Here is a 230,686-nt window from a genome sequence, read left to right as displayed (position 1 = left end):
AAAACTACAAGAAAATGATTGGAATGGAGCCGTATTTGCAGCAGCAGGATTAGAAAGAATCAACTTAAAACCAGATAATTACATTAATCTCGATTGGATGATTCCAGCGCCAGCACAAGGAGCAATGGTTGTGGTTGCAATGGCTGAAGATGAATTTACTTTAGATGCACTTTCACAATTAAATCACATCGAAACTGAAATTTGCACCTATATAGAAAGACAATTTCTAAAAACATTAGAAGGTGGATGTACAGCGCCAATCGGTGCAATTGCAACTTATAACGAAAAGGAAGATACCATAAATTTCAAAGGAATTTTATTATCTATCGATGGAAAACAAAAACTAGAAATTGAAAAAAATGTAGATATTTCTGAATGGAAAAAATTGGGTTTCAATGCAGCACAAGAAATCTTGAATAATGGTGGAAGCGAATTGATGGTAGAAATTAAAAACCAATTGAAGAAATAGAGTGTTTATTTATTATAAATTCAATTTATAAAAAAAGCTTTATATTTGTATGGATATAAATTTCATAAAAGATGAACTACAAAATATCATTCAAGGAAAGAGCAGTACTAGCGAAAGAACTCTTGTCCAAACAATTGCCAGTTACCTTAGAGCAAGCCAAACAGCAAGCCCAATGGTTAAAAACGATAAGCACTACAAACAAGAAGAAACAAAGAGTATAATTGAATATTGCAATCAGAATAACCTTTGGGCTAATGATAAAGTAAATTTTGATTTATTTGTATCTGAAGGTGCTGAACAAAAAGTTTATATTAAAAATGAAAAAACCGTATATAAACTTAATGACTCAATCTACTATTCCTCTTGGCAGGATTATTTCACAAACTTATTGCTAAATAATTATTTCTTTCCAGAAACTTCTTATACATTAGTTGGTTTTTGTTTTGTTGATGAAGTTCTATTTGCTCTAGTTGAACAACCTTTTGTAAAAGCAAATCAACCAACTGATTTATATAAAGTTAAAGAATTTATGATTGCTAACGGTTTTGAAAACAATAGAAATCACGATTATTATCATTCTGAATTAGGATTAATTCTTGAAGATTTACACGATGAAAATGTGTTAACTCAAGATGGTATTTTATATTTTATCGACACCGTATTTTATAGTAAACAATGACAAAACAAATCAACATAATATCAACCAAAAAGCTTTTACCTAATCAAAAGCAAGAATTATTAGACGCCAAAATTTCTTTAATTGAAGAAGATTTCATTAAAACTAAAATCAAGAATTTCGAACTTTATAAAGTAAATAATAATTTAATTTTCACCAGTCAAAATGCTGTTCAAAGTATATTACAACATCCAAAATGTAATGATTTGAAAAGCAAAAATGTTTTTTCTGTTGGAATGAAAACTAAAGATTTATTGACAGAAAACGGATTTAATGTTATTGCTTACACAGGTTATGCATCTGATTTAGCTGAAATAATTTCATTGATTTATAAAAATGAAACTTTTACTTTTTTCAGTGGAAATTTACGTCGAGATGTTTTACCAAACACTTTAAAAGAAAACGAAATAACATTCAACGAAATTGAAGTTTATGAAACCAACATCACTTCAAAAAAAATCAAAGAAAAGATAGATGGAATACTATTTTTCAGTCCATCAGCAGTTGAAAGTTATTTGAAACTGAATACCATAAAAGAAGAAATGTGCTTTTGTATAGGAGAAACCACTGCGGAGGCATTAGAAAACAAGAAAATTAAAAACATCATAATTGCAGACAAACCATCGGTTGAAAATGTAATTACAGAAGTTATAGAATACTATAAAAATTAGTTTAAGTTTCAAAGGCAACAACTTTTAAACTTTTAAACTCATAAACTTTTAAACAAATGATTAAAAACGACTTATTCCTAAGAGCATTAAACAACGAAACCGTAGAACGTCCGCCAGTTTGGATGATGCGTCAAGCCGGAAGATATTTACCAGAATTTAGAGCTTTGCGTGATAAATATGATTTCTTCACACGTTGCGAAACTCCAGAATTAGCAGCAGAAATTACAGTTCAACCAATTAGAATTGTAAAACCAGACGCAGCGATTTTATTTTCAGATATTTTGGTAGTACCAAGAGCAATGGGAATTCACGTTGAATTGAAAGACAATTTGGGACCAATTATTCCAAATCCAATTCGAACTATGGAACAAGTGAATCAAGTAATTGTACCAGATGTTAATGAAACTTTAGGGTATGTTTTTGACGCTATCAAATTAACCAAAGAAATGCTAAACGATGAGGTTCCACTTATTGGTTTTGCAGGTTCTCCTTGGACTATTTTCTGCTATTGTGTGGAAGGAAAAGGTTCTAAAAGTTTTGATACAGCTAAAGGATTTTGTTTTTCAAATCCAATTGCTGCTCATACATTATTACAAAAAATCACCGACACAACGATTCTATATTTAAAAGAAAAAGTAAAATCAGGAGTAAACGCAGTTCAGATTTTCGATTCTTGGGGCGGAATGTTATCGCCAGTTGATTATCAAGAATTCTCTTGGAAATACATCAACCAAATTGTTGACGCTTTGGCTGAAGACACAAAAGTTATTGTTTTCGGAAAAGGATGTTGGTTTGCATTGAACGATATGGCTAAAAGTAAAGCATCAGCACTTGGTGTAGATTGGACTTGTTCGGCAAGAAACGCACGTTATTTAACAGGTGGAAAAATCACATTACAAGGAAATTTTGATCCATCTAGATTATTGTCACCAATTCCAACCATCAAGAAAATGGTGCACGAAATGATAGACGAATTCGGAAAAGACAATTACATAGTAAATCTTGGTCACGGAATATTACCAAATATTCCTGTAGATCACGCGAAGGCTTTTATTGAAGCGGTTAAGGAGTATAAAAAATAGCTGCCAGCAGATAGTTTTGAGTAATTCTATCGTGTTCCCAGAAAATTATAACTTTAATTTGAAATAAAATTATAACTCAATAAAATTGTATTTTTTAAAACACTTAAAAAGAAATGAAAGCAGCTATTTTAAACAAAAATGATTTAAACATAGACATTAAAGAGCAAGTTTCTGAATTATTTCGTCAATTAAGTCCCAACAAAATTCAGTTGGATCTTGAAGAAATATTGAATGAAAAAAACCAAATTACAGTTGCATATTGCGAGGATAATAATAAAATAATTGGAATTGCATTAATGTGTACTTACAAAGTTATATCTGGAAACAAGGGTTGGATTGAAGATGTAGTTGTAGACTCAGCTTCACGTGGAAAAGGAATAGGAAGAAAACTGATAAACTTATTAGTAGAAGTAGGTGAAGAAAAAGAACTTTCTGAAATACTTCTTTTTACTGAAGACCATAGATTGGCTGCAATAAATTTATATTCAAGTGTTGGGTTTAAACTTAAAGACAGTAAGATATATTGTAAGAAAAAATAACAAGAACTACGCACAACAGTCGTGAAGCGGCAAAACGCTATTAGCTTTAAGCTTAAAAAAATGAAAAATAAATTCTACCAATACATACAAAATCTGCAAGACCAAATCGTTGCCGGATTAGAAGCAGTCGAAGGAAAAGCTAAATTCCGTGAAGACATTTGGGAACGACCAGAAGGTGGCGGAGGACGAACTCGTGTTATAGAAAACGGAAACGTAATAGAAAAAGGCGGTGTAAATATTTCGGCAGTTCACGGAAAATTACCCGATTCGATGCAAAAACTATTCAACGTTGGTGAAGCCGATTTCTTTGCTTGCGGATTGAGTTTAGTTATTCATCCTAAAAGTCCGATGGTTCCAACTGTTCATGCCAACTGGAGATATTTTGAAATGTACGATGATAACGGAAATGTAATTAATAGTTGGTTCGGTGGTGGACAAGATTTAACACCTTATTATTTATTTGAAGAAGATGCCATTCATTTTCATCAAACTTGTAAAACAGCTTGCGATAAACATAATCCAGAGTTTTATCCAAAATATAAAAAACAATGTGATGCTTATTTTTGGAACGCACACCGAAATGAAGCTCGTGGACTAGGCGGATTATTCTTCGATTATTGCAAAGAAACAGAAGAAATGAAAATGGAAGATTGGTACAATTTTGTAACCGAAGTGGGAAACAGTTTTCTAGAGGCTTATGTTCCAATTGTAGAAAAAAGAAAAGATTTATCTTATACCGAAGCACAAAGAACTTGGCAAGAAATCCGTCGTGGTCGTTATGTAGAATTCAATTTGGTACACGACAAAGGCACATTATTTGGACTAAAAACCAACGGAAGAATTGAATCCATTTTAATGTCGTTGCCACCACATGTGCAATGGGTTTACGACCATCATCCAGAAGTTGGCAGCGAAGAAGAAAAATTAATTAAAGTATTAGAAAAACCAATTGATTGGGTTTAAGCGAAAAGCAAAACAACTTTAAACCTTAAACTTTTAAACAATTTTAAACAACATATCATGTTCCCATTACAAAGAGGCAGAAGATTTCGTGTTAACGAAAGCATACGTTCTTTAGTTCGCGAAACAACATTAAGTCCAAGTGATTTTATGTTTCCAATGTTCATTGCAGAAGGCGAAAACGTTAAAGTTGAAATTCCTTCAATGGTTGGAATATACCGTCGTTCAATCGATTTGACCGTCGAAGAAGTTAAAGAACTTTTTGCATTAGGAATTCGCGCTGTAAACATCTACGTAAAAGTCGACGAATCTCTAAAAGACAACACAGGAAAAGAAGCTTGGAATCCAAACGGATTGATGCAAAGAGCAATCAAAGCAATCAAATTGGCTTGTCCAGAAATGATTGTCATGCCAGATGTAGCTTTAGATCCATATTCAATTTACGGTCACGATGGAATTATCGAAAACGGTGATGTTGCCAATGACGCGACCAACGACGCCTTGGTAAAAATGGCCGTTTCTCACGCACAAGCCGGAGCCGATTTCGTAGCGCCAAGCGATATGATGGACGGACGCGTTTTGCGTTTACGCCAAGGATTAGACGCTGCAGGTTTCCATAATGTGGGAATTATGAGCTATTCTGCTAAATATGCCTCTGCTTTTTACGGACCATTTCGTGACGCTTTAGACAGCGCACCAAGAGAAGCCGATGTTGAAGTTCCAAAGGACAAAAAAACCTACCAAATGGATTATGCTAACCGCATCGAAGCCATCAAAGAAGCACTTATGGACGTAGAAGAAGGCGCCGATATGGTTATGGTAAAACCAGGAATCGCTTATCTCGACATCGTTCGTGAAGTCAAGAATGCAGTGAATGTTCCCGTTACCGTTTTCCACGTTTCGGGCGAATATGCCATGATTAAGGCCGCTGCCGAAAGAGGTTGGCTAGATCACGACAAAATTATGATGGAACAATTAATGTGTATCAAACGTGCTGGAGCGAGCTTAATTTCGACTTATTTTGCTAAAGAAGCAGCAATTATTTTAAATAAATAGGAGCGAATGGCTCGGGCTTTGTCAGTAAGCCATATTCCCGCTTTTCTCTTCAATAACTCTGTCAAAGTTCAAAACTTTGACAGAGTTGATTTCCGTTTCAATCGGGGCTAAATAGCATTTGTATTGAATGTTTGTTATCTGATAAAAATCATATATTCTATAAATTTTCGAGATTACCTTTGAGTATGTTTTAATAAAAGGTAAAATGAAAACAATTCTAAAATCACTAGCATTACTAACAGTGATAGCTCTAGTAAGTTGTGGCGGAAATAAAAAAGAAGACAAATTCGGTAACCCAGCTTCTGATGAAAAAACAACAACCGAAGCACCAGCATTTCCATTAGCTGAAAAAGGAGCTGAACTTTTTGCCGGAAAAGGAACTTGTGCAACTTGTCATAAACCAGATGTTAAATTAGTTGGACCAAGCATTCAAGACATTGCCAAAATTTACAAAGAAAAAAATGCAAGTATAGCAACTTTCCTAAAAGGTGACGAACAACCAATCGTTGACCCAACTCAATTTGAGGTAATGAAAGCCAATTTTGCAATAACAAAAGCAATGACCGACGAAGAACGTCAATCATTAGAAGAATATATCCTTAGCGAAGGAAAATAATTTTTCATGTTTCTATTTTGTGAATCACAAAGTTAGAAAGAGTTTATCTTTTGGGCTTTGTGGTTTTTTTATGCCATAAAACAAAAAACCTGTATTTATTTTATGTTTATTTTAAAAATTACATCTATAATTTAAAATAAATACAAAAATTAAACACAGGCCTCATTATTTTAAGTTATCAAATCTATTTTTATATAAAAAATTATAATTTTACCCTATAAAAAACAGGGTATGTCATGAAAATAGAAAAAAGATGGATAGTTTCTTTTGCAATTATTGCTATAATTTCAATAACTGGATTGTTTTGGGAACACCAAGAACCAGCAACCGATTCTTTTAACGAAACAAGTGCCATAAATTTCTCCGATGTAGCTTGGCTTTTAACAGCTTCATGCTTGGTATTGCTAATGACACCAGGACTTTCTTTTTTCTATGGCGGAATGGTTGGCAAGAAAAATGTTATATCAACCATGCTAAAAAGTTTTATTTGCCTTGGCGTTATAAGTTTGCTTTGGGTTGTAGTAGGATTTAGTTTGTCCTTTGGAAGCCCAATAGGTTTTTCAATCGATGGAACTTATTACGGAATTATTGGAAATCCTTTCGATTTTACTTTTTTCAATCAGGTTGAGGCGCTTCCTCACAAAACTTTGGGAACTACAATTCCTTTTATACTTTTCGCACTTTTCCAAATGAAATTTGCGGTAATAACACCAGCAATTATCACTGGAGCTTTAGCCGAAAGAATCCGTTTTATTTCATTTTTATTGTTTATTTGTTTGTTTACACTTTTCATTTACACACCATTATGTCACATGATCTGGCATCCTAATGGTTTGTTGTTAGGCTATTTTGGTGTCAAAGATTTTGCAGGCGGAACTGTTGTTCACATGAGTGCTGGTTTTGCTGCTTTGGCAGGCGTTTTGGTTTTAGGCAAAAGAAAAAACAACCAACATATTCCAACCAATATTCCGTTTGTACTTTTAGGAACGGGATTGTTGTGGTTTGGATGGTTTGGCTTTAACGCAGGTTCAGCTTTGGCGGCAAATGCTACAGCAGCGATGGCTTTTGCAACAACAACAATCGCATCAGCATCTGCTATGATAACTTGGATTTTTTATGATCGCTTAAACGGAAGAAAAGTATCAGCACTTGGTGCTTGTATTGGTGCCGTTGTTGGATTAGTAGTAATTACTCCATCAGCAGGATTTGTAACAATTCCACAAAGTATTTTCTTTGGATTTATTGGCGCAATAGTTTCAAACAAAATGGTTTATTGGGAAAAATTAAAACAATTCGACGACACACTAGACGTCTTCGCTTGCCACGGAGTTGGCGGCATAATGGGAATGATTCTAACTGCCATTTTTGCGCAAGGAGAAAATGCTAGTTTGCTACACGGCGGTTGGAATGTTTTTGCACATCACATGATGGCGTTAGTTTTGGTTTCGATTTTTACTTTTGGCGGTGCTTATTTATTATTTAAACTTACCAATGCAATAATTCCATTAAGAGTTTCGTCAGACGCCGAAGATATGGGATTGGATTTATCGCAACACAACGAACAATTTTAATGTTCGCTAACCAATTCTAATTCGGTTCTGAAAGCAAGCATTTTATCGCCAAAAAGTTTTGCGCCTTCTTCACGAAGTCTTGGAGCATCTTCGTTATAATAACGCTGTAAAGTTTCTTTGCTATCGGTTGTATATTGAATAGCATAAGTCAAGCCGCCCATTTCTTCTTCAACAAGAACTTTTACCATTCGAGCTGATGAAAATTTACCTGTTGCAATAACATCCTTTATATGTTTGTTTTGCATCCAATCAAGCCATTGGTCATGCACACTTTCGTGAATATTTATAGTTACATTATAATAAATCATAATCTTGGAGTTTGGTACTTTTATATTGGAATTTACGAAGCTGTATCACCACGAAGCTGTCGGTATTTTTTTCTTGCTTCAACATAATAAATACTGTCTTCGTGTTCCATAATGACTTTTTCATAAAGCGATTTTGCTTTTTCTATATTGCCTTGGCTATTGTAAATTTCGGCAGAAAAATACAAAGCTTCATCGGTATAAATTTCGTCTTTATGTTTGTCGATTATTTCTTGATATTGAGTTAAAGCGGTAACAAAATCACCATTCTTTTCGTAGATTTTTCCCAAACGCAACAACGTAATTGCTTTGATTTCATCCGCTTTTTCTAATTTCAAAACATCTAAAAAAGCTGTTAATGCTTCTTGTCTTTTGTTTTGGTATAAAAGAAAATCGGCACGAGCAAATTTCTTCAAAGCTGTTTGAGTCGAATCGGCAACTGTATTGTCAGTTATTAGCAAGAAATATTCCAAAGCATCATTGGCAATTAGTTGTGTTGAAGCCGATTTGAGTTCTTTAAATTGTTTAGAAGCCCATTCAAAATCTGCTTTAAAATAACTGGTTTTGGCTGCTTTCAAACTTGCTTCATGACCAACAATATCATTTTTTAAATCTTCTTCTATTTGTGAATAATATATCAAAGCTTGATTAAATTTTTCTTCAAAAAGTAAAATATCAGCTAGTTCCATTTTCATATCTGCCTTTTGGTAATTGGTAATAGGCATTTCCAAAGCATTTTTCAGAATGGTTTTAGCTGTTTCAGGATTTTTTAAATTAAAAGCTAAAAAATGTGCTTGAAGAATTTGTAATGGTAAAGTGTATGGACTTACTTCATATTCTTTTATAAGCGCAATCAATTCATTTTCAATAACAGGATAGTCTTTTTCTGGAGCTGACTTTATTCGCATTTCCATCAAATAAGTATTCGATTGAACTAACAAATCCAAATCTTTGGTGTTTTCTAATACAAAAGTCAAAATCTCTTTGGCTGTTTCGTCTTCGTTTTCTTCAATGGCTAATTGACCAAGATTTACGATATTTCCAAAAGACTCAGGATTACGTTTGTAAATTGCTTTTTCTTGAATAAAAGCTTTTCCATATTCTTTTTGATTTACAAAAAACCAACTCAAATATTGATTCCACAAAATATTTTGATCTTTTTGCGAACGAAGTAACAGGTTTTTTCTAAGTGCATCATTAAAATTAGCATCGGCATCTTCAATCATAAAACGCGATAACTGATTTTGAATCATAATAGAATTTTGAGGATTAGCAGCTGCTTCATCCAAAAAAGTGGTAATCATCATATCGGTATTTCCCAATTGTCCATAAAGCAACGCCATTTGAAAATTGAAATTGAATTTTGGTTCTTTTTCCAAAGCCAATTGATAGGATTGAAGCGCATAGTTAATCAAAGATTTTTTTTCAAAAACTTGGGCTATACTATAAACTTCATTGGCATTTTTTCTGATTCTATCTAAGGCTTCTTCGTAGTAACTTTTGGCTTTAGCATCTTCTTTTTTCAATTGATAATTATATCCTAATTCTATCAAAAGAGAAGCTTGTTTGTATTTGGCAAAACGCTCTTGAATGGCTTTTTCGGCAACATCATATTGTTGAAGCTGTTGTTGGCAATCAATTGTTTTTTGAAAAAACACAGCATTAGAAGGTTGCATTTTCAATAAATCTTGGTAAGAAAGTAGCGCTTTTTCAAATTCGCCTCGGTCAAAATAATTTTGCGCCAACTGTTCGTTTTGAGCAAAAACAGTTAGTGAAAAAAGAAAAAGAATAACAAAGACAATTTTTTTCATTCCAAAATTTAAAAGAATAATGTACTAAAGTAACACAATTTGTGCCAAAATAGTATAGTAGTCAAAAGTTTAACTTTATTAGTTAATGATGTCAAATCCACAATAAGGGCGAAGTACTTCAGGAATTACGATTCCATCAGCTGTTTGGTAATTTTCTAAAATTCCAGCCAAAACCCTTGGTAATGCTAGTGAACTTCCGTTTAATGTGTGGGCTAATTGGTTTTTTCCATCAGCATCTTTGAAACGTAATTTTAAACGATTAGCTTGAAATGTTTCAAAGTTAGAAACCGAACTAATTTCTAACCAACGTTCTTGCGCTGTAGAATATACTTCAAAATCGTAAGTCAATGCCGAAGCAAATCCCATATCGCCACCACAAAGGCGTAATATTCGGTATGGTAATTTTAGTTCGTCCAAAATGGTTTTTACATGTTCCACCATTTCGTCTAAAGCTTTGTATGAGTTATCAGGATGCTCAACACGTACAATTTCTACTTTATCAAACTGGTGTAAACGATTCAAACCTCTAACATGAGCGCCATAAGAGCCAGCTTCTCTTCGGAAACATGGCGTGTAGCCAGTACATTTTATAGGCAAATCATTCGGATTCAAAATCACATCTCTAAAAATATTAGTAACTGGAACTTCGGCAGTTGGAATTAAATATAAATCATCTGTTGCATCGTGGTACATTTGACCTTCTTTGTCTGGCAATTGTCCAGTTCCATATGCTGAAGCTTCATTAACTAAATGTGGCACTTGGTATTCTAAATAACCTGCATCGGTATTTTTATCTAAAAAATAACTGATTAAGGCACGTTGTAATCTTGCACCTTTTCCTTTGTAAACAGGAAAACCAGCACCAGTGATTTTTACACCTAATTCAAAATCAATAATATCGTATTTTTTTACCAATTCCCAATGAGGCAATGCGCCATCATGTAGAACCGGAACTTCACCAGCTTGAAAAACATTCAAATTATCTTCTGGCGTTTTTCCTTCAGGGACAATGTCAGCTGGAAGATTTGGTAATGTATAAAGTTTTTCGGTTAATTCTTTAGCAAGTTCATCTGTTTTGTCGGCTAATTCTTTGCTTTTTTCTTTTTGTAGAAGAACTTTTTGTTTCAAAATTTCGGCTTTTTGCTTTTCGCCGTTTTTCATCAAATCGCCAATTTCTTTAGACAATTTATTAGTTTCGGATAAAATATTGTCCATTTCTACTTGAGTAGCTCTACGTTTTTCGTCTAGCTGCACTACTTCATCAACAATAGATTTGGCATCCATATTTCGTTTTGCCAAAGCTTTAATCACTTTTTCCTGATTTTCTCTAATAAATGCTATCTGTAACATGATTTTTAATTTTATAAGAATGCAAATTTAGGAAAATCATTCGTAAAAAGAGCATCAAAAGTAAAAACAAAAAAGAATCAAACATTAGTTAAAAAATTGACTAAAATGACACTTTCTGAATTAGTTAACATATAAATAGAAGATGATTTTTTATATTTGACAAAAAATTACATAAAATGAAAAAATATTACCTACTAATTTTAGTTTTGACTTCTGTATTTTCTTATGCACAAACGGACATTGCAAACAAAGAAATTGAAGAAATTGCTAACATTGAAATGAAGTCAGCTTCTAAAATCATCAATTTTGTTGCTAACCCAAACACAGCAAATTATGATTTGACCTATCACAAATTAGAATTTACAGTAGATCCATCAAATTATTATATTGCTGGAAAAGTAATTTCAACTTATACGGCTTTGGCTAATATGAGTACTGTAACTTTTGACTTATCTAGTGAACTAACAGTAAGTTCTGTAAAAAAGAATAATTTAAATTTGACATTTTCTCAAAATACTAATAATGAATTGATAATCACTTTGCCATCAGTTCAAGCAACAGGAACTTCGGCTACAGTTGAAATTACTTATGAAGGTGCTCCACCATCTTCAGGTTTTGGTTCATTTGAGGTAACAACACATGCAGGTCAACCAGTTATGTGGACACTATCGGAACCTTTTGGCGCAATGGAATGGTGGCCATGTAAACAAGATTTGAATGATAAAATAAATTCAATTGATGTCTTTATTACTGCTCCAACGGCATTAGTTGCTGTTTCAAACGGAATGCAACAAGCTAAAGTAAATAACGGTGATGGTACTTCAACAACTCATTTTCAACATAATTATCCAATTCCAGCCTATTTGATAGCAATTGCAGTAACAAACTATTCTATCTACAACCAACAGGCAGGATTAGGAACTATTGCAAGTCCATTTTTCCCTATTGTAAATTATTTATATCCTGAAGCAGCTTCGGCTAGTCAGGCAGATTTATCAGTAACGCCAGCTATAATGAACTTTTTTGAAGCAACTTTTGTGCCATATCCTTTTAGAGCAGAAAAATATGGTCACGCCCAATTTGGTTGGGGCGGAGGAATGGAACATACAACGGTTTCTTTTATGGGCGGATTTGATAGAGGATTGATTGCGCACGAAATGGCACACCAATGGTTTGGTGATAAAGTTACATGTGGAGATTGGAAAGATATTTGGTTAAACGAAGGTTTTGCTACTTACTTAGCTACTATGGTTATAGAGCATCTTGATGGTGAAGCTGCTTTTATTTCTGATAAAAACACTAAAATAAATAGTATTACTTCGCAGACTGGAGGCTCTGTTTATGTACCAGTATCTGATCAAACAAATGTAAATAGAATCTTTAGCGGAAGGCTTTCCTATAATAAAGGAGCGATGGTTGTAAATATGTTAAGATTAAAACTAGGCACAACAAATTTTCTACAAGCCTTAAGAAATTATCTAACCGATGTTGATTTAGCTTACAATTATGCTGTTACACCAGATTTAAAAGAGCACCTAGAAGCAGTATCAGGATTGGATTTGACGGAGTTTTTTAATGATTGGGTTTATGGACAAGGTTATCCAATATATGCTATTCAAGCGGGAAATAGTTCTCCTGGAATGGCAACTATTATTGTTAATCAAACTCAATCACATCCATCGGTAAGTTATTTTGAAGGACAAGTTCCCGTGAGACTTACTGGTTCTGGTGGGCAACAACAAGATTATATTTTGAATAACACAGTAAATGGTGAAAACTTTCAAGTTAGTGTACCTTTTAATGTGACAGGAGTTGTCTTTAATCCTAAGAAAGATATTATTTCTAAAAACAGTACTGCAGTTCTTGCTAATGAATCTTTTGAACTTGATAGTAAAGTTAGTATTTATCCTAATCCAGCCTCAACGGAACTGAATATTCAAATTCCTTCAAATGTTAGTTTAGAAGCAGTAGTTGTTTATAATGCTTTAGGACAAAATGTCTTTGAAAGTAAGTCGGCAATTATTGATGTAAACTCATTATCAACTGGAGTTTATTCTTTAAAAATTACAACTTCTGAAGGTTTGGTTCTTAAAAAATTCATAAAAAAATAATCTCGGCACATAAATTGTAAAAAAGTAAGGCGAAAACCTTACTTTTGCTTTTTTAAGCAATAACCTATTCAAAATTTTAAATGATACAATTAGCACAAATTTTATTTATATTATCCGTTTTAGTAATACTTCACGAGTTTGGTCATTATATAGCCGCAAAGATTTTTAAAGTTAGAGTTGAAAAGTTTTACCTTTTTATGGATGTTGGTTTTTCAATAATCAAAAAGAAAATTGGCGAAACAGAATGGGGAATTGGATGGCTTCCGTTAGGAGGCTACGTTAAACTTTCAGGAATGATAGATGAAAGTATGGACACCGAACAACTAAAACAAGAACCACAACCTTGGGAGTTTCGTTCTAAACCAGCCTGGCAACGACTTATTATAATGTTAGGAGGAATTATTGTAAATATTCTTTTGGCATTATTAATTTTCACAACATTATATTCAACAGTTGGACAAAAATACATATCTACCGAAGTAGTACAAAAAAACGGATTGGCTTTTGGTGAAGTTGGAAAGAGTGTAGGATTCAAAAATGGTGACAAAATTGTAGCAGTTGATGGAAAGCCTGTAAATGTAAAATTCAACCGATTAACTATTGACGTGCTTTTAAGCAACAAGATTACGCTTGAACGTGATGGTCAAAGAGTTGACATGTCATTAACAGATGAAAACATTGGAAAAATTTTGGGAATGGAAGGCAAAAGCTTTATGTCGCCAAGAACAACTTTTTCGGTTGATTCAATTTCTGCAGATTCACATGCTAAAAAAGCAGGTTTACTGAAAGGCGATAAAATTGTAGCAGTTGATGGAATAAAAGTGCACTATTTTGACGAATTAAATTCATTATTGAATAACAGAGCAAACGACAGTATCGAACTTAAAATTGATAGAAATTTGAAAGAAGTTGTTATCAAAACTAAATTGAATAAAGACAGCAAAATAGGGTTTATGCCAAAAATGGCAGCATTAGATAAGGAATTTGAAGTTGTAAACAAATTGTCATTTGGCGAAGCAGTTTCGGCAGCAGCTAAAGAATCATGGCAGTTATTGGTTTATAATGTAAAACAGTTCAAGTTAATTTTAAAACCTAAAACAGGCGCCTACAAACAAGTAAAAAGCCCTATCGGAATAGCACGTATGTTGCCAGAAACATGGGATTGGGAATTTGTTTGGGGATTCACAGCATTATTTTCAATTGCATTAGCATTTATGAACTTGCTTCCTATTCCAGGATTAGATGGTGGACATGCATTATTTACCATTGCCGAAATGGTAACTGGAAAAACTTTGAGCGAAAAAGCAATGGGTCATGTACAGACAGGTGGAATGATTTTCTTGCTGAGTTTGATGGCATTAACCTTCGGAAAAGACATTTACCAATGGGTTGCAGAAACGTTATTGGCAAAATAATTTAAAAAAAAGTAAAAAATATTTGCAAAAAGCAAAAAACACACTATATTTGCACCGCTTTAAAAGGCAATACGCCTTCCTCCTTAGCTCAGTTGGTTAGAGCATCTGACTGTTAATCAGAGGGTCCTTGGTTCGAGCCCAAGAGGGGGAGCAACTAAATAAAAAGACTTCACAGAAATGTGAGGTCTTTTTTATTTTTTCAGGTTAAACAAATAGTTTTTAGGTTAATTTTATAAAAGAATAGTAGATTTAAATTTTACTTTCTTGAATTATAATTAATTGATTTTAATAATTTTAACAAATGTTGACCGTTTAACCAACTTTAATCGCCACCTTTGTATAGACATACCTTTTTTCAATGCCATCGCTTATTGCGAAATTTGAATTATAAGAACTTGTCAATCAAAAATGACATCTCCAGAAGTTGAAAAAGAAAAATCACATATCATTGTTGAAATCATTCAATATATACCCAATGCGGTTTTAAGTAAGACTATTTTAAAAAAGTTAACGGGTAATATCACTGTTTCTTCCTTTGATGCTGGAGAAGAATTGGCCGAAAAAACATCTCCTTTCGATAATTATATTCAAATTATTGATGGTACTGCCGAAATCATTATCAACGAAAACACACACAAACTTACTTTAGGTCAAGGAATTATTATTCCAGCACACGCCAAACATTGTTTTAATGCCAATGTTCAATTCAAAATGATTTCTACCATTATAAAAAGTGGTTACGAAGATTAGACGTTCAAAAATTAGTTACTTATTAATAAAATTAGACGACTATAAATGAAACTCTATATTAAATATATGGTAAGTCTCCGATGTAAAATGGTGGTTAAAGAAGCGTTAGAAAAACTAGGACTTCATTACATTATTTTAGAATTAGGCTCTGTCGAGATTATGGATGATTTAACCAATAATCAACGCAAAGAGCTACATCAAACTTTGCTAAAGTCTGGTTTGGAGTTAATGGATGACAAAAAAGCAGTGCTAATAGAAAAAATTAAAAATATTATCATCGAGATGGTGCATTATACCGATGAGTTACCCAAAGTAAACTACTCTGATTATATAAGTGAAAAAGTAGGACTAGATTATACCCATATTTCCAAAGTTTTCTCTGAAGTAAAAGGAATAACTATCGAACACTTTATTATTGCACACAAAATTGAGCGTGTCAAAGAATTATTACTCTATGACGAACTAAATCTAACTCAAATATCTTACATGATGAACTACAGCAGTGTGGCTCATTTATCTAAACAATTCAAAAAAGTGACAGGATTAACACCTCGTTTTTTTAAACAACTTAAAGACAAAAAGCGAATCGCCTTGGAAAATGTCTGAATTGTGCAACTTCTTTTTTTTATAGTACAACTGTTTTCGATTTTAATGAATCAACTTTGACTTATAATAGTTAAATTGATTTTTCTTGAAACTTTACATCAAATACATGGTCAGTAACCGCTGCAAATTGGCGGTTAGAGAAGAATTGAAAAAACTTGGACTGCACTTTATTGTGGTCGATTTGGGCGTGGTCGAAATCATGGAAAATATTTCTATCGAGAAAAGACAAATGCTTAAAGAGGGCTTACTTGTTTCTGGCTTGGAATTGATGGATGACAAAAAAGCCATTCTTATCGAAAAAATCAAAAACATTATTATCGAAATGGTTCATTATTCAGAAGAAGTTATCAAAATAAATTTCTCTGACTTTTTAGCTGATAAATTAAATCATAACTACACTTATTTAGCCAATTTGTTTTCTGAAGTTCAAGGAATTACTATTGAGCATTTTATCATATCACACAAAATTGAACGTATTAAAGAGTTAATCATTTATGGCGAACTCAATATTACTGAAATCGCTTGGAAAATGGGTTATAGTAGTGTGGCGCATCTTTCTAGCCAGTTCAAAAAAGTAACTGGACTTTCGCCATCACATTTTAAGCAGCTCAAAGATAAACGAAGAAATCCAATAGAAGAAGTAGGCAATCAATAAGTAATAAGAAATGAAAACACCAATAAATTCAATAAACAAAAAAGACGAATCAACTGATTTGTTTTTTGACATGTTTGAAAACAGCGCTATTGGTATGTCTGTTATTGAAACAGCAACTTCTAAATTCAAATTTGCAAACAATGCATTTCTAAGCAGTTTGGGTTTTTCAGAAGAAGAAATAATTGACAAAACATCTGTAGAAATAGGATTAGTCACTTCGGAATTTCATGATAAAATACTTTTACAACTTCAAAAAAAAGAAACAGTTAATAATCTTGAAGTTCATCTAAATAATAAAAAAGGTAAACAGTTGTGTTTTTTAGCATCAATACAAACACTTAAAAGTGAAAGCCAAAAATATAGACTTACGTCTCTAATTGATATTACAAAACAGAAAAAAGTTGCTGCCGAACTTATTATTGCCAATAAAAAACTAAAAGTTCAAACAGGCGAAAAACATGATAGGGCTGCTGAACTTCTAATTGCAGATAAAGAACTAGCTTTTCAAAACAACGAAAAAGAAAAAAGAGTTATAGAAAATAAAGAATTAGAAGATTACAGTTATTCGCTCAAGTTGGCTTCCCAATATTCGTTAAGTCTCATAGAAGCTAGTCGTGATCCGCTTTTTACCATAAGTCCAAAAGGAATAATTACAGATGTCAATGAAGCAACAGTTGAAGCTACTGATGTGCCAAAGGAAAAATTAATTGGATCAGATTTTATTAATTATTTTACAAATACAAGTAAAGCAAAAGAAAGTTACGAAGAAGTTTTTTCTAAAGGTTTTATAGCCGATTTTCCGCTTATTATTAAAGACCACAAATTAACCGATGTTTTATTTAATGGTTCAGTTTACAAATCTGAAGAAGGTAAAGTTATTGGTGCTGTTTTGGTCGCCCGAGATATTACCGAGCAAAAACAGCTGGAAAAAGAATTAACTGAAGCTAAAATTTTTGCCGAACTAGCTACTTCTATTGCCGAAGATGCCAAGATTACTGCCGAAAAAGCAACCAAAAATGCAGAAGAGGCCGTAAAGTCTAAACAGCAGTTTTTATCTAATATGAGTCACGAAATTCGTACGCCAATGAACGCCATAATTGGGTTTACCAAAGTAGTTCTCAAAACTGATCTTACTGCCAAACAAAAAGAATATTTAATGGCTATAAAAATGAGTGGCGATGCACTAATTGTACTTATAAACGACATTTTGGATTTGGCCAAAGTAGATGCTGGAAAAATGACTTTTGAAAAAACAGCTTTCAAGCTAAACTTGTCTATAAAAGCAATGTTGCACCTTTTTGAAACTAAAATTCAAGAAAAAAATCTAAACCTAATTATTAATTACGATGCAACTATTCCCGAAGTCTTAGTTGGCGATCCTGTGCGTTTGCATCAAATAATATTGAACTTAGTTAGTAACGCCGTTAAGTTTACCAACAAAGGAACAATTACTGTAAGTGTAAATTTAATGGCGCAAAATGAAGAATCAGTCACAATAAAATTTTCAATTTCCGATACTGGAATTGGTATAAAATTAAAAAAAATAGAAAAGATTTTCGAAAATTTTCAGCAAGCAACCAGCGGAACTTCAAGACTTTTTGGCGGAACTGGTTTGGGACTCGCTATTGTAAAACAATTGGTAGAAGCACAAGGCGGAATAATTGAAGTTGAAAGTACTGTAGACAAAGGATCTACTTTTAGCTTTGTCTTAAATTTCCAAAAAACGGATGCTGAAGCAGTTCTTGAACCCGAAATTTTAGAATTAAATACCGATGTAAAAAACACCAAAATACTAGTTGCCGAAGATATGGAACTTAACCAATTGCTGATGAAAACGCTTTTGGACGATTTTGGTTTTGAATGTGAAATAGCCGCTAACGGAAAAATTGCAATCGAAAAACTCAAAGAAAAAGCATTTGATATTGTTTTGATGGATTTGCAAATGCCCGAAATGAACGGTTTTGAAGCAACAAATTACATCAGAAAAAAAATGAAGTTGGACATTCCAATAATTGCACTAACAGCCGATGTTACAACGGTTGACGTAGAAAAATGCAAGGAAGTAGGTATGAATGATTATATTTCTAAACCTATTGATGAACGATTGTTATACAGTAAGCTTATAGGTTTTATAAAAAAACCAGTTATTATTATCGAACAAAAATTTGATGGAAACACCAAAATCGAAAAAATACGGTATGTTGATTTAAGTTATCTATTAAAATTAACCAACTCAAATCCGAAATTAATGTCGGAAATGATTAAAGCTTATCTGAAACAAACGCCGCCATTAATAGATGCAATGAAACAAAGTTTTAAAGACAAAGATTGGCATTTACTAAAAGCAACTGTTCACAAGATGATACCTTCGTTTGCTATTATGGGAATCAATCCTGAAATAACAGAAGCTGCCAAGAAAATTCAAGAATATGCCTTTTCATTAGAACTTTCAAAGGAATTGGATGAACTAATCTTGAAACTCGAAAAAGTGTGTACACAATCCTGTACTGAATTAGAAGTTGAACTTAATGATTTAAATAAATAAGAGCGTGCAAAACGAAAAAAAAATAAAACTATTTCTTGTAGATGACGATGCCGTTTTCTTAAAATCGCTAGAAATTCAATTTCTGAATAATGCCGATTTTGATGTTAAAACCTTCGCTACAGGTGAACTTTGCATTGCAAGCTTACCAGAAGCGCCCGATGTAATAATTCTCGACTTTCATCTTGATGGAATTGATAAAACAGCCATGAACGGACTAAAAACATTAGATGAAATCAAGAATTTTGATGATAATATTCCCGTTGTTATGCTTTCTTCTCAAGACAAAATTGAAGTCGCTGTAAAATGTATGCAACATGAAGCTTTTGATTATGTTGTAAAAAGTGAAACGGCATTTATGAGATTAAAAAAAACAATCACATTAATTTTTCTTTATAAAAAAATGAAAAAAGAATTGAATTGGTATATGGATAGAATGTAGTTTTTTATTCGTAAATTTGATATAACTTTCTGATAATAAATTGGTATAAAATGTCTGTAAAAAATTTTGACAGTAAAGGTTTAACAGATAGTGAAGTGCTTGCTTCAAGAAAAAAATATGGTTTTAATAGTGTAGTTTATAAAAAAGAGAATGTTTTTTTAAAAACAATAAAGCAATTTCTTTTTGATCCAATGGTTATTTTATTGTTAGTCGCTTCTACCATTTACTTTATTAGTGGTAAAACTTCTGATGGTATTTTTTTGGCATCTGCAATAATTCTAATAACGCTTCTTTCTTCTTATCAAAACTCCCGAAGCCGAAATGCTATTGAAAAACTAAAAGAATTTTCAAAACCCAATTGTAAAGTCATTCGAAATGGCACAGCAATAAGCATCAAAACCGAAGAATTGGTTGTCGGCGATAGCTTACTTGTGGAAGAAGGCACTTATATCGCTGCGGATGCGACAATTATTCAAGCTAACGATTTTTCTGTTAATGAATCTATTCTTACTGGAGAATCTTTCGCTGTTGTAAAACAAAATACCGACGTAATTTTTCAGGGAACAATGGTCGCAAGCGGATTGGCAGTTGCAACAATAACAGCAATTGGCAGCGAAACCAAGTTAAGCAAAATTGGGAAAAGCCTCGAAAGCATAGAAGAAGAAAAAACACCATTAGAAATTCAGATTGGCAATTTTGTAAAAAAAATGGCTATTGCTGGTGCAATTGTTTTTCTTATAGTTTGGGGTTTGAATTATTATAATTCGTTGAATATATTCGATAGTTTACTCAAGTCTTTAACATTGGCAATGAGTATTTTACCCGAAGAAATTCCGATTTCATTTACCACTTTCATGGCACTTGGTGCATGGCGAATGATGCAAAAAGGAATCATCGTAAAACAAATGAAAACCGTTGAAACATTAGGAAGCGCAACGGTTATTTGCATTGATAAAACAGGAACAATTACTGAAAATCAAATGAGTTTGGCCAAAATTTTCACACTAGAATCTAATAAAATTACTAGTTTAGAAAGTGATTTGTCGGATGTTGAAAAACAAGTACTCACAACTTCAATGTTTGCCAGCGAGGTTATTCCGTTTGATCCAATGGAAATTGCCCTGCATGAAATGTATGCAAAAAAAATCCCTATAAATGACCATGCGCAGTTCAAAATGGTGCATGAATATCCGTTATCGGGAAAACCACCAATGATGACACATGTTTTCGAAAACAAATCTGGAAATCGAATTATAGCAGCCAAAGGTGGAAATGAAGCAATTTTAGCAATTTCTAAATTATCTGAAACTGAAATAAAAAAGATTAACGTCGCTGCAAATGAATTAGCTTCAGAAGGATACAGAATTTTAGCGGTAGCCGAATCCAATTTTGAAGGAACAAATTATCCCAAAACGCAACAAGAACTTTCATTTATTTTCAAAGGATTGGTGGCGTTTTATGATCCTCCAAAAAAGAATATTTCTGCTGTTTTGCAACACTTTTATAAAGCCGGAATCACAGTAAAAATAATAACAGGCGACAACAACGAAACCACAACTTCTATCGCTAAACAAATTGGTTTTGTTGGATATGAGAAAAGCATTTCGGGTGATGAATTAATGCAACTTTCTGATAAAGAATTAAAAAAACGAGTTCAAGAAATCAATCTATTTACAAGAATGTTTCCTGAAGCCAAACTTCGAATCATAAATGCACTAAAATCAAACAACGAAATTGTTGCCATGACAGGCGATGGCGTAAATGATGGACCAGCTCTAAAAGCATCACATATCGGAATTGCAATGGGTAAAAAAGGAACTGAAATTGCCAAACAAGCCGCTTCTTTAATTTTAGTAAAAGACGATTTATCTAATATGGTTGACGCTATTGCAATGGGAAGAAAGATTTATAGTAATCTCAAAAAAGCGATTCAATTTATTATTTCTATTCACATTCCGATTATTCTAACCGTTTTTATTCCGTTGGCTTTGGGCTGGATTTATCCAACAATTTTCTCGCCAATGCATATTATTTTTTTAGAATTAATAATGGGACCAACTTGCTCTATAGTTTATGAAAACGAACCTATGGAAAAAAATACAATGTCTCAAAAACCAAGACCTTTTACAGACACTTTTTTCAATTGGAAAGAACTTTCAACAAGTATTATTCAAGGTTTGGTGATAACGTTGGGAACATTATTTGTTTATCAATATTCTGTTTATTTCAATTATAGTGAAGCAACTACAAGAACAATGGTTTTTACTTGTTTGGTAACGGCTAATATATTTTTAACCCTATCTAATCGCTCTTTTTATTATTCAATAGTTACAACAATTCAATATAAAAATAATTTAATTCCAATTATTACTGCTATCACAATTGTTATAACAGGTTTGCTATTATATGTGCCGCTATTAACACGTTTTTTCAAATTTGAGCATCTTGATGGTTTACAATTAGGTTTATCAATTGGGATAGGTTTTATAGTAGTAATTTGGTATGAAGTAGTTAAAATAGTGAAACGAAATACAACCAAAATATGACAACTAATTCAACCTCTTTTTTACAAAAGACAGCATTGTTGTTCCTTATTATTTTTGGATTATACATTGCTAAAGATTTTCTAATTCCATTATGTATTGGCGGAATATTAGCAACACTTTTTTTGCCTTTTTGCAATTGGATGGAAAGTAAAAAAACACCTAAAAGTATTGCCGTTTTTATTTGTTTTATTTCCTTATTGCTTATCCTTTTTAGTCTAATTTCTCTTGTAGGTTGGAAAATTTCTGAACTATTGAATGATATATCGTTGATAAAACAAAAAGCAATTGAAACAGGAACTACATTGCAACGATATATTTTCAACCATCTGGATATTTCTATCGAAGAGCAATTTTTAATTCTAAAAAAAGAACAACCTTCTTACTCTAATATTTTTCAAATTATTTTTGGTTCTATAACATCCATTTTCGCAAGCTTTGTTCTGGTTTTTGTGTATTTTATATTTCTATTGTTTTATCGAAATCACATCAAAAACTTTCTACTCAAACTGGCAACGCCTTCTAAACGAGATGAAATGGAGCTAGTAATTTTTAATGCTACTAAAGTTTCGCAACAATATTTAGTAGGACTTTCTAAAATGATTGTTCTCTTATGGATTATGTATAGCATTGGTTTTAGCATAATTGGTGTAAAAAATGCTTTCTTTTTTGCCATTCTCTGCGGATTATTAGAAATCGTACCTTATGTTGGAAATATCACTGGAACAATTTTAACGGTTACAGTTGCTGCAATTCACGGAGCAAATCCTTCATTATTGGGTGGAATAATTATTACTTATAGCATTGTGCAACTCATTCAAGGTTGGGTTTTAGAACCATTGATTTTGGGACCACAAGTCAAAATAAATCCGCTTTTTACCATTATTGTTTTAGTTATTGGACAACTTTTGTGGGGAATTCCAGGAATAATTTTGGCGATTCCACTAACAGCAATTTTCAAAATTATTTGCGATCATATTGATTTTCTAAAACCGTATGGATTTTTAATTGGAGAAATAGAAACGTCCAAAAAGAAATCTGTATTTGTTGAAAAATTGAAAACTAAATTGAAAATTAAATAATTAGAAATAGTGAAAAAAGCAACACCAAAAAAACTTACGGAAAAACAGAAAAAAGTAGCCCAAGTAATGTACGAATTCAAAGAAGGAGAATTGCATTCTGGTAAAACAGATGTTATTGTAACCAATCCAAAACAAGCTATAGCAATAGCATTGAGCGAAGCTGAAGAAATAGATAAATCAAAAAAAATAATTCATAAAACGATGATATTTTTTAATTCAAAACCTATGAATTTCAAAACTTTTGCTTAAATTTATATAACTCAAAATTCCATGAGAATGCTAAACTTTGTTTGAACAATTTTAAATATTCTTGTCATGAAAAAGATACTTGTAACACTATTTTTTTTGTCTTTACTTTCTTGTACTTCTACCAAAATTGTTAGCTCTTGGTGCGAACCAAATAAACAAATTACAATAAACAATCTAAATAAAGTTTTGGTGGTTGCTTTGTTTAAAAGTGAAACTACTGCTCATAATGCCGAAGACCAAATGGTTGGTTATCTTAACGGCAAGGGTATTCAGTCGTATAACTATTTCACTGCAAGTTTTGATAAAAAAAACGAAGATGTAATTCGCCAAAAAATAAAAACTGACGGATTTGATGGTGCAATTACCATGCGCCTTATTGATGTTGACAAAGAGAAAATATACAACCCAAGCGAAATTAACTATTATCCAGATGTTTACAGAAGTTTTAGTGGCTACTATTATAGTTTATGGAGTCATGGTAAAACTCCTGGTTATTACACAACAACCAAAAAATTCATCATTGAAACCAATGTTTATTCCATCAAAACTGACAAGATAATTTGGTCAAGTATAACAGAAACCATCGATCCTGATGGCGTAGAAAAACTCACTAATGAAGTGGCCAAAGTAGTTTATAAACAAATGGTTAAAGAACAATTCGTTAATTAAAAAGGCGCGAAATCTATGAAAAGAATTCTTTTTATTGCATTACTTTTTTTCATTTCTTGTAAAGACAAATTCGACAAAACTAAACCAACAATAGGCGATTTAACCGAAAGCGTTTATGCTTCTGGAGTTATTAAATCTGAAAATCAATATACTGTTTTTTCAACTGTAAGTGGTGTGTTAAATAAAATTGATGTGGTTGTTGGGCAATCTATTTCTAACGGACAATTATTATTTGAATTAGAAAATGACAAAGCCGAGCTAAACACTCAAAACGCTAAATTAACCTATCAATTAAGCCAAAACGACAACCATTATATTCAGGATAAAATAGCAGAAATGGAGTTCAAAGTGCAGTTGGCTCGGGATAAATTGCTAGTTGATAAATCATTATACGACAGAAACAAACGAATCAAACAATACAATGTTATTTCGGAAGTTGAGTTTGAGAAAGTTGAATTAGCCTATAAATCATCACAATTGAATTTGCAAACGTCTCAAAAACAATTGTCCCAACTCAAATCGCAATTAAACTTTGATCAAAATAAAAATAATATTTTGCTTCAAATTGGGCAAAAAACACAAAATGATTATTTAATAAAAAGTGCTTTTTCTGGACAACTTTTTGATGTTTTGGTAAAAGAAGGAGCTGTTATTACGCCACAAATTCCTTTGGCAATAATTGGTAAGCAAAATGCTTTTTTGATTGAACTTGAAGTCGATGAAAATGATATGGCAAAAATTTTAGTTAATCAACAAATTTTGGTAACATTAGATAGTTATAAAAATCAAGTTTTTGAAGCTAAAATTGATAAGATTTATCCAATAATGAATGAACAATCTAGAACTTTCAAGATTGAAGCTCATTTTACAAAGTTGCCTAAAAAGTTGTATCCTAATCTTTCTGCAGAAGCAAATATTATTATTCAAACTAAAAAAAATGCAATAACAATTCCGAAAGATTATTTGCTAAAAGGCGATTCTATTCAGGTCAATGAAACCGAAAAACGCAAAGTAAAAATCGGTTTGTCAGATTACCAAAAAGTAGAAATTCTGGAAGGTTTAGATGCCAACGAATTCATTTATAAACCTAAAGAATGAATTACAAATTAATTCTAAATATTGCCATTCATTTACTTCGAGCAAGACTTAAACAAACTATTGTGGCAGCGGTTGGGGTTACTTTTAGTATAGCCATGTTTATCGCTTTGGTAAGTTTTATGAATGGGCTAAACGACTTGTTAGATGGTCTAATGCTCAATAAAACGCCGCATGTAAGATTGTATAATGATGTAAAACCATCACAAAATCAGCCTGTTTTATTGTCTGAAAAATATAAAGAAAACACCAATTTTATTAATTCAATAAAACCTAAAGACCGTGGGAAGTCAATTTACAATAGTCAAAAAATTATTCAAAGTTTAAGAAGTGACAAACGTATAATTGATGTGGCCGCGAAAATAAATACACCAGTTTTTTTTAATTCTGGAACTATCGAAATTGCGGGCGTTATAAACGGAATTGAAATAGAACACGAAGAAAAACTATTCAAAATTTCAGAAAATATCATCTACGGAAATGTGGCTGACTTATCCCAAAGCAATAGTATTATTATTGGAAAAGGGTTGGCGGAAAAAATGATGCTTTCCAAAGGTGACAACATTAATATTACATCTTCAAGAGGCAATTTGTCAATGCTAAAAGTGGTTGGGATTTCACAAATTGGAATAGCCGAATACGACAACACTTTTAGTTATACATCGCTCGAAACGGCTCAAAAATTATTGAACGAACCCGTAAATTATATTACCGATATTCAACTAAAATTGTTCAATATGAAGTTGGCGCCTGCCGTTGCTAAAGAATTTCAGGATAAATATGATGTCGATACTATTGATTATCAAACGGCTAATGCACAGTTTGAAACAGGAAGCACCGTTCGAACAATTATTTCCTATGCTGTTGGTTTGGTATTGCTTCTTGTAGCAGGTTTTGGGATTTACAATATTTTGAATATGATGATTTACGAAAAAATGGATACCATTGCCATTCTTAAAGCCACAGGTTTTTCGGGTAGTGATGTAAAATGGATATTTATTTCACTTTCGTTAATTATTGGTATTGCTGGCGGAATATTCGGATTATTATTTGGGTTTATTTTTTCATCAATTATCAGCGTAATTCCTTTTGAAACGGCTTCGTTGCCAACAGTGAAAACATATCCTATTAATTATAATATGATTTATTATATCATCAGTATGGTTTTTGCTCTTTTTACAACCACAATTGCAGGATTATTTCCAGCTTTAAAGGCAAGTAAAGTCGATCCAGTTGAAATTATAAGAGGAAAATAAAATGGAAACCAAAATTATAGAAGCTATAAATATCTCAAAAACATTTCACGAAGCGGTCGATGTGAAAGTTTTGACAGATATTAATTTTTCAATAAACAAAGGCGAATTTGCATCAATAATTGGAAAATCAGGTTGCGGAAAATCAACATTGCTCTACATATTATCTACTATGGATACTTCTTTTGATGGCGATTTAGTAATTGATTCAATTTCGATGAAAAATAAATTGGATTCGGAATTGGCAATTATAAGAAATGAGAAAATTGGATTTGTATTTCAGTTTCATTATTTGTTAAATGAATTTTCAGTGCTCCAGAATGTAATGTTACCAGGTTTAAAACTCGCAAAATTATCTAGCCAAGAAATCGAAGCCAAAGCCTACGAAAAACTCAAAATTTTAGGCATTCAAGACAAAGCATTAAACAGTCCAAATCAATTATCTGGCGGCGAAAAACAGCGTGTTGCAATCGCTCGAGCTTTAATCAACAACCCTTTAATTATTATGGGTGATGAGCCAACAGGAAATTTAGATAAAAAAAACTCCGAAATTGTTTTTGATGTTTTCAAAGAACTCGCAGAAACCTTCAACCAATCACTTTTAATAGTTACTCACGATAACGATTTTGCCCGACGAACCCATAGAATCATTGAGATGGAAGACGGGAAAATTATTAAAGTATAAAGCGTTAATTGTATGAATATTATAACTTTTAGCTAAAGTTATATAACACAAACCCATGCATTCTAATTGACCTTTGTCATTAATAATTAAATTAAAACAAAATGAAAAAAATACTGTTATTATGTTTCTGCTTTGTATCGATTTTATCTGTAAAAGCACAAACTGAAGAGAAAAAATGGAATGTAGGTTTGCATGGCGGAATAACCCAATATCACGGAGATTTAGGCCGTAGTTTTTACAAAACCGATCAAACTTATTATGGTTTCGGTGGACTATCTGTTTCTAGATATTTAGGAAAATTATTCGATGTAAATTTATTATTATCAAAAGGAACAATTGGTTATAACAATACTGAAACAGGAAGTTTTAAGTCTGATTTTAATGCGGCTTCTATAAATTTACGTTTCAATATTACTGCTCCAGAATATATAGTTAGACCTTATGTTTTTGCTGGTGTTGGTGCTATTTTATTTGATAATCAACTGAATTTTCACACCGAAAATTATGATTATATTTTGCCATCAGCAGGTGCGGGTATTAATTTTAGATTATCACCAATGTTTATGTTGAATCTTCAAGAAACATTTATGTATTCTAACAAAGATAGACGTGACGGAATTGATAATGCCGACGGTGATTTTAAGAAAAAAGATGCTTATTTAACCCACATGATTGGATTAACTTATAATCTGGGTAATTCATTAGATACCGACAAAGATGGTGTTTCTGATAAAAAAGACAATTGTGCTGACACACCAGCTGGTGTTGCTGTTGACAAAAAAGGTTGTCCATTAGACAAAGACGCTGATGGTGTTGCCGATTATTTAGACAATTGCCCTGATTTGGCTGGTTCTAAAACACTAAATGGTTGTCCAGATAAAGACAACGATGGGGTAGAAGATTCTAAAGACCGTTGTCCAGATCAAGCCGGAACTTTAATTTTAAAAGGTTGTCCAGATGCTGATAAAGATGGTGTTGCCGATATTGATGATCAATGTGCTAATACCAAACCTGGTACCAAAGTTGATGCTAAAGGTTGTGCTACTGATAGCGATAATGATGGAGTGATGGATGATGTTGACCGTTGCCCAAACACAGCTGGAGTTATTGCATTAAAAGGTTGTCCAGATGCTGATGGCGATGGAATTGCAGATTTAGATGACAAATGCCCTAAAGCAAAAGGAACAGCTGAAAACAAAGGTTGTCCAGAAATTGCAAAAGCAGACATTGTTAGAATAACTTATATTGGAAGTAAAATTTTCTTCGAGAATAATTCAGATAAATTAAAAGTAGCTTCATTATCTCAATTGGATGAATTGTCTAAAATATTATACAAATATGACGGTGCTAGTTTAACTATTGCTGGTCATACTGATAGTGTTGGAGCTGATGATTTTAATTTAACCTTATCTCAAAAACGTGCCGAATCTGTTAGACAATATTTAATAGGAAAAGGAATTTCTGTCGATAGATTAACCAGTATTGGTTACGGTGAAACACAACCAGTGGCTGATAATAAATCAACTTTAGGTCGTGCAAAAAACCGTAGAGTTGAATTGAAAACGAATTACTAATATAGAAGAATGTTAGGTTTGGTTTTTTGGTTAGAGGCTGTCATTTTTGGCAGCCTTTTTTTTATACCCAAACATGTGAATATTATAAACTTCTAAAAGTTTTATATAACTGATTTTCAATGCTAAAACCCGAAATTTATGAAATAAAAATAACAACGTTTTTAGTAAAAAAATTAATTATGAAATCGCTATAAACAACGAGTTTGTTGCAAACAAACACCAATAAATAAAAAGCGATACCATATATGACCTCTTAACAAATAAATTTTACATATATGAAAACAGTTACCCAATTTCACAAAACAGCAATTCTAATAGTTATGATGCTTTTGCTTCCGTTTCAGTCTAATGCGATAATTCCTGATAGCCTTTCGTCTAATAAAGCTAAAACCGAACTAATGATTGCCAATGCTATGATTAACAGATTAGAGCAAATAAAAAGCATTGACAAATCCAATATGACTAGAGTTGAAAAAAAAGAACTCCGAAAAGAAGTTAAGTCAATCAAAGCCAATTTGCGTTCAACAGGCAATGGCGTATATCTTTCTGTTGGTGCAATAATTATCATCGTTTTATTACTGATTTTACTTTTATAAAAACCAATATATTAATTATAAAGCCATGTTGAACGTCAGAAAAGAAGGAATTATTTTAGAAAAAACTGCACTCGAATTTGAAAACGAAGGTGTGTTAAATCCTGCGGCAATTAGAGAAGGTGAATTTGTGCACTTGTTTTATCGAGCTGTTCATATTGGAAATCATTCTAGCATAGGTTATTGTTTGTTGAAAGGACCTTTAAAAATTGAAGACCGACATTACAAACCCATTTTAGTTCCCGAGTTCGATTATGAATCACAAGGTATTGAAGATCCAAGATTGGTCAAAATTGATGAGTTATATTATTTAACTTATACAGCTTTTGATGGTGTAAATGCTTTAGGATGTTTAGCAACTTCAACCGATTTAATTCATTTTGAAAAAAAAGGAATTATGGTGCCACAGATAACTTATGAAGAATTTAACAAGCTGTCTAACACCAATCCTTCAATGGATTCTAAATATTTTAGATACAATCAACACGAAGGAATTCTTGAAAAAGACGGAATAAAAATGCTGGTTTGGGATAAAAACGTGATTTTTTTCCCACGAAAAATAAATGGTAAATTCTATTTCATGCACCGCATTCGACCAGAAGTTCAAATCGTCGTAGCAATCGATAAATTAGAAGATTTAACAATTGATTTTTGGCGCGATTATTTTCTTCGTTTTAATGATTTTGTGTTGCTTTCGCCAAAATATGATCATGAAATAAGCTACATCGGTGGTGGTTGTCCACCAATTGAAACAGAACATGGTTGGCTTCTAATTTATCATGGTGTAAAAGATAGCCTCAAAGGATACGTTTATTCAGCTTGTGCCGCACTTTTAGATTTAGAAAATCCGCAAAAAGAAATTGCCCGATTACCTTATGCATTATTCAAACCCGAATATGTATGGGAATTAAAAGGCGAAGTCAACAACGTGTGTTTCCCAACAGGAGCAGTAGTTTTTGACGATATGTTATACATCTATTATGGTGCAGCCGATGAGCGAATTGCGTGTGCATCAATGTCTTTATCTGAATTAGTAAACGAATTACTAGCTAACAAAATTTAATATGAGAAACACAGCCCAACTAAACAGCCATAGCAACAGTTTTATAAACACTTTAAACTTGCAAAAAAAAGAAGAAATACTTCCCGAAATCCTATTTCTTACTACTTTTCCTCCGAGAGAATGCGGTATTGCAACCTATTCTCAAGATTTGATTTTTGCATTGAATAATAAATTCAAAAAATCATTTGCACTAAAAATTGTAGCACTCGAAATTGAAAACGAAAATCACAATTATGCCGAAGATATTTATGCCGTTTTAACAACAGACAATCAAAAATCATATATAAAATTAGCTGAAAAATGTAATCAAAATGACAATCTTCAACTTGTTTTGGTGCAACATGAGTTTGGTTTATTCAGAAATAACGAATCCGATTTTATTGCTTTTTTAGCCGTTATTAATAAGCCAAGAATTATCGTTTTTCATACTGTTTTACCCAATCCTGACAAAAAATTAAAACTACAAATTGAAGAAATAAATGCTGTGGTTGATGCTATTATTGTAATGACAAAAGCATCTGCTAAAATTTTAGTTGATGAGTATGCTATTCCAATTGATAAAATTTCAATAATTCCGCACGGAACACATCTCGTTGAACATCTTGATAAAGAAAAATTAAAAGAAAAATATGGTTTTGAAGGAAGAAAAATCCTTTCAACTTTTGGATTATTAAGTTCTGGAAAAAACATCGAAACTACTTTAGATGCGCTGCCTTCAATTATAAAAAATCAATCCGATGTTTTGTTTCTAATTATTGGAAAAACACATCCATCTGTTGTGAAAAATGAAGGTGAAAAATACCGGGAATTTCTAACTGAAAAAATCAAGACATTACAAATTCAAAACAATGTTTTGTTTATAAATCAGTATTTGTCATTACCAGTTTTGCTTGAATATTTGCAGCTCACAGACGTGTATTTATTTACTTCTAACGATAGAAATCAAGCCGTTTCTGGAACTTTTTCGTATGCTATAAGTTGTGGTTGCCCCATTATTTCAACACCAATTCCGCATGCTAGTGAAGTGCTAAAAAACGGAACAGGAATCATAATTGATTTTGAAAATCCTGCACAATTGTCAAAAGAAGTAATTCGACTTTTGAATGATGATAAATTAAGAGAAAATATTGGACTAAATGGATTGCATAAAATGGCTCCAAATGCTTGGGAAAATGCCGCTATTTCACACGCATTGTTATTTGAAAAAGTAACCAAAAAACCAATTTCATTAGAGTATAAAATCCCTATAGTAAACTTGAATCATCTTAAAAAAATGACAACAGATTTTGGGATTATCCAATTTTCTATTGTTAACCAACCTGATTTTTTTTCTGGATATACGCTAGATGATAATGCAAGAGCAATGGTGGCTATGTGTCAACATTACGAACTTTCAAATGATAAAAACGACTTGTACTATATTGAATTGTACTTTAATTTCATCAAGTATTGTTTGCAAAAAGAAGGTAACTTTTTGAACTATGTTGATATCAATAAAAATTTCACAAACCAAAATGATGAAAATCTTGAAGATTCCAACGGAAGAGCAATTTGGGCGTTAGGATATCTTTTGTCAATCAGTCATCTATTGCCTGATGAATTGGTGAAAAATGCTGAAAAAACAATGAACAAAGCTATTTCAAATGTTTTGACTATTCATTCCACACGAGCAATGGCGTTTATTATAAAAGGTGTTTACCTAAGTAATTTGAATCAAAATTCATTTGCTAAAATTTCACTTATTAAGCATTTCGCTGATAAATTAGTGCAAATGTACCGTCACGAAGCCGATGAAAAATGGGAATGGTTTGAGAGTTATTTGACTTACGCTAACAGCTGTTTGCCAGAAGCTTTATTGTGCGCTTATTTGTCATCGGGAGAAATTGTGTATAAAAAAATTGCCCAAACTAGCTTTCATTTTTTACTGTCAAAAACCTTCAAAGACAATAGTATAAAAGTGATTTCTAACAAAGGTTGGCTTCATAATAATGAAGTTTTTAAAGAAAAAATAGGTGGAGAACAACCTATAGATATTGCCTACACAATAATTGCGTTGAGTAAGTTTTACCAAATATTTGGTGATGATGATTATTTACAAAAAATGAGAAATGCTTTCAATTGGTTTATGGGTGACAATCACCTTAATCAGATTATTTACAATCCTTGTACTGGTGGTTGTTATGATGGTTTAGAAGAAGATTATATCAATCTAAATCAAGGTGCTGAATCAACAGTAAGTTATCTAATGGCACGATTGACAATTCAAAAACAATTGAATATGGCAACCAATGAAGAGGTTAAAAAACTTTATGTTTCTATGAAAACACACAAAAAACAAATGGCTTAATTTTCTAAAATCATGGCAATAAAAAAAATTCATGTAATCGCAACTAAGAAAAGCGATGCTAAAAAAGAAAAATCAAAAACGGTAAAACCAAAAGCGATTAGAAAAAAACTAAACGAGTTTGGCGATAATGATTCATTATAAAAAAAACAAAATGGAAACAAATATTCAAAATCTATTGCTTTTAGAAGACAATCCACAATCTTCTGCTAGAATTGTTGCTTTTTTGGAAACAAAATTTCCAAATTCTTTATCGATTTCAACTTTTACTAATGGTGATGATCTTTTAAAATCTGTTAAATCTGACACATCAATTGTGATTTTAGATTATGATTTAAATGGAGAACAAGGCGATTTGATTTTGCAAAAAATAAAAGCAATAAATCCAAATACCGAAGTTATTATACTTTCATCAGATGACGATATAGTAATAGCAATAGATGCTTACAGAAAAGGTGCCAAAAGTTTTGTTCCAAAAAACAAAAACACTTTGGCAAGAATACAAACTATAATTTCAAAAATTATTTATTATCCAGCAGCCATCATCCAACGTTTTTTTGGGTTCAAAGAACTTGTTGCAATTTTTATTGTGGAAGTTTTTTATATAGGTGTTGTAGTTTTTGTTGGATTTCAACTTTTGAAATTTAGGTAATCATAAAAGATACAAATTCAAAAAAACTAGGAATATTGAAACTCTGATGCAAAATTATATAACGTTTTTAGTGTTAATAATGAGAACTTTACAATATTAAAATTTATTTAAAATAAAAAAATCATGATCCCAAAAATAGGAATTACTGAAGCGCATTTAGAAAAAAGTATCAGTTTATTGTCTGTTATTTTATCAGATGAAATGACTTTATATGTCAAAACAAGAAAATTTCATTGGAATGTTACCGGTGAAAGCTTCATGGAATTACACAAACTTTTTCAAAATCAATATACCGAATTAGAAGAAATTATTGATGAAGTAGCCGAACGTATTAACAAACTTGGTGGCAGAACTATTGGCACAATGACCGAGTTTATGAAACTATCAAGAATCAAAGAAACGCCTGATCATTATCCAACACAAGGAGCAATGTTGAGCGAGTTGAATGCCGATCACGAAACACTTATTGCGCAATTAAGAATGGACATTGATATTTCTTCTGAAGAAAATCATGATGCTGGAACTGCTGATATGCTTACCAAAATTTTGCAACAGCACGAAACAATCGCCTGGATAGTAAGAAGATATTTGAGCTAAAAAAATAATTAAAAAAACAAAATTATGTACTACGAAAATTATTATTGGGGAATGAATGTTATTTGGTGGATATTATGGATAATTATGTTGGTTTGGATATTTGCCGTGCCTTATGATATTCCGTATCAAAGAAGCAAACGAGAATCTTCTGCAGAAATTTTGAAAAAAAGATACGCTTCTGGCGAAATAAATCTGGAAGAATTTCACACAATGAAAAAAAATATTACCAAAGCAAAAAACAAATGAAAACTGTAAAAAAAATAGGCATTTGGATGGATCATGCTACTGCACATTTAATAGAATTTTCTTCTGAAGCTAAAGAAACGCAAATCATAACTTCCGACTTTACTTTTCAAGATAAGGAAGAAACTTTGCAACGCAGCGAAAGCGAAATGCATAATAAAGAGCAACATAAACACGCTACTTTTTACAAAAATATTGCTGCCGAAATCAAAAAATTTGATGAAGTGCTTCTTTTCGGACCAACGGATGCCAAAGTTGAATTGTTCAATCTGATAAGAGAAAATCACAGTTATGATAACATCAAAATTGAATTTAAAAGTGCCGATAAAATGTCTGACACAGAACAACATAAGTTCGTTAGAGACTATTTTAAAAGACTGGAATTCAACATGTAATTTCTTTCTAAAAAAACAATCAGATGAAAAAAACAAAAGATTATTCCAATTATCCGGCAAACGAAGATATTTATAACAAGCTAAAAAAAGAAGCCGATATTGATCCTGAAGATGTTTCAAAAAAGAAAGAAATCATCAAAATTGAAAAGGTTGAAAAACCAAACGAAAAAGATTTCAATCAAGACAAATCAGGAAACGATTTAGATATTCCAGGTGCCGAACTCGATGATGAACAAGAAAACAATGGCAACGAAGACGAAGAAAATAATTTCTATAGTATTGGTGGCGATGACCACAACGATTTAGAAGAAGACAATCAATAATTAATCACTTAAATTCAAGCAAGATGTATCAAATTTCAATTATTTCATCAAGTATAAGAACTGATAGAAAAAGTCACAATGTGGCGCTTTATCTTGAAAAATATATAAATGATAACAAATTAGCAAAAGTTGAGATTATCGACCTGAAACAGTTTGATTTTCCCATTTTTGAGGAACGTTTGAAGTTTCAAAACAAACCAAGTTTAGAAGCACTTGAATTCAAAAATAAAATAATAGCATCCGACGGAATTATCATCGTTTCACCCGAATATAACGGAAGCATTCCAGCAAGTTTAAAAAATGTAATTGATCTTTTGTACGAAGAATGGCAAGGTAAAACCATTGCTTTTTCGACTGTTTCTTCTGGAGAATTTGGCGGATTGCAAGCATTAACACATTTAGAATTTGTTTTCAAAAAAATTGGAGCTTTGGTTGATCTAGCAAATTTTTCTATATCAAAAGTACAAGACATGTTTGATGATTTTGGCGTTCCAACCAACAAAAAGAAAACAGACGAATTAGCCAAAATATTCATAGAAGAATTTATAAAATGGATTAAAAGCAACAAATAACAATGCCTTTTCAAGGTCAAGAGAAGAAACCATTCACCAAGAATTTATTTTTGGTACTAACCTAAAGGCTTTGTTTTTACATCAAAATTAATTTCCAAAAAACCATTATTTTGATAACATCATTAAAAAGTTTTTTCACAGATGCGGGCAATTTTTCTTTGTTCACGGCACGTTTTTTCAAAGAACTATTCTTGCCACCATTTCAGTTTAATGAATTTGTAAGACAATGTTTTGCCGTTGGTTATAAATCATTACCGCTTGTCACCATTACAGGTTTCATTATGGGATTAGTGCTTACTATCCAATCGCGACCAACCATGACCAAGTTTGGAGCCGAATCTTGGTTACCAAGCATGGTTTCACTTTCTTTGATTAGAGAAATTGCACCAGTAATTACCGCTTTGATTTGTGCCGGAAAAATAGCTTCTGGAATTGGGGCCGAATTAGGTTCAATGAAAGTTACGGAACAAATTGACGCAATGGAAGTTTCGGCAATAAATCCCTATAAATATTTGGTTGTAACCCGAATTTTGGCCACAACATTAATGGTTCCAATATTGGTTTTTTATGCCGATTTAGTTGGGATTTTTGGTGGATATATTGGTTACAATGTCCACGGAACAATGAGCCTTTACAGATATTTCACAGGTGTTTTTGAGCATCTTGAATTTTTAGACATTCTTCCAGCCACAGTAAAAACTTTTTTCTTCGGATTTTTTATTGGATTAATCGGTTGTTACAAAGGTTTCACGGCTTCCAACGGAACAGCAAGTGTTGGTTTGGCAGCCAATTCGGCAGTTGTTACGGCTTCACTTTCTATTTTTATTATAGATATGTTGGCAGTTCAAATCACGGATTTTTTCTTTTAAAAAAGTATGAAAAAAGCCATTCCCATAATCGAAATTAAAAATCTCTACAAATCATTTGGTAGTAATAAAGTGCTTAATGGTATAAATCTTTCTGTTAATAAAGGTGAAGATTTGGTCATTTTAGGGCGTTCAGGTTCGGGAAAATCGGTGGCTATAAAATGTTTGGTTGGATTAATAATTGCTGATAAAGGCGAAATAAACGTTTTTGGAACAGATGTAACCAAATTAAATAATACAGAACTTAATAAAATCAGATCTCGAATTGGTTTTTTATTCCAAAATGGTGCTTTATACGATTCTATGTCGGTTAGAAATAATCTGGCTTTTACACTGATGCATCATGTCAAAGATTTAACCAAAGAAGAAGTCGAAAAACAAATTATCGAAACCCTCGACAATGTTGGACTTAAAGAAGCTATTGACCTTATGCCTTCTGAACTTTCTGGCGGAATGCGAAAAAGAATTGGTTTGGCAAGAACATTAATCATCAAACCCGAAATCATTTTGTATGACGAACCAACAACAGGTTTAGACACAATAACTTCAAGAGAAATAAGCGAATTAATTTTGACCGTTCAAGAAAAATACAAGACAACTTCTATTATTATCACACACGATTTAGCATGTGCCAAACGAACAGGAAACCGAATCATGATTTTAAAAGACGGAGTAATAAACTGTGAAGGAACTTATGCCGAACTCGAAAACAGTAAAGATGAATGGGTAAAATCCTTTTTTATTTAAAAAATCAAGACTATGAATAAAACTTCAAGTTATATATGGAAATTAGGAATGTTTGTAATCATCGGAATTACAATTTTTCTGGCAACAATTTATTTTGTTGGTGCCACTCGAAATTTATTTGGTTCAACTATTCATTTAAAATCAAATTTCACTAATGTTAGCGGACTAAAAGTTGGTAATATCGTTCGATTTTCTGGAATAAATGTGGGTACAATCAAGTCTATTTCTTTTGTTTCAGATACAGTTGTCGTAGTCGATTTTATTATCAAAGACGAAATACAAAAATTCATAAAAACCGACGCCGTAACCAGTATTGGAACCGACGGATTAATGGGCGACAAAGTGCTAACCATTTCGCCAGGAACACCAACAAATCCTATGGTAAAAGAAAATGATTTTATAGCTTCTAGCAAAGCAATAGAAATGGAAGACATTATGAAAAGTCTAAAAACCAGTATGGATTATGCCGGAATTATAACGCAACAACTAGCCGAATTCAGCTATAAAATGAATAGCAACAAAGGCGCATTATCCAAATTGATGACCGATGAAAAATTTGCTAATTCTATTGCCAAAACACTAACCAATCTTGAATCAAGTTCAGATGAATTTTCTACTTTTTCAAAAAAAATGAATAACAAAAATGGCGTTTTGTCTAAACTAGTAGGCGATGAGCAACTCGGAAAATCGGTCGACACAACTATAACCAATTTACAAACCTCGACCGAATCATTAAACGAAACTATAAAAGCAGCGCAAAATAATTTTCTGTTAAAAGGTTATTTCAATAAAAAGAAACGAGCTGAAGAAAAACTAAAAAAAGCAGAAGAAAAAAAGCTAAAAAAGGAAGAGAAGCTAAAAAAACAATTAGAAAAATTAAAAAAATAAACTAGCAATAGTATAAGTTTTAACCATAATTGTATAACACCAAACCAGTGCAAACAGACTACATTTGAATACTATAAAAGGTCATTTTCTTAGTTTCAAAATTATCTTAAAAAGAACTTTATCAGCTAAAACGAATTTGCATAGACTAATTGATTGTAATGAAAAAACAATGAAATGAAATCTTGGTAAATGACTTTCAAACGAAGTAAAGTTCTTTTTTTATTTAAAAAATTCAACCATGACAACACAAGACAATTTGAATGCTGAGATTTTAAAACTTACAATGGTAATCAGATCAGAATTTCCAGAATTACTAAAGTTTTTAAACGAAATGCCGGTGACAATTCCCACCGAAAAACATCCAGATATAGATACTGCAGTTTTGCAAGAATACTATAATTCACTTTATGATTTATTGCTAAAATACGCACCAAATCACAGTTGTCTCATTAAAAACAAGTAGAAAATGAATAAGATGTATTGTAATATTGAGATAGCATTTGAAATCCTAACTACTATTGTTACCAAAGTTTTAGGCAATTCAATTACGTTTATACTTGCTTTTTGTTTGGTTATCTATTGGTGGGCAACCAATCTTTTTACTTCAAACGACACACATCAAAACATAGGCGATATCATATTCGGCACCACTTTTCTTAGTTTATTTATCATTCAAAAATCTTTCAATAAATATTCAGCATTGATTCATTCAAAGCTGAACGAATTAGTTTCTAGCAACCAAGAAGCAAGCAATTCGGTTTTAAATACCAGTAAAAAATCTGAAAGCGAAATAATAAAAATGGCCAAAGTATATGCAGAAGAAATTATAGAAGAAGAAATCGAAAAAATCATAGAAGAAAACCAAAAAGAAAATGAAATTTAGCAACAATCTGTTTAAAAGCATTGCTTTAATAACTAAAATTCTATAAAATGAAAAAATTTACACTAGCAACACTTCTCTTAGTGTTCAGTTTCTCAAATGCGCAAGTTTCTGTCAATGTAAATATAGGAACGCCACCCGTTTGGGGACCAGCCATTACAACCCAAGAATATTACTATCTACCAGATATCGATTCATATTATGACATTCGTCAATCGCAATTTATTTACCTAAACAATGGAGTTTGGATTAGAGCAAAATCGTTGCCTAGTCACTACAGAAGCTACAATCTAAACACAGGTCATATTATTGTTATAAATGATTATCATGGTCATAAACCTTATGCAAATTATAGAAGCAATAGAGCAAAATATTATAAAAGCAACAATAATTGGCAAAAATCTCAAAAAAGAGAAGTAAAAAGCGATAATGGTAAACATAAAGGTAACAATAAAGGCAACGGAAAAGGCAGACATTAATATAAATATATGAATATTGAAACTTATATAAATAGTTGTATAACAATTGTTTAAAACTAATGTTGGAGATTTGTATAGTTTTGAAAATTCATTCAAAACACTTAATATAAATATAAAATGACAACTGAAGTAAAAGTAAAAAAAGTAAAAGATGCAAAAGTTGAAAGTCAAAAAATAGTTGACAATCACAAAAAAGCAGCAATGCATCACGAAGCAGCAGCCATGCATCATCACGAAGCAGCAAAACAATATTCGGCAGGAAACAGCACAATGGCTTGTGGCTGCAATGACAAAGCAAAAAATCAAACAGTTTTGGCAAAAAAAATTGAAAAGAAAAACAAGAAAAAACATAATGCAGTAGCATAACGATTTTTTTTGGTTAGATCATTATTCTTTAAAAGCATCGATTAATTAATTGATGCTTTTTTTATAGATAGTCAATCCAACCCTAAAAAAAATTATAAAGATTTCTCCAATTTTTCCAATCTGTGTTCCAAAAAAAAAACGCATTCCAAATCCTAAACCTATGAATAATGCAAATCTAAAAAGCAATTGTATAAAACATCTTTCACCTAATCATTGCAACTTTGACAAATAAAGAAACTTAAATATAAAAGCTATGAACACTACAGAAGTAAAAGGAAATTGGGACGAACAAAAAGGGAAACTAAAACAAAAATTTGCAAAATTAACCGACAATGATTTGCTTTTTATAGAAGGCAAAAAAGACGAAATGCTTGGTAAGCTTCAAATAAAATTGGGCAAAACCAAAGAAGAATTACACAAAATAATCCAGGAACTTTAATAAATAACAAATTATGAAAAAATCCATTTTAATAATTGCGTTAGCGACCATTTTTACTGCATCACTTACTACAAGTTGTAAATCTAATGCCGACAAAGAAGCCGATGCTCAAGAAGATGTTGCCATTGCACAAGAAGATTTAAAAGATACCGAACAAGAAGTTATCGACGATCAATTGACAAAAGCCAATGATGCCGAATGGCAAAATTACAAAGCCGAAGCCAATACAACAATTGCCGCTAACGAAGCTCGAATAGTAGAACTCAAAAAAGCAGTTAAAAAAACAGGAACAACTTTCGATTCTGCTTATGAAAAAAGCATCGATGATTTAGAAAAAAGAAACAAATCGTTGAGAACAAAAATCGAAGATTATGAAAACAATCAAACCGATTGGGCGTCATTCAAGCGAGAATTTAGTTCCGACATGACTGAGTTAGGAAGTGCCTTAAAAGATTTGACAGTAAACAATAAAAAATAGCCAAAAAGCGAGATTCACGTCTCGCTTTTTTCATGCTTTTCTTTTTATAAAAAGTATGAAAATTATAACATTTTCAAATAGTTATGTAACACTTTATACTTGGTTTAGAGTCAACTTTGTACAGTAATAATTCAATTACAATTAATAACCAAATAAAATGAAAAACGCTAAACTAATAATCACATTTGTGTTTCTTATAAGCACACTACAACATGTCAATGCTCAAGATAGCAAATTTAAAATTGGCGCTAAAGGTGGCGTTAATTTTTCCAATCTATACGCAGATACTGTTGATGACAAAAATGTACTAATAGGTTTCAACGCAGGACTTTTTGCCAAATTACCAATTACCAGTTTCATTGCCGTTCAACCAGAAGTTTATTATACAACCAAAGGTTCAGAGTTGGTTTACAACAATGCATTTGTCAGCGGAACAGCAAAATTCAATCTAAACTATATAGAAGTGCCTGTTTTGGTTGTTATCAATCTAACTAACAATTTCAACCTTCATGCAGGACCTTATTTAGGATTTTTAATCAACGGAAAAGTAAAAAACGATTCCAATGCAAACGCTTTTGATTTTGAAAACAATATAAACAATGACGATTTCAATAAAATTGATGCCGGATTAGCCGTTGGACTTGGTATGGATGCCGACAAACTAAGTGTTGGTGTACGTTACAGTTATGGTATGACTACCGTTGGAAAACAAAGACAATTCAACGGAACAGAATTTACCTTTCCCGATGGAAAAAACAGTGTTATTAATCTTTATTTAGGAATCGCTTTAAACTAAAAAAATCATGGGAAATCTACTCTACACAATCGCAGTTATTTTAGTCGTTTTATGGGCAATCGGATTTTTTGCTTACGGCGCAAGTTCAATCATTCACATTCTTTTGGTAATAGCCGTTATTGCCATTTTGTTACGATTAATTCAAGGAAAAAAAGTATAAAAACAGTTTAAATATCATATCATGAACACAAGTAAAGTATTATTAGGCGTATTAGGCGGTGTTGCCGCAGGAGCTATTGCAGGAATTTTGTTTGCACCAGCCAAAGGTTGTAAAACAAGAAAAAGAATTATGAACAAAGGAAAAGATTATGCAGATGATCTAAAAGAAAAATTTGAAGACTTGTATCAAGAAGTGGCAGACAAATACAAAAGTGTTGTAGAAGAAACCAAAGAAATGATTTCAGAAAACAAGTAATTTCAAAAGTGAAACCTGTTTATTTTTGACTAAATAAGCAGGTTTTTTTTCAATACTAAATTTATAAATCAAGATATGGAAAATGCTACTACAATAGAAAAATTGATTGAAAAAGCAGAAGATTATAGTAAAACTACTTTTGAACTTTGCAAATACAACGCCGTTTATAAATCAGCCGATATCTTTTCCTCATTAGCCGTCAAGGTCATCATTTCACTCGTCATTGTACTATTCTCATTATTAGTAAACATTGGACTTTCGTTATGGTTAGGCGAACTAATAGGGCATACCTACTACGGATTTTTCATCATAGCCCTACTATATTTAGCCATAGCCTTATTGCTATATATATTCAGATACGAATGGATAAAAAAACCAATCAGTAATTTCATTATTAACCGATTAGTAAAGAAATAATGATGAAAACACCCGATGAAAGAGGCGTATTGATGCAAAAAATCATTGCCTTACAACACCAACAAGCACAAGAACTAATCGTGCTCAAAGAACAACTTAAACTAACCTACGAAAGTGTACGACCACTTAATTTCCTAAAAGCGACACTACACGACATGACCACATCGCCACAAGTAAAAACCGATTTGGTAAGCGGAGCCGTCAACATGACCTCTTTTCTATTGTCCAAAAACCCAGTCCTCTCAACCTTTCAACAACCTATCAAAAAAGTGGTGGCTACTGTTTTAAAATTTGTCTTCAAAAAATTCATTTCTCCAAAATAAACAACTACTACAACCCATAAAACAACAAATCCGAAATGAAAGTTTCGAATTTTCCTACTGATACTCCACCAAAACAGGTTTAGCAATCTCAAAATTCTGCAACCCAAAATCAGAAGTTTGAAACGAATTAGTTTTCAAAATAGAATCTCCAGCACCAGGAATAGTAGGGTAGAAGGAAAACGAAAACTGAAACGAGTTAAAAACCAAATAGTCATTACTTACAATAATTCCCAATCCTAATTGCGAGTAAACCTTGCTTCCTTTAAAACCCGTATCGCGTTGCCCCAACATTCCCATCGAGTAACTAAAAAAAGGATTCAACCGAAAACCCAAAAGCTCCCAAGGAGAATAACCCTGCGTTTGAAAAGTAACCAACAATTTCTTAGTACCCAAAAGCGTCTCACTGTTAAACCCTTGAATACCATTAGGTTCATTAAGCGACAACCTATCCGAGTTGGACTCAAGTCGGTTATTTCCTAGTGTAAGTTGAGGTTTTATAAATTGCCTAAAACTCCATTTGCCAGTCTCAATCAAGTTGGTAAAATAAATCGACTTAAAAGTAATAGTACTTTGCACCGTTTTGCCTTCCTTCAAAAAAGTGCCATATTCTACATTGCCACTCAAATAACCAAACTTAAAATAATCACCAATAGAAACCCTTCCGCCTGCATAAAAACGAAACAAACTATTCTTTTTCTGATAACCCGTTGTTACATTATATACAAAGCCAGTCGCAACGTCTTCGGTAATATTAAAATTAAAGATTTTAGTATCCTGAACATACTTTCTAGAAGAAATCCCAAAGCCAAACAAATACAAATGCTCCCTCGAATAAATCCCTAAACTATCAACAACCGAAATAGGTTTCTGAGTATATTTTCTATCAAAATAACGAGCCGTCATAATAAAGTTAGTCGCCCTATTAAACTCAGAATTACCCTTAAAAATCTGAAAAGAACGACCTGCCCAAAAATCTTGAGAATCATACTTAATTCTTTCAATCACCTGATTCTGATTGGCATCAAGATAAATAGGTTTTTCAAAATTCTGACCAACAAATGCACCAGCTGCCCATCGAGCATAAGGAGAAAAGAAAGGTCTTTCGGTTGAAAAACTCTTCGAATAATCATTATCAAAACCAATTTCGTACCGAACATTAGTCCTAATAAAAGTATTCATGATATTAGGAACCGTATAACTCGTGCTATAACCAAACTGGCTAGTAGTCAAACTCTCCGAATAGGAATTGGCAAATTCATGACCAGTTCCAAAAAAGTTTCGATCTTTCAAATAAAAAGTTGTTTTAGTAACAGAACCTTTTACGTCGGGCAACAAACTCCATGCATCCAAAACCCGAATAGTAACATCCACCGAATCCTGAGAAACTACTTCAGAAGTTATGGCAACACTTCTAACAAACCGCTGACTTCTAATCAAACGCTCCGATTCTTTAACCATTAATGAATCAAAAGGTGTGTTTCTTTTAATCAAAAGAAGATTTCTTATCGCAAACTTTTTGGATTTAGCATGCAGAGAATTACTAGCTTTATACACAAATCGATTTGGCACCATAGTGCTATCAACTGGCGAATAACCAAAAGGATCAAGTGTTACAATTCGTATCTTTCTAATTATTTTGCATTCATAAGCAGACAAATCTTTCTTCATCTTTTTTTGAAAAGTATTTTTTTTGACTTTCTGTTTTGCAACAGGTTCAAAAATCAACTTGTGAATGTACTTAGTAAACTTACTTTTCTTAGAATAATTCTCAATGTTTCTATACATTTTGGACGTATCTTTAACTGCAGGATTCTCTTGCGCCAATGAAAATTGACAACAGCAAATCAGCACCAAGAAAAAGCTACTTTTAAGGGTATGAAACATTCTAGTTTTTGTTTTTTCAAAATTACTATTTATAATTTCAACTTCAGGTTTCCCCGTGAATTATATAACTAATAAAAATAATTCTAATAGTTTAGGCTTCTAAATTTGTAGTGTATTAATAATTAAAAACACTACATTATGAAAACGATAACTTTCGCAATTATTGCTCTACTATTTACATTTAGTATTCAAGCACAAAACACTAACAAAAAAACGGAAACCACTACTACAACCAATACCAAGAAAGATTCGGATGGTATACACAAAACAGTAAAAAAAGAAGTAACCAGTGAATCACAAAATATTGAGTTGAAAGAAGAAAAACCAAATACGCTGAATATCGAAATGAAAGATTCGCCTGTAAACACGGTTTCCACAACGAAAATAACCAATCCCGACGGAACAACCAGAACAGTCGACGTTGACCGTTCGTCTTATTATGTATCAAACGGAAATAAATATAAAGTGGAACTTGATGCTTCTGGTTATGTAATAAGTTACGGAAATAACAAACCAGCATTACTTAGACGAACATCAACTAATAGTTTTGTTTATAGAGCAAATGACGAAACATCAATAGCCTATTTTGACACACTAGGTAATTTGATAATCGAAACCTATGATAGTAAATCAGATAAAATTTACACTGATGTTTATATGGTTGTTAAAGAATAACTCAAACCTCATTTTGGTTTACTTGCAAAATCCTAATCAGAAATGGTTAGGATTTTTATTTTTAGTACTAAACAAATTGATTACTTTTGAATTTATGATAGAAACTGCCTTTATAAAAACACCGTTAGGAATCGCAAAAATAGAAGGCGACGAAGATGGTATTTCAGTAATTTCAATCAATACAGAAGAAAAAATTACTTCAAAAGTTCCCAAAGTATTGCAAGAAGCAGTTACACAATTACACGATTATTTTTTAGGAAAAAGAAAAGATTTCACTTTCAAGTTAAATCCGAAAGGAACAGATTTTCAGCAAAAAGTTTGGCAAGAGTTAGCTCAAATTCCTTACGGGAAAACGATGTCTTACATGGATTTGTCAAAGAAACTTGGCGATGTAAAAGCGATTAGAGCTGTAGCATCAGCCAATGGCAAAAACCCAATTTGGATAGTAGTTCCGTGTCATCGTGTCATTGGTTCAGATGGTTCTTTAACCGGATATGCTGGCGGTTTGTGGCGCAAAAAATGGCTGCTCGAACATGAAAATCCATCGAATCAACAAAGTTTGTTTTAAAATTCTTATATTTTTAATTTCAAATTCCAATATTATTCTTAAATTCGTAAAACTAATTATGATTTTGCTTTCAAGTAATCTCATGTAATTTGTGTTAGCTTATGATAGAGAAAATCCGCTTAGACAACATTCTATTTTTAGACATTGAAACCGTTCCGCTAGAAGAAAATTTCAATCAGTTAGATGATGAAATGAAGCTTTTGTGGGAAACCAAAACGCAATACCAACGCAAAGATGATTATTCGCCAGAAGCATTTTATGATAGAGCTGGAATTTGGGCAGAATTTGGAAAAATTGTCTGTATTTCAGTTGGGTATTTTGTGACCAAAGTTGATATTAGAAACTTTAGAGTTACGTCTTTTTTTGGTGATGAAAAGAAAATTTTGTTAGATTTTAATAATCTGCTCAACAATCATTTCAATCTTACGCAACACGTTATGTGTGGTCATAACGCCAAGGAATTTGACATTCCGTTTATAGCGCGAAGAATGATTATCAACCAAATTGCAATTCCGAATAAGTTGAATCTTTTTGGCAAAAAACCATGGGAAATTCCACATCTCGACACATTAGAATTATGGAAATTTGGCGATTATAAACACTTTACTTCATTAAAATTACTAACCAAAATTCTAGGAATTCCATCATCAAAAGGCGATATCGATGGCAGTCAAGTAGGTCATGTTTACTATGTTGAAAAAGACATTGACAGAATTGTGACCTATTGCGAAAAAGATGTTATTGCAGTGGCACAAGTTTTCTTGCGTTTAAGAAGAGAAGAGTTATTGGTAGAAGACGAAATTATGCATGTATAACTTCCGAAAGCAGTTCTAAAACACGTTGAATTTCTTGTTCAGAATTATAACTGTGAATACAAAAACGCAATCGCTCTTGACCTTCAGGAACGGTTGGCGATAGAATGGCTTTTACATCAAAACCATTTTGCTGCAAATGATTGGCAATGGTTTTCACCTTTTCATTTCCTGGAATAATTGCCGATTGAATTGCCGATTTATTTCTAACAAAAAGAGGTTTTAGATTGAGTAATGTTTTCTGTTGATTGAAAAAAACAATATTTTCACGCAATTTTTGGATGGTTTCAGCCTCTTTTTCCAATTGTTGGTATGCGACAAAAATAGTGGCGACTGAATGTGGCGAAAGTCCAGTAGTGTAAATAAAACTTTTGGCAAAATTGATTAAATATTTTTTTAATTCTTCGCTTCCTAAAACTGCTGCGCCATGACAACCTATTCCTTTTCCGAAAGTCATAATTCGGGCAAAAATCTCATTTTGAAAACCCGATTCCTGAATTAATCCGCAACCATTTTTGCCGAAAACTCCGAGTGCATGTGCTTCATCAATTACTAATAAACAGTTGTTTTTTTGGGAAATAGCAACCAGTTTTTCAATATCGGGCGAATCACCATCCATAGAGAAAACGCTTTCGGTTACTATGTAAATTTCATTTTCGGCTGATTTGTTTTTTTGAATAAGTATTTCTAAATCATTCAAGTCGTTATGCTCAAATTTGTATGATTTAGCAAAACTCATTTTGATGCCATCGCGAATGGAAGCGTGAACGTATTCATCAAACAAAATCAGATCATTTCGTTGTGGAACAGCGCTAAAAAAACCAACATTAGCATCATAACCAGAATTGAAAATTAAGGCACTTTCTGCTTGGTGAAATTGAGCGATAAAGGCTTCCGTTTCTTGATAAATACCGTGATTTCCGGTAAGAAGACGAGAACCAGTTGCGCCATTAATTTTCAAATTAGTATCAATCAAATATTGATGTGTTTGATTGAAAATAGTTTCATCTTTGGCAAATCCTAAGTAATCATTTGATGAAAAATCAACCCAATTATTGGACAAAGGCAATTTTCGCAAGGAATTAGTTTGCTCGCGAAGCTTTAGTTTTGAAACCAATGATTTTGGGAAATACTTCATAGTTCAAAAGGATTGATTTCAAAAAATTTAAAATTACATTTTCTTTCTCATTCGCGCCACCGGAATATCGAGTTGTTCACGATATTTAGCAATAGTTCTTCGTGCAATTGGGTAACCTTTCTCTTTCAATATTTCGGCTAATTGATCGTCTGGAAGCGGTTTGCTTTTATCTTCTTCTTCAATTGTATTTTGAAGAATTTTTTTGATTTCTAGCGTTGAAACATCTTCACCTTGATCATTTTTCATGGCTTCAGAGAAAAATTCTTTTATCAATTTGGTTCCGTATGGCGTGTCAACATATTTACTATTGGCAACTCGAGAAACTGTAGAAATATCAAGACCAACCATATCGGCAATGTCTTTTAGAATCATAGGTTTCATACTGGTTTCTTCGCCATCTAAAAAATAATCATGCTGAAAATGCATAATGGCATTCATGGTAACATAAAGCGTTTCTTGACGTTGTTTGATAGCATCAATAAACCATTTGGCAGAATCTAATTTTTGTTTGATAAATTGAACTGCGTCTTTTTGCGAATGCGATTTGTCTTTAGAATTCTTATAGGTTTGCATCATTTCCTGATAATCTTTAGAAACGTGCAACGATGGAGCATTACGACCATTAAGGGTCAATTCGAGTTCGTCATCTATAATTCTGATGGCAAAATCGGGAATTATATTTTCAGTTATTTTATTGTTTCCAGTAAACGAACCACCTGGTTTTGGGTTTAATTTTTCAATTTCTTCAATAGCTTTTTTCAATTGTTCTTGCGAACAACCATATTTTTGAAGCAATTTATCATAATGTTTTTTGGTAAAAGCATCAAACTGATTTTCGATAATATCAATAGCTAATTCGACATATTCAGTTGGTGTTTTGTGCTTTAATTGTAACAAAAGACATTCTTGTAAATCTCTTGCGCCAACTCCAGAAGGTTCTAATTCGTGAATGATATGCAGCACTTTGCTAACTGTTTTTTCATCGGTATAAATACCTTGTGTAAAAGCCATATCATCAACAATATCTTGAATACTTCTGCGGATGTAACCCATGTCATCAATACTTCCAACTAAAAATTCAGCAATATCACGCTGGTCATCAGTTAGAATAAAAGTGTTCAACTGATTAATCAAATCTTGATGAAAACTCACTGGTGCTGACAATGGCGATTCTCTATCATCGTCATCATCACTATAATTGTTAGTTTGAGTTTTATAATCGGGCGTTTCGTCGTTGCTTAAATATTCGTCAATATTGATATCATCGGCGTCAATATTGTCGCTTCCTTCATAATCATCGTATTCGTCATTGTTATCAAACTCGTCTTTTTCAAAAACTTCTTCTTCATCTTTGCCCGATTCCAATGCCGGATTTTCATTCATTTCTTCCAATAAACGTTGCTCAAAAGCTTGCGTAGGCAATTGTATCAACTTCATCAACTGAATTTGTTGAGGTGATAATTTTTGAGATAATTTGAATTGTAAGTTCTGTCTTAACATTTTTATTATGGTTTAAAGGTTTAAGGTTTAAGAGTTTAAATGTGTTTCGATTAAACAATTTTAAACAATTTTAAACAACATTAAACTTTTTTAAAACTCTGCATTCATAGGTGTTCTTGGAAAAGGAATTACGTCTCTAATATTGGTCATTCCAGTTACAAAAAGCACTAATCTTTCAAATCCTAATCCGAAACCTGAGTGCACTGCCGAACCGAATCTTCTGGTGTCTAAATACCACCAAAGTTCTTCTTCGTCAATTCCTAATGCTTTCATTTTTTCAACTAAAACATCGTAGCGTTCTTCTCTTTGTGAACCACCTACGATTTCTCCAATTCCTGGGAACAAAATATCCATGGCACGAACGGTTTTTCCGTCTTCGTTTAATCGCATATAAAATGCTTTAATATTAGCAGGATAATCAAATAAAATTACAGGACATTTGAAGTGTTTTTCAACCAAATATCTTTCGTGCTCACTTTGTAAATCGGCACCCCATTCGTTGATAATATAATTGAATTTTTTCTTCTTATTTGGAGTTGAATCTCTTAAAATATCAATAGCTTCTGTATAAGAAACACGTTTGAAATTGTTTTCTAAAACGAAATTCAATTTCTCTAACAAAGCCATTTCGCTACGTTCTACTTGTGGTTTTGATTTTTCTTCTTCCAACAAACGACCTTCTAAAAATTTCAAATCGTCTTGGCATTTATCCATCGTATATTTAATAACATATTGGATAAAATCTTCTGCCAAATCCATATTATCATTCAAATCATTGAAAGCCACTTCTGGTTCAATCATCCAAAACTCAGCTAAGTGACGCGAAGTGTTTGAATTTTCAGCTCTAAATGTTGGTCCGAAAGTATAAATTTGTCCCAAAGCCATTGCGAAAGTTTCACCTTCTAATTGCCCTGAAACGGTAAGATTGGTTTCTTTTCCGAAGAAATCTTCTTTGTAATTTACTTTTCCGTCTTCGGTTCTTGGTGTGTTGTCAAAAGGTAAAGCCGTAACTTTAAACATTTCGCCAGCACCTTCAGCATCTGAACCTGTTATGATTGGCGTGTTTACATATACAAATCCTTTTTCTTGAAAATAAGTATGAACTGCATGAGCCAAAACTGAACGAACTCGCATAATTGCTCCAAAAGCATTTGTTCGAACTCTTAAATGTGCGTTTTCACGAAGAAATTCTAACGAATGTTTCTTTGGTTGCATTGGAAATTTCTCAGCATCTGAATCTCCTAAAATTTCTAATTTAGAAACTTGAATTTCGTATTTCTGACCTGCACCTTTGCTTTCAACTAATTCTCCGATTACCGAAATGGCAGCACCAGTTGTAATTCTTTTTAGAGTTTCTTCGGGTGTGTTTTCAAAGTCAACTACACATTGAATATTATTAATGGTCGAACCATCGTTCAACGCTATAAATTGATTGTTTCTAAAAGTTCTTACCCAACCTTTTGCATTTACTTCATAATTCGCTTTTGAGCTGCTTAATAAGTCTTTAACTTTTGTATGTTTCATTTTTAATATTAGATTTTAAATATTAGATATCAGATATCTTATGCAAATATAAATTAATTATTTTTCTTTTCTAATTCGTCCAACTCTTCATCAGTATGTTCTAAAATATCAAAAGTTGGCTCTTTTAGTTCTTGTTCGTTTGCTAGTGTTTTATTCAAAGTTAATACTAATGATGGAAGCAAAACTAGGTTTGATAACATTCCGAAAAACAATGTCAAAGCAACCAAGCCGCCTAAGGCAACCGTTCCGCCGAAACCTGATAGCATGAAAACAGAGAAGCCAAAAAACAAGACAATTGAAGTGTAGAACATACTAATTCCGGCATCATCGAAAGTGGCAAATACTGATTTTCTGATTTTCCAATTGTTTCTTGTAAGCTCTAAACGGTATTGTGCCAAGAAACGAAGAGTATCATCAACCGACATTCCGAAGGCAATTCCGAATACTAAAATTGTTGAAGGTTTTAAAGGAATTCCTAAAAAGCCCATTAATCCAGCTGTCATTAGCAATGGAAGTAAATTTGGAATGATAGAAACCAACACCATTTTGAAAGAACGGAACATAATAGCAACCAAACCTGCTGTTATCAAAAAAGCAAATAGCAATGATGATAAAAGATTGTCTAACAAATACTTAGTTCCTTTTTGAAAAACAGAAGCTTTTCCAGTTATGATAACATTGTAACGTTCAGCTGGAAATAATGTATTTGCTTTTTCACGAATTCTAGCTTCGATTGCTTCCATTTTTTCGCCATTTTCATCTTTAATAAAAGTGGTGATTCGAGCATATTGACCAGTTGAATCTACATAACTTTTCATCAAATTATCTTTGGCGTTTTTAGCACCGTTTTTGGCATACGATAAAATAAAAGATTGCTCTTGTGAAGTCGGCAATTGGTAATAATCTGGATTTCCGTTGTAGTAAGCTTGTTTAGAATATTTAACCAAATTTACAATGGATAACGGTTTAGAAAGTTCTGGAATTTCCATGATGGTTTCTTCCAATTCTTCCATTCTTTTAAGGTTGGATAATTTCATGACACCTTGTTTTCTTTTGGTATCAATCATTATTTCTAACGGCATTACACCGTCAAATTCTTTTTCGAAAAAGCGAATATCATCAAAAAAAGCAGTCTTTTTAGGCATGTCCTCGATGATGCTTCCCGAGATTTTTATTTCGTAAATTCCAATGATTCCAAAAACTAAAAGAATGACAGCGGTAATGTAAACGCCAACACGATTGTATTTTACGGTGCGAACAATCCAATCCATAAAAGAAGTTAGATATTCTCTTTCTAAATGTCCTAAATGCCTTGGAATAGGAGCAGGAATATAACTGAAGAATATTGGAATTACCAGTAAACAAAGTATATAAATGGCAATGATATTGATAGAAGTTACAACACCAAACTCGGTTAACAAAACATTGTTTGTTGCAATAAAAGTAGCAAAACCAAGAGCAGTTGTAAGATTGGTCATTAAGGTTGCTGTTCCTGTTTTGGTAATTACACGTTGAAGTGCTTTGGCTTTATTAGCATGTTTTTGATATTCCTGGTGGTATTTATTTATAAGAAAAATACAATTCGGAATTCCAATAACTATTACCAAAGTCGGAACTAAAGCTGTTAAAACGGTAATTTCGTAACCTAATAATCCGATGATTCCAAAAGACCACATAACGCCAATAATCACAATAATTAATGATATCAATGTTGCTCTAAATGATCGGAAGAAAAAGAAGAAGATTAATGAGGTGATTAGTAAAGCTGCGCCAATAAACAAGCCAATTTCATCAATAATGGTTTTGGCGTTTAAAGTTCGGATGTAAGGCATTCCCGAAACATGAAGTTGCATGTTGTTTTCGGCATTGAACTTTTCTATTTCTGGAATAAATTTGTGTAAAACATATTCTTTTCGGGCTTTTGTATTTACAATTTTCTTGTCTAAATAAATGGCTGAACGAACTGCGCCCGATTTTTTATTGAACAATAAACCTTCATAAAAAGGCAATTTGTTGAATAATTCGGATTTAATTTCTTTTAAATAATTTTCCTTTTGAACTTTTTTAGCATCAACAAGTGGCGCTAATTCAAAAGTTTGAAGTGAATCATTTTTGGTAAGTTTTTGCAAATTATCAACCGAAATTACAAGTGTAACTTCTTTGTCAGATTGAATTTTGTCCATCAATTTGCTCCAGTTTTCAAAAACTTTTGGAGTAAATAATCGTTTGTCTTTGGTTGCAATAACAATAAGATTGCCTTCTTCGCCAAAGTTTTTCAGAAAATGATTGTAATCAACATTTACTTTATCATCAGCAGGAATAAGATTGGCTTCTGTTTGAGTAAACTGGATATTTTTCCATTGCAATGCCATTAAAATTGTCACTAGGACAACTCCAACTAAAATAAAAATTCTGTTTCTAAGAATTATTCTTGCAATCAATTCCCAAAAACCAATACCTAACAACTTTTTCATAGTAACTTAAAACGGAGTGCAAAGGTAATCAAAACCACTCAAAACCAAATAACTTAACTAAATCTTTTGAATCAAATTTGTGGCAAAATCTAGAATAACAATTTTATATTAATTTTATATTCATTTGCTAAATAATGATGAAGTTTTTCTCATATTTGTAACTGCTTATAAAAAGTAGAATTAGTAAGATGGCAAAATTTAAGAACAGCATTTTTTATTTTAGTGTGACAGGTGGATTCATTGCGTTAATGTATTGGATTGTTTCTAAAGGAAAAGCATTGGAAGTTGGTAGAAATATTATTACGCCTACTTCAAGTGACACGATGTTCAATCAATTTTTAAATTCTTTAAAACATAATCTGCAACATCCATTAGCCATATTGTTGTTACAAATTATTACTATTATAATTGTTGCACGCTTTTTCGGTTGGATTTTTAGAAAAATTGGACAACCAACCGTTATTGGAGAAATTATTGCGGGAATTTTTCTTGGTCCATCTTTAGTAGGAATGTATTTTCCAGAATATTCTGCCTTGCTTTTTCCAGTTGAATCATTAGGAAATTTACAGTTTTTAAGTCAAATAGGTTTAATTCTATTCATGTTTGTTATTGGAATGGAATTGGATTTAAAAGTTCTAAAAAATAAAGCCAATGATGCTGTTGTTATTAGTCACGCGAGTATTGTAATTCCTTTTGCGCTTGGTATCGGACTTTCTTATTTTGTTTACCATCAATTTGCGCCTGCTGGTGTTGAGTTTTTATCGTTTAGTTTATTTATGGGAATTGCAATGAGTATTACTGCATTTCCTGTTTTGGCTAGAATAGTTCAAGAACGTGGCATTCATAAAACCAAACTTGGAACTATCGTAATTACTTGCGCTGCTGCCGATGATATAACGGCTTGGTGTATTCTAGCGGCGGTTATTGCTATTGTTAAAGCGGGAAGTTTTATGAGTTCGTTATACATAATTATGCTAGCTGCTGGTTATGTTGTTTTGATGTTGTTTTTGGTAAAACCTTTCCTGAAAAAAGTGGGTGATTTATATTCGTCAAGCGAAAATTTGAGTAAACCTGTTGTTGCCATTTTCTTATTGACATTGATAATTTCATCTTACATGACAGAAGTTATCGGAATTCATGCCTTGTTTGGTGCTTTTATGACGGGTGCCATTATGCCAGACATTACCAAGTTTAGAAATATTTTTATTGAAAAAGTTGAAGACGTTGCCGTAATTTTATTGCTACCATTATTCTTTGTTTTTACTGGTTTGCGAACAGAAATAGGCTTAATCAACGATGCTTATTTGTGGAAAGTTACTGCTGGAATTATTCTTGTTGCTGTTGTTGGAAAGTTTTTGGGAAGTGCTTTGGCAGCAAGATTTATAGGTCAAAATTGGCGTGATAGTTTAACTATTGGAGCTCTTATGAATACTCGCGGTTTGATGGAATTAGTTGTGCTAAACATAGGCTACGAATTAGGTGTTTTGTCTCCACAAATTTTCACCATGATGGTTATTATGGCTTTGGTAACAACATTTATGACTGGTCCAGCTTTGGATATTATTAATTATATATTTAAGTCAAAAGATTTGATTTTGCCAACAGAAGTTGTTACTACCAAATTCAAAATTTTAATTCCTTTTGGAAATAATGAAAAAGGAAAATCATTACTAAGATTAGCCAATAGTTTTGTTAGAAATCAAAAAGAAAACACCAACATTACGGTTCTTCATTTATCGTTAAGCGACGAAATGCATGCTTACAATCTTGATGAATATGAAAAGGATATTTTTGCTCCAATTGTAAGAGAATCAAAAGTATTGAATCAAGAAATAACAACGGTTTTTAAAGCTACTGTTGATATTGAAACTGATATTGCAGATATTGCCTCACGTGGCGAATATGATTTGGTTTTAGTAGGTTTAGGGAAATCAATTTTTGAAGGTTCGCTACTTGGTAAAGTTCTAGGATTTACTACTAGAATCATCAATCCAGATAGGCTTTTGGACAAATTTACTGGAAAAGAAGGCTTGTTTGCCAATTCGCCTTTTGATGATAGAACACGCTTAATTATTTCGAAAAGTAAAAATCCATTGGGAATTTTGATAGATAAAAACTTGAAAAAAGTAGACGAAGTTTTTGTTCCAATTTTAACTACTGATGATATATTTTTGATTGATTACGCTCAAAAATTGATGAATAATAACGATTCTAAAGTTACTATAATTGATATCAATAATATAATTATCAATAATTTCGTTATGGAAAATTCAGTTTATGCATTGCTGAAAAAATATCCAAACAACTTCTCTGTTCTTGAAGAAAAAGGAATGAATTCAAGCTTTTTTGCTAAGCAAGATTTAATGATGGTTGGTTTAGAAAGCTGGAAAAATCTTATTGATTCACAACATTCTTGGTTAAGTAAAGTTCCCTCAACATTGATTATTAAGCATAATTAAAAACCCAAATTCAAAGTATAAGAAATTTTCAAAGCCAAATTATCTTCAAATTTTGGCAAACCATTTGGACCATATCTAAAGAAAAAAGTCAATCCAAGTCCTTTGTATATTGAGTTGGCTTCAACACCACTTTCTATATATCCTTTTTCTAATGTTTTATAAGCAAAACCAATATGTCTTTCGGGATAATCAAGACTACCAATTGCCATTCTCGTCACAACTGAAATCAGCGGATTTATTCTATTCGCTAAACTTATTTTGTTAAAAGTATGGCGAACTTGAAAAGATGAATACCTACTTGAGAAAAATTCGTTAAAAAACATAGTTTCAAAACTGTTTTTACCAGCAAAAGTAATTCTTTTTAGTAATGAATCTTTGTTCAAATTATTAGGTGCAACGCTATATAAATTGGTCAAAGGAACTTCGCCAAAGGCAAAACCACCTTGCAAAATAAAAGAAGTTGTGTGACCAGTAAGGTGCGGAATTTCATGAGCAACTCTAAAATCAACTTTAGAAAAATCAAAATCACTACCTAATAGTGAAGAAATTGATTTGGTATATTGAAATGATAATTTTGGGTATTTTTTTTCAATTTCGAGTCTACCAGTTGGCGTTTGCATATAAGTACTAAACGGATTCCATTGCAAAGAAAATTGAAAAGTTGATAAATTATAGTTGGTATAAGAATCATCATTTAGCTTAAAAGTATAATCAAAAAGTGGTTGAATTTCACTTCTAGAAAAACTAAAGTAAGTTTCGGTTTTGTCAAAATATTTACTTTCAATAAAAGTTGAAAAAGTTTTATGATTGTAAAAAGTAGAAATATTAATAGGTCTTGGATCATAAATCTTAAACCTTTTTGATTCAGTAGCAAAATCAATCTGACCTATTTCTTTTAGATCATCAGAATAGGAAGCACTTACCCAAGTATTGGTTTCCTTGTCAATCAAGTAAGAAGGCGTAATGCCATATTTGAATTTGTCATCTTTAAACCCGTAGGCAACAAATCCACCAATTTTATATTTATCAGATAATTTAGTGTTGGTTACGCCGCCTAAACCAAGTCGGAAACCTTCGTAATTGTTGTATTTTATAATGCTTCGCAAGTCAACATCAACAACATTAATTGGAAAATAGCCATTTATTATTTTTCTTCCAAGAAGTAATCTATGCTCAATTTTTTCTGCTTCCGATAGACTGTCTAAACTTGTGTAAGTTTGAATTCTTCTTATATCTAATGTGTCTTTTTGAAATGTTTTCCAGAATTCTTTTGGTTTGGACATTCCAGATTCGGGTACATCAATTTTTATTTGCGGATGCTTAATAATAGTGCTTTTATTGATTTCGATATCGTAAGGAGTCGATTCTAATTTCATAAAAATTCTATCAGAAGCATCTTGATTGATACCTTCTAAACTCGAATTAAACTTTATTGTACCACCAAGAATATTCAAGTCTTTAGTATTATTTCCTTTTACAACATTGAAACTTCTTCTTTTAGGAAACCATATTTTTTGGTCTTTCAAATAAGTGTAATTGAAGGTTGCATTAATATTTACAACACCATAAATTCTGAAAAACGCTTTGGCAATTCCGTAATTTTCAGTATCAACATAAACAAGTCCTCGTAATCGATTGGTTGTAAGCTTTTTAGGTTGAAAATAAACGCGATAAACCTGTCTTTTATCAACTGTTACTGTATCAACAATTCTGTAATAATATAACCTTCTACCTGAATTAGATAGTGGATTTTTCATGGCGTTTTCTAGAATTTCTATTTGATTTTCATAAAGCGAATACGAAACCAAATTTAATCCTAAATATTCGTAGATTGGTTTTTTGAAACCCGCCATTCTGCTTGCAATAACTGTTTCTTTAGTTGTTTTTCCGTCAAACTGAATTTGATTTACCTTTTCTGTTTGGTAAATATGTTGTTTTTTGAGAATTTTTTTGAATTTGTAATTAACAGAATCTAACTTAATTCTTCTTTGACCAAAAAGATTTCTCTTTGAAATAGTATCAATTTTACTCGAAATAGAATCTGGATTTGCAGAAACCAAAACCGATTCGTAGTTTTTATATTGAAAACTTTTGAATGCCTTTTCGGGTTGATTTTTATGCCTGTTTTCAACCAATTTTCTAATAATTCCATTCGATTTATCTTCGGAAAGAAGTTCTTCTTTTACAGTATAATTGGTTGCCATTCTTATCAATAAAAACTTTTCATCGGGCGATAGATAGTGTTTTTTATCATGATAACCTTTGTAAGTAACAACAATTGGTTTTTTGTTATGAAAGATTTCTAAGGTAAATCTTCCTTCCCAATCTGACAAAATGGTTTTGTTATTGTAAGTGATTTTAGCAAAAGAAATTGGCACAGTGGTTTCTATATCAATAACTTGACCTTGCAATAATTCTTGCGACTGCATTGCCGAACAAATCAATAAAAAGAAAGCTAAAAGCAGATTTCGCATTAAAAAATAAGTTTTTTCAAATGTAAGAATAAAAAAAACCGTCTCATCAATTATTTATTGAAGAAACGGATTTTTAATATAGTTTTAACGAAAGGCAATTTACACCTTCATTATTTCGGCTTCTTTGACAACCAAATGTTCTTCAATTTTTTTGATGAAATTGTCAGTCATTTTTTGAACTGTTTCTTCTGCAGTTTTGCAATCATCTTCAGAAACGCCATCTTTTTCTAATTTTTTGATGTCTGTATTAGCATCTTTACGGTGGTTACGAACACCAATTTTTGCTTCTTCAGCTTCGTGTTTGGCTTGTTTTACTAAGTCACGACGACGCTCTTCTGTCAATGGTGGAACGCTAATAATAATAACATCACCATTATTCATTGGGTTGAAACCAAGATTAGCCACCATAATTGCTTTTTCAATTGGCGTCATCATACTTTTTTCATATGGCTGAATAGTCAATGTTCTCGCATCTGGAACATTGATATTAGCAATTTGCGAAAGCGGTGTTTGTGAACCATAATAATCAACAAAAACACTTCCTAGCATTTGAGGTGAAGCTTTTCCGGCACGAATATTTAAAAATGATTTTTCTAAATGCTCTACTGAGCCATTCATTGCTTCTTTTGTACTGTCTAAAATAAATTCTATATCTTCCATGTTATTTTAAAGTTTTTTAATCGCAGTCGCAGTTTTCAGTATTTAAAAACTGAAACTGTAAACTGAGACTGTTTACTAAATATTAACTACTGTTCCTACGTTTTCGCCTTCGCATATTTTCAATAGATTTCCTTTTTTGTTCATATCAAAAACTACGATTGGCAACTTATTTTCTTGGCTCAATGTAAAAGCGGTTGTGTCCATTACATTTAATCCTTTTTTCAACACATCTTCAAACGAAATATAGTCGAATTTTACGGCTGTTTTATCTTTTTCAGGGTCGGCAGTATAAACACCATCAACTCTTGTTCCTTTCAAAATTACATCGGCATGAACTTCTACACCACGTAAAACGGCAGCTGTATCGGTTGTAAAATAAGGATTTCCAGTTCCAGCTCCAAAAATAACAATTCTTCCTTTTTCTAAATGACGAACGGCTCTTCTTTTGATATAAGGTTCAGCAATTGCTTCAATTTTTAAAGCTGTTTGCAAACGAGTTAGCATTCCTTTATCTTCCAATGCACCTTGCAATGCCATTCCGTTGATAACCGTTGCTAACATTCCCATATAATCTCCTTGTACTCTGTCCATTCCGTTACTTGCACCAGCTACACCTCTAAAAATATTTCCACCGCCAATTACAATCGCAATTTCAACACCTTTGTCGTGAATTTGCTTAATTTCATCTGCATATTCGGCTAGAATTTTTGGGTCAATTCCGTATTGTCTTTCACCCATTAATGCTTCGCCACTTAATTTTAGAAGGATTCTTTTGTATTTCATTACTCTTTATTATTGTTTTTAGTTGTGTGATGCTGTTGCTAATGCTCGAGTCATTTATTCTAAATTTATTTCTGAATCTCATTAACAAGTTTCAGTTTTTTTGTGCAAATATAGTTATTATATGATTTTATGAAATAGTAATTTAAAAATTATCCTTCAATTGTTCAAATGATTTTTTTGCAGCTTGATACCCAATTTCAAATATCTTATCCATTTTAGTTTTATTGGTTTCAAAAGTGCTGAAATTGACCAATTCTTCAGGTTCAATAACCCAATCGCAATGATTAAACTTTTGAAAATTTGAATTTGCTGAGAGTAAATCAAAAGCTCGAGTAGTAACAGATTTAATAGAGTTCAAGTCTTTGGCTTCAATTTTTTGAATAGGGCTAACATAAACTCCAATCATAAAATCGCATCGTCCTTGTAATATATCAGTTGGAAAATGATTTAAAATGCCGCCATCACTATATAAATTTCCATTGACAATGTAAGGAGAAATAACGCCTGGAAAGGCAGATGAAGCAAGTACAGCATCAACGATTCGTGAGTTGTTGTTGAAAATTTTAAGTTTACCTTTTACCATTTCAGTAGCCGTAATATGCATTTGAATAGGTAAATCACTCATTTTGGCATTCTGGAAAATTTCTTCAAAATAATTTTTAAATGATTCTGAATCAATGATTCCAGGTTTTTTTATTGTAAAATGTTTCCAATGGAAAAAATAAATGGATTTAAAAAAAGATAAAATCTCTTCTGGTGTTTTTCCCCAAGAATATAATGCACCAATTATTGCTCCAGCGCTTGTTCCCGAAATTTGTGATGGTTGTATCTTTTGTTCTTCTAGAAACTTTATTGCGCCAGCATGGGCAAGTCCTTTTGAACCTCCGCCAGATAATGCTAAACCAATTGATTTTGTTTGTAAGTCCATTATTAAATGATAAATCTTTTAATGTAATTATTGTTACATTTCATTAGTAAAAATAAAGCTAATTTTGCAGTATAAATTTAATTAAAATGAATTCAATTATAAAGGAAAGTCTGAAAGAAAGTTTCTCTTACCAAGAATATAGAAGTTTTGTTACCGCTTTAGCCAAAAATAATGCCACTACAGGTCACGAACAAAGAGAAGATTTAGTTCATTACACTCAACTTAACGATGCGCGTTTGCATAGGCTAGATAAAACCATGCAACTTACCGATGAAGTAAAAAGTTTTTTAGAAAATTTAAAAAAAGAATATACTTGGCTAGTTATTAGTGAAAGTTGGTGTGGTGATGCAGCTCAAATTTTGCCTATTATAAATAAAATGGCTACTGTTTCAGATAAAATAAATTTGAGAATTGTTTTGAGAGATGAAAATGAAGAGTTGATGAATCAATTTTTGACAAACGGCACAAAATCAATTCCAAAACTGATTATTATTGATAAAGAAAGTAACGAAGTTATTGCCGATTTTGGACCAAGACCAATTGGAGCAAAACAACTTATTTTAGATTATAAAACAGAGCATGGAGTTGTGGATGAAACAGCAAAAATTGAATTGCAAAAATGGTATTTACAAGACAAAGGAATTTCAACTCAAAAGGAAATTGTTGGGTTGATGAAATAATTTTAAACTTTTACTTTTCTAACTGTTTTGATTGTTTTAGGAGAACGACTTCCATGAAAAGCTCTTAAGACTTCTATTTTATGTGCTCTAATTCTGTAGATAATTAGATAGGATCCAAGAATAATATTTCTGTAAATTTTGGTTTTAGTTTCTAAATGGCGATATTCTGGATGAAGAAGATATTCTGTTTCAAGTTTTTCGACTTCAAATAATATTGTATCAAAAAAGGAATCAGCTAATCTAGTGCCAAAAGTCGCTTCTCCATATTCATATATGTCTTGAATATCAGAATAATAAAATTTTGACTTTAGGACTTCTTTCTTTCCGCTCTCCATTTATTAAAACGCTTTTTAAATTCTGAAATAGACATAAATTCTCCTTCTTCTGCTTCTTTAATCAAAGAAACAAATTCATCTTGAGACATTGGTTTGCCTGGAGTTGCAAGATTTTTGGTTTTTTTATTAGAAGTTTTCATAGTCAAAGAATTTGAAAGAGTAGTAAAAGTAAGAAATAAATGAATTGAAAAACAAACGTTTATAAAATTTTAACCTAAAGTCTTTTCAAATTCTTCAGGTAAAATTCCATTTTCAACTGAATAATCTCCAATTTTTGTTCTTCGTAGAGCGGTTAAATGTGCACCAGAATTTAAAGCAATTCCGAAATCGTAAGCTAATGAACGAATATAAGTTCCTTTGCTGCATTTTACTCTAAAATCAATTTCTGGCAATTGAATTCTTGTGATTTCAAAATCGTGAATTGTAGTTTTTCTGAAAGCAATTTCGATTTCTTCACCTGCACGAGCGTGTTCATACAATCGTTTTCCGTCTTTTTTTATGGCAGAAAAAACGGGTGGTTTTTGATCGATTTCCCCAATAAATTGTTGGGTTGTTTCTAGAATTAACGCTTCAGTAATATGTTCTGTTGGAAAAGTTGCATTGACTTCGGTTTCCAAATCATAACTTGGTGTTGTAGCTCCAACGGTAATTGTTCCAGTATATTCTTTAGCTTGAGCCTGAATTTCTGTGATTTTTTTGGTAAATTTTCCTGTACAAATTATCAGTAAACCAGTTGCTAATGGATCAAGAGTTCCAGCATGACCGATTTTGAATTTTTTAGGCAAATCAAATTTTCTTTTCAGAATATATTTCAACTTATTCACCGCTTGAAACGAACTCCAAGTCAGTGGTTTATCAATCAAAATAATTTGACCTTCAAGAAAATCTTCGGGTGTTTTCAAATCTTATTTGTTTAAAGAAAAATAAGCCAAAAGGATAATTCCAGCTACAATTCGGTAATAACCCCAAGGTTTAAAACCATATTTTTTGATAATTCCAATAAAGAATTTAATGGCAATAACGGCAACGACAAAAGCGACAATATTTCCAATAAAAAATAGTTTCAAATTATCACTTGATTGCGTCAAAAGTTCGTAGCCTTTTAGCTGAGAAACCTCATAAGTTTTTAAAAATAACGAATAAGTTGTAACCGCTAACATAGTTGGAACTGCAAGAAAAAACGAAAATTCTGCAGCTGTTTCACGAGTCAAACCCTGTTGCATTCCGCCAATTATAGAAGCAGCCGAACGACTTGTTCCTGGCATCATGGCCAAACATTGCCAAAAACCAATAGTTACCGCTTTTTTTATCGTAATATCTTCTTCATTTGCAACAGTTGGATTGTGAAATCTTCCATCAATAAATAACAAAACTATTCCGCCAAGAATCAACACAATCGCAATAGGAATAGGATTTCCAAGAATTGCATCGATTTTATCATCAAATATTTTTCCTAAAACTAATGCTGGAATTACAGCGCAAGCCAATTTGATATAAAAGTTAATTTTAGAAAAATCGAAAAACTTTTTCCAATACAAAACAACCACTGCCAAAATAGCACCAAACTGAATTGAAACTTGAAATAATTTTACAAAATCATCTTCTTGAATACCAAAAAAAGAACTGGTAAAAATCATGTGAGCAGTTGAAGAAACAGGTAAATATTCGGTTAGACCTTCAACAATTGCAATAAGTATTGCCTGTAAATAATCCATTTTTATTTTTTAGGATTTTTAAAAATCGAGTAAATAGTAATTCCAAAGCCTATTAACACAACTGTTGGCGCTAATCGAATTCTTCTAAAACTAAAAATTTCGTCATTCCACACTTTTGGATCATCGCTTCCGCCACCAGACATTAGTATAAATCCTAATGCTATAACTGCAATACCAATAAGAAGAATTTTATAATTTACTTTATCAAAAAGAAAATCTGATTTATGTTGTTCGTCGTTTTTCATTTGTGTTTTTTATAATTCAAAAATCGTTAATCAGCAATCTTACGTTAATAAAGATCATCCGTTCTCAAGTTCAAAAATCGTTGTGTTGCAAAGTAAGTGCTTATCCAAGTAATTAAAATTCCTATTACCAAAACACCAACCAAAACCAAAACGGTAAGTTCAATATCTTTGAAAATATCCAACGCTGGGAAATTGGTTTCTACATAAACGAGCACTCCAACAATTGCCAAAATCGCCAAAACAGAACCAATTAAACCTAGCAAAATACTTCTTCTCACAAATGGTTTTCTAATAAACGCTTTGGTGGCACCAACCATTTGCATCGTTTTTATAATAAATCTATTGGCATAAATGGAAAGTCGCAACGAGCTATTAATCAACAAGAATGCTATTATTGCAAAAACACCGCTGATAATTAAAACCCACATAGTTATTTTCTTTATGTTATCATTTACCAACGTAATCAGTTGTTTATCATATACAATATCGGCCACCATCGGATTTTTTCTAATAAGATTTTCAACTTTCGAAAAACCTGGATTGGTAACATAATTTGCTTTTAGGTGGATATCATACGAATTCTGCAACGGATTAACACCTAAAAACTGCATAAAATCCTCTCCAAAAACCTCTTTGTGTTGCTTTGCCGCATCGTCTTTTGATACATATTTATAGCTTTTAGCAAATTTTGCCGCTTTAATTTCTGTTTCAAAAGCATTAAAAATACTATCAGTAGCTTCATTCTTAAAGAAAACTGTCATGGCAATATCTTCTTTAAAATTATCCGATAAACGTTTCGAATTAATAATGAAAAGTCCCAATAATCCTAGCAAAAACAATACAAGAAAAACACTCAAAACCACCGAAAAATACGATGAAATCAACCTGCGTTTCTGAAATTTATCAAATGATGATGCCATATAATTAATTTTAAGGTGTAAAAATAATAAAGAATTTCTTTATTCAAATGCTAATAACGTTTAAAGTTTTCATTTTAGTACATTAACCTTTGTTTTCGGCTAAATTATCGTAAACATTAACCTTCGATTAACTTTTGATTTAAAGAAGCCGCTCAAAAAACAAAGCAATAACTTACAAAAAGAACATAAAAATTCACTTTCGTTCAAGCTTTTAACTTTCATATTTAAAACGTAAATTTGTGCCTTAATTTTTTTGATTAGAGGTTTATTAAGAAACAATTTTAAACTTTTAAACTCCTAAACTTTTAAACTTTTTATGAAATATTTCCACGAACAAATCGAAGCCAAATGGCAAAAATACTGGGCAGAAAACCAAACTTTTGCTGCATCAAATAACAGCGAAAAGCCAAAATATTATGTTTTGGACATGTTTCCTTATCCATCAGGTGCAGGATTACACGTTGGGCATCCGCTAGGTTATATTGCTTCCGATATTGTAGCTAGATTTAAACGTCACAAAGGTTTTAATGTTTTGCATCCGCAAGGTTATGATTCGTTTGGTTTACCAGCCGAACAATATGCTATTCAAACGGGTCAACATCCTGATACAACAACCAAAGAAAACATTGCTCGTTACCGTGAACAATTAGACAAAATCGGATTTTCATTCGATTGGAGTAGAGAAGTGCGCACTTCAAATGCCGATTATTACAAACACACACAATGGATTTTCATTCAATTGTTCAATTCGTGGTACAATAATGATACTGATAAAGCAGAAGATATTACAACTTTAATTTCCATTTTTGAAAATGAAGGAAATGCTTCAGTAAATGCAGTTTGTGATGATAACATCGCACCATTTTCAGTATCAGAATGGAATGCTTTTTCAACAGAAGAACAACAAAAAATACTTCTACAATATAGATTAACATATTTGGCAGAAACCGAAGTAAACTGGTGTCCAGCATTAGGAACAGTTTTGGCAAATGACGAAATCGTAAATGGTGTTTCAGAACGTGGTGGTCATCCAGTTATTCGTAAAAAAATGACTCAATGGTCAATGCGAATTTCTGCTTATGCCGAAAGATTATTGCAAGGTTTAGACACAATAGATTGGAGCGAATCGATAAAAGAATCTCAGAGAAACTGGATTGGAAAATCGGTTGGAGCTTCGGTAGATTTCAAATTGAAAGATTCAGATAAATTAATTTCTGTTTTCACAACAAGACCTGATACTATTTTCGGAGTTACGTTTATGACTTTGGCGCCAGAACACGAATTGGTTTCACAAATCACAACGCCAGAACAAAAAGCGGCGGTTGAGGCTTATGTTGAAGCTACTGCAAAACGTTCCGAAAGAGAAAGAATGGCGGATGTAAAAACCATTTCGGGAGTTTTCACTGGTGCGTTTGCCGAACATCCATTTACCAAAGAACCAATTCCGGTTTGGATTGGCGATTACGTTTTGGCAGGATACGGAACAGGCGCAGTTATGGCGGTTCCATGTGGTGACGAACGTGATTATGCTTTCGCGAATTTCTTCAAAGGAACTCACGGAATGCCTGAAATTAAAAACATTTTCAATCAAGATATTTCTGAAGCCGCTTATGGTGAAAAAGGTGGTTTCGAATTAGTAAATTCTGATTTCTTAAACGGATTGGGTTACAAAGACGGAACGAAAAAAATCATCGAAGAATTAGAAAAAATTGGACAAGGAAAAGGAAAAACCAATTATCGTTTGCGTGATGCTGTTTTTTCTCGTCAAAGATATTGGGGTGAACCGTTTCCAGTATATTATGTGAATGGATTGCCACAAATGATTGATGCCAAACATTTACCAATTGTACTACCAGAAGTAGAAAAATATTTGCCAACCGAAGACGGACAACCGCCATTAGGAAACGCAACAATTTGGGCTTGGGATAGTGTGAATTGTTCAGTAGTCAGTAATCAGTTGATTGATAATGTGACTATTTTTCCTTTAGAATTGAATACTATGCCAGGTTGGGCAGGAAGTTCGTGGTATTGGATGCGTTATATGGATGCACACAACGAAAACGAATTTGCTTCAGCAGACGCACTAAAATATTGGGAAAACGTAGATTTATACATCGGCGGAAGCGAACACGCAACCGGACATTTATTATATTCTCGTTTTTGGAATAAATTTCTGAAAGACAGAGGTTACGTACCAACAGAAGAACCATTCAAGAAGTTGATTAATCAAGGGATGATTTTGGGAATGAGTGCTTTTGTGTATAGAGTATATTGCCATACAAGTAGTATAAAAAAACAAACGGCGAATTATACAGATAATACTGTTAGAGGAATATTTTCATCAAACATTTTAGTTTCAAAAAAAGTTGCTTCTGAACTTGAAAAAGTTGGAATTAATGGATTTGAAATGGAAACTGATTTATATTCAAAAATACAAGAATTATTGATTGAACAAATTAGGCTTGCTAATTTAAATTTTGTTGATAATGAGACTAAATATGGTGAAGAGATTTCGTCCTTTTTAACAACACCAATCCACGTTGATTTATCTTGTATCAACGATATTACTAACGAATTAGACATTGAAGCTTTCAAAAATCATCAATTATATTCTGATTATAAAGATGCAGAATTCATTTTAGAAGATGGAAAATACATCGTGGGTCGCGAAGTAGAAAAAATGTCAAAATCGAAATACAACGTTGTCAATCCAGATGATATTTGTAATGATTATGGTGCTGATACATTGCGTTTGTATGAAATGTTTTTAGGACCATTGGAACAAGCAAAACCTTGGAATACTGCTGGAATTACAGGAGTTTCAGGTTTCTTGAAAAAATTATGGCGTTTGTATTTTGACGACAACTCAGGTTTGAACATAACCAACGACGAACCAACTGCCGATATGTACAAATCATTACACAAAACCATCAAAAAAGTGACCGAAGACATTGAGAATTTCTCTTTCAACACATCGGTTTCACAGTTTATGATTTGTGTAAACGAATTGGCACAAATGAAATGCCATCATAGAGCTATTCTAGAACCATTGGCAATTGTAATTTCTCCGTATGCACCACATATTGCCGAAGAATTATGGTCGCAATTAGGGCACGAAGGTTCAATCTCAACAGTTGATTTTCCAATTTGTGAAGAAAAATATTTGGTAGAATCTGAAAAAGAATATCCAGTTTCGTTCAATGGAAAAATGCGTTTCACCATCAAATTACCTTTAGATTTAACCGTTTCGCAAATTCAAGAAATTGTAATGGCAGACGAAAGAACCATAAAACAATTAGACGGAAGAACACCAAACAAAGTAATCATCGTTCCAGGAAAAGTGATTAATTTGGTAGGATAGATTTTGTCATTCTGAACTTATTTTAGAATCTCTTTTATTGCCACAGATTCACAGATTTTGAAAATTCATCTGTGAATCTGTGGTTTTTTTAGAACTATTTTGTAACATTTTTCAATTTCTGCGTATAATAATAGAAATGTCAACTTGTCATTTTTAAGATTTGGCGTGTAATTTGATATTCGTTTAGTAACTTTAAATAATTAAAACTAAAAATTATGTTTGGATATTATATTATAATTGGTGCAATCGCACTATTCAGTTGGATGGTAAGTGCTCGATTGAAGAGTAAATTTGCTGAATACTCTAAAATCAGTTTGCGAAACGGAATGTCGGGAGCAGAAATTGCTGAAAAAATGCTGCAAGACAATGGAATTTATGATGTGAAAGTTATTTCTACACCAGGACAATTAACCGATCATTACAACCCAATGGACAAAACCGTTAATCTTTCGGAAGCTGTTTACAACCAAAGAAATGCTGCCGCTGCCGCAGTTGCTGCTCATGAATGCGGGCATGCTGTTCAACACGCGCAAGCTTATCAATGGTTGACTATGCGTTCTAAAATGGTACCAATTGTAAATGTATCATCTACCATGTCACAATGGTTAATAATGGGTGGATTAATACTAGGAATTGCTTCAAAAGGAACATCAATTGGTCTATATGTTGCCGTTGCAGGTTTAGTTTTGATGGCTATTGCAACAACTTTTAGTTTCATCACTTTGCCAGTAGAATATGATGCAAGTAATCGTGCATTAGCTTGGTTAAAAAACAAAAACATGTTAAGCCAAGAAGAATATGCTGGAGCAGAAGATTCACTAAAATGGGCAGCAAGAACGTATGTTGTAGCTGCTTTAGGCGCGTTAGCTTCACTATTATATTGGGCTTTTCAAATATTAGGAAGAAGAGAATAATAAAATCATTTTTTCATAAAAACAAAAATCCGTTCACAACTGCGAACGGATTTTTTTATGAATTTATATTCGATTTTCTTATTGTTTTACAATTCTGAAATTAACTTCTTTATCATCAAATTTTAATTTGAAGAAGTAAGTTCCATTTGCAAAAGAAGCTAAGTTAACATTCAAATTGCTTTGATTTGGTTTTTGTTCCAATAATAATTGTCCAGTAATGCTGTAAACTGCCAATTCAGAAACATTGTCTTTAGAAGTAATAGTCACAATTCCATTAGTTGGATTTGGAGCGTACGTAAAATCTATACCATGAAATTCGCTTGTTGCTAAATTTGGAATACATGAAGTTGTTGCTTTCCAACCAGAATCGACAACACCACCATCAGAATAAAATTTCATGGTTAATGCTCCATTAGCTGCCGTAGAAGTAAATGGTCCAGGAATTGTTGTTCCAGTATAACCATCAACGTTAAAACTTGGTGAAGCCGTTGTACTTCCATTGTAAACATAAATGTAATCGTAATCTTGTTCCAAAGAGAATTCATTGAAAGTTAATTTTACTTTGTTATTGGCAACATTCGGAATCATCGTTCTGTAAATTGTTTGGTAATCTTCATAATTACCATTTGCGCCACCTGTATCATAAAAAACGACGCTACTACAATAATTTGCACCTGTAGCAAACATTATTTTTCTTGATGAACCAGTCAAACCATTTGTGCAATTTGGTCTAACCGCAGCTACATAATAAGTGTTGTTAGTAAGTCCAGATTGAGAAAAACTTGGAGTTGTAACCGTTGACCAGCTTGTTGGAGTTGAAGTAAAAGGATAAATAGCTACTTGCCAGTTAGTGGCTGAACCAGCTTCAGTCCAGCTTATAGTAGCCGAATTACTTGTAACAGTTCCAATATTTACTGCCGAAACGGTGTTGATACATGTGTTAACACAATCAGTACTCAGACAGGCACCACCATTTATTTTACTCAAAATTAAAGCTTTTGGTTGAGGTCCAAAACCATTGCTTAGGTTAACACCAACCCAACTCAATAAATGGCAGTAACTCATAATGGTTCCTGATTCAGGAATTTCAGCTTCGTCACAATTTCCTTCAAAATAACCTTGCGATTGTCCGCAACCATCAATTGCAGTATCATTACCATTCCAATGACAACCGTGTGTATGAGGCGAACCTAATAGATGACCATATTCATGAGCAATAACATTTACAGTCCATGAATAAGTTGGAACCGTATTATAAGATAGATTTACATCTGAATAACTAAAATTACTTTCGGTACAAATTCCGTTTGTTCCAATAGCAACGCCACCTAATCCGCCGCCATCAATTCCTAATAATTGTCCAACATCACCATTAAAAACGGGTCTAACTTCGTTGAATTTGTACAAATAATCAGCAGAACTTGTACCAATTCCATCATAAGGATCAAGAGTTGTCCAGATATAGGTAGATTTTAAAGAAATTGTAATTCCATCGTTGTTGTATAAAGTTTGTAAGTTATTGAATAATGATGTCATCCAATTGGTTGTAGTTGTTGTACTACTATTGTTTGAAGTATAAATGTCATTATCAATTTCAAAATACATTGTTACACATTTTGTGCTTTCTGGTGATTGTGTGTTTTTGTTTAAAGTTTCACCAGTTGAAGGAATATCTTTTGTTCCACATTTGAAATCATTGAAAACCTTCATTTCGGCATCAGAATAAATGATATAATCAGTTGTGTTATTTTTTTTATCTAATTTTCCAATTACCAAGTTGCTATAAATTCTATTAGAAATAATGGCGTTTAATTCATCTTTAAAAAAGTTGAAAGAAACCAATGAATTCATATCGTTTTTGACAATTCCTCTGTAATAAACACCAGGCTCGTAGGCAATGTTTTTAGATTTATCAGTATCAAGTTGAAAGTCTTCTGCAAAAATAGTTACTTTATATAATTGCACTTCAATGGAAGCGTTTTGATACGGAATTTCAATTTCTAAATACTCGTATTTATTTTGAACAATGTCGTTTACAACACTATTTTTAATTTTTGCAAATGTTGCTGTTTCAACTACTTTTTCAGTTTCTTTGTTTGCAATGGAATTATCTTGATCTAAAACAGAAAAATGTTTAAAGTTTGCGTTTTGCGAGATAAGTTGAGAAACCTTCTCAGCAACTTTTCCTTGTCCAAAAGTTGTTAGACAAAAAAACAAGCCAATTAGTAGTGTAATTTTTTTCATATCAGTAGGTTATAATTTTTCAAAAGTAAGCAATTTTTTAAAAATGAAAGAAAGCTTCTTCAATATGATCCAGTTTATATTCTTTGTCTTCTTTATAAATAGCAATAATATCAAAGCGAACTTCTACATCTAAATCGTTCGAAATCACATATTCGTTGATAGCTTTAACCAAAAGTTGAATTTTTTTTGGTTTGACGAAATCTTGTGGTAATCCAAACTCAATTGACGAACGCGTTTTGACTTCTACAACAGCAAGAATATTTTCTTTTTGAGCAATAATGTCTATTTCGGCTTTTTGGAAAGTCCAATTTGTTTCGAGAATTTCATAGCCATTTTGTTGTAGAAATTCTACAGCTAATTCTTCTCCAAATTTTCCAAGTTCGTTGTGTTCTGCCATTTTTTTAGTATTCAGTCGCAGTTACCAGTCGCAGTGTTCGGTTATTCAAAGATAACTTTACTTTCCAAATCATTTGCTTCAACAGAAACTTGTTTTCCAAAAATTAAGGCACGATTATCGGCTAAATGACCCGCTGGAAAATTATAAATTACCGGAATATTGTAGTTTTTGGTAACATCATCAATAATTTGAAGCGCATCTTTTCCCCAAGGAATGTCGTTGTCTTTCATTTTGGTCATGCCGCCAACAATGATGCCTTTTAAACTCTCAAGACAACCATTGCGTTTTAGGTTCATCATCATTCTATCAATATGGTATAAATATTCATCTAAATCTTCTATAAAAAGAATTTTATCTGAACAATCAATGGCCGATGGCGAACCAAATAAACTGTATAAAATAGACAAATTTCCACCAACTAATTCGCCTTTTGCAGTTCCAAGGCGGTTCATGTTTTCACATGGAACGGTATATTCAAGATGTTCACCAAACAAAGCTTTTCGCAAACTTTCTTTTGCTTCTTCAGATGCTTTTGTGCTAACAGGCATAATTCCGTGAATAGATTGATATCCCATAGTGTTCAAATGGCTGTGTAAAACCGTAACATCGCTAAAACCAATAATCCACTTTGGGTTTTGCTTGAATTTTGTGAAATCTAATAAATCAATCATTCTAACTGTTCCATAACCACCGCGAACACACCAAATAGCTTTGATGTTAGGATTGTCTAACTGCTCTTGAAAATCGGCTGCGCGTTGTTCATCAGTTCCAGCCAATTGGTCTTTGTCTAAACCTATTGTTGAACCAACAACTACTTCTAAACCCCAATTTTTCAACCATGAAATGGCTGGTTTTAGATTGTCTTCAATGTTTTTACGAGCTGTTGCTACAATAGCAACGGTATCGCCTTTTTTTAAATTAGGTGGAAATATCATCTTTTTTTGAGCTTGAAGGTTTATTGAGAAAATAAAAATTAGAATATAGAATGTAAATTTCTTCATTTTTGTTTTTAAAACTGAACTACAAATATATAAATTAAGTTGAATTGAAATCTATTGCTTATTTTTGCAATATATATACCGAATTTTATCATGTTAGAAAATCCAAAAAGATATACCATAACGGCAGCATTGCCTTATACCAACGGACCAATTCACATCGGGCATTTAGCCGGAGTTTATGTTCCATCAGATATTTACGCTCGCTATTTGAGATTGCAAGGAAAAGATGTTGCGTTTATTTGCGGAAGCGATGAACATGGTGTTGCCATATCAATGAAAGCCAAAAAAGAAGGCATTACACCACAACAAGTTATTGATAAATACGACGGAATTATTCGCCAATCGTTTCTTGATTTTGGAATTTCATTTGACAATTATTCAAGAACATCGTCTAAAATTCATCATGATACGGCTTCTGAGTTTTTTAGAAAATTGTATGATAACGGCGATTTTATTGAAGAAGTTACCGAGCAATTGTATGATGCTAAAGCCGACCAGTTTTTGGCCGACCGATTTGTAATTGGAACTTGCCCGAAATGCGGCAACGAAGAAGCTTATGGCGATCAATGCGAAAAATGTGGTTCTACACTAAACGCAACTGATTTAATCAATCCGAAATCGACTATAACTGGTGAAACTCCAATTTTGAAATCGACAAAACACTGGTTTTTACCTCTAGACAGATATGACGATTTCTTGAAAGAATGGATTTTGGTTGGTCACGCCAAAGATTGGAAAACTAATGTTCTTGGACAAGTAAAATCTTGGTTGGATGACGGATTAAAACCTCGTGCTGTAACGCGTGATTTAGATTGGGGAATTGACGTTCCGGTTGAAGGTGCCGAAGGAAAAAAATTATATGTTTGGTTTGATGCACCAATTGGTTACATTTCGTCAACCAAAGAATGGGCAGCTCGTGAAGGAAAAGATTGGGAACCATATTGGAAAGATGCTGATACAAAATTGGTTCACTTTATTGGAAAAGACAATATTGTGTTCCATTGCATAATTTTTCCTGCGATGTTGAAAGCTGAAGGAAGTTTCATTTTGCCAGATAATGTTCCTGCAAATGAGTTTTTGAATTTGGAAGGAAACAAACTTTCGACTTCTAAAAACTGGGCGGTTTGGTTGCATGAATATTTATTGGATTTTCCAGACAAACAAGATTCTTTGCGTTATGCCTTAACATCAAACGCTCCAGAAACTAAAGATAACGACTTTACTTGGAAAGATTTTCAGGCAAGAAATAATAATGAATTGGCTTCTATTTTAGGAAATTTCATTAATCGTGTAGTTGTTTTGACTAACAAATATTACGACGGAATTGTTCCTTCGCCAAATGATTTTACAGAAGTTGACGTACAAACTTTAGCTGAATTAAAAGCATATCCAGCAGTAATTTCTTCTTCAATCGAAAGATTCAGATTCAGAGAAGCACAAGGTGAATTGATGAATGTTGCGCGTTTAGGAAATAAATATTTAGCCGACGAAGAACCATGGAAAATGGTAAAAGAAAATCCTGAACGAGTAAAAACTCAAATGTATGTAGCATTGCAAATTGCAGCTGCGTTAAGAGTTTTATCTGAACCTTTCTTGCCATTTACAGCTTGCAAATTATCAGGAATTTTAAAAACCGATTTGAATTTGAGTTGGAAAGATGTATCTGGACGAACTGATTTAATTCCGGCTGGGCATCAAATTGGTCAAGCTGAAATTTTATTTGCTCAAATAGAAGATGCAGAAATTCAAAAACAAATTGACAAACTAGAAGCTACGAAAGTTGCCAATAAAGCAGAAAACAAAGTGATTGAACCTCAAAAAGAAACATCAACTTTTGAAGATTTTTCGAAATTAGATTTGAGAGTCGGAACCATTCTAGAAGCCGAAAAAATGCCAAAAGCCAACAAATTATTAGTTTTAAAAGTTGATACTGGAATTGATGTAAGAACAATAGTTTCGGGAATTGCAGAACATTTTTCGCCAGAAGAAGTGGTTGGAAAACGCGTAACGGTTTTAGTAAACTTAGCACCAAGAGCATTACGTGGAGTAGAAAGCCAAGGAATGATTTTGATGACCAACAATGCCGACGGAAAATTGGTTTTTGTAAATCCAGATGCTGATGGAGTTGAAAATGGAGCGTTGATTAGTTAAAGTATACTATAAATGAATTTATAATGAAACTTCTAAATGCTGAAGTTTTATTTACTCATCGAAGTTTACTTTGAAACCGAATTGATGAATTAGGAAGATGAATATGCAATAAAAATTAAAAAATGAACCTAAAAGTTATAGCTTTCGACGCAGACGACACTTTGTTTGTAAACGAACCTTATTTTCAAGAAACCGAGCATAAATTTTGCGAGTTGATGAGTGATTATCTGTCGCAACAAGGGTTGTCTCAAGAATTATTTCGTGTAGAAATCCAGAATTTAGAATTGTATGGTTACGGAATTAAAGGCTACATCTTATCAATGATTGAAGCCGCAATGAGTATATCAAATAACACAATTTCTATTGAAACTATTGCAAAAATTATAGAATACGGAAAAGAGTTACTTCAAAAACCTATTGAATTATTAGACGGTGTTGAAGAAACATTATCGCAACTCCACGGAAAATATAAGTTGGTTGTAGCAACCAAAGGTGATTTGTTAGATCAAAGACGAAAACTACATAATTCTGGTTTGGGACATTATTTTCATCATATTGAAGTAATGAGTGACAAAAAAGAAAAGGATTATCAAGATTTATTAAAGCGTTTAGAAATAAATTCAGATGAATTTTTCATGATTGGAAACTCTTTAAAATCAGATGTTTTGCCAGTTTTAGAAATTGGCGGACATGCCGTTCATATTCCGTTTCATACCACTTGGGAACACGAAAAAGTGAGTCATAAAGTAGAACATCCCAACTTCAAATCATTAGAAAAAATTACTGACGTTTTACCAATTCTTTTAAAATAAACTTCTAATTTGTGTAATTTTTGCACTTTTAAATTCGTGAAATTCGTGTCCAATAAATGAAACAAAAACTTAATCTCGAAATCTGGAACCGAAAAGAACATTTTCTATTTTTCAAACAAATGGAAGAACCTTTTTTTGGTGTAACCATAACTGTTGATTGCACTAAAGCTTATGAAAAAGCTAAAGAGCTTGGCGTTTCATTTTTTACCTATTACATACATAAAACATTGGTCGCTGTAAATTCCATTGAACCTTTTCGTTATCGAATTTTGAATGATGAGGTTTATATTTTTGATAGAATTGATGTTTCTTCAACTATTTTGCGAGAAGATAAAACCTTTGGATTTTCGCAAATAAAATATTCTGAACATTTAAATGAATTTGCTGAAAACACAAAAAATGAAATCGCAAGAATCCAAACTACAACTGGACTTTTCACAAGAGAATATTCTGAAAATTTAATTCATTTTTCGGCATTGCCTTGGATTAATTTTACTTCATTTTCGCACGCTCGAAGTTTTACTTGGCCAGATAGTTGTCCGAAAATATCCTTTGGTAAAATGATAGATGAGAATGGCAAAAAAACCATGTCAATGTCCATTCACGTGCATCACGGGTTGATGGATGGTTATCATGTTGGAGAATTTGTAGATTTATTTCAAAATTTATTGAATCAATAAATGATTCCGATAGCGTATCATCCAATTTATAAACATCCCTTACCAGATGGTCATCGTTTTCCCATGCAAAAATATGAATTGTTACCGCAACAATTACTTCATGAAGGAACTGCTGAACATTCTTATTTTTTTGAACCTGATAGTATAGATTTATCTTTCGTAACAAGAGTTCATACTGAAAAATATTTAAACGATTTATTACAATTAACATTAGATGCAAAAGCAGCACGTAAAATTGGTTTTCCTCTATCAGCGGAACTAGTTGAGCGTGAATTACGAATTGCAAACGGCACATTGATTGGTTGTAAAAAAGCTCTTGAGCATAAAGTAGCTTTTAATATTGCTGGCGGAACACACCATGCTTTTACAGGTCACGGCGAAGCTTTTTGTCTGCTAAACGATCAAGCTATTGCTGCTCAGTATTTGCTAGATTATCAATTGGCAACTAAAATTTTAATACTAGATTTAGATGTTCACCAAGGAAATGGTACAGCAGAAATTTTTAGAAATAACACCAACGTTTATACAGTTTCCGTTCACGGAAAGACCAATTATCCTTTTAAAAAAGAAGTTTCTGATTTAGATATCGCTCTTGATGATGGAACAACTGACAGTGCGTTTATTTCAATCATTGACGATTTGATTCCTGAATTAATTGAACAGATTAAACCCGATTTTATATTTTATTTAGCGGGTGTTGATATTTTAGAATCAGATAAATTGGGAAAATTATCTTGTACTCTAGAAGGTTCTAAAAAGAGAGATGAAATTGTTTTTAAAAACTGTAAAAAATATTCTATTCCGGTTCAAGTGAGTATGGGTGGCGGTTATTCAGAAAGTATTAAAACAATTATTGATGCACACGCAAATACATTTAGAGTTGCAAAAAATATTTTTACTTGATTGGCTATAAAACGATTTGAATTTTTACTTAGACTAATTTTAAAAAATAACTTTAACTTTTTTTCAAGATTGAATAATTCAATAAATTTGTACTTTTATAAAAAAAAATAAATTATGTTATCTAAAAATATAGAAACTGCATTAAATAATCAAATTAGAATTGAAGCGGAATCGTCTCAAACCTATTTGTCAATGGCTTGTTGGGCAGAAATTCAAGGACTTGAAGGAGTTGCTCAATTTATGTATAATCAGTCAGATGAAGAACGTCAGCATATGTTAAAGTTAATAAAATATGTTAACGAACGTGGAGGCCATTCAATTGTTACAGATTTGAAAGCTCCTAAAACAAGCTTTGGAAATTTTAAAGAAATGTTTGAAGAATTATATAAACATGAGCTTTTTGTTTCTGATTCAATCAATAAATTAGTGCATATAACGTTTGAAGAAAAGGATTATGCAACACATAATTTTTTGCAATGGTACGTAGCAGAACAAATTGAAGAAGAAGCACAGGCAAAAACCATTTTAGACAAAATTAATCTAATTGGTGAGGATCGTGGTGGTTTGTATTTATTTGATAGAGATATACAAATTCTTTCCGTAACAAGTGCTGCAACCTCTACAACTAAATAATTTTATTTTTATTTAGAATTTATAAAAATAACATTACTTTTGTAGTGTTATTTTATATTGATAGACTTGAGTAAACAGGAAAAACATATAGACAAAAAACAAAAAAAGAACGATTTAATTAAAAAATTAAAGGTTTCTAACAAATGCAAATCTTCTTGTTGTGAGAAATATATTAAGAGTGAAAAAAAACGTTGTAAAAAATGTCCAATGTTTGATTTGATTAAAAAAATTAAAAAAGTAGCTTAGAAAAAATAAGACCAATTTTCACCATCGCTTATTACAATAATTGTTTTTAATAATCCATTTGATGGTAATGTTAAAAAAGAAGTTGTAGTTCCTGGACAAAGCGGACAAGTTGCATCTTTTGAATCTTTAGCAAAAAACTTGCCGCCAAAACTATACAAAACTGCATTTTCAGATGATGAAATATTTCTCAACATATAAATCCTTCCGGGAACATTTACCGCATTGGGCAAAATAAACTCAACATTTCCAGATGTTGGAGAAAGTGAAATATACACGCCGTCATCGATTAATCTTGCCGAACCAGATGGTCCACCATTGAAAACTGCCGAACCTAAAACATTGGTATTTACAATTCCGATCTCTTTTACATTCAAATTTCCATTGATGTCCAACGTACTCAATGGAGTTGAAGTGTTAATTCCAACTTGAGAAAACCCAAATTGAAAATAACAACTGAAAGCAACAATTAAAAGGAATGATTTTGAATTAAACATTAAAAGCGTTATTTATAATAAAGGTATGAAAAATAAACACACTTGCTAATTTGAATTGACACGAAATCGTTTTCGTGTTAAAAAGTTTTTGACATTGTAAGGATGTACTTTTTTGAAAAATAAAAAAGCGACAGAATGTTACTTCTATCGCTTTTCATAAGTAAAGTTACAATTGTTCTAAAAAGCATTCAACAATGAAATAATGTCGTCGCCATAATTTAATGTTCTGCTTTCTCCAAAACTTTTCACTTTTTTAAGTTCGTCCAAATTCTGTGGTTTCTCTTTTGCAATTGAAATTAAATGTGAATTGTGGCAAATTCTAAAAGCCGACCAACCTAATTTTTGAGCTAAATCATTGCGCCATTGTTTTAAGGCAGTGAAGATTTCTTTCTCATTTTCGTTAAGTTCGATAACTTCTTTTTGAGTTGAATTTGCGTTTTTGGGTTCATAAAAAACTACCGCTGACCAAAAATCTACCGTTCCAGTGGTTACAAAATTTGTGGAAGTGAGTTTTACTTCAACCGAATCTAGAAACGTATTCATTTTGCTCTGATCATTTTGACAGTTTTCCTTATCCAATCGAATATTAAATACTTTGATGTTCATTGTGACACTTTTTTTTCGTTAGACTATTTTCCTAAAAGCAACAACTCGGTCGCAACAATTTCTGTTATATAACGTTTGTTTCCTTCTTTGTCGTCATAACTTCTGTGCGTTAGTTTTCCTTCGATAGCGATTTCTTTACCTTTTATAACGTACTTATCTATTAAGTCTGCTAGTTTTCCCCATGCGGTAATTCGATGCCATTCGGTGTTTTCAACTTTTTCGCCTTTGTTGTTAGTGTAATTTTCATTGGTAGCCAACGTGATGTTTGCTAACTTCTTTCCACCTTCAAAAGTTTTGATTTCAGGTTCTTGTCCTACGTGTCCGATTAATTGTACTTTGTTTTTTAATGCATTCATGGCGTGTAAAATTTAAAATTGTTTTTGTTATGTAAATATTGATTCTTTGATTTTGCAATTGCAATTGGTATTGAAAACTATTTTCCCATCAAAACTAGTTCGTTGGCAACTACTTCTGTGATGTAGCGTTTGTTTCCGTCTTTGTCGTCGTAACTTCTGTGGGTTAGCTTACCTTCTATGGCAATTTCTTTACCTTTGGTTACATATTTTTCGATAATGTCGGCTGTTTTTCCCCAAGCACTTACTCGGTGCCATTCGGTTTTTTCGGCTTTATCACCGTTTTCTTTGTAATAAACTTCGCTTGTTGCAATAGTAATGCAGGCAAGTTTTCTTCCACCTTCAAATGTTTTGATTTCTGGTTCTTGACCTACGTTTCCGATTAATTGTACTTTGTTTCTCATGGCGTGTAAAAATTTAAATTGTTTTTAATATTATTTTGTCTAGATTGAATTTTTTGACATTGCTATTGAAATTGAATTTTGCAATTGTACTTTTCTCATTTCCGACGATGCAAAGTTGTGGTGACTTGCAAATTTTATTCGGTAGATAACCATTTAATTTCGGTTGTAAATGTTTGTAAACGTTTGTAAACGGAAAATAATTTGTATATTTGTTTGATTTTTAAAGAATTGAGGTTTGCAAATTGTTGTTATATTTTTTTAGAAATTTTGAAGAAATACAAAAGACAAAACCCATCTAGCCCTGATTGCAGTGGCACGAAGTAGAACGGAAAGCAGGAATAAGGAAACCAAAAATGCCCGAGCCATTCGCTCCTTAAAAACATTTAGAACTATGAACAAAAACTGTTTAGAATGTGATGAAAAAATTGTAGGTCGTGAGGACAAAAAGTTCTGTAGCGATGGTTGTCGCAATGCTTACAATAATAAAATGAACAAGGATAGTAATAATTACATGCGTAATGTAAATAATAAATTGCGTAAAAATTACCGTATTTTGTCAGACGCAAATCCGGATGGGAAATCGAAAATTACCAAAACTAAATTGCTAAGCAAAGGTTTTGATTTTGAGTATTTTACCAATATGTTGACTACAAATACAGGTAATACTTATCATTTTGTTTATGATCAAGGTTATCGTTTTTTGGAAAATGATTATTATATGTTGGTTAAAAAAGAATATTAAAAAGTACGACGTTCGATATACGAAGTACGAAATAAAAGGTTTACGATAAATGAGAAAAAATTACTCAATTCAGTCTATGTTGGTGCTTTTGGCACTTTTGTTTGGTGTTTTTTACTTCATAATGCCTCAGGATTATGATAAGACAGATGCGCCACTTTCGGAGTTTTCTACCAAAAGAGCTTTGGCAAAAGTGAAGCAAATGACTAAAGAACCGCATTATGTTGGTTCCAAAAATCATGAAGTTGTCGTTCAATATTTGGTAAACGAATTGGAAGATTTAGGTTTGCAAACTAGCCTTCAAGAAGGTTTTACCATGACTGAAAAAGGAACGTTGGTTTATTCTAAAAACATTTTGGCAAGAATAAAAAGCACTTCGACTGCGCTCAGTGAGACAAAAAATACAAAAGCATTGTTGTTGCTTTCGCATTATGATTCGGCGCCGCATTCTTTTTCTAAAGGTGCAAGCGATGATGCTTCTGGTGTTGCTACAATTTTGGAAAGTGTTCGTGCTTTTTTGCATAACAAAACCAGGCATAAAAACGATATAATCATCTTATTTTCTGATGCAGAAGAATTAGGATTGAACGGTGCAGCACTTTTTGTTACCAAACATAAATGGGCAAAAGAAGTGGGTTTGGTGTTAAATTTTGAAGCGCGTGGTTCGGGCGGACCAAGTTATATGCTGATGGAAACCAACCAAGGAAATGCCAAAATGGTGGATGCTTTTAGCAATGGAAATGTTGCTTATCCAGCTTCTAATTCGTTGATGTATAGCATTTATAAAATGTTGCCCAATGACACCGATTTGACTGTTTTTAGAGAAAGCGGAAAAATTCAAGGGTATAATTTTGCTTTTATTGACGACCATTTTGACTACCATACTTCGCAGGATACTTATGAGAATTTGAATCCAAAAACCTTGGCACATCAAGGAACGTATTTATTTCCTTTACTTAATTATTTTTCAAATGCAGATTTGACTAATTTGAATTCGGGTGAAGACAAAGTATATTTCAACATTCCATTTACATTTGTTAACTATCCGTTTTCATGGATTTTTCCAATGTTGATTATTGGATTTTTGTTGTTTTTTGGAGCAGTATTTATCGGATTAGGCAAACAAGTTTTGCGAATAGATTTGATTATTAAAGGATTTTTACCTTTTCTAGCAACACTTGTTGTAGCTGGCGGCATCACTTTTTTTGGATGGAAAATGTTACTTTCTATTTATCCACAATACAATGATATTTTACACGGATTCACCTATAACGGTCACGATTATATTTATGGATTTGTGAGTTTGACTTTGGCAATTTGTTTCTTTTTTTATAAAAATAACGGAAAAATAAATCCAGAAATAAACCAAATGATTTCACCAATGTTGATTTGGTTGGTGATTAATACGTTAATTGCAATCAACCTAAAAGGTGCTGGATTCTTGTTAATTCCAGTAATTTCAAGTTTGATAATGTTGCTTTATTTTGTGCTTACGCAAAAGTCGAGTTGGTTGTTAAATCTCGTTTTGGCAATTCCGACTGTAGCAATTTTAGCACCATTTATTCAGATGTTTCCTGTTGGATTGGGATTGAAAATTTTAGTTGGTAGTGCTGTTTTGACGGTTTTAAGTTTTACATTATTATTACCAATTTTTGGAACTGTTACAAACAAAAATCGATGGTCAATGTTGTTTTTACTTCTTTCAATTGGGTTGTTTGTAAAAGCGCATCAATCATCTGGATATGTTTATGGAAAAGCAAAACCGAATAGTTTGGTTTATGTTTTGAACGCAGATACAAACAAAGCAAATTGGGCAACCTACGACACCAATTTAGATGAATGGACAAAAGGATATTTAGGCGAAAAGCCAAAAGATGCTAAACCATTAAACACTAATAAATTGTACAGTAAATACGGTTCGGAATTTACTTTTATGGCTGATGCTGAAATTAAAAACGTAGCAAAACCGACTATAGAATTTCTAAAAGATTCAACAATCGGAAGCCGACGTTATTTGAAAATTATGATTACTCCAAATAGAAAAGTAAATCGTTACGACATATTTTCTAATTCTGAAATTTCTAATTTGAAAGCCAATGGTGTAAAATCGATTGATTTAGAAAGTAAAATTTCTGGAAAAGTTGGCAATAAAATTTTGAGCTATTATCTGGTAGATAATATGCCACTTGAACTGCAATTTTCTGTTTCTAGTTCAGAAAAATTAGACATGAATTTGGTTGAAAGTTCTTTCGATTTAATGATAAATCCATTGTTTAGCATGGCAAAAAGACGAGATTGGATGATTCCGACGCCTTTTGTTTTGACTGATGCTGTAGTAATTGAGCAAAAAGTTAAACCTTCTCCAAAACCTAATTTGGTTTGGAGAAAAATGGAAAATGGAATAACAACTACAGTAAATGTAAATAATTAAAAAAACTAAACTAGTTCCTAAACTATGAAAAAAATGATTTTTATAAACTTGATACTTTTAATTTGTATGATTTCATGTCAGAACAATAATAGCGACGAAAATGCTTCTGATGAGATTTTATATACAATGCCTGAAGAATCTGAAGCTCATGAAGGGACATGGTTACAATGGCCTCATCATTATCAATATGGTTTGACTTATCGAAATGAGATTGATCCAACTTGGGTTACTATGACAAAGGCATTGGTAACAAGTGAAAAAGTTCATATTATAGCTTATAACGAAACCGAAAAAACTAGAATAATTGCTTTGCTAACAGCGGCAAATGTTTCTTTAACAAATATTGATTTTAAAATATATCAAACTGACGATGTTTGGGTTAGAGATAATGGACCAATTTATGTTCGCGATAAAAATGGAAATTTAGTAATTGAAGATTGGGGTTTTAATGGTTGGGGAGAAAAAGCTGATTTTGAAAAGTGTGATTTGATTCCTGCTAAGATTGGTGTTGACCAAAGAAGAACGGTAATAAATTTGAACAACGAAATGGTAAACGAAGGTGGTGCAGTAGAAATTGACGGAAATGGAACCTTACTGGCAACAAAAAGTGCAATTTTGAACACAAATAGAAATCCTGGATTGTCGCAAGCTGATGCCGAAGCTATTTTTAAAACATATCTTGGCGTCACAAATGTTATTTGGCTTGATGGTGTTGCAGGATTAGAAATTACAGATATGCATATTGACGGTTTTGCTCGTTTTGGAAATACAACAACTATTGTAACTATGAATCAAGCTAACTTGCTCGAATGGGATGTACCGCAAACTGACATCAATAAATTATATGCTGCAAAAAACAAAAACGGAACAACCTACAGTTTTGTATACTTACCATTGACACAAAACGATGTTGTTAAAAATGATGGAACAAATCTAGGTTATAAAGGTTCGTATGTAAATTATTATATAGCCAATAGCAAAGTGCTGGTGCCAAATTACAATGATGCAAATGATGCAGTTGCAAATCAAATAATTCAAAATCTTTATCCAACCAGAACAGTTGTTGGAATAGATGTTAGAAATTTATATGCTAATGGCGGAATGATTCATTGTGTTACGCAGCAGCAACCGCTCTAATAACTCATTTCCACAATTTCTCGTACTTTTTCTAAAGTGATATTTTGTTTTTCGCCTAAACCATTCCAACCTCTTTCTTCAAAACGATTTACAATAAAATCGGCTGTTTTTTCAATGTTTTCGGCATTTTCAGAGATTTTGGTTTTCATTCCCATTATGTGGAAAAATTCTATTGTTTTTTCAATAGCTTGATGTGCCGTTTCATCGACTGTATTTCTTGAAATATTCCAAACTCTTTCGCCGTATTGTGCTAGTTTGTCTTTTTTGGTTTCAAACATTACTTTATATAAATTTGGACCGATAATCGCCAATGTTCTGGCGTGATCAATTTCGTATAAAGCCGTTAATTCGTGACCAATCATGTGTGTTGCCCAATCAGAAGGAACACCTTTTTGAATCAAACCATTCAACGCCATTGTGGCGCACCAAACAAAATTAGAAGCCAATTTGTAATCACTTGGATTTTCGACTACACTTGGACCAACTTCGATTAAAGTTTTCAAAATGCTTTCGGCAAATCTATCTTGTAAAAGTGCATCGTGTTGATAGGTTAGATATTGTTCCATAACGTGTGTAAAGGCATCAACAACACCATTTTGCAATTGTCTTTTTGGTAACGAAGTAATTACGGTTGGATCAACAATTGAAAATTTTGGAAACAATGCGCTTCCGCCAAGTGTAAGTTTTTCTTGTGTTGCTTCTATAGTTACAACAGCACCCGAATTCATTTCGGAACCTGTTGCAGGCAAAGTTAAAACCGTTCCAAATGGAACAACGGCGTTAGTATCTTTAAACAAAATTCTTTTTCTAAGAATGTCTTCTTCATTTCCATCAAAATTGACAGCAGCCGAAATAAATTTCACGCCATCAATCACACTTCCGCCACCAACTGCAAGTATAAAATCGATTTTTTGGTCGCGAATAATTTGAACCGCTTTCATCAAAGTTTCAAATCTTGGATTGGGTTCAATGCCACCAAATTCGACAATTTCAAAACCTTTTAAAGCGTTTTTAACTTGCTCATAAATACCGTTTTTGAAAATACTTCCGCCACCAAAAGCCATAAGCACTTTGCTGTTAGCAGGAACAAGTTCAGAAAGTTTTGCGATTTGGTCTTTACCAAAAATATAGTTTACAGGATTGTATAATTCGAAGTTAAGCATAGTAATTTGTATTTAGATTACAAAGTTACAAAATGCTTGATGGAACAAGTGGTAAAGGAATGTTAAGGATTTAAAAAAGTTACTATTTCTGTATGATTATTTGAAATATACGATACTAAATATTGATTTTCTTCTTTTTCAAAAAAGACAAACCAAGTTGTCCGAGAATTACTTTTGTAAAAAATATAATTTGAACCTAAATGATTCAGAGATAAAGGAGCTATTTTTGATGGAAAAGTTGCAATGTTTTGTTCAATAAAGTTGATTATGTTGTCTTTGTATTCAATTGCATTTTCTATATAGCTGAAATAATCTTCTTTGTAAAGTATATAAATTAATTCGTTTATGTAAAATTCGACATCGAGCTTATAGAAAATTTTTATTTTTTCCATTCTAAAGATTTTAAAAACGTTGTGGTACGTTTTTTCAATTCATCAGCAGATATGGCAGTTTCTAATTCCTTTTTAAAGTCAAATGAATGTTGTTGTTTTCTGTAGTTATCAAGTTGATTAATAACAGTTTTGTCTTCAACAGAAGTCAACCATTTTATTAATTCTAATTTTTTTGCAGCAACACTCATACTTTTAGTATTTTATTCAAATGTAAAAAAAATATCTATTTTAAATTAGTAATAGATGTTAAAAATAAATCTCTACTTCTTATAAAAATTATTATGATCCACATATTCCCAAACTTTTTCGGATAATAATGGTTTTATGTTTTTTTTGTTTTTGATATTTTCTCTAATAAAAGTTGATGATATTTCAACAATTGGAGCATCTATTTTGTGAATTCTTGGATGGTTTTTCAGGTCTAAATTTTCTGCTTCTTCCGAAATTCTCGGATAAATATAAATATTGTGATTTTCTAAAATGAATTCGTAATTTTTCCATTTATGAAGCGATTTCAGGTTGTCTTCGCCCATAATTAGGGAAAATTCATGTTGCGGAAATTTGTCTTTAAGATGCGCTAATGTATTTACGGTATAATTAGGTTGTGATAATTTGAATTCAATATCAGAAGGTTTGATTTTTGGATAATCTTGGGTTGCTAAAAAAACCAAATGCAATCGTTGGTAATCATCAAGTAAAGTGTTTTTTTGCTTCAGCGGATTGTGTGGCGTTACGACCATCCAAATTTGTTCTAAATCGGAATGTTCTGCCATGTGATTGGCGATAATCAAATGCCCAACGTGAATTGGGTTGAAAGTTCCAAAATAGAGTCCGATTTTCATTTTTGCTTAAATTGATTTTTTACACGAATGGCACAAATTTACACCAATTATTCACTGTTTCAATTTTACTAATTCAAAATTCGTGTAATCGGTTTAGTTTGATTACAATTTGTGTTAATTTGTGAAATTTGTGTCTTTTTTTCTACCAAAAATATAAAAATAGATTTGTATTAAAATGATTCTTTACTTTTGTTTGGAATAAGAAGTTCAAATCATGACAAAATCGGAGTTAAGAAAAAAATATAAGTCGTTGCGTGAGTCATTTTCTACCAACGAAATTGAAGAAAAAAGCCTTGCAATTGCCAATCATTTAGTAAAAATGAATGTTTGGAACAAAACCTATTTTCATTTATTTCTAACTATTGAAGAACAAAAAGAAGTTGATACTGAATTTATCCTGCAAGTTTTAGCTGGAAAAGACAAAGAAATTGTGGTTTCCAAAAGTGATTTTGCAACGTTTGAAATGACACATTATTTGCTAACCGATAACACCAAATTCAAAAAAAACAATTACAATATTCCAGAACCAATTGATGGAATTGAAGTGCCAGTTTCCAAAATTGAAGTAGTATTTGTTCCACTTTTAGCTTATGACCTAAACGGAAATAGAGTAGGCTATGGCAAAGGATTTTATGATAAGTTTTTATCCAAATGCAATCCTGAAACTATCAAAATTGGTTTATCTTTTTTTGAATCAGAAGAAACTATTGAAGATATTTCGGTTACAGATATCAAACTGGATTTTTGTGTAACTCCAAATGGTGTTATTTCTTTTTAAGAATTAATTTGCCCAATAATGTTTTTCTCCAAATGCTTTTTTATTGAAGAAAATTAAAATTCCGACACCTGTTGAAATAGCAAAATCGGCTACATTGAAAATAGCATTGAAAAAAGTAAACGGTTTTCCGCCCCAAACAGGAAGCCAGCTTGGTAAAGTTCCTTGCCAGATTGGGAAATAAAACATATCGACTACTTTTCCGTGAAACCAAGTTCCGTAGGGATTTGGATTGTTCAAAGTTGCTAATTGATGGTGACTGTCATTAAAAAGAACGCCATAAAAAACAGAATCAATAATATTTCCTAATGCACCAGCAAATATTAAAGCAATGGCAACCAATAAATAATTTGAGCCGTTATTTTGTTCTGCTTTCCATAACCAATAACCAATTGCAGAAACAGCAACTAAACGGAAAAGAGTTAAGAATAATTTTCCATATTCTCCAGGAATTTGTGTTCCCCAAGCCATTCCTTCATTTTCAATAAAAAGAATTTTAAACCAACTAAAAACTTCAACTTCTTCACCAAGAATGAAGTTGGTTTTGACAAATATTTTTGAAAATTGATCAATTAGTAATACTAAAACAATAAGGAAATAGGCTTTTGTAAGTCTCATTTATTTAAATTTGTGTGCAAAAGTAATTAAATTCCAAAAAAGAAATTCCAAATCCCAAAATTTTAAGAAAATAAATTGGAATTTGGAATTTTATAGTTGGGTTTTTAAAATATTATCGTTGCAAGTTTTTAGCTTCGATACTCATTGTTGCATGAGGAACGATTTTTAATCTTTCTTTTCCGATTAGTTTTCCGGTTACTTTACAAACTCCATAAGTTTTGTTTTCAACACGGAAAAGTGCATTTTTTAAATCACGAATAAATTTTTCTTGACGAATTGCTAAAGCCGAATTCGCTTCTTTACTCATCGTTTCACTTCCTTCTTCAAATGCTTTGAAAGTTGGCGATGTATCGTCAGTTCCATTATTTAAATCATTCATGTAAGCACTTTTGATTAATTCTAAATCGCTTTGTGCTTTCTCAATTTTATTTAAGATAATTTCTTTAAACTCTGCTAAATCGGCATCAGAGTATCTCATCATTTCTTCAATCATCTTTGTACTATTTTGAAATTAATATTCTTGTTTTTATCTCATCAAACTCAATTTCTATACCATTTTCTAAATTATCAGTAAAATTTAATTCTTCTGTTAATGTTTCGTCTTTGATATAGCTTTCGTTATTCTTTATTGCTTGTTCTAGTTCGCCACTACGTTGAATTTGAACTTTAATTTTATCTGTTACTTCAAAACCAGAATCTTTTCTTATGTTTTGAATTCTGTTTACCAATTCTCTTGCTATTCCTTCTTGTTTAAGTTCTTCAGAAATTGTGATGTCCAAAGCAACTGTAATTCCGTTAGAATTTGCAACCAACCAACCTGGAATATCTTGTGAAGATATTTCGACGTCTTGGGATGTTAAAGTTATACTATTTCCTGAAATAACAAGCGATAGCTCACCTTTAGCATCAATTTCGTTGATTTGTTCTTGTGAAAATTTTTGTATTTCACTAGAAATCAATCCCATATCCTTTCCAAAACGTGGTCCAAGTGCTTTAAAATTAGGCTTAATTTGCTTCACTAAAACACCCGATGCATCGTCTAAAAGTTCGATTTCTTTAACGTTTACTTCGGCTTTTATCAGGTCGGAAACCGCCTCGATTTCAGCACGTTGATTTTCGTCAAGTATAGGAATCATAACCTTTTGCAACGGTTGGCGCACTTTAATCATTTCCTTTTTTCGAAGCGATAAAACTAGTGACGAAACCGTTTGTGCTTTCATCATTTTGCTCTCTAACGATTTATCAACAAAGTTTTCAACCGAAATTGGAAATTTTGCCAAATGTACTGACTCAAATTCCTCTGAATGTGTTGCCTGCGTTAAATCTCTGTAAAGTTTGTCCATAAAAAATGGCGCTATCGGAGCCGAAAGTTTAGCCACATTCAACAAACAAGTGTAAAGCGTTTGATAAGCCGCAATTTTATCTGTTCCGTATTCGCCTTTCCAGAATCTTCTTCTGCACAAACGAACGTACCAGTTACTCAAGTTTTCCTGAACGAAATCAGAAATGGCTCTTGCCGCTTTTGTTGGTTCGTAATCAGCGTATGCTTCATCAACAGTTTTTATCAAAGTGTGTAATTCCGATAAAATCCAACGATCGATTTCAGGTCTTTCGTTTAATGGAATTTCTGCTTCTTCGTATTTGAAACCATCGATATTTGCATATAAACTAAAGAACGAATACGTGTTGTATAAAGTTCCGAAGAATTTTCTACGAACCTCAGCAACTCCTTCAATATCAAATTTCAAGTTATCCCATGGATTTGCATTCGAAATCATGTACCAACGTGTAGCATCCGGACCATATTCTGCCAAAGTCGTGAATGGATCAACAGCATTTCCTAGACGTTTTGACATTTTTTGTCCGTTTTTGTCTAGAACTAATCCGTTTGAAACTACATTTTTATAAGCAATTTTATCAAAAACTAACGTTCCAATAGCATGTAACGTATAGAACCAACCACGAGTTTGATCCACACCTTCTGCAATAAAATCAGCTGGAAATGCTTTGTTTTCGTCTATTAAATCTTTGTTTTCAAATGGATAATGCCATTGTGCATAAGGCATTGCACCTGAATCAAACCAAACATCAATTAAATCACTTTCACGTTTCATTAATTTTCCTGATGGCGAAACCAAAACGATGTTGTCAACCACATTTTTGTGTAAATCAACTAAATCATAATTTTCTTCACTCATATTTCCAACCACAAAACCTTTAAAAGGATTTTCTGATTGAAAACCAGCTGCGATTGATTTCTGAATTTCAGAATACAATTCTTCTACTGAACCAATTAGCATTTCTTCGGTTCCGTCTTCGGTTCTCCAGATTGGTAATGGAATTCCCCAATATCTTGAACGCGACAAATTCCAATCGTTGGCATTTTTCAACCAATTTCCGAAACGACCTTCACCTGTTGCTTTTGGCTTCCAGTTGATAGTTTCATTCAAATCGAACATTCTATCCTTGATTTCGGTTACTTTAATGAACCAAGAATCTAATGGATAATATAAAATTGGTTTGTCAGTTCTCCAACAATGTGGGTAACTGTGCACATATTTTTCAACTTTAAACGCCTTATTTTCTTCTTTTAATTGGATAGCAATTTCAACATCGGCAGAGCGTTCTGGAGCTTCGCCATCGTTGTAATATTCGTTTTTAACGTATTTTCCAGAATAATTTCCTAGACCTTGAATGAATTTACCTTGTAAATCAACTAAAGGAACAGGATTTCCGTTTTCATCTAAAACCAACATTGGCGGAACTTCTGGTGTTGCTTCTTTAGCCACTTTAGCATCATCTGCACCAAAAGTTGGAGCTGTGTGTACAATTCCAGTTCCATCTTCCGTAGTAACGAAATCACCCGAAATTACTCTGAAAGCATTTTCAGGATTTTGATATGGTAAAGCCAATTTCATTAATTGTTCGTAACGAATTCCAACTAAATCAGCACCTTTGAATTCTGCCAAGATTTGATATGGAATATTTTTATCACCTTCTTTGAAATTTTCAAAATCAGAAGGTTCAACAGAGACAAAAAATCCTTTTCCGAATTGTTTTCCGACAAGGTTTTTAGCTAAAATTACTTTTACAGGACGAAAAGTGTATTGATTGAAAGTTTCCACCAAAACATAATCGATTTTTGGACCAACAGTCAATGCTGTATTGGATGGTAAAGTCCAAGGAGTTGTAGTCCAAGCCAAAATGTGAACATCACCAAAACCTTGTAAAAAGTTAGGTAATGTTTCTGCTTTTGTTTTGAATTGTGCTACAACTGTTGTATCCGTAACATCTCTATAACTTCCTGGTTGGTTTACTTCATGCGAAGATAAACCAGTTCCAGCTTTTGGAGAATACGGTTGGATGGTGTATCCTTTGTAAAGTAAATCTTTGTTGTAAATTTGTTTCAACAACCACCAAACGGTTTCCATGTATTTGGATTTGTAAGTCACATATGGATCTTCCATATCAACCCAATAACCCATTTTTTCGGTCAAATCGTTCCACACGTCGGTATAACGCATAACGGTTCGTTTACACGCTTCGTTGTATTCTTCTACCGAAATGGTTTTTCCGATGTCTTCTTTGGTGATTCCTAATTCTTTTTCAGTTCCAAGTTCAACAGGCAAACCATGTGTATCCCAACCTGCTTTACGTTTTACTTGAAAACCTTTTTGAGTTTTATAGCGACAAAAAATATCTTTAATAGCACGAGCCATCACGTGGTGAATTCCAGGTAATCCGTTTGCCGAAGGTGGTCCTTCAAAAAACACATACGGTTGGTTTCCTTCACGCGAAGTTACACTTTGTTCAAAAACGTTGTTTTTCTTCCAAAAATCAAGAACTTCTGATGCTACTGTTGGCAAGTCAAGTCCTTTGTATTCAGTAAATTTTGTGCTCATTTTGTCGTATTCTTAAATCAGTTTGCGAAAGTAATGAATTTTGATAAAAGAGAATAGAAAATAGATAAAAGAGAATAGACTTTTGCCGAAAATTTAGAAAGAATTATGATTTTTTATCTTTTTAAGAAAAAACTTCCTTTAAAACGTCTAAAGATTTTGGTTTTTTGAATCCGTCAAGGTGAATGGAATAGTAATCTAATAAAATTTTTAGAAGGATTTGGCGTTCTATTCCAGCAAAAACTTTTTGATCTGAATCAAATTTTAAGTTGATTAATTTTTTAAATAAAAAAGTTTCGTGTTCCGATAGACAACTTATTCCTTGAAATGGCGAAAAAATTCCTTCGGTCATTTCAAAAAAATTAAAATCTATTTCTGAATTATCAGGATAAAAGCCTAAAAATTTTGTTGTTTCTAAAAGTAAAATTAGATGAAAATTGGATGTTTCTTCGTGAGTGTCTAACCAAATTAAAGCCGTTTCAAGAAAGGTAAATAAATCTTCGTTTTTTTCTTCTTCGTGAATACTATGGTGTAACATTTCGGACAAGAAAATAACAATGGTGCTTTTTACAATATCGGTATTTATGGTTTGATAAGCTGTGGATAGTTTTATTTCTTTAAAATGCTCTAAAGCACCTTTATTCTTATGATTGGCTTCAATTTCAAGAATCGTTAAAGGTTGAAAATACGCAATTTTTTGATTTGATTTTTTTCCAGAATAAGCACTTTGTACGAAGTAACTTTTTAATCCGTCGCTTTGTGTAAAACATTTTACAATCAAGCTTTTTTCTTGGAATTTTAGTGATGAGATTACTATAGCTTTGGTTTTTACCAACATTAGATTTTGGAAGTTTTCTTGTTGGAATTTATCGGATAATCATGACCTTTTTCACTTTGGTTTCTATGCCATCTTTTGCAGAAATAAATACCATATAAACTCCAGATGCTACTTTATATTTTCCAAATGCTGTTGTATCCCATTCTATTGTTCCGCCTTCAGATGTGGTTTCATATACTAAGTTCCCACCAATATCAGTTATTTTTACAGTTGCTTTATCTAATAAACCGCTAATTTTCACAGTTCCGTTAAATTCTGGGCGAACAGGATTTGGATAAATATATACGTTTTCAAGATTTTCACTTGCATCTGTTGCTGCTCCTTTATAGGAAACCATTCCTTTATCAGTTACAAGGAAAACTTCACCTGTTTTCATGTCTATTTCGATATCCATTACATTATTACTAGGCAACGGTGAATTTGAAATTGTAAAATGAGCTAGTTGGTTTTGCCCATCAGATGAGAACTTGAAGACACCTGCTGAGTTTGTTGCAATCCATTTATTATTTGAACCATCAACATAAATATCATTTATGAATTGTTCATAAAGTAGCTCTTGAGCTAAGCCATCTTCAAGGATAATTATTGGTTCAGAAATTATTTCATCATTGGAAATGAATTCATCAACACTTTGAACAACTTTAAGTCCTGCTCCTGTTCCTATCCAAAGTTTGTTATTATTATCAATTGCCAACGCTCTTACCCTCAATGAACCTAAAACATTAGTAGTACTGTTTTCAACAATGATTGTTTTATTATTATATTTTTCATTAAAAGCATAAACACCATTTTCTGAGGAAGCAACCCATTTTGTATTATTTTTATCAATTACTACAGCAGAATAATTATTTATTCTTGGTTGTAATGTATATGACTGCCAAGTGCCATTACTTTTAAGTGTAATTAATGGCTTTTCTACTAAACTACTTGTTAACCATAAATTACCGTCACTATCAAATTCAGATCCAAAAACTCTAACGTCATCTGGTACTTGACCGGGTATTGCTTGTAATCCACTAGTTCCGGTATTTGTAGCATTATATAAATTAGTGGCAACTTCATTTTCGAATTTCAAAAGCCCTGAATATGAGGAGCTTACAAATAATTGATTTGGGTTTTTAGGATTGTCAATTATTCTTGAGAGAGCCCTTGCGCCTAACATATCACTATAGGGTAGGTATGTCCAATTTTCATTTACAGAAAATTTGCTAATACCAAATTGAGCTAAACCACCGGCATATGCATATGGGTTGTAAGAAACGTCAAAGCCGCCATATACTGCCCATAAATAATCATCGGTTTTTGTTAGCCTAAAAATTTGATTTCTGTATGGTCCAGAAGGCATTGTATTTTCAAAATTCTGACCATCATTTACATTTGAAGAATAAATTCCATTTTCTCTAGTTCCAATAAATACTTTTTCGTCAATTACCGTTGCGCAAGAAAAAACAACGTTATTTTCAGCTGTGATTTGAGTACTGTTTATATTTAAAATCTGACTTAAATTAGAATTGTAAACATAGGCATGATTTTGAGTAGTTACTATCAGTTGATTGTCATTTACTCTAAAATCAACTGGATTTTGTGCTACAGAATTCTGATTAACAAATGCTCCACTTTGAAATTTTTGAATGTTTCCATTTAAAGTAATGGCGAGTAATTTATCTTCTAAAGTTGCAATGCCTTTCCACCCATTTCCATCCATTGTTGTCCATTGATTATAGTCATTAAGGTTAGAATTAGAAATCGATGCACTTCTAATCCCGAAGTTTTGAGTTGCTGCATATATTTTGTCTTCAAAAATAGCAGTTTGATTTACAATGATTTGATTTCCACCATTACCAATAAAATAAGTGTCTCCAAATTGAAGTGTTGCTAAATTATATTGAACAATTCCAAAATCGCATGAAACATAGAGAATACCTTGATATTCCATGAAATGATTTACCTTTTTTACATTTTGAGGGATTGATTTATTGATAATATCAACTACGTTTAGAACAGAGCCATCTATTTCGTTTCTTACAAGCATTAATCCATTTTCGTAACCAAAGATTGTTTTTTTGGATGTTTCACTGTGATACATTGCCGAAATTGTTTGCCCAGATAAACCGTCAATTGTATTGTAGGTTTTTATGTCACCATTTATATTGTTTTTGGTAAACAAAGCATTTTCGCTCGCAGCATATATTTTATCTGGACTTTCAGAAAGATCTTTAATTTCATTATAAGAAAAGTAGCCTTTCCATAACTGTTGACTTTGTGAGAAAACAGTTGAAAAAGCAAGTAGAAAAAGTAAAGCAAAAATATTTTTTTTCATTGAGCAAATGCAATTTTGGAATACAAATATAGTGTAAAACGAAAAATTTTGCTTTTTAATATAAGTGAAGAAGTTTTTGAGAACTATTTTACTTCCATTTTAATGATTCTAAAAGTCTGCGCATGTCGTTTTTCACATAACTTACCGCTGGATAAATAGAATCATAATTAGGTTTTGCATAAAAATAAACCGAGCAATCTACAAAGTTTTTTGTGCTATCAGTTGCATAAAATTGCGCATTTGTTGCTGCATTTCCGTTTACTTGATAAAACATTCCGTAAACTTTATTGTCTTCGTTCATAAACGGTTGATCGGTAATCGCGTCTGCTTTTATAACATGTTCGTAAGTAAGTTTTTGGGCATCACGAAGTAATAATTTCAAGTTATTGTTAATTGGCTTATAAGTTATATAAATGGTAGCCTTCATTTTGGGATAATTAATCTCAAAGTTACAAGGTGTTTTTTCTTTGATAACAGCTTCAGAATTCATGTCAAATGTAAACGGGCAACTGTTTTCAAAATGCACATATTCGGCTATTGGATAATCTAATCGCAAATGACTTGATGGTTTTGGTAAAACATCATCTTTGCAACCAAAAATCGAAAAAAAGACAATAGTTAGGACTAAAAAAGAAATGAGTTGTTTTAACATTATAAATTTTGAATAATCATGAAATGCGATTTAATATGGCATATCATTTTCTGGCAAATGTGAATCTTGATTGTTGTTTTTTAGTTCAGGAGTTTTATTAGAATCAGTATCTTTTTTAACAGTTAAAAAAGTAAATTCTGTTACTTGAATTTCAGTAGTATATTTAGTAGTTCCATCCTCAGCTTGCCATTGGCGAGATTTGATTCGGCCTTCAACATATATTTTATCGCCTTTTGATAAATATTTTTCGCATATTTCAGCGGCTTTATTTCTTACCACAAGATTATGCCATTCGGTAGATGTGATTTTTTCGTTAGTAGTTTTGTTTACATAAACTTCATTAGTCGCCAGCGGGAAACGACCTATACAATTGCCTCCTTCAAAATAGTGCATCTTTATATCATCGCCCAAATGGCCTATCAACATTACTTTATTCAACGTTCCGTGCATAATTCTTAGATTTTAGGAAAACCAAAAATACAATTTTTTATAGAAATCTACCAATGCTTTTCAATAAAATTATAAATCACTATTGGAAAAGGAAATTTTATTAGCTCATCAAGACTTATACTATTTGCAATTTTTCCATCAACTAAAACTTTCCAAAACTTGATATGCAATGTTTGATGTGATAACTTATGAAGAACTTCATTTTCATTAATTTCGGATATTGAAATGATTTTATTTTCTTTAAATAAAATTTCATTTACTTTTTTAGAAATAAATTTTATATCAACTTCATTATCGGTTTCTATTAATGGAAATTCATATAAATTATGCCAAATTCCTTTTTTATCTCTTTTCGAAATTATTGTTTTTTGGTCTTCATCTTCTACTATAATATAATTAAGGTAGCGATGTGTAATTTTTAAAGTTTTAATTTTCACAGGAAGTTGGCTAACTTTCTTTTTTTGCAAAGCCAAACAACTCGAATTCAAAACACATTTTGAGCAATCAGGATTTTGAGGCACACATTGTAACGCTCCAAATTCCATTATAGCTTGATTGAACAATGCTGGATTTTCTTTTGAAATTAATTCTGAAGCCAATTCAAAAAATTCCTTTTTAGCTTTTGGAAGCGCAATATTTGTTTCTATGTCAAAATAGCGCGCCAAAACTCTATAAACATTTCCATCAACAACTGGAATTACTTCATTGAATGAAAAAGAAGCAATTGCGGCAGCAGTATAATCGCCAACACCTTTCAATTTTAGTAATTCTTTAAAATTATTGGGAAAATTTCCAGCATAATCATTTGCTATAATTTTGGCAGTTGCATGCAAATTTCTTGCTCTCGAATAATAACCTAAGCCTTGCCAAAGTTTCAAAACTTCTTCTTCTGAAGCATTTGCCAAATCAAAAACAGTTGGAAAACGTTCAATAAATCTCAAAAAATAGGGCAATCCTTGAGCAACTCGCGTCTGTTGAAGCATGATTTCTGACAGCCAAATTTTGTATGGATTCGTTGTATTTCGCCATGGTAAATCGCGTTTATTTTGTAAATACCAAGCCGTTAATGAGTTACTAAATTGCATCTTTGTAAATTGATTGGCAAAAGTAAAAGTTTAGTTGATTAAATTTTAATGAATTAGGTTGATAATTTGTTTTTTTAATTTGTATATTTGCAACCTCAAAAAAAATTACACATAAATATTAAATACGAACGAAAATGACGAAAGCAGATATCGTAGCGAAAATTTCAGAAAAATTAGGTCTTGAAAAAGGAGATGTTCAAGCAACAGTTGAATCTTTTATGGAAGAAGTAAAAACTTCTTTAGAAACAGGTGATAATGTTTACTTAAGAGGATTTGGTAGCTTTATTATCAAAACTAGAGCGGAAAAAACAGGTAGAAATATTTCTAAAAATACTACTATCAAAATTCCTGCTCACAATATTCCTGCATTCAAACCAGCTAAAGTGTTTGTAGAAGGAGTAAAAACAAACAACGAAGCAAAATAACATAGTAATAATCACTAAAATCACCGAACATGCCAAGTGGTAAAAAAAGAAAAAGACATAAGGTAGCAACGCACAAACGTAAAAAAAGAGCGAGAGCTAACCGTCACAAAAAGAAAAAGTAGTTCTAAACTACTTTTTTCTTTTTAAACGTTCATTGAAAACGAAACTTAGTAAACAGTATTCAGTCACAGTAAGCAGTCTGTTAACTGAAAACTGCTACTGCTAACTAATTTTCTTCGGGTAAAGTACCTGTTAAAATTGTTTAATCCATCCCTATTGTTGATTTAGGAATAAGAATTTTTGATTTAGAAATTCCAAATCTCAAATTCCAAATTCCAAAATTAAGAGTTCGGATAAAAATTTACAGCGTGAATAAAGAACTAATTATTAGATCTAATTCAGAAACCGTAGATTTTGCCTTATTAAAAGATGGAAAACTAATTGAATTACATAAAGAAGAAGAAACAAGCAATTTTCAGGTTGGCGATATTTTTATTGCCAAAATAAGAAAACCAGTTGCGGGACTTAATGCTGCTTTTGTAAATGTTGGCTACGAAAAAGATGCCTTTTTACATTACCATGATTTAGGACCCAATTTAGCTTCTCAATTGAAATTCATAAAACTTGTAACTTCAGGTAAGCTTAAAGATGCGTCTTTAAAAACCTTTCAGTTTGAAAAAGAAATTGATAAAGATGGTGTAATCACTGATGTGTTTTGCGCTAATCAATCTATATTAGTACAAGTAGTTAAAGAACCGATATCAACCAAAGGACCAAGAATAAGTGCAGAACTTTCACTTGCAGGAAGATTTATCGTGTTAGTTCCATTCTCTGACAGAGTTTCTATTTCGCAAAAAATAGAAATAAAAGGAGAAAAAGATAGACTAAAAAAATTAGTTCAATCAATTAAACCAAAAGGATTTGGAGTTATTGTAAGAACAGTAGCCGAAGGCAAAACCACAGTAGAATTAGAAAAAGATTTGCAGAACCTACTTAGTAGATGGACTGCAATGTGTAAAAAATTACCAACTGCTCATCATCCGTCAAAAGTTTTAGGAGAGCTAAACAGAGCATCTTCTATTATTAGAGACGTTTTTAACGATACCTTTAGTGGTATTCAGATAGATGACGAAGAGTTGTACAACGAAACCAAGGACTATTTAGCAGAAATAGCTCCTGAAAAACAAAAAATAGTTAAGTTTTATCAATCCAAAGACACGCCTATTTTTGAGAAATACAATATTGAGAGACAAATCAAAACTTCATTTGGTAAAACAGTATCAATGAGTAAAGGAGCTTATCTTATTATTGAACATACCGAAGCTCTTCACGTAATAGACGTAAATAGTGGTAACCGTTCTAATAAAGCTACCAATCAAGAAGATACTGCCATGGAAGTAAACATGATTGCAGCAGCAGAAATCGCCAGACAACTACGTTTGCGTGATATGGGCGGCATCATCGTTATCGATTTTATCGATATGCAAAATCCAGAAAATAGAAAAGTCTTGTTCGATTTCTTGAGAGAAGAAATGAGCGACGATAAAGCCAAACACAAAATATTGCCTCCGAGCAAATTTGGTTTAGTACAAATTACTAGACAAAGAGTTCGACCAGAAGTAAATATAAAAACTAGAGAAGAAGATCCTAATAACGAAAATGGAGAAATTGAAGCTCCAATTTTGATAATAGATAAAATAGCTTCTGATTTAGAAAGAATATTGTTAGCCAACAAGAAAGTAACATTAAATGTTCATCCATTTGTGGCAGCATATCTTAAAAAAGGATTTCCATCATTACGTTCAAAATGGTTTTTTGAACATAAAAAATGGGTGAAAATAATACCTCGTGACGCTTACACGTATCTTGAATATCATTTTTTCGATAAAGAAGGAAATGAAATTAAAGAATAAATTAAAAAACCGCCTTTCGTAAGATTGGCGGTTTTTTTATGTTTAAAATTTAGCGAAAATCAAATTACAATTCATTCAACATTTTAGAAATTTCATCCAATTTTGGAGTTAGGATAATTTCAATTCTTCTGTTTTTTGCTTTACCTTCTGGTGTGTCATTTGATGCAATTGGTGCAAACTCACCACGACCAGCAGCCGTTAGGTTTTGTTTGTTTACGTTTTTGTTTTCTGTCAAAATGTTTACAATCGCTGTAGCACGTTTTGTAGATAAATCCCAGTTGTTTTCAACACCGCCAACAGCACCACCAAATTTGTCATTGTCTGTATGACCTTCAATTAAAACAGATAAATCTGGATTGTCTCCAAGTACTTTTGCAACAGCAACAACCGCTTTTTTCCCTTCGTCACCAACTGCCCAACTTCCTGTTTGGAACAATAATTTGTTTTCCATAGAAACATAAACTTTACCGTCTTTTTCGTGAACAGTAAGTCCTTTTCCGTCAAAAGCTTTTAGCGATTTGGTCAATGTTTCTTTAAGTTTTTTCATGCCAGCATCTTTGGTAGCAATCAAACTTTCTAATTCGCTCAAACGTTTTGCACTCGAATCTAATTCGGCTTTCAATTTGTCTAATCGTTCTTTTTCGGCAGAAAGCGTTTTTTCTTTTGCTTCTAATTGTGCCAATAACTCACGATTTTTGTTCATATTAGCTTGCAACGATTCGTCACTGTTTTTTTCTAAAGCTGAGTAAGAAGCTTGTAACGTTTTAAGATTTTTATCGGCAGCAGCATAATCTGCTAGCAATTTATCTCTTTCAGCTTTGGTTTTAGCCAATTCAGTTTTTAGATTATCACCATCTAAACCAAGTTGATTTTTAGATTTATTCAACTCATCGTTTTCATCGGCAAGTTTTCTATTTTCTTTTTTAAGTTCGGTAAATTTATTTTCTAAATCAGCATATATTTTTTTAGAAACACATGAAGTTGTTAAGGAAAGAACAAGCAATCCTAAAGAAATTTTCTTAATCATTTTTATTTGGGTTTAATTGTAAAACAAATTTACTTCAACAACCAATAGATTGAAATGGATTCTAATATTGTTATTGACATTGTTATTGACATTTTTTAACTTATTTCTACCAATATTGGACAATGGTCAGAGTGTTTAGCTTCTGGTAAAATAACCGCTCTTGATAATTTGTCTTTTAAGTTTTCACTAACCAAGTTATAGTCAATACGCCAACCTTTGTTATTGCCTCTTGCGCCAGCTCTATAACTCCACCACGAATAATTATGCGGTTCTTTGTTAAAATGGCGGAAGCTATCTACAAATCCTGATTTCATAAAAGCATCTAACCAAGCTCGTTCTTCGGGTAAAAATCCAGAAACGGTAGCATTTCTTATTGGATCATGAATGTCAATTGCTTGATGGCAGATGTTATAATCGCCACAAATGACAAGGTTTGGTGTTTCTTTTTTCAAATCATTTATATAGTTTTGAAAATCATCCATGTACTTGAATTTATGGTCTAATCTGTCTAAATTTGTTCCTGATGGCAAGTACAAACTCATTACAGAAAGACCTTCAAAATCAGCTCTAACATTTCGACCTTCAAAATCCATATGCTCAATTCCTGTTCCGTAAACTATTTTTTTTGGTTCAATTTTCGATAAAATTGCCACACCACTATAGCCTTTTTTAGTTGCCGAAAAATAATATTGGTACGGATAACCAGCAGCTGTAATTTCGTTTGTCGGAATTTGATCTTCGTTGGCTTTTATTTCTTGAAGGCAAATAACATCTGGATTTGCCACTTGTAACCAATCTAAAAATCCTTTTGAAATGGCGGCACGAATACCATTCACATTATAAGAGATGATCCTCATATGAAAAAAATTATTGTTTTTTCAAAAGTAAATAAAAAGGCTAAAACTTGCTACAGATTGTTCAAATTATAGTGATTTTTATCCAATTTCACTTAAAATAGAATTTTGCCAAAATCCTTTCAATAAGATTTACTATATTTGTTTCTTGTTCAAAAACGAAAAACAATAAATGGGGTTAGTTACTGCTAAAGAAGTTGCAAAAGCAATCAATACTGATAAATACGGGATTTTAGGGACTTTTTCGGGCTGGTTACTGATGAAGGTGCTTAAAATATCTGCGCTTAATAAGCTTTATGACCGACACAAACATTTAAAAGATGTTGAGTTCTTAAATGCCATTTTGGACGATTTACAAATCAAATTTGAAATTCCCGAAGAAGATTTGAAGCGTTTGCCCAAAGATGGCGCTTACATTACGATTTCTAACCATCCGCTTGGTGGTGTTGATGGCATTTTGCTACTAAAATTAATGCTTGAAAGAGAACCAAATTTCAAAATCATTGCCAATTTTTTATTACACAGAATACTTCCCTTAAAACCATATATAATGCCAGTGAATCCTTTTGAAAATCATAAGGATGCCAAGTCCAGCGTTATCGGAATTAAAGAAACACTTCGCCATTTGAGCGATGGAAAACCTCTAGGAATGTTTCCTGCTGGTGAAGTTTCAGCCTACAAAGATGGAAAATTAATGGTCGATAAAGATTGGGAAGAAGGTGCAATCAAAGTGATTAGAAAAGCGCAAGTTCCTGTTGTTCCAATCTATTTTCATGCCAAGAACAGTCGTCTTTTTTATGTTTTATCTAAAATTGGAGGCACTTTGAGAACGGCTAAATTACCATCAGAAGTGTTTACTCAAAAAGATAGAATTATTAAAGTTAGAATTGGAAAACCAATTTCGGTTGCCGAGCAAAATGAGCATAAAACTATTGCAGAATATTCAGAGTTTTTGAGAAAGAAGACTTATATGTTGGCAAACCCTTTTGAAAAAGAATCTAAATTTTTGCCTTCAAAAGCAGATTTGATGATTCCTAAAAATCCAAAAGAGATTGTAACGGCCGCCAATCAGGAAAAAATGATTGCCGAAGTCAATAAACTTAGAGATTCTGATTCTAGATTATTACAAAGTAAAAATTATGAAGTTTTCTTTACCGAAGCTTCTAAAATTCCGAATTTGCTTCATGAAATTGGAAGATTGCGTGAGGTGACTTTTAGAGAAGTAGGTGAAGGCACAAATGAGTCAATTGACCTTGATAAATACGATCAGTATTACCACCACATGTTTTTGTGGGATGATGAAACCAATCAAATAGCTGGTGCTTACCGAATGGGATTAGGTTCAGAAATTTATCCAAAATATGGAATGGAAGGTTTTTATTTGAATGACCTTTTTCGTTTTGAATCGGAATTGCATGATATGATGAAGAATTCTATTGAAATGGGTAGAGCATTCATTATCAAAGAATACCAACAAAAACCAATGCCGCTTTTCTTGTTGTGGAGAGGAATTATTCATACTACTTTGCGTTATCCAGAACATAAATTTTTACTTGGCGGAGTAAGTATTAGCAATCAGTTTTCTAATTTTTCAAAATCATTGATGATTGAATTCATGAAATCCAATTATTATGATCCTTATATTGCGCAATATGTACATCCTAAAAAGGAGTTTAAAGTAAAATTGAAAGATGCCGACAAAGATTTCATTTTTGACGAAGCTGAAGCCGATTTGAATAAATTTGATAAGATTATTGACGAATTAGAACCTGGAAATTTGAGATTACCTGTTTTGATAAAAAAATACATCAAGCAAAATGCGCGTTTAGTAGCGTTCAATGTTGATCCTCTTTTCAATAATGCTGTAGATGGATTAATGTATATTCGAATTGCAGATATTCCAGAAAGCACCATGAAACCAGTTATGGAAGAGTTTCAGGCTGAATTGGAGCGAAAGTTAGGTGAAAAGTAGTTTGTAGATTTTAGAATTTAGAAGGTAGAATTTAGAAAGTAATTAGAATAAAAAAATCCCAACTTCAATTTTGAAATTGGGATTTGTTGTTTATTAGAACCAGCCTTTTTTGTTAGCTTGATAGGTATTGTAAAACTCTTCGTCCGATTTAGTTAAGTAAATAATTCCTTCGATAAATCCAATTAAACTTCCTATTCCGCAGGTTACTACAGAAACTACTAATTGTATAATTCCTTCTTGTGTATATCCTAAAATAAATTTGTGAACTCCCAAGCCACCAAATAATATTCCCATTACACCAGCTAAAACTTTTTTGTTTTCTTGTTGTGGTTGTGTTGGTTTGTTCCAGTCTTCTGATTGATTTGTTACTTCCATAGTTTTTTGTTTTTGGTTAGAAAATGCTAAAGTATAAAAAAATGTTAATCAATATGTAAAACTATTATGAAATATAAGTTTTGATTTTATCAACTATTGTTTGCGCAAGTTTTTCATGACTTTCAAAAGTCCAGCCTGCTATGTGTGGCGTTAGTATAACATTTTCTGCTTGAAGTAAATACTCAAAGGCTTCTGGTTTTTCGCCTGAAATAAAAAGATTCTCAAAAGAAAGTTTTTCGTATTCTAAAACATCTAAACCAGCACCGAGAATTTTCCCTGATTGTAATGCCGAAACTAAATCGGCTGTTACTACATTTTTTCCGCGTGAGGTGTTTAGTAACCAAAAAGGTTTCGCAAATGAATTTATAAATTCTGCATTCGCCATCTTGTCTGTTTCTGGCGTCCATGGAATATGTAAACTTAAAACATCGGCTTTTTGTTGTAATTTATGTAACGAAACTTGTTGTGCATTTTCATCGCCAACATTTTCTTGAATATCATAGCACAAAACGGTTACGTCAAAACCTTTTAGCTTTTTGGCAAATGATTTTCCCATGTTTCCATAACCTATAATACCAACGGTTTTACCGTCGAGTTCGTAACCGCGATTCCCTTCTCTTATCCAATTTCCTTCACGAACTAGTTTGTCGGCACGATTTAGTTTGTTGAATAATGAAAGTAACATTCCAAGTGTGTGTTCGCCAACGGCATTTCTATTGCCTTCGGGAGCAGCGATAAGATGGATATTTTTACTTATGGCATAGTCGCAATCGATGCTTTCTAAACCTGCGCCAACGCGAGCAATAAACTTTAAATTTGTGGCTTTGTCGATAAATGTTTTATCAATTTTGAATCGGCTACGAATTACAATACCTGTATACTCTTGAATTTTGGCTTCAATTTCTTCTTTGGTTGATTTGTAATCTTCGTGGTTTGTAAAACCAGCTTGTTGCAGTTGTTCTAATAGCAAAGGATGATTGCTGTCGATATGAAGGATTTTGTTTGAATTTGGATTCATGATATGTTGTAATGAACTGCTAAGATACCAAAAAAGCAAATAAAAAAGACAAAAACTAACTAGCCCTGATGCAAGGGAAAAGCTCCCGCTTTTTTGCGGGACTTTGGAAAGGTAGCAGGAAAATGGATAACTGATAATGCCCGAGCCATTCGCTCCTAATTTTAAATTAATTTTTGAAATTGGCATTGCCATTGACTTTCGTTATATTTGCGCAAATTATAGTTTTACGATGGCATGAAGCCGAAGGCAATTGCATCGAACAACTTAAATAAATATAATCTTAGTGAGATGAATAATTTAGTAGAAGAATTACAATGGCGCGGATTGGTGCATGATATTATGCCTGGCACCGAAGAACAACTGACTAAAGAAATGACTACCACGTATATTGGGTTTGACCCAACGAGCGATTCGTTGCATATAGGAAGTTTGGTGCCGATTATTTTGTTGGTTCATTTAGAAAAATTTGGACACAAACCGATTGCTTTGGTTGGTGGTGCCACGGGAATGATTGGTGATCCATCGGGAAAAAGCGATGAAAGAAATTTATTAGACGAAGCGACTTTAGATAAAAATGTGGCTGGAATAAAAGCGGTGTTGTCTCGCTTTTTAGATTTTAATTCGACTGCTGCGAATGCTCCTATTTTGGTAAATAACTACGATTGGATGAAGGATTTTTCGTTTATAAATTTTGCCCGCGATGTTGGTAAACGTATTACAGTGAACTACATGATGGCAAAAGATTCGGTAAAAAAACGTTTGGCTGGAGAAGGCGAAGGAATGAGTTTTACGGAGTTTACTTATCAATTGATTCAAGGTTATGATTTTCATCATTTGTATAAAACGCATAATTGCTTGTTACAAATGGGTGGAAGCGACCAATGGGGAAATATAACTACTGGAACAGAATTGGTTAGAAGAATGAATGGCGAAGGTGCAAAAGCATTTGCAATGACTTGTCCGTTGATTACCAAAGCAGATGGTTCTAAATTTGGAAAATCGGAAGGCGGAAATGTTTGGTTAACAGCAGATAAAACTTCGGTTTATAAATTTTACCAATTTTGGTTGAACACAACCGATGTTGATGCAGAAAAATACATCAAGATTTTCACCTTTTTAGATAAAAACACGATCGATTCTTTGATAGCAGAACATCATGAAGCGCAGCATTTGAGAGTGTTGCAAAGAAAATTAGCTGAAGAAGTTACAACGTTTGTACACGGAAAAGATGAATTAGACAAAGCAATTCAGGCTTCGGCAATTTTGTTTGGAAATGCAACGGCTGATGATTTGAAAAACTTAGATGAAGCGACTTTTTTGGAAGTTTTTGATGGTGTTCCTCAAGCAGAAATTTCGAGAGCAGATATTGAGGCTGGAATAGATATTGTAACTGTTTTGAATGAAAAAACAGGTTTTATGAAGTCAAATGGTGAAGCAAGACGCGCTTTGAGTGCCAATTCGATTTCGGTAAATAAAGCTAAAGTTACAGAGGAATTTAACTTGACATCAAACGACTTAATCAATAACCAGTTTGTTTTGTTGCAAAGTGGTAAGAAAAATTATTTTGTGATTAGAGTTAAATAATTTCATAACTTTACTTGGTAAATTATTCATAATTATGGAAACACAATTTTTAACCGACGAAAAAGGTAATAAAACTGCAGTTGTATTGCCAATAAAGAAATACAATAAAATGATTGAGCAATTAGAAGATTTGCACGATATAAAATTGTATGATGAAGCTAAGAAAAATGATGATGGTTATAGGATATCTTTGGAAGACTTCATGAAATTAAGAAAGTCAAAAAAAGATGCCTCTTTATAAAATCAATTTTAATAAGAAGTCTAAAAAGAAATTAGACAAAATGTCTGATGCTATTATTACGCCAATTATTGAAGCAATTGAAGGCTTAGCAGAAAACCCAAGACCTCAAGGTTGTAAGAAGTTAAAAGGAAGATCCGGTTATAGAATAAGAGTTGGAAATTACAGAATTATTTATGAGATTTTTGACGAAATATTGTTAATAGATGTTATAGACTTAGGTCATCGAAAAGACATTTATGAGTAACTAAATAACCATCAAGTTACAACCACGAATATCAGAATTATCAAAACGTCCCAATACTTCAAACGAATTGTTGGGATATTTTTTTCCCAAATCTTGCGTAGCAATAAACGAACATGAATTGATATTAGCCAAATCGATTATATTAATACCGCCTGTTTTTCCTGTTGAAACATAGGATAGAGCGTCTTCTGTGTCACGAATTAAAATTTGCATCCAGTTAGGACACTCAAAAATTCCGTTACCAAGTGAGTATGCTTGCGATAATAATTCGGTCATTCCATATTCTGAATGAATGTTTGAAACGCCAAAACCTTTGCACAAAATTTCGTGTAATTCTTCTCGGATAATTTCTTTTCGTTTACCTTTCATGCCGCCGGTTTCCATTACAATGGTGTTTTGCAATTGAAAATTTTGCTTTTCTATTAAATCTAACAAAGCATAAGTCACACCAATTAGCAACACATTTTGACCTTCAGAATCTAGTTCGATTAATTTAGAAGTTAACTCGTCGTAATTATGCAAATAAAAATCGCTATTTGTGTTATTTGAAAGCTGAATTAAATCATTCACCATATAAATGAGCGACGAACCTTTTCTTTCTAAATAGGATGGAAGCAAAGCCAAAACCGCATAATCTTCAATATTTCCATAAAATTCGGAAAAAGCGTTTCGATAACTATGCTCGTATAGTTTAACATCTGTAACTAAGTGTTTGCTGGTTATCATTCCAGTTGTACCGCTACTAGTAAATGTTTCTTGAACAGGATTGGTTGAAGAAACAACCTCGTGACTTTTGAAAAACTGTATTGGTAAAAAAGGAATTTGTTGCAATGACTTAACACTGCTTTTTTCAACTTTAAGAAAATCACAAAAATCACGGTACACGGAGTTATTCTCGTATTGAAAACGAAAAACTTTCAAAGCTGTTTTTTCAAATTGCTTTTGATTGGCGATGGTGAAAATGTCTTGTGGAGAAATCAATTAGTTGTTGTTATAATTGAATTAGAAAAAGAGTTAACCAAAAATTGATTTTACAAGTTTTATCAAAATTGAGGTTTTTATGGTTTGATCTTCGGACTTGTCGTAAATTTTTAATAAATAGACATTGGTTTCGTTTTCGGTTTTTACTATTAAATAACTTATAATTCTAAAACCGCCACTTTTACCTGAATTTTTATCTTTACTAGCTAATCTAATTTTATAAAGATTGTGTCCTAAACTTTCGCCCGTTTCTGGGTTTTTCATTAGTTCTTCCTCAAGAATTTCAAGTTCGTGTTTTAAATTTGGAAACTTTTTTATAAATCGCTTATAGTTTTTTATAAAACTTGAAAGAGGAATTACATTATTGCTCATCCAAAAATTCTTTTAGTGATTTTGGTTTTATTTTTCCTTCTTCTATTTGTTTAACTTCTTTTAGTGCTTCTTCAAATTCTTGATAAACAGTATTTTTAGTTGAAGAACTTTCAATTATTTTGACTGACTTTGATTCAATAAAAAAGTTAGTCATCGTCATAAAAGCTTTGCCAGCTTTAGAGCGTTCGTTAATTTTTAAAGTGATTGTAGTCATAATTATTTTGATTTATACTAGTTGCTTCTCATTGTTTGTGAATGAATATCAAAATCTTTTGCATCTTCTTTAGAAAAAACATTTCTGTATTTTTCAGAAATTTTAGCTTTTTTTTCTAAAACATTTTCTTTGACAATTCTCAATACTTTAAGTTCTTCTAATTCTTTTAGAAGGGCAAAGGCACTTTCGTTATTTATTTCAACTTGAATTATTTTCATAGTATATAAAAATAGGATTAAAAGTAAATCAAAGATAAGTTATTTTTTGCAAAAGTACTAAAATAAAAAAGCCCTTTACCAATTGGAAAGGGCTTTAGTTATGTAAAAGAAATTTAATTATCTAATAACCAATTTTCTTGTAGCTGTTTTACCGTTTTCAGTAATTTTTACAATGTAAACACCATTTTTAAGGTTTGCTACGTTTACAGTGTTTCCAGAAATAGTAGTGTTTACTACTTGTTTCCCTAATACATCATAAATCATTACATTTTTAGCATCGTTAGCTGTAGTATTGATGTTTAAAACACCATTAGTAACAGGGTTTGGATAAATATCTAAACCAGCGATTGCATTTTGACTTACTGAAAGAGGTGTTTGAGTAACTGAAAATTGATCAAAACTTACTGTTCCACCATTATATGCTCTAACTGCTAAGGCAAAAACAGTAACATTAGCTGGAGTAGTTACTGAAATATTGTGTTGAACCCAAACATCAGATGTTGGTAAATAGCTATTATCTGTTCTTAATGGATCTCCAACTGCTGAAGATTGCCCATTTTGATAAATGATAGTTCCAGCTGCATCCTTGTAATTACTCCAAATTCTAGCATCAGTTCCATCACCTGTTGCTTTGTACCAGAATGAAATATTTAATGGTGCACCAGCTGTAATAGGTATTTCTTGATAAAAACCATTTGTTGCAGTTGGGATGTATTGAACTGAATTTGCACCGTCGCTACCATCACCAGCTACTAATGTTGGTAAAGTGTAAGTTGTAGTAAACCCAGCTGTCCAACCGTTAAGACCATCGTCAAAAGTTGGGTTATTAACTAAATTTTGTGCATTTACTGAAGCTGAAAAAGCAACTAATGCTAATAAAGAGTAAAGTTTTTTCATTTCTTAATTTTTTAAACGTTTAGAGTACAAAGATACTAAGTATTTTGTAATGAAATTATAAATGAATGTGAAAAAATTATTAACTATTCAAAGAAATAAGCAAAATACAATTATTTCACTATCAACTTTCTAGTTTCAGTAGCTTCGCCTTCGCGAAATTTGATGATGTAAACACCTGGAGAAATGCTAGCAATGTTTAGCTCTTTAGCATTGTTAAGTGTAGCTTGAAGTACTTTTTTTCCTAAAACATCAAAAATGGTAATGTCTTTATCTGCACCCGATTTTGACGAAATATATATCTTGCCATTGCTTACAGGATTTGGATAAAAAGTCAATCCCTCAATGTTGTCTCTTGACGCAGTTTTTCCTTCTTGTCCTAGCATTGATGCTGAAGATAAGAAGCAAAAAAGCAAAACTATATATAAGTAATTTTTTGTCATGAGTACATTTGGTTATTGCAAATATAACAATTGTTATTCAAGTATTGTGCCAAATATATAAAAAAATTTATTTTTTAAGTAGTTATTATCTAAACGTTAACATATTAAATTACTGTTAAGTCAAGGTCGAAGAATGTTTATTATATGATAAAGATGTATATTTACAATCGCAAAACAATCAATTTTTTGCATCATGAAGAAAAAAGACATAAAGATTTTACTAGTTGATGATGAGCAAGATATCCTAGAAATTGTAGGCTATAACTTGTCTCAAGAAGGTTATAAAATTGTTACGGCAACCAACGGAAAAGAAGCAATTGCCGTTGCCAAAAAAGAACATCCACAACTAATTATTATGGATGTCATGATGCCCGAAATGGACGGAATGGAAGCTTGTGAAAACATTAGAAAAATTCCAGAATTGAGCAATGTTATCATAACGTTTCTAACGGCTCGAAGCGAAGATTACTCGCAAGTTGCTGGTTTTGATGCTGGTGCCGATGATTACATTGCCAAACCAATCAAGCCAAAATTATTGGTAAGCAAGGTAAAAGCACTTTTAAGAAGACTAAAAAGCGAAACAGTTTCTCCCGAAAATCTTAATGTTGGCGGAATCGAAATTAATCGTGAAGAATATAAAATAGTTATGGAAGGCCGAGAAATTGTGCTTCCGCGAAAAGAATTTGAATTGTTTCATTTACTTGCTTCTAAGCCTGGAAAAGTTTTTAAAAGAGAAGAAATTCTCGATAAAGTTTGGGGCAACGAAGTAATTGTTGGCGGGAGAACAATTGATGTTCACATAAGAAAACTTCGTGAAAAAATTGGCGAAGATTTATTCAAAACCATTAAAGGTGTTGGTTATAAGTTTGAAGTTTAATTTTCTAAATTTCAGATTTCATTCTGAAAATAAAGTAAATTTTGAAAACAGTATATTTGTATTTAAAAGAATTGCTGATAGCTGTGAATAACTGAAAACTTTGCAAAAAATGTCTTTAAATTTCAAAAAGTCATATAGATTTGCTGTAATATCGACTTTGTATATTACACTTTTTTCTACTGGTTTAGTGGCCGGGTTGTTGCTTTTGTTTGCTACTTTTTCTTGGCAATTTTGTTTGGCATTTGCAGTTTCAATTGCGATTTTTTCTTTTTTTGTTCTTCAATATCGTGTGGAACATTTTATTTATCGCCGTGTAAAAAAGATTTATGACGATGTTTCTTTGCTTGATTCAACTACTTTGCGAAGCCAATCTATTACTACTGATATGGCAACTTTGACCAAAGAAGTTAAGAAATTCGCCACCGATAAAAAACTTGAAATAGAAAACCTAAAAGTGCGTGAAGAATACCGTAGAGAATTTCTTGGAAATATATCTCATGAGCTAAAAACACCACTATTTACGGTGCAAGGTTATCTTTCTACCTTACTTGATGGCGCCATGAAGGATAAAGATTTGCGTAAAAAATATCTTGAAAGAGCCGAAAAAGGTGTTGAACGATTAATCTATATTGTGGAAGATTTAGATATGATTTCTAAATTAGAAATGGGCGATTTGAATCTTGATTTTTCTGAATTTAATATAGTTGAATTGATTCAAAATGTATTCGACTTGCTCGAAATGAGTGCCGATAAAAAGAATATCATTTTAATGTTTGATAGAAAATATAACAAATCTATATATGTAAAAGCTGATCAAGAAAAAATTCAGCAAGTACTTACTAATCTTGTTATGAATTCAATAAAATATGGAAAAGAAAACGGCACAACCGAAGTTTCTATTGAAGATTTAGTAAAAAATAAAATTATTGTTCGAATTCGCGACAACGGCGAAGGTATTGAAAAACATCATATTCCAAGGCTTTTTGAACGCTTCTTTAGAGTTGATAAAAGTGGCGCGCGTAGCGAAGGCGGATCAGGCTTAGGACTTTCAATAGTAAAACATATTATTGAAGGACATAACGAAAAAATCTACATAGAAAGCGAATTTGGAAAAGGTTCAGAATTCTCATTCACTCTCGAAAAGAAGGAATAGTTTTTTCCAATCAACGTTTGAATTAAACTTAGGTAAACCTTGATAAAGCCAAATCGCATCTAAATCAGTAATCTTAAAATCATCTTGTTTCGCCATAGGAAGAATGCCTTCACGCTTGTATTTTTTGGCTAAAAATTCTTGTTCAAACTGTCCAGGTGTTGGAATAAAAAACGCTTTTTTCTCTAGTTTTGCCAAATCCATAACGGTTGTATAACCAGAGCGGCAAAGCACAAAATTACTTTCGTTAAACGTTTTTTCTAATTCTTCAGTTTGCATGAAATTGTAGAAAGTAACATTATCAATTTCTTCCTTTTTTTGTTCAGGTTCAATTTTTCCTTTTATGAAAACGACTTTTTCGTCGTAATTTTTCAATTCTTCAATCAGTTTTTCTTCAAGAAAAGTTCTTTGTGGTTCTGGTCCAGAAAGGATTACCATTAAATCGTACTTTATTGGCAGTTCTTTTTTCTCTAATCGACTTAAAACGCCAATATATTTTACTTCTAAATCGGAATCTTTCAAATGGCCTAGCTTTCCAGTAAGATTTGGCTTGTCTTCTGCATCTGGAACCCAACATTCATTAAATTTTGATATAAAAAATTGATGCAATTTGCTTGAAATCCACGTTGTTTTTCCAGATAAAACCGTTAATTGATGTGTAATAAAAACCGAAGGAACTTTTTTAGAACGAACGCCCAATCTATTGTCTGATATAATTCCTGTTATTTCATGTTCTTTGATTAATTCTTTGACTAATTTTTTTTCAGATAAAATGGCATTAATTGTTTTTGGACTGTTTTTTATCAATTTCCATTTAAAATTCTCACCTTTTTTGGCATATTCTATTTGATAGGAAGGCAATTCTAACGTTTTTAAATGCGGAAATTCCTTTTTAAGTAAATCCAAAGAAACTCCATCAGAAGCAATAATTGGGTTGAAACCCTGATTTTCCAACTCTTTAATAATAGGAATACAACGTGTAGCGTGACCAAGTCCCCAGTTTAAAGGTGCAACAAGAATATTTTTGTTCATCGGAAAATTATTTTTTTATGATAGTTATAAATTGTTCAGCAAGTTGGTTTTCGTATTCAAATTGTTCTTCTTCAACATCTACATCATTTTTAGCATGTTTGTAAAGTTTCCATTTCTTATTATTGTATTCTAGAGCTGTTAGATTTTCTATCCAATCGCCCGAATTCAAATAAGTTGTTTTGCCATTTTCGTTTTCAACTACTTCCATTTTTGGTTCGTGAATGTGACCGCAAATTACATAATCATACTTGTTTTCTATTGCTAAATCGGTGCAAACATTTTCAAATTTAGTTATAAATTTCACTGCCGATTTCACATTATCCTTAATTTTTTTTGAAAGTGAATACGGTTCTTTATTCATTCGAGCCAAAATCCAATTAAGAAATCGATTGGTTAAAATTAGAAAATCATAACCCCAACCGCCCAATTTTGCCAACCATTTTGCGTGATTTATCGAAGCATCAAAAACATCACCATGAAAAATCCATGCTTTTTTCCCATCCAAATCGAGCACCAATTTGTTGAGTAAACTCAGATTTCCTAAATGTAAATCGGTAAATTTTCTCAAAAATTCGTCGTGATTTCCTGTCAAGTAATACACTTTTGTACCTTTTGAACTCAGCGAAATTATTTTCTTAATAACTTTAAGATGACTTTGCGGAAAATAGGATTTCCTGAATTGCCAAATGTCTATTATATCGCCATTTAGAATTAAAAGTTTCGGTTTTATAGTTGCTAAATACTGTAGTAATTCTTTAGCATGACAACCAAAAGTTCCCAAATGAACATCGGAAATAACAACAACTTCAACTTTTCTTTTTTTCAAAATAAATAGTTTCTGCAAAAGAAGTGAATAGCTGTATTGTTAAGGTTACTTAAACATTATGAAAACTTTATTAGTGTTGCACATTATTTGCTTAATTTTGCCATCAGAAAAATAGAAATCAATAGTGGGAAGTAAAAATAAGTTAAAGAGATTTAAGGAAAACGAAACATTCAACAATGTTTTTCAACCAACAAGAGAAGAAGTTGTAGGGAATGAATTTCCGTTAAGAGGAAAATGGAATAGTGATTTTTTCAAAAATGACAATCCAATAATAATTGAGCTTGGTTGTGGAAAAGGTGAATATTCGGTAGGTTTGGCAGAACGATATCCAACCAAAAACTTTGTCGGAATTGACATAAAAGGAGCAAGATTTTGGCGCGGAGCAAAAACGGCTGTCGATGACGGAATGCACAATGTTGCTTTTGTTAGAACCCAAATTGAACTAATCAATCATGTTTTTGACGATGGAGAAGTTTCCGAAATATGGATAACATTTCCCGATCCGCAAATAAAATATAAGCGAACCAAACACAGAATGACCAATTCAGAATTTTTGAAATTATACAAAAGAATTTTGAAACCAGATGGCGTTGTAAATCTAAAAACTGATAGCGAGTTTATGCACGGTTATACCTTAGGATTATTGCATGGCGAAGGTCACGAAGTTTTGTATGCTAACCATAATGTTTATAAAAATGAAGGTTCGCCAGCAGAAGTTACTGAAATACAAACCTTTTACGAAAAACAATATTTGGAAATTAACAAAGCAATTACGTATATTCGTTTTAAAATAAAATAGTTTTTGAATTGTATAATGTAAACTGTAAAATTGTATAATGTATTTATCCAGTTTTTACAATATACAAAATACATTTTTACAATATACAATGAATGTAATCCTTCCGCTTTTATCTGGTTTTATTGCTGCAGTAATTGGAGTTCTTCCGCCTGGATTAATTAATATGACAGCTGCTAAAGTCGATTTGACCGATGGACGAAAACGTGCCATGATTTTTGTTTTAGGAGCTTCGATTGTTGTTTTCTTTCAAACATATATTTCGGTTCTTTTTGCACAGTATATAAATAGCCATCAAGAAATTGTGGTTTTGTTACGAGAAATCGGATTGGTGATTTTCTCTGGACTTTCCATTTATTTTTTATTTTTTGCCAAAAAACCAAAGCTTAAAAGTGACGATTCTATTCAACTAAAAAGTAAACGAAGTCGTTTTTTTTTGGGAATGTTGATTTCGGCGATAAATATTTTTCCTATTCCTTATTATGTCTTTGTTAGCGTTACGTTAGCATCGTTTAATATTTTTACTTTTGAAACCGTTTCTATTTATAGTTTGGTTTCAGGCGTTGTTTTGGGTTCATTTTCGGTATTCTATCTTTATGTTGTTTTCTTTACTAAGATGAAATCAAAAACCGAATATTTTATGCAAAATATGAATAAAATATTGGGAATCATCACCGGAATAGGCGCATTGTTAACCCTTATCAATGTGGTGAAATATTATTTTTGATGGAAGAAAATTTCTTTGAACGCGTTTATGCCATAGCACGTCAAATTCCCGAAGGAAGAGTAACTTCTTATGGAGCCATTGCCAAAGCTTTAGGAACAGCTCGTTCTGCAAGAATGGTTGGCTGGGCAATGAATGCATCTCACAATATGGATGATATTCCAGCACACAGAGTTGTGAACCGAAAAGGACTACTTTCAGGTAAACATCATTTTGACGGAACCAATTTAATGCAGCAATTACTCGAAAACGAAGGAATAGAAGTGGTTGATAATCAAATTGTAGATTTTGAAAAGCACTTTTGGCAACCAATGATGGATTTGTAATTAGTTCCTAATTCTTCAAAAATCTATAAAATCACACCAAGTTTTCTCCTTTCAAAAGATTGAATAATTTTTCCATTTTCTTTTTTAATCAGTTTTTCTTTTAAATTACTTCGCCTCTTTCTAGAGGTTTTTTTTAATGTAATCGTATTCAAAATAATTTTTAAGCAGGCTTTTTCTTACTATACTAAAAATGGTTTAATGAAAATATAAATAGTGCACAAAATATTGATACAACTATATCGATTTAGTTGTTGTTTAATAAATATCTAACTTTCTTTTTGTAACAAATGTGACAAAAGTCATAATACGTATTTAGTTTTCATTGCAAATTTGTCCTATAATTTAAAAACAATTGCGATGAACACTAGTAAAAACAATTACAAAAAAGCACTAATTATACTTCTATTTTTTTCAAACATATTTTCTTTAGTAGCACAAGAGGCAAAAGTTGTTTCTGCAGAAAGCAAACTAACAGTCGATGGAACATCTAATCTTCATGATTGGACAATTGATGCAAAAAAAATGTACGGAAAGGCAAATTTAGTTATCGATGCAAATACACTAAAAGAAATAAAAAGTTTGGATTTTAGCGTTGATGTCGATCAGTTAAAAAGCACACATGATGGTATGGATGCTAATACAATTAAAGCATTGAACGGAAAAGTTCATAAATCTATAGTCTTTAAGTTGACTAAAGTGATTAAAATAACTAAAGTTTCAGATGGAAATTTCTCAGTAGAAACTCAAGGTAATTTAACAGTTGCTGGAGCAACAAAATTAATAAACCAATCATTCACAATAAAAGTAGCTGGAGAAAAAGTAGTTTTTTCTGGAAAACAAAAAATTGACATGACTGTTTATGGTGTAAAACCACCAAAAGCTCTTTTGGGAACAATAAGAACAGGTAAGGATGTGGTAGTAAATTTCAAAGTAACTTATAATTAAAATCAATAAATCAATAAAAATGAGAACAAATTTCAAAAATTCAGTAATAGCTTTAGCCCTGATGGTATCAGGGTTAATTCAGGCTCAACAGGTTAGTTTTGGAAATATGCAAAACTTAATCCCAAGAAATCAAGATGCAATCAATCAATTTGATGTTAAAAAAGACAGTGTAGAATTTAAAGGAATTAGTGTAGACCTAGGTGGAGCATTTGCTTTACAATTTCAAGCTATGAATTCTTTTAATGATCATCAAGAAGGTTCTTATGCAGCTTCAAACGGAACAGCAATTACAAATTATAGACTTAATAATCTTGAAAATCAATTTAACTTGCCTACAGCAAATATGACAATTGGTGCTCAATTATATGATGGTGTTAGAGTTAACTTAGATTTATATTTGGCTGCAAGACACCATAATGAAACTTGGGTAAAAGGTGGTTACTTACAAATAGACAAATTAGATTTTATTAAAAAAGATTTCTTAGCTGGTTTTATGAAATATGCAACAATCAAAATCGGACAAATGGAAAACAATTATGGTGATGCGCACTTTAGAAGATCTGACAATGGTAATGCTATAGTAAATCCTTTTATTGAAAGTAATATTATGGATTCATTTACAACAGAAATGGGAGCAGAATTATACTATAATAGAGGAGGTTTTGTAAGTATGTTTGGAATGACAAATGGTAAATTAAATCAAAATGTCACTGAATTTGTTCCAGCTGCTACAACTGCTGCTACACCAGATCAAAACACAACAATTTCACCTACAATACTAGCGAAATTAGGATTTGACAAACAATTAAGTGATGATTTAAGACTTAGAATAACAGGTTCATTTGCTCACAGTGCAAATATGAGTGGTAATCCATGGAGTTCTGAAAGAGCAGGTAGCCGTTACTACTATGTTATGTCTCATGCAGCCTATACTTATGGTACAACTTCTGTTACTAATAATGCTACTACTGATTTAGCTGCCAATCAAACTACAGGTAGATTTAATCCTGGTTTTGGTAACTGGTTTACAACTGTAATGGTTAATCCATTTGTGAAATTTAAAGGATTAGAATTTTTTGGAACAATTGAATTAGCTAGTGGTGGAGACAAAAAAGGTGTAGATGAAACTAGAAAAGTAAATCAATTTGCAGGTGATGTAGTGTATAGATTTGGAACAAATGACAAATTCTACATTGGAGCAAGATATAATACAGTTTCTGGAAAATTAGCCAATGCTGATGCAAAAGAAGTTAGTGTTGACAGATTTGAATCTTCTTTAGGTTGGTTTATGACTAAAAACATTTTAGCAAAACTTGGTTACACTACTCAAAAATACAATGATTATTCAGAATTTAGTGGAAATAGCTTAAATGATTTATACGGTGGAAAATTCGATGGTCTAATGTTTGAAGCAGTAATAACTTTCTAATAATCTTAAAAAACAAAAAAGAGAAAAGCGTTTAAGCTTTTCTCTTTTTAAAAAGTCATGAAAGCATATAGAATTACAATATTAGTTTTAATTTTTCTTTGTTTTGGTTTCACTATCATAAACAAAACAAAAGTGAAAATTTCACCTAAAAGTGAAGTGACTATTAATGGAAAATCTAATGTAAATTCCTTCCAATGTAAATACAATTCTAATTATCTTGAAGATGAAATTTTAGTTACAACTTTTAAAAATAACGAAACTAAAATCACTTTAAGTAATGCAAAAATCGCCATAAAAAGCAAAGGTTTTGATTGTAAAAATAAAATGATTACTAAAGATTTCAAAACAATTTTGAAAGCTGATGATTATGATAATATAAATATTGAATTGAAGGAACTAGACATAAACAACAATTACCTTATGACTAAATTAAATATTGAAATTGCAGGAAAATCAAAAGAATATGTAATTCCAATGGCTTTTAATGAAAAAAATAGTAACGTAAAAGGAACATTAAGATTAAATATCAAAGATTTCAATTTAAAATGTCCCAAAAAAATATTTGGCTTAATAGAAGTTAATGATAATATTGATATTAATTTTAATTTGTTTTTACAGTATTAACCTCAATTTTTTTATTTTGTTACAGAAGAGCAACTTAACTATTTAAGTTGCTCTTTTTTGTTGATTTGTAAATCATATTTTTACTCATTCTAATAATTAAAAATACACAAAAAATACTTGAAAGTTTGACTTCCAAACAAGGAACAAATCATTTTTTAGAAACTTATTTATTAATGTCTTTTAGAAAATTGAATTTCAATTATTCCCTAATTTTTCCAAAATTCACAATTAATTCCAAAAACCATATAGAAATCAACTATCTCATTATAACAAAACTTTAAAGCTTGTTGCTATCATACTTTTAAACTTCTTACTATCTTTGCAATTCATATTCAGTTTAAATAAAAAGTTAGCCAACTTTTAAACTTTTAAACTCATAAACTTTTAAACAAGAAGATGAAGTTAGATAGAAAAGAAATCCTAAAAGCATTAGAAACAATAACTATTGCTGGCGAAGGAAAAAACATGGTCGAAAGTGGTGCGGTTCAAAATGTAATCACTTTTGGCGATGAGGTTGTTGTTGATTTGTTGATTTCAACTCCAGCAATGCACATCAAAAAAAGAGCTGAAGACGATATTAAAAAACTAATTCACGAACAATTCTCTCCTGATGCTGTTGTGAAAGTAAATATCAAAGTCGAAGCTAAAGAAAATCCAAACGAAATAAAAGGAAAATCAATTCCAGGAATTAGTAATATTATTGCCGTAGCTTCTGGAAAAGGTGGTGTTGGAAAATCTACAACTACTGCAAATTTAGCCGTAACTTTAGCTAAAATGGGATTCAGTGTTGGTGTTCTTGATGCCGATATTTACGGACCAAGTATGCCAATAATGTTCGATGTAGAAAACGAAAAACCAATTTCTGTTGAAATTGACGGGAAATCTAAAATGAAACCAATCGAAAGTTATGAAATCAAATTACTTTCCATCGGATTTTTTACTTCACCAAGTCAAGCCGTTATTTGGCGTGGACCAATGGCTGCTAAAGCATTAAACCAAATGATTTTTGATGCCGATTGGGGACAATTAGACTTCATGTTAATCGATTTACCGCCAGGAACAGGAGATATTCACTTGTCAATTATGCAAGCATTGCCTATTACAGGTGCGGTTGTGGTAAGTACGCCTCAAAATGTAGCTTTAGCCGATGCTCGAAAAGGTGTTGCAATGTTCCAAAGTGACGCCATCAATGTTCCAGTTTTAGGTATTATCGAAAACATGGCTTATTTCACACCAGAAGAATTGCCAAATAACAAATATTACATCTTCGGAAAAGAAGGCGCAAAAAACCTTGCGGAAGATTTGAATATTCCATTTTTAGGCGAAGTTCCATTGGTGCAAAGCATCCGCGAAGCAGGAGATTATGGACGTCCAGCAGCATTGCAAACGGCATCTCCATTAGAAAAAATATACGAAGAAATCGCTAGAAACGTGGTTCAAGAAGTAGTGAATAGAAACGAAAATCTTGCTCCAACCGAAGCAATCAAAATAACAACAATGGCAGGATGTTCTGCTGTTAAAAAATAGTGTTCAGTAAGCAGTCACAGTGAGCAGTTAATATATAAGACTGATTACTGCGACTGAAAACTGAAAACTGAAAACTAAAAAAAATGACACACGAAGAATTAACATTCAATATCGAAAAAGCATTAGAAGAAATCAGACCTTTTTTGAATTCAGATGGTGGTGATATTAAATTGGTTTCTATTGATGAGGAAAAACACGTGAAGGTACGTTTTGAAGGTGCTTGTATTGGTTGTAGCGTAAATCAAATGACTTTAAAAGCTGGAGTTGAAACTACCATCAAAAAGTATGCTCCTCAAATTGAGACTGTAGAAAATATTGCATAATTTTATTTGGGCGTTCCCTTTCAGGTCGGGCTTTCCGTTGCAATCTTTTATTTTTAAAGAAAAAATAAAAGGATTTCCACTGCAATCCCTAACGCATCATGTAACTGACAAATATCATATGTTTAATAATTTATGTTTTGGATTTTTGCATCTTTAAACTTCTAAACTTCTAAACTCATAAACTTTTAAACTCATAAACTTTCAAAATGATTGAAACAGATATACTTATTATAGGAGCAGGTCCAACTGGACTTTTTGCCGTTTTTGAAGCAGGACTTTTACAATTAAAATGTCATATAATTGATGCTCTTCCACAACCAGGAGGACAATTGGCAGAGTTATATCCTAAAAAACCAATTTTTGACATTCCAGGGTATCCTGAAGTTTTAGCAGGTGATTTAGTGACCAATTTAATGGAACAAATCAAACAATTTCAACCAGGATTTACCTTGGCTGAAACCGCTGAAACTATAGATAAATTAGAAGACGGAACTTTTATAGTTACTACTAATAAAGGAACAAAACATCACGCCAAAGCGGTGGCTATTGCAGGTGGCTTAGGAACTTTCGAACCAAGAAAACCACAATTAGAAAATATTACTTTCTACGAAGAAAAAGGAGTAGAATATTTTGTAAAAGATCCAGAATTATTCCGTGATAAACGAATTGTAATTGCAGGTGGTGGCGATTCTGCTTTAGATTGGAGTATTTTCCTTTCAAACGTGGCTTCAGAAGTTACTTTGGTACATAGAAGAAACGAATTCCGTGGTGCTTTAGATTCAGTTGAAAAAGTACAAGAATTGAAAAAACTTGGAAAAATCAACTTGATTACTCCAGCAGAAGTTGTAGCTATTAACGGAAAAGACCATGTTGAAAGTATTGTTTTAGAAAACGAAGGCGTTCAACAAGTTTTTGAAACCGATTATTTTATTCCACTTTTCGGATTAACTCCAAAACTTGGAGCGATCGCAAATTGGGGATTAGAAATAGAAAAAAACGCCATTAAAGTAAACAACGCTTTAGATTACCAAACCAACATCGATGGAATTTATGCTATTGGAGATGTAAATATTTATCCAGGAAAATTAAAATTAATTTTGTGTGGTTTCCACGAAGCAACTTTAATGTGCCAAAGTGTTTACCAAAGAATTAATCCAGGAAAACGATATGTTTTAAAATATACAACAGTTTCTGGAGTTGACGGATTCGACGGAACTAGAAAAGAAGCTGAAAAAGCAGTTGTAAAATCGATTGACTAATGCCACAAGACGTAACAGTATACATAACCGATAGAAACGGAGAACGACACGAAGTTCAAGCTCCAACCGACATGAACATGAACATCATGGAACTAATTCGTGCTTATGAATTAGCCGAAGAAGGAACCGTTGGTGTCTGTGGCGGAATGGCAATGTGTGCATCATGTCAATGCTACGTTTTAAATGATGTTATTTCATTAGAAAGAAATCCCGACGAAGAAGCCATGCTTTGGGAAGCTTATCATGTAAAAGAAAATTCAAGATTGGGTTGCCAAATTCCAATTACAGAAGCCATCGACGGATTAGAACTCGAAATTGCACCAGAACAATAATAGAAGCGAAAAGAAATTTTCGCTTTTTTTGTAACAAAACAAAATTACTTGCGTAAAATCAACATTAGTTGTTAATTTACAAAAATATCTATAGATGATTCAAAAATCTAGTTTAAATGGATTGCATAAACTCATAACGTTAAAAGTTTTTCATGTTGATAAACTAACAAATAGTGAGGTTTTTATTGAGTTTTCTGAGAAAATTTTAGAAGAATTTCAGCTAGAAAAAGTTGGGATTTCAGTTCATGATTTTGACAATAAAAGTTATACAATTGCAATTTGTTTAAAAGAATCTCATATTTGTATTCATACTTGGCCAGAGTTTATGCAATTAACTCTTGATGTATATTTGTGTAATTATTTTAAAGATAATACAGAAACGGTTAGAGAAATAGTAGAAAAATTTGTTGAATTTTTTGAAGGAGAAATAATTTCAAAGCACGAAATATTCAGATAGATGGAAGTAAGTTGTTTGAGCTGTAATCATGTTTTAAATGTGCAATATGAAGTTTCATATCACTACTATATTTGTGTAAATTGCTTTTCACTTCATAAGAATGAAAATGGTAATTTAAAATTAAAAAGTTCAAATAAATCTTCATTTAATTATGTAATTCCAATAGGTACAATCGTTGATTTTGAAAATCAAAAATATTGTGTTTCAAATGTTATTTTAAAGAAAGATTTATCAAATGATTCTTGGTTAGAATATGAATTGATTTCTGATAATAATTCTAAAAAATATTTTACTGAAGAAAATGGTAATTGGACTGTTTCTGAGGGAATTGAATTGAAGAGTACTGATAAGTTTGTAAGAGAAATTTATTATGAAGACATCGATTATAAACTTTACGATCGAGGTAAGTATATTGATTTTTCAGGTGCAGGTTTTTTTGAATATCAAATTGATAAAGATGAAAATATAGAATATGCTGATTTCATTTGCCCACCAAGTTTACTTTCAATAGAAATCGAAGACGGAAAACAAACCTCTTTTTTAGGAAAGCACATTTCATCAAAAGAGATTAAAAGTATTTTTAATATTAAATCTGTTCCTACTAAATCTCAAGTTGGAATGGTTCAACCTTTTTATTTCAATTTAAACAACACAATTATTGTGTTTTGTAGTGCCTGTGTTTTTATTTTAATTTCTCATTTGTATTTTAGTAATAGTTCTAAAAATCAGTTAGTATATTCTAATGAAATAAATTTGCTTGATAATAATAACAAAGAAATTTCAACAGATGTTTTTGAATTAAAAGGTCCGATTGCTCCTTTAAAAATTTTTATTAATTCAGACGTTGATAATTCTTGGGTTGCAACTGATTTTTCATTGGTAAATCAAACCACAGGTGAATCGTCTTATTTTTCTAAAGATATTGAATATTATCACGGATATGAAGGAGGAGAAAACTGGACAGAAGGAGATACGACTGATGAGTTTAATATTTGTGGTGTAAGTTCTGGAAAATATAAAATTACTTTTGTTCCTAGTAAAGACACGAATGATGTTTCAAATTCAAGATTTAAAATTGATGTTTATTGGGATAAAAGTGACAATTGGAATTTCGTTTCAGCTTTTGTTGTTTTTTTAATAATAGTCATAATTTTATTTTTTATTAAAAATAGTTTTGAGCAACGAAGATGGAATGATAGTGATTATTCACCTTATTCAAAAGAAGAATGAAAAAGGCATTAACATATATATTAGAAAATAAATTTGCACTACTAATAAGTTTAATAGTTGTAAGTGGATATTACTATTACACACTTTCAGGAAATAGAATCTGTAATTGTGAAAAAACAGAACAAGAAAAAAGGTCAAGAGTAAACCGATTTTATAATTCAAATAATTACCAACACAAATAAAAAAATATGGAAGATATCTTATTAAAACCAGTAATCAATTCAGTGTTATATTCAATGTTAGGATTTGGAATCCTTTTAATTTGTTATTATATACTTGAAAAATTAACTCCAGAAAACACATGGAAAGAAATAGTACAAAATAAAAATACTGCTTTAGCAATTGTTTTTGCAGCTTTTATTTTAGGTATTTCTCTAATAATTGGTTTTGCAATTCATGGATAATGAAAATTGAAAGACTTGTTTTATTTACCATTTTCATTATTTCAACTTGCGGATTAGTTTATGAGTTAATTGCTGGTGCTTTGGCAAGTTATTTACTTGGCGATTCAATCACTCAATTTTCACTTGTAATAGGGATTTATCTTTTTGCAATGGGAATTGGTTCTTATTTTTCAAAATTTATAATAAATAATTTAGTAAATAAATTTATTGAAATTGAATTAATAATTGGTTTAATAGGTGGTTTAAGTGCGCCAATCCTTTTTCTTATCTTTAATTATGTTGAATATTTTGAGTTCTATTTATATTTTATAGTTTTCATTATAGGATGTTTAGTAGGATTAGAAATTCCAATATTGATGATAATTTTAAAAGATAAATTTCAATTTAATACGCTTGTCTCTAACGTATTTACTTTTGATTATATAGGTGCATTATTAGCTTCAATAGCATTTCCACTTTTTTTTGTACCTCAATTTGGACTAATAAATACCTCATTAATTTTCGGATTATTCAATATTCTGGTGGGAATTGCCATGAGTTTTTTTCTTAAAGAACACGTGAGAAATATTTTGTTTTTGAGATTAAAAGGAATTTTAATGTTTTTAGTTTTAGTTGTAACTCTTTATTTTTCAGATAATATTATTGCTTTTTCTGAAAAAAGTCTCTATAATGAGAATATCATCATTTCAAAAACAACCAAATATCAAAGATTGGTTTTAACACACGAGCGAAATGATTATAAGCTATATTTAAATAACAATCTACAGTTTAGTTCATTCGATGAATACAGATATCATGAAGCATTTGTACATCCTGCAATTTCTTTTGCAAATAGCATAGAGAATATACTAATTTTAGGTGGTGGTGATGGTATGGCTGCAAGAGAAATTTTAAAGTACAAAGAAGTAAAAAAAATCACTCTAGTTGATTTAGATAAAGAAATGACAGATATTTTTAAAGAAAATCCTTTGTTAAAGAGATTAAATAAAAATTCACTGTTAAATAATAAAGTTAATGTAATTAATAGCGATGCTTTTGTGTGGCTTGATTCAAATTTTGAAAAATATGATGTAATTTTTATTGACTTTCCTGATCCTTCCAATTTTAGTCTTGGAAAATTATATTCAACGACATTTTACGATAAAGTAAAAAATCATTTATCTACCAACGGAATTTTAACTGTTCAATCAACTTCTCCATTTTTTGCTCCAAAATCTTTTTGGTGTATCAATGAAACAATAAAATATTCATTTCAAAACACCTATCCTTATCATGTCTATTTACCTTCTTTTGGCGAATGGGGTTTTAATATGGTTAATAATTCAAAAAAAGCATTAACATTGAAACGAAAAATAAAAGGATTACGATTTTATGATTATGATTGGAATAGTTTAACACATTTTTCAAAAGATATGTTGTCAAAAGAAATTTTGATTAATAGGTTGAATAATCAAAATTTAGTGACTACTTTTAATAAGGAATGGAGTAATTATTAGGTTTTTTTACAACCCCAAAACCACTTTAGCTTTAGGAAAAATTCTTTCCACAAATTTAGAGTAAGCAAGTTCTGACGGATGTAAACCATCACTAGCTACTAAATTAGGTTGCGCTAATCCTTGTCTTGTAATATCAGTGATGTTCACAAAAGTGATATTGTTTTGAATGCAATAATTTTCTGCAAAAGCGTTGTAAGCATCAATTTGAGTTGAAATAGTTGTGTTTCCATTTCCAAAAGGTGTGTAGGCATAGTCAGGAATTGAAACTACAATTACATTTGCTTTTATTCCTTTTGCCTTAGTAATAGCAATATTTACTAATTCCGGAAACTCTAGTTCGTACAAACTAAAAGGTTTGTTTTGATATTGATTGTTAACACCTATTAATAAGGTAACTAAATCATAATCATTTGTTGGATTTTGACTAGAAATTGCCGATTTTAAATTGGTAGTTGTCCAACCTGTTTGTGCAATAACATTAGTCACAAAAACATCTTTAGAGGTAAGATTATTTTTAAGTTCGGTTTGTAATTGAATTGGGAAACGACAAGTCTCACATACACTTTGTCCTATGGTGTAACTGTCTCCAAGTGCTAGATATTTTATTGTTTTTCCATTCGTTGAAGTCTGCACCGTATCATTTACTGAACAGCTTACAAGCAAAGCGAATAATACTAAAGAACCTATTTTAAGTAAATGTTTCATAATGATTTATACGAAATTATATCTACTGGAGTTTCAATATATTCTTTTACAATCTGTAAAACACCATCATCATTTGTATCAATTAGCCATTTTACTAATGAAATTTTTCCGTTTTCAATTTCAATTCCAGTAATATTTCTAGGGTGAACACAGCTTCCGTCATTGAAAAAATTCAATAAATTTTCTTGAGGTTTTGGAAAATGTGGACGATGTGTGTGACCAACAATTGTGATAATATTTCCATTATCAGTTATCCACTTTTTTATTCTTCTTTCTACTTTTATGGATTCAAGATAATTTTTTGCTGGACTTGTCGGGTCTTTTATTCCCCAAACTTGTAAAGGTTTCCAAAGAATTCTAACAAAAAAACGATTGAATTTCCAACCTACATAATTGAAAAAATCAGCCTGATGTCCGTGAGTTAAAAACAACTCTTGACCTGTTTCTGAGTTTTCTAGAACGATAGCTTCATGAAATTCTAAATTAGGCATGAAAGGCATGTTTTTTCCTTCGCCAGTATCAAAATATTCTGCAAAATTCTTTTTTACAATATTCGGATTACGATAAACCATATCATGATTACCATAAATCATGTGTAGTTTATTTTGCAAATAGAATTTCTTTAGTAATAAAAAAACATTCTTATTAGCTTCCAAAATATCTTTGAAAAATAAATTTTCCCACAACTCATCACCATCACCTAGTTCAACATACTGAAAACCATTTTTATAATATTGGTTTAAAGCGTGCATATAAATATTGCGATTGTTGGCAAAATCATCGGCAAAACTTCCATCACCTCGATGACAATCACTAAACAATATAAACTTATCCGAATTTGTAAATGAAATTCGTTTGGCTTGTTGATAGGCGCGTGTTAATCTTGTTTGAGATGACATAAGGTAAAATTTACTTGATAAAGATATAAATTTTATACCATTTCAAGTCTCATTTCCATTTGCGCTTCAATAGCATTCCAAAGTCCGATGCGTTTTTCTAATGCTTGAATGGAAATTTCTTCAACTTCTTTCCATTTTTGTTCAGAATCACCGCAAAGCTCTGTTACCATTTGCATTGCCATTGGACCATGTTCGTCGGCATCAAGTTCTATATGTCTTTCGAAATAGTAAATTAGTTTTGATAAATCAGTTTCAGGAAAATTGGTTTGAAAATTCTTCAAAATTTCGGTAAACATACTCGGAATCAAATCTTCTCTTCCAAAAGTAAAGGCTGCGGCAATTTTATGTGATTTTCCTTCTTCAATAACTCTGAAAGTGAAATCTAAAAAAGCTTTCACATTTGGATGTAAATCACTTTGTTTGATAGAAACAAAGATGTTTTGAGTGGTTTTTACATTTTCTAAAAAATTAATAACCGGTATTGTATTTGCTCCACATTGTTGCATGGCATCCAAATACATTTCAAAATGACTTTGACGTGAACCATCAAGTGCCAAATCAGTTTCTTCAGCCACAACAATTTCGTTGATTAAATAACGAACTTCAGGATTTCCAATTGGTAACCAAGGTGTTGTTGTGCAAGTTAATTTGTTTTGCAATGCTTTTAACAACGACATAAAATCCCATACGGCATAAATATGGTTTTCTAAAAAGCAGTGTAAATCGTCAATTGTTTTTACTTTTTCGTATAACGAATGAGTAAGTAATTGATTTTTATATTCTTGAATATTGTTGTTGATGGTTTGAATAGTCATCGTATAAATTTTTATGTAAAAGTAAAAAAGCCTCTCGAAAATGAGAAGCTTTTTATATCAATTTTATTTATTGTTTAATATGTTATTTCAGTAGATTGCTTAATTCGTTCATTGAAAAGCATATAGGTATATTTTCATTTTTGAAGCGTTCTTTATTATTGTCATTAACAAATCCAATTACATCAAAACCGCCTTTTTTAGCTGCTTCAATTCCAGTGATACTATCCTCTATTATTAAACAATTAGTATTATCAAATCCCATTTTTTTAGCAGCATGCAAAAAAATGTGTGGTTCGGGTTTCCAACTATTAATTTCATAAGAACTGAATATTTTACCTTCAAAGTAATGTATTAATTTTGTCGTTGTAAGATTGCGAACTATTTTTTCCATTGGCCCGCTTGAAGCTACACAAAAAGGAACGTTAAGTTGGTTGAGTACTTCGTGAATTCCATTAATAGGTTTCAAATTTTTGGCAAATTGCTCAAATGATTTTATTCTGAATTGATATTCAAAATCAGATGGTAATGATTTTCCAAATATGTTTTCTATATAGTTTAAGCTATATTTTAATGATTTTCCTGTGAAATTTTCTAATGCTTCCTCTTGTGATATTGTAACACCAAGTTCATTTGCCATTTCGGTTAAAACAGAACTAGAAATTGCCTCGCTATCAACCAAGACTCCATCACAATCAAAAATAATACACTTGTATTTCATTATATTTATTAAATGTAAAATGCTTCCCAAATATGAGAAGCATTTTATTAATATATTTTTTTACTCTTATTTGAATGCTGGAATTCCAGTAATATCAGCACCTGTAATTAACAAGTGAATATCGTGTGTTCCTTCGTAAGTAATTACAGATTCTAAGTTCATGCTATGACGCATGATTGAATATTCGCCTGTAATTCCCATACCACCAAGCATTTGACGGGCTTCTCGAGCGATGTGAATTGCCATGTCAACATTATTTCTTTTCGCCATCGAAATTTGAGCTGTTGTTGCTTTTCCTTCATTTCTAAGAACACCTAATCTCCAAGTTAGCAATTGCGCTTTGGTGATTTCAGTAATCATTTCGGCTAATTTCTTTTGTTGCAATTGGAAACCAGCAATTGGTTTGTCAAACTGAATTCTTTCTTTTGAATATCGTAAAGCCGTGTCGTAACAATCCATTGCAGCACCGATTGCGCCCCATGCGATTCCGTATCTTGCAGAATCCAAACACATCATTGGGGCTCCAAGTCCAGATTTCCCAGGCAATAAATTTTCTTTTGGAACTTTTACGTTATCAAAAATTAATTCACCAGTTGCACTTGCACGAAGCGACCATTTGTTGTGTGTTTCAGGAGTTGAAAAACCTTCCATTCCACGTTCAACAATTAATCCGTGAATTCTTCCTGTTTCGTCTTTTGCCCAAACTACAGCAACGTCAGCAAAAGGCGCGTTAGAAATCCACATTTTGGCACCATTCAACAAATAATGGTCGCCCATATCTTTAAAATTAGTAACCATTCCACTTGGATTAGAACCAAAATCAGGTTCTGTCAACCCAAAACAACCCATAAATTCTCCAGTTGCTAGTTTTGGTAAATATTTCATTCTTTGTTCTTCGGTTCCGAATTTCCAAATAGGATACATCACCAATGAAGATTGAACCGATGAAGTTGAACGAACACCAGAATCACCTCTTTCGATTTCTTGCATAATTAAACCATAAGAAATTTGGTCTAAACCAGCACCACCATATTCTTCTGGAATATACGGTCCAAAACCACCAATTTCTCCCAAACCTTTAATAATTTGTTTAGGGAATTCAGCACGTTGTGCATAATCTTCAATAATCGGAGAAACTTCGCGTTTCACCCAAGCACGAGCAGAATCACGTACTAATTTATGTTCTTCTGTTAGCAAATCGTCTAACAAGTAATAATCTGGAGCTTGAAATAAATCTGGTTTCATATTATTGTATATTGTAATGTTTTATGATATATATCGATTTCACGAAAACGTTTGCAAAGTTAAGAAAACATATTTGAGAAATTGTTCAACGTTTGTTATTTTTTGAAGCTATTTCCAGCTATCCGCTCTATCTTTTCCTTTTTAAAGAAAAAAGAAAAAGGATGCTGCTTCTATCTGGGCTAGGGCTACATCTTTAAATAGAAGTCTTTCGTAAGATTGATGTAATCATCAGTATATTCGTGACGGTTGATTTCAATAACCAATTCGTCTGCTGTTAAAACAGAAAGCTCATATCGTTTAAAAGCTAATAAACTTCTAACAATAGGTGTGGTATGTGAACCTTTTACACGAGTAACCTTTACAGGATAAAGCTCAATTTCTATACATAAATCAATGAATTTTGCTTCTTCTTTGTAAGGGATTATTACTGCGAAAATCCCGTTTTCTGACAATAGTAAATCGGCAGCTTCAATCAAATCTTTAAAAGGCAAAGCATCTTGAAATCTTGCCAAATCCCGTTGAGAATTATCCGTTTTATAATCTTCAGAATAAAAGGGTGGATTTGAAATTATAATGTCATATTCATCTTCAGGGTCGTCAACAAATTCATCCAAACCTGCGTGAAAACAAAACAATCGATCACTCCAAGGAGAATTCTCAAAGTTTTCAACACATTGTTCGTAGGCTTCTTCATCAATTTCTAATGAATCAATTTGTTCAGCATTGCTTCGTTGAGCTAACATCAATGACAAAATTCCAGTGCCAGCACCAATATCCAAAACCGAAAACGGATTATTATCAATTGGACACCAAGCTCCAAGTAAAACACCATCTGTGCCAATTTTCATAGCACATTTGTCTTGTTGAACAGAAAATTGTTTGAAACTAAACAAAATGATTTATAATTTAAGAATTCTGAAAACTGCGACTGCGACTGAAAACTACAAATACATTTCCACCAAGCCTTCTGGCAAATTCATAATCACTTTCTTATTCTCTCTATCGATTTTTACCAAAAATTGGTCAATCATTGGAACAAGAATTTCCACATTGCCATTAATCACTTCAAAAAGAGGTTGAGCTGAAGTGTCGTTTATAGAAACAATTTTCCCAAAAACACCTAAACGTTGGTCTTCAATTTCAAAACCTATAACTTCGTGAAAGTAGAATTTGTTACCTTCAAGTTTTGGCAACATTGTAAGTGGTAAGTAAACCTCGCAACCCAAAATTCTGTCAGCTTCTTCTTCGTTGTTTACATCTTCAAACTGTGTGCGAAGAAAATCATTTTTATGTAGGTTGCTGTTTTCAATAAAAAATGGAACCAAATTTTTGTTGAAGTCAACAAAAACTGATTCCATATTTTCATATAATTCGGGTTCATCAGTATCTAAATAGATAAGAACTTCCCCTTTGAAACTAAATTTTTTAGCGATTTTGCCTAAGTAGAAACAATCTTCTTTACGCATTATCGCAATTTATTAAGCTTCTGTTTCTTCGCTAGCTTCTTCAGCAGCTGGAGTTTCCTCAACTGCAACTTCTGCAACAACTTCTTCAGTAGTTTCTTCTGCTACTTCTTCAGTAACTTCTGGTGCCTCAGCAGCTTTTGCAGCTTCTACAGCAGCATTAGCACGTTTTTCATTAGCAACAGTTTCAGCTTTTAATGCTTTAGCTTTAGCTTCAGCTTGTTTTTTAGACAATCCGTCTTTTTTAGCATCAACTTTACCAGCTTTAGCTTCTAACCAAGCAGTTAATTTTGCATCAGCTTGTTCTTGAGTCAAAGCACCTTTACGAACTCCACCATCAAGGTGATGTTTTAATAAAGCACCTTTGTAAGAAAGAATTGCTCTAGCAGTCTCTGTTGGTTGAGCACCATTGTGTAACCATTGAACAGCTGATTCAAGGTTTAATTCAACAGTTGCAGGATTTGTGTTTGGATTGTAAGTACCAATTTTCTCTAAGTATCTACCATCTCTTTTTGAGCGAGCATCTGCCGCTACAACCCAGTAAAAAGGTTTCCCTTTTTTACCATGTCTTTGTAATCTAATTTTTACTGACATAATCTATTTGATTAATTTGAGGTACTCGACCTCGGTTATTTTTAAGGGTGCAAAGATATAAATTATTTTTAATTATACTACAACTACTTATATTTTTCGAGTAATGAAGTTGTTAAAGCTCCAAAAATAGAAATTTTATGATTTTTTTTTAGAGAATTCTATTAAAAAAACTATTTTTGACAAATATTAATTAATTCAATAATGAAAAAAATAGCCTCATTCCTACTTGTATTATTGGTTTTCAATTCTTGCTCTGAAAACGTAAAATTTAATGATGTTGCTTTTCAAGCACTAAAAAATACTGCTTTTTGGAAAGCACCGCAATATACCGTTACTGTTGCCAAAAATGGCTCATTAACTATCGAAGGAATCAACGCTAATGAATTACTAACTTTAGAAACTACATCAGCTAACAAAGGAAATTATGTTATTGGTAATGGAGCTGTAATTCAAGCGACCTATTATATAATTGAAAATGGTGTTGAAAATAATTTTGCAACTGGAATTAGTGAAGATAAAGGATTTGTAAAAATCACCAAATATGACGGAGCTACTATTTCTGGAGAGTTTGAGTTCAAAGCAATAAACGAAGATCTTGGTGCAGATCAATTATATGTTGATTTCAAAAAAGGATATTTCAACAATCTTCCAGTAACAAAACTATAAATTTCTCAAAATAAACTAGTTATACAAACCGCTTTTTTTAAGGCGGTTTTTTTTATTTTAGTTAAAATAAATGATAAAAGAGCTTAAATAAATTTTTTGCTTTAAAAAATAGACTACATTTGTTTAATATTTAAAAAAATACATATGAACATTTTTGTTGGAAGTCTTCCATTCAGTATTGAGGAAGCAGATTTAAGAGAGTCTTTTGAGGCTTATGGAGCAGTTGATTCTGTAAAAATTATTAGTGATAAATTCACAGGTAGAAGTAAAGGATTTGGTTTTGTTGAAATGCCAAATGATGAAGAAGCACAAAAAGCTATCGACGAATTGAACGGTGCAACTGTTCAAGGAAGAGCAATTGTTGTAAACAAATCTGAGCCAAAACCAGAAGGCGAAAGAAGAAGTTTCAACAACAACCGTGGAGGTGACTCTAGAGGAGGAAACCGTGGCGGTGGTTATGGTGATAATCGTGGTGGTGGAAACAGAGGAGGTTACTAAATCTCACTTTTCCCCAATTTAAAATAATAAACCATTCGTTTCCGGATGGTTTTTTTTGTTTTTAGAAGCGAATGGCTCGGGCTTTATCAGTAATCCATGTTCCTGCTTTTCGTTCCAAACGTAGTTCACTGAACTCCAATTAAAATGAAAATTATGTGAAGTAATCTTTTCTTTTTTGAAGAAAAAGAAAAGGATTTCCACTACAATCAAGGCTATTTAGCCATTCATTTTTACTTTTGTTAATAACTAAAATTGACAAACAATTCATTAAAATGTACTTTTGGTAAATCCCAAAAAAACAAGTTCCAAATCACAAACAAGTGCGATTTTTATTGGAATTTGGAATTTTTCAATTGAAATTTTTTAAAGTATGTATTTAATCTTTGACACCGAAACCACTGGTTTACCCAAAAAATGGGCCGCACCAATATCTGACACAGACAACTGGCCAAGATGTATCCAAATTGCTTGGCAACTGCATGACGATATGGGAAACCTTGTCGAGCATCAAGATTATCTTATCAATCCTGAAGGTTTCAATATTCCGTATGATGCCGAGAGAATTCACGGAATTTCCACAGAATTAGCACAACAAAACGGTATTGAGCTTAAAGAAATGCTGGAGAAATTCAATATTGCTTTATCTAAAGCCAAATATATTGTAGGTCAAAACGTTGGTTTCGATGTCAATATAATGGGTTGCGAATTCTATCGTATGGGAATAGATTCGCCAATGACACAAATGCCTGTTTTAGACACTTGTACCGAAGTCACGGCATCACTTTTAAAATTACCTGGCGGTCGTGGCGGAAAATTCAAATTGCCAACATTAACCGAGCTTCATCAATACCTTTTCAACGAACCATTTGCAGAAGCACACAACGCAACTGCCGACGTTGAAGCTACAACACGTTGTTTCTTAGAATTAATTCGTACCGAAGTTTTTACCAAAGAAGAACTCGATGTAGAACCCGAATATTTTGAAGATTTTCAACTAAAAAATCCAAGATCAATTCAGTTAATTGGTCTAAAACATATCAATCTCAAAGAAGCATCTGATAAAATTCGTCAGCAATTTGGTGAAAAAGAAAATGTTCCGATTTCCAAAGAAACACTTTCCGAAAACAAACAAATTCTAATCGATACTGATTTTGTTCATCTTCACAACCATACTCAATTTTCTGTTTTACAATCAACCGTTTCGGTAAAAGATTTGGTTGCGGCTGCCGTGAAAAATAAAATGCCAGCAGTTGCCATGACTGACATGGGAAATATGATGGGGGCATTTCATTTTGTTAGAGATATTTTAAATCATAATAAATCGGCAGAAGCCAAAAACAAAGAGGCTGTTGAAGCTGGCGAAACACCAACTGAAATAGTTATAAAACCAATTGTAGGCTGTGAGTTTTTCGTTTGCGAGAACCATAAAGACAAAACACGAAAAGATAATGGTTATCAAATTGTACTGCTTGCCAAAAACAAAAATGGCTATCATAATTTGGCAAAAATGGCGTCAATTGCCTACACAGACGGTTTCTATTATGTGCCAAGAATTGACAGAGAAATCATAAAACAATTCAAAGAAGATATTATCGTTCTCTCTGGAAGTTTATATGGTGAAATTCCAAATAAAGTTTTAAATCTCGGTGAAAATCAAGCCGAAGAAGCGCTGCTTTGGTGGAAAGAACAATTTGGTGACGATTTGTACATCGAATTAATGCGTCACAATCAAGAAGATGAAACCCGTGTTAATCAATCTCTGATTTCATTAGCAAAAAAACATGATGTCAAAATGGTTGCGACTAACAATTCATTTTACATCAATAAAGAAGATGCCAACGCGCATGATATTTTATTATGTGTTCGTGATGGCGAAAAACAATCTACGCCAATTGGTCGTGGTCGTGGTTACCGTTTTGGGTTGCCAAATCAAGAATATTATTTCAAGTCGAGTGAAGAAATGAAAAAACTCTTCGCCGATTTGCCAGAAGCTATTTCGAACATCACTGAAATTGTAGATAAAATCGAAATTTTCAATTTGGCTCGTGAAGTTTTGCTTCCAAAATTTGATATTCCAGAAGAATTTTTGGTAGAAGAAGATAAAGTTGATGCCGGAAAACGCGGTGAAAATAAATTTCTACATCATTTAACTTACGAAGGAGCAAAACGTAGATATGCCGAAATCACTCCAGAAATTCAAGAACGTATTGATTTTGAGTTACTAACAATACAAAATTCAGGCTATCCAGGTTATTTCTTAATTGTACAAGATTTCATCGCCGAAGCCAGAAACATGGGCGTTTCTGTTGGTCCAGGTCGTGGTTCTGCAGCAGGTTCAGTAGTTGCTTATTGCCTTGGAATTACCAACATTGACCCATTACTATACAATCTACTTTTTGAGCGTTTCCTAAATCCTGATAGGGTTTCACTTCCCGATATTGATATCGATTTTGATGATGAAGGAAGAAGTAAAGTTATGGATTATGTAATTCAAAAATATGGCTCTAAACAAGTAGCACAAATCATCACTTATGGAACAATGGCAGCAAAATCATCGGTTCGTGATACGGCGAGAGTTTTGGATTTACCATTATTTGAAGCCGACAAAATTGCTAAGTTGATTCCAACCAATTTGAATTTGGCCAAAATATTTTCAATGGATGATGCCAAGCTAAAAGCAGCTTTGCGTCCAGAAGATTTTGATAAAGTAAAAGAATTAATTGCACTTGGAAACGCTTCCGATTTGGGCGGAGAAACCATCCAACAAGCTCAAATATTAGAAGGAAATCTCCGAAACACAGGAATTCATGCTTGCGGTGTTATCATCACGCCAGATGATATTACCAATTTCGTTCCAGTAGCAACGGCAAAAGATTCTGATTTATATGTTACCCAATTTGACAACTCGGTTGTTGAAAGTGCCGGATTGTTAAAGATGGATTTCTTGGGATTAAAAACCTTAACGTTAATTAAAGATACGGTCAAATTAGTCAAATATCGTACGGGAATTGAACTCAATCCTGACGAATTTCCAATTGATGATTTAAAGACTTATGAGCTTTTTCAACGTGGCGAAACCGTAGGTATTTTCCAATATGAAAGTCCTGGAATGCAAAAATACATGAAGGAATTGAAGCCAACGGTTTTTCCTGATTTGATTGCCATGAATGCACTTTATCGTCCAGGACCTATTGCGTATATTCCGAGTTTTATTAAACGTAAAAACGGCGAAGAAGAAATTGTTTACGATTTAGATGCCTGTGAGGAATTGCTAAAAGACACCTACGGAATTACCGTTTACCAAGAGCAGGTAATGCTTTTGTCGCAAAAATTAGCCGATTTCTCCAAAGGTGATGCCGACGTTTTGCGTAAAGCAATGGGAAAAAAACAACGTGACGTTTTGGATAAAATGAAGCCAAAATTCATTTCGCAAGCGGCTGCCAAAGGACATTCGGAAGAAAAACTTGAAAAAATTTGGAAAGACTGGGAAGCTTTTGCCGAATATGCTTTCAACAAATCGCACTCTACTTGTTATGCTTGGATTGCTTATCAAACGGCTTACCTAAAAGCAAACTATCCAGCTGAATATATGGCGGCTGTTTTATCTAACAACATGAATGATATTAAACAAGTTTCGTTCTTTATGGAGGAATGTAAACGAATGGGATTGAAGGTTCTAGGGCCAGATGTAAACGAATCGTATTATAAATTCACAGTAAATAACGAATACGCCGTTCGTTTCGGAATGGGTGCTGTTAAAGGTGTTGGAGCAAATGCCGTTGATACTATTGTTCAAAACAGAAAAGACGCACCCTATAAATCGATATTTGATTTAGCCAAAAAAATTGATTTGCGTGCTGCTAACAAAAAAGCATTTGAAAGTTTGGCTTATGCCGGCGGTTTTGATTGTTTTCCTGAAACGCACAGAGCACAATATTTTCATATAGAAGGGGAAGGAATTACGTTTTTGGAAAAAGCAGTGCGTTTTGGTTCCAAGTTTCAAGAAAACGAAAATTCATCGCAAGTGAGTTTGTTTGGTGAAGCCAGCGATGTTCAAATAGCCGAACCAATTGTGCCGCCATGTGAAGAATGGAGTACAATGGAAAAATTGGCCAAAGAAAAAGAAGTTGTCGGAATTTATATTTCAGGACATCCTCTTGACGATTATCGATTTGAAATGAAATATTTCTGCAATGCTAAATTGGCGCATTTAAAAAGTTTAGAATCCTTAGTTGGAAAAAATCTAACTTTTGCAGGAATTGTAACAAATGTTCAATACCGAACAGGAAAAAACGGAAAAGATTGGGCGATGTTCACTTTAGAAGGTTATGATGAAAGCCATGATTTTAGAATTTTCAACGAAGAATATCTAAAATTCAGACATTTTTTGGTAAACAATCAATTCATTTACTTTAGAATTAATGTAAAAGATGGTTGGGTAAATCGTGAAACGGGCAAAAAATCGGATCCGCAAATTAACTTTCAAGATGCCAAATTATTAGCTGATGTATTAGCAACATTTGCCAAAAAGATTTCCATCCAATTGAATATTTATGACTTGCAACAAAATTTAATTCAGCATTTAAATACTGTTTTTCAAGCCAATAAAGGTGATAATCAAGTAAGTTTTGAAGTGTTAGAAATAGAAAAAGTCATCAAGAAAACAGAAGTAATTCCAGTAAAAGAAGTACTTCCTGTAGAAAATGACACCGAAATCGACATCGATAATTTAGACATTGAAACCGAAATGGAGGATGAAGAAGTGGTGGCAAGTGTTCCCGAAGAGAAAGAAGAAAACAGAATTGTAACACTATTATCAATGCCAAGCCGAAAAGTAAAAATTAAAATTTCAAAAGAATTATTAGAAGAATTAGAACGAATGCAGATTAATTTCAAATTGAATTAGATTACATCATCTCACTTGGATGAATTTACAATTAGATAATTTTATCTTATCGTTTTAATGAAAAGCTATATTAAATATTTTAGACTAAATACTTTAGTTGACAAAATGATAATCACTAAGTGAAATAAATTTTATGGACTACAAGAGGAAATTATTTAAAGATTACAGAAAATGAAAGAAAATAGCATTTTAGATAAAAAAGCACTCTCTATTATAGAAGGTAAAAATGCCAATTGGAAAGAATTAGCTAAGGATTGTGTTTGTTTCGCTAATAGTTATGGCGGTAAAATTAACATTGGGATAGAAGACGATGAAGATGAACCTATTTCTAATCAAATAATTAACCCGAAATTAATTGAAGACATTCAAAAAAGAATATCTTCCTTGACTATTAATGTTGGGATCGCTCCTAGAATAGTTAAATCTAATAACGGAGGAGAATATATTGAATTGTCTGTTTTAAGAAATAGCCAATCGATAGCTTCAACCACAAATGGTAAATATTATATGCGTGTTTCGGATGATTGCAAGCCAGTTTTGCCAGATGACATTGAACGTTTATTTTCAGAAAAAAACACTTTTGTTTGGGAGGATAAAATAGTTAGAAAAATTCCTCTTTTTGAATGTGATGTTATAAAATATAATCAGTTTTTAAAAGATATTCGCTCTTCAGAAAGAGTCAGTACATTTGTTAAAGAGATGTCCGACGAGGAAGTTGCGGACTATTATTTTTTATCTAATAATGGAACTTTAACCAATCTAGGGATATTGTGGATTGGGAAAAGAAAAGATAGGGCTGTAATACATTATCCTCCCTCAGTACAGTTTATTAAATATGACATAGATGAACGTAAAGTTTTTAAAAAAGTTTGGGATGATTTTTCTCAAAATCCAAAAGAATTAATAAATGAAATTTTAACTCAAATTCCTGATTGGAATGAGTTTGTCGAGGTTTCAGATGGTATTTTCAGAAAAAACATTTATAATTATCCTCCTGAAGTAATTCGTGAACTAGTAGCAAATGCATTTGCACATCGTAATTACTCTATGCGAGGAGATATTTTTATTAATCTTTATAGTGATAGACTAGAAATACATAGTCCAGGGCTTCTGCCATTAGGTGTAACGCCTGAAAATATTTTAACAAAGTCCATTCAAAGAAACCCATTGATAGCTAAGCTTTTTTATGATTTAAAATTAATGGAGAAAGAAGGGAGTGGTTATGATAAAGTGTATGAATTACTATTAGGTAATGGTAAAGAAGTTCCTAAAGTTTTTGAAGGTGATGATAGAGTAGTAGTTATTATAAAAAAACAAATAATTAGTAACGAAGTTTTACGACTTATGGATAAAGCTTCTAAAGAACTTCAACTTAGACAAAGAGAACTTATAACATTAGGACTAATTGCTCAAAACGATGGAGTTTCGGCAATTGATTTGTCTGCTATCTTGAATGTAATCAAGCAAAATGGTTTGCAAAATTGGATAGGTAGATTAGTAGATTTTGGACTTATTCTATCTAAAGGAAAAACTAAAGGAACGCTTTATTATGTAAATCCCGAATTTTTAAGGTACAGTGATTTTATTGAAAAGACTAATTTAAAAAGGATTGAACCTCATAGATTGCAGGAACTCATATATGAAGATTTGAAGAACTATCCTGACAGTTCGGTGAGTGAAATTAATAAAAGGATTGGGGATGAAATTAAGCAGCGAACTTTGAAATCCAAGCTTGATGAAATGATATCAACCGATTTAATTGTAAAAACAGGAGAGAAACGTTGGACAGTATATTCTATCAACGTAAAAAACATGAAATAAGCATATAATGTTGATAGAAATGTTGATAGAAATACATGTAAATGTATTGTACCTACTGTATTTTTATAGTTTAACCAAGTAAAAATATAATTCTTATAGATTTAACCTCTAACTAAATCAATTCTCTCAATAAAAAAATAGCTAAAAGTAATACAAGTTACATTTCATTACTAAAATGTTTCTTTATCTTTGTGCTTCAAAATGAATAAAGATTGTTTAGAAGCTCAACTCATAAACTTTTAAACACATAAACTTTTAAACTTAAAAAATTATGGCATTAGCAATAACAGACGCTACTTTTGACGAAGTAGTTTTAAAATCAGACAAACCAGTAGTAGTAGATTTTTGGGCAGCTTGGTGCGGACCATGTAGAATGGTTGGACCAGTTATCGACGAAGTTTCTTCAGAATATGAAGGAAAAGCAGTAGTAGGAAAAGTAGATGTAGACGCCAACCAAGAATTTGCCGCAAAATACGGTGTTCGTAACATCCCAACGGTACTAATTTTTCAAAATGGAGAAGTTGTAGGTCGTCAAGTAGGCGTTGCTCCTAAAAAAACATATACAGACGCAATCGACGCATTGTTGTAGTCTGCAAAGTGAATAAACTAAAGGTCTAACGAGAGTTAGGCCTTTTTTTATGAGCGAATGGCATGGGCATTTTCAACAATCCCTATTCCTGCCATCCGAAGTAGTCCCAACTTGTTAAAGAAACAAGTCGGGAGCTACTTTCTCCTGTCAGGGCTAATTAGCAATCCATTTTTGTAAAATACAGTTTTCAAAAACAACTTTTTTGCAAACTTTTAAACTCCTAAACTTTTAAACTCCTAAACTTTTATTTACATTTGAAACATGAAGATAGAAGAACAAAAAGAACTCATATCAGGATTCAAACATCTCGAACTTGTAGCCAATCAAGTAGTTGAAGGATTTATTTCGGGTATGCACAAGTCGCCATTTCACGGGTTTTCTGCCGAGTTTGCCGAGCACAAAATTTACAATGCAGGCGAAAGTACCAAACATATCGACTGGAAACTTTTTGCCAAAACCGACAGATTATATACCAAGCGTTACGAAGAAGAAACCAATCTTCGTTGTCATTTAATTATTGACAATTCATCTTCAATGCATTACCCAAAGCTAGTATCTGACCAGTTTTTTTACGAAAGCAAAATCGGATTTTCTGTTCTTGCTTCTGCGGTACTTATGAATTTGCTCAAAAAACAACGTGATGCAGTAGGATTGAGTGTTTTTTCAGATCAATACGAATATTACGCACCCGAAAAAGGTTCAGACAGACACCACCGAATGATTTTGAGTAAACTCGAAGATCTTTTGGAAAATCCAAAACAAGCCAAAACGACAGATACGATAAAGTATCTGCACCAAATTGCAGAAAAAATGCACCGTCGTTCATTGATAATCTTGTTTACAGATATGTTTCAGCATGAGAACGAAGAAGCGCTTTTCAATGCATTACAGCATCTAAAACACAATAAACATAAAGTAGTCCTATTTCACGTAGTAGATAACAAAACAGAGCTAAATTTCGATTTTGACAATGCTCCAAGAAAGTTCATCGACCTCGAAACTGGAGAAGAAGTAAATATTTACGCTGACAATGTTAAAGAAATGTATGAAAAAAACGTTGCCGCTTCTTTCAAAAAACTCGCTTTGACTTGTGCTCAAAACAAAATTAAGTATGTTCCAGTAAGTGTTGGCGATAATTTCGAGAAAATACTCACTACATATTTAGTTGAAAAGCAGTCTTTTGGATAATTTTTTAAAAAATAACTATAATTTTTTCAGATAAATAGTTGCAGATATTAAAATCTGTAGTATATTTGCAACCGCAATAAAGCAGAGGTTTGGTAGTTCAGTTGGTTAGAATACATGCCTGTCACGCATGGGGTCGCGGGTTCGAGTCCCGTCCAGACCGCTAAAATTGGGAAAGCACTTTGGAAACAAAGTGCTTTTTTGCCCAAAAAAGTAATTTTATTAAAAATTGTTTTTTGAGTTCCAATAAAGCATTTAAGAAAGTTGTGTTGTTTTCGTTCCGATTTATCGGAACACGGTTTAGTAGTTAGACCAATGAAAAGCTTTTCACCGCAAGGTGATGAGCTTTTTTGCTTTTGTAGACTTTAACTAACAAAATTCCTAAAAGCAATCACAACATACAAAGCCACAAATCCTAAACAAACAACCAACTTCATAAAACTTGAAGCCAGAAAACCTAGGAAAGAACCAGTTGCAGCTTTCAAAGCACGGTTTTTATCTTGCGAATTATAAATTAGTTCACCCACAAAAGCGCCAACAAAAGCACCAATCACAAATCCAAAAGGAATCGGAACAAAAAACCCAACCAACATTCCGATATTCGTTCCCCAAATACCGTATGAACTACCGCCAAATTTGCGCGTGCCTTTTGCAGGAATTGTATAATCAAGTATCGAAATAATTACAACAACAAACAGCGAAATGCCTAAAATCCAATAATTCATGGCTACTTTTTCTGTAAAATAGAGTAGAAGTAACCCAATCCAACTTACTATTGGTCCTGGTAAAACGGGCAGAAAACTTCCAAAAATTCCCACTATAACACAAACAAAACCTAGAATTAATAAAATTGTATCCATAAAATTTGTACTTTTGATGTATAATTATGGTGTAAAAAAACAAAACTTATGGCAATTTATAACACATTTAGTAAAAAAATAATTTTTGCTGCGTTACTATTTGTTTTTACTGCAAATATGCATGCTCAAGATACAAAAAGCACTTCTGATGAGGTTCTTAAAGAAAAAATATACAACCAATACAAAGCGGCGGTTTTAAACTACTCGATGAAAAATTTTGATTCGATGTTTCTTGATTTTTTAGCCAAGCAAAATGATAAAAATTACACCTTCACTCGCGAAGAATTTTATACTTTTACAGTAAAAATTGCAACATTTTCTGATCGTTTAGCAAAACTTTATCCAGCCAGAAAAGCAGAAGCCGAGTCTAACAAAAAAGAATGGCTTTCTAAAACCTACGAAGACTATCTTAAATTTAAAGAAGAGAAAAAATAACCCAATTTTAGCATAAATTGAAAAAATATTCAGCCGTTTTCATGTTGTTTTTATGTGTTTCTTGTCAATTTATTGATAAGCAAATTCCGTCTGAAGAAGAGTTGCTAAACAAGGAAATACAAACCATTGACTGGAAAAAAGTGGACGAATTTCCGACCATCATAACTTGTGATTCAGTTTCCGACAAAACCCAAAATCAGGAATGTTTTATCAATACACTTTCGGCTTTAATTCAGCAAAAATTAGATGCCGACAAACCAAAACTTCCTTTCGCCAAGTTCGATACCATTGCCGTTCAAGTGAGTATTTTGCCAAATTCAACCTTGCAATTTGAAACCCAACAACAAGCTGATAATGAAAAAATTGACAGTATTCTGAAAGCAAAATTAGTCGATTTCCCAATCATAAAACCAGCCATAAAACGCGGAATTCCAGTCAAAACACAATTCACGTTACCAGTAATTTTAAAAGTAGAATAATTAGGAGCTATTTCCAGCTATACGTTCCAATCTTTTCTTTTTTAAAGAAAAAAAGAAAAGGATTTCCACTGCTATCTGGGCTAAGCGTTCTGAAAGGCTTGGTTATTTTTTAAAACTTCTGTCTTTCCAAGTAAAGGTTCCAACAAGAGAATAAAATCCAACAACACTGCTAAAAAAAGGGTACACCAAACTACTAATAATCGGAAACAAAAATTTTCCTTTTTGCAAGAAGCTATTGGTTTTAAGGAGCAAAATATAATCAACAACCAACTTCAGTCCGAAAGCAATAGTAAGTAGTTTCCAATCAGCAAAACCAGCAATCCACAACCCGCAACCCGCAACAAAAGACGCATTCATCAACAAAACCACTACCGCTAATCCTTTGGCAAAATCGCTATCATAACTTCCTGTTTTGCTTGCCCAACGAACACGTTGCATAAAAAGTTTGAGAATATTATTTTCAGGTTTTGTCAATACGATGCTTTCTATATTTTTTAAATAATGAACTTTTTCTGCATTTTGTTTAACAGCTTTTTGCAACAAAAAAACATCGTCGCCACTGGCTATTTTTGCATTTCCATTAAAACCACCAAGCGAATTAAACAAGTTTTTGGTGTAAGCAAAATTAGCTCCATTACACATAAAAGCTTCTCTCAAACCAAAACTTCCAATAGTTGTTCCTTGCAAACTCATCAAATCCATCTGCTGAAAATAATGAAACGGATTCCATTTAGCTTTTACATTTACAGCACCAACCAACATTTCAACTTCATGCGATTGGATGTAATTATCAAATGCTAAAAGCCAGTTTCTTGGAACTTCACAATCAGCATCAGTAGTGATAATCCACTCATTTTTCACAACAGGAACCGCTCTCGAAATAGCATCTTTTTTGGGAGAATTGGACAAGCGAAGATTTTCCAAAAGCGTTGTTTGAATCAAACCATTTTCCATTCGCCATTTGTTAAAAATCTTCTCCGAATTGTCATTCGAAAAATCATCAATTACAATAATTTCAAACAAATCTAAAGGATAATTCAATTGTGAAATGGAATCTAAAAGCGTTCTAAAATTCTTTTCTTCATTTCGAAAAGGAACAATTATTGAAAAGGTTGTTTTAGGTTGTAAATCGATTTTTTCAAACGATTTTACTTTGGCAAATCCATAAATCAAAAGACTTATGAAAATTACATAGTCTATTGTTATCAAACAAAAAATAATCGTAATTAATTCCATTTGGGTTTAAATTTTAAAACAAAATAACTTCCAATAACTACTGGCAAAACAACGTTCAAAAACCACATTAACGTGCTTATAAAAACCACAATCCATTCGTTAACGCCCAATTTTCCGAAGAAAAAAACAGCCACACTACCTTTTACAGCAAAATCTAAAAACTGAAAACTTGGTAACGACGAAGCAAGAAAATAAACTACAGCAATTGTCGCCATCATAGTTAAATAGGGTAAATCTACATCAAAAGCTAGAAATAAAAAATAGTATTGATGCGAAAAAACCAAATATCTGCAAACGGCTAAAATATTATTTTTTGCATGAATTGAATTTGGAATTTCTCCAATTTTCATTAACAATTTTTCAACTGAATATCCTTTTATTTTAATTTTTTTAGTGAAAAATAAAAAAGTGAATATAATTAAAACAGCCGTTCCTAAAAAAGAAACTTCCTTTTGATAGCCAATAATCATTAATCCAAATAACCCAAAAACGACCGTCAAAATCATTTGAATTCCATTACAAATAAGGTTTAAAAAAATGATTTGTTTGGTTTTTGTTTTGTCAAAATACAATGCTTTTCCAGCATATTCGCCTAAACCATTTGGTGTAAAAATGCCCGCAGTCAATGCGCCCAAAACTTGTTTGGTACTTTCTCCAACTGAAATTGGTTTGATAAATGCAACCAAGTTTTGCCATTTCAAAATCTCCAAATAACGATTGACAACACTAAAAGAAAGTAAAAATAGGATTCCCAAAACCGAAGCCTTTTTTTGGACTAATTTTTCAAACTTATCCCAATCTAACTTGTCATTTGTAGCAAGTTGGTTGTAAATAAAATAAAATGCCCCAACAACAATCAAAAGTTTGACTGAAAAAACCAAGAATTGTTTAGCTTTGTGAGAAATTGTAATCATTGGTGCAAAGAAACAAACTTTTAAACTTTTAAACTCCTAAACTCTAAACTAAAAATTGGCAAACGAACGAATCATATTAGGAATCGACCCAGGAACAACGATTATGGGTTTCGGATTAATAAAAGTAATCAATAAGAAAATGGAATTTCTTCAATTGAACGAACTTATTTTGAGCAAATACGACGATCATTATACCAAGCTAAAAGTCATTTTTGAACGCACAATCGAACTTATAGAAACACATCATCCAGACGAAATTGCTATTGAAGCACCTTTTTTTGGTAAAAATGTACAATCGATGTTAAAATTAGGTAGAGCACAAGGAGTAGCGATGGCTGCAGGTTTATCACGCCAAATTCCTATAACCGAATACGAACCTAAGAAAATAAAAATGGCTATAACTGGAAACGGAAACGCTAGTAAAGAACAAGTTGCTAAAATGCTGCAACAACTTTTAGGACTAAAAGAGTTGCCAAAAAATCTAGACTCAACCGATGGATTGGCAGCAGCCGTTTGCCATTTTTTCAATTCAGGAAAAGTGGTTGGAAGCAAAAGTTATAGCGGTTGGGATGCTTTTGTAAAACAAAATGAAGAACGAGTTAAAAAATAGTTTTCAGTCACAGTTTTCAGTCACAACACTGCAAACTTTGACTGCGACTGAATACTAAAAAAAATGTCCGGAATCTACATCCATATCCCATTTTGCAAGCAGGCTTGTCACTATTGCGATTTTCATTTTTCTACTTCTATGAAGAAAAAAGAAGAGATGGTTTTGGCGTTGGTCAAAGAAATAGAACTGCGTAAAGAGGAATCCAACAATGAACTAATTGAAACTATTTATTTTGGTGGTGGAACACCGAGTAGATTGCAGATTGCAGATTTAAAACTTCTGATTGATGCAATTTATAAAAATTATAAAGTTGATAAAAACCCCGAAATCACACTTGAAGCCAATCCAGATGATTTGTCGGAAGATTATTTAATCGAGCTTTCTAAAATCGGAATCAACCGTCTTTCTATCGGAATTCAATCTTTTTTTGAAGACGATTTGGAGTTGATGAACCGTGCTCATAATTCGGCGGAAGCCAAAAAATGTTTAGAAATCGCCACTCGTTATTTCGACAATATCACCATCGATTTGATTTACGGAATGCCTAATATGACCAACGAAAAATGGCTTCAAAATATCGAAACGGCTTTGTCTTTTAATATTCCACATATTTCTAGTTATGCCTTGACTGTTGAGCCAAAAACGGCTTTGCATTCGTTTATTCAAAAAGGAATTATCCCGAATCTTGACGAAAATTTGGCTTCAGAACATTTTTATATTTTGGTTGAAAAACTCGAAGAAAATGGTTTTATTCATTATGAATTATCCAATTTTGGAAAACCTGATTATTTTTCCAAAAACAATTCGGCTTATTGGTTAGGTAAAAAATACATCGGAATTGGCCCATCAGCACATAGTTTTAACGGAATTTCAAGAAGTTGGAATATTTCCAATAATGCTATGTATCTAAAAGCAATTGCCGAAAACAGATTGCCATCTGAAACTGAAATTCTTTCCAAAACTGATCAATACAATGAGTATATTATGACGGGTTTGCGAACTATTTGGGGCGTTTCGTTAGAAAGAATTGAAGCTGAATTTGGAAAAACCTATTTGGATTATCTAAACAAACAAGCATCTAAATTTATTGACGACAACTTACTTTTTGTCGAAAATAATACGCTCAAAACCACAAAAAAAGGAAAGTTTCTGACCGATGGAATCGCATCAGATTTATTTTTCCTAAATTTGTAGCCGTTTCCAATTACTACCAATAAAGAAGTTGCATTACTTCACACTACATAATGACAGTAAAAGCCAAAAAACATCTCGGACAACATTTTCTAAAAGACGAATCGGTTGCCAAAAACATAGCAGACACGTTAAACCTTGTTGGCTATGAAAATGTGCTAGAAATTGGACCAGGAATGGGTGTTTTGACCAAATATTTGCTCGAAAAACCAGTTACCACTTATGTAGTAGAAATCGACACGGAATCGGTTGATTATTTGAATGAAAATTATCCAAAATTGAAGGATAAAATCATCGCAAAAGATTTTTTAAAATACAATATCAACGAAATTTTTGAAGGAAAACAATTTGCTATCATTGGCAATTTTCCCTATAATATTTCGACACAAATAGTTTTTCGTACATTGGAATACCGCAGTCAAATTCCTGAGTTTTCGGGAATGTTTCAAAAAGAAGTAGCCGAACGAATTTGTTCTAAGAAAGGAAGCAAAGTTTACGGAATTTTATCGGTTTTAGCGCAAGCTTTTTATGATGCCGAGTATTTATTTACCGTTGACGAAAATGTTTTCAATCCGCCACCTAAAGTAAAATCGGGTGTTTTGCGATTACGCCGAAAAGAGAATTACGAATTACCATGTTCAGAGAAATTACTATTTACGGTTGTAAAAACGGCTTTTCAACAGCGCAGAAAAACAATGCGAAATAGTTTAAAAACACTAAATTTGCCCGATAATTTGCGAGAAGACACTATCTTTGACCTGCGTCCGGAACAATTATCGGTTGAACAATTTATCGAACTTACTCAAAAAATAGAAGCCAATGCAGTTTAAAATCAGCAAAGAACTTTTAGTTCAAATCGAGGAGCTTATCCATTCAAAAAACGACAGTCAACTGGAAGTTTTATTGAACGATATGCACCATGCTGATATTGCCGAAATTTTTGAAGAACTTGATACTGAAGAAGCTATTTATATTTTCAAAATATTAGATAGTGAAGTTACAGCCGAAATCCTTCCTGAACTAGAAGACGATTTGCGCGAAAAAATCCTTAGCGGATTATCAGCCAAAGAAATTGCTGAAGAACTTGATGAACTTGATACCGATGACGCTGCCGACATTATCGCCGAGTTATCTCAAAGTAAAAAAGAGCAAGTAATTTCGGAGCTTGAAGATGTTGAACACGCCAAAGACATTGTCGATTTGTTACGTTACGACGAAGATGAAGCTGGTGGATTGATGGGAAAAGAGCTTGTAAAAGTCAACGAGAATTGGACTGTTTTGACTTGCGTAAAAGAAATGCGTATTCAAGCAGAAAATGTAACACGAGTGCATTCAATATACGTTGTTGACGATGAAAATAGATTAAAAGGACGTTTATCGCTCAAAGATTTATTGACCACTTCTACCAAAACCATGATAAGTGATGTCTATATCAAAAAGGTAGATTATGTAAAAGTGCATACGCCAAATGTTGAAGTGGCTCGAATCATGCAGAAATATGACCTTGAGGCAATACCTGTTGTAGACGAAATGGGAAGATTAGTAGGTCGTGTAACCATAGATGACGTGGTAGATGTAATCAAGGAAGAAGCCGACAAAGATTACCAATTAGCAGCGGGTATCTCGCAAGACGTAGAAGCCGATGACAGCATTCTCGAACTTACCAAAGCGCGTTTGCCTTGGTTGGTTTTGGCACTTCTCGGTGGTTTTATTAGCGTAAAAATGCTCGGACTTTTTGAAGGCGCTATGAAAGAACACGGAGAATTATTTTTCTTCACGCCGCTTATTGCCGCAATGGCTGGTAATGTTGGCGTTCAATCATCTGCAATTATTGTGCAAGGTTTGGCAAATCATAGCATTAGCGGTTCTATTTTCAATCGTTTGCTAAAAGAAATATCACTAAGTTTACTCAACGGAACCATTCTTGCCATCATACTTTTTGTTGGAAGTCATTTTTTACTTGGCGTAGATCCTAAAATTGGATATATCGTAACAATCGCCCTAATTTCGGTAATCATAATAGCATCCTTAATTGGAACTTTTATTCCATTGATATTAAACAAGTTTGGCATCGATCCAGCATTAGCAACCGGACCATTTATCACAACAAGCAACGATATTTGTGGAATTTTAATCTATTTCTCAATAGCAAAATTGATTTTAGGATTTTAATTTAGGAACGAAAGGCTTGGGCATTTTAGCAATCGTCTTTCCTGCTATCCATTCCAATCTTTTTATTTTTAAAGAAAAAATAAAAAGGATTTCCATTCTTATCAGGGTTAGTTTGTTTTTGTCTTTTTATAAATAACAGTTTTATGATATTAATAACTGGAATTACAGGATTAGTTGGTTCGCATTTAGCACTTCACCTTATAGAAAAAGGCGAAACCATTCGCGCTACTTATCGTTCTGAAAAAAGTATTCAATCAACCAAAGCGTTATTTGCTCAGTATAACAAATCCAATCTTTTCGAGAAAATCCAATGGGTTGAAGCCGATATTTTGGATGTTTCTCAACTCGAAATTGCTTTTCAAAACATTCAAACCGTTTACCATTGTGCTGCATTGGTTTCTTTTGATCCAAATGATGAAGAAAAGTTACGCAAAATCAACATTGAAGGAACGGCCAACATTGTTAACTTTTGTATCGACAAAAAGGTAAAAGAACTTTGTTATGTAAGCTCAATAGCAGCTTTAGGCGACAAAAAAGAGCACGAAGCCAATATCGACGAAAACTCAGAATGGAATCCAGAATTGTTTCACAGCGATTATGCCATTTCAAAATATGGTGCCGAAATGGAAATTTGGCGCGGACAGCAAGAAGGTTTGCAAGTAGTAATCGTAAACCCTGGAATTATCATTGGACCAGCATCAATAAAAGAAAATTGGAAAAACAGCAGCCAAAAACTTTTTTGGACCGTTAACAACGGTTTACCTTTTTATACCAAAGGCAAAACTGGATTTGTTGCCGTAACCGATGTTGTAGCCATCATGTATCAACTAGTGCAACAAAAATGCTTTGGCGAACGATTTTGTTTGGTTTCAGAAAATAAAACCTACCAAGATATCGTTATTACTATTGCAGAAGCTTTGCAAGTAAAAAAAGCAACCATTCAAGCAAAACCTTGGATGATTAAAGTAATGATTCCAATAGACTGGCTACATTGTTTGATAACTGGAAAGAAAAGAGATTTTTCATTTCAAGTTTCCGATTATTTGTTCAGTCAAGATGAATTTTCAAGTCAAAAAATAAAAGAATTACTAAAGTACGATTTCCAAAAAATTGACGAAACAATTCGCATAACAGCCAAGTATTTTAAATAAAAACCAATTTTGAAAAAAGTAACGCCTTTATTTTCCTATTTGTTTCATCCAGTTTTCACACCTTTATATGGTGCAATTTTGTATATTGTCTTGCAAGATACAAGTCTCGAAATTAGACAAGTTTGGTTAGTGCTTATTCAAATTATTATCATTACTATTTTTATTCCAATTGCTTTTTATTATTTGCTAAAATCAATGGGGAAAATCAATTCGGTAATGGCATCGCAAATTGATGAGCGTAAAATTCCATTGGTAATTCAGGCAATTTTGTTGTTTATTTTAGCCAAAGACAGCATTAGAGTTGATGTTTTAGAAGAGTTGCATTATTTTTTTGTAGGCGGATTGATTAGCACCATTATTTCATTTGTATTACTATTTGTAAAAATGAAATCGAGTTTGCATTTGGTCGGAATAAGTTCGCTGACAGCATTTGTAATAGGCTTAAGCATTAGCAATCAATCCAATTATTTGATTCTAATTTCAATAATGATTTTACTCAACGGAATCATTGCCACATCACGATTAGAAATGAAAGCACACACTTTAAAAGAGGTGATTTTTGGATTTTGTATCGGATTTTTTTCGCAAATGGTTGTTTGGAAATTTTGGTTATAAGATGTAAAACATCAAACCTAGATTTACATTATTCAACCCAATTTCCTGAGAATCTACTTTAGCATTTGATTTAAAAATTGGAGTTAAGCCATAAGAGCCATAAAAATTCCATGTGTTGTATCCAATAGCTAAATAAACAGAAGTTCTAAAATTAGTAATATCAGGGTTGTTCCTAATTTTAAAAGTTTCTCCATCTACAATAAGTCTTGATTTGCTAAAAGCGACATAACTCATCTTTACACCACTATAAATTCTAAAAAAACGATGACTTTCAGGTGTAGAATTTCGCCATCTTAATTCAATTGGAACATCTAAAGTTGCAAGTTCAAGCTTATTTTTATCATAGTCTGAAGGGCTTATCACAGAATAAACTATTTCAGAAGCTGGTTTGGTGACAACCAAATTATGGACAAATTTGTTATAAGAAGCGCCTAATCCAGCCGCAATTGCAATAGTTCTCGACTTATTTATAGGCATATCTCTAAGAAATCCAGCTGAAAAGCCAGCCGATAGCTTGGTTACTGAATAATTTTGCGGTTTGGTTTGCATCATGCTAAATGACATGCTACCATAAAATTGATCTTCACGGTAAAGAGAATCAACTTTGGTAAGCGATTTTTCAGTTTCAATTTCTTGAGAAAAAGTAGTAAAAACAGAAAAACAAAAAAGTAATTTGATAAGTAATCGCATAATAGAATTTTCTGCAATAAAAATACAAAAAAAAGGCAACCTATTTAGTTGTCTTATGATTTTAATGTGTTTAGAAAAAATAGCTTCAATTGAAGATCTTACGATTGGTTTTCAATGCTAGTATTAGCAAAAAAGAATATTGGGATTCGAAAAATATCTTTAATTAATTTTTTCTAAAAATTTAAAAAATAAAATTAGCAGAAGAATAGTATAGGGATTCGAACAAGATCTTTAATTAATTTTTTCTAAAAATTTAAAAAATAAAAATAGCAGAAGAATAGTAAAGGGATTCGAACAATACTTTAATTAATTTTTTCTAAAAATTTAAAAAATAAAAATAGCAGAAGAATAGTAAAGGGATTCGAACAATACTTTAATTAATTTTTTCTAAAAATTTAAAAAATAAAATTAGCAGAAGAATAGTATAGGGATTCGAACAATATCTTTAATTAATTTTTTCTAAAAATAAAAAAAAAACTGGCAGAGAGGATGGGATTCGAACCCACGATACAGTTACCCATATACAAACTTTCCAGGCTTGCTCCTTCAACCACTCGGACACCTCTCTAAAATTGTGGTGCAAATAACCGTAAAAATTAGGAATAATACAATCTTTAATTCATTTCTCCACGCAAAGAAGTTTCAAAAATGGTTTTGAAAACGTTAGAAGCCACATTTTGACCTAATAAGTACATCAATTTAGTAATAGCAGCTTCGGTAGTAATGTCTTTTCCAGAAATTACACCAATCTTTTTGAGTTGTGTACTAGTTTCATATTGACCCATATTTACGCTTCCGCCAGAACATTGCGTTACATTTATAATGTGTAAACCATTTTTAATAGCTTTTTTTAGAATTTGAATAAACCAATCTTCTGTTGGCGCATTGCCCGAACCATAGGTTTCTAAAACAATTCCTTTCAAATTGGGTGTGGCACTAATCGAATTTAAAATATTCTCATTTATACCAGGAAACATTTTGATTACCATCACATTATCATCTAATTTCTTGTGAACTACAAATTTTTTGGAAGATTTTGGTAATAATAAAGTTGAATTCACTTTTAAATGAACTCCAGATTCAGCCAATTCGGTATAATTTGGAGAAGTGAAGGCATTGAAATGTTCTGCATTTATCTTGGTTGTTCGATTGCCACGGTATAATTTGTATTCAAAATAAAGGCAGACTTCTTGAATTACAGGTTTTCCTTTTTGTTGTAAAGATGCAATTTGGATAGCAGTGATTAAGTTTTCTTTGGCATCAGTTCTCAAGTCGCCAATAGGTAATTGTGAACCAGTAAAAACCACGGGTTTCGATAAATTTTCAAGCATAAAGCTCAATGCTGATGCCGAATAAGACATTGTATCTGAACCATGCAAAACTATAAAACCGTCATATTTTGTATAATTTTCTTCAATTATAGAAGCCATATTTACCCATTTTTCGGGATTCATATTTGATGAATCAATAGGCTTTTCAAACGAAATGGTTTCGATAGTACAGTCTAATTGCTTTATTTCAGGGATTTTTTGGAGTAATTTTTTAAAATTGAAAGCTTTCAAAGCACCTGTTTCAAAATCTTTCATCATACCAATGGTTCCACCAGTATAAATCAGTAATATGTTTGGCTTAGTGTGCATTTTCGTATTTAGACTTGTTTACAACAGGATTTGCATACATATTTAGGAAACTTTCGACCATCATTTCGTTAGAAATATCAATCTTCATTTCTAATCTTCTTTCGAATAATAATTTTTCGTTTTCCGAATAATGATTGCTATAAGTGTTAGTTTTATTTAGCAAATCGTAGGCTATATAATTGGTTGGCCACAATTTATACGATTGTAAAATAGAATCGTCAATTGCTTGCGCTAATGCTTGAACTTGCTTGTTTGTGTTGTCATTTTCAGCAGCAATTATATCTAATTCCTTTTCTAAAACTTCACCAACATGAATGTGGATGCGTTTCTTTTGTCCAATAATTCCACTAAGTAAGTTGACAAAATCTTCGTTTTTTTCTTTTACATAAATTTCATCTTTTGCTTCTGCCATAAGTTGTGGCATTTTCAAAGCATCTGTGGGGTCATATTCATAAGAAATAGAAACAGGAACTACTTTTAGTTTTTTGAAATACTGCATCAAATCTTTTTCATCAGAACCCATTCCGAGCATTTTTAAAACGCCTGAATGTGTAGCATCATTTCCATCTTTAGTTCTTCCTTCTCGTTGTGCTATCCAAACCGAACGATTTTCTCGCAACAATAATTGTCCGATATATTCTGACATGAGTTTTGAACTTTGAAGCAATTCTCGTGGCGACAAACCTCTTTGAACTAAAAAATTTCGATTCAATTTTGCCAGCGTATTCATGAAATCTCTTTTTACCAGATTATCACCAATAGCAGACGCTGTCATCACCAAGCCATGATCAAAAAGGCAAGAATTTAATAACGAGGTATCTAAAATAATATCCCGATGATTTGAAATAAAGAGATAAGAAGTGTTTTTTTCTAATTTCTCGAAACCCGAAGTAGTTAGTCCATCCGAGCTTTTTTCTAGCACTTTTTGCAATGCGTGATAGATGAAATTACACTGAAAATCTCTTATTGAAAAGGTTCTTCGAAGTTGCTCTTTCCAAACTTCGTCGTCCAATTCTGGGAAAGTAAAATTCATAATCGCCTTCATCATCGGATGATTTACTGACGATTTTATATTTTCGTTTACTTCGGCATCATAAAACGGGCGAATAGCATCGAATTTCTGCATTTTGATAAAAATTAGTAGAACAAAAGAACAAAAATTTTCTCAATTATTGCTTAAATAAATCATTTAATCCTAATAAAGAGTTTCAATAATTAAAATGGTTTAATGCTTATGTTTTTGTTTTGTTCCTCTAAAATTAATTATTTCAATTCTAGATTTTTTGCTATTAATTCTGTAAACCAAATAGTTGTTCTTGTCAACTATTGCCTTGTGAAGTGAGTCGGCTTTTTCTGATTTTGGATATAAATAAGGGTCAGTAATTAGATGCTGAATTATTTGATTGATTTTACTTTCTAGTTGTAAAATTTCGTTTATTGTCCATTCTTCGGCTAAATAGTCAATTACTTTTACTAAACCTTTATCAGCTAGTTTTGTCCAATGAATTGTTAATGCCATTTAGAAAATTTTTTCATCACTTCTTCATGACTTATTACTTCATCGTCGTTAGCTTGTTGAACCCCAACTTCTAATTCTTTTTTTTCTTCATTTGACAAGTTCAAATACCAATCATTTTCTTGCTGATTTGCATTTAATACTTTTTCTAATTTAGATAAAATAGTTTCGTCAACAGTCGTTAGAGCACGAATAAAATTATATTTTCTTTTAGCTAAATCCATGATTATAAACTTAATTGAAAAACAAATATACAAAAACGTTTTAATAAAATCTTTTTCTAAATCCCAAAAACCGCTTTTGAATTTTCAGTTGTAATTTGAGCGATTTCTTCAATAGAAAGATTGTAAATTTCTGCTAATTTCTGCGCAACAAGAGTCACATAACTACTTTCATTGCGTTTGCCACGATAAGGAACTGGTGCTAAGTAAGGCGAATCGGTTTCAAGAACAATATGTTTTAGGTCTATTTGATTTAAAAACTGATCAATTTTTCCATTCTTGAAAGTGGCTACACCGCCAATTCCTAGTTTCATTCCAAGTGAAATCGCTTTTTCTGCTTGAGCTAAATCGCCTGTAAAACAATGAAAAATGCCAAATAAATCGGCTGTTTTTTCACTTTCTAAAACTTCAAAAGTTTCGTAAAAAGCATCACGACAATGGATGTTAATTCCTAAATTATATTTTTTAGCTAATTGTATTTGATGTTGAAATGCATGCTGTTGTTGTTTCAAAAATGTTTTATCCCAAAACAAGTCAACTCCGATTTCACCAATGGCTTGAAATTTTCTTTTGGATAATTCGGTTTCTACATGCGCTAATTCTTCGAGATAATTTTCTTTTACATAAGTAGGATGCAAACCCATCATTAGGAAAATATTCTCAGGAAATTGCTTTTCTAATTCATACATTTTTTGTGTATAATTAGAATCAATCGACGGAACAAAAAATCTTGAAACACCAGCGTCAATAGCTCGTTGAATCATTTCGTTTCTGTCTTGATCAAATTCTTCTGAATAAAGATGTGTGTGCGTATCGGTAAAAATCATTGTAGTTTATTTGTTGTAAAAGTACAACTAATTCAACGCATCTAATAATTTTTCGGCTTTTGCATAATCTTCGGCATCTTCTGGAATTTGTTTTAAGAATTCTTTAGTTTCCTCATATTTCTTTTGCTTCAAGCATGATAAAGCTAAATACCAAGTCGATTTATCTTTATAGATTGAAGTTCCCGATTTTAGATTGTTAAAGATGGCTTCACTTTCGGTAAATTTATCAACTTCTAATAATGAAACAGCGTAATAAAACTCAATTTCTGGTCTTTTATGAGATTTTAAAACAATCTCAAAATTGGTTATAGCTTCAGAATAATTCTTAGCATTAAAGGCATCTTGTGCCAATTTTAAGTTTTTAATAATATCGCCACGTTCTGTAAAATAAGCATCCTCGTGTTGGTTATAATCATTGTAATTCGGCATGCTATTTTGCATCATGAACCAAGTACCAATAACCAAAACTATTGAAGCAGCAATGGCAAAATAATAAGGTTTGAAGCTGATAACTTTAGTTTCATATTTTTTGTCTTCTGAGAAGTTTGATTTAGAAATGGTTTCCAAATTCTTTTTAAAATCAATCGATTCTTTCGAAAATTTGCTTTCTAAAAAACCATTTAGTTCTTTATAAATAATCAATTTTTCACGAATAGAAGCATCATTTTGAAGTTGGTTTTCAAAGTCAATTTTCTCTTTTTCACTCAATTCGTTATTGATATAATTTTCGAATAGTATATAAAGTTCTTCGTTCATGATATTAGTAATTTATAGATTTGTATCTAGCTGATTGTTGAATCATTTCGGTTAATTGACCCGTGCAAATTGATTTTTTCTTACGCACATAGCCATAAGTTACATTCAATTTTTCGGCCACTTCTTCCATTGTTTTGGTTACAAAACTCAGTTTGAGCACTTCTTGACATTTTTCGCCAAGTTTCTGAAACATTTCGTCAAATAATGACTGTTTTTCATCAAAAACTTCGGTTTGAAGTGTCATTTCTTGCACTGATTCATCAATAGATACATTTTCATCTTGTAATGTTACCTCTTTATTGGAGGATTTTTTCAATTCGTTAAGCCAACGCCTTTTGCAAAGCAGAAAAAAATAAGCATCAAAAGGACAAGTCAATTGCAAACCATTCGTTTTTGCCTGATTGTAAATAGTGACTAATACTTCCTGAATTACATCTTGAGCATCGTCGTCATTTCCGCTATTGGTTCGAATATAGTTTTTGACTTTGGGTACAAATTTTTTGTAGATACTATCAATAATACTCGAATTGTTCTGTAATAATCCGTTAATATAAAGTTGATCTGGGTGCGTATTTTTTTCTGACATAACTACTTTATTTAATGGCTAATGTAAAAAAAATAAAATTAATGGGTAACAAATAGGAATGTTGATTTATATAAGGGTGTAATCAATCTTTAAATGAGTTACAGATTTAAAGTTTTAAAAAATATTTTCAAAACAAGGGTAACAAATAAAAACAAGAATTGATATAACAATAGAAATCAAAATTAATAACAATTAAAAAATTAGAAATCATGAAAAATTTAAAAAACATTGGATTAGTAGTAGTGGCAACTTTAGCATTTGCAAGCTGTAACAATGATGACGACAACCAAATTATTGAAACACCAAAAATTCCAACAGCAGCTGTTTTTGGAGGATTGAGAGAAGATGCACTCGGTGCTATCAAACAAGAATTTACAATCACCGCCGAAAACGGATTGACCACATTAACATCTGCAAAAGGTGTAGAGATTAACATAAACGGAGCTTGTTTAACCAAAAATGGAAATCCAGTTACAGGCGTTGTAGATATTGATTATATTGAAGTTTTTGACGGCGGAACCATGTTGGTAACTGATAAAACTACAATGGGACAACAACCTGATGGAAGTATGGCACTGATTATTTCTGGCGGAGAATTTTTCATAGACGCAAAACAGGCAGGAGTTTCGTTAGCAATAACTTGTCCGATGCAACTTAAAATACCAGCCAATTTAACAGGTGGACTTCAAAATGATATGTTATTATGGAATGGAAACATAGATGAAGACGGAAATCTTGATTGGAAAAGACAAGACCAAAATCCTGCTGGTCAAGGTGGTGTTTTTGGAGAAGGTACAGGTGGAACTGCAGCATATTATGCTTTTGTGAGTGATTTTGGTTGGACAAATGTGGATAAATTTTATAACGATCCTCGACCAAAAACAACTATTCAAGCAACAGCACCGACGGGTTACGATTTTGAAAACTGTGCTATCTATTTGCACTATGATGGAGAAGGAAGTGCTTTAGCAAAATTGGACACTTATAATACAGGCGTTTTTAGCGAACATTATGGTCAAATTCCAATCGGACTCGCTTGTCATATCATATTTGTAACAGAAGATAATGGAAACTGGAGATACGCTATAAAAACAGCAACAATTACAGCTGGTGCAACCTACAATTTCACTTTAGCAGAAACAACAGTAGGAACCGAAGTCCAAATGAAAGCTGCTATAAATGCCCTACCATAAAATATAAATTTAATTTGTTAGGTTAGTTTTGTTAGAAAAGCGGTGAGATTAGTTCATCGCTTTTTTTGTATAAAATATTGATTATTAGAAAATACCGTTAAACAACGGTGTCAATTACCGTTTTTGAACCCAAGATAAAGTAAAAAGATAAGCACAATTTTGTATCACTAAAACGGCGTAACCCGAAAAGCCAAAAATAGAGTAGGGAAAATCAAAAACTATTTATTATGAAAAAATTACATTTTTTAGTTGCAATTGTTATAGCAACATTTACAACTTCTCAAGTCAATGCACAAGCTGGAAGCTCGGCACCAATAACAGTATGCTTGCCAGCTACTCAAGACGCTATGATTCATGAATGGGTTCCAACTACTAACTATGGAACAAACCCATTGTTATCATCTAGCAGGTGGACATACGACGCAGGAGGTGGCTCAGGATTTTATACTACTAAAGTTTTACACCAGTTTGATGTATCAACTTTGCCTGTTGGAGCTATAATCACTTCTGCAATTATGAAATTGCATGTTGATGTTACTGCAATAGCTGCTTACAACCAACATTATGATTTAGGTGGAGGTACAGGAAACGGTGCAACTATTCAACAAGTTGGAAGTGCATGGAACGAAAGTGCCGTTACATGGCTTACTGCACCAACTAGTTTTATAAGTTCTACTACAATTCCGTCTATAGGTAATGGCTCAACTGCCGATGTTATTGTTGATGTTACAACTATGGTTCAAAACATGATTTCAACAGGAATAAACAATGGTTTTATGACAAGTATGACCGATAATTCTGATTATTATCATAGTTTAGTTTTTGGATCTAGAGAAAACACAAGTGCGGGTGGAATTTACAAACCAGAATTGTGTGTTACCTATTCAACTCCTTGCTACGATTGGTCAACATGCGGAAACACAATAACTGCGACCGATTTCTTGGGAACAATAAATAATCAACCATTAAATTTTAAAACAAATAATACGCAAAGAATGACTCTTGATTATGCAGGAAGACTTAGTGTTAGTAATGCAGGAATATCTACATATCAAAAACTATATGTTGAAACTACAGCTCAAAATGATGGTATTCAAGTAAATCAAACAGGTACAACTGCTGCAACATTAGATTTGAACGCAAGTGGTGGAGCAGGAAAAAGATGGGCTTTGCATTCAACTGGAAGCGGAAACAGTCAAGGAGCTGGTCATCTTTTATTTTGGGACTGGACTACCAATCAAGAGAGAATGCGAATTAACGAAGATGGTAAAGTTAGAATTGGAAACATGGCAAATTTACCAAGTGGGTACAAATTATTTGTTGAGGAAGGAATTTTAACCGAAAAAGTAAAAGTAGCAATTGTTAATTCTGCTGCTTGGGCTGATTATGTTTTTTCAACTGATTATAAATTAAAACCTCTTTCAGAAGTTGAAGCGTTCATTAAAACTAATAAACATTTACCTAATATTCCATCTGCTACTGAACTTGAAAAAGATGGTTTAGATTTAGGCGTAATGCAATCACTTCAAATGGCAAAAATTGAAGAGTTGACTTTGTACATGATAGAAATGAAAAAAGAAATTGAAGTATTAAAAACTCAAAATAAAAGCCTTAAAAATCAAATGTCTAAAAACTAACAATTATGAAAAAGATATATTTATTTTATTTTCTACTATTGTTAGGATTTAATAAAATTCAGGCGCAAGCTGGTTGTCTTTCTGATATTATCATTTCAGGATCGTATGCAGCAACGTATACCAATTCGTATACTTGGATTAAAACAAGTGGATTAACAACTATTCCAACAGGTTCAGATGTGACATTAGACGCAAACCCAGTAACAGATGGTTATGTCTTGATGGATGTAGGTTTTGAAACCCAACCCAATTCAATATTTCTTGCTGTCGTACAAACTCCTTGCATTTCTTTAGGAATCGACCAAAATGAAGTAGTGGCAAACCTAAGTATTTTTCCTAATCCGACTTCTTCTAATTTGAATGTAAAATCTGTTGAAACTATTCTTCAAACGGTGTTAGTTGACTTTAACGGAAGAATAATTCTAACTTCTTCACCAAATCAAAAAGAGGTAACAATCAACATGGAAAATTTATCTACCGGTATGTACTTATTAAAAGTAACGACTGATAAAGGAAGCTCAATTGAAAAAATTGTAAAAAAATAAGTTTGTTTAGTTAGTTTTTTTTGAAAAATCCTCGAAATTTTATTTTCGAGGATTTTAATAATTTTTAGCTTAAAAATATGGAACAAATCAAAACAATAAATCCGTCAAAAGAAATTGTTTTCAAATTTAATTCTTCTAAATTTTTGTTGAGATTTGAATTTGTTAAGACACTTCTTTTTGCTTTGAAAGCTGTGACAAACGGGTATTTACATCGTAAAAAAAGTTACCGACTTAAACAACAATTGAGATGTATTTGTTATTCATTTATTTACCCAAAATTTTCATCTAATTGGATTACTTTTCTCGCTTCTGAAGATTTCAAATTTTTCTTTCAGAATCGTCCAAGATTATATATCAAACCTTTCTTACCATATATCTCTACCAATTGGAATAAGCAACACAAAATAAAAGTGATTGCCGACAGCTACCGATTTATAAGAAATTACGAAAATCTTAATATGAAATTTTTAAATGATCCAAATGGTTTACAATTGGCAAATTATGTTTCTAATAACAAGTATGATGTTTTGTTAAAATTAGGATATGAAGAGAGATTTCGAAAAGAAGGTGAATTTGTTTTCACACTAGAATGCAAACAATTAGGCGGTAAAATTTTTTCGGCAGCAATTTCTTTTGAAGAAGTAGAAAATAATGTTTGGATATGTATTATTGGTTGTGTTCAAGGCTATAAAGAAAATACTCATGAGGCTGTAAAAACGATTCAAAAACTAATGTTTGGTATGCGACCAAGTGCTTTATTAGTTTTTGTAATTCAAGAATTATGTCAAAATTTGAATATTAATTCAATTTATGGAATTTCAGATAAATGTCAAATTTATCGCAAAAAACACGTCATTCATGTTCCTTGCTTTCATCGTATCAGATTCAATTATAATCAATTTTGGACAGAAGTTGACGGAAGAAAAATAGATGAAGAATGGTTTAAATTACCTATGAAAATGATTCGGAAACAGAACGAAAACATACAATCTCATAAACGTTCAATGTATCACAAGCGCTACCAAATGCTTGATGAAATTTCTGAACAGATTTCAAATAATAGCAATTATAATTAGTCACAATTGAATAATAAAAAGTATAAAAGCATATTTTTTATTCAAATCCGTTTTTGAGAGCAAAAACAGCCAATCCAACTCGGGTTTTTAATTCTAATTTTTCAAATAAAGAATCTCGGTAACTTTCTACCGTTCTTGGGCTACAGAACATTTTTTCGGCTATTTCTTTATAACTCATTTCGGTAATGGTATATTTTAGAAATTCCCTTTCTCTTTCGGTAAGTTTGATGGTTTCTGTCGTAGTATTTTTTTCGCCTAAACTGGCAAAAACAATTTTTGAAGCCCAATCAGGATAGTAATAACCATCGTTTAGTAATCTATTTAATGCTTTTTCTAATTCTGCAGGATGTGTGTTTTTTAGCAAATAACCATTAGAACCACTTTTAATCATTTTGATAACACTTTGATCGTCATTTTGCATGCTCAAAGTCATGATTGACACTTCAGGATGCGTTTCTTTTAGCCATTTAGCGGTTTCAAAACCATCCATAATTGGCATGCTTACATCTAGCAAAACGATATCAGGAATTGGCTTTTTTAGCTTGAGTTTTTCTTGTAAATCTTTACCATTTTCACATTCATAAAGGACTTCAAAGTTTTCGAAATTCTCGATAATTCCTTTCAATGCTTGCGCAATTAAGATATGATCGTCTACTATTACAATTGTTTTTTTCATGTTTATAAAGGTAAAGCTATTGCTAATTTTGTTCCTGAATTTGAACTTTGCATTTCAAAACTTCCTCCGAGCATTTCGGTTCTTTTTTTCATGTTTGAAAGCCCAATTCCGTTGCTAACCATCTTTGAAGTATCAAAACCGATTCCATCATCAGATAGATTTAGCATGACTTTATTTTCTACTTCTTCAAGATGAATTATTATCAATTTACATTGCGAATGTTTAATGCTATTTTGAATAAATTCTTGAGTAATTCTCACCAAAATTGCTTTTAGTTGATAAGGTAAAACTATTTTTTTATTAGAACAATTGAAATTTATTTTGCAAATTTTAAGCTCATTAACTTTTGTACATTCTGCATTTAGTAGTTTATATATCGAATTGGTTTCGATAGCATTATCGGTTAATGATTTTGACAATTCTCTCAACTCTTCAAGCGATTGATTGATGATAGCACTTATGTTTTCGATATTATCTTTTATGTTGGGCGCTTTGTTTTCAAAAGCTAATTGTTGCGTATATAAACTGGCAAGCGTTAGTTTTTGACCAATATTATCGTGAATTTCTCTACCAATATGATGCATGGTTTGTTGCTGAATCTCAACTTGCGTAGCCAGTAACTCTTTGTGATGTTCTTCTTTTTGATGGAGTAGCATAGCAGAATGTTCTTTCTTTTTTATTTTATATTGACGAATAAAAACAACAATTCCGACAATGAATAAAATAAAAAACAGGTTAAAAATGACAATTGTAATTATGATTTCGGTTTTCCCCATATAAATGATGCTGCAAATAATAAATACATGATACAGTTTGATACCATAAAATAAATGTAATAGCTATTCCAAATTGAAGGTTCTTTCATTATTAGGAAATATAATCCAAAAAAAGGTAAATTGCCAACATAAAAAAGAGCCACTCCAATTGTGATATAAAACATTTTATCTTGTTTGAACAAAAGAATATCTTCACTTTTTATTTGTTTATTTAATTCTAATAAAATCAAATATAAAAGTATAAAACCACCTATTAAGTAATTGAATGAATTAAAAAAATATTTACCTTTTTCAACTGAAAAATCAGGTATAAAAGATAGTAAATAAAGTAAAGTACAAATGATGTATATTTTTTCACTTTTTAAGGACTTCAAAGCAAATAACCAAATGAAAAAAAGAAATTCAATAGGTACAGTAATATATGAAAGGTATATTTGTGTGTTTAATTTGAAGTGGCTAAAAATTTGTGCTCCAAAAACTTCTAAAATCGTTATGTACATCAAATACAACGCAAAAAAAATCCAATATGTTTTTTTTATTTTAGTATATTGATATAAACCACCTATAAAAGCAATTAGTTCGCAAATATGAAGTAAATCTAGTAATATAGGTGGTCGATTATACATTGGTATTAGTTTAGAATGACATTCCTGATGAAGTTGCAGGAGGATTTAATATCCCATGATTCCTAACAATTGTAGGGTTTGGTAAAGGATTAAGAGGATTAGCACTTGTACCAAGAGAAAGAGTTGCATAACTAGAGCTATTTGGAGAATAAGGACCGCCTGCTTTCATATTTGTAAAACCAATATACGAATTAACATCTAACGGATTAAAGTCATAATTTTTACCATCTTTTTCAATAGTCGGAATCATTACTAGTGTATGCTTTTTTTCGTAAGCAGGATTATAACTAAAGTTTGGGTCTGTTTGTGTTGCAGCTAAATCTCTCATTTTTGTGTTATCTGGATAGGCAGCATAATATATACGAACACCAAGTTCCTTATCTCTACCTTGTGTTGGGTTCTTATTCACATTGTGTTCTATTTGATACAAGAATTCTTTTAATGTTTCTAAATCAAACCATATAGAACGAGCATCTACAGCAACTGCATTAGTTGATGCGGTTTGAATACTGTTTAATTGCGCTCCACTATATTGTGTTACCATACTTTTTACCATTTCGGTTGTTAATGTTGGTGGCGTAATAGTATCATAATCCATACAAATGTCTGTAAGACTTCGTGTGTTTTCAGGAATATCTCCAAATTTCTTTTTACAAAAATAGCAGGTTAAAAAATAGGTTAACAAGGCTGTTAGCAAACAAAGTAATAAACATTTTAGCAATTGTGATTTCATAATAGTTGGTTTTAGTTATTAAAAATAGTTTTTATTTTCATACAAAGGAACATTTTACTTCAAAAAAGCAAATCAGCCAAACCACCATTTTTATATCCGTTAAACAACGGTATTTTTTATAGTTAATTCTACATCATGATTTTAGTTTATTGCTCATCAACTGATTATAGAATAGTTTGGAGATTTGTACCAGTAATTAGTTTTGTTAGTTTTTTTAAAATGGCTTGGTTAGTTAGAGTCAAGCCATTTTGTAATTTAGTAACAATTCTATATCAAACAAAAAATTAACCTATGCTAAATCTGATTACTAATGTAAATTATTTGTTAGACCAAAATACTTTATAATGCAATGAAAAATAAAACTTTCATGATTGAATGATTTTTTTAATATCTTTATAAAACTAACCAAACCAAAAGATTATGAAACTACTTTTATCTATTTTCTTAATTCTATTTTCTATTTTCTCTTTTTCCCAAACGCAAGTAAAAGATACAACCACTCGAAAAGCCACAATTCTTTTTGATAAAAAAGGGAATCAGGTTCAATATAATGCTGAAGTTCCAACGTTAAACCAAATTCTTGGAGCGCCAAAAGCAAATTATTCTTATTTTTGGGAAATGGGTGATGGCAGTTATAGCAAAGAACCAGCTCCTAAAAAAACGTATAAAAAGAAAGGCGATTATAAAGTAAATTTGTCTGTAACCAATAACTATGATAATGGTAAACCGCCTAAAACTCGTCCGCAAACTGTTGCCATTAATGAAATTTCTGATTTGAAGTTTGATCAAATCGCCTCTTTGCCAGATACTATTTCGTTAAAAATTTTCAATAATCGTGAGCCTGTACCTAATGATGAAATTGTGGTGGTAATTAGCTATAAAAATGAACTTAATTACCTCGCAAATGGAAAAATATATCTGTTTTACAACGATAAAGAATTCAAAAATAAAAACTTTGAATTACTTGAAACCAGAACACACTTTGGCGAAAGAGAGGTAACTCAAACAGGAATTGCAAGTGTTGAAAACAACGATTCGTATAGAAATTTAGCTTCAACTGATGTTTATCCGTCTTTTAAAAATGGATTTAATTTGGTTGATGAAAATCTCGAAATGACTTTAGCAGAAAGCAATACATTATTTTCAGATTCAAAAGCTTTTGAGTTTGATAATATGGAAGCCAATGAAACCCGAAATATGTTTTTTACATTCAAAACAACACCAGAAATGCTAAAAGATACTTCGGCAATTGTCAAAATGAGAAGTGTTTTTGTGCCTGATAGAAATTATAAAAACCACAAAAAGAAAACGCTTCAAATGGAAATTGTGACTTCGCATGATCCAAACAAAATGTCGAGTAATGCCACTTTGATGAACTATAGAACGGTTCGTTTCAAAACAATAAATTTCAAAACAAGATTTCAAAATAATGGTGAAGGTCCAGCAAGAATGATTCGACTAGAAACCGACACACCTGATATGTTTGAAAAAAAAACACTTCAAATTGTCGATTCATATCCTAAATGTCCTATTTGCCCAAAAGGTCAAGAAGTGACTTATAGTTGCTTAGATACTTTGATTAAAAAAAAGCAAATTCATTTCACTTTCAAGAATATTTACATTCCTGGCAGTAATCAAAAAAATGTAAAAGAAGTCGATTCTACCAAAGGTTTTGTAAAATATACAATGCGATTTGCAAAAGATTTTCACAAGCAAAAAACACGAAGTCAAACAGCTATTATTTTTGATAAAAACGAACCTGTAATTACTAATATAGCCACAACAAGATTCAAATCAGGCATTTCAATAGGAGTTAGAGCTGGTTTCAATTTGTATTCAAAACCTGAATTATCAATAAATAAAGAAACTATAGAAAACATTTCTTCACAAGAAAGACCTCAGAGTTATTTTATCGGAGCTACTATTTCACCCTATAAATCATATCGATGGTATTGGCAATCTGAATTGTATTACACGACATTTAAAAATGAGAATTTAAGTCAAATAGGAGAATTAGTTCCAGTTGAATATATCCCAGGAATTCCATTAAGTAATGGCACCATTGCTACAACAGGAACTTCGCAAACAACTAGCAAAACAAATACAAGTAAGAGTAATATGGAAATTGTGCCTGTTTCATTACGCTATAATGTTAATAATTACATAGGAATTGGTTTTGGACCTCAATTTTCTGCTAATTTGAATCAAAAAACTGAAACTGAAACTGAAACAAGGTTTTTCTACAGACAAGATGGTCCAGCAGGGTTTGAAACATTGGAGTTTACAAATTTGAAGAAGAATGAAACAACATCAGAAACGGTAAAACCATTTAAAGAAATTCAAACAAGTGTTTTTGCCGATGTGACTTTTGGTTTTGCCAGAATTGGACCAAGTGTTGGAGCTAGATATTACAAATCATTTGAACAAGATTCCGATTATTGGCAATTTTATGCTATTTGGAAGTTTTAATTTAGTTAGATGATGGAAGTTGGAAGTTGGAAGAAAATAGTCTTACTTTTTTTATTAGTTCAATTTGCTTTTTCACAAAGCAATAAAACTTTAGAAAACAAAATCTACGAAACTGTTGAAGTTTTTGCAGCCAATCCAACTATTGAAAGCCTCAATAAAATTGAGATTGCTGAAAAAAGTTTTGTTGTAAAATCAAATACCGAAAAGTTGGCACTTGTTATTTTGAAATGCAATGTTGCTTTCTATCAAAATCAATTTGGACAAACACAAAAAGCAATTTCTAGTTATGAAAAAGCTTGGCAACTTTATGATCAAAACAAACTTTCCAATTATGATATTGTTGAATCTTGTCTCAAGCCTTTAGGAAATCTTTACACTATTGTTGGCGATTATGACAATGCCGAAAACACCATAAAACAGTATTTTTATATTGCTTCTATTGATAAAAATTCGAAACAAAAAGCAGCAGCAATTTTGAACCTGTCAAACGTTTATCAAAACACTGGAAAGATCGATGAAGCTATTATTTTGTTAGAAAAAACGATTAAAACCGAGAAATTATCTTCGACAGAAAAAGGAAAGTTGTTGAGTAATTTGGGTAATAATTATTTTCTTTCCAAAAACTATAAAAAAGCCGAAAACGCATTTGAATTGTCAGTTGTTGAATTAAAAAAGGTTGATTCACAAAGTGAAATGCTTTTTAATTCGTATAGAAATTTAGCGAGTTTGTATCTTGAAAATAATCCGTCAAAAGCTATTAATTATTTAGAAAAAGCTTCAGCAATTTTTTCTAAAATTGAAAATATAGAACCACGAAAAAAAGCCAGTTTTCTTTTGGTTGAAGCCAAAATGTTGTTCAGTCAAGAAAAATTTCAAGAAGCCAAAAAGAAGATTTCAGATGTATTCAAATTATTGCTTCCAAATTATTCTAAAACAATTTTACCTAGCAAAAACGCATTATATGCTGAAACGATTTTGCTTGATGCGCTCGATTTACAAGCAACACTTTTTGTGGCTGAAAATCAACCCAAAAAAGCATTGGAAAGTTATGCGCTTTCATTTCATGTTGAAGAATTATTACAGTCGCTTTTGATGCATGAAAATTCTAAAATTATCAATCAAATTAGAAATCGAAATCGAACAGAAAAATGCATTGCTATTTACTATTCGCTTTTTCGTAAAGAAAATAAAATCAGTTATTTAGAAAAAGCTTTTGAGTTGCAAGAAAAAACAAAATCAGCTGTTTTGCAACAAGAAATTGCTAAAAATAAAGTAATTTCTAAAGAAGAAAAATTAATTTATGAGCAATTGCAAAATTGGAAAAATACCATTCTCAAAGAACAACAAAATCTAGAATATGCTGATATTTCTAAAATAAATGAAGCCATCAAAAAGCAAAACGAATTGATGTTGCTTTTAAAATCGAAGCAATCTAATCCAATTGAAAAAGAAAAATCATTCAAAATTTCAGAATTGTATTCTAAATTAGAAAATGACAAAGCGGTAATGATTGAATACTTTTTCGGACAAGAAAAAATCTACATTTTCACTATTCAAAACAACAAAATAAAACTTGAAGAAATTAATTTTGAGGCAACTTCAAAGATTATTTCGTTTTTGAATTATTTTTCAAATGCTGAAAAAATTACTAATGATGTTGCTAGTTTTAATCGAGATGCTTTTTCGGTTTACAAAATGCTAAAATTACCATCAAAATCTACTAACAAAAACTTAATAATTGTTCCCGATGGAATTTTGAATTTTTTGCCTTTTGAAACTTTAATTACCAAAGAATCCAAGACAACAAATTTTGCTAAAATGCATTATTTATTGAACGATTTTGCCGTTGGTTATAATAATTCAGCCACTTTTTATTTGAATGTAATTCCTTTTAAACACGACAAAGAAACTATTTTGGGTGTTTTTCCAGTTTTTGAAAATTCGACTTTAGAATTAGCTTTTTCCAAAAAAGAAATGCAGAGTATCAAAAAGAATTTCAAAGGAACTTATTTAGAAAAGCAAAATGCTACATTTAAAAATTTCTCTTCAAATGCTACCAATTTTTCGATATTGCATCTTTCAACACATGCTTCATCGGGCGATGTTATTGAGCCAGCAAGCATTCGATTTTACGAACAAGAAATCATGTATTCTGAATTATATCATTTGAATATCAATCCAGATTTGGTTGTATTAAGTGCTTGCGAAACCGGAATTGGTAAACTATACAATGCAGAAGGAGCAATGAGTGTTGCACGCGGATTTCAGTTTGCTGGAGCGCAAAATTTACTATTTTCTTTGTGGAAAGTAAACGATTTTACAACATCGGTTTTTATGGAGAAATTTTATAAAAACATTCAAAATGGCAAATCTTATTTTGAAGCCAATCATCAAGCCAAATTAGATTTTCTTAAAAGTTCAAGAATTCCCAATGCAAAAAAATCACCTTATTATTGGAGCGCATTTGTTTATTACGGAACATTGGAAAATAAGGAATCAACAAACTATTTTCTGTGGATTTCAATTGTAGTTGGTATTGTTGGATTGGTATTCCTATTTTTGTTTTTCAGAAAGAATTTTAATAAAAATAAAAACATAGTGAACTTAGTGTAAAATCTTTGTGGGCTTTGTGGTTAAAAAACATGGAAGAATTACAGAAAACCTTACGAAAAAACAAGTACAAAAAAATAAACTTCAAAGTTTCAAAAACGCAACATTTGGTTTTGAAAGCTACTATAAATAGTATAAAAGGAACATTCATTTTAGACACAGGCGCAAGCAATAGTTGTGTAGGTTTTGAAAGCATCGAATTATTTCAACTAAAAGCCCGAAAGTCCAAAACTAAAGCTTCGGGCGCAGGCGCAACAGGAATGTTTACACAATTAGCCAAAAATAACATACTCCAATTAGGACGCTGGAAAAATTCAGCTTTTCATTTAGTGATTTTTGATTTGTCACATGTTAATTTAGCCTTGCAACAACACAAAGCCAAACCCGTACACGGCATAATCGGCGCAGATGTTTTATTAAAAGGAAAAGCAATAATTGATTACTACAACCATTGTTTGTATTTGAAGTAAGCTAAAATTCTCGATGAAATTAGTCAAATACTCATTTAGGATGTTTATTTGTAAGATTATTTTATATATTTGTTTATTAAATTGTTGATTATGAGAAAAAATTACACTTTTGGATTGTTGATTTTGGTTTTTTTGAACTGTTTTAGTTCTTTTAGTCAAGTACCGCCTCCTAATGGAGGTCCAATTGATGCTGTTGCTGAAACTATTATAATGTCATGTAATGGTTCTGCAGTAGGTTCTTCAGTTTCGCTTGTTGCAAATGACACTCTTGACGGATCACCAGTAATTATAGGTCCAAATGGGAATGTTACATTGACAAATGGAGTTTTACCAAATGGATTTTCCGTTGATTCGTTTACAGGAATTATTTCCGTAACTCCAAACACGCCAATAGGAAGCTATCAACTTAGCTATACTATTTGTGAAGTCAACCAGCCTAATAATTGTGATACTATTACAAGTACTGTTATAGTGCAATCTTGCGGAATTAATGCTGTTGATGATATTTTTAATGTAACTTTAACACCAAATGGAGCCACAACACCTTCACTTTTATTAAACGACACTTTGAATGGAGTGACCGCAACTTTAAACTCTGTAACAATAACTCCCTTGAGTTTTTTAAATTATTTTTCAGTTAACCCTAATAACGGCGGTTTATTTATCTCATCAGATACGCCATCAGGAACCTATACGTTTTCGTACGAAATTTGCCAATTAAATACTCAACCTGCCAATTGTAGTATTGCAGCATTTGTATTAATTGTAAACAATCCAATATTTAATGCAAGTATGCAAGGAACATATGCGGATTACAACAATGATGGGTTTGTAAATGTTGGTGATGTTATAAATTATCAAATTATTTTAACCAACAATGGTTCTACACCAATAACCAATTTGGTTCCTTGTCAGTCGAGTTTAACTGTTAACGGAACTTTATCAAGTTTGCCACCAAATTCAACAGATACAATTTCGTTCACAGGATTTCATGTTATTACCCAAGAAAACATCAATGCTGGAAATGTGTTTGATTTTATTTGCATTTGTGGCGATAATGGTGTTCAAGATTGTTTTGACGGATTTAATACTGTACTTGCTGTTTCTGATGGTATCAAACTCAACGCTTTTATTGATTTAAATAATAATGGTATTAAAGAGTCAAACGAGCAAAATTTCCCTCATGGAAACTTTAACTATAGTGTAAATGGTGGAGCGACAACAAATTTATATTCTTACAACGGAATTGCTTATTTGTATGAAAGCAATCCCGCTACTTCGTATAACTTAAGTTTTTCACTGCCAAGTCAATATTCAGGTTTTTATACTTGTAATGCCACTTATACAAACGTTAACGTGTCTGTTGGTTCTGGAATTACAACATATAATTTTCCTATTACAGTTACTCCATATACTGATTTAGCTGTTTATGTTCATCCATACGGAGCTTCGCCAAGACCTGGTTTTACTTATATGAATAGGGTTACAATTGTAAATCAAGGGAATCAAACTATAGCGGCAGGATCAGTGACTTTTGATAAAAGTAATATTGTGACGATTACAAATGTTTTTCCATCTGTAACTAATACTCCAACTGGTTTTATAGGTAGTTTTACTAATCTTGCGCCATTTCAATCAAAAGAATTTATCGTAACGATGCAAGTGCCAACTATTCCAACAGTTTCATTAGGTCAAATAATTACGAATACTGCATTAGTTACAATTCCAACTAATGATGCCATTGTTTCCAATAATACATCAACTATTTCTCAAGTCATTGTCGGTTCTTATGATCCAAATGATAAACAAGAAAGTCATGGTGGTAAAATTTTGCATTCTAGTTTTACAGCCAATGATTATTTGAATTACACAATTCGATTTGAAAATACAGGAACAGCAGAAGCAATAAACATAAGAGTTGAAGATATTCTCGATTCAAAATTGGATGAAAATTCAATAAGAATGGTTGCTTCAAGTCATCCTTATGTGTTAGATAGAGTTGGTTCTAATTTAAACTGGAATTTTAATGGTGTTAATTTGCCACCATCAATTCCAAATACACAAACGGGTCATGGCTATATTGTTTTCCAAGTGAAGCCAAAATCAGGATTTGCTATTGGCGATGTAATTCCAAATACTGCAAATATCTATTTTGATTTTAACCCAGCCATTGTAACCAATACTTGCACAACTGAATTCGTGTCTACATTAGCAAACGAAAACTTTACGTTCAACAACTTCAAATCATTTCCAAATCCTGTAAAAAACACGTTGAAAATTTCAAATGCTTCACCAATTGAAACTATAGAAATATCCTCAATTTTAGGGCAAAAAATGATTTCTAAAAAAGTAAATGACATTCAAACAGAAATCGATTTATCTCAGCTTTCAAACGGAATTTATTTTGTAAAAGTTACAAGTCAAGGGAGTGAGAAAACGATTAAGATTGTGAAAGAGTAAAGTATAAAAAATACCAATAGATAAATTCCTAATTCCAATTAGTAAGAGTTGGAATTTGGAATTTCTTTTTTATTGGAATTTCTAAAGTTGTATTTGCCGTTCAATTTGTTGTTCCAACGAAATAAAGGTTTCAGTTCGGGAAACACCATTTATTGGTTGTAATTTTTTGTTGAGTAATTGCATCAAATGTTCGTTGTCTTTACAAATTACTTTTGCCAAAATGCTCCAATTTCCAGTTGTATAATGGCATTCTAAAACTTCTGGTATTTTTTTAAGTTCTTTTACGGCTTCCGAGTTGCTTGAGGCTTTTTCTAAATAAATCCCAATAAAAGCAACGGTTGTATAACCCAAAACTTTCGGATTTACAATAAATTTTGAACCAGCAATCACGCCAGCATCTTCCAGTTTTCGCAATCGTTGGTGTATAGCCGCGCCCGAAATCCCAATTTTGTTGGCAATTTGAAGGATAGGTTTTCGAGCATCTTCCATCAATTGGCGTAGAATTTCTTTATCAATTCCGTCTATTTCTATTTGTAATGAATTTATCTTCATATCTAAAAAATTTAAACTAAAAAAGCAAAATTAGTTAAATATTTAATTAAAAATGATTAAAACACTAAAATGTTAATTGAAATTTTTCATCAAAATCTAACGAATTTCTGAAATTAATCTTCAAAGTATTTAAATTTATGAAAATTAGTGTAATTTGTGGTTTGCTAAATATTTATTTAACAAAATTATAAATACCAATCGTTTTGGCATGTAAAGATTCCTTTTACCTTTGTAACTTTGTCAATCAAATCATTTCTAATGAAATTCAAATTATATTCACTTTTCCTTTTATTCACTTTTTTATTTTCATGTCAACAAGACGATGCTAAAAGTAAAGCAGAAAAACTAAAAGATATCAAAAAGAAAGAAGCCGTATTTTATGCTATTAACGATGCATGGTTTTTTGATATTCCAGAAATGACTGAAAAAGCTCGAGTTATCACTAATAATTGGTCGGAACTTCGATTGTTTGTAACCGAACTTGACCAAAAACCGACAAGCTCTATTGGTGCTTTTCAGAAAAAAGCTAAGATATTATCCAAAAAAGTAGCGGAACTCAACAACAACATTCCTGCAGAGTTTAACACAACGCCTGTAAGATCAAGAATTGCAATACTAAATACCAAAATTAACTCACTCAATTTATACATAAATCTTCGTGATATTCCAGTTAAAAAAGTGGAGAAAATTTTAGCCGAAATCAATGTAGAATTGTACTGGTTTTATGAGCAAATGGAAGAAATTATCATAAGAAGTGAAATTCCGGCCGAAGATGGCGAACCCGATTTTATGTTGATGAAAGACAGCACAAGAGCGATTCCAACTGATGCCAAAATTATAAATTCGCCCGATCTTGAGTAAAGAAAAAGTTGTCAGCATTTACGATAATTCATCCAAAATCATCAAGATTGGAGAAAATTTGACGCAGAAAAACCAAAAAATTCATCTTAACGGATTGATTGGTTCTTCGATGTCATTTGTTATAAATTCTTTGTTCAAAAAAGTCGAAACTTCTTTTCTTTTGATACTAAACGACAAGGAAGAAGCCGCTTATTATTTGAACGATTTAGAGCAAATGATTGGGCAAGACGATGTGCTTTTTTACCCAAGTTCGTATCGTCGACCATATCAAATTGAAGAAACTGATAACGCCAATGTTTTGCTTCGCGCTGAAGTTTTAAACCGAATCAATTCAAGAAAAAAACCAGCCATTATTGTAACCTATCCTGATGCTTTTTTTGAAAAGGTTGTCACCAAAAAAGAGTTAGATAAAAACACATTAAAGGTTACCGTTGGCGACAAAATTTCAATCGATTTTATCAACGAAGTTTTGTTTGAATACGAATTCAAGCGAGTTGATTTTATTTCGGAACCTGGTGAATTTTCGGTTCGTGGCGGAATTATAGATGTTTTTTCGTTTTCAAATGATAATCCGTATCGAATTGAGTTTTTTGGTAACGAAGTCGATTCTATCAGAACGTTTGATGTAGAAACCCAACTTTCGCTAGAAAAGCAAAAGAAAATTGCCATTATTCCCAATGTTGAAAACAAAATTTTTCAAGAAAACAGAGAAAGTTTCTTAGATTATATCAACGAAAAAACAATTTTATTTATTCAAAATACCGATTTTACACTTTCTAAATTAGAAACGTTATTCACCAAATCGGAAGAAATATTTCAAGGTTTATCCAAAACTATCAATCAAGCTGAACCTTCTAAATTATTTCTAAACCCAAAAGAATTTTCCCGAAAAGCATTAGATTTTTCTATTGTAGAGTTGAGTTCTAAACCGCTTTTCAAATACGATAACGCTTACGATTTTCACATTCAGCCGCAACCTTCATTTAATAAACAATTTGATTTGTTGCTAAATAATTTGAGCGATAATCATTTTAATGGTTACAAAAATTATTTGTTTTGTTCCAACGAATCACAATCCAAACGTTTCCACGATATTTTTGAAAGTATTGACGAGGTAAATCACGAAAATATTCTGAAGCAATACAACACAATAGTATTTCCGTTATACCAAGGATTTATTGACGAAGAAAACCAAATTGCGTGTTATACCGATCATCAAATTTTTGAACGTTACCACAAATTCAATATCAAAAATGGTTATTCTAAGAAGCAAACCATTACTTTAAAAGAGTTGACAACGCTTTCGGTTGGTGATTATGTAACGCATATCGATCACGGAATCGGGAAATTTGGTGGTTTGCAAAAAATCCAAGTCGAAGGCAAAACGCAAGAAGCCATTAAGTTGGTTTATGCCGATAATGACATTGTTTATGTAAGTATTCATTCGCTACATAAAATTTCAAAATACAACGGAAAAGATGGTACGCCACCCAAAATATATAAGTTAGGTTCCAATGCCTGGAAGGTTTTAAAACAAAAAACCAAAGCGCGTGTTAAGCATATTGCGTTCAATTTGATACAATTATATGCCAAAAGACGTCTCGAAAAAGGATTTCAATATGCACCGGATAGTTATTTGCAAAACGAATTAGAAAGTTCGTTTATTTATGAAGATACGCCCGATCAATTAAAGGCTACTCAAGATGTAAAAGCCGATATGGAAAGCGATAGACCAATGGATAGATTGGTTTGTGGTGATGTTGGTTTTGGTAAAACCGAAGTGGCAATTCGTGCGGCATTCAAAGCGGTAGATAATGGAAAACAAGTCGCGATTTTGGTGCCAACAACTATTCTAGCCTATCAGCATCATCGTACTTTTACTGAAAGATTAAAAGAAATGCCAGTTTCGGTTGGTTATTTGAATCGTTTTAGAACTGCCAAACAAAAAGCCGATACACTTGAACAATTAGCTAACGGAAAACTCGATATTGTTATCGGAACGCATCAATTGGTCAACAAAAACGTAGCTTTCAAAAATTTGGGATTGCTTATAGTTGATGAAGAACAAAAATTTGGTGTAAACGTAAAAGACAAACTCAAAACAATTGCCGCCAATATAGATACGCTAACATTAACGGCAACTCCGATTCCTAGAACTTTACAGTTTTCGTTGATGGCAGCTCGTGATTTATCAGTAATTACAACACCACCGCCCAATCGTTATCCTATTGAAAGTCAAGTGGTGAGTTTTAATGAAGAGTTGATTCGTGATGCGATTTCGTATGAAATTCAGCGAAATGGTCAAGTGTTTTTCATTAATAATCGAATAGAAAATATCAAAGAAATTGCTGGAATGATACAGCGATTGGTGCCAGATGCCAAAGTCGGAATTGGTCACGGTCAAATGGAAGGTAGCAAACTCGAAGAATTGATGTTGGCTTTTATGAATGGCGAATTTGATGTTTTGGTAGCCACAACCATCATCGAAAGTGGTTTGGATGTGCCCAATGCTAACACGATTTTCATTAACAATGCCAACAATTTTGGCTTGTCCGATTTGCATCAAATGCGTGGTCGAGTAGGGCGAAGCAACAAGAAAGCGTTTTGTTATTTTATATGTCCACCTTATTCTGCCATGACCGACGATGCACGCAAACGAATTCAGGCATTAGAACAATTTTCTGAATTAGGAAGTGGTTTTAACATTGCTATGAAAGATTTGGAAATTCGTGGCGCTGGTGATTTATTAGGTGGTGAACAAAGTGGTTTTATAAACGAAATTGGTTTTGATACGTATCAAAAAATCATGAACGAAGCCATCGAAGAATTGAAAGAGAACGAGTTCAAAGAATTGTATCAAAATGAAGATGATACGGTTGAAAAAGAATATGTAAAAGAAATTCAAATCGATTCTGACTTTGAGTTATTGTTTCCAGATGATTACATCAATAACATTTCAGAACGTTTGAATTTATACAACGAATTGAGTAACATTAAAGATGAAGCAACCTTAGTAGCTTACGAAAACAAATTGATTGACCGTTTCGGAGCTTTGCCAAAACCAGCCATTGCCTTACTAAACAGCATCCGAATAAAATGGATTGCCACCAAGTTTGGAATAGAAAAATTGGTAATGAAACAAGGAAAAATGATAGCGTATTTTGTAGGCGATCAGCAATCAGATTATTATACTTCTAATGCGTTTAGACAAGTTTTAACATTTGTACAAAAACAACCTACTTTGTGCAAAATGAAAGAAAAACAAACGCCAAACGGCTTACGATTATTATTAACTTTTGAAAATGTAAAATCGGTTAAAAGAGCTTTGGAGTTGATGGAGATGGTATAGTTAAATCTTAATTTATTTATTGAATTGGTTTATACTTTTTAATTTGTGATAAATTTTGCTCAAAAAAATATTTTATCACAAAAGTGTGATAATTTTTTTAAAACTTATTTTTTTATCACAAGTTTGTGATAATTTTAAAAAAAATTACAAAATTATCACAGAAATTTACTCTTTGATAAATCTCTCGGTTTTAATTCCTGTAGTAGAATTTATTTTAAGAAAGTAATTACCCGATTTTAAACTTGAAACATCAAGACTACTGATTGTTTTGATTGAAAAGTCTAAAACCAATTGACCAAGTGTATTGTAAATAGCTACAGAATTAATTTCTGATTTAGAATTAATGTTTAATGTTGTGCTTGCAGGGTTTGGAAATAAAGTTATCTCTGGTTCCATATCAAAATTAGATGAAGATAATGAGCAAGATGCATCTACAATGCAACTTGGATTCCCATAGCTGTTAACTAAACTTTGAACTAAAGGAATTTTACCTTCGTCTGTACATATATAAAACAAGTTTGGGTTTTCTCCAAATGCTAATAATTCATTAGCTAAGCCATTATATGCTATGTTTTTTATATATAATGTTGACAAATTATTAAATCTACAATTAATTTTATTTAATTGACTTAATCCATTCAAATTAAGAGTTGTCAAGTTATTATACACAATTTGGAATAAGTTTAAACTAGTTAAATTACTAATGTCTATTTCTGAAATTAAATTACTTCCACAATAAATAGTCTCAATATTGTTTGCACCTGTAAAATCTATGTTTGTTAATTCATTACTAATACATGATAATTCTTTTAAACTGCTTAATCCTATTATATTTATATTGGTTAAATTGTTACTATCACATAAGATTCTTTCTGCTGCAAAGCATGACGAAAAATCAAGAGTTGTAATATTGTTCATAGAACAATCTATATCGGTGACAAGTGGAGTGTTGTTAAATGATAAAGAATTTAGTTGATTTTCTCTACAGTTTAACAATAGTAAATTGCTCATATTGGATAAATCCAAACTTGTAATATTATTATCATAACAACGCAAAAACTGTAAGTTGGTTATTTCTGAAAGGTTGAGGTTATTTATTTGATTATCATGGCAGTCTAAACTAGTTAAATTTACACAATCTGAAACATCAAGAGTTGTTAGATTATTTACATCGCAATCTAATATTTCTAAACTGGTAAGTCCTGTTAAATCTAGAGTCATTAATTGATTTTGTATACAATGCAAATCTTTTAAGTTTGTTAAACCTGATACTGTTAAACTTTGTATACCAGTATTGTTACAGTCAATATATTCTAAGTTTAGTAACCCAGTAAAATCAAGAAAAACTGTTGGACTTGGGATTACAATACCAGACAACTTAAATTTACGAAGGTTTTGAAAATAGGATATGCCTGTAAAATCATAAATTGGAGACAAAAAATTATTTGTTCTTATTTCATATACAAGCAAAGCTTCTGAAACTTCAATCTCTCCGTCGTTATTTATATCAACCTTTATTGAATTTCCATTGCTATCTTTGGCTATACTGTTAGTGGTAGTTGAAGTAACCAATTTTTCTTTAAAGTAAACATCAGGGAACTCAATTATCTGAGCGTTAACTTGGTTTAGTAGTAGTATAAATAGTGTTAGTAATGTGTTTTTCATGGTGGTATTTTATGCAAATGTATAAATTTTCATTATGCCTTTCTAGAGCTGATGTCTCAAATAAGTGTAAATTTAATTAACACCTACTTCTCACCATCCCATTCTGCATAAAACTGAGACAGGAAAACTTCCATGAAACGATGGCGTTGTTGCGCTATTTTTTTGCCCATTTCAGTATTCATTTTGTCTTTTAGCAAAAGCAACTTTTCGTAAAAATGATTGATGGTTGGTGCTTCACTATTTTTATATTCCTCTTTTGTCATTTTGAGTTGAGGTGCAATATCGGGATTGTAAAGTTGTCGGTTTTTAAATCCACCATAATTGAAAGTTCTTGCAATTCCTATGGCGCCAATGGCATCTAATCTGTCGGCATCTTGTACTATTTCTAATTCTTTTGAAGTGAATTTTTTTTCAAAATTACCGCCTTTGAAAGAAATATTTTCGATAATTGCCACAACATGATTAATGGTTTCTTGCGAAATATTTTCTTTTTCTAGAAAAGTTTTAGCGGTTTTTGGACCAATAGTCTCGTCTCCATCATTAAACTTACTATCAGCAATATCGTGAAGTAAAGCAGCTAGTTTTACAACTTCCAAATCACATTCTTCTTCATTTGCAATCAGTAAAGAATTTCTGTATACACGATCAATATGAAACCAATCGTGCCCTGCTTCAGCATTTTGAAGTTTGTTTTTTACAAAAAGAATGGTGTTGTCAATTACCGACATAATAAATTTTTTAGTGGACTATAAAAGTAACTCAAAATAGGGTATAAAAAAAACATCCCGCAAATTACGGGATGTTTAGTTGAATTAATAACGTGAATTATTTTTTCTTTTTTGCTCCACCTTTTTCTGCTTTTGCAGCTTCTTGAGCAGCTTTCATCGCAGCACGTGAAATCTTCACTTGACAAACTACTGTATTGTCTGGGTGCATTAATTTAAAATTGTTTACAGGCAATTTAGTTACATATAACTTATTACCCATTTGAAGTTCAGAAATGTTAGCTTCAACAAAATCAGGAAGATTTTTAGGTAAAGCTTTTACTTTTAATCTACGTTGGTTTAAGTTTAAAACTCCTCCTAAAAGTACACCTGGAGATGTTCCAGTTACTTTTACAGGAACTTCCATGATGATTTCTTTGTCATCTTTCAATTCGAAGAAGTCAATGTGTAAAATCTTGTCAGATACAGGGTGAACCTGAATATCTTGAAGAATTGCATTGAATTTTTTACCACCCAAATCAATCACAACTGTGTGTGCGTTTGGAGTGTAAACCAAGCTTTTAAATTCTTTTTCTTCTGCTGAAAAATGAACTGGTTGATTTCCTCCGTAAATAACGCAAGGAACCGCTCCAGCATTACGTACCGCTTTGGTTGCTACCTTGCCCACGCTTTCTCTTTCTGATCCTTTAATTGTAATCGATTTCATTGTAAAAATATATAGTTAATAATTATAAAAATTCTTTTCAATAGCAATGTCAATTTCAAAAATCAATTTCAAAATTTTCATTATTTATAAGGTTCTAGTTTTACATTAAAAACTTACCGCTTATAGAATTGTTGTGTTGTACCATATGCATAACTTCTGCAAAAAGAGGCGCACAACTCACCACTCTTATTTTTTTTGATTCTTTCTTTAAAGGAATTGAATCAGTTACAATCAATTCGCTTAACTTAGAATTCTCAATTTTTTCATAAGCATCACCCGATAAAATGGCGTGTGTACAAATTGCTCTTACACTTAACGCGCCTTTTTCAATCATAAGATCAGCAGCTTTCGCCAATGTTCCTCCAGTGTCAATCATGTCATCTACCAGCACAACATTTCTTCCTTTCACTTCACCAATCAACTCCATTGTGTCGATTATGTTGGCAGCTTTTCTCTGTTTGTAACAAATTACCACATCAGATTCTAAAAATTTAGAATAGGCATAAGCTCTTTTAGAACCACCCATATCTGGCGATGCAATAGTTAAATTTTCAAGATTTAAACTTTTTACATACGGCAAAAATATGGTCGAGGCAAACAAGTGGTCAACAGGTTGTTCAAAAAAACCTTGAATTTGATCCGCATGTAAGTCCATTGTCATAATTCTTGTTGCGCCTGCTGTTTCTAGCAATTTTGCAATAAGTTTTGCTCCAATTGGAACTCTTGGCTTGTCTTTTCTATCTTGTCTTGCGTAACCAAAATAAGGAATTACAGGAGTTATATGTCTTGCAGATGCTCTTTTTGCAGCATCAATCATTAATAAAAGCTCCATCAAATTGTCTGCACTTGGAAAAGTGGAACAAACAATAAAAACGCGTAATCCTCTAATTGATTCCTCAAAAGAAGGTTGAAACTCACCATCACTAAATTTAGAGAACGTAACTTTACCTAGCGGAACACCATAGTTTTTGGCTATTTGTTCGGCTAAATGTACACTTTGCGAACACGCAAAAATCTTTGCTTCTGGTTCTAGATGCGACATTTTATTTTTTTTGTTTAATTTCGATAGTTTATAAACATAGACTTCAGAAAATCTAAATCATATAAATGTCTCGAATGTAGTTAGTTAGTTGTGTGTCGTTTTACCGAGGTGCAAATTTAGAAATAAAAATCAAGTTTGAAAGGATATTTCTCAGTAATTTTTTAGAAAATGAAATATTATTTTTTACATTTGCACCGTGTTAAAGGATAAAGAGATTTTTTCATTTCTTTATCGCGTTGAAATAGCAATTGTTATTTCTTGTCTGCTAAGCCCGGATGGCGGAATTGGTAGACGCGCTGGTCTCAAACACCTGTGGGAAACCGTGCCGGTTCGAATCCGGCTCCGGGTACTTTAAGAAACCGTAACTTAATTGTTGCGGTTTTTTGTTTTTTAGAAAAAACGTAGGAGTCAAACATTTTAATGTTCCTCCGGCTCCGGGTACTTTAAGAAACCGTAACTTGATAGTTGCGGTTTTTTGTTTTTTTATTTCTTTTTAAATGAAAAATAAGCAATAATTGTACTCAATAACATCAAAATTCCTCCAAGAACAAACGGTGCGCCAGCAAATTGAAACGGAGCATCCTTGTGAGTAAAATAATAAAAAACGGTTGACATCATTGGCGGTCCAACAATTGCAGAAGCACTCATCAAACTAGAAAGTGTTCCTTGAATCTCTCCTTGTTCGTTGGCAGGAACTTGACTCGAAATTACAGCTTGCATCGCTGGTCCAGCAATTCCACCAAGACAATAGGGAATTAGAAAGGCAAACATCATCCAGCTTTCTGTTGCTGTTGCAAAAAGAAACATCCCAACGGTATAAAGTGCCATTCCAACATAAATACTTTTTTCGTTTCCTAATTTTGGGTTAATCCATCTTATTAATCCGCCTTGTACAATTCCAACTAAAAGACCGATGGCTCCTAGTGAAATCCCTACCATTTTTTCATCCCAATTGAATTTGTACATGGTAAAATAACTCCAATTGCTATGAACAGCATGTGAAGCTGTATACAGCAAGAAAATAGAAACTACAAGACCTATTAACTTTGGATATTTTCTCAAATTCATAAAAGCACCAATTGGATTAGCTCTTTTCAAACTAAACTCTCTTCGATTGTCTTTTGATAATGATTCGGGTAAAATAAAATAACCATAAAGAAAGTTCAACAAACATAAAACTGCTGCTGCATAGAATGGAACTCTCGAACCATATTGTCCTAAAAGTCCACCAATTACGGGTCCAATTATAAATCCTAATCCGAAAGCAGCACCAATCATTCCAAAGTTTTTGGCTCTGTTTTCTGGTGTGCTGACATCGGCAATATAAGCTGAAGCTGTTGTAATACTTGCACCTGTAATACCTGCAATAATTCTTCCAATGAAAATCCATGTGATGGTTGGAGCAAAAGCTAACAATAAATAATCCATTGAAAAGGCGAAAAGCGAAATCAAGATAATTGGTCTTCTACCAAATTTATCGCTTAAATTTCCAACTAATGGTGCAAAAATGAATTGCGTTATAGCATATGCAAAAGTTAACCAACCTCCAATTTTAGCAGCTTCACTAATATCTCCATGAATTAGTTCTTTAATTAATTTAGGAATCACAGGAATAATAATTCCCCAACCTGTAATATCGATAAGCATGGTTATAAAAATAAAACCTATTGCTGCCGATTTTTTGTTTGATGCCATAAAAAATATTGGTTAGTGAACGCAAATAAACGAAAAAATCCCAAACTCTATATAGAATTTGGGATTTGTATTTGGAATTTTAATTTATTACAATTCTAATGCTTTTTTAGCATTTCCGCCCATTAAATGTTCTACTGGGTTTTCTAAAGCTTCTTTTACTGCAACCAAGAAACCTACTGACTCACGTCCGTCAATGATTCTGTGATCATAAGATAAAGCAACATACATTACTGGAGCGATAACTATTTGACCGTTTTTCACGATAGCTCTATCAACCACATTATGCATTCCAAGAATTCCTGATTGAGGAGGATTGATAATTGGCGTTGACAACATACTTCCGAAAACACCACCATTTGAAATAGTGAATGTTCCACCTGTCATTTCATCAACAGTAATTTGTCCGTCACGAGCACGAATTGCTAATCTTTTGATTTCAGCTTCAACACCTCTAAATGATAATGTTTCAGCATTTCTCATTACAGGAACCATTAATCCTTTTGGACCAGAAACTGCAACAGAAATATCACAGAAATCATAAGAAATTTTCTCTTGACCATCAATCATTGAGTTCACGTCTGGGAATAATTGTAAAGCTCTTGTAACTGCTTTAGTAAAGAAAGACATGAAACCTAAACCTAGTCCGTGTTTTTCTTTAAAAGCATCTTTATATTCAGCTCTTAAAGCATAGATAGCTGTCATGTCAACTTCATTGAACGTTGTTAACATAGCTGTTTCGTTTTTAGCAGAAACCAATCTTTCAGCAACTTTACGACGCAACATTGATAATTTTGTTCTCTCAGAACCACGAGTTCCACCAGTTGGAGTTCCCATTGATGGTACTGCATTTACAGCATCATCTTTAGTGATTCTTCCACCTTTTCCTGTTCCAACGATTTCAGTTGGTTGGATATTTTTCTCGTCTAATATTTTTTTAGCAGCTGGTGAAGGCGTTTGTGTAGCATATGTTTTTTCTGCAACTGGAGCCGCTTTTACCTCAGCTTTTGGAGCTTCAACAACTGGTTTCGCTTCTTCTTTTGATGGTGCTGGTGCATCACCTGATGGTTTAGCTGCACTTGTGTCAATTAAACAAACTACTGCTCCAACAGCTACTGCATCACCTTCTTCTGCTTTTAGAGTAATAATTCCGCTTGCTTCAGCTGGCAATTCTAGTGTTGCTTTATCTGAATCTACTTCAGCAATCGCTTGGTCTTTTTCTACATAATCGCCATCTTTTACTAACCAAGTAGCAATTTCAACTTCTTTTATAGACTCTCCTGGTGATGGGACTTTCATCTCTAATATCATATGTATAATTTTTGATGTTATTTTATATTTACCTGACAGCCACTGGCTGTCCTCCTTTTAATTTCAAATGCCTGGTGAAGGCACTTTCATTTCTAAAATCATATTCTTTTAGTTTAAAGTTTCAGGTTTAAAAGTTTAAAAGTTTAAAAGTTTATTCTGAAAATTATATAATTATTTATTATCGTGTTCTTTTATTATTTGTTCAATTTGAAAATGCAATTCAGGAATTTCTTGTGTGATTATATTCCAAATAGTCTCATAATCTACTCCTTGATAATGATGAATAATTTTATCTCTCAATTTTGCCATGTAACTCCACGGAATAGAATTATATTTTAATCTAAAATCTTGATTCAAATTTTTTGTTGCTTCACCAATAATCTCTAAAGCTCTTGTTATAGCTCTTTTTAAAGTTTCATCATTGTAAAATTCTTCTTCATCTAACTTTTCAACTATAGTTTGAATATAGTTTATTTCTATAAAAATGTGCTTTATGAATTCTATCTCATCAGATTTTGACATAATCTACCTCTTTTAAAATATGTGGTCCAATAAATTCACTTAATCCTTTTTTAGAAACAATATCAATTTTATTATTTTTAAAGAGATTTTCTAATAAATCACAAAAATCAATATAATTTTTTAGAGTTTTCTTCTCTTTAATTATATCAACTAAGAAATCAATATCACTATCTTCTGTTTGTTCATTTCTTACATAAGAACCAAACAAACCAATTTCTATAACACCAAAACTTTTAATTTCGTCTTTGTGGTCAATTATCGTTTGAAATATGTCCTTTTTTGTAAGCATTTTATCTAAATAAATTTTTATCAAAAACCATTCTAATGGCATCAGCATGACGTCTTCTATCTCTAGTGTGACTTCCAGCTGCTGGTGCTGCGTATGCTTTTAATGAAGCTAATCTCCAAGGCACTAAATTGAAATTCATCAACATGAAACTATAAGCTCCCATGTTTTTAGGTTCTTCTTGTGCCCAAACATAATCATCAGCATTTGGATAACTAGCAATAATTGCTTTTAATTGTTCAACTGGCAATGGAAATAATTGCTCAATACGAACCAAAGCTACATCATTTCTTTCTAATTTTTCTCTTTCGGCAAGTATATCGTAGTAGAATTTTCCGGTAACGAAAACAACTGTTTTTACTTTTTTCTTATCTACTGAACTGTCATCAATTGTTTCTTGAAATTGTCCGTTGTATAATTCTTCTTGTGTTGAAACACACAATGGATGACGCAACAAACTTTTTGGTGAAAAATGGATTAATGGTTTACGGAATTTCGTTTTCATTTGTCTTCTCAACAAGTGATAGAAATTGGCTGGCGTTGTACAATCGGCAACATACATATTGTGGCGTGCACAAAGTTGTAAATAACGTTCCATTCTAGCCGAAGAGTGTTCTGCACCTTGACCTTCATATCCGTGAGGCAATAAAAGAACAATACCATTTTGGTTGTTCCATTTGTCTTCTCCACATGAAATGTACTGGTCAATCATGATTTGTGCACCATTAGAGAAATCACCAAACTGTGCTTCCCAAATAGTCAATGCGTTTGGATTTGCCAATGCATAACCATAATCAAAACCTAAAACACCATATTCTGAAAGGAAAGAATTAAACACATTGAACTTCCCTTTTTTATCTTTTAGTGAATTTAAAAGAACTACTTCTTCTTCACTATCTTCTACTTTTACAACTGCATGACGGTGAGAAAATGTTCCTCTTTCAACATCTTGACCTGAAATTCTAACATCATAGCCTTCTGTTAATAGTGAACCGTAAGCAAGTGATTCAGCTGTTCCCCAATCGATAACATTGTTATCATACATTGTTTTTCTATCGGTGATAATTTTTGTGATTTTGCTTATGAATTTTTTATCTGATGGTAAAGTTGAAATTTCATTAGCTATTTGATCTAATTTCTTTTTATCAAATTTAGTATCAAATTTTTGCAACATAACATCATCAGAAACTTGTTCAAATCCTTTCCATTCGTCTTGCAAGAATGGTTTGATTATCGTCAAATCTTTTTTACGAGATGCTTGAAGATTCTCATCTAATTTATCTTTGTATTCGTTTTCAATTTTGGTAATATAAGCTGCATCAACAATACCATCAGTAATCAATTTCTCAGCATAAATATCTCTTGGATTTCTATGTTTAGCAATGATTTTATATAAAACTGGTTGTGTAAAACGTGGTTCATCACCTTCGTTATGTCCATATTTTCTATATCCTAATAAATCGATAAATACATCGCGACCAAACTGCATACGGAAATCTAAAGCAAATAACATTGCGTGAACAACCGCTTCAGCATCATCAGCATTTACATGAAGAACTGGCGATAGTGTAACTTTTGCAACATCGGTACAATAAACTGACGAACGTGCATCTTGGTAATTAGTTGTAAATCCAACTTGATTGTTAATTACAATATGAATTGTTCCACCGGTTTTGTAACCATCAAGTTGAGCCATTTGAACAATTTCGTAAACAATTCCTTGTCCGGCAACAGCTGCATCACCGTGAACGGCAATTGGTAATACTTTAGAGAAATCGTCTGGAGTATATTTATCTTGTTTAGCACGAGCAATTCCTTCAATAACTGCACCAACTGTTTCAAGGTGCGAAGGATTTGGAGCTAAATTAATATTGATTTTTTTACCCGATTTGGTTTTTCTTTCAGAAGTTAAACCTAAATGATATTTTACGTCACCATCAAAATATTCTTTATCGTAATCTTTTCCATCAAATTCTGAGAAAATATCTTGTGTTGCTTTTCCAAAAATGTTTGCTAAAATATTTAATCTACCTCTGTGTGCCATTCCCATAACGAAATGTTCTACACCTTTTTCAGCAGCGGTTTCAATCAAAGCATCTAATGCTGGAATAATACTTTCGCCACCTTCAAGCGAGAAACGTTTTTGACCTACATATTTTGTATGAAGGAAATTTTCAAAAGAAACCGCTTCGTTTAATTTTCCTAAAATGTGTTTCTTTTGGTCTCCGTCAAAATTTGGAAGATTATCGTTGATGTTTATTCTATCTTGAATCCACTGAATAACTTCTGGTTTTCTCATGTACATGTACTCAATACCTATATGTTGGCAGTACACATTTTTAAGATGACCAATAATTTCTTTTAAAGTTTGTGGTTGCTGACCAATTACTTTGGCTGCATCAAAAACTGTACTTAAATCAGCATCAGAAAGTCCAAAATTAGCTAAATCTAAATTTGGTAAATATGTTCTTCTGTCTCGAACTGGATTAGTTTCTGTAAAAAGATGTCCGCGTGTTCTGTAACCATCAATCAGTTTAAGAACATTAAATTCTTTTTGAAGTTTTTCAGAAGCTTGTCCGTTATCAATTGAAGTTGCAGCATAATTAGCTACATATTCGCCTGCGTTTTCTTCGTTGAAAGTTGCCATTCCAAAGTCAAAACCTTGAAAGAAAGCACGCCAACTAGGTTCAACACTATCAGGATTTACAAGATATTGGTCGTATAATTGGGCAAAAAATTCGGTGTGAGCTGCGTTTAAAAAGGAAAACCTATCCATATTTTTAGATAAAATAATCGTTGTGTTAAAAAATTTATGCAAAAGTAAAATATTTATAACAATCTTTCAATGTTTTTACTACTTTTATGTCGCTAATTAACTATATATATAAGTATGAAAAAGAATGCCTTACATATTTTAACAAAAAGATTAACATTTCTATTTTTTATAAGCCTAAGTTTTTCAATTTCAGCACAAGTAACAACACCAATAAAAGCAAAAAGTGATTTTTGGAAAAAGGTTCAATACGGTGGCGGATTCGGTTTAGGGTTTGGTTCTGGATTTACCAATATTTCTGTTGCTCCAAGTGCAATTTACAATGTAAACAACTATTTTTCAGTAGGATTTGGATTGCAATATAGCTATTTGAAACAAAAAGATTTTTACAAATCAAGTCAATATGGAGCAAGTTTAATTGGACTTGTAAATCCTATTGAAGAAATTCAGTTGTCCGTTGAGTTAGAACAACTACGCGTAAATGTAGATTTTGAAGACACAAATATTTCTAGAGATTTTTGGAATACCGGTTTATTTGTTGGGGCAGGTTATCGAACAGAAAATGTAACTATTGGGGCACGCTATAACATGCTATTTGATAAAGACAAAGGTGTTTATGGAGATGCTTTGATGCCCTTTGTTAGGGTTTTCTTTTAACAGTAAACAATAACAAATTAATAATATCTAATAATTGCTTATTTACTTATTTTGCAATTTTTTTGTTTAAAAAATCTATCATGCTTAAAAATATTTATTATTTGTTTGTTTTATTATTTTCAGTTTCAATTTTTGCTCAGAATAATTTGAAATCTGGACCAATGGTGGGTTATTGCGAAATGAAAGAAGCAATGATTTGGTTACAAACTTCAGAAAAAGCATCCGTTAAAATCCAATATTTTGCTATTGACAATCCTTCAGAAATTTTTGAAACTCAAAGTTTTACAACAATCAAAAAAAATGGTTTTACGTTTCGGATAGTTTTGGATCAATTGCAACCCGGGAAGAAATATAAATATGACATTTTTATCAATAAGAAAAAAGTTGCTTTGCCTTATGAAACCTCATTTTCGTCCAAAAAATTATGGCAATGGCGAGAAGATGCTCCGGATTTTACAGTTGCTTTAGGAAGTTGTAGCTATATCAGTGAAGCGGCGTTTGATCGTCCAGGAAAACCCTACGGAAGCGAATATGAAATTTATGAAAGTATTGCTGCCAAAAATCCTGATATTATGGTTTGGGGTGGCGACAACATTTATTTGCGTGAAGCCGATTATGACAGTAAAACGGGAATTTATTACCGCTATTCACATTCAAGATCTATAAAAGAAATGCAGCCCTTATTAGCCAAAACACAAAATTTTGCCATTTGGGACGATCATGATTTTGGTCCAAATGATAGCGACAGAAGTTTTTATAACAAACATTTGACCCAGCAAGCTTTTAAGGATTTTTGGGCAAACAAAAATTATGGCATGGATTTGAATCATTCAGAAGGAATTTATTCGACATTCAATTGGGGCGATGCGCAGTTTTTTTTGATGGACAATCGTTTTTTTAAATCCCCAAATGATAGATTGACAGGCGAAAAAACCATTCTCGGAAAAGAACAACTCAATTGGTTGATTGACGCTTTGAGTTCGTCAAATGCCAATTTTAAAATTATTGTTATTGGTGGGCAAGTTTTGAACTCGGTTGCCGATAATGAAAATTATGAAAATTATCCAGAAGAAAAAGCACTTTTGTTAAAAGAAATTGCGGACAATAAAATAAAGGGTGTTTTGTTTATTTCGGGCGATAGACATTTTCCAGAATTGTCGATGTTGCCAAGAGCAAACACCTATAGCTTATATGATTGGACGGTTTCGCCATTAACATCTGGTGTAGCTTCTGAAAAAATGTTGAATGAAAAAAATGAATATCGTGTTGCTGGGAGTATGTTTCCTCAGCATAATTTCGGAACTATTTCGTTTACAGGAAAAAAAGAAAACCGTCAAATAAAATTAACTCTTTTTGACAAAGACGGAAAGGAATTGTGGAATAAAGTGATTATGAAAAAAGAGTTGGAGTAATTAATACCTATTCCTAAACCAAACCTTCATCCATTCTCTTTTCAAAATCAGAAAAGCTACTTGTTCAGAAAGTTGCATAATGTCTGAACCATCAAGTTTTTTTACTTGATCTTCAGGAACATCAACTATGTAAAGCAAACTCAAATATTCGGCAAATTTGTATTGAATTAAACGATAAATTTTTTCGTGAAGTTGAATTTTTAGTTCATTTGGCGAAGTGCTTTTGGGTAAATCAATTGGTTCGTTGGCAAAATTGAAATCCTTGTTTAATTGCTCAATTAGTTTTAGGTACAAGTTTTCTTTTTCTGCTTCAGAAAGTAAATTATCGGTTGATATTGGAACTACAAAACTAGACATTTCTATTCATTAAATTTTCACCAAAAGTTTTCAGTATTCTTTTTTTATCATCAGAAATATTCATTTTTTCTAATGTTTCAAAGGCTTTAAAAGTATAATCTTGAATGGCTTTTTGAGTGGCTTCAGAAGCTTTCGTTTGATTGAAAATTAATTTTACAGATTCGATTTTATCCGAATTATCATTTGGTTGGATTGAAAATAAATGGGTTAATTGCTCTTTTTCATCAGCATTAGAAAATTCCATTGCTTTCAAATATAAATAGGTTTTTTTGTTTTCAATAATATCGCCACCAACTTGTTTTCCAAAGGATTCAGGATCGCCAAAAGCGTCTAAATAATCGTCTTGCAATTGAAAGGCTATTCCTAAATTCAAACCAAAATCATAAATCAAATTCGCATTTTCTTCAGAAGTTTCGGCTACAATTGCACCCATTTTCATGGCAGCTCCAACCAAAACAGCTGTTTTATATTCAATCATTTTTAGATATTCAGGAATAGTAACATCTTCTCTCGTTTCAAAATCGACATCATATTGTTGACCTTCGCAAACTTCTAAAGCTGTTTTGCTGAATAATTTTGCTAGTTCTCTAAAAATCTTTGGCTCATATTCTTCAAAATGTTGGTAAGCCAAAATTAGCATTGCATCACCAGAAAGAATTCCGGTATTGATATTCCATTTTTCGTGAACAGTTTCGTTTCCTCTTCGCAGTGGAGCATCATCCATAATATCATCATGAACTAACGAAAAATTATGAAAAACTTCAATTGCAGTGGCTGCTGCCAGAGCTTTTTTACAATCTACATCAAAAACTTCAGTTGCCATTAAAGTTAAAATTGGGCGCATTCTTTTTCCGCCTAAATGAAGAATATATTCAATTGGTTCATAAAGATTTTTAGGTTCTTTATTCAAATGCAATTCTGTAAAATATGCTGAAATAAGTTCTTGATAGTGAGAAAGTGCGTGCATTTTATTGTTTAAGAGTTTAGATGTTTAAGAGTTTAAAAGTTTTCTTTCTAATCTTAAAAATTTGTATTTACAAAAGTATATTTTTTTTATGCAAAACAAACTAAACTTATCAACTCTAAACTTTTTCAAATGTTAAATTTATGTAAATACTTTGGAAACTTTTTAAGTTTTAAAAGTTTCCATATTACATTTGCAAAATAATTTTAACATTAAATAATCAAATGATGACTACGACTAAATGGAATCTTAACAGTAATCAATCTGATTTTATGATAAGGGTAAAAAATTCAATTATTGCATTTTTAGACACCTCATTTAATAATCTATCAAGCTCAATTGCTATTGTAAATAACCAACTTATTGATGCTAATGTTGAATTTGCTTTAGATGTCAATAAAAAAGAAGGGAAATTAGAGCATTTTGATAGTAATTTAAATTTGAAAGACTACATAAACACTAGTGAGTATCCCTTGGTAACATTTAAATCTATTTCATTTGAAAAAATTAATTCTGATATCAATTTTGTGAAAGGAAATTTGACTATAAACAATATTACCAAAACTGTAGAGCTTGATGCCAAGATTGCTGAATTAGAATCTAACCAGAAATCGTCTAAGGTTCTTATTGAAATTACGGGTGAAATTAACCGTCAAGATTTTAAGTTATATTCAAATTCTAATCAACAAAAGGATGGTGTTCTAATTGGATCTAACATCAATATAATGGCTAACTTAGAATTTGAAACCAATACCTCTATATGTTAAATTTATGTAAATACTATGGAAACTATTTTTGTATTCAAAGTTTCCATTCTATATTTGCAAACGAAATTTAGAATAAAATGAAAGAAAAAATCATCAAAAAAGCGACAGATATGTTCCTGAAACTCGGTTTCAAGAGCGTTACTATGGATGATATTGCTTGCGAAATGTGTATTTCTAAAAAAACGATTTACAAATATTTCAGTAACAAAGAAAAACTAATAGAAGAAGGCACAGAAGTAGTTCATCAAAAAATCCATACTCTAATGGATGAAGTTGTAGCCAAAAACTACAATGCTATCCAAGAGAATTTTGAAATGCGTAAAATGTTCAAGGAAATGTTTCAATCGTTTGATCATTCACCTGCTTTTCAGCTCAAAAAACATTATCCAGAAATTTATGAAAAGATGATGGCTAACGAGATTGAGGATTGCAACACCATGTTTACACAAAATATTGTAAAAGGAATTCAACAAGGACTTTACCGACCAGAAACGGATGTTGAAGCTGCAACAAAATTTTATTACACACTTATTTTTTCAATAAATGAAAACACTTTGTTAGAAAAAGACGCTTTTATACTAGAAGGAAAGGCATTAGAATATCACACTAGAGCAATTGCATCGCCAAAAGGAATTATAGAACTAGAAAAACAATTATCAAATCTTAATATATAATCATCAATCTATGAAAAATAAACTAATGCTAACCTTACTCTTGTTTGCAGGATTTTTGCAGGCTCAAGACAAGAAAGAATCGTTTTCTTTTACGCTAAAAGAAGCCATTAATCACGCAATTCAAAACAACTATTCGGCTATAAATGCTAATCGTGATGTTGAAGCGGCTAAACAAAAAAAATGGGAAACAACAACAATTGGTTTGCCACAAATAAATGGTAATGTTGGTTATCAGAACAACATTAAAATTCAGAAGTCATTAATTCCAGCAGAGATTTTCGGTGGACAACCAGGAGAATTTGCTGAAGTTGCTTTTGGAACAAAACATAATATGAGTTCAAGTTTGACTTTGAGCCAATTAATTTTTGATGGTTCTTATTTAGTTGGATTGCAATCGGCTAAAACGTATTTGAAAATTTCTGAAAATGCTAAAATCAAAACCAATCAAGAAATAAAAGAAATTGTTATCAATTCTTATGGGAATGTTCTTTTGGCAGATGAAAGCATCTTGATTTTACAAAAAAATAAAGCTATTCTTGAAAAAACTTTTTCAGATACTAAAGAAATCTATAAAAACGGTTTGATTGAAGAAGAAAATGTAGAACAATTGCAAATTACTTTGGCTTCTATAAACAGTTCATTAGAAAATGTAAAACGTCAAAAAACAATTGCTAATGATATGTTGAAACTTGTTTTAGGAATCGATTTGCAAAACGATTTGATATTAAATGACAAACTAGATGTCTTAACTCAAAACAATGTTGATTTGGTTTTACTAAAAGAAGAATTCAATGTAAACAATAATATTGATTATCAAATCGGACAAAATCTTCTAACAAGCAAAGAATTATTATTAAAGTTAGAAAAGAGCAAAGCTTTACCATCACTTGGAGCAGCAGTAAATTTTGGTTACAACTCATTTGGAAATGAATTCACTTTTTTCAATCAAGATCAACGATGGTTAAATTTTTCTAATGTAGGTGTAAATTTAAATGTTCCCATTTTTAGTAGTTTCGGAAGAAGTTCAAGAACACAACAAGCCAAAATTGCTTTAGAACAATCAAAAACACAGCTAACTCAAACCGAACAACAACTGAAATTGCAATTTGAAAAAGCTAAAAGCGATTACGAATTCAGTTTAGAGCAATTAACAACTTCTAAAAGTAATCTAAACTTAGCCGAACGTATTGAAAACAAAAACCAAATCAAGTTTAAAGAAGGTTTAGCCAGTAGTTTCGATTTGACCAAAGCACAAGAGCAATTATATTCAGCACAACAAACGTATTTGCAAACAATGCTTGATGTAATCAATAAAAGAGCAACATTAGAAAAATTATTAAATAAAAACTAACCAATACTTCAATATAACAATGAAAAAAATATTAATACTCTCAGCACTTTCTATTCTACTATTTTCATGTGGAGGAAAAGAAAACAATCAGTCAATTGACGATTTAATCAAATCAAAAAACACGAAAGAACTTCAAGCAAAAAAAGCGTTAATTCAAGCAGATTTAGCTAAAATTGATGATGCTTTGGCAACATTAGTAGTTGCTAAAGACGAAGAGGCATTAGTTTCTGTTGCAACAATAAAAGACACTGTTTTCAATCATTATCTTGAAATTCAAGGAAATGTTGATACCAAAGAAAACATCTTAGTTCAACCAGAATTCAGCGGAAATCTTACTTCACTAACTGTAAAAGCTGGTCAACGAGTTTCTAAAGGTCAAATTCTTGGAAGAGTGGACGATGCAGGAATGAGCCAACAATTGGCAAGTTTAGAAAATCAATATGCGTTAGCCAAAACATCTTTTGAAAGACAAAAAAATCTTTGGGACAAAAAAATTGGTTCTGAAATTCAATTTCTTCAAGCGCAAACACAAATGGTTTCTGCTCAAAAAGGTGTAGCTCAAATGAGAGCGCAATTGTCTAAAACAGTAATTCGTGCTCCATTTTCTGGAACAATCGATGAGGTTTTTGTAGAAAAAGGACAAATTGTAGCTCCAAGTCAACAAGGTTTAATGAGAATTTTAAATTTAGGAAATATGTATGTTTCAACATCTGTTCCTGAAACTTATATCGGAAAGTTAAAAGTAGGAACCGAAGTTGATGTTTTCTTAACTTCTTTAGGAAAAACTTATAAAGGAAGAGTTCGTCAAGTTGGAAATTATTTAAATCCAAATAATAGAAGTTTCGGTATTGAAGTTAGTGTTCCAAATCCAGAAAATTTATTGCGTCCAAATCAAGTTGCTAAACTTAAAATTATTGATTACACCGACAAAAATGCTATTGTAGTTCCAACCAATGTGGTGCAAGAAGATGGCGAAAAAAACAAATTTGTTTTCACAGTTGCTAATTCAAACGGAAAAACAGGAACTGCTAAAAAAGTAATTGTAAAAGTTGGAAAATCATCAGATAATGTAACCGAAATTGTAAGCGGATTATCAGCAAATGATATTATCGTAACCGAAGGTGTAAATAGTATTGCAGACGGAATGAAATTGAATTTCTAAAAAAAAAGTTTAAAAGTTTAAAGGTTTATAAGGTTAAAAGTTCCTTCTAAACTCTTAAACTCTTAAACTCCTAAACTAAAATTTATGAGTCACACAAATAAAGAATTCGGAATATCAAGTTGGGCAGTTGACAATCGTGTTACTGTCTACATCTTGACCTTATTAATAGTTGTTACAGGCGTAATTGCCTATGTAACAATGCCACGTGAAGATTTCCCAGAAATCATCGAGAACAAAGTGTACATTTCGTCTGTTTTCCCAGGAAACTCAGCTGAAGATGTTGAAAAATTAGTCATCAAACCACTTGAAAAAGAATTCAAAAACATTTCAGGTGTTGAAAAAATTACGTCAAGTTCGTTTCAAGATTATGGAATGATTATCGTTGAATTTGCCGATAAAGTAACCATTGAAGATGCTAAAACTAAAATCAAAGACAAAGTTGATTTTTCAAAAGCTGATACTGATTGGCCAAATCTTGACAACGGAAGTAAAGTAGAACCAAACGTATTTGAATTAAACATTTCGGAAGAAGTACCAATTTTGAATATCAATTTGCAAGGAAATTATACTACACAACAATTAAAAAAATATGGAGAATTGCTTCAAGATGATATTGAAGAAATTCCCGAAGTTAAAAAAGTAGATATTCTTGGAGTTGATGATAAAGAAGTTGAAATTGCCGTAGATATTTTCAAAATGACAGCAGCACAAGTTTCGTTTGATGAAATTCAAAATGCTGTAAAATATGAAAACATGACACTTTCTGGTGGAAATTTAATTTCGCAAGGGTCACGTAATAATATTAGAATTGTTGGTGAAATCAAAGATCCAAAAGAGTTAGAAAACATTATCGTAAAATCTTATGGTGGAACAGTTTACCTAAAAGATATTGCCGTTGTTAGTTTCAAAGAAAAAGAAAAAACAACGTATGCTCGTGAAAAAGGAACTGAAGTTGTGATGCTGAATGTAAAAAAACGTTCTAATCAAAACATGATTTCGGCTATTGAACAAGTAAAAGAAAAGCTGGAAAAAGCTGAAACTTCTTATTTACCTTCTAATTTAAAACTAACACTTTCAAACGATCAATCATCAAGAGTAGAACACCAAGTTAGCGAATTATCAAATCACATTATTTTTGGTATTGTGTTGGTAATGATTGTGTTGATGTTTACCATGGGATTGCGAAATTCACTTTTCGTTGGTGCTGCAATTCCACTTTCTATGTTGATGGCATTTAGTATTCTTTCCATGTTTGGATTGACCTTAAATACCATGGTTCTTTTTGGATTAGTTATGGGATTAGGAATGCTTGTTGACGACGGAATTGTGGTTGTCGACAACGTTTTTGCCAACATGAAAAAAGGAATGGACAGAGTTACGGCTTCTAAAATTGGTATTGGTGAAATCGCTTGGCCAGTAATTTCCTCAACAGCTACAACACTTATGGCGTTTTTACCATTTGCATTGTGGCCAGGAACAATGGGTAAATTCATGAAATATTTCCCAATTACATTAACCGTAACACTAACAGCTTCATTGTTTGTGGCGATGGTTGTAAATGCCGCCATGACTGGAGGTTCGATGGATATTGAAGATAAAAATGTTTCTAAAAAATCAGCGAAATTATATACTATCATATTTAGTGTTCTTGGGATTGTCTTTGTCATTTTAGGACATTTAACAAATTCTACTTTTGCAAAAGCAATCGGTCACTTAGCTATAATTGCTCTTGGATTAATGTGGTTATACAAACTAAAATTATACCAATGGACTCAAGATTTTCAACATAACTTTTTTCCAAAAATGGAAGATAAATACAAAAATTTCTTGGCTAAGATTTTAACAGGCAAAAAAGCTTGGTTTGCTTTAGCAGGAATCATCGGATTGTTATTTTTCTCTTTCATTTTACTTGGAATTTTCCCTAGAAAAGTATTGTTTTTTCCAGAAAATACGCCAAATCAAGTTATCACTTATATTGAATACCCGCAAGGAACAGATATTCAAAAAACAAATAAAGCAACCTTATTTGTTGAAAAACAAGTTATCAGTATTTTGAGCAAATATGTAGATGAAAATACCAAAGAAAATTTCTTGGCAGAATCAATTGTTTCTCAAGTTGGTGTGGGCGCAGGAAATCCAAATGTTGACGCAGGTTCAGCATCGGAAACACCTTTTAAAGGAAAAGTAACCGTAAATTTCTCTGAATTCAAATTCCGTCGAGATATTGATACCAATGTAATTCTTGAAGAAATTCGTGCCAAAGTAAAAGGTATCGCAGGCGCAACTGTAACTGTCGAAAAAGATGCAAATGGTCCACCAGCTGGTTATCCGATTAGTATTCAACTTACAGGAACTGACTATGATTTGATGCTGAAAGAAGCTGACAAAATGATTGCTTTTATTGATAGCAAAAACATTCCAGGAATTGAGCGTTTAAGTGTTGATGTAAACAAAGAAAGCCCTGAGTTGGAAGTAAAAGTAGATAGAGTTAGCGCAGGAAGTTTGGGTGTTTCAACAGGACAATTAGGTTTCAATTTGCGTCGTTCGGTTTATGGTCAAGAAATCTCAACTTATAAAGAAGGTGATGATGATTACAACATCACAATGCGTATGCAAGACGACCAACGTACCAACGAAAATGTATTGTTCAATCAATCGTTAACGTTCCGTAATCAGAACAATGGTCAGATGATGCAAGTGCCAATTTCGGCTGTTTCTCAAACAGAAAAAACGACTACTTACAACCAAATCAAAAGAAAAAACCAAAAGCGAATCATGACGGTTTATTCTAATGTTTTAACAGGTTTTAATGGTGACGAAATTACAAAACAAATTCAAACTGAATTAAAAGGATATGAATTACCAAAAACAGTAACGTATTCGTTTTCAGGAGTTCAAGAAGAACAAGGGAAAAATCAAAGTTTCTTGATGTATGCGTTGTTTTTAGCCTTGGCAGGAATCACAATTATTATTGTTTTACAATTTAATTCGGTTTCTAAAACAATGGTAATTCTATTTACTGTTATCTTGAGTTTTAGTGGTGTTTTCTACGGTTATGTCATAGCAAATATGGATTTTGTAATCTTAATGACGATGATGGGAATCATTTCTCTTGCCGGAATTGTAGTGAAAAACGGAATTGTATTAATGGACTTCTTCGTACTTCTATTAGACAAAAAAGTTGCCGATAAACATTTAAGCAGCCACGATGATTTATCATTAGAAGAAATAAAAGAAGTAATCATCGAATCAGGAAAATCACGTTTGCGTCCAGTATTGTTGACTGCTTTAACCGCAGTTTTAGGGTTAATTCCGTTGGCAATTGGATTGAACTTTGACTTTTTCTCTTTAATTACCGATTTGAATCCACATATATTTATTGGTGGAGACAACGTAATGTTTTGGGGACCATTAGCATGGACGATAATCTTCGGATTGACTTATGCGACAGTTTTAACTTTGGTTATGGTTCCAGTAATGTTCTACTTGGTAAAACGAGTAAAATATTGGTTGCGTGACAGAAGAGAAGCAAGAAAAATTGCTGTTGAAAATTAATGTATTTGATAGTTAAACAAAAAAAGCTCCGAGTTTATATTCGGAGCTTTTTTTTGTTAGAAAAGATAGACTAAACCAACACCTAGTAATTGTTTCAATTGTACTTTTGGTCCTAATGTAACCTGTTTTCCATCAATTTCTTCTTTCGCTTTTATATCGTCATCATAAAGTAAATGCGAACCAATATTTGCTCTAACATATTCATTTACAGTCAAATCTACGCTCATTTGCCAATCAACATCAATGTTTCCAAAATTGTTGATGTAATCAGAATACAAACTCAATTTGTTTTCAAGTGTAATGTTTTTATAAACTTCATTTTTATGAATTCCACTAACCAAAGCACCCAATTCGTTTTTAGATTTTTTTCCTTTAGAAATCAAATTTCCATCAGCATCATAAGTTGCTTTATCAACACCAAACGATCCTTGATCTGCTAAAGTTTGATCTAAAACCATCGTTGTTTTCTGGGTTAATGGCGATAAATACAAACTATATTTTTTTTCTTTATTTACATATTCAGCTCCAATTCCAAGAAATAAATACGCTGGAGCAAATGGTTTCGAGATGGCTTTATCTGTATTTGGATAAGAATAACCGTTTGTAAATTGAGTATTAAAATTAAATTTTGCCGAATGATACCAGTTAGAAACAGTATCTTTTCTATAACCAAAAGTCGAATTTAGCTGAAAAGCATCGTCGGTTTTTCTTAATTCAACACCATCTTGCTTGTTAACACCATATCTCAAGATAAGTTCGTTCAACCATTTTATATTTTGATTCGAATATTTTCTCGAAAAATTACCTTTCAATAATCCAGAAATAGAAGTATTTCCACCAGCATTCCAATTCATAAATGCAATTTGACTGATGTCAAAACCTACTGCGTTTTTCTTTTCCCAATTAGAAATAGAATCTTGGAGTTTTGTCTGAATTTGTGATTGTGAAATGTTGTTTTGAAAAATAAAGAGAACAGAAAAGGCAAAAGTTTTTAACGTAAATTTCATTCATGAAAGATTTAAGCGTGCAAAATTCGTTTTTTCAAAACAAACCAAAAAGAATTTTAAACTTTTTAACGTCATTTTTTTTCTCATTTGTTACAAGTTTGCAAAAATGAATTGTCAAATTTAGTCAAGCAACAATAGTGTATGTAAGTTGATTTTTATAAATTGCATTAAAATTTACAATATGAAAAAACTACTTCTTCTTGCAACCTTGTTTTTTATTATTTCGTGCCAAGAAAATGAGAAAACACAAACCATAAAAATCAAAAATCAATATAGTTTAGACTTGCCAGAAAGTTTGTCATTAGCAACTAATCTTAACAACGAAGCTTCTTTGCAATATCAAAATGTTTTTGACGATTTATACGTTATCGTAATCGATGAATCCAAACAAGAAATCAATTCTTATATGGAAGACAACACCGATTTTCCTCCAAATTTGAATGGTTATACTCAATTATTAAAAAGCGGTTTACAAACTTCGGTTACCAATCCAATATTTTCTGAAACAGAAAAAAAACAAATAAATGGGTTAAAATCGCATCAAATTTCTTTATCCGGAAAAGTTGATGATTACGAGATTTACTATGAGTTTGCGCATGTCGAAGGCAAAAATCATTATTATCAAGTTTTCGTTTGGACATCTTTAGAAAAGAAGGACAAACTTTCTCCCAAAATGACAAAAATAATCAACTCATTCAAAGAATTGAAAAGTAGAGGAAAATAATTTTTTTTAGGAGCTAATCCTGCTGTTCGTTACAAGTCCGCGTCAAAAACCGCAATTTTTTAAACCATAAAACGAGCTTCCGTTGGTCGCTGTTTTCTGGCAACAAAATTAGCGGTTTTTGCCTTGCGGGCTTTTCACTTCCATCATGGCTAGGAAAAGCGGGTTTTAAACAACTCAAGTTCTTAAAAAAGAATTCATCAAGTTTCTCTCAAACACTATTTTATTAGTTTTTGTTTTTTACTTTTGCACCCGAGACCGAAGGTCGAACTGTTATTTATAAAAAAATTTTATTCCAATGTATAGAAGTCATAATTGTGGTGAATTAAACGCCTCACATATCAAACAAGAAGTTACACTTGCCGGTTGGGTTCAAAAATCAAGAGATAAAGGATTCATGAATTGGGTTGATTTACGCGACCGTTATGGAATTACACAATTGTTATTTGACGAAAGTCGTTCGGAAAAATCAGTTTTTGAATTGGCTAAAACACTTGGAAGAGAGTTTGTTGTTCAAGTAAAAGGAATCGTAATTGAGCGTGAAGCCAAAAATAAAAATATATCTACAGGTGAAATTGAAATTCTTGTAAAAGAAATGACAATTTTAAACGCAGCTTTAACGCCACCATTCACTATAGAAGACGAAACTGACGGCGGTGAAGACATTAGAATGAAATACCGTTACTTGGATATCAGAAGAAATCCGGTAAAAAACTCATTACTTTTTCGTCATAAAGTAGCGATGGAAGTGCGTAAATATTTATCAGATTTAGATTTCTGTGAAGTTGAAACTCCTTATTTGATTAAATCAACTCCAGAAGGAGCAAGAGATTTCGTGGTTCCAAGTAGAATGAACGAAGGTCAATTTTATGCCTTGCCTCAATCACCACAAACATTCAAACAGCTTTTGATGGTAGGTGGAATGGATAAATATTTTCAAATTGTAAAATGTTTCCGCGACGAAGATTTACGTGCCGATAGACAACCAGAATTTACACAAATCGATTGCGAAATGGCATTTGTTGAACAAGAAGATATTCTAAATGTTTTTGAAGGATTGACTCGTCATTTACTAAAAGAAATAAAAGGCATCGAAGTAGAAAAATTCCCAAGAATTACCTACGATCATGCAATGAAAACATACGGAAATGACAAACCAGATATTCGTTTTGACATGAAATTTGGTGAGTTAAATGAAGTAGCACAACACAAAGATTTTCCAGTTTTCAACTCAGCTGAATTGGTGGTTGGAATTGCAGCTCCAAATTGCGCAACATATACTCGTAAAGAAATCGATGCATTAATTGACTGGGTAAAACGTCCACAAGTTGGTGCTTCTGGAATGGTTTATGTAAAATGTGAAGCTGACGGAACTTATAAATCATCCGTAGATAAATTCTACGATCAAGAAGATTTAGCAAAATGGGCTGAAATTACAGGTGCAAAAGCAGGAGATATGATTTTCGTGCTTTCTGGTCCAGTCGATAAAACTCGTGCACAACTTTCAGCTTTACGTATGGAATTGGCAACAAAATTAGGTTTAAGAAATCCAGCAGAATTTGCTCCATTATGGGTTGTAGATTTTCCATTATTAGAATTGGATGAAGAATCTGGAAGATGGCACGCAATGCACCATCCATTTACTTCGCCAAAACCAGAAGACATGGAATTATTAGCAACCAATCCAGGAAAAGTTCGTGCTAATGCTTATGACATGGTGTTGAACGGAAACGAAATCGGTGGTGGTTCTATCAGAATTCACGATAAAGCTACACAACAGTTAATGTTCAAATATTTAGGTTTTACCGAAGAAGAAGCTCGTAACCAATTTGGTTTCTTAATGGATGCCTTCCAATTTGGTGCACCACCACACGGAGGTTTAGCGTTTGGATTGGATAGATTAGTTGCAATTCTTGGTGGACAAGAGACGATTCGTGATTTTATCGCTTTCCCAAAAAATAATTCAGGTCGTGATGTTATGATTGATGCGCCGTCAGTCATTGACGATAAGCAATTAGAAGAATTACATATAAAAGTAAGTTTGAGTTAGTAAAAATTCAATTTTTTCACATAAAATATTGAAAATCAATAAAATTTTTAAAAGTTTGCAAAAAAAAATTATTTTGTATTAGTTTAAAGATTACATTTGTACATTATAAATTTTTTACAATATTACAATGAGTACAGGTACAGTTAAATTTTTTAATGAATCAAAAGGTTACGGATTCATTACAGATGACGAAACAGGAAAAGACATTTTTGTTCACGCATCAGGTATCAAATCAGAAGAACTACGCGAAGGCGATAAAGTTTCTTATGAGGAAGAAGAAGGAAGAAAAGGTAAAGTTGCTGCTCAAGTAGTAGTGCTTGAAGACTAATATATAGTATTTTAAGTTACCTAGAATGTTTAAAACGCCTCGATTTTTCGGGGCGTTTTTTTATTTTCAAAAATATAATTTAGAATCAGTTTAAATAAACGATTTTGAGCAATAAATAACAAACGTTTAAGCTTTGATTTTTGTCAATTAAATTATGCAATGTATATTTGTACCACTTTTAATAAAGTCTAAATTTTAGGTATATGCAATCAACACAACATGACTTTTTGCCAATCCTTATGCAAGCAGGATTAGCAGTAGGATTTGTGGTAATGACAATAATCGGATCAAGCTTTTTGGGGCCAAAACGTCATTCAAAAAATAAAGATATCAACTTCGAATGTGGAATTGAATCTGTAGGAAATGCTAGAATTCCTTTTTCTGTAAAATATTTTCTTGTAGCAATTCTTTTTGTGCTTTTCGATGTTGAGGTTATTTTCTTATATCCTTGGGCTGTGAATTTCAAAGAATTAGGTGTAGATGGAATGATCAAAATGGTTATTTTCATGTTATTACTTTTAGTTGGTTTCTTCTATATTATCAAGAAGAAAGCACTTGAATGGGAATAGATTAATTACGACTCGAGCGAAAGCGAACAGACGAAATAATTATAAATTACGAATTATAAATGAGTGATTCTAAAACAAAAATGGTTGCTCCACCAGAAGGAGTTACAGGTGAAGGTTTCTTCGCTACCAAACTAAACGATGTTGTCGGATTAGCACGTGCTAATTCACTTTGGCCACTTCCTTTTGCAACGTCTTGTTGCGGAATTGAGTTTATGGCAACAATGGCATCTCACTACGATTTGGCACGTTTCGGTTCTGAGCGTGTGAGTTTTTCTCCTCGTCAAGCAGATATGCTAATGGTAATGGGAACTATTTCTAAAAAAATGGCTCCTATTTTACGTCAAGTATATGAGCAAATGGCTGAGCCGCGTTGGGTAATTTCGGTTGGTGCATGTGCTTGTTCAGGTGGTGTTTTCGATACATATTCTGTTTTACAAGGAATTGATAAAGTAATTCCTGTTGATGTTTATGTTCCAGGTTGCCCGCCAAGACCAGAACAAATAGTTCAAGGCGTAATGCAATTACAAGAATTAGTAAAGAATGAATCTGTTCGCAGAAGAAATTCTCCTGAATATAAAGAATTATTAGCTTCTTATAACCTATAATATGGCTTTAGAAACGGCATACATTCAAGAAAAATTGTCTCAGAAATTTGGTAATAAAGTGCTGAATTTTGCAATGAGTAGAGATGTTTTTTCTTTCGAGGCTACTCCAGTTGCAATTCACGAAGTAATTCGAACATTAAAAGTTGATGAAGATTTAAATTTCCATTTTCTTACCGATTTATGTGGTGTTCACTATCCTGATAATGATAGCGAGCATCAATTTGCTGTTGTGTATCATTTACACAATTGGGTAGAAAATGTTAGAATTAGAGTTACAACTTATTTGACTGATGAAAATTTAGAAGTAAATAGTATTACTGATTTATTTTTATGTTCTAATTGGATGGAAAGAGAAACGTTTGACTTTTATGGAATCAACTTTATTGGTCACCCACAATTGAAACGTATTTTGAATATGGATGAAATGGTTTCTTTTCCAATGCGAAAAGAATTCCCAATGGAAGACAGCGGAAGAACTGATAAAGACGATCGTTTCTTCGGAAGAACGGCACAAAATTTATAAAAACAATAATTCAACATTATAAAATGTCAGACTTATTATTATTACCAGAGCATCGATATTCCAAAATTATTGAACAAACTCGCAACGAAGACGGAAGCGAGCTTTCAATACTAAATCTTGGGCCAACGCATCCAGCTACACACGGTATTTTCCAAAATATCTTGTTGATGGATGGTGAAAAAATTTTGGATGCAGAACCAACTATTGGATACATTCACCGTGCATTTGAAAAAATTGCAGAAAACCGTCCGTTTTATCAAGTAAACGTATTGACAGATAGAATGAACTATTGTTCTTCTCCTATTAATAATATGGCTTGGTGGATGACTGTTGAAAAATTATTAGAAATTGATGTTCCAAAACGTGCTCAATATCTAAGAGTTATCGTAATGGAATTAGCTCGTATTGCTGACCACTTAATCTGTAATTCAATCCTTGGAGTTGATACTGGAGCTTATACTGGTTTCCTTTATGTATTCCAATTTAGAGAAAAAGTATACGAAATCTACGAAGAAATTTGTGGTGCTCGTCTTACAACAAATATGGGTAGAATCGGTGGTTTCGAAAGAGATTGGTCAGAAGCTGCTTTCAAAAAATTAGACACTTTTTTAACTGATTTTCCTATTGCTTGGAAAGAATTTGAAAACCTATTCGAAAGAAATAGAATTTTCATTGACAGAACAGTTAATGTTGGACCAATTACTGCTGAAAAAGCAATGCAATATGGTTTAACTGGTCCAAATTTACGTGCTGCCGGAATTGATTATGACGTCAGAAAAGCACAACCTTATTCGTCTTATGAAGATTTTGAATTTGATGTTCCAGTTGGAAAATCAGGTGATACTTACGATAGATTTTGTGTTAGAAATGCCGAAGTTTGGGAAAGTTTAAGCATCATCAAACAAGCATTAGCAAAATTACCAGAAGGTCCAATTCATGCCGATGTTCCTGATTATTATTTGCCTCCAAAAGAAGATGTTTACCATAATATGGAAAGCTTAATTTATCACTTTAAAATTGTGATGGGTGAAGTTCCAGTTCCAGTGGCAGAAATCTATCATCCTGTAGAAGGCGGAAATGGAGAATTAGGATTTTATTTAGTAACCGATGGAAGTAGAACACCATATAGATTACACTTTAGAAGACCTTGCTTTATTTATTACCAAGCTTACACTGAAATGATTAAAGGCGGAATGTTATCCGATGCCATCGTAATATTATCAAGTTTAAATGTAATTGCTGGAGAATTAGACGCATAATTAAAGTATAATGTATATTGAAAAAAATGTATAATGGTAAAAGTATAATGTAAAACAATATACAATTTACATTATATAATATACAGAAAAAAAATGGAAAGATCACATATAACACAAGAGATAAACATAACCGAATCGTTGATGAACCGCATCAATGAATTGATTAGTCATTATCCTGAAGGCAAACAAAAATCGGCTTTATTGCCAGTTTTGCACGAAGTTCAAGATGCTCACGACAATTGGTTGAGTATTGAATTGCAAAATAAAGTAGCCGAAATTCTTCAAATTCAAAATATTGAAGTGTACGAAGTTGTAACTTTTTACACGATGTTTAACCAACGTCCAATTGGAAAATTCATGTTCGAATTCTGTCAAACTTCTCCTTGTTGTCAAAACGGAGTTGAAGATTTGATGGATTACACATGTTCTAAATTGGGTGTAAAAGTTGGCGAACCAACAGCAGACATGATGTTTGAAGTTCGCGGTGTAGAATGTCTTGGTGCTTGCGGATATGCTCCAATGATGCAATTGGGTGATTTCTACCAAGAACATTTGACTAAAGAAAAAATCGATCAGTTAGTGTCTGATTGCAAAGACGGAAAAATCACTTTACACGATAAATAGTATCATGGGAAGAAAAATATTATTAGACAAAATAAACGTTCCGGGAATTAAAACTTATGAAGTATATCGTCGTGAAGGTGGTTACGCATCAGTAGAAAAAGCCTTGAAGAAAATGACGCCTGATGAAGTTGTTGAAGAAGTAAAAACTTCGGGACTTCGTGGTCGTGGTGGTGCAGGATTTCCAGCGGGAATGAAATGGAGTTTTATCGATAAAAAATCAGGTAATCCAAGACATTTAGTTTGTAATGCTGACGAATCAGAACCAGGAACTTTCAAAGATCGTTACTTAATGGAGTACATTCCTCACCTATTGATTGAAGGAATGATTACCTCAAGTTATGCACTTGGAGCAAACTTATCCTACATCTACATTCGTGGAGAATACATGTGGGTTTACAAAATTTTAGAAAGAGCCATCGCCGAAGCAAAAGCTGCTGGTTGGTTGGGTAAAAATATATTAGGTTCAGGCTACGATTTAGAACTTTTCGTTCAAATTGGTGGTGGAGCTTATATCTGCGGAGAAGAAACTGCATTGATCGAATCGCTAGAAGGAAATCGTGGAAATCCAAGATTGAAACCACCATTTCCAGCGGTTAAAGGTCTTTGGCAAAATCCAACCGTAGTAAATAACGTAGAAACAATTGCTGCCGTGCCTTGGATTATCAATAATTCTGGTGCTGACTATGCTGCAATAGGAATTGGTCGTTCTACAGGAACCAAATTAATTTCAGCATCTGGTAACATAAAAAACCAAGGCGTTTTCGAAATTGAATTGGGTGTTTCTGTTTACGAATTCATGAATTCTGATGAATATTGTGGTGGAATGCAAACCGACAGACCATTAAAAGCATTAGTTCCTGGAGGAAGTTCGGTGCCAATTTTACCAGCCAATTTAATTTACAAAACTGCAGCTGGTGAAGACAGATTAATGACTTACGAAAGTTTATCTGATGGTGGATTCGCAACTGGTTCTATGTTAGGTTCTGGAGGATTTATTGTTTATGATGACAGAGCTTGTATCGTTAGAAATACTTGGAATTTTTCAAGATTCTACCACCATGAATCTTGCGGTCAATGTACGCCATGCCGTGAAGGAACTGGTTGGTTAGAAAAAGTATTACATAGAATCGAAAACGGTCACGGACGCGAAGAAGACATCGAATTATTGTGGAGCATTCAATCTAAAATTGAAGGAAATACAATTTGTCCACTAGGTGACGCGGCTTCATGGCCAGTTGCTGCGGCAATTCGTCACTTTAGAGATGAATTTGAATATCATATCCGTTTCCCAGAAAAAATAAAAAATAGAGATCATTTTGTGAATGAGCCATTTGAAAAAGTGAAACATTTAGTAGCAAAACAAGAAGTATAAAATAATTAGAAGCGAATGGTTTGGGCATTTTCAGCAATCCATTTTCCCGCTTTTCGTTGCAATCTTTTCTTTTTAAAAGAAAAAGAAAAGGATTTCCACTACAATCGGGGCTAATTATCAAAAGTAATTACAAAAAATAAAAACTCCATAGGAGTTTAATGTTTATAGAAAAAAATAAATATTCCGTTAGGAATTATATATTGGTAATATGAAAGTAACCATAGACGGTCAAGAAATAGAAGTAGAAGCAGGAACAACAATCCTTCAGGCTGCTCGTATGATTGGTGGAGAATCCGTTCCGCCAGCCATGTGTTATTATTCTAAACTAAAAGGAACTGGCGGAAAATGCCGTTGTTGTTTAGTTGACGTTACAAAAGGTAGTGAGGCTGATCCAAGACCAATGCCGAAATTAGTGGCATCTTGTGTTACTGGTTGTCAAGACGGAATGGAAGTAGCTAGCAAATCTTCTGAAAGAGTAACTGAAGCTAGAAAAGCAGTAACCGAATTCCTTTTGATAAATCACCCATTGGATTGTCCTGTTTGTGATCAAGCTGGAGAATGTGATTTGCAAAATTTATCCTTCGAACACGGAAAATCAGAAACGCGTTTCATTGAAGAAAAAAGAACTTTCGAACCAGAAGATATTGGTCCACACATCCAATTACACATGAACCGTTGCATTGTTTGCCAGCGTTGTGTCGAAGTAGCCGATCAATTAACAGATGGAAGAGTTCACGGAGTTTTAAATCGTGGTGATCATTCACAAATTTCAACTTGTGTTTCTGCAGCCATTGATAATGAGTTCTCTGGAAATATGATTGATGTTTGTCCAGTTGGAGCTTTAACAGATAAAACTTTCCGATTCAAATCGAGAGTTTGGTTTAACAAACCTTTCAACGCTCACAGAGAATGTACCACTCCAGGATGTTGCGGAAAAACAACACTTTGGATGTTTGGAAATGAAATACAAAGAGTTACAGCAAGAAAAGACATTTACCACGAAGTAGAAGATTTTATCTGTAACACATGTCGTTTTGACAAAAAAGAAGTGTCTGATTGGACTATCGAAGGACCAAGAAAATTCGAAAAAGATTCTGTTATCAATCAAAATAACTATACTCGCAAAATGGATAAAGTTGTTATTGAAACTGAAAAAGGAATTCTTCAGGGTAGAGATATTGATCGTAAAAAAATCAGTATGGCGGAAATTGATTACAACGAAAAAATTGATGGTACTAATATAGAAAGCAAATAATGGATAGTGCATTTATCATAGAAAAAAGTATTTTCATTGTAGTTATTTTTGCATTTACAATGTTAATGGCAATGTATTCTACTTGGGCGGAGCGTAAAGTGGCCGCTTTTCTTCAAGACAGAGTTGGTCCAAATCGTGCTGGTTGGGGCGGATTATTGCAACCACTTGCCGATGGTATGAAACTTTTTGCCAAAGAAGAATTTGAACCAAATACTAAAAACAGATTTTTATTTTTTGTTGGACCTGCTATAGCAATGAGTACTGCTCTTATGACTAGTGCTGTAATTCCTTGGGGCGACAAATTGGAAATTTTTGGCAGAACCGTAATTCTTCAAGCAACTGATATTGATGTTTCATTGTTATACATTTTCGGAGTAGTTTCTGTTGGTGTTTATGGAATTATGATTGGTGGTTGGGCTTCTAACAATAAGTTTTCATTAATGGGAGCTGTTCGTGCAGCTTCGCAAATGGTTTCTTATGAAGTTGCCATGGGATTGTCAATGATTGCTTTGTTAATGATGACGGGAACTTTAAGTCTAAAAGAAATCTCTGTTCAACAACATGGAATGTCGTGGAATGTTTTCTACCAACCTTTATCATTCTTAATCTTTTTGATTTGTGCTTTTGCAGAAACCAATAGAACACCTTTCGATTTAGCAGAATGTGAATCGGAATTAATAGGTGGTTATCATACCGAATATTCTTCCATGAAAATGGGATTTTATTTGTTCGCTGAATATGCTAATATGTTTATTTCTTCAACTATAATTGCAGTATTGTTCTTTGGTGGTTATAACTATCCAGGAATGAGTTGGGCATTAGAAAATTGGGGTGTAAATATTGCAAATGTTATTGGAATAGGGGCATTGTTTATAAAATTATGTTTTTTCATCTTCTTCTTTATGTGGATCAGATGGACAATCCCACGTTTTAGATACGATCAATTGATGAATTTAGGATGGAAAATATTAATTCCACTTTCCATTGTCAATATTATTATAACCGGAATTTGCATTCTAGCTTTTAAATAGGAAAAGAAATTATGTCAACATCGATACAAAGTATATCATTATCAGGTAAGAAAAAGCAGGTTTCCAATAAGGAAATGACTTTTCTTGAAAAAATGTACCTGATTGCCATTGTAAAAGGTTTATGGATTACCATTAAACACTTTTTTAGAAAAAAAGCAACGATTCATTATCCTGAACAAGTGCGAGAGTTTAGTCCAGTTTATCGTGGTCAACACATGTTGAAACGTGATGAGCAAGGAAGAGAAAACTGTACTGCTTGCGGATTGTGCGCACTATCTTGTCCTGCAGAAGCTATCACTATGAAAGCCGAAGAGCGTAAAAAAGGCGAAGAACATTTGTACAGAGAAGAAAAATATGCTTCGATATACGAAATCAATATGTTGCGTTGTATTTTCTGCGGATTGTGCGAAGAAGCATGCCCTAAAGATGCAATTTATTTAACTATTTCTAAAGAATTAGTGCCAGCGCAATACAACAGAGAAGATTTTATTTTCGGAAAAGATAAATTAGTTATGCCACTAGAAATGGCTATGGCAAATACTAAAAAACTTAATTAATTATGTCACCGATACTTATAATATTTTACTTTTTAGCCGCAATAACATTGTCAACTGCATTTTTGACAATTTACAGCAGAAATCCAATTCATAGTGCTATTTACTTAGTGATTTGCTTTTTCTCTATTGCGGGACATTATTTACTGTTTAATGCGCAGTTTTTGGCATTAGTACATATTATTGTTTATTCTGGAGCCATCATGGTTTTATTCTTATTTACCATTATGTTGATGAATTTGAATAAAGAAGATGAAGTTCACAAACCAAGAATTACCAGATTAGGTGCTGTAGTTGTGATGAGTATAACGTGTTTGGTTTTATTAGCAATTTTTGTGAATTCAAAACCAATTGTAGGCGAATACGATAGCAACGGAAACGATTTTCAATCGATAAAAGCTTTAGGTAAAATATTGTTGAACGAATATATGGTGCCGTTTGAATATGCTTCAGTATTATTATTGACAGCGATGATTGGAACCGTTTTATTGTCTAAAAAAGAAAAAACAGGAAAAAAAAATGAGTAATATTTTAAATGAAATAGGTATTGAAAACTATCTTTTCCTATCGGCGATACTTTTTAGTATTGGTGTATTTGGAGTTTTGTATAGAAGAAATGCCATTATAGTTTTTATGTCTATCGAAATTATGTTGAATGCTGTAAACTTATTGTTTGTTGCTTTTTCAACCTATCATCAAGATGCAGAAGGACAAGTTTTTGTTTTCTTTTCGATGGCAGTTGCTGCAGCCGAAGTTGCGGTAGGATTAGCAATATTGGTTTCTGTTTATAGAAATTTAGGCTCAATTGATATTGCCAAATTAAAAAATTTAAAAGGATAGTTCGCAATGGATACAAGTTTAGCTCTTATTTTAGTTTTAGCACCTTTTATTGGTTTTTTACTGAATGTTTTCTTCGGAAAAACACTTGGTAAATCAGTTTCTGGTGTAATCGGAACTTTGTCTGTTGTAGTTTCATTTGTTATTTCAATTGTATTTTTTATGCAATTAAATCAAACAAATAAACTTATAGAAGTTTCTTTATTCGATTGGATTCAAATTAGTAATTTCAAATTAGATTTTGGATTTTTATTAGATCAACTGTCATTACTTTGGTTATTATTTGTTACAGGAATTGGTTCGTTAATTCATCTATATTCTATAAGTTACATGCATGATGACGAGAATATGCACAAGTTTTTTGCTTATCTAAATTTGTTCATCTTCTTCATGATTACACTTGTAGTTGGAAGCAATTTGTTGGTAATGTTCATCGGTTGGGAAGGCGTAGGACTTTGTTCTTATCTACTTATCGGATTTTGGTATAAAAACCAAGATTATAACGACGCTGCCAAAAAAGCATTTATCATGAATAGAGTAGGAGATTTAGGTTTGCTAATCGGAATATTCATTGTTGGAGCGTTATTTTCAACTTTAAATTTTGTTGAACTAAAAGAAACCATTCTTGGTGGAACCAATTCTGGAAATACGGTTTGGCTAGCAATTGCTGCTTTCGCTTTATTTATAGGTGCAACAGGAAAATCGGCACAAATTCCATTATACACTTGGTTGCCTGATGCGATGGCTGGTCCAACTCCAGTTTCTGCCTTAATCCATGCTGCGACAATGGTTACAGCTGGTATTTTTATGGTAACAAGATTAAATTTCTTATTCGATTTAGCACCACAAGTTCAAACTATAATTGCTGTCATTGGAGCTATCACAGCTTTGGTTGCTGCAACAATTGGTTTGGTTCAAAATGATATTAAAAAGGTATTGGCATATTCAACCGTTTCTCAGTTAGGATTAATGTTTCTAGCTTTAGGAATGGGTGCTTATCAAGTTGCCGTATTCCATGTTATCACACATGCTTTCTTCAAAGCTTGTTTGTTCTTAGGTTCTGGTTCAGTAATTCACGCTTTACATGGCGAACAAGATATGCGAAAAATGGGCGGATTGAAAAAAGCAATGCCGATTACTTTCTGGACAATGCTTATAGCTTCATTAGCCATTGCAGGAATTTTTCCTTTTGCAGGATTCTGGTCTAAAGATGAAATTTTAATCTCGGCTTTCCACGGAAATATTGTTCTTTGGGTTGTAGGTTCAATTGCTTCAATCTTGACTGCTTTCTATATGTTCAGATTAATGTATCTAACTTTCTACAAAGAGTTTAGAGGAACTGAGCATCAAAAAAATCATTTACACGAAAGTCCTTCTTTGATAACTTTTCCATTAATTGTTTTAGCAATTTTATCATTTGTTGGTGGAGCAATTAGTTTGCCGACTAATAGCTGGTTAAATCATTATTTGGCACCACTTTTCAATGCAACTTCTCACGAAGAACACGTTTTAGGAACAACAGAATATGCCTTAATGGGAATTGCTTTATTAGGTGCAATTGTCGGAATTGGAGTTGCTTTTGCAAAATATATCAAAAACAGCGAAATTCCATCTGAAGACGTTGATATCAAAGGATTTTCTAAAGTTCTATACGATAAATATTATGTGGATGAATTCTACACAGCAGTTATCGTCAATCCAATCAATACACTTTCTTCATTCTTTAGAAGGTATGTTGAAAAAGGAATATCAGGATTTGTTTTTGGTTTAGGACAAATAACAAACTCAATTGGTATTGAAGGAAAGAAAGTTCAAAACGGAAGTATCGGTTTGTACCTTTTTGCTTTTGTAATTGGCGTAAGTGCTATATTGTTTTATTTATTTTTAGCTCAATAATCTTTACATAATGGATGTAACTACTATATTACTTTTACTTTTGGTTGGCGCAATTGCAACCTATTTTTCGGGAGACAAATTAGCTTCTAAAGTAGCATTGCTTTTTGGAGTAGCTTCTTTTGTAGCAACGATTTTTGTTCTAAATTCGTTCAATGCAGGTCAAGATGTAAGTTTCTTATCTTCTTGGATTAACGAACCTAAAATTTCTTTCGCTCTAAATGCCGACGGACTTGCACTCATAATGGTGTTGTTGACAACATCTTTATTGCCAATTATTATTTATTCTTCTTTTGGAAATGAATATAAAAATGCAAAAAGTTTCTATGCTTTAGTATTATTTATGGGATTTGCAATGGTGGGAACTTTCCTTGCTGCGGATGCTTTGTTGTACTATATTTTCTGGGAATTATCATTAATACCTATCTATTTCATAGCATTACTTTGGGGTAATGGCGATGAAGATTCTCGTAAAAAAGCGGTTGTAAAATTCTTCATTTACACATTGGCAGGTTCTTTATTTATGCTTGTCGCATTTATCTTTTTATACCAAAGAGCTGGAAGTTTCTTGCTAGATGATTTGTACAATATGCGAATTACAACTAATGAACAATCATGGATTTTCTTAGCATTTTTCTTAGCCTATGCAATCAAAATTCCTTTGATTCCTTTCCATACTTGGCAGGCAAAAGTGTACCAAAAAGCACCAACTGTTGGAACTATGTTATTATCAGGAATTATGCTAAAAATGGGTTTGTACAGCGTTATTCGTTGGCAAATAGCATTAGCTAGATTTTCTGCTATAGAATACAAAAACATATTTATTGCCATTGGAGTCGCTGGTGTAATTTATGGTTCTATTGTAGCTTTAAGACAAAAAGATTTAAAGAAATTACTAGCGTATTCTTCATTAGCACACGTTGGATTAATAGCGGCAGGAACTTACACGTTATCACTTGATGGTTTGAGAGGTTCGGTTTTGCAAATGTTGGCGCATGGATTTGTTGTAGTTGGACTATTCTTTGCTGCCGAAATAATTTATAGAAGATACGAAACTAGAGAAATTTCAGAAATGGGTGGCATTCGTTCGCAAGCACCAAAATTTACATCTATGTTCATGATTTTGGTTTTGGCATCGGTTGCTTTACCAGGAACTTTCAACTTTATTGGAGAATTCACGGTTTTATATAGCTTGTTCCAAACCAATATTTGGTTCGCCATTTTAGGAGGAACAACTATCATTTTGGGAGCTTATTATATGTTGAAAATGTTTCAAAATGTAATGTTGGGAGAAACTAACACCAAAGTTTTTAAAGATGTAACTTTCAATGAAGGATTAACATTGGTTATCATCATCGGTGTTTTATTCTTCTTTGGATTGTATCCAAAACCATTAACAGATTTGATCACACCAAGTATCGAAAATATCATCAACCAGATTAATAGAACGAATTAGGATTTGGGATTTGAAAATTTGGGATTTATATGACTAAGGAAGAGTTAAAAAAGAGGACTAAAGTATTTGCAGTTTCTGTTTTTAAATTTTTAATGGAAATTGAAAAAAGTAAGGCAGTTGATGTTGTTTCTTTTCAACTTTTTAAATCTTCTTCTTCGGTAGCAGCTAATTATAGAGCAGTTTGCAGAGGGAAATCTTCTGCAGATTTTTTGAATAAATTGAAAGTAGTTGATGAAGAAGCTGATGAAAGTCTATTTTGGTTAGAATTTATCAAAGATTTAGAGATTGAATGTGACACAAATCAATTAGATAAATTGATAAAAGAAGCAGATGAATTAGTTTCAATTTTTTCAGCGGGAATAAAAACTATTAAAGAAAAGAACAATACAAAATAAAATAAGGAAATTTGATTTAATCGATTTTTTAAATCCTAAATCAAAAATCCTAAATCAAAAATAACAAAATGAATACATTAATAGCAATAATAGGATTAGGTGTTTTATGTCTAGTATTTGAAATTTTCAATGCTAGAAAAATCATTGTTCCTGTAACAATTATAGGTTTACTAGCCATTTTTGGATTAAATGCCACTCAATTTAACTCGCCAGCTAGTTTTTATAACAATATGATTGTAACCAATAATTTTTCGGTTGCTTTCTCGGGTTTATTTATACTTCTCACTATTTTCTTGGTAGCATTGAGTCACGATTTTTATAAAGAACATCAATCCAAAATTTCTGATTTTATAGCAATCAAAATCTTCTTACTATCAGGAGCTGTTGCCATGGTTTCTTTTGGAAACTTAGCCATGTTCTTTTTGGGAATTGAAGTTTTATCTATTGCATTGTACATTTTAGCAGCAAGTAGAAGATTAGATTTAAAAAGTAACGAAGCCGGAATGAAATATTTCTTAATGGGTTCATTTGCATCGGGAATTATTCTTTTCGGAATATGCTTAGTTTATGGTGCAACAGGTTATTTTGATGTAACCGAAATATATGATTTGTCACAAGGCGCAGGATTACCAGCATGGTTTTTCATAGGAATTTCTATGTTAGTAATTGGAATGTTGTTTAAAATTGCTGCTGTTCCATTTCATTTTTGGGCACCCGATGTTTACGAAGGTTCACCATCAATGGTTACAGCAACTATGAGTACTTTGGCTAAAGTAGTAGCAATGGCTACTTTATTTAAATTAGTTACATCACTAAATGCTGGTGTCGAATATAAATTTGAAATTGTAATTATAGTAGTTTCAATACTTTCTATGACAGTTGGAAACATTATGGCATTGCGTCAAAATAATGTAAAACGTATGTTAGCATTTTCAGGTATTTCACATGCAGGATTTATGTTGATGGCATTGTTAAGCCTGTCATCGGCTGCTGGAAGTTTACTTTATTATACAGCAGCTTATGCTTTGGCGGGTATCGCTTCATTTGCTGTAATTATTTTGGTAACAAGAAACAAAGACAACGAAGATATTGTTAATTTCAATGGTTTAGGAAAAACCAATCCTCTAATGGCGGTAATCCTTACAGCATCATTATTATCAATGGCTGGAATTCCAATTTTTGCTGGATTTTTTGCTAAGTTGATGTTGTTTAGCCAAACTATAAAAGCAGGTTACTTAGTTGTTGTTATTGCTGGTGTAATCAATTCAATTATCAGTGTTGGTTATTATTTCAAATTGATTTTGGCGATGTACACTAAAGATGCTAATGAAGAAAAACAAGCCGTACCATTTGTATATTACGCTGTTGCAGTTGTTGCAATCCTACTAAATATCCTAATCGGAATTTTTCCTTCAATGGTTACCGATTTGTTGAATTAAGAATTTAATAATCATAAAATATTGAAACCATCAAAAGTAATTTTGGTGGTTTTTTTGTTAATGCTATAGAATAATTGTCCTTTTATTTGCTAGTTGATTTTTACGACAAAAAATTTGTTAATTAAAAGATATATTCTTACGTTTACAAAAATTTAAAAAACATAAGCAAAATGAAAAATTTAAAAAGTTTAGTATTGTTGTTCTTGGTAGCAACTGTTAGTTTAGTGTCTTGTAACAAAGATGATGATGCAACTCCTGCTGCCGCAGCTTTAGAAGGAAAATGGCAATATTCAAAACAGGGAACAATTGTTAATGGTCAGGAAGTTTTAGTTGACTATGATCATGCGACTGGTTGCACAAAAGATTATATTGAGTTTCTTTCGGCTGGAGTATTCAAAGAGCATTCATTTTTTGGAACTAGTTGTGAAGAAGATATTTTTACTGGAACATGGGTAAGAAACGGATCTACAGTAACAGCTACTGTTGATGGAGAAGCAAGTCCAGCAGAAATTTTGGAACTAACTAGTACAACTTTAAAAATTAAATATTCATTAGAGGGTGGCTTTTATATTAATGTTTACACAAAAATATAATCTGTTTTCCATGTCTTATAAAAACCATCAAAAGCGATTTTGGTGGTTTTTTTATTTATCAACAATTCAATTTTTAACAATTTTAAAATTTATTTATTGACTAATTTTACAACATGTATGCATTAGTCGATTGTAACAATTTTTATGCTTCGTGCGAACGTGTTTTCCAACCTCAATATAATGGAAAACCTGTTGTTATTTTGTCTAATAATGACGGTTGTGTGATTTCTAGAAGCAATGAAGCAAAAGACGTTGGTGTACCGATGGGAGCTCCTGAGTTTAAGATTCGTGAACTTCTAAAAGAGAAAAATGTCAAAGTTTTTTCTTCTAATTATCCGCTTTATGGTGATTTGAGCAATCGGGTGATGAAAATTCTCGAAAGTTTTACACCAAATACTGAAATATACAGCATCGACGAGGCCTTTTTGAATTTTGACGGAATGGACATTTCCGATTTTCATGCATATGGAATTCAAATGAAAACTCGTGTGCAAAAATGGGTTGGAATTCCCGTTTGTGTAGGATTTGCAACTACTAAAGCACTTTCAAAAGTAGCCAATAGAATAGCCAAAAAATTTCAAGAAAGAACACAAGGAGTTTATGTAATCGACACCGATGAAAAACGAATCAAAGCATTAAAATGGACAAAAATTGAAGATGTTTGGGGAATTGGTTTTAGATTGAGAAAAAAAATGATAGCGCATAATATTCTAACGGCTTATGATTTTACCAAACCGCAACACGAAGCTTGGATAAGAAAAGAAATGGGCATTATCGGAATACGCTTGAAATATGAATTAGAAGGCAAATCGGTTTTAGACTTAGAGCCTATTCGCGAACAAAAGAAGAGCATTACTACTACAAGAAGTTTTCCGAAACAAATTGCAGAATTTGACGATTTGAGAGAACGTGTTGCCACTTTTGCATCGGTTTGTGCTGAGAAATTACGCAAACAAAAATCGTGCTGTCAAACCATTATTGTAATGTTGGTGATTGACAAACACAAATATGAATCGCAAAAATATTATTTCAATAAAGCCGTAACATTGCCATTTGCTACGAACTCAACACTGACTATTTCTAATGTGGCTATTTCGATGTTGAAAGAATTGCACAAAGGAAATGAAGGAATAAAGTTCAAAAAAGCAGGAGTTATCGTAACCGAATTGATAGATGAAGACAAAAAACAACTTCAGTTATTTGAAGAAGAAAACCCGAAGCATTTAGCAATTATGAAAGCAATGGATCATTTGAATGCCAAAATTGGAGACAGAAAAGTAAAATTAGGCACGCAAAATTTAAACCTAACTTGGAACATGAATCAGAATCATTTGTCACCAAGATTTACTACGAGATTCAACGAAATTCTAGAAATAAAATGTCAATAAAAAAAGAAGCAACATTAACTTTTTATCGGCCAGATTTTGAAAGTGATATAAAATTACCTTTCATAAAAGAAGGCGTTTCGGCAGGATTTCCATCGCCAGCAACCGATTTTATGGAAAATAATATCGACTTGAATAAGGAGTTGTGTAAAAATCCGTTGGCTACATTTTATATAAAAGTCAAAGGCAATTCGATGGTAAATGCGGGAATAAATGACAAAGATATTTTGGTTGTAGATAAAAGCCTAGAACCACAAAACAACAAAATTGCCGTTTGTTTTATAGATGGAGAATTTACCGTGAAAAGAATAAAAGTTGAAAAAGACGGTCTATACTTGATGCCTGAAAATAAAAATTATCAGCCAATAAAAGTTACAGATGAAAATCAGCTGATCGTATGGGGAATCGTTACGTACGTGATTAAGAATGTTTAGTTTTTGGCTTCAAATAATATAAAAGTATAAAGAATTCTTGTCGTTTATAATAATGCGATACTAAAAATTTAAAATGTGAATAAAAAAATAGAATATTTCTATTGATTTTCAAATTAGAAAAATTATCTTTGCACACGAAAAATCAGCTTGATTTTATAATTACAAAACGCTATTTAATAAATACATAAGCAATGTCAAAAGTAATAGGAAAAGTTGCCCAAATCATTGGACCAGTAGTTGACGTAGTATTCAACGGTAAGGATGTTGAACTTCCAAAAATCTATGATTCATTAGAAATCACTAAAAAAGATGGTACTATATTAGTGCTTGAAGTACAATCTCATATTGGAGAAAATACGGTTCGTACTGTATCTATGGACTCTACAGACGGATTGAGTAGAGGATATGAAGTAGTTGGCACTGGAAATCCAATAAAAATGCCAATCGGAGCAGATGTTTACGGGCGTTTATTCAACGTTATCGGAGATGCTATCGATGGATTAGGTAACTTGCCAAAAACAGGAGATGACGGAATTTCAATTCACCGTGCAGCTCCAAAATTTGAAGAATTATCAACTTCTACTGAAGTTTTATTTACAGGTATCAAAGTAATCGATTTGATTGAGCCTTATGCTAAAGGTGGTAAAATTGGATTGTTTGGTGGTGCTGGAGTAGGTAAAACAGTATTGATTCAAGAGTTGATTAACAATATTGCAAAAGGCCACGGTGGACTTTCAGTATTCGCAGGAGTTGGTGAAAGAACACGTGAAGGAAATGACTTGCTTCGTGAGATGTTAGAGTCAGGAATTATAAAATATGGTGATGCCTTCATGCATTCTATGGAAGAAGGTGGATGGGATTTAGCCAAAGTTGATAAAATGGGAATGAGAGAGTCAAAAGCTACTTTCGTTTTCGGACAAATGAATGAGCCACCAGGAGCTCGTGCACGTGTGGCACTTTCTGGATTATCTATTGCAGAATATTTCCGTGATGGAGCTGGTTCTGACCAAGGTAAAGACGTTCTTTTCTTTGTTGATAACATTTTCCGTTTTACACAAGCAGGTTCTGAGGTGTCAGCACTTTTAGGACGTATGCCGTCAGCGGTAGGTTACCAACCAACATTAGCAACAGAAATGGGTGCGATGCAAGAGCGTATTACTTCTACAAACAAAGGTTCTATTACATCTGTACAAGCGGTTTACGTTCCTGCGGATGACTTAACTGACCCTGCACCAGCAACAACATTTGCTCACTTAGATGCAACAACAGTATTGTCTCGTAAAATTGCTGAGTTAGGTATTTATCCAGCGGTAGATCCATTGGATTCTACTTCTAGAATTTTAACTCCTCAAATTTTAGGTGCTGAACACTACGATTGTGCGCAAAGAGTGAAAGAGATTCTTCAAAAATACAAACAATTACAAGATATCATTGCTATCCTTGGTATGGAAGAGTTATCAGAAGATGATAAATTAGCAGTATCAAGAGCTCGTCGTGTACAACGTTTCTTGTCTCAACCTTTCCACGTAGCTGAACAGTTTACAGGTATTCCTGGAGTTTTAGTTGATATTAAAGATACCATCAAAGGATTTAACATGATTATTGATGGAGAATTAGATCACTTGCCAGAAGCTGCTTTCAACTTAAAAGGAACAATTGAAGATGCTATTGAAGCAGGACAAAAAATGTTAGCAGAAGCTTAAAAAGAATTATGAATTATGAATTACGGATATAAGTTCGTAATTCATAATTTAAAATTCGTAATTATATAAATTATGATTTTAGAAATAGTATCACCAGAGGCATTATTATTTTCAGGCGAAGTAACTTCAATTTCTTTACCTGGTGTTGATGGTTCATTTCAGATTTTAAATAATCACGCACCGATAGTTTCTATTTTAAAACAAGGAACGGTTAAAATTACTGCTCCAAGTTTCAATTTAGATAAAGAAGTAGCAGACAAGTTTAACAAAGTTAACGATCAAAACTATACTCTTGATATCAATTCAGGAACTATAGAAATGAAAGATAACAAAGTTATTGTTTTAGCGGATTAAGAAAAAAATATAAAAATTTTAAAAAGCCAAGCATTTATTTGTTTGGCTTTTTGCATATAAAAAATCCCGTTTATGCGGGATTTTTAAATTTTGAATTAGTTACGTTTTTACACTTGCGATCCAGATTTAAACAATTTAATCCTCTTTTATAATCTTGCTCCATTTTTCAACTCCATTACTTTTAACTTTTGCAAAATAAACTCCAGGGGTTAAATCGGATAAATCTATAGTGCACTGTAGTTGATTTACTTTTTTATCAATTAATTTTTGACCCGTTATCGAACTAATTTCAAAAGCTTCAATTATTGAATTATTAGAAACTGTTAGAATTGAAGTAAACGGATTTGGGTAAATTTTATAATCAGTAAAAGTAAATTCATCTTTTGATAGACTTGTTACAAACTCTGTTGTACAAACTGGAGTTGTAATTGCTGGATTAAAATCAAAATAAATGTTAGCGATATTTGGTATTACATCTCCAACAGCATAACCCGATTTAGGTTTGACTTTAAACGAAATATATCCATGACCGATTGTTGTGCTTCCATTTGAAGGTGGTAAAAAGATATTTTGAAAATTCCAAGAAAGAGTGTTTTGAGTTCGTTTCATTGTATAAGGATGACTTGCATCTATCATTTCTATCGAGGTTGGGTCTAATTTTGTATCTAAAACATCATCAACATTTATAAAATAAGCTTCGGCAGTTCCAGTGTTTTCAAACTGAATTGTATATGTTAAATAATCGTTTGAAGTAAATGTTGAATGAACAATTTTTCCACCATGACTTTCTGTTTTATCATTTGGGTCATAAGAACCTATAATAATTTGTGACAAACTATTTTGGTTATTTACTGGATTAATATCGTTTGTCGGAATAGAAATCATTACAGAATTCGTTAACGTTTGGCCAATTGAAACCGTTGGTATAGTTGGCACTTGAAAGTTAACAGTTAAATACCGAGTTTCATTTGGTAATAAATTAGTGAAATCAAATGTAAATCCTTGAGATGTTGATGTTACCATTTCAGAACTTGAAACAATGGAAATATTACTATCTTTTGTAAAAGTTATTGTTCCAGAAGGAATCGCAATGTTTCCAGAATTTTTATATGTTATTCTGTTAGAATAAACAAAACCTGGTCTAGGGGAAACTCCGTTTGGTGATATATAAACAGATAAATCATCATAAGGCAAAGCAGTAACAGGAAAATTAAAGGTAGTTACATTTTCGTTTGTGTTAGAAATATTTGCATAAGAAGTTGAACAACTATATTGTGAGCTATACTGTGATGGAATAGTATAATTAAAATTATAACTGTTTGTAGCAACAGTTTCAGAAATAAATGCATTTCCGTAAGATGAAGTTAAAGTGTTAACAATTCCTGTATTATTCAATTCGTAATTAAATTGACCTAAGCTAAAGTTTTGCTCGTTATTATCTTGAATAGAATTTTCATTTGCATCAACAAAAGCATTCAAAACAAAACCTTGATTTAGTATATTTATAGTTGCTGTGCCGAAACCACAATTTGGATAAGACAAATAACATATTTGATACATTAAGTCATAAGTTCCTGCTGGTGTACCTGGCAAAACACTTACTGTTCCGTTAGTATTTAGAATAAAGTTAGGTGGAACGGAAGTTCCTGTCAACGTAATTGTTGGCAAATTTTGAGGTGAATTTGCTGGTAACCCATTAACAAAATCATTTGCTAAAACTGAAATTGATGAAGTAGTTATTGCATCGCTAGAAGCCATTGTTAAGGTTTCGTTTTGAGTATTAACAGGTAAGTAAGCATCAACTTGCATACATCCTATAGCAATACAACCATTAGTATCAATAACTCTACAACATAAATTTCCTGATGTTGTAAGTGATAAAAGATTAAAAATTTCTTGATTTCCTTCAACAACAAGAGGTGCGCCATTGAATTCCCATGAGTACATATAAGGCGGAGTTCCACCAAATGCAAACGCAAATGCTGAAGACGAGGGAACGTCTAGTGTAGCACTTAAGTTTATTTCAAGAGGTTGAGCTTGTGTTATGACAAAAGTTAATGTAAATTGTTCGTTATTTGAATCTTTTACAGTAGCTGAATAAGTCCCAGCTATAAGGTTAGTAAAAATATTTGAGCTTTGATAAGTTGTTTGGTCTAATGAATATAAATAAGGAGCCACTCCTCCAGTAGCCATAATTGTTGCTGAACCACCAAAAACAGAACTACAACCTGGATTTAAAATAGAAACTGTAGCACTCATCTGCGCAAACAAAAAATTGAAATGAATGAGAGCAAACAAAAAAAGCAATTTTTTCATAGCGAAATAGTTTAATACTAATTGATAATCAAAGATATAAAAAAAAGTTCAACAAAATGCTGAACTTTTATAACTCTTAAAAATTTGTAATATTTACACTTGCGGACCAGATTTAACTAAATTCTGCCCTTCTTCATTATCTGTGTATTGAACAAAGTTTTTGATAAATCTTCCAGCTAAATCTTCTGCTTTTGTTTGCCATTCAGTAGCATCAGCATAAGTATCTCTAGGATCTAAAATTGCTGAATCTACATCGTGCAAAGCAGTTGGTACTTCAAAGTTGAAAGTTGGAATCAATTTTGTTTCTGCTTTTTCAATCGAACCATCTAAAATTGCATCAATGATAGCACGAGTATCTTTTATCGAAATACGTTTTCCTGTTCCATTCCAGCCAGTGTTTACCATGTAGGCTGTTGCATTGTGTTGCTCCATTTTTTTAACCAATTCTTGTCCGTATTGTGTTGGATGTAATGATAAAAATGCTTTTCCAAAACAAGCTGAAAACGTTGGTTCAGGTTGTGTAACACCTCTTTCTGTTCCTGCTAATTTGGCTGTAAATCCTGAAAGGAAATAATATTTGGTTTGTTCTGGTGTTAGTTTAGAAACTGGTGGCATAACTCCAAAAGCATCTGCCGTTAAGAAGATTACTTTAGTAGCATGACCTGCTTTTGATACAGGTCTTACAATATTATCAATATGGTAAATTGGATAAGAAACACGAGTATTTTGAGTTACAGAACCATCTTTAAAATCGATTTTGCCATTAGTATCAACTGTAACGTTTTCTAATAAAGCATCTTTTCTGATAGCGCCATAAATATCTGGTTCATTTTCTCTACTTAAGTCAATTGTTTTTGCATAGCAACCGCCTTCAAAGTTGAAAACACCATCGTTATCCCAACCGTGCTCATCATCACCAATTAATTCACGTTTTGGATCGGTTGATAAAGTTGTTTTTCCTGTTCCAGATAATCCAAAGAAAACAGCAACATCGCCATCTTTTCCTTTATTAGCAGAGCAGTGCATTGAAGCCATTCCTTTTAAAGGTAAATAGTAGTTCATCATTGAGAACAACCCTTTTTTCATTTCGCCACCATACCAAGTACCACCAATCAATTGAACTTTCTCAGTCAAATTAAAAGCTACATAAACTTCCGAATTTAATCCGTGTGCTTTGTAATCTTTAAAACTTGTTTTTGAACCATTCATTACAATGAAATCTGGCTCACCAAAATTTTCTAATTCAGTATCTGTTGGACGAATAAACATGTTTTTTACAAAATGCGCTTGCCAAGCTACTTCCATAATGAAGCGAACTTTAAGACGTGTATTTTCGTTTGCACCGCAAAAAGCATCAACTACAAAAAGTCTTTTGCCAGATAATTGGTTTACTGTAGTTTCTTTAAGTGCTTCCCAAGTTGTTTGCGAAATTGGTTTGTTATCGTTTACTGCTTTTTCAGAATTCCACCAAATAGTATTTTCTGTAACAGCATCTTTAACTATATATTTGTCTTTTGGCGAACGACCAGTGAATTCTCCAGTCATTACATTTACAGCTCCAAGTTCTGTAAGTTGCCCTTTTTCATAGCCTTGTAAACCAGAACTCAATTCTTCATTATATAAAAATTCATACGAAGGATTGTAGATGATTTCTTGAGCGTTTTTTATTCCATATTTTTCTAACGAAATCGATTTCGTGATTTGAGCAGAAGTATCCATAAATATGTGTTGTATTGCAATTAATAAATAGAACGCAAAGGTAAAAAATTATATTTACAACGTTGTAGTTAATTACTAATTTATTGCTTTTTTTTGAAGAAATTAAATGTCAAAACAGCCCAAGCTGCTATTAATAGAGCACCTCCAATAGGAGTAACAATTCCAAATGCTTTAAAATCAATACCTGTAACAGCTTTGGTAGATAATAAATATATGGAACCCGAAAAACAGATAATTCCTAAAACTGTTACTATCAAAATAGTTTTTTTAGTTTTCAATGGCAAATGTGTATTTATTCCTAAAAAAAGTAAAAATAAGGCGTGATACATTTGATATTTTACACCAGTTTCAAACGACACTAATTGCTCTGCTGTTAAAATGTTTTTCAAAGCATGTGCCCCAAAAGCTCCTAATATAATGGCTGACATTCCAAAAAAACCCGCTGCTGAGATAATTTTTTTTTCCATTTTTTTTGTATTTGAAATACTATTTTGCAAAAGTATCAGTTATTTAGATTAATGGAAGAACATTTTTAAGTTTTCTTTTATATTTTAACAATTTAAAAATTTTACATTTGCACTTTAAATAGATTATAATGAAAAAAGTTTTAGTTATTCTTACTGCTTTAGTTTTATGTTCTTTCAAAGCAGACACCACAACTGCCGGAATTCCTTCTGGCGAAAAATTAGTTTATGCAGGTTCCTACAATATGAGCGGACTTATGACACACATTGCTCAAGTTACCATGTCAACAGAAAGTGTAAAAACAGCCAAAAACAATTATTTACATATCAGTTGTGAACTTTCAACTTTTACCAAGTGGGATAAATTCTTCAAAATAAGAGATGTATATGAATCATATGTAAATCCAACTACGATGATGCCAAGTTTATACAAAAGAAGTATTGATGAAGGCGGTTACATCAAAAAAGAAAAATATGTTATCAAAGGAACTTCTGTAACAAGTACAACTTCTAAAAAAAATAAAGTTGAAACTACAAGAAAGTTTACAATTGGAAAATCAACACAAGATGTAGTTTCAATGATGTATAAGTTGCGTACTGCCGATTTAGCATCAATGAAAACTGGTGCAACAAAATCATTCACCATCGTTTTTGACGAAGAACAAGTTCCAGTAACTATCAAAATGATGGGAATTGAAACCATTGACGCTGGAAATCTTGGTGACAAAAAATGTTACAAATTATCTATTGGTGCCAAAACTAAAGTTCTTAAAGGAACCGACAAAAATCTTATTTGGCTTACCGCTGATGATAAAAAAGTGCCTGCTTTGATGAAATTTAGCATTCCAGTTGGAACGGGACAATTAGTATTAACTTCTGCAACAGGAATTTAATTAGAAAATATGAGAAAAACTTTTTTAATTTTAGCCATTATTTTTTCTGTTTTAGGAGCCGTTTTTTCCTTTTTGCCATTTGATACATTGGCTTTTTTGCCTATCGTTTTAGCATTGGTTTTTTCCTATTTAACTTTTTCTAAATCTGAGGATAATCAAAAAAAAATTCCTAAAAACTTATTTATTTTTTCAATCGTATGTGCTGTTTTTGTTCTTGGAAAAACATTTCTTATAAAAGATGAAGTTGAAAAAGACGCCACTTTTGAACAAACTAAAATTGAAAGTAATATCGAAGCCAAAAAAGATTTGGAAGAATTAGAAGGTTTAGAATAATTTCTATTTACATAAAATTCAAAAGCTCGTGTGATTTTGCGCGGGCTTTTTTGTTTTTATCAAAAATATGCAATAAATCATTCCAAATTCATAAATTTGTATTCTATTTTTAATCAAAACATGAGAAATATACTTATCATAGGCGCTGGTCGTTCAGCTTCATCACTAATTCAATATCTTCTAACTAAGTCTGATGCTGAAAAGTTACATCTTACCATTGGAGATTTATCTCTCGAATTAGCGCAACGCAAAACCAATAATCATCCGAATGCAACCGCCATTCAATTAGATATTACCAACGAATCGCAACGTCAAGCCGAAATTCAAAAAGCCGATATTGTTATTTCAATGCTTCCAGCTCACATGCATATTGAAGTCGCAAAAGATTGTATTGTTTTCAAAAAACACATGGTAACCGCTTCGTATGTTTCCGATGCTATGCAAGGTCTTGATGCTGCAGCCAAAGAAAATAATCTAATTTTCATGAACGAAATAGGACTAGATCCAGGAATCGACCACATGAGCGCCATGAAAGTAATTGATGAAATTAGAGATAAAGGCGGAAAAATGATTTTGTTCGAGTCTTTCTGCGGCGGATTAGTAGCTCCAGAATCTGATAATAATCTTTGGAATTACAAATTCACTTGGGCACCGAGAAATGTAGTGTTGGCTGGTCAAGGCGGTGCTGCCAAATTCATTCAAGAAGGAAAATACAAATACATTCCGTACCATAAATTATTCAGAAGAACCGAATTTTTGATGGTCGAAGGTTACGGAAAATTTGAAGGTTATGCTAATAGAGATTCGCTAAAATACAGAAGTGTTTACGGATTAGACGATGCATTAACTTTATACCGCGGAACCATTCGTAGAGTCGGATTTTCTAAAGCGTGGAATATGTTCGTTCAACTTGGTATGACCGACGATACTTATACAATGGAGAATTCTGAAACCATGAGTTTCCGTGAGTTTACTAACTCGTTTTTACCATATCATCCAACCGACTCTGTAGAAATCAAAATGCGTTTGGCACTCAACATCGAGCAAGATGACATTATGTGGGACAAACTGTTAGAACTCGATTTGTTCAATGCCAAAAAAATTGTGGGGCTCAAAAACGCAACACCAGCACAAATTTTAGAGCGAATTCTCAACGATAGTTGGACTTTGCAACCAAATGACAAAGACATGATTGTAATGTACCATAAATTTGGTTACGAACTAAACGGAAAACAACATCAAATCGATTCCAAAATGGTTTGCATTGGCGACGACCAAACCTATACTGCGATGGCAAAAACGGTTGGTTTACCAGTAGCAATGGCGACATTACAAATCCTAAATGGAAACATCAAAACACCAGGTGTACAACTTCCAATAAAAGAAGAAGTCTATCTTCCAATTCTCAAAGAACTCGAAGAATACGGTGTGATTTTTAAAGAAACGGAAATGCCTTATATAGGTTACAATCCCGATAAATTAGTGGTTGCGGTTTAAGATTTTTTGGGCGTTCGAGCGGGCTATACATTCCAATCTTTTGCTCCGTTGAACTCCACAAAAGGATTTCCATTGCTATCCCTAACGCATCAGAATAAAATTGGCATCGAGTTTATATGAACTAAAATGCCTTATATGGTAAAAACATTTAACTAACTACAAACAACCAACATGAGCAAAAAAATATTAATAATCGGCGCTTGCGGACAAATAGGAACCGAGTTAACGCACAAACTTAGAGCCATTCACGGAGTAGAAAACGTAATTGCGTCTGACATCCGAAAACTAAACAACGATGTTGTAAACTCAGAACCATTTGAAGTAATCAACGCACTTGATTATAATCAAATCGAACATCTTGTAGAACAATACCATATTGAAGAAGTCTATTTGATGGCAGCGTTATTATCAGCAACGGCCGAAAAAAACCCAGCTTTTGCATGGGATTTGAATATGAATTCCTTGTTTCACGTTCTCAATTTGGCGAAAGCTAAAAAAATCAAAAAAATATTTTGGCCATCTAGTATAGCTGTTTTCGGACCAACAACTCCTAAAGAAAACACACCTCAATACACCATAATGGAACCATCAACCGTTTACGGAATTAGTAAACAATCAGGCGAAAGATGGTGTGAATATTACCATAACATTTTTGGAGTAGATGTGCGAAGCATTCGTTATCCTGGATTAATAAGTTGGTCAACACCACCAGGTGGCGGTACTACCGATTATGCCGTAGATATTTTCCACAAAGCCATTACCGATGGCAAATACGAATGTTTCCTTTCATCAGAAACCAAAATGCCAATGATGTACATGGAAGATGCCATACAAGCAACAGTTGATATTATGGAAGCACCAACCGAAAGCATCAAAATTCGTTCTTCATACAACTTAGCTGCCATGAGTTTCACTCCAACCCAAATCGCAGCCGAAATCCAAAAACATATTCCTAATTTACAAGTTACTTACAAACCAGATTTTAGACAAAAAATTGCCGATAGTTGGCCAGCCAGCATAGACGACAGCCAAGCAAGACAAGATTGGAACTGGAAAAACAAATTTAACATCGAAACCATGACTGTAGAAATGTTAAAACAGTTGAGAGAGAATGTATATAAATAAAATGGATTGGTAGTATTTACTTCTTCAACTTACTAATCAAAGCGTCTTCAATAGGCGCTTTTATTTTTATAATAGCATCAGTAGTATCGTTTGGAATGGTCATAGAAAGCACATAATGACTTATTTTCCAACTACCATTTTCTTTAGTCAAAACGCCCGAACCTCTACAAATCTTCATTTGCGTGTTTAGCAATTCATCAAACCAAGCTGTTTTGCCATCTTTGCTGAAGTAAATATTTCTTTCAAGAGCGGTAAAATTCCAAGTTTTTCCTTTATCGAAATAAGGTTTGGCAAATTTTTGAAAAGCCTCTTTATTCCAATTCTCGGTTGCGTCAGTTCCAATAAAAATGGAATTCTCTGTCATAGCATCAAAATAGCCATTATAATCTGCATTTGCGGCTGCTTTGTGCCAATTATCAAGAATTGTAGTAATTTTATTTTTTTCAGAATCTATATTTTGAACCGAAGCACAACTAGTAATAACCAAAAATAAGAAGAGATATTTTTTCATGTTTTTTCAGATTTGAAAATCAAAGTTAATTCAATTTTAGTAAATTTGGGATTGATTTTACCACAAAGGACACAAAGAAGGCACAAAGAACACAAATCTTAGTGAACTTCGTGTAAAAACTTCGTGGTCTTCGTGGTTAAAATATGAAAGACACCTTAAACATTTCATATTAATTTAATTTTAGTAAATTTGGGATTGATTTTACCACAAAGGACACAAAGAAGGCACAAAGAACACAAATCTTAGTGAACTTCGTGTAAAAACTTCGTGGTCTTCGTGGTTAAA

234 protein-coding genes and 4 tRNA genes (1 of these 238 cut by a window edge) are annotated in these 230,686 nt (G+C 32.3%); 148 read left to right on the top strand and 90 right to left on the bottom strand.

Features of this window, described 5'->3' with window-relative positions; translation table 11 throughout:
* From hemC to O9267_RS01760, 9 genes are all read left to right on the top strand, one after another.
* Nucleotides 1–469, top strand: partial view of a hydroxymethylbilane synthase gene (hemC, locus tag O9267_RS01800; RefSeq protein WP_298175433.1) — the 3' portion only. It extends 458 nt beyond the left edge of the window; the window shows 469 of its 927 coding nt (coding positions 459–927); the start codon falls outside the window, past its left edge; its stop codon occupies nt 467–469.
* Nucleotides 470–518: 49 nt separating this feature from the next.
* Nucleotides 519–1,148 carry a hypothetical protein gene (locus O9267_RS01795; protein ID WP_298175432.1) on the top strand — a complete coding sequence of 210 codons (630 nt, stop codon included), beginning with the start codon at nt 519–521 and terminating at the stop codon, nt 1,146–1,148.
* Nucleotides 1,145–1,816, top strand: coding sequence for a uroporphyrinogen-III synthase (locus tag O9267_RS01790; RefSeq protein ID WP_298175431.1), 672 nt, complete (start codon nt 1,145–1,147; stop codon nt 1,814–1,816). Before O9267_RS01795 ends, O9267_RS01790 begins: the two co-directional genes overlap by 4 nt.
* 56 nt (nt 1,817–1,872) lie before the next feature.
* Nucleotides 1,873–2,898 (top strand): uroporphyrinogen decarboxylase, encoded by a 1,026-nt coding sequence (gene hemE, locus O9267_RS01785; protein ID WP_298175430.1) that lies wholly within the window; start codon nt 1,873–1,875, stop codon nt 2,896–2,898.
* A 113-nt stretch (nt 2,899–3,011) separates the two neighbouring features.
* Entirely contained in the window at nt 3,012–3,437 is a 426-nt protein-coding gene (locus O9267_RS01780; RefSeq protein WP_298175429.1) for a GNAT family N-acetyltransferase, read from the top strand.
* Nucleotides 3,438–3,497: 60 nt separating this feature from the next.
* The gene (hemF, locus tag O9267_RS01775) at nt 3,498–4,400 is read left to right on the top strand and encodes an oxygen-dependent coproporphyrinogen oxidase (protein ID WP_298175428.1); all 903 of its coding nucleotides are present in this window, start codon (nt 3,498–3,500) and stop codon (nt 4,398–4,400) included.
* Between the two features lie 57 nt (nt 4,401–4,457).
* Nucleotides 4,458–5,453, top strand: coding sequence for a porphobilinogen synthase (gene hemB, locus O9267_RS01770; RefSeq protein ID WP_298175427.1), 996 nt, complete (start codon nt 4,458–4,460; stop codon nt 5,451–5,453).
* Nucleotides 5,454–5,658: 205 nt separating this feature from the next.
* A complete protein-coding gene (locus O9267_RS01765) occupies nt 5,659–6,069 on the top strand; it encodes a c-type cytochrome (protein ID WP_298175426.1) in 411 nt (136 codons plus the stop codon).
* Between the two features lie 236 nt (nt 6,070–6,305).
* Nucleotides 6,306–7,640, top strand: a complete 1,335-nt coding sequence (locus O9267_RS01760) for an ammonium transporter (protein ID WP_298175425.1) — start codon at nt 6,306–6,308, stop codon at nt 7,638–7,640.
* On the opposite strand, the gene O9267_RS01755 is transcribed toward O9267_RS01760, so the two are convergent.
* The 3 genes from O9267_RS01755 to serS all read right to left on the bottom strand — a co-directional run bounded on the left by O9267_RS01755 (nt 7,637) and on the right by serS (nt 11,106).
* A complete protein-coding gene (locus O9267_RS01755; RefSeq protein ID WP_298175424.1) occupies nt 7,637–7,948 on the bottom strand; it encodes a DUF4286 family protein in 312 nt (103 codons plus the stop codon). The two genes, O9267_RS01760 and O9267_RS01755, sit on opposite strands and share 4 nt — an antisense overlap.
* A 32-nt stretch (nt 7,949–7,980) precedes the next feature.
* Complete coding sequence (locus O9267_RS01750) at nt 7,981–9,756, bottom strand: tetratricopeptide repeat protein (protein ID WP_298175423.1); 1,776 nt, start codon at nt 9,754–9,756, stop codon at nt 7,981–7,983.
* Between the two features lie 78 nt (nt 9,757–9,834).
* The gene (gene serS / locus O9267_RS01745) at nt 9,835–11,106 is read right to left on the bottom strand and encodes a serine--tRNA ligase (RefSeq protein ID WP_298175422.1); all 1,272 of its coding nucleotides are present in this window, start codon (nt 11,104–11,106) and stop codon (nt 9,835–9,837) included.
* 176 nt (nt 11,107–11,282) lie between these two features.
* On the opposite strand from serS, the gene O9267_RS01740 reads away from it, so the two are divergent.
* From O9267_RS01740 to O9267_RS01545, 40 genes are all read left to right on the top strand, one after another.
* Nucleotides 11,283–13,217, top strand: coding sequence for a M1 family aminopeptidase (locus O9267_RS01740; RefSeq protein WP_298175421.1), 1,935 nt, complete (start codon nt 11,283–11,285; stop codon nt 13,215–13,217).
* An 80-nt stretch (nt 13,218–13,297) separates the two neighbouring features.
* Nucleotides 13,298–14,632, top strand: a complete 1,335-nt coding sequence (gene rseP, locus O9267_RS01735; protein ID WP_298175420.1) for an RIP metalloprotease RseP — start codon at nt 13,298–13,300, stop codon at nt 14,630–14,632.
* 77 nt (nt 14,633–14,709) lie between these two features.
* A tRNA-Asn gene (locus tag O9267_RS01730) sits at nt 14,710–14,783 on the top strand.
* Nucleotides 14,784–15,040: 257 nt separating this feature from the next.
* A complete protein-coding gene (locus tag O9267_RS01725; RefSeq protein WP_298175419.1) occupies nt 15,041–15,382 on the top strand; it encodes a cupin domain-containing protein in 342 nt (113 codons plus the stop codon).
* 66 nt (nt 15,383–15,448) lie between these two features.
* Nucleotides 15,449–15,988 carry a helix-turn-helix domain-containing protein gene (locus tag O9267_RS01720; protein ID WP_298175418.1) on the top strand — a complete coding sequence of 180 codons (540 nt, stop codon included), beginning with the start codon at nt 15,449–15,451 and terminating at the stop codon, nt 15,986–15,988.
* Nucleotides 15,989–16,094: 106 nt separating this feature from the next.
* Nucleotides 16,095–16,643 carry a helix-turn-helix transcriptional regulator gene (locus tag O9267_RS01715; protein WP_298175513.1) on the top strand — a complete coding sequence of 183 codons (549 nt, stop codon included), beginning with the start codon at nt 16,095–16,097 and terminating at the stop codon, nt 16,641–16,643.
* A 10-nt stretch (nt 16,644–16,653) separates the two neighbouring features.
* The gene (locus O9267_RS01710; RefSeq protein ID WP_298175417.1) at nt 16,654–19,188 is read left to right on the top strand and encodes an ATP-binding protein; all 2,535 of its coding nucleotides are present in this window, start codon (nt 16,654–16,656) and stop codon (nt 19,186–19,188) included.
* 4 nt (nt 19,189–19,192) lie between these two features.
* Complete coding sequence (locus tag O9267_RS01705) at nt 19,193–19,627, top strand: response regulator (RefSeq protein ID WP_298175416.1); 435 nt, start codon at nt 19,193–19,195, stop codon at nt 19,625–19,627.
* Between the two features lie 50 nt (nt 19,628–19,677).
* The gene (locus tag O9267_RS01700) at nt 19,678–22,173 is read left to right on the top strand and encodes a cation-translocating P-type ATPase (RefSeq protein WP_298175415.1); all 2,496 of its coding nucleotides are present in this window, start codon (nt 19,678–19,680) and stop codon (nt 22,171–22,173) included.
* The gene (locus O9267_RS01695; protein ID WP_298175414.1) at nt 22,170–23,252 is read left to right on the top strand and encodes an AI-2E family transporter; all 1,083 of its coding nucleotides are present in this window, start codon (nt 22,170–22,172) and stop codon (nt 23,250–23,252) included. The genes O9267_RS01700 and O9267_RS01695 overlap by 4 nt, the downstream gene beginning before the upstream one ends.
* 9 nt (nt 23,253–23,261) lie before the next feature.
* Nucleotides 23,262–23,501, top strand: a complete 240-nt coding sequence (locus tag O9267_RS01690; protein WP_298175413.1) for a DUF6496 domain-containing protein — start codon at nt 23,262–23,264, stop codon at nt 23,499–23,501.
* Nucleotides 23,502–23,567: 66 nt separating this feature from the next.
* Nucleotides 23,568–24,170, top strand: a complete 603-nt coding sequence (locus O9267_RS01685) for a hypothetical protein (protein WP_298175412.1) — start codon at nt 23,568–23,570, stop codon at nt 24,168–24,170.
* Nucleotides 24,171–24,185: 15 nt separating this feature from the next.
* The gene (locus O9267_RS01680) at nt 24,186–25,268 is read left to right on the top strand and encodes an efflux RND transporter periplasmic adaptor subunit (protein WP_298175411.1); all 1,083 of its coding nucleotides are present in this window, start codon (nt 24,186–24,188) and stop codon (nt 25,266–25,268) included.
* Nucleotides 25,265–26,521: an FtsX-like permease family protein gene (locus O9267_RS01675; protein ID WP_298175410.1), complete on the top strand. Its 1,257-nt coding sequence runs from the start codon at nt 25,265–25,267 to the stop codon at nt 26,519–26,521. The genes O9267_RS01680 and O9267_RS01675 overlap by 4 nt, the downstream gene beginning before the upstream one ends.
* Nucleotide 26,522: 1 nt before the next feature.
* Nucleotides 26,523–27,203, top strand: a complete 681-nt coding sequence (locus tag O9267_RS01670) for an ABC transporter ATP-binding protein (RefSeq protein ID WP_298175409.1) — start codon at nt 26,523–26,525, stop codon at nt 27,201–27,203.
* Nucleotides 27,204–27,304: 101 nt separating this feature from the next.
* Nucleotides 27,305–28,777 carry an OmpA family protein gene (locus O9267_RS01665; RefSeq protein WP_298175408.1) on the top strand — a complete coding sequence of 491 codons (1,473 nt, stop codon included), beginning with the start codon at nt 27,305–27,307 and terminating at the stop codon, nt 28,775–28,777.
* 275 nt (nt 28,778–29,052) lie between these two features.
* A complete protein-coding gene (locus tag O9267_RS01660) occupies nt 29,053–29,373 on the top strand; it encodes a hypothetical protein (RefSeq protein WP_298175407.1) in 321 nt (106 codons plus the stop codon).
* A 25-nt stretch (nt 29,374–29,398) separates the two neighbouring features.
* A complete protein-coding gene (locus O9267_RS01655) occupies nt 29,399–30,433 on the top strand; it encodes a pesticidal protein Cry7Aa (RefSeq protein WP_298175406.1) in 1,035 nt (344 codons plus the stop codon).
* Between the two features lies 1 nt (nt 30,434).
* Entirely contained in the window at nt 30,435–32,780 is a 2,346-nt protein-coding gene (locus O9267_RS01650) for a glycosyltransferase (RefSeq protein WP_298175405.1), read from the top strand.
* 12 nt (nt 32,781–32,792) lie between these two features.
* On the top strand, nt 32,793–32,921 hold the full coding sequence (locus tag O9267_RS01645; RefSeq protein ID WP_298175404.1) for a hypothetical protein: 129 nt from the start codon (nt 32,793–32,795) through the stop codon (nt 32,919–32,921).
* Nucleotides 32,922–32,931: 10 nt separating this feature from the next.
* On the top strand, nt 32,932–33,429 hold the full coding sequence (locus O9267_RS01640) for a response regulator (RefSeq protein ID WP_298175403.1): 498 nt from the start codon (nt 32,932–32,934) through the stop codon (nt 33,427–33,429).
* A 123-nt stretch (nt 33,430–33,552) separates the two neighbouring features.
* Entirely contained in the window at nt 33,553–34,026 is a 474-nt protein-coding gene (locus O9267_RS01635; RefSeq protein ID WP_298175402.1) for a DNA starvation/stationary phase protection protein, read from the top strand.
* Nucleotides 34,027–34,050: 24 nt separating this feature from the next.
* Nucleotides 34,051–34,272, top strand: a complete 222-nt coding sequence (locus O9267_RS01630; RefSeq protein WP_366521968.1) for an SHOCT domain-containing protein — start codon at nt 34,051–34,053, stop codon at nt 34,270–34,272.
* The gene (locus O9267_RS01625; protein WP_298175401.1) at nt 34,269–34,664 is read left to right on the top strand and encodes a hypothetical protein; all 396 of its coding nucleotides are present in this window, start codon (nt 34,269–34,271) and stop codon (nt 34,662–34,664) included. The genes O9267_RS01630 and O9267_RS01625 overlap by 4 nt, the downstream gene beginning before the upstream one ends.
* Before the next feature lie 23 nt (nt 34,665–34,687).
* The gene (locus tag O9267_RS01620; protein ID WP_298175400.1) at nt 34,688–34,987 is read left to right on the top strand and encodes a hypothetical protein; all 300 of its coding nucleotides are present in this window, start codon (nt 34,688–34,690) and stop codon (nt 34,985–34,987) included.
* A gap of 23 nt (nt 34,988–35,010) precedes the next feature.
* Nucleotides 35,011–35,559: an NAD(P)H-dependent oxidoreductase gene (locus tag O9267_RS01615; protein WP_298175399.1), complete on the top strand. Its 549-nt coding sequence runs from the start codon at nt 35,011–35,013 to the stop codon at nt 35,557–35,559.
* 110 nt (nt 35,560–35,669) lie between these two features.
* Nucleotides 35,670–36,428 carry an ABC transporter permease gene (locus O9267_RS01610; RefSeq protein ID WP_298175398.1) on the top strand — a complete coding sequence of 253 codons (759 nt, stop codon included), beginning with the start codon at nt 35,670–35,672 and terminating at the stop codon, nt 36,426–36,428.
* A gap of 6 nt (nt 36,429–36,434) precedes the next feature.
* Complete coding sequence (locus O9267_RS01605) at nt 36,435–37,172, top strand: ATP-binding cassette domain-containing protein (RefSeq protein ID WP_298175397.1); 738 nt, start codon at nt 36,435–36,437, stop codon at nt 37,170–37,172.
* Nucleotides 37,173–37,184: 12 nt separating this feature from the next.
* Nucleotides 37,185–38,060 (top strand): MlaD family protein, encoded by an 876-nt coding sequence (locus tag O9267_RS01600; RefSeq protein ID WP_298175396.1) that lies wholly within the window; start codon nt 37,185–37,187, stop codon nt 38,058–38,060.
* Nucleotides 38,061–38,298: 238 nt separating this feature from the next.
* Entirely contained in the window at nt 38,299–38,523 is a 225-nt protein-coding gene (locus O9267_RS01595) for a hypothetical protein (RefSeq protein WP_298175395.1), read from the top strand.
* Between the two features lie 3 nt (nt 38,524–38,526).
* Entirely contained in the window at nt 38,527–38,943 is a 417-nt protein-coding gene (locus tag O9267_RS01590) for a low affinity iron permease family protein (RefSeq protein WP_298175394.1), read from the top strand.
* A 47-nt stretch (nt 38,944–38,990) separates the two neighbouring features.
* Nucleotides 38,991–39,419: a hypothetical protein gene (locus tag O9267_RS01585; RefSeq protein WP_298175393.1), complete on the top strand. Its 429-nt coding sequence runs from the start codon at nt 38,991–38,993 to the stop codon at nt 39,417–39,419.
* Nucleotides 39,420–39,536: 117 nt separating this feature from the next.
* On the top strand, nt 39,537–39,785 hold the full coding sequence (locus tag O9267_RS01580; protein ID WP_298175392.1) for a hypothetical protein: 249 nt from the start codon (nt 39,537–39,539) through the stop codon (nt 39,783–39,785).
* A 253-nt stretch (nt 39,786–40,038) separates the two neighbouring features.
* Nucleotides 40,039–40,224 (top strand): CsbD family protein, encoded by a 186-nt coding sequence (locus tag O9267_RS01575; RefSeq protein WP_298175391.1) that lies wholly within the window; start codon nt 40,039–40,041, stop codon nt 40,222–40,224.
* Between the two features lie 13 nt (nt 40,225–40,237).
* Nucleotides 40,238–40,702, top strand: a complete 465-nt coding sequence (locus O9267_RS01570) for a hypothetical protein (RefSeq protein ID WP_298175390.1) — start codon at nt 40,238–40,240, stop codon at nt 40,700–40,702.
* A 157-nt stretch (nt 40,703–40,859) separates the two neighbouring features.
* A complete protein-coding gene (locus O9267_RS01565) occupies nt 40,860–41,498 on the top strand; it encodes a porin family protein (protein ID WP_298175389.1) in 639 nt (212 codons plus the stop codon).
* Between the two features lie 7 nt (nt 41,499–41,505).
* Nucleotides 41,506–41,658, top strand: a complete 153-nt coding sequence (locus O9267_RS01560; RefSeq protein WP_298175388.1) for a lmo0937 family membrane protein — start codon at nt 41,506–41,508, stop codon at nt 41,656–41,658.
* Between the two features lie 21 nt (nt 41,659–41,679).
* Nucleotides 41,680–41,913, top strand: a complete 234-nt coding sequence (locus O9267_RS01555; protein WP_298175387.1) for a YtxH domain-containing protein — start codon at nt 41,680–41,682, stop codon at nt 41,911–41,913.
* A gap of 75 nt (nt 41,914–41,988) precedes the next feature.
* The gene (locus tag O9267_RS01550; protein ID WP_298175386.1) at nt 41,989–42,330 is read left to right on the top strand and encodes a hypothetical protein; all 342 of its coding nucleotides are present in this window, start codon (nt 41,989–41,991) and stop codon (nt 42,328–42,330) included.
* Nucleotides 42,331–42,332: 2 nt separating this feature from the next.
* On the top strand, nt 42,333–42,653 hold the full coding sequence (locus O9267_RS01545; protein WP_298175385.1) for a hypothetical protein: 321 nt from the start codon (nt 42,333–42,335) through the stop codon (nt 42,651–42,653).
* A 54-nt stretch (nt 42,654–42,707) separates the two neighbouring features.
* Here the strand turns inward: O9267_RS01545 and O9267_RS01540 are convergent, their stop codons facing one another.
* Nucleotides 42,708–44,438, bottom strand: a complete 1,731-nt coding sequence (locus O9267_RS01540; RefSeq protein ID WP_298175384.1) for a hypothetical protein — start codon at nt 44,436–44,438, stop codon at nt 42,708–42,710.
* A gap of 237 nt (nt 44,439–44,675) precedes the next feature.
* On the opposite strand from O9267_RS01540, the gene O9267_RS01535 reads away from it, so the two are divergent.
* From O9267_RS01535 to O9267_RS01525, 3 genes are all read left to right on the top strand, one after another.
* Nucleotides 44,676–45,212, top strand: a complete 537-nt coding sequence (locus O9267_RS01535) for a hypothetical protein (RefSeq protein ID WP_298175383.1) — start codon at nt 44,676–44,678, stop codon at nt 45,210–45,212.
* A 97-nt stretch (nt 45,213–45,309) separates the two neighbouring features.
* A complete protein-coding gene (locus O9267_RS01530; RefSeq protein ID WP_298175511.1) occupies nt 45,310–45,780 on the top strand; it encodes a methylated-DNA--[protein]-cysteine S-methyltransferase in 471 nt (156 codons plus the stop codon).
* Nucleotides 45,781–45,881: 101 nt separating this feature from the next.
* Nucleotides 45,882–46,595 (top strand): 3'-5' exonuclease, encoded by a 714-nt coding sequence (locus O9267_RS01525; RefSeq protein WP_298175382.1) that lies wholly within the window; start codon nt 45,882–45,884, stop codon nt 46,593–46,595.
* Here O9267_RS01525 and O9267_RS01520 read toward each other — a convergent pair.
* From O9267_RS01520 to O9267_RS01505, 4 genes are all read right to left on the bottom strand, one after another.
* Nucleotides 46,582–47,730 carry a pyridoxal phosphate-dependent aminotransferase family protein gene (locus O9267_RS01520; RefSeq protein WP_298175381.1) on the bottom strand — a complete coding sequence of 383 codons (1,149 nt, stop codon included), beginning with the start codon at nt 47,728–47,730 and terminating at the stop codon, nt 46,582–46,584. The genes O9267_RS01525 and O9267_RS01520 overlap by 14 nt on opposite strands.
* Nucleotides 47,731–47,763: 33 nt before the next feature.
* Entirely contained in the window at nt 47,764–49,230 is a 1,467-nt protein-coding gene (rpoN, locus tag O9267_RS01515; protein WP_298175380.1) for an RNA polymerase factor sigma-54, read from the bottom strand.
* 90 nt (nt 49,231–49,320) lie between these two features.
* On the bottom strand, nt 49,321–50,754 hold the full coding sequence (gene asnS / locus O9267_RS01510) for an asparagine--tRNA ligase (RefSeq protein WP_298175379.1): 1,434 nt from the start codon (nt 50,752–50,754) through the stop codon (nt 49,321–49,323).
* A 53-nt stretch (nt 50,755–50,807) separates the two neighbouring features.
* Nucleotides 50,808–53,228, bottom strand: a complete 2,421-nt coding sequence (locus O9267_RS01505; protein WP_298175378.1) for an MMPL family transporter — start codon at nt 53,226–53,228, stop codon at nt 50,808–50,810.
* Between the two features lie 188 nt (nt 53,229–53,416).
* Here O9267_RS01505 and O9267_RS01500 point away from each other — a divergent pair, with 188 nt between their 5' ends.
* Nucleotides 53,417–55,687: a cation:proton antiporter gene (locus O9267_RS01500; RefSeq protein WP_298175377.1), complete on the top strand. Its 2,271-nt coding sequence runs from the start codon at nt 53,417–53,419 to the stop codon at nt 55,685–55,687.
* On the opposite strand, the gene O9267_RS01495 is transcribed toward O9267_RS01500, so the two are convergent.
* The 4 genes from O9267_RS01495 to O9267_RS01480 form a co-directional block, all read right to left on the bottom strand.
* The gene (locus O9267_RS01495; protein WP_298175376.1) at nt 55,684–58,161 is read right to left on the bottom strand and encodes a DUF5686 family protein; all 2,478 of its coding nucleotides are present in this window, start codon (nt 58,159–58,161) and stop codon (nt 55,684–55,686) included. The two genes, O9267_RS01500 and O9267_RS01495, sit on opposite strands and share 4 nt — an antisense overlap.
* 99 nt (nt 58,162–58,260) lie before the next feature.
* Nucleotides 58,261–58,821, bottom strand: coding sequence for a ribosome recycling factor (gene frr, locus O9267_RS01490; RefSeq protein WP_298175375.1), 561 nt, complete (start codon nt 58,819–58,821; stop codon nt 58,261–58,263).
* A 75-nt stretch (nt 58,822–58,896) separates the two neighbouring features.
* Nucleotides 58,897–59,604: a UMP kinase gene (pyrH, locus tag O9267_RS01485; protein WP_298175374.1), complete on the bottom strand. Its 708-nt coding sequence runs from the start codon at nt 59,602–59,604 to the stop codon at nt 58,897–58,899.
* A 142-nt stretch (nt 59,605–59,746) separates the two neighbouring features.
* A complete protein-coding gene (locus tag O9267_RS01480; protein WP_298175373.1) occupies nt 59,747–60,532 on the bottom strand; it encodes a patatin-like phospholipase family protein in 786 nt (261 codons plus the stop codon).
* An 86-nt stretch (nt 60,533–60,618) separates the two neighbouring features.
* On the opposite strand from O9267_RS01480, the gene O9267_RS01475 reads away from it, so the two are divergent.
* Nucleotides 60,619–61,212: a thioredoxin family protein gene (locus tag O9267_RS01475; protein ID WP_298175372.1), complete on the top strand. Its 594-nt coding sequence runs from the start codon at nt 60,619–60,621 to the stop codon at nt 61,210–61,212.
* A 2-nt stretch (nt 61,213–61,214) separates the two neighbouring features.
* Here the strand turns inward: O9267_RS01475 and O9267_RS01470 are convergent, their stop codons facing one another.
* From O9267_RS01470 to O9267_RS01445, 6 genes are all read right to left on the bottom strand, one after another.
* A complete protein-coding gene (locus O9267_RS01470; protein ID WP_298175371.1) occupies nt 61,215–61,547 on the bottom strand; it encodes a type II toxin-antitoxin system RelE/ParE family toxin in 333 nt (110 codons plus the stop codon).
* Nucleotides 61,520–61,687 carry a hypothetical protein gene (locus O9267_RS01465; RefSeq protein ID WP_298175370.1) on the bottom strand — a complete coding sequence of 56 codons (168 nt, stop codon included), beginning with the start codon at nt 61,685–61,687 and terminating at the stop codon, nt 61,520–61,522. The genes O9267_RS01470 and O9267_RS01465 overlap by 28 nt, the downstream gene beginning before the upstream one ends.
* 69 nt (nt 61,688–61,756) lie before the next feature.
* Nucleotides 61,757–62,449 (bottom strand): tRNA pseudouridine(55) synthase TruB, encoded by a 693-nt coding sequence (gene truB / locus O9267_RS01460; protein ID WP_298175369.1) that lies wholly within the window; start codon nt 62,447–62,449, stop codon nt 61,757–61,759.
* Nucleotides 62,450–62,452: 3 nt separating this feature from the next.
* Nucleotides 62,453–63,262 (bottom strand): undecaprenyl-diphosphate phosphatase, encoded by an 810-nt coding sequence (locus O9267_RS01455; protein WP_298175368.1) that lies wholly within the window; start codon nt 63,260–63,262, stop codon nt 62,453–62,455.
* 2 nt (nt 63,263–63,264) lie between these two features.
* The gene (locus O9267_RS01450; RefSeq protein ID WP_298175367.1) at nt 63,265–63,507 is read right to left on the bottom strand and encodes a DUF3098 domain-containing protein; all 243 of its coding nucleotides are present in this window, start codon (nt 63,505–63,507) and stop codon (nt 63,265–63,267) included.
* Nucleotides 63,508–63,551: 44 nt separating this feature from the next.
* Nucleotides 63,552–64,427, bottom strand: a complete 876-nt coding sequence (locus tag O9267_RS01445; protein ID WP_298175366.1) for a permease-like cell division protein FtsX — start codon at nt 64,425–64,427, stop codon at nt 63,552–63,554.
* A 316-nt stretch (nt 64,428–64,743) separates the two neighbouring features.
* Here O9267_RS01445 and O9267_RS01440 point away from each other — a divergent pair, with 316 nt between their 5' ends.
* Both O9267_RS01440 and O9267_RS01435 read left to right on the top strand, forming a co-directional pair.
* Nucleotides 64,744–67,788: a class I tRNA ligase family protein gene (locus O9267_RS01440; protein WP_298175365.1), complete on the top strand. Its 3,045-nt coding sequence runs from the start codon at nt 64,744–64,746 to the stop codon at nt 67,786–67,788.
* Between the two features lie 215 nt (nt 67,789–68,003).
* Nucleotides 68,004–68,702, top strand: coding sequence for a zinc metallopeptidase (locus O9267_RS01435; protein ID WP_298175364.1), 699 nt, complete (start codon nt 68,004–68,006; stop codon nt 68,700–68,702).
* 78 nt (nt 68,703–68,780) lie between these two features.
* Here the strand turns inward: O9267_RS01435 and O9267_RS01430 are convergent, their stop codons facing one another.
* The 3 genes from O9267_RS01430 to O9267_RS01420 are packed head-to-tail and all read right to left on the bottom strand — an operon-like array spanning nt 68,781 to nt 72,344.
* Nucleotides 68,781–70,946, bottom strand: a complete 2,166-nt coding sequence (locus O9267_RS01430) for a M12 family metallo-peptidase (RefSeq protein WP_298175363.1) — start codon at nt 70,944–70,946, stop codon at nt 68,781–68,783.
* A 37-nt stretch (nt 70,947–70,983) separates the two neighbouring features.
* A complete protein-coding gene (locus O9267_RS01425) occupies nt 70,984–71,343 on the bottom strand; it encodes a YraN family protein (protein ID WP_298175362.1) in 360 nt (119 codons plus the stop codon).
* Between the two features lie 41 nt (nt 71,344–71,384).
* The gene (locus O9267_RS01420; RefSeq protein WP_298175361.1) at nt 71,385–72,344 is read right to left on the bottom strand and encodes an LD-carboxypeptidase; all 960 of its coding nucleotides are present in this window, start codon (nt 72,342–72,344) and stop codon (nt 71,385–71,387) included.
* 90 nt (nt 72,345–72,434) lie between these two features.
* On the opposite strand from O9267_RS01420, the gene metG reads away from it, so the two are divergent.
* The 5 genes from metG to O9267_RS01395 all read left to right on the top strand — a co-directional run bounded on the left by metG (nt 72,435) and on the right by O9267_RS01395 (nt 77,523).
* Nucleotides 72,435–74,495 (top strand): methionine--tRNA ligase, encoded by a 2,061-nt coding sequence (metG, locus tag O9267_RS01415; protein WP_298175360.1) that lies wholly within the window; start codon nt 72,435–72,437, stop codon nt 74,493–74,495.
* Nucleotides 74,496–74,617: 122 nt separating this feature from the next.
* Nucleotides 74,618–75,307, top strand: coding sequence for an HAD family hydrolase (locus O9267_RS01410; RefSeq protein WP_298175359.1), 690 nt, complete (start codon nt 74,618–74,620; stop codon nt 75,305–75,307).
* Nucleotides 75,308–75,363: 56 nt separating this feature from the next.
* Entirely contained in the window at nt 75,364–75,987 is a 624-nt protein-coding gene (locus O9267_RS01405; protein WP_298175358.1) for a chloramphenicol acetyltransferase, read from the top strand.
* A complete protein-coding gene (locus tag O9267_RS01400; protein WP_298175357.1) occupies nt 75,988–76,890 on the top strand; it encodes a histone deacetylase in 903 nt (300 codons plus the stop codon).
* A gap of 114 nt (nt 76,891–77,004) precedes the next feature.
* Nucleotides 77,005–77,523 (top strand): ferritin, encoded by a 519-nt coding sequence (locus O9267_RS01395; protein ID WP_298175356.1) that lies wholly within the window; start codon nt 77,005–77,007, stop codon nt 77,521–77,523.
* A gap of 242 nt (nt 77,524–77,765) precedes the next feature.
* Here O9267_RS01395 and O9267_RS01385 read toward each other — a convergent pair whose 3' ends face one another.
* The 4 genes from O9267_RS01385 to ssb (O9267_RS01370) form a co-directional block, all read right to left on the bottom strand.
* The gene (locus O9267_RS01385) at nt 77,766–78,263 is read right to left on the bottom strand and encodes a hypothetical protein (protein ID WP_298175354.1); all 498 of its coding nucleotides are present in this window, start codon (nt 78,261–78,263) and stop codon (nt 77,766–77,768) included.
* Between the two features lie 177 nt (nt 78,264–78,440).
* Nucleotides 78,441–78,869 (bottom strand): HRDC domain-containing protein, encoded by a 429-nt coding sequence (locus O9267_RS01380; protein WP_298175353.1) that lies wholly within the window; start codon nt 78,867–78,869, stop codon nt 78,441–78,443.
* A 23-nt stretch (nt 78,870–78,892) separates the two neighbouring features.
* Nucleotides 78,893–79,225: a single-stranded DNA-binding protein gene (gene ssb / locus O9267_RS01375; protein ID WP_298175352.1), complete on the bottom strand. Its 333-nt coding sequence runs from the start codon at nt 79,223–79,225 to the stop codon at nt 78,893–78,895.
* A 77-nt stretch (nt 79,226–79,302) separates the two neighbouring features.
* A complete protein-coding gene (gene ssb, locus O9267_RS01370) occupies nt 79,303–79,626 on the bottom strand; it encodes a single-stranded DNA-binding protein (RefSeq protein WP_298175351.1) in 324 nt (107 codons plus the stop codon).
* A gap of 391 nt (nt 79,627–80,017) precedes the next feature.
* Between ssb (O9267_RS01370) and O9267_RS01365 the strand changes: the two genes are divergently transcribed.
* The 3 genes from O9267_RS01365 to O9267_RS01355 are packed head-to-tail and all read left to right on the top strand — an operon-like array spanning nt 80,018 to nt 83,933.
* Nucleotides 80,018–80,368 carry a hypothetical protein gene (locus O9267_RS01365; RefSeq protein ID WP_298175350.1) on the top strand — a complete coding sequence of 117 codons (351 nt, stop codon included), beginning with the start codon at nt 80,018–80,020 and terminating at the stop codon, nt 80,366–80,368.
* Between the two features lie 49 nt (nt 80,369–80,417).
* Nucleotides 80,418–82,796, top strand: a complete 2,379-nt coding sequence (locus O9267_RS01360; RefSeq protein ID WP_298175349.1) for a M20/M25/M40 family metallo-hydrolase — start codon at nt 80,418–80,420, stop codon at nt 82,794–82,796.
* A gap of 33 nt (nt 82,797–82,829) precedes the next feature.
* A complete protein-coding gene (locus O9267_RS01355; protein ID WP_366521965.1) occupies nt 82,830–83,933 on the top strand; it encodes an agmatine deiminase family protein in 1,104 nt (367 codons plus the stop codon).
* On the opposite strand, the gene O9267_RS01350 is transcribed toward O9267_RS01355, so the two are convergent.
* The 4 genes from O9267_RS01350 to nadD all read right to left on the bottom strand — a co-directional run bounded on the left by O9267_RS01350 (nt 83,930) and on the right by nadD (nt 86,330).
* Nucleotides 83,930–85,096, bottom strand: a complete 1,167-nt coding sequence (locus O9267_RS01350) for an iron-containing alcohol dehydrogenase (protein WP_298175347.1) — start codon at nt 85,094–85,096, stop codon at nt 83,930–83,932. The two genes, O9267_RS01355 and O9267_RS01350, sit on opposite strands and share 4 nt — an antisense overlap.
* Nucleotides 85,097–85,158: 62 nt before the next feature.
* Nucleotides 85,159–85,488 carry a hypothetical protein gene (locus tag O9267_RS01345; protein WP_298175346.1) on the bottom strand — a complete coding sequence of 110 codons (330 nt, stop codon included), beginning with the start codon at nt 85,486–85,488 and terminating at the stop codon, nt 85,159–85,161.
* Nucleotides 85,476–85,676, bottom strand: coding sequence for a hypothetical protein (locus tag O9267_RS01340; protein WP_298175345.1), 201 nt, complete (start codon nt 85,674–85,676; stop codon nt 85,476–85,478). Before O9267_RS01340 ends, O9267_RS01345 begins: the two co-directional genes overlap by 13 nt.
* Nucleotides 85,677–85,748: 72 nt before the next feature.
* The gene (nadD, locus tag O9267_RS01335; RefSeq protein WP_298175344.1) at nt 85,749–86,330 is read right to left on the bottom strand and encodes a nicotinate (nicotinamide) nucleotide adenylyltransferase; all 582 of its coding nucleotides are present in this window, start codon (nt 86,328–86,330) and stop codon (nt 85,749–85,751) included.
* A 214-nt stretch (nt 86,331–86,544) separates the two neighbouring features.
* Between nadD and O9267_RS01330 the strand changes: the two genes are divergently transcribed.
* Nucleotides 86,545–87,108, top strand: coding sequence for a 5-formyltetrahydrofolate cyclo-ligase (locus O9267_RS01330; protein ID WP_298175343.1), 564 nt, complete (start codon nt 86,545–86,547; stop codon nt 87,106–87,108).
* Nucleotides 87,109–87,111: 3 nt separating this feature from the next.
* Here O9267_RS01330 and O9267_RS01325 read toward each other — a convergent pair whose 3' ends face one another.
* From O9267_RS01325 to mutY, 8 genes are all read right to left on the bottom strand, one after another.
* A complete protein-coding gene (locus O9267_RS01325) occupies nt 87,112–87,723 on the bottom strand; it encodes a lipoprotein signal peptidase (RefSeq protein WP_298175342.1) in 612 nt (203 codons plus the stop codon).
* 112 nt (nt 87,724–87,835) lie between these two features.
* Nucleotides 87,836–88,216 (bottom strand): TraR/DksA C4-type zinc finger protein, encoded by a 381-nt coding sequence (locus O9267_RS01320; RefSeq protein WP_298175341.1) that lies wholly within the window; start codon nt 88,214–88,216, stop codon nt 87,836–87,838.
* Between the two features lie 7 nt (nt 88,217–88,223).
* The gene (ileS, locus tag O9267_RS01315; protein ID WP_298175340.1) at nt 88,224–91,625 is read right to left on the bottom strand and encodes an isoleucine--tRNA ligase; all 3,402 of its coding nucleotides are present in this window, start codon (nt 91,623–91,625) and stop codon (nt 88,224–88,226) included.
* A 121-nt stretch (nt 91,626–91,746) separates the two neighbouring features.
* Nucleotides 91,747–92,460, bottom strand: a complete 714-nt coding sequence (recO, locus tag O9267_RS01310; RefSeq protein WP_298175339.1) for a DNA repair protein RecO — start codon at nt 92,458–92,460, stop codon at nt 91,747–91,749.
* Nucleotides 92,461–92,488: 28 nt separating this feature from the next.
* A complete protein-coding gene (locus O9267_RS01305) occupies nt 92,489–94,780 on the bottom strand; it encodes a two-component regulator propeller domain-containing protein (protein ID WP_298175338.1) in 2,292 nt (763 codons plus the stop codon).
* A gap of 88 nt (nt 94,781–94,868) precedes the next feature.
* A complete protein-coding gene (gene gldD / locus O9267_RS01300; protein WP_298175337.1) occupies nt 94,869–95,432 on the bottom strand; it encodes a gliding motility lipoprotein GldD in 564 nt (187 codons plus the stop codon).
* Between the two features lie 30 nt (nt 95,433–95,462).
* A complete protein-coding gene (ssb, locus tag O9267_RS01295; protein ID WP_298175336.1) occupies nt 95,463–95,882 on the bottom strand; it encodes a single-stranded DNA-binding protein in 420 nt (139 codons plus the stop codon).
* 47 nt (nt 95,883–95,929) lie between these two features.
* Nucleotides 95,930–96,967 carry an A/G-specific adenine glycosylase gene (gene mutY / locus O9267_RS01290; RefSeq protein WP_298175335.1) on the bottom strand — a complete coding sequence of 346 codons (1,038 nt, stop codon included), beginning with the start codon at nt 96,965–96,967 and terminating at the stop codon, nt 95,930–95,932.
* Between the two features lie 134 nt (nt 96,968–97,101).
* Between mutY and O9267_RS01285 the strand changes: the two genes are divergently transcribed.
* Both O9267_RS01285 and O9267_RS01280 read left to right on the top strand, forming a co-directional pair.
* On the top strand, nt 97,102–97,392 hold the full coding sequence (locus O9267_RS01285) for an HU family DNA-binding protein (RefSeq protein ID WP_166333787.1): 291 nt from the start codon (nt 97,102–97,104) through the stop codon (nt 97,390–97,392).
* 368 nt (nt 97,393–97,760) lie between these two features.
* The gene (locus tag O9267_RS01280) at nt 97,761–99,305 is read left to right on the top strand and encodes a ribonuclease E/G (protein WP_298175334.1); all 1,545 of its coding nucleotides are present in this window, start codon (nt 97,761–97,763) and stop codon (nt 99,303–99,305) included.
* Between the two features lie 64 nt (nt 99,306–99,369).
* Here O9267_RS01280 and O9267_RS01275 read toward each other — a convergent pair whose 3' ends face one another.
* Together O9267_RS01275 and O9267_RS01270 are read right to left on the bottom strand one after the other, a co-directional pair.
* Entirely contained in the window at nt 99,370–100,332 is a 963-nt protein-coding gene (locus tag O9267_RS01275) for an OmpA family protein (protein ID WP_298175333.1), read from the bottom strand.
* Between the two features lie 95 nt (nt 100,333–100,427).
* Complete coding sequence (locus O9267_RS01270) at nt 100,428–101,189, bottom strand: exodeoxyribonuclease III (RefSeq protein WP_298175332.1); 762 nt, start codon at nt 101,187–101,189, stop codon at nt 100,428–100,430.
* A gap of 169 nt (nt 101,190–101,358) precedes the next feature.
* Between O9267_RS01270 and O9267_RS01265 the strand changes: the two genes are divergently transcribed.
* Nucleotides 101,359–103,158, top strand: a complete 1,800-nt coding sequence (locus tag O9267_RS01265; RefSeq protein WP_298175331.1) for a lysophospholipid acyltransferase family protein — start codon at nt 101,359–101,361, stop codon at nt 103,156–103,158.
* A 93-nt stretch (nt 103,159–103,251) separates the two neighbouring features.
* Here the strand turns inward: O9267_RS01265 and O9267_RS01260 are convergent, their stop codons facing one another.
* Together O9267_RS01260 and O9267_RS01255 are read right to left on the bottom strand one after the other, a co-directional pair.
* Nucleotides 103,252–103,533, bottom strand: coding sequence for a TM2 domain-containing protein (locus tag O9267_RS01260; protein ID WP_298175330.1), 282 nt, complete (start codon nt 103,531–103,533; stop codon nt 103,252–103,254).
* A 64-nt stretch (nt 103,534–103,597) separates the two neighbouring features.
* Nucleotides 103,598–104,551 (bottom strand): 2-hydroxyacid dehydrogenase, encoded by a 954-nt coding sequence (locus tag O9267_RS01255; protein ID WP_298175329.1) that lies wholly within the window; start codon nt 104,549–104,551, stop codon nt 103,598–103,600.
* A gap of 288 nt (nt 104,552–104,839) precedes the next feature.
* On the opposite strand from O9267_RS01255, the gene tyrS reads away from it, so the two are divergent.
* The 3 genes from tyrS to O9267_RS01240 are packed head-to-tail and all read left to right on the top strand — an operon-like array spanning nt 104,840 to nt 106,620.
* A complete protein-coding gene (gene tyrS, locus O9267_RS01250; RefSeq protein ID WP_298175328.1) occupies nt 104,840–106,135 on the top strand; it encodes a tyrosine--tRNA ligase in 1,296 nt (431 codons plus the stop codon).
* A gap of 34 nt (nt 106,136–106,169) precedes the next feature.
* Nucleotides 106,170–106,376, top strand: coding sequence for a hypothetical protein (locus O9267_RS01245; protein WP_298175327.1), 207 nt, complete (start codon nt 106,170–106,172; stop codon nt 106,374–106,376).
* Complete coding sequence (locus O9267_RS01240) at nt 106,363–106,620, top strand: type II toxin-antitoxin system RelE/ParE family toxin (RefSeq protein ID WP_298175326.1); 258 nt, start codon at nt 106,363–106,365, stop codon at nt 106,618–106,620. Before O9267_RS01245 ends, O9267_RS01240 begins: the two co-directional genes overlap by 14 nt.
* Here the strand turns inward: O9267_RS01240 and O9267_RS01235 are convergent, their stop codons facing one another.
* The 6 genes from O9267_RS01235 to O9267_RS01210 form a co-directional block, all read right to left on the bottom strand.
* A complete protein-coding gene (locus tag O9267_RS01235; RefSeq protein WP_298175325.1) occupies nt 106,621–107,601 on the bottom strand; it encodes an acyl transferase in 981 nt (326 codons plus the stop codon). It lies immediately after the preceding gene.
* Between the two features lie 33 nt (nt 107,602–107,634).
* Nucleotides 107,635–107,973, bottom strand: coding sequence for a hypothetical protein (locus O9267_RS01230; RefSeq protein ID WP_298175324.1), 339 nt, complete (start codon nt 107,971–107,973; stop codon nt 107,635–107,637).
* A complete protein-coding gene (locus O9267_RS01225) occupies nt 107,963–108,187 on the bottom strand; it encodes a hypothetical protein (protein WP_298175323.1) in 225 nt (74 codons plus the stop codon). The genes O9267_RS01230 and O9267_RS01225 overlap by 11 nt, the downstream gene beginning before the upstream one ends.
* 17 nt (nt 108,188–108,204) lie before the next feature.
* Nucleotides 108,205–108,405: a hypothetical protein gene (locus O9267_RS01220; protein ID WP_298175322.1), complete on the bottom strand. Its 201-nt coding sequence runs from the start codon at nt 108,403–108,405 to the stop codon at nt 108,205–108,207.
* Between the two features lie 117 nt (nt 108,406–108,522).
* A complete protein-coding gene (locus O9267_RS01215; protein WP_298175321.1) occupies nt 108,523–109,302 on the bottom strand; it encodes a T9SS type A sorting domain-containing protein in 780 nt (259 codons plus the stop codon).
* 110 nt (nt 109,303–109,412) lie between these two features.
* Nucleotides 109,413–109,742, bottom strand: a complete 330-nt coding sequence (locus O9267_RS01210; RefSeq protein ID WP_298175320.1) for a T9SS type A sorting domain-containing protein — start codon at nt 109,740–109,742, stop codon at nt 109,413–109,415.
* Nucleotides 109,743–109,935: 193 nt separating this feature from the next.
* Here O9267_RS01210 and O9267_RS01205 point away from each other — a divergent pair, with 193 nt between their 5' ends.
* Both O9267_RS01205 and O9267_RS01200 read left to right on the top strand, forming a co-directional pair.
* On the top strand, nt 109,936–110,619 hold the full coding sequence (locus O9267_RS01205) for a response regulator transcription factor (RefSeq protein ID WP_298175319.1): 684 nt from the start codon (nt 109,936–109,938) through the stop codon (nt 110,617–110,619).
* A 109-nt stretch (nt 110,620–110,728) separates the two neighbouring features.
* Entirely contained in the window at nt 110,729–111,772 is a 1,044-nt protein-coding gene (locus O9267_RS01200; RefSeq protein ID WP_298175318.1) for an ATP-binding protein, read from the top strand.
* Here the strand turns inward: O9267_RS01200 and O9267_RS01195 are convergent.
* Nucleotides 111,746–112,801, bottom strand: coding sequence for a glycosyltransferase (locus O9267_RS01195; protein ID WP_298175317.1), 1,056 nt, complete (start codon nt 112,799–112,801; stop codon nt 111,746–111,748). The two genes, O9267_RS01200 and O9267_RS01195, sit on opposite strands and share 27 nt — an antisense overlap.
* Before the next feature lie 7 nt (nt 112,802–112,808).
* Complete coding sequence (locus tag O9267_RS01190; protein ID WP_298175316.1) at nt 112,809–113,627, bottom strand: UDP-2,3-diacylglucosamine diphosphatase; 819 nt, start codon at nt 113,625–113,627, stop codon at nt 112,809–112,811.
* Between the two features lie 124 nt (nt 113,628–113,751).
* On the opposite strand from O9267_RS01190, the gene trmB reads away from it, so the two are divergent.
* From trmB to O9267_RS01115, 15 genes are all read left to right on the top strand, one after another.
* Nucleotides 113,752–114,426: a tRNA (guanosine(46)-N7)-methyltransferase TrmB gene (trmB, locus tag O9267_RS01185; RefSeq protein ID WP_298175315.1), complete on the top strand. Its 675-nt coding sequence runs from the start codon at nt 113,752–113,754 to the stop codon at nt 114,424–114,426.
* Between the two features lie 88 nt (nt 114,427–114,514).
* Complete coding sequence (locus O9267_RS01180) at nt 114,515–115,150, top strand: LysE family transporter (protein ID WP_298175314.1); 636 nt, start codon at nt 114,515–114,517, stop codon at nt 115,148–115,150.
* On the top strand, nt 115,147–115,473 hold the full coding sequence (locus tag O9267_RS01175) for an MGMT family protein (protein ID WP_298175313.1): 327 nt from the start codon (nt 115,147–115,149) through the stop codon (nt 115,471–115,473). The genes O9267_RS01180 and O9267_RS01175 overlap by 4 nt, the downstream gene beginning before the upstream one ends.
* 357 nt (nt 115,474–115,830) lie before the next feature.
* Nucleotides 115,831–116,418: a YceI family protein gene (locus O9267_RS01170; RefSeq protein ID WP_298175312.1), complete on the top strand. Its 588-nt coding sequence runs from the start codon at nt 115,831–115,833 to the stop codon at nt 116,416–116,418.
* A 19-nt stretch (nt 116,419–116,437) separates the two neighbouring features.
* Nucleotides 116,438–117,847, top strand: a complete 1,410-nt coding sequence (locus tag O9267_RS01165) for a hypothetical protein (RefSeq protein WP_298175311.1) — start codon at nt 116,438–116,440, stop codon at nt 117,845–117,847.
* 132 nt (nt 117,848–117,979) lie between these two features.
* Entirely contained in the window at nt 117,980–118,471 is a 492-nt protein-coding gene (locus O9267_RS01160; protein ID WP_298175310.1) for a YceI family protein, read from the top strand.
* A gap of 396 nt (nt 118,472–118,867) precedes the next feature.
* Nucleotides 118,868–119,998: an Mrp/NBP35 family ATP-binding protein gene (locus O9267_RS01155; protein WP_298175309.1), complete on the top strand. Its 1,131-nt coding sequence runs from the start codon at nt 118,868–118,870 to the stop codon at nt 119,996–119,998.
* Nucleotides 119,999–120,081: 83 nt separating this feature from the next.
* The gene (locus O9267_RS01150; protein ID WP_298175308.1) at nt 120,082–120,321 is read left to right on the top strand and encodes a NifU family protein; all 240 of its coding nucleotides are present in this window, start codon (nt 120,082–120,084) and stop codon (nt 120,319–120,321) included.
* A gap of 206 nt (nt 120,322–120,527) precedes the next feature.
* On the top strand, nt 120,528–121,580 hold the full coding sequence (locus tag O9267_RS01145; RefSeq protein ID WP_298175307.1) for an NAD(P)/FAD-dependent oxidoreductase: 1,053 nt from the start codon (nt 120,528–120,530) through the stop codon (nt 121,578–121,580).
* The gene (locus O9267_RS01140; RefSeq protein ID WP_298175306.1) at nt 121,580–121,912 is read left to right on the top strand and encodes a 2Fe-2S iron-sulfur cluster-binding protein; all 333 of its coding nucleotides are present in this window, start codon (nt 121,580–121,582) and stop codon (nt 121,910–121,912) included. The genes O9267_RS01145 and O9267_RS01140 overlap by 1 nt, the downstream gene beginning before the upstream one ends.
* A gap of 94 nt (nt 121,913–122,006) precedes the next feature.
* Nucleotides 122,007–122,369, top strand: coding sequence for an S-adenosylmethionine decarboxylase (locus tag O9267_RS01135; protein ID WP_298175305.1), 363 nt, complete (start codon nt 122,007–122,009; stop codon nt 122,367–122,369).
* Nucleotides 122,370–123,599 carry a DUF4178 domain-containing protein gene (locus tag O9267_RS01130; protein WP_298175304.1) on the top strand — a complete coding sequence of 410 codons (1,230 nt, stop codon included), beginning with the start codon at nt 122,370–122,372 and terminating at the stop codon, nt 123,597–123,599.
* A complete protein-coding gene (locus O9267_RS01125) occupies nt 123,596–123,781 on the top strand; it encodes a hypothetical protein (protein ID WP_298175303.1) in 186 nt (61 codons plus the stop codon). The genes O9267_RS01130 and O9267_RS01125 overlap by 4 nt, the downstream gene beginning before the upstream one ends.
* Before the next feature lie 6 nt (nt 123,782–123,787).
* Nucleotides 123,788–124,003, top strand: coding sequence for a DUF350 domain-containing protein (locus O9267_RS01120; protein ID WP_298175302.1), 216 nt, complete (start codon nt 123,788–123,790; stop codon nt 124,001–124,003).
* Entirely contained in the window at nt 124,003–125,499 is a 1,497-nt protein-coding gene (locus O9267_RS01115) for a polyamine aminopropyltransferase (RefSeq protein WP_298175301.1), read from the top strand. The genes O9267_RS01120 and O9267_RS01115 overlap by 1 nt, the downstream gene beginning before the upstream one ends.
* A 6-nt stretch (nt 125,500–125,505) precedes the next feature.
* On the opposite strand, the gene O9267_RS01110 is transcribed toward O9267_RS01115, so the two are convergent.
* From O9267_RS01110 to O9267_RS01075, 8 genes are all read right to left on the bottom strand, one after another.
* Nucleotides 125,506–126,204 carry an SGNH/GDSL hydrolase family protein gene (locus O9267_RS01110; protein ID WP_298175300.1) on the bottom strand — a complete coding sequence of 233 codons (699 nt, stop codon included), beginning with the start codon at nt 126,202–126,204 and terminating at the stop codon, nt 125,506–125,508.
* Nucleotides 126,201–127,103 (bottom strand): metallophosphoesterase, encoded by a 903-nt coding sequence (locus O9267_RS01105; RefSeq protein WP_298175299.1) that lies wholly within the window; start codon nt 127,101–127,103, stop codon nt 126,201–126,203. Before O9267_RS01105 ends, O9267_RS01110 begins: the two co-directional genes overlap by 4 nt.
* A gap of 32 nt (nt 127,104–127,135) precedes the next feature.
* Nucleotides 127,136–127,918, bottom strand: coding sequence for a DUF3050 domain-containing protein (locus O9267_RS01100; protein WP_298175298.1), 783 nt, complete (start codon nt 127,916–127,918; stop codon nt 127,136–127,138).
* Between the two features lie 82 nt (nt 127,919–128,000).
* A complete protein-coding gene (locus O9267_RS01095; RefSeq protein WP_298175297.1) occupies nt 128,001–128,636 on the bottom strand; it encodes an HAD family hydrolase in 636 nt (211 codons plus the stop codon).
* A gap of 66 nt (nt 128,637–128,702) precedes the next feature.
* Nucleotides 128,703–129,881, bottom strand: coding sequence for an acyl-CoA dehydrogenase family protein (locus tag O9267_RS01090; RefSeq protein WP_298175296.1), 1,179 nt, complete (start codon nt 129,879–129,881; stop codon nt 128,703–128,705).
* 185 nt (nt 129,882–130,066) lie between these two features.
* The gene (locus tag O9267_RS01085; protein ID WP_298175295.1) at nt 130,067–130,729 is read right to left on the bottom strand and encodes a methyltransferase; all 663 of its coding nucleotides are present in this window, start codon (nt 130,727–130,729) and stop codon (nt 130,067–130,069) included.
* 93 nt (nt 130,730–130,822) lie between these two features.
* Nucleotides 130,823–131,347 (bottom strand): ribosome maturation factor RimM, encoded by a 525-nt coding sequence (gene rimM / locus O9267_RS01080; RefSeq protein ID WP_298175294.1) that lies wholly within the window; start codon nt 131,345–131,347, stop codon nt 130,823–130,825.
* A 12-nt stretch (nt 131,348–131,359) separates the two neighbouring features.
* A complete protein-coding gene (locus O9267_RS01075; RefSeq protein WP_298175293.1) occupies nt 131,360–131,938 on the bottom strand; it encodes a 30S ribosomal protein S16 in 579 nt (192 codons plus the stop codon).
* A 201-nt stretch (nt 131,939–132,139) separates the two neighbouring features.
* Between O9267_RS01075 and O9267_RS01070 the strand changes: the two genes are divergently transcribed.
* The 7 genes from O9267_RS01070 (at nt 132,140) to O9267_RS01040 (ending at nt 141,766) form a co-directional block, all read left to right on the top strand.
* On the top strand, nt 132,140–132,604 hold the full coding sequence (locus tag O9267_RS01070) for a DUF6252 family protein (protein WP_298175292.1): 465 nt from the start codon (nt 132,140–132,142) through the stop codon (nt 132,602–132,604).
* A 144-nt stretch (nt 132,605–132,748) separates the two neighbouring features.
* Nucleotides 132,749–133,102 (top strand): RNA-binding protein, encoded by a 354-nt coding sequence (locus tag O9267_RS01065; protein WP_298175291.1) that lies wholly within the window; start codon nt 132,749–132,751, stop codon nt 133,100–133,102.
* A 370-nt stretch (nt 133,103–133,472) separates the two neighbouring features.
* Complete coding sequence (dnaE, locus tag O9267_RS01060; protein ID WP_298175290.1) at nt 133,473–138,008, top strand: DNA polymerase III subunit alpha; 4,536 nt, start codon at nt 133,473–133,475, stop codon at nt 138,006–138,008.
* A 171-nt stretch (nt 138,009–138,179) separates the two neighbouring features.
* Nucleotides 138,180–139,829, top strand: coding sequence for an ATP-binding protein (locus tag O9267_RS01055; RefSeq protein WP_298175289.1), 1,650 nt, complete (start codon nt 138,180–138,182; stop codon nt 139,827–139,829).
* Between the two features lie 271 nt (nt 139,830–140,100).
* Nucleotides 140,101–140,418, top strand: a complete 318-nt coding sequence (gene trxA / locus O9267_RS01050; RefSeq protein ID WP_026717477.1) for a thioredoxin — start codon at nt 140,101–140,103, stop codon at nt 140,416–140,418.
* A gap of 261 nt (nt 140,419–140,679) precedes the next feature.
* Nucleotides 140,680–141,606, top strand: a complete 927-nt coding sequence (locus O9267_RS01045) for a DUF58 domain-containing protein (RefSeq protein WP_298175288.1) — start codon at nt 140,680–140,682, stop codon at nt 141,604–141,606.
* An 86-nt stretch (nt 141,607–141,692) separates the two neighbouring features.
* Nucleotides 141,693–141,766 (top strand) — tRNA-Asp (locus O9267_RS01040).
* A 202-nt stretch (nt 141,767–141,968) separates the two neighbouring features.
* Here O9267_RS01040 and O9267_RS01035 read toward each other — a convergent pair.
* Nucleotides 141,969–142,463 (bottom strand): DUF456 domain-containing protein, encoded by a 495-nt coding sequence (locus tag O9267_RS01035; protein WP_298175287.1) that lies wholly within the window; start codon nt 142,461–142,463, stop codon nt 141,969–141,971.
* A gap of 48 nt (nt 142,464–142,511) precedes the next feature.
* On the opposite strand from O9267_RS01035, the gene O9267_RS01030 reads away from it, so the two are divergent.
* Together O9267_RS01030 and O9267_RS01025 are read left to right on the top strand one after the other, a co-directional pair.
* A complete protein-coding gene (locus tag O9267_RS01030; RefSeq protein ID WP_298175286.1) occupies nt 142,512–142,898 on the top strand; it encodes a hypothetical protein in 387 nt (128 codons plus the stop codon).
* Nucleotides 142,899–142,915: 17 nt separating this feature from the next.
* Entirely contained in the window at nt 142,916–143,377 is a 462-nt protein-coding gene (locus O9267_RS01025) for a hypothetical protein (protein ID WP_298175285.1), read from the top strand.
* A 102-nt stretch (nt 143,378–143,479) separates the two neighbouring features.
* Here the strand turns inward: O9267_RS01025 and O9267_RS01020 are convergent, their stop codons facing one another.
* Together O9267_RS01020 and O9267_RS01015 are read right to left on the bottom strand one after the other, a co-directional pair.
* On the bottom strand, nt 143,480–144,613 hold the full coding sequence (locus O9267_RS01020) for a glycosyltransferase (protein ID WP_298175284.1): 1,134 nt from the start codon (nt 144,611–144,613) through the stop codon (nt 143,480–143,482).
* Nucleotides 144,604–145,527: a hypothetical protein gene (locus tag O9267_RS01015; RefSeq protein ID WP_298175283.1), complete on the bottom strand. Its 924-nt coding sequence runs from the start codon at nt 145,525–145,527 to the stop codon at nt 144,604–144,606. Before O9267_RS01015 ends, O9267_RS01020 begins: the two co-directional genes overlap by 10 nt.
* A 55-nt stretch (nt 145,528–145,582) precedes the next feature.
* Here O9267_RS01015 and ruvC point away from each other — a divergent pair, with 55 nt between their 5' ends.
* The 6 genes from ruvC (at nt 145,583) to O9267_RS00985 (ending at nt 151,266) form a co-directional block, all read left to right on the top strand.
* Nucleotides 145,583–146,137: a crossover junction endodeoxyribonuclease RuvC gene (ruvC, locus tag O9267_RS01010; RefSeq protein ID WP_298175282.1), complete on the top strand. Its 555-nt coding sequence runs from the start codon at nt 145,583–145,585 to the stop codon at nt 146,135–146,137.
* A 63-nt stretch (nt 146,138–146,200) separates the two neighbouring features.
* Nucleotides 146,201–147,331: a radical SAM family heme chaperone HemW gene (gene hemW / locus O9267_RS01005; RefSeq protein WP_298175281.1), complete on the top strand. Its 1,131-nt coding sequence runs from the start codon at nt 146,201–146,203 to the stop codon at nt 147,329–147,331.
* 47 nt (nt 147,332–147,378) lie between these two features.
* Nucleotides 147,379–148,158 carry a 16S rRNA (adenine(1518)-N(6)/adenine(1519)-N(6))-dimethyltransferase RsmA gene (gene rsmA, locus O9267_RS01000; RefSeq protein ID WP_298175510.1) on the top strand — a complete coding sequence of 260 codons (780 nt, stop codon included), beginning with the start codon at nt 147,379–147,381 and terminating at the stop codon, nt 148,156–148,158.
* A complete protein-coding gene (gene mgtE / locus O9267_RS00995; RefSeq protein ID WP_298175280.1) occupies nt 148,148–149,500 on the top strand; it encodes a magnesium transporter in 1,353 nt (450 codons plus the stop codon). Before rsmA ends, mgtE begins: the two co-directional genes overlap by 11 nt.
* Nucleotides 149,501–149,643: 143 nt before the next feature.
* Nucleotides 149,644–150,651, top strand: coding sequence for an NAD-dependent epimerase/dehydratase family protein (locus O9267_RS00990; RefSeq protein WP_298175279.1), 1,008 nt, complete (start codon nt 149,644–149,646; stop codon nt 150,649–150,651).
* Nucleotides 150,652–150,660: 9 nt separating this feature from the next.
* On the top strand, nt 150,661–151,266 hold the full coding sequence (locus tag O9267_RS00985; RefSeq protein WP_298175278.1) for a hypothetical protein: 606 nt from the start codon (nt 150,661–150,663) through the stop codon (nt 151,264–151,266).
* Here the strand turns inward: O9267_RS00985 and O9267_RS00980 are convergent.
* From O9267_RS00980 to O9267_RS00940, 9 genes are all read right to left on the bottom strand, one after another.
* Nucleotides 151,261–151,956, bottom strand: a complete 696-nt coding sequence (locus O9267_RS00980) for an outer membrane beta-barrel protein (RefSeq protein ID WP_298175277.1) — start codon at nt 151,954–151,956, stop codon at nt 151,261–151,263. The two genes, O9267_RS00985 and O9267_RS00980, sit on opposite strands and share 6 nt — an antisense overlap.
* Nucleotides 151,957–152,434: 478 nt before the next feature.
* Nucleotides 152,435–152,524: transfer RNA gene (locus O9267_RS00975), tRNA-Ser, on the bottom strand.
* Between the two features lie 46 nt (nt 152,525–152,570).
* Nucleotides 152,571–153,596: an asparaginase gene (locus O9267_RS00970; RefSeq protein WP_298175276.1), complete on the bottom strand. Its 1,026-nt coding sequence runs from the start codon at nt 153,594–153,596 to the stop codon at nt 152,571–152,573.
* A complete protein-coding gene (locus O9267_RS00965; protein ID WP_298175275.1) occupies nt 153,586–154,722 on the bottom strand; it encodes a 1-acyl-sn-glycerol-3-phosphate acyltransferase in 1,137 nt (378 codons plus the stop codon). The genes O9267_RS00970 and O9267_RS00965 overlap by 11 nt, the downstream gene beginning before the upstream one ends.
* A gap of 99 nt (nt 154,723–154,821) precedes the next feature.
* Nucleotides 154,822–155,115 carry a type II toxin-antitoxin system RelE/ParE family toxin gene (locus O9267_RS00960; RefSeq protein ID WP_298175274.1) on the bottom strand — a complete coding sequence of 98 codons (294 nt, stop codon included), beginning with the start codon at nt 155,113–155,115 and terminating at the stop codon, nt 154,822–154,824.
* The gene (locus O9267_RS00955; protein ID WP_298175273.1) at nt 155,106–155,336 is read right to left on the bottom strand and encodes a hypothetical protein; all 231 of its coding nucleotides are present in this window, start codon (nt 155,334–155,336) and stop codon (nt 155,106–155,108) included. Before O9267_RS00955 ends, O9267_RS00960 begins: the two co-directional genes overlap by 10 nt.
* 56 nt (nt 155,337–155,392) lie before the next feature.
* Entirely contained in the window at nt 155,393–156,160 is a 768-nt protein-coding gene (locus tag O9267_RS00950) for a TatD family hydrolase (RefSeq protein WP_298175272.1), read from the bottom strand.
* Nucleotides 156,161–156,187: 27 nt separating this feature from the next.
* A complete protein-coding gene (locus O9267_RS00945) occupies nt 156,188–156,916 on the bottom strand; it encodes a tetratricopeptide repeat protein (protein WP_298175271.1) in 729 nt (242 codons plus the stop codon).
* A 4-nt stretch (nt 156,917–156,920) separates the two neighbouring features.
* Nucleotides 156,921–157,502, bottom strand: a complete 582-nt coding sequence (locus O9267_RS00940; protein ID WP_298175270.1) for a sigma-70 family RNA polymerase sigma factor — start codon at nt 157,500–157,502, stop codon at nt 156,921–156,923.
* A 209-nt stretch (nt 157,503–157,711) separates the two neighbouring features.
* On the opposite strand from O9267_RS00940, the gene O9267_RS00935 reads away from it, so the two are divergent.
* From O9267_RS00935 to O9267_RS00920, 4 genes are all read left to right on the top strand, one after another.
* A complete protein-coding gene (locus O9267_RS00935; RefSeq protein ID WP_298175269.1) occupies nt 157,712–158,695 on the top strand; it encodes a hypothetical protein in 984 nt (327 codons plus the stop codon).
* Between the two features lie 227 nt (nt 158,696–158,922).
* Entirely contained in the window at nt 158,923–160,332 is a 1,410-nt protein-coding gene (locus O9267_RS00930; RefSeq protein ID WP_298175268.1) for a DNRLRE domain-containing protein, read from the top strand.
* Nucleotides 160,333–160,337: 5 nt separating this feature from the next.
* Nucleotides 160,338–160,877: a T9SS type A sorting domain-containing protein gene (locus tag O9267_RS00925; RefSeq protein WP_298175267.1), complete on the top strand. Its 540-nt coding sequence runs from the start codon at nt 160,338–160,340 to the stop codon at nt 160,875–160,877.
* Nucleotides 160,878–160,954: 77 nt separating this feature from the next.
* On the top strand, nt 160,955–161,953 hold the full coding sequence (locus tag O9267_RS00920; protein WP_298175266.1) for a DUF535 family protein: 999 nt from the start codon (nt 160,955–160,957) through the stop codon (nt 161,951–161,953).
* 37 nt (nt 161,954–161,990) lie between these two features.
* Here O9267_RS00920 and O9267_RS00915 read toward each other — a convergent pair whose 3' ends face one another.
* From O9267_RS00915 to O9267_RS00900, 4 genes are read right to left on the bottom strand one after another with little or no spacing between them, the layout of a single operon-like run.
* Complete coding sequence (locus O9267_RS00915) at nt 161,991–162,629, bottom strand: response regulator transcription factor (RefSeq protein ID WP_298175265.1); 639 nt, start codon at nt 162,627–162,629, stop codon at nt 161,991–161,993.
* 2 nt (nt 162,630–162,631) lie between these two features.
* Nucleotides 162,632–163,405: an ATP-binding protein gene (locus tag O9267_RS00910; protein WP_298175264.1), complete on the bottom strand. Its 774-nt coding sequence runs from the start codon at nt 163,403–163,405 to the stop codon at nt 162,632–162,634.
* Nucleotides 163,384–164,031, bottom strand: a complete 648-nt coding sequence (locus O9267_RS00905; RefSeq protein ID WP_298175263.1) for a hypothetical protein — start codon at nt 164,029–164,031, stop codon at nt 163,384–163,386. Before O9267_RS00905 ends, O9267_RS00910 begins: the two co-directional genes overlap by 22 nt.
* 10 nt (nt 164,032–164,041) lie before the next feature.
* Nucleotides 164,042–164,764 (bottom strand): hypothetical protein, encoded by a 723-nt coding sequence (locus tag O9267_RS00900; protein WP_298175262.1) that lies wholly within the window; start codon nt 164,762–164,764, stop codon nt 164,042–164,044.
* 420 nt (nt 164,765–165,184) lie between these two features.
* On the opposite strand from O9267_RS00900, the gene O9267_RS00895 reads away from it, so the two are divergent.
* From O9267_RS00895 to O9267_RS00880, 4 genes are all read left to right on the top strand, one after another.
* Nucleotides 165,185–167,233 carry a PKD domain-containing protein gene (locus tag O9267_RS00895; RefSeq protein WP_298175261.1) on the top strand — a complete coding sequence of 683 codons (2,049 nt, stop codon included), beginning with the start codon at nt 165,185–165,187 and terminating at the stop codon, nt 167,231–167,233.
* Nucleotides 167,234–167,242: 9 nt separating this feature from the next.
* Nucleotides 167,243–169,846 carry a CHAT domain-containing protein gene (locus O9267_RS00890; protein ID WP_298175260.1) on the top strand — a complete coding sequence of 868 codons (2,604 nt, stop codon included), beginning with the start codon at nt 167,243–167,245 and terminating at the stop codon, nt 169,844–169,846.
* A gap of 29 nt (nt 169,847–169,875) precedes the next feature.
* Nucleotides 169,876–170,313 carry a retropepsin-like aspartic protease gene (locus O9267_RS00885; protein WP_298175259.1) on the top strand — a complete coding sequence of 146 codons (438 nt, stop codon included), beginning with the start codon at nt 169,876–169,878 and terminating at the stop codon, nt 170,311–170,313.
* Nucleotides 170,314–170,403: 90 nt separating this feature from the next.
* Complete coding sequence (locus tag O9267_RS00880; RefSeq protein ID WP_298175258.1) at nt 170,404–172,773, top strand: T9SS type A sorting domain-containing protein; 2,370 nt, start codon at nt 170,404–170,406, stop codon at nt 172,771–172,773.
* An 81-nt stretch (nt 172,774–172,854) separates the two neighbouring features.
* Here the strand turns inward: O9267_RS00880 and O9267_RS00875 are convergent, their stop codons facing one another.
* Entirely contained in the window at nt 172,855–173,325 is a 471-nt protein-coding gene (locus tag O9267_RS00875; protein WP_298175257.1) for an Lrp/AsnC ligand binding domain-containing protein, read from the bottom strand.
* Between the two features lie 258 nt (nt 173,326–173,583).
* On the opposite strand from O9267_RS00875, the gene O9267_RS00870 reads away from it, so the two are divergent.
* Together O9267_RS00870 and mfd are read left to right on the top strand one after the other, a co-directional pair.
* Nucleotides 173,584–174,186 (top strand): hypothetical protein, encoded by a 603-nt coding sequence (locus tag O9267_RS00870; RefSeq protein WP_298175256.1) that lies wholly within the window; start codon nt 173,584–173,586, stop codon nt 174,184–174,186.
* Nucleotides 174,179–177,535, top strand: a complete 3,357-nt coding sequence (mfd, locus tag O9267_RS00865) for a transcription-repair coupling factor (protein ID WP_298175255.1) — start codon at nt 174,179–174,181, stop codon at nt 177,533–177,535. Before O9267_RS00870 ends, mfd begins: the two co-directional genes overlap by 8 nt.
* A 165-nt stretch (nt 177,536–177,700) precedes the next feature.
* On the opposite strand, the gene O9267_RS00860 is transcribed toward mfd, so the two are convergent.
* The 4 genes from O9267_RS00860 to O9267_RS00845 form a co-directional block, all read right to left on the bottom strand.
* The gene (locus O9267_RS00860; RefSeq protein WP_298175254.1) at nt 177,701–179,200 is read right to left on the bottom strand and encodes a T9SS type A sorting domain-containing protein; all 1,500 of its coding nucleotides are present in this window, start codon (nt 179,198–179,200) and stop codon (nt 177,701–177,703) included.
* An 83-nt stretch (nt 179,201–179,283) separates the two neighbouring features.
* Entirely contained in the window at nt 179,284–179,928 is a 645-nt protein-coding gene (locus tag O9267_RS00855; protein WP_298175253.1) for an HD domain-containing protein, read from the bottom strand.
* A gap of 97 nt (nt 179,929–180,025) precedes the next feature.
* Nucleotides 180,026–180,631 (bottom strand): 50S ribosomal protein L25/general stress protein Ctc, encoded by a 606-nt coding sequence (locus O9267_RS00850; RefSeq protein WP_298175252.1) that lies wholly within the window; start codon nt 180,629–180,631, stop codon nt 180,026–180,028.
* A 100-nt stretch (nt 180,632–180,731) separates the two neighbouring features.
* On the bottom strand, nt 180,732–181,673 hold the full coding sequence (locus O9267_RS00845) for a ribose-phosphate pyrophosphokinase (protein WP_298175251.1): 942 nt from the start codon (nt 181,671–181,673) through the stop codon (nt 180,732–180,734).
* A gap of 269 nt (nt 181,674–181,942) precedes the next feature.
* Here O9267_RS00845 and O9267_RS00840 point away from each other — a divergent pair.
* A tRNA-Leu gene (locus tag O9267_RS00840) sits at nt 181,943–182,022 on the top strand.
* Nucleotides 182,023–182,156: 134 nt separating this feature from the next.
* On the opposite strand, the gene O9267_RS00835 is transcribed toward O9267_RS00840, so the two are convergent.
* The 5 genes from O9267_RS00835 to O9267_RS00815 form a co-directional block, all read right to left on the bottom strand.
* Complete coding sequence (locus O9267_RS00835; protein WP_298175250.1) at nt 182,157–183,368, bottom strand: TCR/Tet family MFS transporter; 1,212 nt, start codon at nt 183,366–183,368, stop codon at nt 182,157–182,159.
* Between the two features lie 87 nt (nt 183,369–183,455).
* Nucleotides 183,456–184,676 carry a 2-oxoglutarate dehydrogenase complex dihydrolipoyllysine-residue succinyltransferase gene (gene odhB / locus O9267_RS00830; RefSeq protein WP_298175249.1) on the bottom strand — a complete coding sequence of 407 codons (1,221 nt, stop codon included), beginning with the start codon at nt 184,674–184,676 and terminating at the stop codon, nt 183,456–183,458.
* Between the two features lie 171 nt (nt 184,677–184,847).
* Complete coding sequence (locus O9267_RS00825) at nt 184,848–185,198, bottom strand: DUF86 domain-containing protein (protein ID WP_298175248.1); 351 nt, start codon at nt 185,196–185,198, stop codon at nt 184,848–184,850.
* Nucleotides 185,185–185,487: a nucleotidyltransferase domain-containing protein gene (locus O9267_RS00820; protein ID WP_298175247.1), complete on the bottom strand. Its 303-nt coding sequence runs from the start codon at nt 185,485–185,487 to the stop codon at nt 185,185–185,187. The genes O9267_RS00825 and O9267_RS00820 overlap by 14 nt, the downstream gene beginning before the upstream one ends.
* 1 nt (nt 185,488) lies before the next feature.
* Entirely contained in the window at nt 185,489–188,260 is a 2,772-nt protein-coding gene (locus O9267_RS00815) for a 2-oxoglutarate dehydrogenase E1 component (RefSeq protein WP_298175246.1), read from the bottom strand.
* A gap of 114 nt (nt 188,261–188,374) precedes the next feature.
* Here O9267_RS00815 and O9267_RS00810 point away from each other — a divergent pair, with 114 nt between their 5' ends.
* The gene (locus tag O9267_RS00810) at nt 188,375–188,914 is read left to right on the top strand and encodes a hypothetical protein (protein WP_298175245.1); all 540 of its coding nucleotides are present in this window, start codon (nt 188,375–188,377) and stop codon (nt 188,912–188,914) included.
* Nucleotides 188,915–188,994: 80 nt separating this feature from the next.
* The gene (locus tag O9267_RS00805; RefSeq protein WP_298175244.1) at nt 188,995–190,326 is read left to right on the top strand and encodes an alkaline phosphatase D family protein; all 1,332 of its coding nucleotides are present in this window, start codon (nt 188,995–188,997) and stop codon (nt 190,324–190,326) included.
* On the opposite strand, the gene O9267_RS00800 is transcribed toward O9267_RS00805, so the two are convergent.
* Entirely contained in the window at nt 190,327–190,683 is a 357-nt protein-coding gene (locus O9267_RS00800; protein ID WP_298175243.1) for a hypothetical protein, read from the bottom strand. It lies immediately after the preceding gene.
* Nucleotides 190,676–191,650, bottom strand: coding sequence for a polyprenyl synthetase family protein (locus O9267_RS00795; RefSeq protein WP_298175242.1), 975 nt, complete (start codon nt 191,648–191,650; stop codon nt 190,676–190,678). Before O9267_RS00795 ends, O9267_RS00800 begins: the two co-directional genes overlap by 8 nt.
* 221 nt (nt 191,651–191,871) lie before the next feature.
* Here O9267_RS00795 and O9267_RS00790 point away from each other — a divergent pair, with 221 nt between their 5' ends.
* The 5 genes from O9267_RS00790 to O9267_RS00770 all read left to right on the top strand — a co-directional run bounded on the left by O9267_RS00790 (nt 191,872) and on the right by O9267_RS00770 (nt 199,156).
* Nucleotides 191,872–192,414 (top strand): YceI family protein, encoded by a 543-nt coding sequence (locus O9267_RS00790; RefSeq protein ID WP_298175241.1) that lies wholly within the window; start codon nt 191,872–191,874, stop codon nt 192,412–192,414.
* A gap of 77 nt (nt 192,415–192,491) precedes the next feature.
* Nucleotides 192,492–193,088 (top strand): TetR/AcrR family transcriptional regulator, encoded by a 597-nt coding sequence (locus tag O9267_RS00785; protein WP_298175240.1) that lies wholly within the window; start codon nt 192,492–192,494, stop codon nt 193,086–193,088.
* 10 nt (nt 193,089–193,098) lie between these two features.
* Nucleotides 193,099–194,439 carry a TolC family protein gene (locus tag O9267_RS00780; RefSeq protein ID WP_298175239.1) on the top strand — a complete coding sequence of 447 codons (1,341 nt, stop codon included), beginning with the start codon at nt 193,099–193,101 and terminating at the stop codon, nt 194,437–194,439.
* Nucleotides 194,440–194,458: 19 nt separating this feature from the next.
* A complete protein-coding gene (locus O9267_RS00775) occupies nt 194,459–195,601 on the top strand; it encodes an efflux RND transporter periplasmic adaptor subunit (protein WP_298175238.1) in 1,143 nt (380 codons plus the stop codon).
* A gap of 84 nt (nt 195,602–195,685) precedes the next feature.
* Nucleotides 195,686–199,156, top strand: coding sequence for an efflux RND transporter permease subunit (locus O9267_RS00770; protein WP_298175237.1), 3,471 nt, complete (start codon nt 195,686–195,688; stop codon nt 199,154–199,156).
* Between the two features lie 56 nt (nt 199,157–199,212).
* Here O9267_RS00770 and O9267_RS00765 read toward each other — a convergent pair whose 3' ends face one another.
* Nucleotides 199,213–200,163, bottom strand: a complete 951-nt coding sequence (locus tag O9267_RS00765) for a DUF3078 domain-containing protein (RefSeq protein WP_298175236.1) — start codon at nt 200,161–200,163, stop codon at nt 199,213–199,215.
* A 181-nt stretch (nt 200,164–200,344) separates the two neighbouring features.
* On the opposite strand from O9267_RS00765, the gene O9267_RS00760 reads away from it, so the two are divergent.
* The 23 genes from O9267_RS00760 (at nt 200,345) to O9267_RS00650 (ending at nt 221,543) form a co-directional block, all read left to right on the top strand.
* Complete coding sequence (locus O9267_RS00760; RefSeq protein ID WP_298175235.1) at nt 200,345–200,887, top strand: hypothetical protein; 543 nt, start codon at nt 200,345–200,347, stop codon at nt 200,885–200,887.
* Between the two features lie 295 nt (nt 200,888–201,182).
* Nucleotides 201,183–202,934 (top strand): aspartate--tRNA ligase, encoded by a 1,752-nt coding sequence (gene aspS, locus O9267_RS00755; RefSeq protein ID WP_298175234.1) that lies wholly within the window; start codon nt 201,183–201,185, stop codon nt 202,932–202,934.
* Between the two features lie 127 nt (nt 202,935–203,061).
* Nucleotides 203,062–203,262, top strand: a complete 201-nt coding sequence (locus O9267_RS00750; protein ID WP_298175233.1) for a cold-shock protein — start codon at nt 203,062–203,064, stop codon at nt 203,260–203,262.
* 203 nt (nt 203,263–203,465) lie between these two features.
* Nucleotides 203,466–203,831: an NADH-quinone oxidoreductase subunit A gene (locus tag O9267_RS00745; protein WP_298175232.1), complete on the top strand. Its 366-nt coding sequence runs from the start codon at nt 203,466–203,468 to the stop codon at nt 203,829–203,831.
* Nucleotides 203,832–203,890: 59 nt separating this feature from the next.
* A complete protein-coding gene (locus O9267_RS00740; protein ID WP_298175231.1) occupies nt 203,891–204,436 on the top strand; it encodes an NADH-quinone oxidoreductase subunit B in 546 nt (181 codons plus the stop codon).
* Between the two features lies 1 nt (nt 204,437).
* Entirely contained in the window at nt 204,438–204,959 is a 522-nt protein-coding gene (locus O9267_RS00735; protein WP_298175230.1) for an NADH-quinone oxidoreductase subunit C, read from the top strand.
* 23 nt (nt 204,960–204,982) lie between these two features.
* Complete coding sequence (gene nuoD / locus O9267_RS00730) at nt 204,983–206,218, top strand: NADH dehydrogenase (quinone) subunit D (RefSeq protein ID WP_298175229.1); 1,236 nt, start codon at nt 204,983–204,985, stop codon at nt 206,216–206,218.
* A gap of 93 nt (nt 206,219–206,311) precedes the next feature.
* On the top strand, nt 206,312–206,842 hold the full coding sequence (locus O9267_RS00725) for an NAD(P)H-dependent oxidoreductase subunit E (RefSeq protein ID WP_298175228.1): 531 nt from the start codon (nt 206,312–206,314) through the stop codon (nt 206,840–206,842).
* Nucleotides 206,843–206,846: 4 nt separating this feature from the next.
* The gene (gene nuoF, locus O9267_RS00720) at nt 206,847–208,214 is read left to right on the top strand and encodes an NADH-quinone oxidoreductase subunit NuoF (protein ID WP_298175227.1); all 1,368 of its coding nucleotides are present in this window, start codon (nt 206,847–206,849) and stop codon (nt 208,212–208,214) included.
* Between the two features lie 208 nt (nt 208,215–208,422).
* The gene (locus tag O9267_RS00715) at nt 208,423–209,469 is read left to right on the top strand and encodes a 2Fe-2S iron-sulfur cluster-binding protein (RefSeq protein WP_298175226.1); all 1,047 of its coding nucleotides are present in this window, start codon (nt 208,423–208,425) and stop codon (nt 209,467–209,469) included.
* Entirely contained in the window at nt 209,469–210,500 is a 1,032-nt protein-coding gene (nuoH, locus tag O9267_RS00710) for an NADH-quinone oxidoreductase subunit NuoH (RefSeq protein WP_298175225.1), read from the top strand. The genes O9267_RS00715 and nuoH overlap by 1 nt, the downstream gene beginning before the upstream one ends.
* Before the next feature lie 11 nt (nt 210,501–210,511).
* Complete coding sequence (locus O9267_RS00705; protein ID WP_298175224.1) at nt 210,512–211,057, top strand: NADH-quinone oxidoreductase subunit I; 546 nt, start codon at nt 210,512–210,514, stop codon at nt 211,055–211,057.
* A gap of 2 nt (nt 211,058–211,059) precedes the next feature.
* Nucleotides 211,060–211,581: an NADH-quinone oxidoreductase subunit J gene (locus O9267_RS00700; RefSeq protein ID WP_298175223.1), complete on the top strand. Its 522-nt coding sequence runs from the start codon at nt 211,060–211,062 to the stop codon at nt 211,579–211,581.
* Entirely contained in the window at nt 211,574–211,894 is a 321-nt protein-coding gene (gene nuoK, locus O9267_RS00695) for an NADH-quinone oxidoreductase subunit NuoK (RefSeq protein WP_298175222.1), read from the top strand. The genes O9267_RS00700 and nuoK overlap by 8 nt, the downstream gene beginning before the upstream one ends.
* 6 nt (nt 211,895–211,900) lie before the next feature.
* Nucleotides 211,901–213,787, top strand: a complete 1,887-nt coding sequence (nuoL, locus tag O9267_RS00690) for an NADH-quinone oxidoreductase subunit L (RefSeq protein WP_298175221.1) — start codon at nt 211,901–211,903, stop codon at nt 213,785–213,787.
* A 10-nt stretch (nt 213,788–213,797) separates the two neighbouring features.
* On the top strand, nt 213,798–215,240 hold the full coding sequence (locus tag O9267_RS00685; RefSeq protein WP_298175220.1) for an NADH-quinone oxidoreductase subunit M: 1,443 nt from the start codon (nt 213,798–213,800) through the stop codon (nt 215,238–215,240).
* Between the two features lie 29 nt (nt 215,241–215,269).
* The gene (locus O9267_RS00680; RefSeq protein ID WP_298175219.1) at nt 215,270–215,635 is read left to right on the top strand and encodes a four helix bundle protein; all 366 of its coding nucleotides are present in this window, start codon (nt 215,270–215,272) and stop codon (nt 215,633–215,635) included.
* 68 nt (nt 215,636–215,703) lie between these two features.
* On the top strand, nt 215,704–217,074 hold the full coding sequence (locus tag O9267_RS00675) for an NADH-quinone oxidoreductase subunit N (protein ID WP_298175218.1): 1,371 nt from the start codon (nt 215,704–215,706) through the stop codon (nt 217,072–217,074).
* A 170-nt stretch (nt 217,075–217,244) separates the two neighbouring features.
* Nucleotides 217,245–217,667, top strand: coding sequence for a lipocalin family protein (locus O9267_RS00670; protein ID WP_298175217.1), 423 nt, complete (start codon nt 217,245–217,247; stop codon nt 217,665–217,667).
* A gap of 113 nt (nt 217,668–217,780) precedes the next feature.
* A complete protein-coding gene (locus tag O9267_RS00665; RefSeq protein WP_298175216.1) occupies nt 217,781–219,055 on the top strand; it encodes a Y-family DNA polymerase in 1,275 nt (424 codons plus the stop codon).
* Nucleotides 219,046–219,486 carry a translesion error-prone DNA polymerase V autoproteolytic subunit gene (gene umuD, locus O9267_RS00660; RefSeq protein WP_298175215.1) on the top strand — a complete coding sequence of 147 codons (441 nt, stop codon included), beginning with the start codon at nt 219,046–219,048 and terminating at the stop codon, nt 219,484–219,486. Before O9267_RS00665 ends, umuD begins: the two co-directional genes overlap by 10 nt.
* A gap of 191 nt (nt 219,487–219,677) precedes the next feature.
* Nucleotides 219,678–221,189: a F0F1 ATP synthase subunit beta gene (gene atpD / locus O9267_RS00655; protein ID WP_298175214.1), complete on the top strand. Its 1,512-nt coding sequence runs from the start codon at nt 219,678–219,680 to the stop codon at nt 221,187–221,189.
* A 72-nt stretch (nt 221,190–221,261) separates the two neighbouring features.
* Nucleotides 221,262–221,543 carry a F0F1 ATP synthase subunit epsilon gene (locus O9267_RS00650; RefSeq protein ID WP_298175213.1) on the top strand — a complete coding sequence of 94 codons (282 nt, stop codon included), beginning with the start codon at nt 221,262–221,264 and terminating at the stop codon, nt 221,541–221,543.
* A 135-nt stretch (nt 221,544–221,678) separates the two neighbouring features.
* On the opposite strand, the gene O9267_RS00645 is transcribed toward O9267_RS00650, so the two are convergent.
* The 3 genes from O9267_RS00645 to O9267_RS00635 form a co-directional block, all read right to left on the bottom strand.
* Entirely contained in the window at nt 221,679–223,859 is a 2,181-nt protein-coding gene (locus O9267_RS00645; protein WP_298175212.1) for a T9SS type A sorting domain-containing protein, read from the bottom strand.
* A 93-nt stretch (nt 223,860–223,952) separates the two neighbouring features.
* Nucleotides 223,953–225,578, bottom strand: coding sequence for a phosphoenolpyruvate carboxykinase (ATP) (gene pckA, locus O9267_RS00640; RefSeq protein ID WP_298175211.1), 1,626 nt, complete (start codon nt 225,576–225,578; stop codon nt 223,953–223,955).
* Between the two features lie 80 nt (nt 225,579–225,658).
* Entirely contained in the window at nt 225,659–226,045 is a 387-nt protein-coding gene (locus tag O9267_RS00635; RefSeq protein ID WP_298175210.1) for a DUF423 domain-containing protein, read from the bottom strand.
* Between the two features lie 128 nt (nt 226,046–226,173).
* Here O9267_RS00635 and O9267_RS00630 point away from each other — a divergent pair, with 128 nt between their 5' ends.
* The 4 genes from O9267_RS00630 to O9267_RS00615 all read left to right on the top strand — a co-directional run bounded on the left by O9267_RS00630 (nt 226,174) and on the right by O9267_RS00615 (nt 229,890).
* Nucleotides 226,174–226,935: a DUF3108 domain-containing protein gene (locus tag O9267_RS00630; protein ID WP_298175209.1), complete on the top strand. Its 762-nt coding sequence runs from the start codon at nt 226,174–226,176 to the stop codon at nt 226,933–226,935.
* Nucleotides 226,936–226,944: 9 nt separating this feature from the next.
* Complete coding sequence (locus O9267_RS00625; RefSeq protein WP_298175208.1) at nt 226,945–227,268, top strand: hypothetical protein; 324 nt, start codon at nt 226,945–226,947, stop codon at nt 227,266–227,268.
* A gap of 120 nt (nt 227,269–227,388) precedes the next feature.
* A complete protein-coding gene (locus O9267_RS00620) occupies nt 227,389–228,765 on the top strand; it encodes a saccharopine dehydrogenase C-terminal domain-containing protein (protein ID WP_298175207.1) in 1,377 nt (458 codons plus the stop codon).
* 171 nt (nt 228,766–228,936) lie between these two features.
* Nucleotides 228,937–229,890 carry an L-threonine 3-dehydrogenase gene (locus tag O9267_RS00615; protein WP_298175206.1) on the top strand — a complete coding sequence of 318 codons (954 nt, stop codon included), beginning with the start codon at nt 228,937–228,939 and terminating at the stop codon, nt 229,888–229,890.
* 16 nt (nt 229,891–229,906) lie between these two features.
* Here the strand turns inward: O9267_RS00615 and O9267_RS00610 are convergent, their stop codons facing one another.
* Nucleotides 229,907–230,401 carry a nuclear transport factor 2 family protein gene (locus O9267_RS00610; protein WP_298175205.1) on the bottom strand — a complete coding sequence of 165 codons (495 nt, stop codon included), beginning with the start codon at nt 230,399–230,401 and terminating at the stop codon, nt 229,907–229,909.
* Nucleotides 230,402–230,686: the final 285 nt, after the last annotated feature.

This window comes from Flavobacterium sp. (assembly GCF_027531705.1).
Lineage (GTDB): Bacteria > Bacteroidota > Bacteroidia > Flavobacteriales > Flavobacteriaceae > Flavobacterium.
The sequence above is the reverse complement of the archived record's forward strand: the minus strand, read 5'-3'. Positions and strand labels throughout refer to the sequence as shown.

Excerpts from the sequence above, each read along its gene's own strand:
- serS (WP_298175422.1), bottom strand. The coding sequence starts at position 11,106 with ATGTTACAGATAGCATTTATTAGAGAAAATCAGGAAAAAGTGATTAAA.
- O9267_RS01675 (WP_298175410.1), top strand. The coding sequence starts at position 25,265 with ATGAATTACAAATTAATTCTAAATATTGCCATTCATTTACTTCGAGCA.
- O9267_RS00800 (WP_298175243.1), bottom strand. The coding sequence starts at position 190,683 with ATGTCTAGTTTTGTAGTTCCAATATCAACCGATAATTTACTTTCTGAA.
- mutY (WP_298175335.1), bottom strand. The coding sequence starts at position 96,967 with ATGCAATTTAGTAACTCATTAACGGCTTGGTATTTACAAAATAAACGC.
- O9267_RS00765 (WP_298175236.1), bottom strand. The coding sequence starts at position 200,163 with ATGAAATTTACGTTAAAAACTTTTGCCTTTTCTGTTCTCTTTATTTTT.
- O9267_RS01325 (WP_298175342.1), bottom strand. The coding sequence starts at position 87,723 with ATGAGACTTACAAAAGCCTATTTCCTTATTGTTTTAGTATTACTAATT.
- aspS (WP_298175234.1), top strand. The coding sequence starts at position 201,183 with ATGTATAGAAGTCATAATTGTGGTGAATTAAACGCCTCACATATCAAA.
- O9267_RS01430 (WP_298175363.1), bottom strand. The coding sequence starts at position 70,946 with ATGAAAAAAATTACACTACTAATTGGCTTGTTTTTTTGTCTAACAACT.
- O9267_RS01285 (WP_166333787.1), top strand. The coding sequence starts at position 97,102 with ATGACGAAAGCAGATATCGTAGCGAAAATTTCAGAAAAATTAGGTCTT.
- O9267_RS01085 (WP_298175295.1), bottom strand. The coding sequence starts at position 130,729 with ATGAAAATTGGCACAGATGGTGTTTTACTTGGAGCTTGGTGTCCAATT.
- O9267_RS00860 (WP_298175254.1), bottom strand. The coding sequence starts at position 179,200 with ATGAAAAACACATTACTAACACTATTTATACTACTACTAAACCAAGTT.
- O9267_RS01500 (WP_298175377.1), top strand. The coding sequence starts at position 53,417 with ATGGCAAAATTTAAGAACAGCATTTTTTATTTTAGTGTGACAGGTGGA.
- O9267_RS01680 (WP_298175411.1), top strand. The coding sequence starts at position 24,186 with ATGAAAAGAATTCTTTTTATTGCATTACTTTTTTTCATTTCTTGTAAA.
- O9267_RS00970 (WP_298175276.1), bottom strand. The coding sequence starts at position 153,596 with ATGCACACTAAGCCAAACATATTACTGATTTATACTGGTGGAACCATT.
- O9267_RS01780 (WP_298175429.1), top strand. The coding sequence starts at position 3,012 with ATGAAAGCAGCTATTTTAAACAAAAATGATTTAAACATAGACATTAAA.
- O9267_RS01475 (WP_298175372.1), top strand. The coding sequence starts at position 60,619 with ATGAATTCAATTATAAAGGAAAGTCTGAAAGAAAGTTTCTCTTACCAA.
- O9267_RS01720 (WP_298175418.1), top strand. The coding sequence starts at position 15,449 with ATGGTAAGTCTCCGATGTAAAATGGTGGTTAAAGAAGCGTTAGAAAAA.
- O9267_RS01380 (WP_298175353.1), bottom strand. The coding sequence starts at position 78,869 with ATGAACATCAAAGTATTTAATATTCGATTGGATAAGGAAAACTGTCAA.
- O9267_RS01130 (WP_298175304.1), top strand. The coding sequence starts at position 122,370 with ATGGAAGTAAGTTGTTTGAGCTGTAATCATGTTTTAAATGTGCAATAT.
- O9267_RS00805 (WP_298175244.1), top strand. The coding sequence starts at position 188,995 with ATGCTTAAAAATATTTATTATTTGTTTGTTTTATTATTTTCAGTTTCA.
- gldD (WP_298175337.1), bottom strand. The coding sequence starts at position 95,432 with ATGTTAAAACAACTCATTTCTTTTTTAGTCCTAACTATTGTCTTTTTT.
- O9267_RS01155 (WP_298175309.1), top strand. The coding sequence starts at position 118,868 with ATGAAGTTAGATAGAAAAGAAATCCTAAAAGCATTAGAAACAATAACT.
- O9267_RS01400 (WP_298175357.1), top strand. The coding sequence starts at position 75,988 with ATGATTCCGATAGCGTATCATCCAATTTATAAACATCCCTTACCAGAT.
- O9267_RS01435 (WP_298175364.1), top strand. The coding sequence starts at position 68,004 with ATGTTTGGATATTATATTATAATTGGTGCAATCGCACTATTCAGTTGG.
- ssb (WP_298175336.1), bottom strand. The coding sequence starts at position 95,882 with ATGCACGGAACGTTGAATAAAGTAATGTTGATAGGCCATTTGGGCGAT.
- rseP (WP_298175420.1), top strand. The coding sequence starts at position 13,298 with ATGATACAATTAGCACAAATTTTATTTATATTATCCGTTTTAGTAATA.
- O9267_RS01480 (WP_298175373.1), bottom strand. The coding sequence starts at position 60,532 with ATGGACTTACAAACAAAATCAATTGGTTTAGCATTATCTGGCGGAGGT.
- O9267_RS01495 (WP_298175376.1), bottom strand. The coding sequence starts at position 58,161 with ATGCGAAATCTGCTTTTAGCTTTCTTTTTATTGATTTGTTCGGCAATG.
- O9267_RS01740 (WP_298175421.1), top strand. The coding sequence starts at position 11,283 with ATGAAAAAATATTACCTACTAATTTTAGTTTTGACTTCTGTATTTTCT.
- O9267_RS01625 (WP_298175401.1), top strand. The coding sequence starts at position 34,269 with ATGAAAACTGTAAAAAAAATAGGCATTTGGATGGATCATGCTACTGCA.
- O9267_RS01630 (WP_366521968.1), top strand. The coding sequence starts at position 34,051 with ATGTACTACGAAAATTATTATTGGGGAATGAATGTTATTTGGTGGATA.
- O9267_RS00740 (WP_298175231.1), top strand. The coding sequence starts at position 203,891 with ATGAGTGATTCTAAAACAAAAATGGTTGCTCCACCAGAAGGAGTTACA.
- O9267_RS01105 (WP_298175299.1), bottom strand. The coding sequence starts at position 127,103 with ATGTCATCTCAAACAAGATTAACACGCGCCTATCAACAAGCCAAACGA.
- O9267_RS01665 (WP_298175408.1), top strand. The coding sequence starts at position 27,305 with ATGAAAAAAATACTGTTATTATGTTTCTGCTTTGTATCGATTTTATCT.
- O9267_RS00750 (WP_298175233.1), top strand. The coding sequence starts at position 203,062 with ATGAGTACAGGTACAGTTAAATTTTTTAATGAATCAAAAGGTTACGGA.
- nuoL (WP_298175221.1), top strand. The coding sequence starts at position 211,901 with ATGGATACAAGTTTAGCTCTTATTTTAGTTTTAGCACCTTTTATTGGT.
- O9267_RS00940 (WP_298175270.1), bottom strand. The coding sequence starts at position 157,502 with ATGTCAGAAAAAAATACGCACCCAGATCAACTTTATATTAACGGATTA.
- metG (WP_298175360.1), top strand. The coding sequence starts at position 72,435 with ATGTTAGAAAATCCAAAAAGATATACCATAACGGCAGCATTGCCTTAT.
- O9267_RS01255 (WP_298175329.1), bottom strand. The coding sequence starts at position 104,551 with ATGAATCCAAATTCAAACAAAATCCTTCATATCGACAGCAATCATCCT.
- O9267_RS01330 (WP_298175343.1), top strand. The coding sequence starts at position 86,545 with ATGACAAAATCGGAGTTAAGAAAAAAATATAAGTCGTTGCGTGAGTCA.
- O9267_RS00965 (WP_298175275.1), bottom strand. The coding sequence starts at position 154,722 with ATGCAGAAATTCGATGCTATTCGCCCGTTTTATGATGCCGAAGTAAAC.
- recO (WP_298175339.1), bottom strand. The coding sequence starts at position 92,460 with ATGTTGGTAAAAACCAAAGCTATAGTAATCTCATCACTAAAATTCCAA.
- O9267_RS00635 (WP_298175210.1), bottom strand. The coding sequence starts at position 226,045 with ATGGAAAAAAAAATTATCTCAGCAGCGGGTTTTTTTGGAATGTCAGCC.
- O9267_RS01545 (WP_298175385.1), top strand. The coding sequence starts at position 42,333 with ATGAAAACACCCGATGAAAGAGGCGTATTGATGCAAAAAATCATTGCC.
- O9267_RS00990 (WP_298175279.1), top strand. The coding sequence starts at position 149,644 with ATGATATTAATAACTGGAATTACAGGATTAGTTGGTTCGCATTTAGCA.
- asnS (WP_298175379.1), bottom strand. The coding sequence starts at position 50,754 with ATGAAACATACAAAAGTTAAAGACTTATTAAGCAGCTCAAAAGCGAAT.
- O9267_RS01620 (WP_298175400.1), top strand. The coding sequence starts at position 34,688 with ATGAAAAAAACAAAAGATTATTCCAATTATCCGGCAAACGAAGATATT.
- O9267_RS01100 (WP_298175298.1), bottom strand. The coding sequence starts at position 127,918 with ATGACTATTCAAACCATCAACAACAATATTCAAGAATATAAAAATCAA.
- O9267_RS01200 (WP_298175318.1), top strand. The coding sequence starts at position 110,729 with ATGTCTTTAAATTTCAAAAAGTCATATAGATTTGCTGTAATATCGACT.
- O9267_RS01750 (WP_298175423.1), bottom strand. The coding sequence starts at position 9,756 with ATGAAAAAAATTGTCTTTGTTATTCTTTTTCTTTTTTCACTAACTGTT.
- O9267_RS00900 (WP_298175262.1), bottom strand. The coding sequence starts at position 164,764 with ATGAAATCACAATTGCTAAAATGTTTATTACTTTGTTTGCTAACAGCC.
- O9267_RS01020 (WP_298175284.1), bottom strand. The coding sequence starts at position 144,613 with ATGGAATTAATTACGATTATTTTTTGTTTGATAACAATAGACTATGTA.
- rimM (WP_298175294.1), bottom strand. The coding sequence starts at position 131,347 with ATGCGTAAAGAAGATTGTTTCTACTTAGGCAAAATCGCTAAAAAATTT.
- O9267_RS00855 (WP_298175253.1), bottom strand. The coding sequence starts at position 179,928 with ATGTCGGTAATTGACAACACCATTCTTTTTGTAAAAAACAAACTTCAA.
- O9267_RS01670 (WP_298175409.1), top strand. The coding sequence starts at position 26,523 with ATGGAAACCAAAATTATAGAAGCTATAAATATCTCAAAAACATTTCAC.
- O9267_RS01760 (WP_298175425.1), top strand. The coding sequence starts at position 6,306 with ATGAAAATAGAAAAAAGATGGATAGTTTCTTTTGCAATTATTGCTATA.
- nuoH (WP_298175225.1), top strand. The coding sequence starts at position 209,469 with ATGGATAGTGCATTTATCATAGAAAAAAGTATTTTCATTGTAGTTATT.
- umuD (WP_298175215.1), top strand. The coding sequence starts at position 219,046 with ATGTCAATAAAAAAAGAAGCAACATTAACTTTTTATCGGCCAGATTTT.
- O9267_RS00905 (WP_298175263.1), bottom strand. The coding sequence starts at position 164,031 with ATGTATAATCGACCACCTATATTACTAGATTTACTTCATATTTGCGAA.
- O9267_RS01700 (WP_298175415.1), top strand. The coding sequence starts at position 19,678 with ATGTCTGTAAAAAATTTTGACAGTAAAGGTTTAACAGATAGTGAAGTG.
- O9267_RS00645 (WP_298175212.1), bottom strand. The coding sequence starts at position 223,859 with ATGAAAAAATTGCTTTTTTTGTTTGCTCTCATTCATTTCAATTTTTTG.
- hemE (WP_298175430.1), top strand. The coding sequence starts at position 1,873 with ATGATTAAAAACGACTTATTCCTAAGAGCATTAAACAACGAAACCGTA.
- O9267_RS01385 (WP_298175354.1), bottom strand. The coding sequence starts at position 78,263 with ATGTTTAATTCAAAATCATTCCTTTTAATTGTTGCTTTCAGTTGTTAT.
- O9267_RS01450 (WP_298175367.1), bottom strand. The coding sequence starts at position 63,507 with ATGAAAAACGACGAACAACATAAATCAGATTTTCTTTTTGATAAAGTA.
- O9267_RS01090 (WP_298175296.1), bottom strand. The coding sequence starts at position 129,881 with ATGAAACCAGATTTATTTCAAGCTCCAGATTATTACTTGTTAGACGAT.
- O9267_RS00790 (WP_298175241.1), top strand. The coding sequence starts at position 191,872 with ATGATGACTACGACTAAATGGAATCTTAACAGTAATCAATCTGATTTT.
- pyrH (WP_298175374.1), bottom strand. The coding sequence starts at position 59,604 with ATGAAATACAAAAGAATCCTTCTAAAATTAAGTGGCGAAGCATTAATG.
- O9267_RS00930 (WP_298175268.1), top strand. The coding sequence starts at position 158,923 with ATGAAAAAATTACATTTTTTAGTTGCAATTGTTATAGCAACATTTACA.
- O9267_RS01755 (WP_298175424.1), bottom strand. The coding sequence starts at position 7,948 with ATGATTTATTATAATGTAACTATAAATATTCACGAAAGTGTGCATGAC.
- O9267_RS01210 (WP_298175320.1), bottom strand. The coding sequence starts at position 109,742 with ATGACAAAAAATTACTTATATATAGTTTTGCTTTTTTGCTTCTTATCT.
- O9267_RS01425 (WP_298175362.1), bottom strand. The coding sequence starts at position 71,343 with ATGGCAGAACACAACGAACTTGGAAAATTTGGAGAAGAATTAGCTGTA.
- O9267_RS01070 (WP_298175292.1), top strand. The coding sequence starts at position 132,140 with ATGAAAAAAATAGCCTCATTCCTACTTGTATTATTGGTTTTCAATTCT.
- O9267_RS00880 (WP_298175258.1), top strand. The coding sequence starts at position 170,404 with ATGAGAAAAAATTACACTTTTGGATTGTTGATTTTGGTTTTTTTGAAC.
- frr (WP_298175375.1), bottom strand. The coding sequence starts at position 58,821 with ATGGAAGATATAGAATTTATTTTAGACAGTACAAAAGAAGCAATGAAT.
- O9267_RS01395 (WP_298175356.1), top strand. The coding sequence starts at position 77,005 with ATGTTATCTAAAAATATAGAAACTGCATTAAATAATCAAATTAGAATT.
- O9267_RS01535 (WP_298175383.1), top strand. The coding sequence starts at position 44,676 with ATGAAAACGATAACTTTCGCAATTATTGCTCTACTATTTACATTTAGT.
- O9267_RS01270 (WP_298175332.1), bottom strand. The coding sequence starts at position 101,189 with ATGAGGATCATCTCTTATAATGTGAATGGTATTCGTGCCGCCATTTCA.
- O9267_RS01215 (WP_298175321.1), bottom strand. The coding sequence starts at position 109,302 with ATGAAAAAACTTTACTCTTTATTAGCATTAGTTGCTTTTTCAGCTTCA.
- O9267_RS01220 (WP_298175322.1), bottom strand. The coding sequence starts at position 108,405 with ATGAAAATAATTCAAGTTGAAATAAATAACGAAAGTGCCTTTGCCCTT.
- O9267_RS01445 (WP_298175366.1), bottom strand. The coding sequence starts at position 64,427 with ATGGCATCATCATTTGATAAATTTCAGAAACGCAGGTTGATTTCATCG.
- O9267_RS01015 (WP_298175283.1), bottom strand. The coding sequence starts at position 145,527 with ATGATTACAATTTCTCACAAAGCTAAACAATTCTTGGTTTTTTCAGTC.
- O9267_RS01540 (WP_298175384.1), bottom strand. The coding sequence starts at position 44,438 with ATGTATAGAAACATTGAGAATTATTCTAAGAAAAGTAAGTTTACTAAG.
- O9267_RS01265 (WP_298175331.1), top strand. The coding sequence starts at position 101,359 with ATGGGGTTAGTTACTGCTAAAGAAGTTGCAAAAGCAATCAATACTGAT.
- O9267_RS00795 (WP_298175242.1), bottom strand. The coding sequence starts at position 191,650 with ATGCACGCACTTTCTCACTATCAAGAACTTATTTCAGCATATTTTACA.
- O9267_RS00885 (WP_298175259.1), top strand. The coding sequence starts at position 169,876 with ATGGAAGAATTACAGAAAACCTTACGAAAAAACAAGTACAAAAAAATA.
- O9267_RS01655 (WP_298175406.1), top strand. The coding sequence starts at position 29,399 with ATGTTGAACGTCAGAAAAGAAGGAATTATTTTAGAAAAAACTGCACTC.
- O9267_RS01145 (WP_298175307.1), top strand. The coding sequence starts at position 120,528 with ATGATTGAAACAGATATACTTATTATAGGAGCAGGTCCAACTGGACTT.
- O9267_RS01120 (WP_298175302.1), top strand. The coding sequence starts at position 123,788 with ATGGAAGATATCTTATTAAAACCAGTAATCAATTCAGTGTTATATTCA.
- ileS (WP_298175340.1), bottom strand. The coding sequence starts at position 91,625 with ATGAGCACAAAATTTACTGAATACAAAGGACTTGACTTGCCAACAGTA.
- hemB (WP_298175427.1), top strand. The coding sequence starts at position 4,458 with ATGTTCCCATTACAAAGAGGCAGAAGATTTCGTGTTAACGAAAGCATA.
- O9267_RS01075 (WP_298175293.1), bottom strand. The coding sequence starts at position 131,938 with ATGTCAGTAAAAATTAGATTACAAAGACATGGTAAAAAAGGGAAACCT.
- O9267_RS01345 (WP_298175346.1), bottom strand. The coding sequence starts at position 85,488 with ATGGAAAAAATAAAAATTTTCTATAAGCTCGATGTCGAATTTTACATA.
- O9267_RS01205 (WP_298175319.1), top strand. The coding sequence starts at position 109,936 with ATGAAGAAAAAAGACATAAAGATTTTACTAGTTGATGATGAGCAAGAT.
- O9267_RS01440 (WP_298175365.1), top strand. The coding sequence starts at position 64,744 with ATGAAATATTTCCACGAACAAATCGAAGCCAAATGGCAAAAATACTGG.
- O9267_RS00870 (WP_298175256.1), top strand. The coding sequence starts at position 173,584 with ATGAAATTCAAATTATATTCACTTTTCCTTTTATTCACTTTTTTATTT.
- O9267_RS01245 (WP_298175327.1), top strand. The coding sequence starts at position 106,170 with ATGGAAACACAATTTTTAACCGACGAAAAAGGTAATAAAACTGCAGTT.
- mgtE (WP_298175280.1), top strand. The coding sequence starts at position 148,148 with ATGCAGTTTAAAATCAGCAAAGAACTTTTAGTTCAAATCGAGGAGCTT.
- O9267_RS00775 (WP_298175238.1), top strand. The coding sequence starts at position 194,459 with ATGAAAAAAATATTAATACTCTCAGCACTTTCTATTCTACTATTTTCA.
- ssb (WP_298175351.1), bottom strand. The coding sequence starts at position 79,626 with ATGAGAAACAAAGTACAATTAATCGGAAACGTAGGTCAAGAACCAGAA.
- odhB (WP_298175249.1), bottom strand. The coding sequence starts at position 184,676 with ATGATATTAGAGATGAAAGTCCCATCACCAGGAGAGTCTATAAAAGAA.
- O9267_RS00850 (WP_298175252.1), bottom strand. The coding sequence starts at position 180,631 with ATGAAATCGATTACAATTAAAGGATCAGAAAGAGAAAGCGTGGGCAAG.
- O9267_RS00910 (WP_298175264.1), bottom strand. The coding sequence starts at position 163,405 with ATGGGGAAAACCGAAATCATAATTACAATTGTCATTTTTAACCTGTTT.
- O9267_RS00925 (WP_298175267.1), top strand. The coding sequence starts at position 160,338 with ATGAAAAAGATATATTTATTTTATTTTCTACTATTGTTAGGATTTAAT.
- rpoN (WP_298175380.1), bottom strand. The coding sequence starts at position 49,230 with ATGTTAAGACAGAACTTACAATTCAAATTATCTCAAAAATTATCACCT.
- O9267_RS01595 (WP_298175395.1), top strand. The coding sequence starts at position 38,299 with ATGACAACACAAGACAATTTGAATGCTGAGATTTTAAAACTTACAATG.
- O9267_RS01695 (WP_298175414.1), top strand. The coding sequence starts at position 22,170 with ATGACAACTAATTCAACCTCTTTTTTACAAAAGACAGCATTGTTGTTC.
- O9267_RS00815 (WP_298175246.1), bottom strand. The coding sequence starts at position 188,260 with ATGGATAGGTTTTCCTTTTTAAACGCAGCTCACACCGAATTTTTTGCC.
- O9267_RS01065 (WP_298175291.1), top strand. The coding sequence starts at position 132,749 with ATGAACATTTTTGTTGGAAGTCTTCCATTCAGTATTGAGGAAGCAGAT.
- O9267_RS01565 (WP_298175389.1), top strand. The coding sequence starts at position 40,860 with ATGAAAAACGCTAAACTAATAATCACATTTGTGTTTCTTATAAGCACA.
- O9267_RS01615 (WP_298175399.1), top strand. The coding sequence starts at position 35,011 with ATGTATCAAATTTCAATTATTTCATCAAGTATAAGAACTGATAGAAAA.
- O9267_RS00705 (WP_298175224.1), top strand. The coding sequence starts at position 210,512 with ATGTCAACATCGATACAAAGTATATCATTATCAGGTAAGAAAAAGCAG.
- O9267_RS01165 (WP_298175311.1), top strand. The coding sequence starts at position 116,438 with ATGAGAACAAATTTCAAAAATTCAGTAATAGCTTTAGCCCTGATGGTA.
- O9267_RS00845 (WP_298175251.1), bottom strand. The coding sequence starts at position 181,673 with ATGTCGCATCTAGAACCAGAAGCAAAGATTTTTGCGTGTTCGCAAAGT.
- O9267_RS00915 (WP_298175265.1), bottom strand. The coding sequence starts at position 162,629 with ATGAAAAAAACAATTGTAATAGTAGACGATCATATCTTAATTGCGCAA.
- O9267_RS01550 (WP_298175386.1), top strand. The coding sequence starts at position 41,989 with ATGGAAAATGCTACTACAATAGAAAAATTGATTGAAAAAGCAGAAGAT.
- O9267_RS01225 (WP_298175323.1), bottom strand. The coding sequence starts at position 108,187 with ATGACTACAATCACTTTAAAAATTAACGAACGCTCTAAAGCTGGCAAA.
- O9267_RS00700 (WP_298175223.1), top strand. The coding sequence starts at position 211,060 with ATGTCACCGATACTTATAATATTTTACTTTTTAGCCGCAATAACATTG.
- O9267_RS01575 (WP_298175391.1), top strand. The coding sequence starts at position 40,039 with ATGAACACTACAGAAGTAAAAGGAAATTGGGACGAACAAAAAGGGAAA.
- O9267_RS00650 (WP_298175213.1), top strand. The coding sequence starts at position 221,262 with ATGATTTTAGAAATAGTATCACCAGAGGCATTATTATTTTCAGGCGAA.
- O9267_RS01170 (WP_298175312.1), top strand. The coding sequence starts at position 115,831 with ATGAACACTAGTAAAAACAATTACAAAAAAGCACTAATTATACTTCTA.
- ssb (WP_298175352.1), bottom strand. The coding sequence starts at position 79,225 with ATGAATGCATTAAAAAACAAAGTACAATTAATCGGACACGTAGGACAA.
- O9267_RS01410 (WP_298175359.1), top strand. The coding sequence starts at position 74,618 with ATGAACCTAAAAGTTATAGCTTTCGACGCAGACGACACTTTGTTTGTA.
- O9267_RS01115 (WP_298175301.1), top strand. The coding sequence starts at position 124,003 with ATGAAAATTGAAAGACTTGTTTTATTTACCATTTTCATTATTTCAACT.
- O9267_RS01640 (WP_298175403.1), top strand. The coding sequence starts at position 32,932 with ATGGAAACAAATATTCAAAATCTATTGCTTTTAGAAGACAATCCACAA.
- O9267_RS00825 (WP_298175248.1), bottom strand. The coding sequence starts at position 185,198 with ATGTCAAAATCTGATGAGATAGAATTCATAAAGCACATTTTTATAGAA.
- O9267_RS00610 (WP_298175205.1), bottom strand. The coding sequence starts at position 230,401 with ATGAAAAAATATCTCTTCTTATTTTTGGTTATTACTAGTTGTGCTTCG.
- atpD (WP_298175214.1), top strand. The coding sequence starts at position 219,678 with ATGTCAAAAGTAATAGGAAAAGTTGCCCAAATCATTGGACCAGTAGTT.
- O9267_RS00680 (WP_298175219.1), top strand. The coding sequence starts at position 215,270 with ATGACTAAGGAAGAGTTAAAAAAGAGGACTAAAGTATTTGCAGTTTCT.
- hemF (WP_298175428.1), top strand. The coding sequence starts at position 3,498 with ATGAAAAATAAATTCTACCAATACATACAAAATCTGCAAGACCAAATC.
- O9267_RS00835 (WP_298175250.1), bottom strand. The coding sequence starts at position 183,368 with ATGGCATCAAACAAAAAATCGGCAGCAATAGGTTTTATTTTTATAACC.
- O9267_RS01650 (WP_298175405.1), top strand. The coding sequence starts at position 30,435 with ATGAGAAACACAGCCCAACTAAACAGCCATAGCAACAGTTTTATAAAC.
- O9267_RS00625 (WP_298175208.1), top strand. The coding sequence starts at position 226,945 with ATGAGAAAAACTTTTTTAATTTTAGCCATTATTTTTTCTGTTTTAGGA.
- O9267_RS00960 (WP_298175274.1), bottom strand. The coding sequence starts at position 155,115 with ATGGCATTAACAATTCATTGGACAAAACTAGCTGATAAAGGTTTAGTA.
- O9267_RS01660 (WP_298175407.1), top strand. The coding sequence starts at position 29,053 with ATGAAAACAGTTACCCAATTTCACAAAACAGCAATTCTAATAGTTATG.
- O9267_RS01095 (WP_298175297.1), bottom strand. The coding sequence starts at position 128,636 with ATGAAATACAAGTGTATTATTTTTGATTGTGATGGAGTCTTGGTTGAT.
- O9267_RS01555 (WP_298175387.1), top strand. The coding sequence starts at position 41,680 with ATGAACACAAGTAAAGTATTATTAGGCGTATTAGGCGGTGTTGCCGCA.
- O9267_RS01685 (WP_298175412.1), top strand. The coding sequence starts at position 23,568 with ATGAAAAAGATACTTGTAACACTATTTTTTTTGTCTTTACTTTCTTGT.
- O9267_RS00895 (WP_298175261.1), top strand. The coding sequence starts at position 165,185 with ATGAAACTACTTTTATCTATTTTCTTAATTCTATTTTCTATTTTCTCT.
- O9267_RS01505 (WP_298175378.1), bottom strand. The coding sequence starts at position 53,228 with ATGAAAAAGTTGTTAGGTATTGGTTTTTGGGAATTGATTGCAAGAATA.
- O9267_RS00735 (WP_298175230.1), top strand. The coding sequence starts at position 204,438 with ATGGCTTTAGAAACGGCATACATTCAAGAAAAATTGTCTCAGAAATTT.
- O9267_RS01725 (WP_298175419.1), top strand. The coding sequence starts at position 15,041 with ATGACATCTCCAGAAGTTGAAAAAGAAAAATCACATATCATTGTTGAA.
- O9267_RS01275 (WP_298175333.1), bottom strand. The coding sequence starts at position 100,332 with ATGATTAAGAAAATTTCTTTAGGATTGCTTGTTCTTTCCTTAACAACT.
- O9267_RS00620 (WP_298175207.1), top strand. The coding sequence starts at position 227,389 with ATGAGAAATATACTTATCATAGGCGCTGGTCGTTCAGCTTCATCACTA.
- nuoK (WP_298175222.1), top strand. The coding sequence starts at position 211,574 with ATGAGTAATATTTTAAATGAAATAGGTATTGAAAACTATCTTTTCCTA.
- O9267_RS00770 (WP_298175237.1), top strand. The coding sequence starts at position 195,686 with ATGAGTCACACAAATAAAGAATTCGGAATATCAAGTTGGGCAGTTGAC.
- O9267_RS01645 (WP_298175404.1), top strand. The coding sequence starts at position 32,793 with ATGGCAATAAAAAAAATTCATGTAATCGCAACTAAGAAAAGCGATGCT.
- O9267_RS01710 (WP_298175417.1), top strand. The coding sequence starts at position 16,654 with ATGAAAACACCAATAAATTCAATAAACAAAAAAGACGAATCAACTGAT.
- nuoF (WP_298175227.1), top strand. The coding sequence starts at position 206,847 with ATGGGAAGAAAAATATTATTAGACAAAATAAACGTTCCGGGAATTAAA.
- O9267_RS01230 (WP_298175324.1), bottom strand. The coding sequence starts at position 107,973 with ATGAGCAATAATGTAATTCCTCTTTCAAGTTTTATAAAAAACTATAAG.
- O9267_RS01240 (WP_298175326.1), top strand. The coding sequence starts at position 106,363 with ATGCCTCTTTATAAAATCAATTTTAATAAGAAGTCTAAAAAGAAATTA.
- O9267_RS01585 (WP_298175393.1), top strand. The coding sequence starts at position 38,991 with ATGAAAAAATTTACACTAGCAACACTTCTCTTAGTGTTCAGTTTCTCA.
- O9267_RS01045 (WP_298175288.1), top strand. The coding sequence starts at position 140,680 with ATGAAGATAGAAGAACAAAAAGAACTCATATCAGGATTCAAACATCTC.
- O9267_RS00675 (WP_298175218.1), top strand. The coding sequence starts at position 215,704 with ATGAATACATTAATAGCAATAATAGGATTAGGTGTTTTATGTCTAGTA.
- O9267_RS01125 (WP_298175303.1), top strand. The coding sequence starts at position 123,596 with ATGAAAAAGGCATTAACATATATATTAGAAAATAAATTTGCACTACTA.
- O9267_RS01340 (WP_298175345.1), bottom strand. The coding sequence starts at position 85,676 with ATGAGTGTTGCTGCAAAAAAATTAGAATTAATAAAATGGTTGACTTCT.
- O9267_RS01305 (WP_298175338.1), bottom strand. The coding sequence starts at position 94,780 with ATGAAAAAAAATATTTTTGCTTTACTTTTTCTACTTGCTTTTTCAACT.
- O9267_RS01420 (WP_298175361.1), bottom strand. The coding sequence starts at position 72,344 with ATGAAGAAATTTACATTCTATATTCTAATTTTTATTTTCTCAATAAAC.
- O9267_RS00810 (WP_298175245.1), top strand. The coding sequence starts at position 188,375 with ATGAAAAAGAATGCCTTACATATTTTAACAAAAAGATTAACATTTCTA.
- tyrS (WP_298175328.1), top strand. The coding sequence starts at position 104,840 with ATGAATAATTTAGTAGAAGAATTACAATGGCGCGGATTGGTGCATGAT.
- O9267_RS01580 (WP_298175392.1), top strand. The coding sequence starts at position 39,537 with ATGACAACTGAAGTAAAAGTAAAAAAAGTAAAAGATGCAAAAGTTGAA.
- O9267_RS01715 (WP_298175513.1), top strand. The coding sequence starts at position 16,095 with ATGGTCAGTAACCGCTGCAAATTGGCGGTTAGAGAAGAATTGAAAAAA.
- O9267_RS00945 (WP_298175271.1), bottom strand. The coding sequence starts at position 156,916 with ATGAACGAAGAACTTTATATACTATTCGAAAATTATATCAATAACGAA.
- O9267_RS01365 (WP_298175350.1), top strand. The coding sequence starts at position 80,018 with ATGAACAAAAACTGTTTAGAATGTGATGAAAAAATTGTAGGTCGTGAG.
- O9267_RS00920 (WP_298175266.1), top strand. The coding sequence starts at position 160,955 with ATGGAACAAATCAAAACAATAAATCCGTCAAAAGAAATTGTTTTCAAA.
- O9267_RS00950 (WP_298175272.1), bottom strand. The coding sequence starts at position 156,160 with ATGATTTTTACCGATACGCACACACATCTTTATTCAGAAGAATTTGAT.
- O9267_RS01790 (WP_298175431.1), top strand. The coding sequence starts at position 1,145 with ATGACAAAACAAATCAACATAATATCAACCAAAAAGCTTTTACCTAAT.
- O9267_RS00685 (WP_298175220.1), top strand. The coding sequence starts at position 213,798 with ATGGATGTAACTACTATATTACTTTTACTTTTGGTTGGCGCAATTGCA.
- O9267_RS01765 (WP_298175426.1), top strand. The coding sequence starts at position 5,659 with ATGAAAACAATTCTAAAATCACTAGCATTACTAACAGTGATAGCTCTA.
- O9267_RS01180 (WP_298175314.1), top strand. The coding sequence starts at position 114,515 with ATGAATGTAATCCTTCCGCTTTTATCTGGTTTTATTGCTGCAGTAATT.
- O9267_RS00785 (WP_298175240.1), top strand. The coding sequence starts at position 192,492 with ATGAAAGAAAAAATCATCAAAAAAGCGACAGATATGTTCCTGAAACTC.
- O9267_RS01140 (WP_298175306.1), top strand. The coding sequence starts at position 121,580 with ATGCCACAAGACGTAACAGTATACATAACCGATAGAAACGGAGAACGA.
- O9267_RS01470 (WP_298175371.1), bottom strand. The coding sequence starts at position 61,547 with ATGGAGAGCGGAAAGAAAGAAGTCCTAAAGTCAAAATTTTATTATTCT.
- O9267_RS00820 (WP_298175247.1), bottom strand. The coding sequence starts at position 185,487 with ATGCTTACAAAAAAGGACATATTTCAAACGATAATTGACCACAAAGAC.
- O9267_RS01195 (WP_298175317.1), bottom strand. The coding sequence starts at position 112,801 with ATGAACAAAAATATTCTTGTTGCACCTTTAAACTGGGGACTTGGTCAC.
- O9267_RS01560 (WP_298175388.1), top strand. The coding sequence starts at position 41,506 with ATGGGAAATCTACTCTACACAATCGCAGTTATTTTAGTCGTTTTATGG.
- O9267_RS01795 (WP_298175432.1), top strand. The coding sequence starts at position 519 with ATGGATATAAATTTCATAAAAGATGAACTACAAAATATCATTCAAGGA.
- O9267_RS00780 (WP_298175239.1), top strand. The coding sequence starts at position 193,099 with ATGAAAAATAAACTAATGCTAACCTTACTCTTGTTTGCAGGATTTTTG.
- pckA (WP_298175211.1), bottom strand. The coding sequence starts at position 225,578 with ATGGATACTTCTGCTCAAATCACGAAATCGATTTCGTTAGAAAAATAT.
- O9267_RS00955 (WP_298175273.1), bottom strand. The coding sequence starts at position 155,336 with ATGGATTTAGCTAAAAGAAAATATAATTTTATTCGTGCTCTAACGACT.
- O9267_RS01135 (WP_298175305.1), top strand. The coding sequence starts at position 122,007 with ATGATTCAAAAATCTAGTTTAAATGGATTGCATAAACTCATAACGTTA.
- O9267_RS00760 (WP_298175235.1), top strand. The coding sequence starts at position 200,345 with ATGAAAAAACTACTTCTTCTTGCAACCTTGTTTTTTATTATTTCGTGC.
- trxA (WP_026717477.1), top strand. The coding sequence starts at position 140,101 with ATGGCATTAGCAATAACAGACGCTACTTTTGACGAAGTAGTTTTAAAA.
- O9267_RS01150 (WP_298175308.1), top strand. The coding sequence starts at position 120,082 with ATGACACACGAAGAATTAACATTCAATATCGAAAAAGCATTAGAAGAA.
- O9267_RS00725 (WP_298175228.1), top strand. The coding sequence starts at position 206,312 with ATGGAAAGATCACATATAACACAAGAGATAAACATAACCGAATCGTTG.
- O9267_RS01260 (WP_298175330.1), bottom strand. The coding sequence starts at position 103,533 with ATGGAAGTAACAAATCAATCAGAAGACTGGAACAAACCAACACAACCA.
- O9267_RS01030 (WP_298175286.1), top strand. The coding sequence starts at position 142,512 with ATGGCAATTTATAACACATTTAGTAAAAAAATAATTTTTGCTGCGTTA.
- O9267_RS01635 (WP_298175402.1), top strand. The coding sequence starts at position 33,553 with ATGATCCCAAAAATAGGAATTACTGAAGCGCATTTAGAAAAAAGTATC.
- O9267_RS00715 (WP_298175226.1), top strand. The coding sequence starts at position 208,423 with ATGAAAGTAACCATAGACGGTCAAGAAATAGAAGTAGAAGCAGGAACA.
- O9267_RS00875 (WP_298175257.1), bottom strand. The coding sequence starts at position 173,325 with ATGAAGATAAATTCATTACAAATAGAAATAGACGGAATTGATAAAGAA.
- O9267_RS01405 (WP_298175358.1), top strand. The coding sequence starts at position 75,364 with ATGAAACAAAAACTTAATCTCGAAATCTGGAACCGAAAAGAACATTTT.
- O9267_RS01590 (WP_298175394.1), top strand. The coding sequence starts at position 38,527 with ATGAATAAGATGTATTGTAATATTGAGATAGCATTTGAAATCCTAACT.
- dnaE (WP_298175290.1), top strand. The coding sequence starts at position 133,473 with ATGTATTTAATCTTTGACACCGAAACCACTGGTTTACCCAAAAAATGG.
- O9267_RS01055 (WP_298175289.1), top strand. The coding sequence starts at position 138,180 with ATGAAAGAAAATAGCATTTTAGATAAAAAAGCACTCTCTATTATAGAA.
- O9267_RS01035 (WP_298175287.1), bottom strand. The coding sequence starts at position 142,463 with ATGGATACAATTTTATTAATTCTAGGTTTTGTTTGTGTTATAGTGGGA.
- O9267_RS01525 (WP_298175382.1), top strand. The coding sequence starts at position 45,882 with ATGATAGAGAAAATCCGCTTAGACAACATTCTATTTTTAGACATTGAA.
- O9267_RS00890 (WP_298175260.1), top strand. The coding sequence starts at position 167,243 with ATGATGGAAGTTGGAAGTTGGAAGAAAATAGTCTTACTTTTTTTATTA.
- O9267_RS00745 (WP_298175232.1), top strand. The coding sequence starts at position 203,466 with ATGCAATCAACACAACATGACTTTTTGCCAATCCTTATGCAAGCAGGA.
- O9267_RS01520 (WP_298175381.1), bottom strand. The coding sequence starts at position 47,730 with ATGAAGTATTTCCCAAAATCATTGGTTTCAAAACTAAAGCTTCGCGAG.
- hemW (WP_298175281.1), top strand. The coding sequence starts at position 146,201 with ATGTCCGGAATCTACATCCATATCCCATTTTGCAAGCAGGCTTGTCAC.
- O9267_RS00630 (WP_298175209.1), top strand. The coding sequence starts at position 226,174 with ATGAAAAAAGTTTTAGTTATTCTTACTGCTTTAGTTTTATGTTCTTTC.
- O9267_RS00935 (WP_298175269.1), top strand. The coding sequence starts at position 157,712 with ATGAAAAATTTAAAAAACATTGGATTAGTAGTAGTGGCAACTTTAGCA.
- O9267_RS00980 (WP_298175277.1), bottom strand. The coding sequence starts at position 151,956 with ATGCGATTACTTATCAAATTACTTTTTTGTTTTTCTGTTTTTACTACT.
- O9267_RS01455 (WP_298175368.1), bottom strand. The coding sequence starts at position 63,262 with ATGGATTATTTACAGGCAATACTTATTGCAATTGTTGAAGGTCTAACC.
- O9267_RS01360 (WP_298175349.1), top strand. The coding sequence starts at position 80,418 with ATGAGAAAAAATTACTCAATTCAGTCTATGTTGGTGCTTTTGGCACTT.
- O9267_RS01465 (WP_298175370.1), bottom strand. The coding sequence starts at position 61,687 with ATGAAAACTTCTAATAAAAAAACCAAAAATCTTGCAACTCCAGGCAAA.
- O9267_RS00665 (WP_298175216.1), top strand. The coding sequence starts at position 217,781 with ATGTATGCATTAGTCGATTGTAACAATTTTTATGCTTCGTGCGAACGT.
- O9267_RS01320 (WP_298175341.1), bottom strand. The coding sequence starts at position 88,216 with ATGATTGAAGAAATGATGAGATACTCTGATGCCGATTTAGCAGAGTTT.
- O9267_RS01350 (WP_298175347.1), bottom strand. The coding sequence starts at position 85,096 with ATGCTTAACTTCGAATTATACAATCCTGTAAACTATATTTTTGGTAAA.
- O9267_RS01605 (WP_298175397.1), top strand. The coding sequence starts at position 36,435 with ATGAAAAAAGCCATTCCCATAATCGAAATTAAAAATCTCTACAAATCA.
- nadD (WP_298175344.1), bottom strand. The coding sequence starts at position 86,330 with ATGAAAATCGGACTCTATTTTGGAACTTTCAACCCAATTCACGTTGGG.
- O9267_RS01570 (WP_298175390.1), top strand. The coding sequence starts at position 40,238 with ATGAAAAAATCCATTTTAATAATTGCGTTAGCGACCATTTTTACTGCA.
- nuoD (WP_298175229.1), top strand. The coding sequence starts at position 204,983 with ATGTCAGACTTATTATTATTACCAGAGCATCGATATTCCAAAATTATT.
- O9267_RS01355 (WP_366521965.1), top strand. The coding sequence starts at position 82,830 with ATGATTTTTATAAACTTGATACTTTTAATTTGTATGATTTCATGTCAG.
- O9267_RS00670 (WP_298175217.1), top strand. The coding sequence starts at position 217,245 with ATGAAAAATTTAAAAAGTTTAGTATTGTTGTTCTTGGTAGCAACTGTT.
- O9267_RS00615 (WP_298175206.1), top strand. The coding sequence starts at position 228,937 with ATGAGCAAAAAAATATTAATAATCGGCGCTTGCGGACAAATAGGAACC.
- O9267_RS01110 (WP_298175300.1), bottom strand. The coding sequence starts at position 126,204 with ATGAAACATTTACTTAAAATAGGTTCTTTAGTATTATTCGCTTTGCTT.
- O9267_RS01600 (WP_298175396.1), top strand. The coding sequence starts at position 37,185 with ATGAATAAAACTTCAAGTTATATATGGAAATTAGGAATGTTTGTAATC.